The following is a 228,349-nucleotide window of genomic DNA, read 5'->3' as shown; positions in this document are numbered from 1 at the left end:
ACACGATGGTCCTCTCCGCGACCACCGCGTCCAAGAATCCCAAGGAGAACCTCGACTTCTTCCCCCTCACGGTGGACGTCGAGGAGCGAATGTACGCCGCGGGCCGCATTCCCGGCTCGTTCTTCCGGCGTGAGGGCCGTCCCTCCGAGGACGCCATCCTCACCTGCCGCCTGATCGACCGGCCGCTGCGCCCCTCGTTCGTCAAGGGCCTGCGCAACGAGATCCAGGTCGTCGCCACCATCATGGCGCTGCACCCCGAGCACCTGTACGACGTCGTGGCGATCAACGCCGCGTCCCTCTCCACCCAGCTCGCCGGGCTGCCGTTCTCCGGCCCGATCGGCGGCGTCCGCGTCGCGCTGATCGAGGGCCAGTGGGTCGCCTTCCCGACCAACACCGAGCTGGCCGGCGCCACCTTCGACATGGTGGTCGCGGGCCGCGTCCTGGACGACGGCGACGTCGCGATCATGATGGTCGAGGCCGAGTCCACCCGCGACACGCTCAAGCTGGTCGCCGAGGGTGCCGTGGCGCCGACCGAGGAGACCGTGGCTCAGGGTCTCGAGGCCGCCAAGCCGTTCATCAAGGTGCTGTGCGAGGCGCAGGCCAAGGTCGCGAAGGTCGCCGCCAAGGAGACCGCCGAGTACCCCCTGTTCCTCGACTACCAGGACGACGTCCTGGAGGCCGTGACCGGCGCGGTGCGCAGCGAGCTCGCCGCGGCGCTGACCATCGCCGGCAAGCAGGAGCGCGAGACCGAGCTCGACCGGGTCAAGGCCCTGGTGCTGGAGAAGGTCGGCCCCGACTTCGAGGGCCGCGAGAAGGAGATCGGCGCCGCGTTCCGGTCGCTGACCAAGAAGCTCATGCGCGAGCGCGTCATCGCCGAGGGCGTCCGCATCGACGGCCGCGGCGTCAAGGACATCCGGCAGCTCAGCGCCGAGGTCCACATCGTGCCCCGCGTGCACGGCTCGGCCCTGTTCGAGCGCGGCGAGACCCAGATCCTGGGCATCACCACGCTCAACATGCTCCGCATGGAGCAGATGATCGACACGCTCAACCCCGAGCGCACCAAGCGCTACATGCACAACTACAACTTCCCGCCCTACTCCACCGGTGAGACCGGCCGGGTGGGCTCGCCCAAGCGGCGCGAGATCGGTCACGGCGCGCTCGCCGAGCGGGCGCTCCTGCCGGTGCTGCCGGCGCGCGAGGAGTTCCCGTACGCGATCCGCCAGGTCTCCGAGGCGCTGAGCTCCAACGGCTCGACCTCCATGGGCTCGGTCTGCGCCTCGACGATGGCGCTGCTCGACGCGGGCGTCCCGCTGAAGGGCATCGTCGCGGGCATCGCGATGGGCCTCATCAACGAGGGCGACCAGTACGTCACGCTGACCGACATCCTCGGTGCCGAGGACGCCATGGGCGACATGGACTTCAAGGTCGCCGGCACCAAGGACGTCATCACCGCCCTCCAGCTCGACACCAAGCTGGACGGCATCCCGGCCTCGGTGCTGTCGGCCGCGCTGCGGCAGGCCAAGGGCGCCCGCCTGGCGATCATCGACGTGATGCAGGAGGCCATCGACTCCCCGGCGGAGATGAACGCGACGGCCCCGCGCATCATCACGATCAAGATCCCGGTGGACAAGATCGGAGAGGTCATCGGCCCGAAGGGCAAGATGATCAACCAGATCCAGGACGACACCGGCGCCGAGATCACCCTGGAAGACGACGGAACCATCTACATCGGCGCCACCGACGGCCCGTCCGCCGAGGCGGCCAGGTCGGCGATCAACGCCATCGCGAACCCGCACATGCCGGAGGTCGGCGAGCGCTACCTGGGCACGGTCGTCAAGATCGCCGCCTTCGGTGCCTTCATCTCCCTCATGCCGGGCAAGGACGGTCTCCTGCACGTCTCCCAGATCCGCAAGCTGCACGGCGGCAAGCGCATCGAGAACGTCGAGGACGTCATGAACGTCGGCGAGAAGGTCCAGGTGGAGATCGCCGAGATCGACTCGCGCGGCAAGCTCTCCCTGGTGCCGGTCGAGGTCATCGAGAAGGAGGCCGCAGCCAGGGCCGAGTCCGGTGACGCCGAGCCGTCGGCCGCTCCGGCCGCCGAGGCGCCCGCCGCCGACGAGCGGCCCCGCGAGGAGCGGCCCCGCCGCACCCGCACCCGCAGCAGCAACGGTGGTGGCGGTGGCGGCAACCGTGGTGGCGGCGGAGGGGAAGACCGCAACTCGTGATCACCACCACTCTGCACCCCGGCAAGGACGGCGCCGGGGTCGTGAAGCGCACCGTCCTTCCCGGTGGGCTCCGGGTGGTGACCGAGTCCATGCCGACCGTGCGTTCCGTCGCGGTCGGCATGTGGGTCGGCATCGGATCGAGAGACGAGTCCCCCCAGCACATGGGCTCCTCCCACTTCCTCGAACACCTGCTGTTCAAGGGCACGCCCACGCGGGACGCCCTGGAGATCTCCGCGGCCATCGAGGGCATCGGCGGCGAGATCAACGCGTTCACCGCCAAGGAGTACACCTGCTACTACGCGCGGGTCCTCGACGAGGACCTGCGGGTGGCGATCGACGTGCTCGCCGACGTGGTGACCTCCTCGCTCATCAGCGAGGAGGACGTCGAGGCCGAGCGTGGCGTGATCCTGGAGGAGATCGCCATGCACGACGACGATCCCTCGGACGTGGTGCACGAGCAGTTCTCCGCCGAGCTGTACGGTGACACGCCGGTCGGCAGGCCGATCCTCGGCACGGTCGACTCGATCACCGCGGTCAGCCGCGACCGGATCGCCGAGTACTACCGGCGTTACTACCTGCCCACCCACACCGTGGTGTCGGTGGCGGGCAACGTCGACCACGAGCAGGTGGTGGCCCTGGTCGCCGCGGCCTACGAGCGGGCCGGGGCCCTGGGCGGGGACGCCTCGCCGGTGCCCCCGCGCGTGTCGGGCCCCGGCGTCGAGCTCCGCTCCGGCACGCGGGTGGTGCACCGGCCGACCGAGCAGGCCAACCTGGTCCTCGGCACGACCGCGCTGACCCGCACCGACGAGCGCCGTTTCGCGCTCGGCGTGCTCAACGCGGCGCTGGGCGGCGGCATGTCCTCGCGGCTGTTCCAGGAGATCAGGGAGAAGAGGGGGCTGGCCTACTCGGCCTACTCCTACACCTCCGCCCTCGCCGACACCGGCCAGTTCGGCATCTACGTCGGCTGCCTGCCGTCGAAGATCGACGACGTGCTGAAGATCTGCCGCGAGGAGGTGCTCCGCGTGGTCGCCGACGGCATCACCGAGGAGGAGATCGTCCGCGGCAAGGGCCAGATGCGCGGCGGTCTCGTGCTCGGCCTGGAGGACACCGGTTCCCGGATGTCCAGGATCGGCAAGGGCGACCTGGTCTTCGACGAGCTGCTCTCGGTCGACGACCTGCTCGCCAGGATCGACGCGGTGACCCCGGAGCAGATCGCCGAGGTGGCCCAGGACGTCCTCACCCGCCCGATGTCCCTCGCGGTCATCGGCCCCTACAAGGAGGACAGGGACTTCAGCGCGGTCGTCGCCGGCTGACGGTCCCTCACGGCTCCTGTCCGAGCGGCCCCGGCGTTCCCGCGCCGGGGCCGTCCGTCGTTCCGTGACGGTCCTCACCGGCTCAACGTACGAGCGCGACCCCGTCGTCCTGTGATGGTCCTTCCCGATTCCACGCACGCGCGGCCCCGGCGTTCCCGCGCCGGGGCCGTCCGTCGTCCAGGGGGCCTTCGGTATAGCCTTGGGCCCGTGATCAGGGTTGGAGTTCTCGGCGCCCGAGGGCGCGTCGGTGTCGAAGTGTGCAAGGCCGTCGAGGCGGCGGACGATCTGGAGCTGGTCGCGGCCGTCGACCAGGGTGACCCGATCGAGGGGCTGGAAGGCGCCGAGGTGGTGGTCGACTTCACCCACCCCGACGTCGTCATGGGCAACCTCGAATGGTGCGTCTCCCACGGCATCCACCCGGTGGTCGGCACCACCGGCTTCGACGCGGGACGGCTGGCGACCGTGCGGGGCTGGCTGGACGCCAACCCCGGGGTCAACGCGCTGATCGCCCCCAACTTCGGCATCGCGGCCGTGCTCATGATGCACTTCGCCCAGCAGGCGGCCCGCTACTTCGAGTCGGCCGAGATCGTCGAGCTGCACCACCCCAACAAGGCCGACGCGCCCTCGGGCACCGCCCGCCGTACGGCCGAGCTGGTCGCCGAGGCCCGGCGCAAGGCAGGGTCGGCGCCGATGCCGGACGCCACCAGCACGGAGCTCGACGGGGCGCGCGGCGCCGACGTCGACGGGGTCCGCGTGCACGCGGTCCGGCTGGCCGGGCTCATCGCCCACCAGGAGGTCATCCTGGGCGGCGACGGCGAGATCCTCACCATCCGCCACGACACCATGAACCGCTCGTCGTTCACCCCGGGCGTGCTGCTGGGCGTGCGACGGGTGCGCGAGCTCCCCGGCCTCACGGTCGGCCTGGAGCACCTTCTCGACCTCTAGCGCGGTGGCCGCCCACGTCCGCCGGGTTCCGCGACGGGCGACTTCGGGCGGTGGCTTGGGGCGGCTTAAGAGCGGGTTCGGACGGTGGCTTCGGGGGGTTTTGGGGCGGCTTCGCCGGGGCGGCGACCGGGAATTCGTTCGGGCCCCACGGTCACCGTACCGGCGGGCGATCCCACCGGTCCTGCCGTCTCCGGAACCCCGGGCCTTGCGCCGCTCGTTGCTCAACCATGACACCTTCCGAGCTCGCCTGCCCGCTCTGTCACGGCACCGCGTTCCAGCAGGAGCAGGGCAGGCTCGACAGCCGCTGGGGTATCACCTCGCACCGATTAACCCTGATGATCTGCGAGCGCTGCCGCTATATCCTCCACTTCTATGACAAGCACTCCATCTTCGACTTCGACTGAGGTCCGCTGGGCGCGGCCGGAGGAGCTGGCCGGGCTGGTGGCGGTGGAGCTGGCGGCCGACGGGGTCTTCGCCCAGGTGGGGATCACCTTCCCGCCGGGGACCACGATGGTCGAGGAGGCCGGCGACCCCTCCCGGGTGCTCGTGGCGGGCGACCCGCCGATCGGGTTCGCCCTGTTCGGCCTGGTCGACGGGCAGGTCCACCTCGACCAGCTCGCCGTCCACCCCGACCACGGGCGCAGGGGGGCCGGTGGGCGCTTGCTGGAGGCCGTCTGCGAGCACGCGGCCTCGACCGGCTTCGCCGCCGTGACGCTGACGACCTACCGCGACGTGTCCTGGAACGCGCCCTGGTACGCCCGGCGCGGCTTCTCCGTGCTCGACCCCGCCGAGTGGGGGCCGGAGCTGGCCGAGCTGGTGCGCCACGAGCGCGAGCTGGGCATCGAGATCGTCCCCCGCGTCGTGATGCGCCGCGTCCTGTGACGAGGCCGGTCCGGCGGTCCTCCGCACCGGTTTCCGCCGGCCGGCGTCGCGGTGCTCGAGTCGCTTCCCTGCTTCTTCGGGCGATCACCGGGGACATGACGTCGTCCGACTGTTCAAGGCCCAAGGCGCCGGCCTCGGCGTGATCGGCATCTCGAAGACCTCGCCGCGCCGATACCTGACACCGGAACCCGTCGGCACGGCCATCGGCCCGTACGATCGCGGCTACCGGGTGATCAGCTGCTTGCAGAGGCTGTCGACGTCCCTCGTGATGCCGCCCTCGTAGTTGCACAGGTCGATGGCCAGGTAGCCGTCGCCCGGGTACCAGGCCAGGTCGGTGGAGACGCCGTTGCTGCTGCCGCCGTTGTGGCCGAGAATCCAGTGGCCGCCGGTCAGGGTGGCGCTGGGCCCGTAGCATCCGAACAGGAACTGCGGGGGCTTCCCGGCCGGCGGCGGCCCCGGCGGTGGCACGGGGTTCTTCGGGCTCGTCGCCAGCCAGGTGTGCTCGGCGTCGAGCAGCTTGTTTCCGGTCAGCGCCGTCATGAAGGCGACCAGATCCGCCGCGGTCGAGTAGGCGCCGCCCGCGCCGTTGCCGAGGAACTCCACGCGTTCGAGGTGGTCGACGCGTGGCCCGCCCGCCCGAGGGTCCTGCGGGGCGTACGGATGGGCGATCCGCCGGCTGCTCCGGCACTGGTCGCGATCGTAGAAGTCGGTGCCCGTCATGCCGGCAGCCCGAAAGACGTGCCGCCGTACGAAGTCGTAGAAGGTCTGGCCGGAGACGGCCGCGACGATGAACTGCAGCGTGACGTAGCCGGCGTTGCTGTACACATGCGAGGTGCCGGGCGGGAAACCGAGCGGGGCCTTGCGGACCAGGCGCAGCAGCCCGGCGGTCACCTCCGCCTCGCTGGACCAGCCCTGGATGACCGGGCCGTTGACCGGGCCGTAGATGTCGCCCATTCCCGAGGTGTGGGTGAGGAGCTGGTGCACCGTGACGGTGCCGGCGACCTCGGCGGGAAAGCCGTCCAGGTAGGTTCCGAGCTTCTCGTGGTATGCGATCTTGCCCTGCTGGACGAGCTGTGAGACGGCGATGCCGGTGAACATCTTGGTGATCGAGCCGAGCCCGAAGATCGTGTCCGGCTTGTTGGGCAGCGAGCGGCTCCTGTCGGCCATGCCGTAGCTGCGCGACAGAACCGGGCGGCCGTTGCGCAGGAGCAGATACGTACCGGAGTACTGGTCGGCGGCCGCCCGCTGTGCGATCAGCCTGTCGAGCGCCCCGCCCGGGAGCAGATCGGCGGGCACCGGCTTCCCGGGCGGCCTGTCACCGGCTTCGGCGGCCTTGGGCATGGTGTTCACGGCGAGCAGTCCGCCCGCGCCGATCAGTCCGAGCGCGGCGCGCCGCGAGGTTCGATGTGTGGTCATGCGGGCAAGCCTGCGGTTCGCGATCCGCCGCCGGCATCGGCGCCGGGTCGCGACTTCGGTCTGTCGCAGGAGGTACGCGGACTCCGTCCGGCGACAGACGCGTCGCCCGGTCAAGAGACCGTACCCTCGGATGGTCATGGGAGAACAGACGCGGTGGGCGGTACGCCAGGCGGCACCCGCTGCCGGCCTGCTCGCCGTGGCGTTGCTGTCCGGCCAGTCGCCGGAGCACGATGTGCCCTGGTGGGCCGCCACCCTCGCGGCCTTGGTCGCGGTGGGCCTGCGCAACCGATGGCCGGTGGCGATGCTGGTGATCTGCACGCTCTCGACGGCCGCGCACCTGTTCCAGGGCCGACCCGTCGGAGTCGTCGACGGCTGCCTGTTCATCGTGCTGTACGCGGTGGGCGTCCATCGGTCGCGGACGGTGTCGGCGGCCGCACTCGCCGGCCTGCTGCTGACCCTCGCCTGCTGGAGCGGCGCGTACGCGCTGCGCGGACGGCTGGTGCCCGGCCTTCCGATGCTCGCCTTCCAGGTCACCCACTCGGCTCCCGGCCGGGTCGAGTTCGTCGCCGGTGACCGTCCGGGCGGCGCGGCCCGGTGGAGCGGCCCGGTGGTGCTCGGCTCGTTGCTGGTTGCCGGCTGGGCGGCCGGCTCCGGGACCCGCACCCGGCGCGCGTATCTGGACCAGCTCGCCGCGCGGGCGCGGGACCTCGAGCGCGAGCGCGAGCAGTCGGGCGCCCTCGCCGTCGCCGCCGAGCGCGGGCGGATCAGCCGGGAACTGCACGACGTCGTGGCGCACGGCCTGTCGCTCATCGTGATCCAGGCCCAGGGCGGGGCGGCGGCGCTGGACGCCGAGCCGGCCGAGACCCGGGCGGCGCTCGCGGCGATCGTGCACACCGGCCGCGAGTCGCTCGCCGACATGCGCCGCGTGCTCGGCGCGCTGGGCGAGGTCGGCGACGCCTGGCACCCGCAGCCCGGACTCGCGCACCTGCCCGCCCTTGTGGACCAGGTACGGCGAACCGGTACCGGCGTACGGCTCGACATCGAAGGCGTCGCGGCGGCGCTGCCCGCACCGCTCGACCTCTCGGCATACCGCATCGTGCAGGAGGCGTTGACCAACGTGATGAAACATGCCGGACCTGGCGCATCCGCCTCCGTCGTGCTGGCGTACGCCGCATCGGCGCTCGACATCCGCGTGGCCGACGACGGCGTGGCGGTTCCCGTCCGCGGGAGCCGGCCGGGCAACGGGATCGGCGGCATGCGGGAGCGGGTTCGCCTGCTGGGCGGGCACTTCAGGGCCGGCCCCCTTCCGGGTGGAGGCTTCGAGGTGCGCGCCACACTGCCGATCGAAGCGTCGCACGCATGATCCGGGTGCTGCTCGCGGACGACCAGGCACTTGTCCGGACGGGCTTCCGGCTCATCCTGCAGCAGGCACCCGGCGTCTCCGTGGTCGGTGAGGCGGCCGACGGTTCACAGGCGGCGTCGATGACCCGCGAACTGCGGCCGGACGTGGTGCTGATGGACGTCCGGATGCCGGAGGTGGACGGCGTCGAGGCGACCCGGCGGATCCACGCGGACGGCGGCCCGACGCGGGTACTGATCCTGACCACGTTCGATCTCGACGAGTACGTGTACGCCGCACTGCGGGCCGGGGCGAGCGGGTTCCTGCTCAAGGACACGCTCGCCGCCGACCTGCTCTCCGCGATCCGCGTGGTGGCGGCCGGCGACGCGGTGGTGGCGCCGAGCACGACCCGCCGCCTGCTGGAGCGCTACCTCCCGGCGGGGAGCGGATCTCCGGCGCCCGCGGTACCGGATCCCGGGGTCCTGACCGAGCGGGAACGGGAGGTGCTGACGCTGATCGCCTGCGGCATGTCCAACGCCGAGATAGCCGACCACCTCTTCCTGTCGGAGGGAACGGTGAAGACCCACGTGAGCCGGGTGCTGACGAAGCTCGAACTGCGGGACCGGGTCCAGGCGGTGGTGTACGCCTACGAGACCGGTGTGGTCCGGCCGCGCGCCTAGAGGGCGGACGAAGATCTTGGTTTGCCGGCAGCCCGGTCGAGGGCTCGACCGCCAGGCAGGCCTTGTCGTTCGGGTCCTGCGCGGATGGGTGCTCCAGCGGACACAGCGGGTCTTTCACCAGGGCGGCGACGAGGCCGGCGCGGGCGTGCCCCGCCGATCACGCGGCGGGACCGGAACCCGAGATCCGCATCGGCTTTCCAGGGCCGTTCGAGGTCGTGGGTGACGTCCGCGTGGCCGGGTTCAGAGAGCCGGGCTCAGAGTGGGTGGGCTCAGGGAACTGGCCAGGGGGCCGGGCTCGGAGAGCCGGGCTCAGAGGGCCAGGCCGATGGTGAGCAGCAGGCCGTACACGAGCTGGAAGCGGCCCGTCTGCTGGAGCGTGGCGATGAGCGCGGGACCGGTCGCGCCCGCCCGTACGGCCTTCACCGGGGCGACGGCGAGCGGGGCGGCGAGCAGCGCCAGCGCCGCGAACGGCCGCCACGGCGCCAGCGCGGGGGCGATCACCAGGGGCAGGACCAGGCAGAGGGTGTACAGGACGCGGGTGCGGCGGTCGCCGAGCACCACGGCCATGGTGCGCTTGCCCGCGGGCCCGTCGGTCACGATGTCGCGCAGGTTGTTGACCACGAGCATCGCGCAGGCCAGCAGGCCCGCCGGGACGGCCGCCGCGACCGCGAGCCACGGCAGGTACTCGAGCTGGACGTACGTGGTGCCCGCCACCGCCACCAGGCCGAAGAACACGAAGACCGAGACCTCGCCAAGCGCCCGGTAGCCGTACGGGCTGGAGCCGCCGGTGTAGAACCAGGCCGCGGCGATCGCCAGCGCGCCGACCAGCAGCAGCCACCACGCCCCGGTGACCACGACGAGCACCAGCCCGGCCACCGCGGCGGCCAGGAAGCAGGCGAGGGCCGCGGTGAGGACCTGGCGGGGCGAGGCGGCGCGCGAGCCGACCAGGCGCATCGGGCCGACCCGGTCCTCGTCGGTGCCGCGCACCCCGTCGCTGTAGTCGTTGGCGTAGTTGACGCCCACCTGGAGGGCGAGGGCCACGAACAGGGCCAGCAGGGCCCGCCACCACACCCCCCCGGCGTATCCGATCGCGACTCCGGTGCCGACGGCGACGGGGACGACGGCGGCGGGAAGGGTGCGCGGACGTGCTCCGGCGATCCACTGGCTCGGGGTGGCCATGGTGTTGCGGTGTTCCTCTCCGGCTCTAGCTGATGTCGGTCGCCAGGCGGATCATCCGCACCGTACGGCCCATGTCGATGACCCGCTCGGCCCCGTCTGCGCCCCACCCGGCGGACTCCAGGAAGCCGAGCACCGCGTAGTTGTCGGCGAATACCCAGGTCACGATGGTGTGGTAACCGTCGTCACGGAGGTAGTCGACCGTGGCGTTCAGCAGCCTGCTGCCGTGGCCGCGCCGGACGTGGTCGGGGTCGATCAGGAACGTGAGCATCTCCCCGGCGGTGGTCGGGTCGAGGTCGGGATCCTCCGCCGGGGCGTGTGAGGCCAGACCGGCGACCTTCTCCGCGCCCTGCAGCGCGGCCATGGCCTCGATGCCGCCGGGACCGAGCGCCGGGAAGGCGTCGGTGTCGAGGACGACCTGCTCCACGGCCACCAGCACGCGGTGCCGGCGGCTGGGCGGCGAGGTGATCGCGTCCTCCCACTGCTGGCGCCACATCTTCTCGGCCGCCGGGCCGGTCATCTGCTCCAGCGGTCCTTCGGGAAGGAAGTCCCGGTAGCCGTACTTCCACGCGCGGATCTGGGTGCCCGTCACCGCGGCGACATCCTCGTGCCGAGCCGCCCGCACGCCTACGTCTGCCATCTCGGCCCGCTCCTTCTCTGCCGTCTGCCGTCGCCTCGAAACGCGCTGTCTCGTGGATCTCGTGCCACGCGAGCGGGCATCAGGCGGGTGGATCCGTGAGGCAGGCTCTTACACCGTATCGGGGAATCCGACTCAGAGATGACGTGAACCCGGCTCCGTCTGCCGTCGGGCCCGATATGCCCTTGTCTTCGTGCGGTTGCCGCAGACCCTCATGGAACACCACGAGCGTGAACGATTCTTGGACGAGTCGACGAACGCCCACCGGCAGGTGCTCTCGGTGCAGACCTTCAGGCGCGGCCACATCCCGCCGGAGTGGGCGCCCATCACGGCGGCGACGATCCCGGCCAGGCCGCCGGGCACCCCCGTCGCGACCGGTTCGAGCACCGGCCCGCCGGAGGTCAGGGCGACGCGCAGCGGGAGGCCGCCGAAGGACCGCGACAGCCCGGGGTCGTGATCACCGCCGCCGGGGCGGTCGTGGTTGTGGCGGAGGGCCTCGCGGAGAGTCTCACGGAGCTCGACGGCCGTCGCCAGATCCGTCTCGGTGGCCGTGTCTCCCGGGCCGATCAGGCCTCGTCTGGCCAGCCAGGCGGTCAGCGTGGCCGGGGAGGGGATCGAGTCGGTCTCCTCCTCGACGTCGTAGGTGTTCACGAAGTCGATCACCAGCTCGGAGGGATTGTCCATGTCGTCGCTTACCTCCTCCCTTTTCGCAACCACTGTACGCCATTAGGGGGTTGTGTTCTCTGCGACACCTTCATAAGGTCATAGATGGTGTTTCAGGGAGGTCGTCATGTGGTATCTGGCCTATCTCGCGTTCAGGGAGACCGGCAGGCGCGCGTCGTATCGGAGGAGAGACCATGATCATGAGGGTGTGGAGAGGCTGGACCCGCGCCGAGGACGCCGCCGCCTATGAGAGATACCTGCTGGCCACGGGATACGTCGGCTACACCTCGACCCAGGGCAACCGGGGGGTGTGCTTCACCCGCCGGGACGTGGGGGAGCGGGCCGAGTTCCTGCTGACCTCGCTCTGGGAGTCGTGGGAGGCGATCATCTCCTTCGCGGGGGACGATCCGTCGCGCGCCGTCTTCTACGACGAGGACGACCGCTTCCTGGTCGAGCGCGAGCTCACGGTCACCCACCACGAGGTCTTCGCGGCCGCCTGACCGCTCTCGCGGGGGTTCGGGGGCAGGGGGCGCCCCCGAACCCCCGCGAGGGCGACCAGGTGGCCAGGGGCCGTTCAGGCCCTGTGGGAGAAAACGGGACCGGTGGGAGAAAACGGGACCGGTCGCGTCGGAGGACGGGTCGGGCGCGGTCAGGAGGTGTCCAGGGCCGTCGCCAGCCTGCGTACGCCCTCGACCAGCTCGGCCGTGTGGACGGCCGCCGAGTGGGTCACCCTGATGCGCGGGCCCGGCGGCTCGGCGGGGTAGTAGATGCGCCCGGGACTCACCAGGGCGCCCGCCCTCCTGGCGGCTTCCACCACGGTCTCCTCGTCCCGGTCCTCGGGGAGCCGCACCCACACGTGCAGGCCGCCACGGGGGACGAGGTGGATCCCGGCGCCGGGCATCCGGGCGGTCAGGGCGGCGGCGAGGGTGTCCCTGCGCAGCGCCAGTTCGGTGCCCAGCATGGTCAGGTGGCGTCGCCAGGCGGGAGAGCCGACGAACTCCAGCGCCGTCTCCTGGAGCGGCCTGGCCACGAAGAACGACTCCACGAGCTGGCTCGCCCGCAGGCGCCGGGCGGCGGGGCCACGGGCGACGACCCCGGCGACCCGCAGGCTCGGCGACAGGACCTTGGTCAGGGAGTTGATGTGCACGACCGTGCCGTGGGCGTCCAGCGCGACCAGCGGCGGAGGCGCGGGGGAGGTGGCGAAGTAGCGGGCGTAGTCGTCCTCGATCACGAACGCCCCGGCGGCGCGGGCGATCGCCAGCACCTGCTCGCGGCGCTCCAGGGGCAGGGTCGCGCCGGTGGGGTTGTGCAGGGTCGGCTGGCACAGGAAGACCCGCGCGCCGGTCACGGCGAACGCCTCCGCGAGGAGCTCGGGCCGCACCCCGTCGCGGTCGACGGGCACGGCCGTCGCGCGGAGCCCGGCGGCCCGCGCCGCCGCGAGCGCGCCCGGATAGGTGGGGGTCTCGACGAGTACGGGGGTCCCGGGGGCGGCGAGGGCGCGGAAGGCGTGGATGAGCGCCGCCTGCCCGCCGCTGACGATGAGCACGTCCGACGGGGTGACGTCGCCGCCCAGCTCCTGGGCGAACCACCTGCGCAGCTCGGAGAGACCGGCCAGCGGCGGCATCGCCCAGACGTCGGGGCGGCGCAGGGCCCGGGAGGCGGCGGACGACAGGGCCCTGGAGGGTCGCAGGATCGGGTTGAGGTAGCCGCCGGTGAGCGGGATGACCCCCTCGGGCGGGGCGGTGAGCAGGCCGCTGACCTCGCTGTCGTCCACCACCCTGTCGCCGAGCGCCACCGTCTGCCACGACATGTCGGCGCTGTCGCCGCTCCGCGTGATCGCCGGGGCCACGTAGGCCCCGCTGCCGGGCCTGGTGATCACCCGTCCCTCGGCGGTGAGCCTGCCGATCGCGCGCGAGACGGTCACCGGGCTCACGTTGTGCAGCCGGACCAGCTCCCGGCTCGACGGCAGCCGGTCGCCCGGACGGAGCCGCGACACCTCCTCACGGAGCGTGGCGGTGAGCCGGACGATACTGCTATCGTCATTCATGAGTGAAAAGAGTAGCGCTATCGTACCAAATCGGATAGCGGCGGGTGCGGTCTCGCCAGTGCGGGTGGTGTCTCCGCGGGAGGCGCGTCACGACCGGCGGCCGGCCGGCGCGGTGCCGTCCGGGGCACCGGGCAGGGCGTGGCGGGGGACCCTGCTGGCCGGGCTCGGGGTGCTGGCGTTCTCGGGGTCGTTCCCGGCGACGGTCTTCGCGATGGAGGGCTTCGACCCCTACCTGGTGGCGGTCGGCCGGGCCGCCGTCGCCGCCGTCGCGGCCGCCGCGTTCCTGCTCGTGGCCAGGGTGCCGCTGCTGCCGCCCAGGTCCCAGCTCCGGTCGTACGGCGTCATCGTGGCGGGTGTGGTGTTCGGCTTCCCCCTCTTCAGCGGCCTGGCGCTCTACGCCGGGGCCTCCACCTCGCACGCCGCCGTGGTGATCGGGCTGCTGCCCGCGGCCACCGCCGCCTGCGCGGTGCTGCGGGCGGGGGAGTGGCCCAGGGCGCTGTTCTGGGTGTCCTGCGGCCTCGGGGCCGTGTCGATCACCGCCTTCACCCTCAGCATGGGCGGCGGCCACGTCACCGGGGCCGACCTGCTGCTCGTCGGCGCGCTGCTGTCGGCCGCCGTCGGCTACACCGAGGGCGGGCGCCTGGCCCGCACGACCCCCGGCTGGCGAGTGATCTCCCACACCCTCGTCCTCGCCGTCCCGCTGACCGTGCCGATCACCGTCGCGCTCGCGCTCACCACCGACCTCCGGCCCACCGCCGCCTCCCTGGCCGGGTTCGCGTACGTCGGCCTGGTCTCGATGTTCCTCGGCTTCATCCCCTGGTACGCGGGCCTGGCCATGGGCGGCATCGCCCGCGCCGGGCAGACCCAGCTCGCCCAGCCGCTGCTGACCCTGCTGTGGGCCTGGCTGCTGCTCGGCGAGCTCTTCGGCCCGGTCACGATCGCGGCGGCGCTGGCCGTCCTCGCGTGCGTCGCCCTGACCCAGCGGGCCCGCTCCTGAGACCGTCGTTCCCATGCCGGATCCCGGAGCGGGGCGGATCCCGGAGCGGGGTGGATTCCGGAGCGGGGCGCGCCGGGCCGGATCCCCGGGCGTCCTTGAAAGACGTGACATACAGGCGCAAGATGTGAAACGAAGCTGTCACAGGGGGGTGTGGCCATGGCGGACCTGACGATTCCCGAGGGCGGTTTCTGGCCCGCTCCCGAGATCCCTCAGCCGAACATCTACCCGATGGAGTGGCGGGTCGAGACCGAGAAGCTCGCCGCCATCTACGAGAAGTCCAAGCGCACGGTCTGGAACCCGGCCGACCTGCCCTGGGAGGATCTCAGGGCGAGCGACTTCACCCACGAGCAGCGGCTCGGGATCATGTACTGGTTCTCGGTGCTCGCCAACTTCGACGCCTCGGGTCCGGCCGTCTTCGCCCGCGCCACCATCCAGGCGTTCGAGAAGCACGAGGAGGACCCGGTCAGGAAGTGCTTCTTCTCGATCACCCGCGACGAGATGAACCACGAGGAGTGCTGCCAGCGCACCATCGCCAGGCTCTGGCCGGGCGGGCCGCTCGACTGGACTCCCGCCACCGACCTGGAGAAGGCCGCCCACAACAACATCGGCTGGCTCTATCACAACGGTGGCCGCTACTGGACGGGCTACAGCGGCGCCGTCGGCAGATACAGCCTGCCGGTGCTGTTCACCAGCTTCATGATGGGGGAGATGGCCGCGTCCACCCTGTTCCGGGGCATGGCCACCGCGACCAGGCACCCCGTCTTCGGCGACATGTTCCACCGCATCGGCCGCGACGAGTCGCGCCACCTGCAGATCTGCATGACCATCCTGGAGAACGAGTGGCCGGGCCTCACCGACGACACCCGTTCCCTGATCACCCGCCAGCTGCGCGCGGGTTTCGTCTTCCTCTCGATGATCCTCTGGGAGCCTCCCGGCGGCTTCTGGGAGCTCCCTCCGTACTTCCTGCACAACCACCGCGTCCTGATGGACCACGCCCGCGACGCGGGCCTCGGCGTGCTCTCGTACGAGGAACAGGCCGACAACTGGCGGGTGGCGATGGCCAGGATCCGCGTCATCGTCGAACGCTGGGGCATCGAGTTCCCCGCCATCCCCGAACTCGACATCGACGGCGTCCAGGTCGACGCCCTCGACCCGGAGGACGTCATCCCGGTTTTCTAGACCTGTACGGATTTCTAGACCTGTACGGACTTCGGATCCTCAGACGGGCCGAAAGCCTCGGATCCCCGGGACGGCTCCGCGGAGACGAAGGCTGACGAGATGGTCGCCGGAGGTCCTGCCGAGGCGGAAGGCCGGCCCGCGCCCCTTTTCGGGATCCTTCTCGCATCGCGCGATCAGACCGACGCCGTGTTCCCGGCGTTCCAGGCTTTCGCGGCGTTCCCGGCAGTCGGCTGCTCGCGCAGTGCCGGGCAGTGCTCCGGATCCGGGTGCACGGCGTGCTCGATCACCTGATCCAGCCTCCGCCCCGCCTCCTCCAGTTCGGCGATGCTCGCGGTGATGCGGGCACGTTCGGCGCGCAGGATCTCGATCACCTCGGGTTCCGCGTGCCCGACATCGACGCAGGGCAGGATGGTCTCGATCGTGCGGCTACTGAGCCCGGCGGCGTACAACTGCTGGATGAGCCGCACCCGGTCGATCGCCGCGTCCGCGTAGAGCCGCTGGCCACTCGGCGTGCGCTCGGAGCTGAGGATGCCCTGCTCCTCGTAGTAGCGCAGCGCGCGCGTGCTCACCTTCGACCTGTCGGCCAGCTCGCCGATCCGCATGTGCGCCCCCTTCGGTTCCGTCTTTCGTCCCGACCGGCGACATCCGCCGCCGCGTACGACTTGCCTTTGACGTCAACGTCAAGTCTTAACGTACTCGACAGCGGACGGACGCGACCGCGTCCGTCCCGGATCGAAAGGAACCCCCATGGATGTCACCGGCTCGATCGCACTCGTCACCGGGGCCAACCGCGGCATCGGCCGCCGCTTCGTCGACGAGCTGCTCGCGCGCGGCGCCGCGAAGGTCTACGCCACGGCCCGCCGCCCCGAACTGATCGAGGTGTCCGACCCGCGGGTCGAGGCGTTGCGCCTCGACCTCCTCGACGCGCGGTCGGTGGCGGACGCGGCCGCCGCGGCCCCCGATGTCACCCTGCTGGTCAACAACGCCGGCATCACGACCGGCACGAACCTCCTGACCGGCGACCTCGACGTGATCCGGCTCGAGCTCGACACGCACCTCTTCGGGACCCTCGGCGTGATCCGCGCGTTCGCGCCGGTTCTCGCGTCGAACGGCGGAGGGGCGGTCGTGAACATCCTGTCGGCGCTGTCGTGGTTCGCCTCCGACGGAGCGGGCGCCTACTCGGTGGCCAAGGCCGCCGAATGGAACATGACGAACAGCCTGCGCCTCGAACTCGCCGGTCAGAGGACCCTGGTGCAGGGCGTGCACCTCGGGGCCGCCGACACCGACATGATGGCCGGCTACGACATCCCGAAGATCGACCCGCTGGACGTCGCCCGAGCCAGCCTCGACGGTGTGAAGTCAGGCGCGATCGAGGTACTGGTCGATGACACGAGCCGCTACGTGAAGGCCTCGCTCGCGGCGGACCCCGCGCAGTTCTACGCACAGTCGCTGGTGAGCTGACTCGCGCCCCGCCGAGCCGGCGCGACGGGGCCGGCCGGCCACCTGGCCGTTCCTCTCGGCGATGGCGGCCTTGACGTGGCGTCGGCGCGGGCAGGGGCAGGCATACGAAAGCCCCGGCCTTCCCCTGGCCGGGGCTCGCTGCTGTCCGGGTCTCGTACGGCCTACGAGGCCACGCCCTCCAGTCGCGCGACGACACGGGCGAGCAGGTCGCGGATCTCGATCTGCCCGCTTTTGAGTTCGGCGACGTCCTGGGATACGCGGTTGAGCTTCAACTCCATACCGCTCTGCCCGGCTTTGATTGCTGCGATGTCGCTTTTGATCTCAGCGATGTCGGATTCGACGGTGTCGACCCGATCCTCGATGTACGGCATGCGACCAGGATAGGACGATCCCCCACGAGCGTGAGGTCTTCTTCGGAGGAAGTGTCGCGCCAGCCATTTCCGTAGGTGAGAAGCCGGGTGAAAACGCCCTGAGCTGGGAAAATCCATCATGCGCGCGACCGCATGACCTCGGAGGACGGCAGATGGCCGATCAGCCCCATGACCCGCCCTGAGGGTGAGGACCCCTCGGTGCCCGTCGGCCCGTCTCCCGCGCCGTCTTCCGTGCCCGCTTCCGGTCCGGTTCCCGTGTCCGGTGATGAGCCCGTTCCCGTACGAGCGCCCGAGGCGAGGTCCGTCCAGCGGCGGAGTCATGTCGCTCTCGTGCTGCTGACGCTGGCGGCGGGGGCGACGGACGCGATCGCCTTCCTCGGGCTCGGTGGTGTCTTCACCGCGAACATGACCGGCAACCTCATCCTCTTCGCCCTCGCGGGCCGAGAGGACTGGGTGCTCCACGCGCTGCGTTCCGGACTCGCCTGCGCGGGGTTCTGCGCGGGACTTCTCATCGGCTTCACGATGCCCGGGCGTCACGAGGGGAACGCGTTGTGGCCGTTGGCCGTCATCAGGCTCCTGTGGGCCGATCTGGCCCTCCAGAGCGCCTTTCTCGCAGGCTGGGCGCTCGGCGGAGGCGCGCCCGGCCCGGTCGCGATCCTCGCCCTGATCGGGGCGGGATCCTGCGCCATGGGCATGCAGGCCGCGGCGGCCCGTCGCGTCAACCTCGCCGGTATCACGGCGACGTTCGTCACGGGCACCCTCACCTCGCTGTTCGAGACCTCGGCGTCGGGCGGGTCCACTTGGTCCACCGACAACCGGCGCCGCGCCGCCATCGTCGTCGCCCTCGTCCTCGGTGCCCTCTGCGCGTCCCTGCTCCTGCGCCTCGCGCCGCCCTGGGCCGGTGCGGTGGCCCCGGTCTGCACGCTTCTCGCGCTCGTCGTCGTACACCCTCACGTGCGGAGAGTCCGTCCCCGTGACCGCTGAGGGGGCAGCGGTGACTCGCGGCCGGTTCACGGGGTTTTCGCGGGACGAGAACGGATATTCCAGGGTGGGTCGGTTGTGGGCCTGTCACTCGGCCGGTGAATCGCTTAGAAATGAGGTTGGGACTCCGACTTCCACTCTCGCCGATCACGACGGCCAGGGGCGAGCGGAGATCCTCCGATGACATAAGGAGATGACTCGTGGGCGTGAGCCTCTCGGTGGGAGATGTGGTCGAGGACTTCGAGCTCCTCGACGAGACGGGCACACGAAGGCGGCTCAGCGAGTTCCTGGCCAAGGGGCCGGTGGTGCTCTTCTTCTATCCGGCGGCGATGACCTCCGGATGCACGGCCGAGAGCTGCCACTTCCGCGACCTGGCGGCCGACTTCGCCGCCGTGGGGGCGACCAGGATCGGGATCAGCCGCGACCAGGTCGACCGGCAGGCGAGGTTCGCCCAGACCAACCAGCTGGGCTTTCCCCTGCTCTCCGACCCTGACGGCACCGTCGCCCGGCGTCTTGGCGCCCGTCGCACTGTCGCGGTGGGCCCGTTCCTCACCCGCCGGATGACCTTCGTCATCGACGTCGACCACCGTCTCCTGGAAGTGATCCACAGCGAGGGCTCCGTGGAGGCCCACGCCGACCGCGCCCTCGAAGCCCTCCGCTCCCGTCCCCACCCCTGACTTCAGGAGCCGTCTTTCTCCTGCTCCCGGGGCCATTTCTCGGGCTGTGACACGTACGTTCCGCGATGGCGGACGGTGAACACCCAGCCCTGCTCGCGAAGGAACGCGACGGAGTTCCGGATGGTCACCTTGGCGACGCCGTACTGCTCCATGAGCACTTTCTCGCTGGGAATCGCCCGATTCGGAACGAAGTCGCCGTTGCGAATCCGCTCGGCGATCTCAAGGGCGATTTCCTGATAGAGCGGCGTCTTGCGAGGGGCGCGTGGGACGTCCGGCTCGCCGACGAAGGTGCCCTCGCCCTGCACCGTGTAGACGAGTCCCTGCTCCCGGAGTTCGCGGGCGACCCGTCGCGCGGTCGTACGGGCGATTCCGTACTCACTCTCAAGCTCGGTCTCGCTGGGCATCGCCTCGCCGGGAACGATGTCACCGCTGCTGATTCGTCCCCGAATCTCATCCGCTATCTGCTTATAGACCGGTACGGGACCGTCTCGATCGAGCACAGTTGAATGCTAGACCAATGGATACGTATACCCACAAACTAGACGTCTGATAGCCGTGAGAGATACGTGCTGGTAGACCGCTGTAGACGTAATCACTTATAGTCTCTGGGTGAGCACGTGGGGGATGGGAGTCCTCGTGGTGGCGGGGGTGCCGGTCGGGCGGCATCACGGGCATCACGCGGCGCCGTTGCAGGTGGGATACGAGCCGATCGACTGGAGGCCCGAGCGGCCGAGGGCCGACCGGTCGCGGATCAAGGAGCACACCTGTGACTGCCTGCCCACCTTCTACGAGCTCTGTCAGGCGGGCGGGCTGATGTTCGTACGGCGAACGGAACGGGCGAGAAAGGGAGTGGTCGTGCACGAGTCGCCCTGGGTGGTCGCCAAGCGGACACAGGAGTTGTGGCTTCGGCTCCTGATGGGAGCCGCCCACTGACGGTCGGGCGCCGGGAGGAGGACGACTCCGGACCGGCGCCCACGAAAAGCCCCCGACTCCCTGAAGGAGGCCATGTCGTCCAGGGAGGTCGGGCGGCGGTCCCGCACCGGTCGGAGGGTCCGGTGCGGGACCGCCGGACAGCGGCCCGGCAGGCGTCCCTTCCCACACTCACCTGCCGGGCTCCGTCTCTCGTCACGGGCTCTCCTGTCACGGGGGAACGCGGCACCCGTTCCCCGTTACGGGGGAACGCGGCGCCGGGCCCTCTGTCACGGAGGAATGCGGCGCCAGGCGGTGTCGGTGACGACGAGGTGGTCGAGGAAGCGGAGGCCGACGGTCTCGGCGGCGTCGCGCAGGCGGGCGGTGACCTCCAGATCCGCGGGACTGGGGTCGAGGGAGCCGCTGGGGTGGTTGTGGGCCAGGCCGAACGAGGAGCCACCGGAGGTGAGGACGGTGCTCATGATCTCGCGGACCGGGGCGGGCGCGTGGTCGCTGCCGCCCTCGCTCACGATCGCCTTGCGGGTCACCGCGCCGCTCGGGTCGCACACCACGACGACCACCCGCTCGTGACTGAGGCCGCGCAGGAGCGGGGCCGCCACGGCGGCCAGGTCCCCGGAGCAGGTGACGCGGCGGCGCTCGGGCTCCGCCTGCGCCTGCCGTACGAGATGGAAGGCGGCGATGACCCGGGCGGCCTTCGCGGGGCCGATGCCCGGCACCCGCATCAGGCGGTGGGCGTCGGAGCGGGCCAGGCCGTGCAGGTCGCCGCAGTGGGCGATCAGGTGGGAGGCGAGCTCCATCGCGTTGGTGCCCCGGCTGCCGGAGCCGATCAGCAGGGCGAGCAGCTCCCGGTCGGCCAGCGCGGTCGCCCCGCCGGCCAGGAGGCGCTCGCGCGGCTGGTCGTTGGCGGGCATGTCCTTGACGCGCAATCGGCACCTCCGGCTCGGGAAACCAGGTCGGTTCTACCAGGTGGCGCCGACATTCCGGCCGGACGGCGAGAGGGCGGGCGGCGGTCCCGCATCGGTCGGAGGGGACCGGCGCGGGACCGCCGTGCAGCGGCCCGGGGAGCGTCTCTTTTCCTCAAGTACCCCGGGCCGGGGCAACCCGGCACCAGGAGGGGCGGTGTGGTCGCGAGACCGGCGCGGTGCCCCGGTCGGGACCGCCTGGAAGCCGGCGCGGGAAGCGCGGCCGGGGCTACCTGAGGGAGTGCCGGGGACTACCTGAGGGAGTACTGCCGGGGGAGCTTGAACCCGCGCTCCGACATCACCTTCCGCAGGCGGTCGGGGTAGTCGGTGATGATGCCGTCGACGCCGTCGTCGATGAGCTTGTTCAGCGTCGGCTCGTCGTCGACGGTCCACGGGATCACCTTGATGCCGAGGCGGTGCGCCTGGTCGACCATCTCCTTGGTGACGTAGGGCTGGTAGCCGGGGTCGGTGATCTTCCCGTTCTGCGGGGTGCCGTGCACGGGGGAGAAGGCGGCCGCGCCGAAGGACTTGATCGCCTTGAGCGGGTCGCCGCCGAAGTCGTCGATGTCGATCCCGCCGAGCCAGGGGGACGCGCCGGGCTGTCCGGTCTGCAGGAAGTCCTTATTGGTCAGGGCCACGAGAGGCAGCTTCCTGTCGACCTGGCGCATCCGCATCAGGGAGCCCCAGTCGAAGCTCTGGATGGTGACCTGGCGCCGCATCCCGGCCTTGCGGATCTCGGCGGCGGTGACCTGGACGAACTGCTCCCTGGGAGCCGTCTGCTGCGGCGCCCCGGCCTCGACCTTGGTCTCGACGTTGAGCATGACGTCGTGCGCGCGGTAGCGCTTGACCAGGTCGAACACCTCGCTCAGCAGGGGCATCCGAGCTCCGGGGTCCGGCCGCTGGCCGGGGAACTCCGGCAGCGTCTGGCTGCCGCAGTCCATGGTCCTGACCTGCGCCAGGGTCAGCGTGTTGATGAACTTGCCGACGTAGGGGAACTCGGGGTCGCCGTCGAACGCGGGGGCGGTGTCCCGGCACTTCTTGCCGTTGATCTGCCGGTCGTGGGTCACGACCGCCTTGCCGTCCTCGGTGATCTGCACGTCGAGTTCGAGCGTGCTGACCCCGACCTCCAGCCCGTTGGCGAACGAGGCGAGAGTGCTCTCCACGACCAGTCCCAGCCCGCCCCGGTGGGCCTGCAGGTCGAAGGCGCGGCGGTGGTGCCTGTCGCCGTCGCCGTCGCCGTGCCCGTCGGCGACCGCCGTCCCGGACAGCGCCCCCATCGCGACACCGATCGTCGCGATCACTGCGGCCGCACGCCATCTACGCATCTGTTGTCCCTCTTCGTGGCTGATCTGTCGGATGAGCGGATCATGGTTGGGTGATCCGTTCCGTTCGAGAATCAGCCACGGGTGCGGCCAGAGGGGATATTGGGACTGAAGAGAGTTTTAAAGCTTTATGACCGTTTCCCGCCTGCCGCGCCGGCCTGCGGGGCGAGGTGTCAGGGGTGCAGGGGGTGGGTGTAGACGAGGCGGAAGCGGTCGCCGGGGACGACGATGTCGCTGGTCTCCACCGGGCGGTCTCCGGCCCAGTGGGTGCGCTCGACGTGCAGGACCTGGACGCCCGCGGGCAGGGCGAGGGCGTCGCTCTCGGCCGGTTGCGGGACGCGGGTGTAGACCTGCTCGACGATCTCGGTGACCTTGACACCGATGGCCGACAGGCGGGCGATCAGGCTCCGGGGGCTCTCCTCCGCGGTCTCGCCGAACTCGGCGGGCTCGTAGGAGGTGGCCAGCTGGATCGGCTTGCCGTCGCCGCGGAAGACGTAGTGGGTGCGGGTGACCGGGGCCGACTCGTCCAGCCGGAGGCGGTGGGCGATGTCCGGGGTGGCGCCGGTGGGCTCGGCCCGCCAGTCCCAGGTGGCCCGGGTGCCCTGCGACTGGATGTCCGCGCCGAAGGGGGCGTGGTGGTCGTGGAAACGCCATCGGTGCAGGGGGAGCAGCACCGGCTGTTCTCGTACGTAGTGACCCGAGCCGACGCGGCCGACGATCAGGCCCTCGGCGACGAGCACGCGCAGCGCGTGCCGGGCGGCGGTCTCGCCCACGCCGTACTTTCTGGTCAGCTGGGCGCGCGAGGGGATCGGGGCGCCGGGGGGAAGGGAGCCGTCGACGATCTGGCGCCGGATGTCGGCGACGACGCGCAGGTAGACAGGATCGGAGCTTGCCACGTGTCCATCCCTGGGGGTCTGGGGCGTTGTCCCATCCTGTCGTATTCAATGCACAACGCAGGGTAATGGCTCCGATTTGGAGCTCCAACTTTACCGCCGCTCTCAGAAGTGGCCAAAAATATCTCAGAGACCCTGTAACGCCCGCGTAAGGAACGCCGATTCAACGGTAGAGGTCGTCGATGTGTGTACCCCCGAGCACATATCGGCGGCCTCTTTCTCGTTCAAGGGTGTCCTCGCCCCTGCCAAAGCGGACAAAGTTCTCGTTATTTCACGTAATCGGGCATGAGGCCTGCGAATGGCATTTTCCGGCCGCCTTGCCTCCCTCCTCCCGGCGGTGACCGGCCTCACCCCCGTCGGCGGAGACCGCCCGGATCCGCGTCCCGATCACTGCGGCCCTCCCGCCGCCCGGGACACCCGGCCCGGTCGCCGTTCCGCCCCCTGTACGGCAGGACCGGAGGGGCCCGCGCGGAGCGTCGGCCGGGGTCCGTCGCGGCGGCGGTGTATATCCGCGTGTACGGTGTGCAGCGGGCACCTCGGGGGGATGTTCGCTCTTGGGCCCATCGGTGGACGGAGGTTAGGCGGGGTGGCGGGGTCCACCGTTTCAGCGGATCCAGGTAGCGTTCGGTCTATGGCAGCGCCAACTGGAACCTCCGACGCCCCCTTCGGCCGCATGCTGACCGCGATGGTCACACCGTTCACGAGTGACGGAGCGGTCGACTACGAGACAGCGGGGCGCCTCGCCACCTACCTGGTGGACGAGCAGCGTAACGACGGCATCGTCGTGAGCGGCACGACGGGGGAGTCCCCGACGACCACGGACGACGAGAAGGAGCGCCTCCTGCGCGCCGTCGTCGAGGCGGTCGGCGACCGCGCCACGGTCGTCGCCGGAGCCGGGACCAACGACACCCACCACAGCGTGGGGCTGGCCGAAGCCGCCGAGCGCGCCGGGGCGCACGGTCTCCTGCTGGTGACGCCGTACTACAGCAAGCCCCCCCAGGAGGGGATCTACCGCCACTTCGCCACCGTGGCGGACGCGACGGCCCTGCCGGTCATGCTCTACGACATCCCCGGCCGGAGCGGCGTGCCGATCCGGAGCGAGACGCTGGCGCGGCTCGCCGGGCACGAGCGGATCGTCGCGGTGAAGGACGCCAAGGCGGACCTGTTCGAGGGATCGCAGATCATCGCGTCCACCGGCCTGGCCTACTACTCGGGTGACGACACGCTCAACCTGCCGTGGCTGTCGGTGGGGGCCGTGGGGTGCGTCAGCGTGATCGGCCACGTCGCGGGTGCGGAGATCGTCGCGATGATCGAGGCGTACCGCTCAGGGGACGTCGCGGGCGCGCTCACCATCCACCGCAGGCTGCTTCCCGTGGTCTCCGGGATCATGATGCAGGCCGGTGGCGCGATCATGGCGAAGGCGGCGTTGTCCCTGGTCGGACAGCCCGCCGGGCCGATGCGGCCGCCTCTGGTGGAGGCGACCCGGGAGCAGCTCACGAGGCTGCGCGAAGACTTGATCGCGGGCGGTGTGAAGCTGCCCGACGAAGTTGTGACATGAGATAAAGCACCGCGGCCCTCACCGGCCGCATCGGGAGGAACGAGAGTTTGCGAGAAAGAAGACACGTCGGTCCGCTGGGGGACGGAGTGCTCGGCGAGGGAGTAGTCCTGCTGCTCACGAGGGCCTCCGTCGCATGTGAGACCTCTGAGAGAGGTGTGGCCGGATGAGTCACCCCCATCCCGAACTCGGGCTGCCGCCCGCGCTGCCCGAGGGTGCCCTGCGCATCGTCGCGCTGGGCGGTCTCGGCGAGATCGGCCGCAACATGGCCGTGTTCGAGTACGAAGGCCGTCTGCTGGTCGTCGACTGCGGGGTGCTGTTCCCCGAGCCCGACCAGCCCGGCATCGACCTGATCCTGCCCGACTTCGAATACATCCGGGGTCGCCTGGACGACATCGAGGCCGTGGTCCTGACCCACGCGCACGAGGACCACATCGGTGCCGTGCCCTACCTGCTGCGCGAGCGCCGCGACATCCCGATCGTGGGATCCAGGCTGACGCTGGCGCTGATCGAGGCCAAGCTCACCGAGCACCGCATCCAGCCGACCAAGCGTGAGGTCGTGGAGGGGGAGCGGCACCGGTTCGGGCCGTTCGAGTGCGAGTTCCTCGCCGTCAACCACTCCATCCCCGACGCGCTGGCCGTCGCGATCAGGACGCCCGCGGGCATCGTCCTGCACACCGGCGACTTCCGGATGGACCAGCTGCCCAGCGACGGGCGGCTGACCGACCTGGGCGGGTTCGCCAGGCTCGGCGCCGAGGGCGTCGACCTGCTGATGTCCGACTCGACCAACGCCGAGGTGCCGGGCTTCGTCACCAGCGAGCGGGAGATCGCGCCGGTCATCGACGAGGTCATCCGCACCGCGGGCAAGCGTGTGATCGTGGCGAGCTTCGCCTCCCACATCCACCGCGTCCAGCAGGTCATCGACTCGGCGGAGAAGCACGGCCGCAAGGTCGCGCTGGTCGGCCGCTCGATGGTGCGCAACATGGGCGTCGCCCGCGACCTGGGCTACCTGAGGGTCTCGCCGGGCCTGATCGTCGACTCCAAGGAGATCGAGGGCTGGCCGCCGGAGGACGTGGTGCTGATCTGCACCGGGTCCCAGGGCGAGCCGATGGCGGCGCTGTCGCGCATGGCCAACCGCGACCACCCGATCCGCATCGCCGAGGGCGACACGGTCCTGCTGGCCTCCTCGCTGGTGCCGGGCAACGAGACCGCGGTCAACAACGTGATCAACGGACTGTCGCGCTGGGGCGCCCGCGTGGTGCACAAGGGCAACGCGAAGGTGCACGTCTCCGGGCACGCCGCCGCCGGTGAGCTGCTGTACGTGCTCAACCTGACGCGGCCGTCCAACTTCATGCCGGTGCACGGCGAGTGGCGCCACCTGCGGGCGCACGCCAAGCTCGCCGCGCTGACCGGGGTGCCCGACGACCACATCGTGATCGCCGAGGACGGCGTCGTGGTGGACCTGGTCGACGGCCGGGCCAAGATCGTGGGCGCGGTTCCCGCCGGTTACGTCTACGTGGACGGCACCTCGGTGGGCGACGTCACCGACTTCGCGCTGAAGGACCGCCGCATCCTGGGCGAGGAGGGCTTCATCTCCATCGTCATCGTGGTCGACACCGCCACCGGCAAGCTCGCCGGCGGCCCGGAGATCCACGCCAGGGGATCCGGCATCGACCCGGCCATGTTCGACGACATCCTGCCGCAGGTCGAGAGGGCCCTGCAGGAGAACGCGGCCGACGGGGTGGTGGACATCCAGCAGGTCCGCCGCGTGGTCCGCAGGACCGTGGGGCGCTGGGTGAGCGACACCTACCGCCGCCGCCCGATGATCATCCCCGTGGTGGTCGAGGTCTGACCCCCGCACCGTACGGCGGCCGCACCGGTCGCCGTACGGGCCGCCGGGCCTTTCCCGTACCGGACGCCGCTCCCGTACCGGTCAGCAGACGCCGCGCAGGGAGCAGACCTTGGCCGCCATCTTCCTGGCGTCCTTCAGCTGCCGGGTGAAGTCGGAGCCGCGCACCTTGCCGTACTCGCCCGCCAGCAGGTAGATCGCGACGGCCCGGCCCTCGCGGACGACGACGGCCCGCTGCCCGCCGATGGCCGGGCGCACGCCCTTGGCGTCGTAGCCCTGGAGGGTGATCCGCACGGCCCGGTCCCCGGCCCGGACGGGCTCGGCCCAGGTCTTGGTGACGGTGCCCTCGGACTTGACGCGGGCGCACCTCTCGACCTGCTTGAGAAGACCGGCCAGCGCCCCGCGCGCGGCGGCCGTGGAGCGGTAGATCACCAGTTGCTCGCCGGAGTGGTGCTCGGGGGCCTGGTAGTCGACGGTCCGCATGGCCACCCGGTCGCGATCGGCGGGGCGGCGCAGGCCGCACGGGTTGACCTCCAGGTTCGCTCCCAGCCTGTCGCTGATGGTCCACTTCTCCTCGCCCGGATACCTCACCGGCTTGCGGGCCTGGGGCTCGTGCAGGAGGAAGTTCCTCGGGATTCCCGCGGCGGTCCTTCCCGTCTCGCCCGTTCCGTCCGGTCCGCCCGTCTCGGCGAGGGCGATGCCGCCCGCGAGGGCGGTCGCGAGGACCGTGCCCGCGACCGTGCCGGCCGCTACCAGCCGGATCGTCGTCCGTGCCATGCCAGTCGTCATCGGTCTTTCCCGTCTGCTCGGTGGTCCGCTCGGTGGCGATTCCCTGTGTGGTCCCTATGTGGGACCCGGCTCCGGCGGGAAAAGTTCTCGTTTCCGGGATCGTTTTCCGGGCGCCCGCGCGTGACGGGAATCGCGGTGAGTGCGCGGGGAAGGGGGCCGTTGTATGCTCACAGTGTTCTATGTAGCAGCTTCTAATTTCATGTAATAGAACAATGGAGGGGCGATGGAGGTACGGCACGCCACGGCACCCGACCAGATCACCGGGGCGACCACCGACTGGCTGCGCCGCCGGTTCCTGGTGGAACAGCTCTTCGTGCCAGGGGAGGTCCGGCTGCTCTACTCCCACGAGGATCGCATCGTGGTCGGCGGAGCCCTGCCGGGCGACGGGCCACTGAGACTGCACTGCCCCGACCCGCTCAGGTCGGAGTACTTCCTGGAGCGCCGCGAGCTCGGCGTGGTCAACATCGGCGAGCCCGGCACGGTGACCGTCGACGGCGCCGCGTACCCCCTGGCTCCCAGGGAATGCCTCTACGTCGGCAGGGGCGCCCGCGAGGTGGTCTTCGAGGGCGGCGCGTTCTATCTGGTCTCCACCTCCGCGCACGCGGCCCTCCCGACGGTCGCCGCGACCCTGGAGGACGCCGAGCCGGTACGGCTGGGCGGCCAGGACGGCTCCAACGACCGGACGATCTACAAGTACGTTCACGCCAAGGGCATCCAGAGCTGCCAGCTCGTGCTCGGCGTGACGGTGCTGGAGCCCGGCAGCATGTGGAACACCATGCCCTGCCACACCCACGAGCGCAGGACCGAGGTCTACCTTTACTTCGACCTGCCGCCCGGCGAGCGGGTGATCCATCTGATGGGACGGCCCGACGAGACGCGCAACCTCGTCGTCGCCGACCGTCAGGCGGTCGTCTCCCCGCCCTGGTCGGTGCACTGCGGCTTCGGCACGAGAAGTTACTCCTTCGTCTGGGCGATGGGCGGGGAGAACCAGGCCTTCGAGGACATGGAGCAGGTCGAGATCGGCGAGCTGCGCTGATGTTCTCGCTGGAGGGCAGGACCGCGCTCGTCACCGGCGCGCGGACCGGGATCGGCCGGGCCCTCGCCGTGGGCCTGGCGGCGGCGGGGGCCGACATCGTGCTGCACGGCCGCGACGACGACCTGGACGAGGTCGAGGCGGAGGTCCGCAAGACCGGCAGGCAGGCCTCCCGGTGGGTCCTCGACCTGTCGGACCCGCGGGCCGTCCCCGAGGCGGCCGGGCGGCTGGGCCCGGTCGACGTGCTGGTCAACAATGCCGGGATCATCCGCAGGGCCCCGGCCGCCGAGCACTCCCACGAGTCCTTCCGCGAGGTGCTCGACGTCAACCTGGACGCGGTCTTCCTGCTCAGCCAGGTCCTGGGGGCGCGGATGCTCGCCCGGGGGTCCGGGAAGATCATCATGATCGCCTCCATGCTGTCCTTCCAGGGCGGCGTCAACGTCGTCGGCTACACCGCGGCCAAGCACGGCGTCGCCGGCCTCACGCGGGCGCTGGCCTGCGAGTGGGCGGGCTCGGGGGTGCAGGTCAACGCGATCGCCCCCGGCTACATCAGGACCGGCAACACCGAGCGGCTCTGGGACGACCCGGCGCGGGAGGCCGAGATCAGGGGCCGTATCCCGGCCGGGCGCTGGGGCAGGCCCGAGGATCTCGTGGGCGCCGCCGTCTTCCTGGCGTCCGGCGCCTCCGACTACGTCAACGGGCACCTGCTGGCGGTCGACGGAGGCTGGTTGGCGCGCTGACCAGTAGGCTCACGATCGTGGTCAGGGAAGGCAGTTCCATCGACAAGGCGCTGGCGGTGCTGGAGGCGATCGCCGAGCACCACCGCGTGACCGACATAGCCGCCGCGACGGGCGTGTCCAAATCGACCGTCCATCGCATCCTCCAGTCGCTCGTCGAGTGGGGGTTCGCGCGGGCCGACGGCCGGGGCGGCTACGAGCCGGGCCCCCGGATCCTCACGCTGGCGGGCCGGGTCATGAACCGCTTCGACCCGGCCCGCCAGGCCTCCGGCGCGCTCAACGCCCTGCACGAGCGGATCGGCTACACCACGCACTTCGCGATCCGCAGCGGGGACGAGGCCGTCTACGTCGACAAGCTGGAGGGCCGGCGGCCCTACCAGATGCCCTCCCGCGTCGGGATGAGCCTGCGCCTGCACTGCACCGCGATCGGCAAGGCGGTCCTGGCCCAGCTCGGCGCCGACGAGGTCCGCGCCATCTGCGCCCGTACGGGCATGCCCGCCCCGACCCCCACCACGCTGGCGACGCCGGAGGCCCTGCTGGCCGATCTCGAGTTGGTACGGTCCCGCGGTTACTCGCTCGACAACGAGGAGAACCTGCCCGGCATCCTCTGCGTCGGCGCCCCGGTCTTCGACCACACCGGCCAGGTGCTCGGCGGCATCTCCATCTCCGCCCTCGCGATGGACATGGGCCACGAGGACCTGGAGCGGTTCGCGCCCGACGTCGTCGCCGCGGCCCGCGAGGTCTCCGCCGCCCTCGGCGCCCCCGGCGCTCCCGCCGCCCCGGCGCTCAACGGCTGAGCCGATCCGCCCGCGTCCCGATCGCTGAGACGGTTACGCCCTTCAGTTGTTCCATGTAATGGAATGTGATCTCATGTTATGCAACAACCTGACCTGGAGGATGCAGCATGCCGAACATCACCGTGGAACTCCTGTCCGGCAGGACCCTCGACCAGCGCCGCGAGTTCGTGGCGGCGCTGACCGAGGCGGCCGTGGACATCCTGAAGGCGCGTCGCGAGGCGGTCCGCATCGTCTTCACCGAGATCGAGAAGTCGGACGTGGCCAACGGCGGCGTCCTGGAGTCCGACAAATAGCCGAGGTCCGACAAGCGGCCGAGGTGCGGCGGGGGTCCGGCTCCCGGACCCGCTGAATTCCCGGTCCGCGTGTTTCCCCTCCCCTCCCGGTGGAAGGAGCCTGTTCCCGGGCGGGCGGGTCCTGGAGCCCGCCGCGCCCGGGAACAGCCGCGCGGCCGCCGCGCCGCGCCCGGGAACAGCCGCGCGGCCGCCGCGCCGCGCCGTGGAGGCCCTCGTCGAGGCCCCACGACGTTGTGGAGATCCACACCGTGCCCGTGCGAGCCCGGCCAGGCACTCCACGCCGTGAAGGCCTCCACCGCGCCGTGAAGGCCCCCACCGCGTCGTTGGGGGCCCACGCCGTACCGGGGGAGGGGGTCAGCCGACCGCTCCGGCCCGCTGCTGCTGCTCCGGGTCGGTGGACCCGGGCTCGGTGGACAGGGAGTCGACGAGCGCGTCGCGGTCCTCGCTGTTCTCCGGCCTCAGGAACCCGATCGCCACGTACAGGATCAGCGAGGTGACCAGCGGGACGCCGACGACCATCGCCGTGTCCTTGGACTCGATGATCCACTTGATGTACGCCCACACGCCCAGCCCCGCGGCCCAGGAGACGATGGCCGCGGTCGGGCCGCTCCGCTTGAACCACGGCAGCATGCCCAGCATCAGCGGGATCGAGATCGGTCCCATCGTCGCGGCTACCAGGTCGACGACGATCTTCAGCACGACGCCCTGACCCTCGGTCGAGATCGCGATCACCATGCTGATCAGGACGAAGGTGAACGTGGTCACCCGGGCGAAGGTCAGCTCGGCCCGCGCCGACAGCTCGCGCACCTTGCGGACGATCACCGGGGCGATGTCCCTGGTGATGACCGAGGAGATCACGTTGGCGTCGGAGGCGACCATGGCCATGGTGTGCGAGAAGAAGCCCGCGAGCACCAGCCCGATCAGGCCCTGCGGCAGCAGGGTCTGCGCCAGCCGTACGTACGCCTCCTCGGCGTTGGCCAGGCCCGGCACGATGAGCGGCGCGGCGAACATCGGGATGAAGAGGATCAGCGGCCAGACCAGCCACAGCGCGCTGGACAGCAGCGCCGAGCGCTTCGCGGCCGAACCCGAGGGCGAGGCCATGTAGCGCTGGGCCAGGTTCCACATGCCGCCGTTGTACTCGAAGGTCTTGATGAAGAGCATGGCGAGGAAGAACGTGGTGGTGTACGGCCCGGCGAACGGGTCGCCGTGGCCCGGGGGCAGCTTGTCCCACATGGTCCACAGGGTGGAGACGCCGTCCAGCTGGGCCATGATCGCGACGAACATGGCGATGCCCGCGACGCCCTGGATGACGAACTGCCCGAAGTCGGTGAGCACGTCCGCCCACAGCCCTCCGGCGGTGATGTAGACCAGCGTGACGGCCCCGGTGATCAGGATGCCCCACTGGATCGGGATGCCCGCGAAGCCCCTGAGCAGGATGGCGATCGCCACCCACTTGGCCGCGATGTCCACGACCTTCAGCAGCGCGCCGCTGTAGGCCAGCACCTGCTGGGTCGGCAGGTTGTAGCGCCGGGCGAGGTATTCCAGCGGGGAGACCACGCCGTGCTTGGAACGGAGCCGGTTCCAGCGGGCCGCCCACACGAAGGCGCCGATCCCGACGCCGAGGCCGATCGTCAGCGCCCACCAGACGTACATCGCGAGCCCGTAGTTGTAGGCCACGGCCGCGAACGCCACGAACATGATCGCGCTGTATCCCGACATGTGGTGCGAGATGCCGGACAGCCACCAGGGGATACGGCCCCCGGCGGTGAAGAAGTCGATCACGGTTTTGATGCGGCGCTTCGACCACACGCCGATACCGATCATGACAAGGAAGTACGCGCCCAGAACGGACCAGTCGAGTGCGGACATGTGTCTCCTCCCAACGCCCTGTTGGTGAGGAGGTTCTACTACATGAAACGCAATGTCAATACATGGAATGGAAGACGCTTTCCGGTAGACCAATGGGACCTTTAGCGCCCCGTATCACTGTTCACGAAGTATCGACCGATCTTGTGAAACGTCGGCGAGGGTCGGGCGGCTGCGGCGAGTCGGCGCGCAATCCACCACCCGTCTCGTTAACCTCCCTAACATGGCCACCCGTACGTCTAAAGGCTCCTCAGGAAAGCCCCCCGGCAAGGGGTCCTCCGGCCGTTCGGGCGCCTCCCAGGCCCGTACGGCCCCCGCCAGGCGGGCGCCCGCCGGCCGGGGGAGGAGCGCGAGTCAGGCCCGCAGGCCCTCACCCCAGCACGACCCGATCAGCTGGGTGCTCATCATGATCGGCAAGCTGTTCATGGGCATCTGGATGCTCCTGGCGGGGGGCATCGGCGGCGCGGCGCGGGCCCTGGGGCAGAACGCGCGCGAGCTCGACCCCGTGCACCGCCGCGACGGGCTCGGCCTGGCGGTGTTCGCCGGGGCGGTCGTGCTGGCCGCGATGACCTGGCGCAAGAACACCGGCACGGTCTCCACCGTGGTCGACGGCGTCATGCGCGGCGTCTTCGGCTCGCTGACCTGGGTGATCCCGATCCTTCTCATGCTGCTGGCCTGGCGGCTGCTGCGCCACCCCGACCAGAACGCCGACACCGGCCGGATGATCATCGGCTGGTCCGCCCTGACCATCGGCGTGCTCGGCGTCGTGCACGTCGTCCACGGCACGCCGTACCCCTCGGGGGGCAGCTCCGACGGCATGGACAAGGTGTCGGCCGCCGGAGGGATGATCGGCTTCATCGTCTCGGCGCCCCCGGCGAGCATCCTGCCGTCCTTCATCACCATCCCGCTGCTGCTGATCATGTCGGGCTTCGGCATCCTGGTCATCACCGCGACGCCGGTGCACCGGGTGCCCGAGCGGCTGGCCGAGATCCGGCACATGCTCTTCAACCGCGACCAGCCCCCCACGCCTCGGGCGTCCAGGAGGAAGCCCGCCACGCGCAAGAAGCCGGAGCCCGAGGGCACCGAGCTGGGCGACCACGTCAAGCCCTACGACACGCCCCTGGTCGCCGAGACCCCCGGCGGTCCCTCCGGGCACTCCCCGGAGATCGTGCCCGGCCTGGTGGACGAGGAGGCGGCCGACGCGGCGGTCAGGGCCGAGTCGTCGGCGCCCCCCGAGCCGACCCCCGCCCCGCGCAAGGTCGAGCAGCTCGTCCTGTCCCCCCAGGCGGGCCCGTACACCCTGCCCGAGTCGCAGCTGCTGCGCCCGGGCACCGCGCCCAAGCCGCAGACGAAGGCCAACACCGTCGTCGTCAACGCGCTGACCAGCGTGATGGAGCAGTTCGCCATCGACGCCCAGGTGATCGGCTTCACCCGGGGACCGACGGTGACGCGCTACGAGATCGAGCTCGGCCCGGCGGTCAAGGTCGAGAAGGTCACCGCGCTCACCAAGAACATCGCGTACGCGGTCAAGTCGGCCGATGTCCGGATCCTGTCCCCGATCCCCGGCAAGTCGGCGATCGGGGTCGAGATCCCCAACACCGACAAGGACCTCGTCTCGCTGGGCGACATCCTGCGCTCCCCGGTCGCCCAGGCCGACCACCACCCGATGATCGTCGGGCTCGGCAAGGACGTCGAGGGGCGCACGATAGTGGCCAACCTGGCCAAGATGCCGCACCTGCTCATCGCGGGCGCCACCGGCGCGGGAAAGTCGGTCTGCGTCAACGGGCTGATCACCTCGATCCTGATGCGGGCCACCCCCGACGAGGTCCGCATGGTCCTGGTCGACCCCAAGCGGGTCGAGCTCAGCGTCTACGAGGGCATCCCGCACCTGATCACGCCGATCATCACCAACCCCAAGAAGGCCGCCGAGGCCCTGGAGTGGGTCGTCGGGGAGATGGACCGCCGCTACGACGACCTGGCCGCCAGCGGCTTCCGGCACGTCGACGACTTCAACAAGGCGGTCCGCGCCGGCAAGCTGGTGCCGCCGCCGGGCAGCGAGCGGGTCTACCAGCCCTACCCCTACCTGCTGGTGATCGTCGACGAGCTCGCCGACCTGATGATGGTCGCCCCGCGCGACGTCGAGGACTCCATCGTCCGCATCACCCAGCTCGCCCGCGCCGCCGGGATCCACCTGGTCATCGCCACCCAGCGCCCCAGCGTGGACGTGGTCACCGGCCTGATCAAGGCCAACGTGCCCTCCCGGCTCGCCTTCGCCACCTCCTCGCTGGCCGACTCCCGGGTCATCCTGGACCAGCCGGGCGCCGAGAAGCTCGTCGGGCAGGGCGACTCGCTCTTCCTGCCGATGGGGGCCAGCAAGCCCATGCGGCTGCAGAACGCCTTCGTCTCCGAGAAGGAGATCGGCGAGATCGTCGGGCACTGCAAGGCCCAGATGGCGGTCGAGTACCGCGACGACGTGGCCGCCGTGGCGACCGCCAAGAAGGAGATCGACGAGGACATCGGCGACGACCTCGACCTGCTGGTCCAGGCGGCCGAGCTCATCGTGACCACCCAGTTCGGCTCGACCTCGATGCTCCAGCGCAAGCTCAGGGTCGGTTTCGCCAAGGCGGGCCGCCTGATGGACCTGCTGGAGAGCAGGAACGTCGTCGGGCCCAGCGAGGGGTCGAAGGCGCGAGAGGTCATGGTCAAGCCGGACGAGCTTCCGGGCCTGCTGGCCGACCTGCGCGGAGGCTGACGGGGGCCGTACGGGGGGCTCCGGCCGCCCGTACCGGGAAGTGCCGGTACATATCAGGGAATACCGCCCCCCAACCGGCTCGCCCGGGGATGACGGCGCCGTGCGGGAATGGGACCCCCGCCGCGCATCCTCCACGCGGTTACTGATTGAATAGGTATCGCTACGCAACGTCGGGGGCTGAGAGGCGTGCGCCATGGGCATTGGAAGCGATCTGGCGGATGCCCGGCGGTCAAAGGGGATGACCGTCGGGCAGTTGAGCGCGCGGACACGCATTCGCGAGGTGCTCATCCAGGCAATCGAAAGGAATGACTTCTCCCAATGTGGGGGAGATTTCTACGCGCGGGGCCATATAAGAAACATCGCCAAGGTCGTCGACCTCGATCCCGAGGCGCTGGTGCACCGCTACGACGAGCAGCACGGGGGCGTTCCGCTGCCGGTGCGGGCGTCCAGCGTCTTCCAGGCCGACATGCCGCTGAAGATCCGGGAGCGCCGCTCGCCCAACTGGACGACGGCCATGGCGGTGGCTCTGGGCATCGTGGTCATCTTCGGCGTGGTGCGGACCATGGGCGGGGGCGACACTCCCGTGGCGGACCCGCGCCCGATGCCGGTGCCCGCCGCGCCGCCGCCCTCGGCCGGCTCCGGCCCCGACTCGCCGCGCCGGGCCTCGTCGCTGGCCGAGGAGAGACGGCGCGACATGGTCGTCCTCCAGGTCAGGGCGAAGCGCACCTCCTGGCTCGACGTGCAGGACGCGGGCGGCCGGCGCCTCTTCTCCGGAACGCTCGCGGCGGGCAAGACCTCGACCTGGAAGGCGAAGACCGGGATGAGGGTGACATTCGGCGACGGGGGAGCCGTCTCGCTGAAGGTGAACGGCAAGAACCTGGGCGCCCCCGGCCGCCGGGGGCAGGTCGTGAACCGCTCCTACGAGGCTCCCGCCACCAAGAAGCGCTAGGTCAGGCCGTACGGAGCCCTCTGCGGGCCTTCTCCGGGCGCCTGCCGTCACCGGGGTCCGGCCGGGCGTCCGGGCCGCCCCGGTGGCGGGACGTCCGGGGCGGGGCGGGGGGTGCGGCGGTGCCTGAATGGGGGGAGGTGCATCGGGTGGTGGCCAACTCCCGATACCGTAGTGTTCACCATGTCATCCCGCCGAACCGCATCGCTGATCACGCTTGGTTGCGCACGCAACGAAGTCGACTCCGAGGAACTCGCCGCTCGTCTTGAGGCTGCCGGTTGGCAGCTGGGCGACGACGACCCCGATGTCGTCGTCGTCAACACGTGCGGCTTCATCGACTCGGCGAAAAAGGACTCCATCGACACGCTGCTCGCCGCGGCCGACTCCGGTGCCAAAGTGGTCGCCGCGGGCTGCATGGCGGAGCGTTACGGTGACCAGCTCGCCGACGCGCTGCCCGAGGCCGCCGCCGTCATCTCCTTCGACGACTACACCGACATCGGCACGCGCCTCGACGACGTGCTGGCGGGCAGGTCGCTCGTCCCGCACAGTCCCCGCGACCGCAGGACCCTGCTGCCCATCTCGCCGGTGGAACGCGCCGCCGCCCCCAAGACCGCCATTCCCGGCCACGGCGAGCTGCCCGAGGGCCTGGCCCCCGCCAGCGGCCCCCGGCCGCTCCGCAAGCGCCTGGGCGACGGCCCGGTGGCCTCGCTGAAGCTGGCCTCCGGCTGCGACCGGCGCTGCACGTTCTGCGCCATCCCCGCCTTCCGCGGGGCGTACGTCTCGCGCGGCGCCGAGGAGCTCCTCGGCGAGGCCGCCTGGCTGGCCGAGCAGGGCGTCAAGGAGCTGGTGCTGGTCAGCGAGAACTCCACCTCCTACGGCAAGGACCTGGGCGACCTGAGGGCGCTGGAGAAGCTGCTGCCCTCCCTCGCCGCGACCGAGGGCGTCGAGCGGGTGCGCGTCAGCTACCTGCAGCCCGCCGAGCTCCGCCCGGGGCTGCTGGAGATCATCGCCTCGACCGAGGGCGTGGCCCCCTACTTCGACCTGTCCTTCCAGCACGCCAGCGGGCCGGTGCTGCGCCGGATGCGGCGCTTCGGCGACCCCCGGCGCTTCCTGGACCTCCTGGAGTCGATCCGCGCCCACGCCCCCGAGGCGGGGGTGCGCTCCAACTTCATCGTGGGCTTCCCCGGCGAGACCGAGGAGGAGTTCGGCGAGCTGGTGGGCTTCCTGGAGGAGGCCAGGCTCGACGTGATCGGCATCTTCGGTTACTCCGACGAGGACGGCACCGAGGCGGCCTCGCTGCCCGGCAAGCTCGACCAGGAGGTCGTCGACGCCCGCGTGTCCGCGCTCACCGAGCTGGCCGAGGAGCTCATGGCCCAGCGGGCCGAGGAGCGGATCGGCACCGAGGTCGACGTCCTGATCGAGGAGGACCTGGGCGACGGCGGCTACGAGGGCCGTGCCGCCCACCAGGGGCCCGAGGTCGACGGTTCTGTAACGGTCCAGGGCATCGGGCTGGTCCCCGGCCAGATCGTCCGGGCCGTCGTGGTCGACTCGGAGGGGGTCGACCTGATCGCCCGCATCAAGGCGGCCCCATGAGCGCGCCGCCGGGCCGGGAGAGCGTATGACCAACACGCCAGAGACCGGCACCGACTCGACCTCGGCATCCGCGCGCCCCAAGGTGAGCGCCTGGAACATCGCCAACGTCGTGACGGTGATACGGCTGGCGATGGTTCCGTTCTTCGTGGCCTGCCTCTTCCTGCCGGGATCCGGCTGGCGGGCCGCGGCACTGGTGGTCTTCATGGTGGCCTCGCTCACCGACCTGCTCGACGGCGAGCTGGCCCGCCGCTACGGCCTGATCACCGACTTCGGGAAGATCGCCGACCCGATCGCCGACAAGGCCCTCATCGGCGCCGCCCTGATCAGCCTCTCGGTGCTGGGGGAGCTGCCCTGGTGGGTCACCGTCGTGATCCTGGGCAGGGAGCTGGGCGTCACCGCGCTGAGGTTCGCCGTCATCCGGCACGGCGTCATCCCGGCCAGCTACGGCGGCAAGGTGAAGACCGTCCTGCAGATCGCCGCGATCGTCTCCTACATCTGGCCGGGCGTGCCCGACCTGATCCGCTGGATCGTGATGGGCGCGGCGGCGCTGGTCACCGTCGCCACCGGTCTCGACTACGTGATCCGGGCGATCAAGCTGCGGCAGGTCGCGAAGCGGGCGCGGGCCCTATGAAGGCGGGCCGGGTGAGGGCGGACGGCATGAGCCGCGACACGGGGCGGGCCGTATGAGCCGGCACCTGCTCGCGGCCACCGAGGTCCTCGCCCTTCTCGTCCGCAGGGGCGAGACGGTGGCGGTGGCCGAGTCGCTGACCGCCGGGCTCGTCTGCGCGTCCCTCACCGGCCCCCCTGGGGCCTCCGCGGCCTTCCTGGGCGGGGTCGTCTCCTACGCCACCGAGCTCAAGCACCGGCTGCTGAACGTCCCCGCGGACCTGCTCGCCCGCGAGGGGGCGGTGCACCCGGAGGTCGCCGCCGCCATGGCCGACGGGGTGCGCCTCCTCACCGGTGCCACGTACGGACTGGCGGCCACCGGAGTGGCCGGCCCGGACCCCCAGGACGGTAAACCGGTGGGCACCGTGCATCTCGCCGTTAGCGGACCGGACGGGCGGGTATGGCACCGGGATCCGCGGCTCGCCGGGACGCGTGACCAGATCCGGGAGATGACCGTGAACGAGGCCGTGGACCTTCTCCGAGGTGTGCTGGAGACGAACGTGAGGGAACATTCAGGATGATTACCGCGTTACGTCCCCAGCGAACATGCTCCACATGGTCTGCCGCGTTGTCGGTCCATACAGGTACGGTGGAACGGTGAGTGAGGTAAAGGTCAAGCGATGATGACGGCGAGGAGTATGTACCAAGGGTCGCGTTCGAAGAACGGGCGGCACGAACCGATAGCGCGGAGTGTCGTGAAGACATCCGCGCCGGGGAGGGAGCGACAGATGGTCCTGCTGCGTCAGCTGCTCGGTGACGTGCTGCGGCGGCTGAGGGTGCGGCAGAGTCGCACCCTGCGTGAGGTGTCCACACTGGCTCGGGTTTCTCTTGGCTATTTGTCCGAGGTGGAGCGTGGTCAGAAGGAGGCCTCTTCAGAGCTGCTCGCGTCGATCTGCGGTGCCTTGGGCGTGCCGCTTTCACAGGTTCTCCGTGAGGTTTCCGATCAATTCGCCCTGGCCGAGCTGCAGCATGCTCCGGTGCTGGCGGGAGACGTCCCCGAACGAGAGCGTCTGCCGATTCCCGAAACCGTGCCTGATTCCGTGTTTCCCGAGGTCAACGACATGGTCGCCGCCTAGCCGGTCGGTTCTTCCGGCTGGCAGTGACGGCACCAGACGATCAACCGTTCCTGCGGCTGTGCGCCCATCTCCCCACGACTGATCCGATGCCCGCAGCGTAGGCAAGGCCGCCCGGCCCTGCCGTAGACCCAGGTGCTCCGTCCCGGACGGAGGTCGCCTGTCGTCGTCCTGCTCGGGCGTTCCTTGTTGGCGTCCAGCAGTCGCCACGCGATCGACACGATCGTTCTCAGGTCCTCAACCGCTCCCACGGGTCGCCATGGCGACACTCCGGCGAGGAAAAGCGTCTCGGCGCGATAGATGGTGCCGATTCCCGCCAGGTTGCGCTGATCGAGCAGCGCGACCCCGATGCTCGTCTCAGGCCGTCCTGCCAGCCGTCGCACGGCTTCCGCCTCGTCCCAGTCCTCCCCGAGCAGATCGGGTCCGAGATGCCCGACGAGCCGCCCTTCCTCCGCGGTCGAGACCAGGTCGACCATGCCCAGCCGCACCCCCGCCGCCTGCCATTCCGCGTTGGCCAGCACCAGGCGGACGACGTCGCCCCCGGGCAGCCGCCGCCCCGCGGGTGTGATCTGCCAGCTGCCCTCCATCCGCAGATGGGTGTGGACGGTCAGCCCGCCCTCGACCCTGGTGAGCAGGTGCTTGCCGCGCGAGACGGTCTCCAGCACCGCGCGCCCGGTCAGGTCGGCCGTGGAGTGACGCGGCACGCGAAAGTCCGAGCGGGTCAGCACCCGCCCGTCGAGCGCCCGGCCGAGCCGCAGGGCGGAGAGGTGGATGACGTCACCCTCGGGCACGGCGCCCGTCCCGGGACGCGGGCCGGCTCCGGGGCATGGGCCGCTCCCGGGAGGTGAGCCGGTTTCCGGGCATCAGCCGGTTCCGGGGCGCGGGCCGGTCCTGTGCGGCCGGCCGGTGCCGGGAGGTGAGCCGGTTTCCGGGCATCAGCCGGTTCCGGGATGCGGGCCGCTCCCGGGATGCGGGCCGGTGCCGCGCGGACCGGGCCGGCCGGATTCCCGTGGGCGGCCGCACCGGCATGGTCAGTCCCAGGCCGCGGGGTCGGCCGACAGGCTGCGGACGCGGTCGGGGAGGGCTCCGGTGGCCACGTTCTCGAGGGTGACCTCCTCCAGGATCGCCCGCTCGCTGGCGCGCAGCGCGATCCAGACCTGCTGCAGCGACTCGGCGGGGCCCCGGTAGCCGACATGTTCGGGCCGCTCCCCCCTGACGTTGGCGAGCGGGCCGTCAACGGCGCGGATCACGTCGGCGAGGCTGATCTCGGCGGGCGGGCGGGCCAGCACGTAGCCCCCCTCGGGGCCGCGCTGGCCGCGTACCAGCCCGGCGCGGCGCATCTGGAGCAGGATGTTCTCAAGATACTTGGGAGGCATGTCCTGCTCCTTGGCCAGCTCACCCACCGTGGTAGGGCCGTCACCCGCGGCGGCGAGTTCGGCGGCGGCACGGAGGGCATAGTCGACACGAGCGGATAGGCGCATGTAACCGATTATCCCGCCTGCTATTGGTTCCTTACGCGCGCGGGGCCGACGGAGATGGAGTGGCGTCCGTCGCCCTCGGTGACGACGGGCCCGTGGAGCGACGCGCCGGTGGGCTCCGGGGCGTGCACGACGTAGCGGTGAGGTGCCATCGCGGAGGTGCGGCCCGGCAGCAGGGCGAGGCAGGCGGCGTGGATCTCCTCGGGGGTTCCGGAGGTGACGTGGCAGGTCAGACGCCCTTCCGGGTCGTGCGTCACCCGGTGGGGGCGCCCCTGAACCGCTTCACCGACGAGCCGCTCCACCGCGCCGAGGTCCACCCAGCAGGAGTCGGTGTAGATCCACTCCGGACCGCGCTCAATAGGTGAAATTCCTGATATTTCCGAAATGTCGGAAGCCTGGACGTCCCCGTCTCCGGCCGCGATCAGCAGCCGGACGATCCCGGTCCCGAAGCCCTCCGCCTCCGCCCGGCTCATCACCCGTGGATCGATCCAGAGTGTCAGGTCGACCACGTCCTCCAGCCGGTTGGCCCAGAGCGCGAGGTGCGCGGGGAGCGAGGCCGCCGGGAGCCAGTCGCACTCGACCTCGGCGGACGGCTCGGCTTCCGGCTCGGGGACGGTGACGCCGCTCATGTCGTTGAAGACGCAGTCGCGGGCGAAGTCCACCCCTCGTTCGGCGTTGACGGCCTCGATCACCTCCCAGAGGGCGACGGAGTCGAAACGGCTGTGCTGGTATCCGGACAGGGACGCGGTGCGGAAGCGGCGGATCGCCTCGTCGAAGGTGGAGACGTCGAGGTCCGCGGTCATCAGCGCGTCCTGGGCCAGCGGCCCGACGTAGTCGCGCAGCTCGGGTCGTACCCGGTTGCTCGCCAGCGACGCGATCAGGCAGGACCGCTGGGTGGTGCGCACGCCGATGAGGACCCCCAGGGCGGCGAGCGTGATCGCCGAGCGGCTGGCGCCCGTGCGGCTCGCGACGGCGTCCAGCGCCCTGGCCGCCACCGCCGAGCGGACCCGCAGCCGGGGCCGGATCGCGTCGGCGTCGGCCCTGGCCGTCTCGTCGATCGCGAACATCGACTGCGGTGCCCGCCTGAGCCCGTTCTCCCAGTGCCGCAGGGCGGCCTCGGTCCGGCGCAGGGTAGCCGGAGTGCCCTCCGCGGTCGCGAGGTCCAGCGGCTGTATCGGGCACGGCGACGGGACGGCGACCCCCCGGATCAGGCGTTCCCACTCCCTCATGACGGTGGCCAGCCCGATGGCGTCGACCGAGGTGTGGGGCAGGACGAAGGTCACCAGGCGGGGCGCCTCCCCATCCGTGATCACGGCGACCCTGATCGGGAGCTCGTTCCGCAGGTCGAACCGGGTGCCCTGCATCCGCAGGCCCACCTCCTCGGCGACCTCGTCGAGGAGCCCGGTCCCCGTGCCGTGCACCTCGACGGGCAGGAGGCCGGAGCCGGCCACGACCTGGACGTCCGAGTGGATGGTGGCCCGCAGTCCCTCGTGCCGGGAGAGCAGGCGTCCGACCGCCTCGGTGACGGCGGACAGGGACGTGCCCTCGGGGAGGCGCTTGGTGACGCGGAAGTTCATGTGGAGCGGCGGGTCGCGGAGCACGCAACGCGCCATGTTGGCCTGGCCCATGGTCATGGGCCCCTGCCGGGTCCGCAGACCCGTGTATTCGGCCGGGATCGTGATGACGGTGTCCATGTCGAAACCTGCCTCGCCACCTGACGGCAAGGGTCTTACTGAAAAGAACCTTTACCGTTTTGGGGAGTGTTCCACGCGCCGGGCCGACGTCGCAAGCCCTTGATTTCCGGGCATCGCGGTGATGGGCGTGCGGAAGGTGGCGGCGAAACGGCGATGAGCAGGGGCGCGACACGGCCGGGGCGGCCCCGGTAGCCCGCCGCGGCGCCCGGGCGGCGCTAAACTATCAGGAAGCCTTATTAAGAATAGAAGCGTTATTCTTCATTGAAAGTATCGCGACGGGGAAGCGGCGAACAAGAGAGCATGCGTATGGAGCGACGTCCTGGCGTGCCCAGGCTATTGAGGGAGATCAACGACAGGGCCGCCCTGGAGCTGCTGCTCGCCTCCGGGCCGCTGACGCGGGGGCAGATCGGCGAGCTCACCGGCCTGTCCAAGGTGACGGCGTCGCAGACGCTCGCCCGTCTGGAAGGGCGCGGGCTGGTCGAGGTGGCGGGGGAGCAGGCGGGGGGTCGCGGGCCGAATGCCGCGCTTTATGGGATTATTTCCTCCTCGGCCTATGTGGCGGGTCTGGACGTCGGCCCGGAATTCGTGACGACCGCCATCGCCGATATCCACGGGGAGATCGTGGCCGAGGTGCGGGTGGCGCCGAGCGGGCACGACGATCCGGTGGCCCTCGTGCACAACGCGGTGGTCAAGGCGTGCCGGTCGGCCAAGGTCGCGCTCTCCAAGCTGCGCTCGGTCGTCATCGGCACCCCGGGCGTGGTCGACCCCCGCACCGGCGACGTGCGGTTCTCCTTCGACCTGCCCGGCTGGCACGAGGGCATCCACGAGGCGCTCGCGCGTGACCTGCGCCGCGACGTCAGGATAGAGAACGACGTGAACCTCGTCGCCATCGCCGAGCGCACGTTGGGTGCCGCCCGCGAGGTCGACGACTTCGTGCTGCTGTGGGTGGGCCGCGGTATCGGCCTCGGCGTCGTGCTCGGCGGGCGGCTGCACCGGGGGCGCTCCGGCAGCGCGGGCGAGATCGGCTACCTGCCGGTGCCGGGGGTGCCGCTGGCCGAGGACGTGCGGGCCGTGCCCGGCAGGCTGCCGTCGCTCGCCGGGGGCCTGCAGTCCCTGGTCAGCGCCGAGGCGGTCGCCGAGCTCGCCGCGACGTACGGCTTCGAGGGAGGCAGTGCCGCCGAGTGCGTCGCGGCGGCGGTCGCGGCGGGCAAGCGGGGAGAGCCCCTGATCGACGACATCGCGGGGCGGCTGGCGCTGGGGGTGGCGTCGGTGTGCGTCGTGCTCGACCCGGGGCTCGTGGTGCTCGCGGGGGAGGTCAGCAGGGCCGGGGGCGACGAGCTCACCTCCAGGATCGAGGAGGCGGTGGCCAGGAGCTGCCCGGTCCGGCCGCAGGTGGTGGCGAGCGAGGTGGGCGGCAATCCGGTGCTGCGCGGGGCCGTCATCGCCGCCCTGGACCAGGCCAGGGAGGAGATCTTCACCTCCTGAGCCCCGGATCCGGGATGCCCGGCGGGCCGGGGGACCCTTCTCGGCGAACGACCGTCGCGCGGCGGGCAAGATCCTCTATGCTGGCGCGGAAATGTCATGAAAAAGACATCTTTCCGTGATCGGGGATGGGGACAAATGACGGCTGTCATCGCTGTGCTGCATGCCGAGGACGTCGCCCTGGAGTTCGTCTCCGTCCTGCGGGACCACGCCGACCAGGACGTCCTGGTGGTCGTCGGGCAGGCGAGGGCGAGCGTGACCCTGCCGGGAGGGCTGTCCCTGCGGGAGCGCCTGGAGCTGCTCGGACCCCTGGTGGAGCCCGGGGGCAACACCGCGGAGCTGCCCGTCCCCGCCGACGTCGCCGCCCTGCTCGGCGCGGCGCCGGCGCCGGCGCCCGATGAGATCTGGACCCACTCGCCCGCCGACCACCGCATCCGCAGGGCCCGGTTCGGCTGGATCGTCTCCCGCGCCGTGTCGCCGTTCCCCGGGTCCTCGGCGTCCTCGCCCTCCTCGACCTCCCCGCTGTCCTTACCGGCTGTGACCTGCTCGGTCGGTGACAATCCCTTCCTGCAGACGATCTCCGGTACGGCGACCGCGATCACCGGCGCCGAGGCCGAGGCGAAGATCGATTTCATCAACCGGCACGCCGGTGAGCTGCTGCGCAGCCGGGTGGCCGACCGGCTCGTCACCACCGACCGGGTGCCGGCCGTCGAGAGGTTCTTCACCGCGAGCGCCGCGCAGGCCAACCGCCTGTACGCGCTGATCTCCAGCCTCGGGGACGACGCCGCGGTGGCCGACGACCCGTGGGAGTTCGGGCGCTCGGCCTACGAGGCCGCCCGGCTGGACGCGACCGCCGCGTGGACCGCCCGCTGGTGCTCCCCCCAGGACGGGCCGATCGTGGAGGTCGGGGCGTGCCAGGGCGAGCTCACCCGGCGGCTGGCGGGGAAGGGATACCGGGTCCAGGCCACCGAGCCCAACGCCGGTTTCCGCGCCCGCCTGACCGAGCGGGCGGAGCCGGGCGTGGAGGTGCTCCCGGACAGCCTGGAGGATCTCGCCGACCACGGTGAGCGCCAGGCGGCGGCGTACCTGCTCGTCGAGATGCTCTACTACGACCAGGATCTGGCGCTCCTCGACCGGCTGCCGACCGACCTGCTCCTCGTCGCGCTGGAGAGCGGTCAGCTCAACGAGCGGATCTGGCCCTGGCTGCGCGAGCAGTCCACCTGGCGGGTCGCCGAGCGCGTCGAGCTCGCGCCGCCGACCCTGGAGTCCGTCTGCGACGGGCTCGCCTACCTGCGCAAGCGGGGCAGCCGCGGTCTCGTCCTGGCCAGGGCGGGGTGGCGGCGATGAGCTGGGAGACGGTCGTGGTCTCGCCGCACTTCGACGACGCGGTGCTGTCGGTGGCGGGACTGCTCGCCCGCCGCGAGGGGGGCGCGGTGATCGTCACGGTGCTGGGCGGCGCGCCCGGCGGGGCGCTCTCGGCGTGGGACCGGCTGTGCGGGTTCGCCTCGGCGGAGGAGACGGCGCGCGAGCGGCGGGCCGAGGACGCGCGGGCGTGCGAGATCCTCGGTGTCGACCAGGTGGCGCTGGACAATCCGGACGTCCCGGCGGCCCGGCTCCCGCTGGACGACCTGGAGACGTTCCTCACCGAGCACGTTACCCCGCGCACGCGCGTGCTCGTCCCGATGGGGATCGGCAACGCCGACCACGAGGCCGTGCGCGACCGGGCGCTCGACGCGCTGGAGAAGGTCGAGGCCCTGGAGCGCTGGGCCTACGCCGACCTGCCCTACGCCGCCGCCGTACGCGAGTGGGGGAGCCCGGCGGCCGGGCGGGCCCTGGCGGACAGGCCGCCGGTCCGCGCGCTCGCCGGGCGGTACCGCCTCGGAGCGAGGCCGCGGCCGCGACTGGAGGGGGAGGAGTGGGCGCTCAAGCGGCGCGCGGTCCTGGCGTACGCCTCGCAGATAGCGCCGCTCGCCTGCGACCACGGGGAGTTCCTCGCGATGCCGGGTCCCCTCCAGCACGAGCTGGTGTGGGTCCTCGACGGCTGATCCGCCCACGGCACCGCAGGTCACGTCCCACGGCGGCCCGAGAGGAGCTCGGCGGCGGCCAGGCCCGAGGCGGTGGTGGCGCCGTGGGTGGTGATGTGGACGGCGCCCGGGGTGGCCGGACCCGGCAGGCCCATCTCCACCACGATCGCGTCGGGACGCCGTGACAGCAGGGCGTCCAGGCGGTCCGTGACCCAGGCGTGCCGGTGGGCGTCGCGTACCACGATCACCAGCGGGCGCCCGTCGGGGGGCGGCGGGACCGGGTCGCCGGAGCCGAGCCGCAGGGCCGTCGTGCCGGGCAGCAGCTCGGCCAGCGGCGCGGCGACGCCCCACGGGGTGGCGCGGTCGACGGCGATGTTCGTCTCGGAGACGAACTCGATCACCTGGGGCGCGGCGGGCAGCGGGAGCCCGTCGCCGCGGACCCGCAGCGCCCGCCTGGCCGCGTCGAGCCCCGCGGGCTCACCGGCCGGGCACGTTCCGCCGGCCGCCCGCCGTCGCTCCGCCGACCAGGCGGCGAGGCGCCGGACCCGGGCGGCGGCCTCGGCCAGGCGTTCCTCGGGGAGCGTCCCGTCGGCCACCGCGCCCATGATGGCGTTGCGCATGAAGCCGACCACCCCGGGGCCCTTGCGCTCGCCGCCCACGCAGATCGCGTCGGCCCCGGCGGCGAGGGCGCGGACCGCAGCCCCGGTCACGCCGTACCGCTCGGCCACCGAGGGCATCTCCACGCCGTCGGTCACGATCAGCCCGTCGAAGCCCAGCTCCTGCCTGAGCAGTCCGGTCAGGATGCGGCCGCTCATGGTGGCGGGGTGGTCGGGGTCGTAGGCGGGGACGAGCAGGTGGCCGGTCATCACGGCGCGTACCCCGGCCTCGATGGCGGCCCGGTAGGGCGGGAGCGTGGTGGCGGCGAGCTCCTCGGCCGAGTAGGCGACGGTCGGCAGGTCGTCGTGCGAGTCGACGGCGGTGGCGCCGTGGCCGGGGAAGTGCTTGGCGCAGGCGGCCACCCCCGCCGACTGGAGGCCGGTGACCCAGGCGCGGGCGTGCCGGGCGACCAGCCGGGGGTCGGCGCCGAACGCGCGGGTGCCCACGACGGGATTGTCCAGGTCGGAGTTGACGTCGACCACGGGGGCGTAGTTGAGGGTGACGCCCGCCGCGGCCAGGTCCAGCCCGATCTCGCGGGCGACCCGCTCGGTCAGCCCGGGGTCGTCCACCGCACCGAGCGCGAGGTTGCCGGGACGCGAGCTGCCGGTGAGCGCCTCCAGCCGGGTGACGTCGCCCGCCTCCTCGTCGGTGGCGATCACCACGTCCGGGTTCTCCGCGCGCAGCGCTGCGGTCAGCGCCCTGATCTGCTCGCTGTCTACAAGATTCCGTGAGTAGAGCGCAACCCCGCCGAGTCCCTCGGCGAGCCGCCTCCGCAGCCAGTCGGGCACCTCCACGCCCACGAACCCGGGTTGCAGCACGGTGTCGGCGAGCCCGGCCAGTTCGGGGCTCACGCCGTTCGGGCCGCTCGCCCGGCCACCGCGAACGATCATCGAAGCCTCCAGGTCGGTTCGTGGCAAGTCGCTTGTCTCAGGCGTACCACATGTGTAGCATTCGGGTTGCGTAAATAGACAGGAAACTTTCCTAATAATTCTTTGTCAGGACCGCATGTCAGGGGCGACGCAGCCCCCGGCGCCTGCCCGAAGTGAGTCACCCACGAGGGAGACGGACAGGATGTCGCACGCCCCCTTCGACCTGCGGGGAATCCCGCTGGCGCTTCACCTGAACGGTCCCGTCGACGTTCCGGCGCTGCTGGGAGCGTGCGCCGCCGTGGCCGGCAGGCACCCGGTGCTCGGCCGCGTCAGGGTCACCCGCACGGAGTCGACCCCGGAGCGCTATCCCGGGGTCGCCACGGCCGAGGCCGCCCGCCCGTTCGACCTGGAGCGCGGCCCGCTCGCCCGTTTCACGCTGGTCACGGTGGGTCCCGAGCGCGTCAGGCTGCTCTTCACGGCGCACGGACGGGTGTTCGACGCGGGCTCCAAGGACGTCCTGATCCGCGACCTGGCCGACGCCTACTTCGCGCGGGCCGCCCTGCCGGGGCCGGCGTCGCCGTCCTGCCCGGTGCCGCAGCCGTACGGGCCGTCACCGGGCCCGCCGCCCGGGCGGGCGGACCGGCCCGGCGGTCGCGGGGTGGACGGCCGGGTGTCCCCGGCGCCGCCCGACGGCGCCGAGGAGTTCTGGAGGGAGCGTGACCGCGCGCCCGCGGAGCTGGTCCTGCCCGGCCTGCGCGCCGTCCCGCACGGCACCGGTCCCGGGGAGATCGTCGAGATGGTGCTCGGCGGCGCGGAGTCCGGGGCCCTCACCGAGGCCGCCGCGGTGCTCGGCGCCACCAGGTTCGAGCTGCTGCTGGCGGCCGTGGGCGTGCTGCTGCGACGGTACGGCACCTCCGCGTCGCCGCTCGCCCTCGACCTCGGCACCCGCACCCGCGAGACGCGCGACCGCATCGGGCCGTTCGTGGCACGGGTGCCTTTCGTCCCGCACCCCGAGCTCGACGAGGGGTTTCCCGACCACCTGCGCACGGTCCGGGCCGAGCTGCGCGCCATGTACCGGTTCCGGCACGCGCCGCCGGACCCGCCCTCCTCGCCGGTCCTGCTCAGCTACCGCAGGAGGGCGGCCGTCCCGGAGTTCCCCGGGGTCGGGGCGGGTGTGGAGTGGACGGTCTTCAACGGGGCCGCCCACGGCGCGCTGCACGTCCAGGCCGTGGACGCCGGCCCGAGCCTCACCCTCGGCCTCCGCTTCAACCCCGCCGCGATCGGCCACGACGACGTGTCCGGGATCGCGGGTCACCTGCGCGCGCTGCTGCGCGCCATCTCCGCGGAACCCCGCGCGAAGGTCGCGGACCTGGCGGAGCCACCCCACCCCACGCCCCATGAGGAGCCTTCCGTGACCGACCTGTTCGTCCCGGCCCCCGACAACGCGACGGAACCCCCCGCCGAGGAGGATCCGGTCACCGCGCAGGTGCGGGAGATCTGGCAGGAGATCCTCCGCCTCGACGACATCGGGCCGGACGAGGACCTCTTCGACCTCGGCGGTCACTCGCTGACCATCACCCAGATCATCGCCAGGACCCGCCGCAGGCTCGGCGTGGAGGTGTCCCTGGACGTCTTCTTCGACAACCCCACCATCGCCGGCGTCGCCGAGGAGGTCACGCGTCTGCGGGGCGAGGTCGCGTGAGCACGCTCTCGTACGCCCAGGAGCGCCTGTGGTTCCTGGACCGGCTCACTCCCGGGGACGGGACGTACAACATGGTCGTCTGCGAGCGGCTCATCGGGTCGCTCGACGCCGGCGCCCTGGAACGGGCGCTGGGCGAGGTCGTGGCCAGGCACGAGGCGCTGCGGACCGTCTTCCCCGAGGTCGGTGGCCTCCCGTCCGCGACGGTCCTGGATCCCGCGCCGCTGGTCATGGAGAGGCTCGACCTGACCGGCGAGCCGCCGTACGGGACGCCGGAGCGGGGGACGGACGACGGCCTGGACGGGCCACCGGACGGTTCGCCGCACGGGTCGCCGGACGGTTCGCCGCACGGGTCGCCGGACGGTTCGCCGCACGGGTCGCCGGGCGGGTCGCCGCACGGGTCGCCGGGCGGGTCGCGGGGCGGTTCGCGGGGCGGTTCGCCGCCTGGTCCGCCGGACGGGGGCGCGGGGGCCGCGCGGGAGCGGGCGCTGGAGGCGTTGCTCGCCGAGCGGAGCAACCGGCCGTTCGACCTGGTCAACGGGCCGCTGCTGCGGGCGACCCTGGTGCGTACCGGGTACGACGAGCACGTCCTGCTGGTCGTCGTGCACCACATCGCCGGGGACGCCTGGTCGATCGAGCAGGTCATGTTCGGGGAGCTGGCGTCGCTGTACACGGCCTTCACCCTCGGGCTGCCGTCCCCCCTCCCGCCGCCCGCACGGCAGTACGCCGACTACGTGCGCGGGCAGCGCGAGCAGCCGGTGGACATCGCCGAAGTGGTGCGCGAGCTCGACGGCGTCCCGGTGCTGGAACTGCCCACCGACCGGCCGCGCCGGGCCGTGCGGGCCACCGAGGGCGGCCTGGTGATCCGCAGGATCCCGCTGGAGCTGTGGCGGGGGATCACCGGGCTGGCGCGGGCCGAGCGGTGCACCCCGTTCATGGCCGTGCTGGCCGCCTACCAGGTGCTGCTCTCCCGCTACACCGGTCAGGACGACTTCTGCGTCGGCACCCCCGTCGCGGGCCGCGCCGAGGAGGAGTTCGAGCAGGTCTTCGGCGTCTTCATCAACACCCTCGCCCTCCGCGCCGACCTGGCGGGCGACCCGACCTTCCGCGAGACGCTCAAGCGGGTGCGGCGGCGCGCCTTCACGATGTACGGCCACGCCTCGGTCCCGTTCGAGCACGTGGTGAGCGAGCTGCGCGTCGACCGCGACCCGGCCAGGACGCCGGTGTTCCAGACGATGCTGATGCTGGGCAACCCGGACGCCGGATCGCTCGACCTCGACGGCATCCGCACCGAGCCGGTGGCGTCGGGCCTGGCCGTGGCCAAGTTCGACCTCTCCCTGGACGTGATCGTCTACCCTACGCACGTCCAGCTGATGTTCGCCTACGACACCGGCCTGTTCGACCGGTCCACGGTGGAGCGGATGGGCGCGCAGCTGGAGACGCTGTTCCGCTCGATCGTCTCCGACCCGGGCCGCCGCCTGTCGCGGCTGGAGATCCTGCCCGCCGCCGAGCGCGCGGTCGTGCTCGGCGGCGCCGCGGCGCCGGATCCGGGGGACCTGCTCTCGGACGGTCCGGCCTGGGATCCGGGGGACGTGCTCTCGGAGGATCCGGTCCGGCCGGTCCGGTCCGTTCACGGGGCGGGGGAGTTCCTCGATCGTCTGATCGCCCGGCAGGCCGCCCGCACCCCCGACGCCCCCGCCGTGATCACTCCTGGCGGTCCCGGCGAGGCGGGCGCCGTTCTCACGTACGGGGCGCTCGACCGGGCCTCGGACGCCGTGGCCGACCGGCTCCGGCCGCTGCTGGAGCGGCCGGCGGGTTCCGGTGCCGCCGAGGGCGGGGAGGCGCTGGTCGCGCTGGCGCTCGCCGCCGGGCCCGAGGCGATCGTGGCGCTGCTGGGCGTCCTCAAGGCGGGCGCCGCCTACCTGCCGCTCGATCCGGCACAGCCCGCCGAGCGGCTGGCGTACCTGCTGGCCGACTCCGGCGCGCGTGCGGTGATCGCGGACGGGGCGGAGCTCGCCGGGTTCACCGGGCCGGTCGTCAGCCGGGCCGACCTGGCTCGCTGGACGCACGGCGGCTCCACCGGAGGGGCGGCGGCGCCCGAGCCCGGCGCGGGGCATCCCGGCCCCGAGGGCCCGCGTACCGGTGACGACACGACGGTCGAGAGGCTCGAGGGCCCGCGTGCCGACGACACGACGGTCGAGAAGGTGGCGGCGCGCGAGCCCGCGCCGGGGCACCTCGACCGGGCCGCCTACGTGATCTACACCTCCGGATCCACCGGGCGCCCCAAGGGGGTCGTCGTCGGTCACCGCACGCTGTCCCACCTGGCCCGGTCGTTCAGAGACCTGCACGGGTTCGGGCCGGGGGAGCGGGTGCTGGCGGTCCCGCCGCTCAGCTTCGACGCCTCGGCGGGGGACGTCTTCCCCGCCCTGATCAGCGGCGCCGCGCTGGTGCTGCACCCCGCTCCCGCCACGCTGACCGGTCCCGCCCTCGCCGCCCTGTGCGCGGAGCACTCGATCACCATGGTCGACACCGCCTCGGCGCTGTGGCAGCAGTGGGTCGAGGAACTGGACGAGATCACCGCCCCGATCACCACGATGATGGTCGGCGGCGAGGGCGTCCCGGTGGAGCGCCTGCGCGCCTGGGCCGCGCTGACCGGCGGCCGGGTCGCGTTCCACAACCACTACGGCCCGACCGAGGCGACCGTCTGCGCCACCTCGTACCGCACGGTCGACGGCGCCGAGCTGGGCACGGCCACGCATCTGCCGATCGGCACCGCGCTGCCGCACACCCGCGTCTACGTGCTCGACCGCCACGGCAACCCGGCCCCGATCGGGGTGCCGGGCGAGATCCACATCGGCGGCGAGTGCCTGGCCCGCGGCTACCTGGGCCGTCCCGGGCGGACCGCCGCGAGCTTCCTGCCCGACCCGTTCTCGCCCCGGCCGGGGGCGAGGATGTACGCCACGGGTGACCTGGGCAGATACCGGCCCGACGGGAACCTGGAGTTCCTGGGGCGCGCCGACCGGCAGGTGAAGATCCACGGCAACCGGATCGAGCCGGGAGAGGTCGAGGCGGCCTGCCTGGCCCACCCCGGCGTCCGCGAGGCCGTGGTCACCGCCGACGCCCGGCGGCTCGTCGCCTACCTGGTGGGGGACCGGCTCACCGTCGCCGAGCTGCGCGCCTTCCTGTCCGGGCGGCTTCCCGGCTACATGCTGCCCGGCGCGGTCGTCACGCTGCCCGCGCTCCCGCTGACCTCGCACGGCAAGGTCGACCTGCGGGCGCTGCCCGAGCCGGACGCGGACGGGCAGGCCCCGGCGTACGAGCCGCCGAGGGAGGGGACCGAGCGGGTCGTCGCCGGGATCTGGGCCGACGTGCTCAAGGTGGATCCCGGTCGCGGGGACAACTTCTTCGACCTGGGCGGGCACTCGCTGCTGGCGCCGCAGATCGTCTCCAGGATCGCCGCGGAGCTGGGGGTGCCGGTCCCGATGACCGCGCTCTTCGCCGCGACCGACCTGGCGGGGCTGGCCGCCGCGGTGGACGAGCGGATCGGCCTCCCCGGTCCCCGGGCGTGGACCCCGGCCCCCGTGGACCTGTACGCGGAGGCGGTGCTGCCCGGCGACATCGCGTACACCGGGGCGCCGGTCCCCGAGGGGCCGCCGCGCCGGGTGCTGCTCACCGGCGCCACCGGCTTCCTCGGCGCGTACCTGCTCGCCGGGCTGCTGGGCACCACCGGGGCCGAGGTCCACTGCCTGGTCAGGGGCGACGGCGCGGCCGGGCGGCTGCGCGACAACCTCGACGGGTACGGGCTCTGGGACGAGCGCTTCGACGGCAGGATCGTCCCGCACGCCGGAGACCTCGGCCTGCCGGGACTCGGCCTGCCCGCCGGGGAGTTCGCGGAGCTGGCGGACTCGGCCGACCTGATCCTGCACAACGGGGCCCTGGTCAACTTCGCGCTGCCCTACCGGCGGCTGCGCCGGGCGAACGTGGACGCCGTCCTGGAGGTCCTGCGGCTGGCCGCGTCCGGCGGCGTCACCACCCCCGTCCACCTCGTCTCGACGCTCGGCGTGCACCTGACCCCCGGGGAGCGCACGGTCAGGGAGGACGACCCGCTGCCCGATCCCGGCCCGCTGCACCTGGGCTACGACCAGAGCAAGTGGGTCGCCGACCGGCTCGCGGGCGCCGCCAGGGAGAGAGGGCTGCCGATCGCGATCCACCGTCCGGCCAGGGTCTCCGCCGACAGCCGCACCGGCCGGTCGGTGCCCGGCGACTTCCTCGGGCGCCTCTTCGCGACCTGCGCCCGCCTCGGCGCGGTCCCCGAGGGGGAACGGATCGACATGGCCCCGGTCGACCACGTCGCCTCGGCGATCGTGCACCTGGCGACGAGCCGGGCCACCGGTGACTTCCACTACCACAACCCGCGCGTGCTGACCTCGGAGGAACTCGCCGAGGGCCTGCGCGAGCACGGTCTCCCGGTACGGCTCATGCCGGGGGACCGGTGGCGGCGGCTGGTCCGCGACCGGCTGGAGCTCGGCGACGACCTGCCGATCGCCCCCTACCCGGCGTTCTTCGCCGAGTACGGCACGCTGCCCGGCCCGTCCTTCGACTGCTCGGCCACCGAGAACCTCCTCGCCGCCGCCGGGCTCGTCTGCCCTCCGGCGGACGGGAAGCTGCTCGACCTCTATCTCGGTGACCACATGGGAGACAACCGTGCATGACGGGATACGCCGGTTCGTCGTCATCTGGGCGGCGCAACTGCTGTCGATCATCGGGTCGAGCCTGACGGGGTTCGTGCTGGGCGTCTGGGTCTACCAGCGCAACGGCTCGGCCACCGAGTTCGTGCTGATCATGCTGTGCGCGGTGCTGCCCGAGGTGCTGCTCTCCCCGCTCGCCGGTTCGCTGGCCGACAGGTGGGACCGCAGGCGGATGCTGATGGCCGCCGACGCCGGGGCCGCCGCGGTCACCGGCGCCCTCGCGCTGCTGCTCGTCCTCGGCTCGCCGGAGGTGTGGCACGTCTACGTGATCACGGTGGCCGGGGCCGTGTTCGGGACCTTCCACATGGCCGCGTACCACGCGATGATGCCGCTGATCATGCCGCAGCGGCACCTGGGCAGGGCCAACGGCCTGATGCAGGTCGCCGACTCCGTGAAGATCGCGGCTCCGCTGCTGGCGGGAACGCTCCTGGTCACGGTCGGCGTCACCGGCGTGGTCGTGATCGACCTGGTCACCTTCCTGCTCACCCGGGTGGTCATGTTCGCCGTACGGCTGCCGCGCGAGGTCACCCGTCCCGGGGCCGCGGCCGCGCCGGAGCCGCTGCGCGGGGACCTGCTGTTCGGCTGGCGCCACCTGCGGGCCAGGCGCGGGCTGTTCCAGCTGGTCGTGGTGCTGGCCGCGTACAACCTGTTCTTCGGGATGTCCGGGGTGCTGGTCCAGCCGCTGATCCTGTCGTTCGGGTCGGCCGCGGTGCTGGGGGCGCTGATGTTCGCGGGCGGCGCGGGGGTCTTCGCCGGAGGGCTGGTTCTGAGCGCGTGGGGCGGGCCGAGGCGGCGGGTGCGCGGCGTCGCGGTGTTCGTCGCCCTGGGAGGGGCGCTGCTCGCCCTGCACAGCCTCGCGCCCTCGCCCTGGCTGATCGCGGTGGTGGCGCCCGCCTTCCTGTTCACGCTGCCGTTCGTGCAGGGCACCGGGATGACCGTGCTGCAGGTCAAGACCGACCCCGCGGCGCTGGGCCGGGTCCTCGGCACGGTCCGCGCGCTCACCCAGACCGCCACGGTGCTCACCTACCTGGCCGCGGGGCCGCTGGCCGACCAGGTCTTCGAGCCGATGCTCGCCCCCGGCGGGGCGCTCTCCGGCACCCTCGGCGCCGTGATCGGCACGGGCGAGGGGCGGGGCATCGCGGCGATCTTCCTGATCACCGGCCTGTGCCTGGTGCTGCTCGCACCGCTTGCCTACCTCCAGCCGCGCCTGCGGAAGGTGGAGTCCGAACTGCCCGACGCCGAGGACGTGCACGCCCCTGCGGAACCCGCCGCGGGACGCGGTGAGGCCGACCCGGGAACCGACGTCGCGCACGTCGCGCAAGGAGACCACGTCGCGCAAGGAGACCACGTCGCGCAAGGAGACAGCGATGCCGCTCTATCTCGACCCTGAGGAACTCCGCGGGGCGCCGGGCCCCCACCTCGACCTGATCGGCGCGATGGCGTTCCGGGCGGCGGGGGCCGCCCAGCGCCTGGGGGTCTTCGAGGCGCTCATGCCCGGCCCGCTCCCCGTGACGGAGCTGGCCGCCAGGACGGGCACCGACCCGGCCGGGCTCGCCGTGCTGCTGGAGGCGCTCGCCTCCCTCGGCTACCTCGACCGGGCGCCGGGCCGGGTGTACGGCAACAGCCCGATGGCCGCGGGCACCCTGGACCGGCGGAGCCCGTGGAGCTACGCTCCCGCGCTGGCCTTCTGGCAGGACGTGCTGGCCGAGCTCTGGGACGGGCTGGAGGAGTCGGTGCGCACCGGCACCCCCCAGGCCGACTTCTACGCCTGGCTGGAGGAACGGCCAGGGACGCTGGCGGAGTTCCAGGGCATGCTCGACGGGATGGCCGCCGGGCTCGCCCCGCTGGTCGCCGCGGCCGCGCCCCACCCCGGGGAGCGCCTGCTCGACGTCGGCGGCGGGCACGCCCGCTACACCATCGCGTTCTGCCGGGCGCACCCCGGGCTCACCGCGACGATCGCCGACCTGCCGAACGCCCTGGAGGGCGGCCGGGCCAGGATCGAGGCGGCCGGGCTGGGCGACCGCGTCACCGCGCTCCCCGGCGACCTGGCCGGCCCCGGCGCCGACCTCGGCACCGGGTACGACACCGCGCTGCTGTTCAACCTCTGTCACGGGTTCGACGAGGCGGGCAACCGCGCGCTGTTCAGGAGGGTGGCCGGCGCGCTGCGTCCCGGCGGCGCGGTGGTCGTGCTGGAGACCTTCGCCGACCTGCCCGAGGGCACGCCCCCGATGGTCGAGGCGTTCATCCGTGCCTTCGGCCTCAACCTCGCCACCACCCAGGGCGGCGGGATCCACTCCTTCGCCGACGTCGCCGCCTGGCTGTCCGGCGCCGGATTCGGCCGGATCGAGCGGCGGCACGTCGACGGCCCCAACGAACTGCTCGTCGCCCGCCTGGAGACCACATGAAGATCACCGTCATCGGAGCGGGCCCCGCGGGGACCCTCCTGGCCTGCTACCTGGCCAGGCGCGGCTTCCGGGTGGAGGTCTACGAGCGGCGGGCCGACCCCCGGCTGCTCGACGAGGACGAGAGCAGGTCGATCAACCTCGGGCTGTCGGCCAGGGGCATCGCGGCGCTCACCGACATCGGCCTGATGGACACCCTGTGGCCGCTCACCGTCCCGATGCGCGGCCGGGCCATCCACCTGCCCGGCGGCGCGGTGCCGTTCCAGCCCTACGGCGCCCACGAGGGGGAGATCCTCCACTCGGTCCTGCGCCGCGACCTGATCACCACGCTCGTCGACCACGCCGAGGCCCAGCCGGGGGTGACCTTCCACTTCCGGCACCGGCTGGCCGGCCTGGACCGCGAGACGGCCGCCGCGCGCCTCGTCCACGAGGAGACCGGGGTCGCGAGCACCGTCGCGGGCGACGCGGTGATCGGCGCGGACGGCGCGTTCTCGCAGGTGCGGGCGCACATGCACCACGGGCTGCGGGCCGAGCACCACCAGGAGACCCTGGAGTGGGGCTACAAGGAACTCACCATCCCCGCCGCCGGCGACGGGTCGGCCAGGACCAGGCTGGAGGCCCTGCACGTCTGGCCCGGCGAGGACGCCCTCATCGTCGCCCACCCCAACCGCGACAACTCGCTCACCGGCACGCTCTTCCTGCCCGCCGAGCGGTTCGGCGAGATCACCGACCCCGAGGAGTTCCTCGGGGAACGCTTCCCGGACACGCTCGGCCTCATGCCCCACCTGGCCAAGGAGTACGCCGAGCACCCGGTGGGGCACCTGGTGTCGATCCGCACCTCGCCCTGGCACCACCGGGACCGGGTGGCGCTCATCGGCGACGCCTGCCACGCCGTCTACCCCTTCTACGGCCAGGGCATGAACTCGGCGCTCGAGGACTGCACGGTCCTCGACCGCTGCGTGGGCGATCACCCCGGAGACCTCGGGGCCGCCTTCGCCGAGTACCAGCGGCTGCGCAAACCGCACACCGACGTGCTCGACGAGCTGTCCAAGCAGAACTTCGTGGAGCTGCGCGACCGGCTCCGCTCCCCGCTGCACCTGCTGCGCAAGAAGGCGGACCTGCTGCTCGCCCGGGCGTTCCCCGGCCGGTGGGTCCCGCTCTACACGATGATCTCCCACACCACCGTCCCGTACGCGGACGCGCTCGCCCGCGCCCGGCGGCAGGACGCGCTCCTGCGCGGGGCGGGGGCGGCGGTGGCCGTCGCCGGGCTGCTCGCCGCCGCTCCGGCCGTCCGCCGTCTCGTACGCGGTGCCGACCCCGACGCACGCCGCACCGTCCTCGCACGTCTCGTACGCGGTGCCGACTCCGACGCACGCCGCACCGTCTTCGCACGTCTCGTACGCCTCACGCGCTTCGCACGTCGCGCACGCCTCGCACAGCGAAACACCCGGAAGGGCGAACCACCATGCTGACCGATCCCGCGGACCCTTCTCGCGTCCTCCTGGAGACCGTCGATCTGGCCGGTGACCACGATCTGGTCCTGCGCTACCGCACCCCGCTCAGGGAGATCGTCACCTGGGCACGAGAGTATCTCTGCCGCCCCCACGAGGAACTGGGCAGGAAGGGGCCCGTCTGCCCGTACGCCCAGACCGCGCTGGACCGCGGCACCTTCTACCTGGCGGTCCGCCCCGGGCGGCCCGGCGGGCCCGAGGCGGCCGAGGCCCTCGCCGGCTACCGCGACTGGTTCCCGAGGCTGCCCGCCACGCCGGGGGTGTCCGCGCAGTACCGGACGATCCTGGTGCTCTTCCCCGACCTGCCGGACTCCGAGGCCGCCGCGGTGATCGACCACGCCCAGGAGGCGCTCAAGTCGCGTTACGTCTCGGAAGGGCTGATGATCGGGGAGTTCTACCCCGGCCCGCCGCCCAAGGCGGGGCTGTGGAACCCCGCCTTCCTGCCGCTGGGCAGCCCGGTCCCGCTGCTGGCGATCCGGCACATGGTCGCCACCGACTTCCCGTTCCTGCGCGACGACCCCGCGCAGGTCGCGGCGTACCTGGAACGTTTCGGCGACCGCCCGCCGGCCGCCCTCAGGGCGGAGATCCAGGCCGTCGCCGGCCGCTACGGCCTGGTGCCCGCGAACACGTCCTGCGCGCCGTCCCTGACAGCGTCCTGACCGTCCTGACCGTCCTGACCGTTCTCGGCGTTCCGGCGAGAACGCGAGCGACGACAGCGACGGCACGGCCCGCCCCCGCGGTTCTCGCGAGAGCGGGCCGTGCCGCCGCCGGTACGTCCCGCCGGCCCGGTGTCTCCGGGCGGCGGGACGAGCCGTGGGGTGTGGCCGGTGCCGTCAGACGCCGAGGAGCTCGGCGGCGGCCTGGGCGTTGGCGCGGGCGGCGCCGTAGGTGGCCAGGTAGGTGACGCCCTCCGGGCGCCAGATCGGCAGGCCCATCTCGACCACCGTGGCGTCGGGACGGGCGGCCAGCAGCGCGGAGACCACCGACTGGCTGGCCTCGTAGCGGTGCGCGTCCTTGACGACGACGATCAGGGAACGGCCCGAGGCACGTTCCAGGATGTCCGGCACGTCGGCCGCCTCCGGCTTGACCCGCAGCACCTCCGCCTGCGGCAGCAGCGGAGTGAAGCCCCACGGCACGTCGCCGACCGCGATGGTCGGCGGGGTGTCCACCTCGACCACCAGCGGGTCGACCAGGGGAGACGCCGAGCCGGTGAGGCTGACCGCGCGGCGGGCGGCGGTGAGGCCGATCACGTCCCGCTCGGCCTCGCCGGTGCGGGGCGTGCCGAACCAGGCGCGCAGGGCGGCGACCCGCTCGGCCGCCGCCTCCAGGCGGGCCACGGGCAGCCGCCCGTCGTGGACGGCCGCGACGATCTCGTCCACGATGCGGCGGACGTCGTCCTCGGTGGGGATCGGGCCGAGGCAGAGCAGGTCGGCTCCGGCGGCCAGGGAGAGCACCGAGCCCCCGGCGAGACCGTACGCGGCGGTGACGGCCTTCATGTCGAGGGCGTCGGTGACGATCACACCCTCGTAGCCCATCTCGCCGCGGAGCAGGCCGGTCAGGGCGGCGGGGGAGAGCGTCGCGGGAAGCGCGCCGGTGACGGCGGGCACGCGGACGTGCGCGGTCATGACGGACCTGGTCCCGGCGTCGATCGCGGCGCGGAAGGGCACCAGCTCGCGCTCGCGCAGCAGCTCCACGGAGGCGTCGACGAGCGGGACCTCCAGGTGGGAGTCCTGCCGGGTCGCGCCGTGGCCGGGGAAGTGCTTGACGCAGGCGGCCACTCCCGCCGACTGCAGGCCGTGGACCGCGGCGACGGTGTGCCGGGCGACGAGCGCGCTCTCCGCCCCGAACGAGCGGGTGCCGATCACCGGGTTGTCGTCGGCGGTGTTGACGTCCGCGGACGGGGCCATGTCCAGGTTGACGCCGCAGCGGGCCAGGTCGTCGCCGATGGACCGGTAGACCCGCCGGGTGAGCTCGACGTCGTCCACGGCGCCGAGGGCGGCGTTGCCGGGGTACGGGCTGCCGACGTGGTAGGCGAGCCTGGTGACGTCACCCCCCTCCTCGTCCAGCGATATGACCGGATCGGCGGCCTCGCGCAGCCGGGAGGTGAGAGCGGACAGCTGTGCGGCGTCGGCGACGTTGAAACCGAAGAGGGTGACGCCGCCGAGACCGTTCTCCAGCTCCCGCAGGACCCACTCGGGTGCCTCGGTGCCCTGGAACGCGGCGAGCAGCGTGCCGGCCGCGAGACGACGCAGCCCCTGATCGCCGCGATCCGCGATGAACTCAGACATGGCGGTAGGTGTTCCTTACCTGAGATGTAGGGGGGTGTCGGACATGGATGTAAACAGAGAAAACAGAGCAGGGCTGGTACGGCCCGCGCCTTGTGGGTGCGTGCCGTACCAGCACCAATGGGATCAGCCCTTGACGGCACCCGCGACGAGGCCGGAGACCATCCGCCGCTGCACCAGAAGGAAGAAGACGATGACCGGGATGGTCATCAGGGTGGAGGCGGCCATGATGGCGCCCCAGTCGACCGACCGCTGGCTGACGAAGTAGCGCAGCGCCACGGGCATGGTGTAGTTGCCCTGGTCGCTGATGAGCGTCAGCGCGAACACGAACTCGTTCCACGCGGTGATGAACGAGAAGATGCTGGTCGCCACCAGCCCGGGGGCCACCAGCGGGAACAATACCTTCCAGAAGGTGGCGAACCGGCTGGCGCCGTCGATCCAGGCGGCCTCCTCCAGCTCCTTGGGCACCGCCGCGACGAAGGTGCGCAGCATCCAGATGGCGAACGGCAGCGTCATGGCGACGTTCACCACGATGAGGCCGAGGAGCTGGTCGTACAACCCGGCACGCCTGACCATGATGAACAGCGGGATGAGCAGCGCCTCGCCGGGGACCATCTGCACGATGAGCAGCAGGATCAGGAACGAGGTGCGGAAGCGGAACCGGAAGCGGGCCACCGCGGTCGCCGCCAGCAGGGAGAACACCGCGCCGACGAGCACGGTGCCGAGGGCCACGACGGAGCTGTTGAGCAGATACTGCCAGATGGAGTGGCCCGCGATGCCCTCGGTGAAGACCCGCTTCACGTGTTCGAGCGTGGGATCGGTGGGGAACGGGATGAAGTCCGTCGTGAAGATCTGCTGCCTGCTCTTGAAGGCCGTGCTCACCATCCAGTAGACGGGGAACACCGCGAACAGGAACACCACGACGGCCGTGGTGTTCAGGCCGATCCTGCCGAGCCGTTTGCGCGTTCTCGGGTTTCCCCGGGGGGCCTTGCGCGGAGCCCGGGTGTCGTAGGTGGTCATCGCACGTCCTCCGTCTTCACGATCTGGCGGACGTAGAAGAAGGTGATGACGAGCAGGATCAGCGTCAGCACCACCGCGATGGCCGCGCCCATGCCCATCTTGGGCGGCGCGCTGAAGGCCTGGGTGAAGGCGAACAGCGACAGGTTGTACGCCTCCCGGTTGGACGTGCCGCCCGCCAGCACGAACAGCTGGGTGAAGACCTTGAAGTCCCAGATCACCGAGAGCACCGTCAGCACCGCGAAGACCGGCTTCAGCAGCGGGAAGGTGATCTTCCAGAAGATCCGCCACGCGGAGGCGCCGTCCACCCTCGCGGCCTCGTACAGCTCCTGGGAGATGCTCTTCAGCCCGGCCAGGATCGAGACGGCGATGAACGGGAACGACGCCCAGACCACCGCGATGATCAGCACGATGTAGATGGTGAACGCGTCGTTCAGCCACGGCTCGCCGGTCCAGTCGGAGCGGCCGAACAGCAGCGAGGAGAACCAGTCGGGCAGCGCGTTCAGCAGCCAGTTGATGACGCCCGACTCCGCGTCGAACAGCCAGCGCCAGATGATCGCGGTGGCGATCTGCGGGGTGGCCCAGGCGGCCATGATGCCGACGATGAGGAAGGTCGACATCTTCTTGCCCAGCTTGTGCAGGAGCAGGCCGACCAGCGTGCCGAGGATCAGGGTGCCCGCCACCGTGACGACGGCGAAGACGACGGTGTTGCGGAGCGACGACCAGAACAGCTCGGACTCGATCAGCTTCTGGTAGTTCTCGAAGCCGACGGTCTCGGCCGGCGCTCCCCTGACCTGCCGCAGTCCCACGTTCTGGAAGGACATGACGACCATCTGGTACAGCGGGTAGAGCAGCAGGCCGGCGATGACGAGCAGGCCGGGGACGAGCAGCGCGTAGGGGACCACCCAGGCGGGCAGTCCGCTGGACCTGCGCGGGGGCGTGGCGCCTCGGGGCCCCCGCGCCGGGACGGAGGGGGTGCCCCCGTCCCGGGCGATGGTTGAGGTGTTCGCCATGGTTACTGGTTCAGGATCTCTTCGAGTTCCTTGTTGGCGTCGGCCAGCGCGGTGTCGACGTCCTTCTTGCCCTCGATGACCGAGCGGGCCGCGCTCTGCAGGACCGCCTTGGTGTCGTTCGCCTCGGCCCAGTTGGTGTCGTTCGGGAAGCCCTTGGCGACCTTGAAGGTCTCGGCGAACGGAGCCTGCACCGGGTCGGCCGCGTACTCGGTCAGAGCCTCCGGGTAGAGCGGGAGCAGGCCGCCCTCCTTGGCGTAGCGGGTGCCGAACTCCTTGCCGGCGGCGAGCTTGACGTACTCGGCGGACAGTTCGACGTTCTTGGTGTCCTTCCAGATGGCGATGTCGTTGCCGCCCTGGAAGGCCGGGGCCGGGCCGCTGCCGTCCTTGGCCGGGAGCGAGAAGAAGGCCATCTTCGCGTCGTCGACCTTGCCGCCGCTCTGCTCCTTGATGGTGGTGATGTCCCAGCCGCCGGTCACGTACATGCCGACCTTGCCGTTGGCGAAGCGGGTCGCGATGTCGACCGAGTTCTGGGTGAGGGCGGACTTGCGCGAGACGCCGTGCTTGGTCACCAGGTCGGTGTAGTACTGGAAGCCCTCCTTGAAGCCGGGCTCCGTCAGCTTGCCGGTCCACTTGCCGCCCTCGAAGGCGGCGAAGTCGCCGCCGGCCGACCAGACGAACGGCGACAGCGACATGTTGGCGTCGGAGCCGCCGTTGAAGGCGAAGCCGTCGACGTCCTTGCCCTTCTCGGCGACGATCTTCTTGCCCGCCGCGACGAGGTCCTCCCAGGTCTTGGGCACCTCGATCTTCAGGTCCTCGAACCAGTCCTTGCGGTAGAGGACGGCGCGGGTGCCGCCACCCCACGGGGCGGCGTAGATCTTGCCGTCGACCGTCTCGTAGCCCCACAGGTTCTGCGGGATCTGCTGGAAGTCGGGGGTGGCCTTGACGACGTCGGTGATGTCGGTCAGCGCGTCCTGCGCGACCCACGCGGCCACCTGGTCGTTGCCGAACTCGGTGACGTCGGGGCCCTCGCCGCCGGCGAGCGCGGCGGTCCACTTGGCCTGCGCGTCAGGCCAGGGCACCCACTGGAGCTTGACGTCGGCGCCGGTGGTCTCCTTGAACTTGGCGTTCAGGTCGGCCATCAGCTTGTTCTGCTTCTCGTCGGGAGCGCCGAGGCGCCAGACGGTCAGCGTCTGACCCGCGAACTTGGGGCCGGACGCGGCGGGCGCCGACGCCTGGTTCTCGGCGGCCGGTGTCGGCTCGCTGCTTCCGCACGCGGCGAGCCCCAGGGCGAGGGCGGCGGTGGTGGCCGTCGTGGTGGCGATTCTCGCGAACTTCACTGGAGTTCTCCCTTTCAGGCTTTCGCCAGGGTTTGCGCTCTGTTATGGCCGGGGTCCCCCGCGACCCTCTGCACTCACTGGGAGCGGTCGGAACTACCGCAACCCGCGGTTCCGATCGCTTGCCTGCGGGCTGACTAGGGTTAAACTAACAAGAAACTTTCTTAAAAGAAACGATCGTTAGCGGATCGTGACGGGGAGGACGACCTTGCCCACACGCCCGGGGACACCCCGGCTGCTGCGCCGGCTCAACGACCGCGCGGCGCTGGAACTCCTGCTGTCCAGCGGCCCTCTCACCCGGGCCGAGCTGGGAGAACATACCGGGCTCTCCAAGGTGACCGCCGGTCAGCTGCTCTCCAGACTGGAGGAGCGCGACCTCGTCGCGGTGGTCGGCGAGCAGGCGGGCGGGCGCGGCCCCAACGCCGCGCTCTACGGGGTGGTGCCCTCCTGCGCGTACGTGGCCGGGCTCGACGTGCTGCCCGGCAGGATCAGCGCCGGGGTCGCCGACATCACCGGCACCATCGTCGCCGAGGTCTCCGCGGACCCCAGCGGTCACGAGGACCCGGTACGGCTGGTGCGCAGCGCGGTCGGTCAGGCGTGCGCGTCGGCGGGCATCGGCGCCGACCGGCTGCGCGCCTTCGTGATCGGCACCCGCGGCGTCGTCGACCCCGGCACCGGCGACGTGCGATTCTCCTTCGACCTGCCCTCCTGGCACAACGGCGTGCTCGCCGAGCTCCGCCGCGACCTCGGTGTCCCGGTGACGATAGAGAACGACGTGAACCTGGCCGCGCTGGCCGAGCGCGCGTACGGGGCCGCGCTGGGCGTCGACGACTTCGTGCTCGTCTGGGCGGGGGTCGGGCAGGGGCTCGGCGTCATGCTGGGCGGGCGGCTGCACCGCGGCTTCACCGGCGGCGCGGGCGAGATCGGCTGGCTCCCGGTGCCCGGCGAGCCGCTCCCCACCGACGTGAGCGAGCCCCAGTCGGGCTCGTTCCAGCGCCTGGTCGGCGGCGACGCCGTGACCGGGCTCGCGAACGCCCACGGCATCGGTTTCTCCGCCTCCGGGGCCTCGGGGGCCTCCGGAGGCGATCCCGACGCCGGTTCTGTGGGAGACCTCGTCCGTACGGCCGTCGCGGAGGGCGCCGAGGCGTTCCTGGACGAGCTGGCCGGACGGCTGGCCGTCGGCGTCGCCGCCGTCGCGGTGGTCCTGGACCCCGGACTCATCGTGCTCAGCGGCGACGTCGGCAGGGCCGGGGGAGACGCGCTCGCCGCCAGGGTGCAGGACGCCGTCGCCCGGGTCTGCCCGAGCCAGCCCCAGGTCGTGGTCTCGCGGGTCAGGGGCAACCCCGTACTGCGCGGTGCCCTGGTGTCGGCGCTGCAGCAGGCCCGCGAGCAGGTGTTCTCGGACACGGTCTGACGCCCCGCGCACGGGTCCGGCCCGGGTCCCGTCGCGACGGGACCCGGGCCGGACCGGCGTACCGCGTTCTCCGGGCACGGGCGCGAGTACGGGCGCAGGGACGACGGTCCGGTGCTCCCGTTCCCCGTGGGCAGGGTCGGTGCACTGTGGCTCTTGAGGAAGAATTGCCACCATGCCTGACATCGTTCTGATCTCCGATGCCCGAGTCGCCGCGATCCCCGTCGAGGAGTCCGGGGAGCGGCTGGTCGACGTCCGGGGGCGGCTGCGGACGGACGAGCGGCTCGCCGACCCCGAGGGGGCCTTCGCCCACCTCAGGCTCGGGCTGCTGACCAGGCTGGAGGAGGCGCAGGCGCAGCTTCCCGGGGGATACCGGCTGCTGGTCGTGGAGGGATACCGGCCGCCGGCGACGCAGAAGAAGATCTTCGACGGATACTCGGCGGAGCTCCGGGCGCTGTATCCGGATATGTCGCCCGCGGAGCTGCGCGCCGCGGCGAGCCGCTACGTGTCGCCCGTCGAGATCGCCCCGCACACCGCGGGGGCCGCGGTCGACCTGACCCTGGCCGCAGACGACGGGACCGAGCTCGACATGGGCACCCGGCTCAACGCCACCCCCGAGGAGAGCGACGGCGCCTGCTACACCGACGCCCCCGGTCTGTCCCCCGAGGCGCGCCACCACCGCAAGCTCCTCGGCGTCGCCCTCGACGCGGTCGGGCTGGTCAACTATCCCACCGAGTGGTGGCACTGGTCCTACGGCGACCGCTACTGGGCGATGACCACCGGCTCCCCGGCCGCCCTCTACGGCCCGGTCTCCATCTGACCTTTCCGTACGGCGACTGAGGAGTGGTACGGATCAGCCGGTGGTCCGGATGCCTGCCGCCGGGAAGTCCCGCCTCCGCCACCCGGACATCGAGCCGCCGGGGCGCTCCCGCTGGCGGGAGCGGGGCGTTGGCGTCGGCCGTGCCGGGGCCGCGGCGTAGACCGGCGGACCGCGTGTCAGGCGGAGGGCGTGCAGGTCGCGAGGGCCGACAGGAGTTTGTTCATCGCGGAGCCGGCGCCGGCGGTCGTCGTCGGGCCCAGGGCGACGAGGCTGGAGATGAGGACGGCGAGTTCCGCCACGTCCAGGGTGAGCGGCGCGGCTTCGCTCGTCAGCGCGAGCCACGTTCCGCCCCCGGGGCCGCGCCGGGAGCGTACCGGGACACCGGAGTCGCGCAGCCGGGCCAGGTCGCGCTCGATGCTGCGCCGTGACGCTCCGACGACGCGTGCGAGCTCGCCGGTCGGGACCGGGACGCCACGGCGGGCGACGAGGATCTCGACGAGTCGCTGCTGGCGCTCGACCCTGCGCAGGGTGAGGAGCGCGTCGCGCGAGGCGGCGGCGAGGGCCACGGACTGACTCATCACGATCCATCTGAGATCCCGCCACCGGCGTGGCGGCATCTCAGCCTAGCGTGGGGCACATGAACACACTCACGCACGCCGACGAGAGTGCCCGGGCCTTCTTTCAGGACTACCGCGACGCGCTGCTGTCGCGCGATGTGGAGCGCATCGCCGACTCCTACCACTGCGACGTCCTGATCGCGTTTCCCGATCAGATCCGGGCCGTCACCGACCCTTCCCAGACGCGCGAGTTCTTCAAGAACGCGATCGGCCAGTACGACGGAGTGGAGGAGGCCATCCCGTCGATCACGGTGATGGGTGCCACCGAGCACAGTATCTGGGCCGATGTCAGCTGGGACTACGGCGGCGCGGCCCCCGCCGAACGCCTGGTGTACCAGCTGCTCAGGACCGCCCGCGGGTGGCGAATCGGAGTGCTGACCCCGCGCTGAGGAACCGGGCGGGAATCGACACCGGCCCGGGGCGTGCCGCGGGGCCCCACGCCGTCGCGCCTGCCGGGAACCGGCTACGCGCGCAGGTGGGCCAGAAGTTCGTCCCCGGCGGGATAGGGACGTTCCCCGGGCAGCAGCCGGGTCGCGGCGTCCTGCTCGCCCTCGCGCAGGAGTGTATGGATCTCATGGACGAGCGGGGTGACGTCGGTGACGGCGACCGTCCACTCGTCCGCGTACCGACGCGCGCCCTCGCCCGAGAGGCCGAGTTGCAGCGAGCGGTGGGGCAGCGGCCGCAGGTGGAGATCGCGTTCGGGGTCCCACTGCACCCGGACCGGCGCCTGCCGCAGATCCCGCCTCCAGGTGGCCCGGTCGGGGTGAAGCCCTGGCTCGTAGTGCGACAGGCACGCGTGGCGCAGGGCCCATTCGAACCCCTCGCGGGTGATCTCGATGGCCAGGACGGTCTCCTGCCTCTCCTTGGTGCCCCAGCCGCAGCGGTACATCATCCACAGGAACGACGGCTTGACCCACGTCATCCGATCCCGTTTCCAGGTGGCCGGGAAGCGGCCGAGACGAGCGGTGGGGAGACCGATCTCCGGAGCGTAGGCCTGGTAGACGGTGATCGTGGACGCGCTGTGGACCGCCCGGATCCCGTGCCTCGGTTCTTCCATGGCGAACAGGATGAACCCTGCCACATGGGAGAAGCCACCCGTTATCAGGCGGTGTGCTGGTACGTCGAGTAGGTCAGGTAGCCCGCGTCGCCGCCCTGGTAGTACGTCGCCTCGTCGACGGGAGCGATGGGGAGGCCGGTACGCAGCCGCTCGACCAGGTCGGGGTTGGCGAGGAACCCGCGGCCGAAGCTGATGAGGTCGGCGCCCAGCCCGAGCCAGTGGTCGGCCTCGGCCCGTCCGGTCTGCTTGGGGCCCATCGGCAGCACCGGGTTCATGACGAGGGTGCCCGGCCACGCGCGGCGCAGCCCGACCAGCACCTCTTCGTCGGCGGTGGCCTCAAGGTGAATGTAGGCCAGGTCGAGGTGGGCCAGCTCGGCCAGCAGCGCGGCGTACAGCTCAGGGATGTCGGTCTCCTCCACGCCCCAGAACGTCACGCCCGGGGAGAGGCGGATCCCGGTCCTGGCCCCGCCGACGGCTTCGGCGGTCGCGGACACCGCCTCGACGGCGAACCGGATCCGGTTGGCCACCGAGCCTCCGTAGCGGTCCGTGCGAAGGTTGGCGTTCGAGGAGAGGAACTGCGAGATCAGGTAGCCGTTCGCGCCGTGCAGCTCCACGCCGTCGAAGCCGGCCTCGACGGCCCGGCGGGCGGCCCGGCCGTAGGACTCGGCGTGCTCGGGCACCTCGGCGGTGTCCAGGGCGCGCGGCATCGGCGCGGGCCGGGGGCCGGACGGGGTGAACACGTCGCCGACGGCCGGGACCGCCGAGGGCCCGACCGGCTGCGCACCGGTGGTGTCGGGGTGGGAGACCCGTCCGCCGTGCATGAGCTGGGCGAAGATCCGCCCGCCGTTGGAGTGTACGGCGGCGGTCACCGGCCGCCACGCGGAGACCTGCTCGTCGGTGTGCAGTCCCGGCGTGCCCGGGTTGGACTGCCCGATCAGGCTCGGCTGCACACCCTCGGAGACGATCAGCCCGGCCGTCGCGCGCTGGGCGTAGTACGTCGCCATCGACGGTGTCGCCAGCCCGCCGGCGGCGGCCCGGATTCGCGTCATCGGGGCCATCACCATTCGGTTGGGCAGCGTCAGGTCGCCGAGCCGATAGCTGTCGAAAAGGGTCGTCACGTCGTCCTCCATGGTCGTCGATCCCGGATCGCGGGTACGGTGAGTACGCTAGAAGCTCACATCAATGTCAGAGGCAAGCTCTGTGTTGCAGATCACACTGGGAGGGCGACGTGCGCATCGGTGAGCTCGCGTCACGGACCGGGGTCAGTGTCCGGTCGCTGCGCTACTACGAGGAGCAGGGGCTGCTCACCAGCACCCGCAGCTCCAGCGGCCAGCGGCACTATACGGACAACGAGGTCGAGCGGGTCGCGTTCATCCAGCGCCTGTACACCGCGGGCCTGTCCAGCCGCACCATCGCCGAACTGCTCCCGTGCACCGAGTCGCCCAGCACGGAGAACTCCGACGCCGCCCTGGAACGGATGGCACAGGAGCGTGACCGGCTCTCCGCGCACATCGGCGACCTCATCCGCACCCGCGACGCGCTCGACGGGCTGATGGCCGTGAACCGAGCACATCGTGAGCAGCTGCGGGTGCCGCTGGCCGGCTGACCACCACCGGCGCCTCCTTCGGGCTCGCTCGCCCCTCCTCCGGTCCGGCCGGTGAACCGGGAGGTCGTCCCGCGTCCCGGGGAACCGCGGCCTCGTGCCGCCCGCGGCGTCGGTCCCTCGCCGGAGGCGTGGGGGACAATCGAGGCCATGCGGTTCGGCGTCCTCGGTTCCCTGGAGGTGCGGTCCCCCACCGGTGAGGAGATCTCCGTGGGCGGGCCCCGGCCGCGTGCCCTGCTCGTGATGCTGCTGCTCGACGCGGGCCGGGTGGTCGGCGTGCGGCGTCTGATCGACGGCCAGTACGGCGACGATCCCCCGGCCGGTGCCGCCAACGCGGTGCAGGCCCAGGTCTCCCGGCTGCGCCGGAGCCTGCCCGCCGAGGTGATCGAGTTCCACGGGACCGGCTACCGGCTCGTGGCCGACCCCGACGACGTCGACGCCCACCGGTTCGAACGGCTGGCCCGCGAGGGGCGGCGGCTGCTGGCGGAGGGGCGTCACGCCGCCGCCGCCGGCTCGCTGCGGGAGGCGCTCGCCCTGTGGCGCGGGCCCGCGCTGGCCGACCTGCCCTTCGGGCGGGCATGGGCGGCACGGCTGGAGGAACTCCGGCTGACGGCGACGGAGGATCTCGCGGAGGCGGAGTCGGCCCTTCCCGAGGGCGGCTCGGTGACTTCGGCGGCTTCGGTGGCGGAGCTGCAGCGGCTGGTGGCCGCGCATCCGCTGCGGGAGCGGCTGCGGGGCCGGCTGATGCTCGCTCTGCGGGCGGCGGGGCGGCAGGCCGAGGCGCTGGCGGTGTTCGAGGAGGCCAGGCGGCTGCTCGCCGAGGAACTCGGCGCCGATCCCTCGCCCGAGCTCGCCGCGATCCATCTGGCCGTCCTGCGCGCCGAGCGGCCCGCGCCGCCACGGCGGGGGCTCGCGGCCCAGCTCACCAGCTTCGTGGGACGCGAGCGGGAGCTGGAGCGGATCGCCGCGCTGCGCGACTCGCGGCTGGTCACGATCACCGGGCCCGGCGGCATCGGCAAGACCCGGCTGGCGATCGAGGCGGCCGGACGCGGGCGGCGCGAGGTGTGCTTCGTCGACCTCTCCCCGCTCGGCGGCCCTGCCGCGTCCGGTGGTCCCGTTCTGCCTGGCGGTCCTGTTCTGCCCGGTGGTCCCGGTACGTCAGGCGGTCCCGTTCTGCGCGGTGGTCTCGGCCCGTCAGGCGGTCCCGTTCTGCGCGGTGGTCTCGGCCCGTCAGGCGGTCACGGTACGGCAGGCGACGGTGACCAGGTGGTCCGCGCGGTGCTCGGCGCGCTCGGGCTGCGCGAGCCCGGGTTCCACGCGCCGCGCCCGGCCGATCTGGTGGAGCACCTGGTGGCGGCTCTGCGCGGGCGGGACCTGCTGCTCGTCCTCGACAACTGCGAGCACGTGAACGACGCCGCCGCCACGCTGGCCCGCGGGCTGCTGGGCGAGTGTCCCGGGCTGGCCGTCCTGGCCACCGGGCGCGAGCCCCTCGGCATCACCGGCGAGACGCTGGTGCCGCTGGCACCGCTGGAGACCCCGCCGCCGGACTCCTCGCCGTCCGCCGCCCTGGACTGTCCGGCCGTGCGGCTGTTCGCCGACCGGGCGGCGGCCGTACGGCCGGGATTCGAGGTGCGGCGGGCCAACGTGGAGACGGTCGTCCGGATCTGCGCGGCACTGGACGGGCTGCCGCTGGCCATCGAGCTGGCGGCCGCGCGGCTGCGCTCCTTCACCGTCGAGGAGATCGCCACGCGCCTGGAGGAGCACGGCCGGTTCCGGCTGCTGTCGCGCGGCGACCCCACGGCGGCGGCCCGCCACCGGACCCTGCGCGCGGTGGTGGAGTGGAGCTGGGACCTGCTCTCGCCCAGGGAGAAGGTGCTGGCCAGGCGGTTCGCCGTGTTCGCGGGAAGCGCGTCCCTGGAGGCGGCCGAAGGGGTCTGCGAGGTGGAGGACGCGGCCGGGCTGCTGGCAGACCTGGTGGACAGGTCGCTGGTCGTGGCGGACGGCGACCGCTACCGGATGCTCGACACGATCAGGCTGTTCTGCGCGGAACGGCTGGTGGAGGCGGGCGAGGAGGACCGCCTGCGCGGCGGCCACGCCCGCCACTTCCTCGACCTGGCCCGGCGCGCCGATCCCCACCTGCGCCGGGCCGAGCAGCTCCGGTGGCTGGCCAGGCTCTCCGCCGAGCACGACAACCTGACGGCCGCGCTGCGCTGGGCCGTGCGCGACGACAGGGAGACGGGGCTGCGGCTGGTCGCCGCGCTGGCGGCGTACTGGTGGCTGGGCGGCCGGCGCGGCGACGCGGGGGAGGCGGCGGCCGAGCTGCTCGAGGCGACCGGTCGTCCCCTCCCCGGGCTGGAGGAGGAGTACGTCATGTGCGTGGCACACGCCGTGCCCCGAGCGTTGCCGGAACACTGGGAACGGGCCGAGGCGATCATGCGGTCGCGGGACCGGCCGCTGCGGTACCCGTTCGCCGAAGCGTTGTGGGGCATGTCCGCCGGGCCGCCGAGGTCGACGCCGCCCGCCGGGCCCGAGACCGACCGGCTGTTCGGTTCCGATCCGTGGAGCCTGGCCCTGGCCGGGCTGGGCCGCGCCCTGCTGAAGGTGTTCGGCGGCGATCCGGCCGGAGGCGAGCGGGAGCTGGAGGAGGTGCTGGAGCGCTTCAGGTCCCTGGGGGAGCGCTGGGGGACGGCTCAGGGACTCGACTGGCTGGCCCTTGTCGCGGGCCGGCGCGGGGAGTGGGCGCGCGCCCGGGACCTGTGGCGGGAGGCGCTGGAGCTGCTGGAGGAGCTCGGGGCCCTGGAGGAGACCGCGGACATGCTGGGGCACCGGGCCGAGGCGCTGGTACGCGAGGGTGACCTCGCCGCCGCTGCCGCCGACCACCGGCGCGCCGGGGAACTCGCCGGGAAGGCGGGCATGCCGGAGGTGCTCGCCGTGACGCATCTGGGGCTGGGGGAGATCGCACGGCTCGAAGGTGATCCCGCCGAGGCCCGTCGCCGGATCGGCCTGGCGCTTCGAGGGGCGGAGCCCGGGGCCTTCGGCGCGGAGTCGGTGCGGACGCGCGCGCTCACCGCGCTGGGACGGCTGGCCGAGGCCGAGGGCGATCTCGCCGGTGCCCTGCTCCACCACCGCCGGGCGCGGGCCCGCGCGTGCGGGTCGCCACTGGCGATGGACCTCGCCGACGCCGTCGAGGGCCTGGCGGGAGCCGTCCTGCTCGAAGGGGCGGGGACACAAGCGTTCGAAGGGGCGGGGACCCGGGCGGCGCTGCTGCTCGGCATGGCGGTGGCGCTGCGCGGGACGGCCGTGGCCGGTGACCGCGACGTCGCCCGGGTCGCCGCGGGCGCCCGCGACCTCGCCGGGGAGGAGGCGTTCGCGTCGGCGTACGCCCGCGGGGCCGCGATGCGCCGCGACGAGGTGCTCGCGGCGCTCGACCCGGATGACACGGATGACGCGGACGACGCGGACGACGCGGACGATGCGGGCGACGCGGACGATGCGGGCGACGCGGACGATGCGGACGACGCGGGCGACGCGGGCGGCGCGGGCGACGGCTGAAGCCGAAAGCGCCCGGTGTCGGGAACGGCCGGGGGGTTCGACGCCGAGGGCGGCTGACGGCGCTCGGCGCCGAGGGCGTCCGGCTGTCAGCCGATGGTCGGCGAACTGTCAGCGCCCCCCGCGAAGTTCGTGAGCATGAAGAACACCACGGTCCTCATCTCCGGTGCGAGCATCGCCGGGCCCGCGCTCGCGTACTGGCTGAGCCGTTCCGGCCACGCCGTCACCGTCGTCGAGAGGGCACCCGCGCTCCGCCCCGGCGGCCAGGCCGTCGACTTCAAGGGCGAGACCCACCGCGTCGTGCTGGAGCGGATGGGAATCCTCGGCGAGGTGCGGCGGCGCCAGACCGGCGGTACCGACCAGACCATCGTCGACGCGGACGGCAGGCCGCTGGCGGTCCTGCCCGGCGCGTTCACCGGCGGCGACGTCGAGATCCTCCGCGGCGACCTCGCCGCCCTGCTGTATGAGAGGACCGAGGCGGGCTGCGAGTACGTCTTCGGCGACTCCATCACCTCGCTGACCGACACGGCGGGCGGCGTGCACGTCACCTTCGAGCGCGGCGCGCCGCGTACCTTCGACCTCGTGGTGGGCGCCGACGGCATCCACTCCAACGTGCGGCGGCTCGCCTTCGGCCCCGAGTCCGACCACGTGCGCTTCCTCGGGTACTACTACGCGCTGGCCGACCTCGACACGGGTCCCGGCGGCGGGATGTACAACGAGCCCGGCCGGATGGTGGCGCTCGGCGGTCCCAAGTCCCCCGCGTTCTTCGTCTTCGCCTCCGAGCGGCTCGACTACGACCGCTACGACGTGGAGCGGCACAAGCGCATCCTGGCCGACGCCTACCGGGGCATGGGCTGGCGGGTTCCCGAGCTGGTGGCCAGGCTGCCGGAGGCGCGGAACCTCTACCTCGACTCGATCAGCCAGGTCAGGATCGACCACTACGCCAGGGGCCGGGTGGTGCTGCTCGGCGACGCCGCCTACGGCAACACCCTGGGCGGCTTCGGCACCGGCCTGGCCGTCGTGGGCGCGTACGTGCTGGCCGGGGAGCTGGCGGCGGCCGGTGGCGACCACCGGACCGCGTTCCGCGCGTACGAGGAGGCCTTCCGCGGCTACGCCAAGGTGGCCCGGCAGGGCGGCGCCGGCTCCTTTCTCGCCCCGGCGACGCGGCGGGGGATCAGGATGCGGAACCGGCTGTTCAAGAGCCGGTTCCTGCTGTGGTCGATGCTCAGGATGACCGACATGTTCGCCACGGACATCGAGCTCAAGGACTACCCGGCGCTCACCGGGACCTCCACCGCGACCTGAACGCCGTCGCTCCCGGGGGACGGGTCACGGTGCGGGCGCCGCCTGTCCCGGGAGAGCCGCTGCTTCACCGGAGGCCGCCTCCTCCAGGAAGTTCGCGCGCCGGAGCAGGGGGCGGTCGCGGGCGGTGCCGATCAGGGTGCCCGCGTGGCCGGTCAGCACGGTGCAGCCGCCCGCGTCGCACAGGTCGGTCCACCCGGCCGGGGTCGCCACCGGCAGCCGCGTGCGGATCCGGCCGTTCGCGTCCGCCATGTACAGCCGGCCGTTCATCGCGGCCAGCGCCACGGCCCCGGCTCCGGCGGCGGCCTCGACCAGGCTCCAGGCGGAGGTCTCCGGGTCGAACAGCCACAGGCCCTCCGCGGCGGCGGCGAACAGCTCGCCGTTCACCATGCCCAGGCCGACCCCGCCGCGGGGTCCGTCGGCGAGGGTGACCCAGCCGTGCCCGGGGTCGCGGAAGACGAGCCGGTCGTCGGCGGTGAGACCGTACAGGCCGATCGGGTGGACGGCGGTGGCCTCCCTGGGGGTGGCCAGGGCGACCAGCGCGGGGGCGGTCCCCGCGGGGCGCCAGCGCAGGTTCTGGTCCGAGACCGCGCGGGTGAGCAGCGAGCCGCCGGAGGTGGCGCCGTACAGCAGGGAGTCGAACACGGTCAGCGCGCCGACCTCGTCCGCGCCGCCGATGGTCTCCCAGCCGCCCGCGCGCACCGACAGCCGGTCCAGCACGTTGCGGGTGATCCGGTCCACGGCCGGGTCGTGCAGGGTGTTTCCCCAGTTCACGGTGGAGGCGGTGAACACCGTCCCGGCGCCGAGGCCGAAGACGCCCATGGTCGCCATGCCGCCCTGGCCGTACCGGTGCCAGTGCCGCAGGTCGGCGGTGGCCAGGATGACGAAGGACGGCGGGGTGCCGTCGCGCCCGGTGGCCACCGGCACGCCGTCCTCCTCGACGAAGTCGCAGGCGTCCGTCTCGTAGCCGATCGCGCCCTTGCCGAACGTGTCGCCCTCGCCCAGCTTGGTGCCCTCGAACACCCAGTGCTCGGGGAAGCGGACGGTGTAGGACTCCTCGTGCATGAGCTGCATGTACGGCCCCCAGGTCCCGGCGCCGCGCCGGAAGCTGACCCCGGTCAGGCCGTTCTCCGGGCGGTTCACCGGCGCGCTGGACCACTCGACCGTGGTGAGGGCCGGGTCGACGGCGGCCATCGGGTCGGCGATCGCGTCGCGGTAGCAGACCATGGTGCGCCCGTCGTCCTCCAGCCGGAACTGCCACCAGCAGGTGTTGCCGGAGAAGACGGCCAGGTTGCCGCCCCGGCGGACGAACTCCTCGACGCTGTCGCGCATCCCCGCCGACCAGTACTCGTCGTGCCCGCTGACCATGAGCAGCCGGTAGCCGGAGAGCAGCTCGCGCCCCTCGTGCAGGTCCAGGGCCGAGCAGTGGTCGACGTCGTACCCGGCCGGGCCCAGCCAGCGGATCATGCCCTCCTCCCAGCGCTCGGGGGGCGGCCCGCCGCCCGGCCGGTCGAAGGACACCCGCGAGGCGCGGGTCGGCTGCTCGCTCCAGTAGATGGACTCGCCGGGGATGCCCGCCCGGTTGTAGGCCTGCCAGGTCGGGAACGGGATCGACAGCAGGATCGGCGAGCGGGGGCGGGCGGCCCGTACGACGAAGTAGACCTCGCTGCTCTCCTCGTCGGCGGTGAAGACCGCGCGGTAGAGCGAGCTGGACCAGCCCGCGGAGACGTCGAGCGTCCACACCGGGCCGGTGAACTCCCCGTCGAGTACGGCCACCTCGGTGGCGACGTCCTCGACCAGCACCGAGCCTCGCAGCGGGGCGCGGGAGGCGCGGGCGAGGTGGAAGCGGAGCGCGCCGCCCTGGACGCAGGACGTCGACTCGGCGTAGGCGTGGATCGTCAACCGACCGGCTCCAGCACCTCGCGGAACGCGGCCTCGACCAGCAGCGACTCCAGGTCGAGCAGGTAGCGTTCCATGGCGGGGCGGGGAAGGTAGCCGGTGTCGGCGGTGAGCGAGACGCCCAGCCCGCCGGGCTCGCCGGTCACGTGCAGGCAGAACCGGCAGTTGAGCCGCTCCTGGCTGAGCGGCCAGGTGAGCGTCGTCTCGTCCAGGGCCCGCCGCACGCTGCGCTCGTCGGGGGAGGCGTCCGCCCGGTCGGTGAAGCGCATGTCGTTGAAGCAGCAGTACGGGTGGATTCTCACGCCCCGCTCCCGGCCGGCCCGCTCGGTGAGCCGGTCCCGGTCGTCCGGGTCGTGGTAGGCGGACCGGTAGGCGCGCAGCGCGGCGGGCCTGGCCGCGCGCAGCAGCTCGGTGAAGCCGCCCTCGCGCAGGTCCAGCACGAACAGGCCCTCCTGGGAGAGCGTGGTGACCGCGTTGACGGTGTCGCCGCGGAAGCGGTTGCCCACGATCGGCAGCATCGCGCTCACGTCGTGGCCGGTCACCCTTCCGGTCAGCGTGGCCGCGGCGGCCAGCAGGACGGTCGAGGTGCTCGTGCCGCTCAGCGCGGCGATCCGCCGCACGGCCAGGTCCATCGCCCGGGAGACGAGGTGCGCCCGCCAGATCGGCGGATCCGCGGGGACGCCCGCCCGCCGGTCGAACATGGTCGGGGGGATGCGCCGGTACTCGCTCGCCCAGTGTTCCGCGGCGATCGCCGCGACCTTCAGGCCCTGCTCCGAGCCCTGCCAGCGGGCCAGCTCCAGCGGGGAGGGCGGGGGCGGTCCGGGTACGGAGCCGCGCAGCAGGAGCAGCCGCAGGTCCGTGACCGCGACCTCGGCTCCGAGGCCGTCGGCGGCCAGGTGGCAGAAGACGAGCACGATGTGGGTGACCTCGCCGCGGTCGACGACGAGCCCGATCCTGAGCGGCCACTCGTTCCCGTAGTCGAACGCGGTCTCCGCCAGCGTGTCCCGCAGCCGCTCGGGGTCGCCGCCCTCCGACACGGTGACCGGGATGGAACCGCCGGTCGCGAGCACCTGCCACGGCTCCGCGCCGCCGCCCTCCCGGGCGCCGCCTCCGTACGGTTCCGCGCCGCTCGCCCGGACGACCTTCCCGTACGGTTCCGCGCCGCTCGTGTGGACGACTTTTCCGTACGGTTCCGTGCCGTTCGCGCGGCCGGCCTTCCCGTACGGCGCCTCACCCAGCCTGGTGCGCAGGGACTCGTGCCGTTCCACCAGCGCGCGCAGGACCTCGGCGGCCCCCGCCACGGTGAGCGGCCTGGCCCGTCCGGGCACGGCGAGCACGCGGCCGAAGTTGAAGTAGTGGTCGTCCGGTGCCGTCTTCCGGATCGTGTCCCAGATGGCCCGCTGCCCCCAGGTCAGCGGCGCCGTCTCCGATCGGCTCCCCGAGAACCGGATGTCCATGTGCTTCCCCCGTTCGGAAATGCGTTCAGGAGTGCGCGCGCAGCGCCTCGTTGATGTGGCGTTCCAGCGCGTCGAGGTCTTCCAGCAGGTCGAGCCCGTCGCCCGACAGGTCGATCTCCACCCCGAACTCGGTCTCCACCGCGTCGATCAGCCGCATCTGCGCCAGGGAGGTGACCCCCAGCGCGGACAACGGGACCGTGGCGGCGAGTGCCTCCCTGGCCGTGACGGCTCCGTCGGAGGCCGAGGCCACCATCGCCGCCAGCCGTTCCCTAATCATTGCCAGCCCCTCTCGTACGGTCTCCGGCGTCGCTCGCCGGGATCCGGGTCCAGTCACCGCGCATCTCACGCCCCTCTCGCGCTGAGGGGGCGCAGGTCGGTCCAGACGCGGTCGATGTGGGCGAGGCACTCCTCCTTGGTGCCGGAGACGCCCTCCTCGCGCCAGCCGTCCGGGAGGTCCCGGCCGTCCGGCCAGATCGAGTACTGCTCCTCGTGGTTGACCACGACGCGGTGACCCATCTTCAGCTCCCGGTTTCCATGAGGCGCTCGGCCTCCTCGTCGGACATCTCGGCCAGCTCGGCGACGAGCAGCTCCTCCACCGCCGCCGCGAGGTCGGCCACGGTGCTGCGGGCGAACAGGGTGCGGATCGGCACCTCCACCTCGACGGCGGCGCGGAGCCTGGCGACGGCGCGGGTGGCGAGCAGCGAGTGCCCGCCCAGCGCGAAGAAGTCGTCGAAGGCGCCGATCTCCTCGATGCCCAGCACCTCGCCGAAGATCTCGGCCACCAGCTCCTCGGCGTCGCCGCGCGGGGCGGTCCTCGTCCGGGGCCCGGCCTCGGGCGCGGGCAGCGCGGCCCGGTCGAGCTTGCCGTTCGCGGTCAGCGGCAGCGCGGTGAGGCTCACCCAGAGCGCGGGGACCATGTACGCGGGCAGCGTCCCGGCCAGGTACCCGGCCAGCTCGTCCCCGGTGGCCGTGCCGACGACGTAGCCGACCAGCGTCTCCCTGTGCACGGCCACCGCCGCCTGGCCGACGCCGGGGTGGGCCAGCAGCCGCGCCTCGATCTCGCCGAGCTCGATCCGGAAGCCGCGGACCTTGACCTGGTCGTCGAGGCGGCCGAGGAACTCCAGCCGCCCGTCGGCCCGCCAGCGCGCCAGGTCGCCGGTCCGGTAGATCCGCTCCCCGCCGGGAACACCGGGAACACCGGGGGCATCGGGATCGCCGGAGCCGCCGAGGGGGTCGTCAAGGGTGGGGAAGCGCTCGGCCGTGAGGTCCGGCCTGCCCAGGTAGCCGACGGCCACCCCGGCCCCGCCGACGCACAGCTCGCCCGGCGCCCCCGGCGGCACGGGCTCGCCCGAGCCGTCCAGGAGCAGGATCGAGGTGTCGGCGATCGGGACGCCGATGGGCGGTCGCCCGGGGGAGCCGTCCAGCTCGGCGGCGGTGGCGATGATCGTCGCCTCGGTCGGGCCGTAGGTGTTGACCAGCCGCACCCGGTCGCCGAAGCGCTCCCGCCAGCGGGCCACGGCCGCCTCGTGCACCTGCTCGCCGCCGAGGATCACCAGCCGCAGGGTCGGCGGCCAGGCGATCTCGCCGATGTCGTCGACGAGCGCGTGCCAGTACGCCGTGGGCAGGTCGAGCACGGTGACCCGGTCGAGGTGATCGGGCAGGGTGACGCCGCCCTCGGGCAGCAGCTCCAGCCTGGCCCCGGCGGCCAGCGCCGGATAGATCTCCTCGGCGTGGGTGTCGAAGCTCAGCGAGGCGAACTGCACCACCCGGTCGTCGGGCCGCAGCTCGTACGCCTCGCGCATCCACCCGACGCGGGAGGCCAGGTTGCGGTGCGAGACCACGACCCCCTTGGGCGTTCCGGTGGACCCGGAGGTGTAGATCACGTAGGCGGCCGAGCCGGGCACCGGGGCGCCCACCGGGACGAGGGAGTGCTCGTCCGTACGGGCCGCATGGCCGGCGGGCAGGGGTCGCTCGTCCGCGTACGCGCGCGGCGTGACGGCGGGCAGCCGGTCGCCCAGGCCCGCCGTGGTGAGGACGAGGGAGGCGGCGCTGTCGTCCAGCATGAACGCGAGCCGCTCGGCGGGGTGGTCCGGGTCGAGCGGCAGGTAGGCCGCCCCCGCCCGCCAGACGGCGAGCAGGGCCGCGACGGCGTCGGGCGACCTGTCCAGGCAGACGCCGACCACGTCGCCGGGGGCGACGCTCCGCCCGCGCAGCAGCGCCGCCAGCTCGTCCGCGCGGGCGTCCAGTCCGGCGTAGGTGAGCGTGGTGTCCCCGCATCCGATCGCCACCGCGCCCGGCGTGGCCCGTACGGCCGCCGCGAACAGGTCCGGCACCGGGGGAGCGGGCGGTCGCGCGGGTCCCCGCGACAGGCGCCGCAGCAGGACGTCGTCGTCGCCGGTGCGCAGCGGCAGCTCGGAGACCCGGTCGCCGGACGCGTCCGGCAGCGCGGTGAGCAGCAGGCGGAACCGCGCGGCCATCGCCTCGACCGTGGCCCGGTCGAACAACTCGGCGTCGTAGACGAAGCTGAGCGCCAGCTCGTGCTCGTTGTGCCAGGCCTCCAGCATCAGTTCGAGCTTGGCCTGCCGCATGCCGTGCTCGAACCCCGTCGCGGTGAGCCCCGCGAAGGCGTCGGGGGCCTGCGCGACGTCCTGCGTGTGCAGGATGAGCATGGTCTGGAACAACGGCGTGCGGGTCAGGTCGCGCTCGACCCTCAGGGCCGTCACCAGCTCCTCGAACGGCACGCCCTGGTGGGAGAAGGCGTCCAGGACGCCGATCTGGGTCTCGCGGAGCAGATCGGCGAAGGTGGGGTCGGCCGACAGGTCGCCGCGCATGACCAGGGTGTCGCTGAGGTAGCCGACGACCGGTTCGAGCTGGACCCGGTCCCGGCCCGCGGTGGCCGTGCCGACCAGGATGTCGCCGTGCCCGGTGTGCCGCGACAGCAGGACCTGGTAGGCGGCGAGCAGGACCATGAACATGGTGGCGCCGTGCTCCCTGCCCAGCCGGGCCAGGGCGGCGGCCTCCGCCGCGTCCAGCCGGACGCTCGCCACGTCGCCGCGCCTGGCGGCCCCGGCGGTGCGCGGCCGGTCGACCGGCAGGTCCAGCGGGGTGGGGTCGGCGAGCCTGTCCCGCCAGTAGCCGAGCAGGTCGCCGAGGTCGCGGCCGCGCTGCCAGAGGGCGACGTCGCCGAACTGGAGCGGGACCGGCGGCAGGGCGGTGGCCCCGGAGTACAGCCGCGACACCTCGTCGAAGATGAGGTTGAGCGACCAGCCGTCGCCCAGGATGTGGTGGAGCACGACGCACAGGACGTGGTCGTCCTCGGCGACCCTGATCAGGGTGACGCGCAGCGGCGGCCTGGCGCCCAGCTCGAAGGGCGCGTTGGTCAGGGCCGCGACCAGTTCCAGCGCCCCGGCCTCGCCCGCCGCGTCCGCCTCCTCGACGGTCACGGGGCCCGGCGGGTCGACGACCACGACCGGCACGCCGTCCACCTCGGGGAAACGGGTGCGCAGGCTCTCGTGCCTGGCGACCGTCCCGGCCAGCGCCCCGGCGAGCGCCTCCCGGTCCAGCGGCCCGCGCAGCCGCCTGACCAGGCACATGTTGTACGACGCGTCGTCCGGGTCGAGCCGGTTGAGGAACCAGAGCCGCTCCTGGCCGAAGGAGAGCGGCGGTACGGTTCCCTCGGGCCTCGGCCTCGGCCCGTCGCTCCTCCCGCCGGACGCGGTCGCGATCAGCTCCGCCAGCCCGGCGACCGTCGGCCGGGTGAACACCTCCCGGACCGGCACCTCCGTCCCGGACAGCGCCGCCAGCCGCGCGGTGACCATGGTGGCCAGCAGCGAGTGCCCGCCGAGGGCGAAGAAGTCGTCGTACGCGCCGACCTCCGCCGCCCCGAGCACCTCGGCGAAGACCTGCGCGACCATCCGCTCGCCCGGGGTGCGGGGGGCGACCACGTCCCGCGAGGGCGTCGCGTCCACGTCGGGAAGCGCGTTGCGGTCGATCTTCCCGTTGGGGGTGAGCGGCAACGCCTCCACCTCGACGAACACGCTGGGCACCATGTAGCCGGGCAGCTCGCGCGCGGCGCGCTCCCCGAGCCCGTCGAGCGCTCCCGCGCCCTCTGTCTCCGCCTCTGATGACGAGGTGGGCACGACAGGCGCGGCGGGCACGACGAAGGCCACCAGCCGGTCCCCGCGCACCGCGACGACCGCCTGCCGCACGCCGGGGCAGGCGTCCAGCACGGCCTCGATCTCGCCCAGCTCGATGCGGTGACCCCGGAGCTTGACCTGGTTGTCGGTCCGGCCGAGGAACTCCAGGGTGCCGTCGTTGCGGAGGCGGACGCGGTCTCCGGTCCGGTAGTGCCGCGAGCCGCCGGGACCGGGGACGAAGCGCTCCGCGGTCAGGGCCGGGCGGCCCAGGTAGCCGGTGGCGACCCCCTCGCCGCCGATGAGCAGCTCTCCGGCCACCCCGATCGGGCACGGCCCGCCGCCGGGGTCGGCGACGTGGACGACGGTGTTGGCGATCGGGCGGCCGATGACGATCTCCCCCGGGTCCTCGGGGACGTCCCAGGCCGTGGACCAGATGGTGGTCTCGGTCGGGCCGTAGACGTTGACGAGCCGGTCCACCCGGGGACGCAGCTCGCGGGCGAGCCGGGGGGCGAGCGGCTCGCCGCCGGTCAGCCCCACCACGCGCGGCAGGTCCCCGGCGAGCAGGACCCGCCACCCCGAGGGCGTCGCCTGGACGTGCGTCACGCCCTCGTCCCCGACGAGGCGCGCGAGCCGCACCCCGTCGCGGGCCGTCTCCGCGTCGGCGACGACCACCCGCCCGCCCGTCACCAGCGGCAGGTAGAGCTCCAGGGCGGAGATGTCGAACGACAGCGAGGTCAGCGCCAGCCACACGTCCCGCGGCGAGGACCGCACCAGGTCGCGCATCGCCAGCAGGAAGTTGGCCAGCGCCCGATGGGGTACCACCACGCCCTTCGGCCGTCCGGTGGACCCCGAGGTGTAGAGCACGTACGCGGTGTCGCCGGGAAGCGGCCGCGCGGGCGCGGCGGTCGCTGTGCTGGTCGCCGTGCCGGTTGCCGTGCTGGTCGCCGTGCCCGTCACCGGGGGGAGGTCGTCGAGGCCGGTCAGCACCAGCGCCGCCGCGGAGTCCTCGATCACGTACGCGACGCGTGCCTCGGGGTAGTCGGGGTCGACGGGGAGGTAGGCCGCGCCGCTCATCGCCACGCCCAGCAGGGCGACGAGCATGTCGGTGCCGCGTTCCATCCGGACCGCGACCAGCGAGCCGCGCCCGATCCCGGCCGCGCCCAGCCGCCCGGCCAGCTCCGCCGCCCGCCCGGCCAGCTCCGCGTACGTCAGCTCCTGCACGCCGGCCCCGCCCGCCGGCCCGTCCGCCGGCCCGTCCGCCGGCTCGTCCGCCGGCTCGTCGACCGGCGCGCTCACCGGTGCGGTCGCGGGCGTGGAGGCGTGAGCGGACGTGGCGCGTACCGCGACCGCGTCGGGGGTCGCCGCGGCCTGTTCGAGCAGCAGGTCGACGAGGGTGACCTCGGGCAGCTCGGCCGCGGTGTCGTTCCACCCCTCCAGCCGGGCGAGCTCCGCGCCCGGCAGCATCCGCAGCGCGCTCACCGGGGAGCCGGGGTCCGCCACGACGGCCGTGAGCAGCTCCTGGAAGCGGGCGACGAAACGTTCCACGGTCTCGCTGTCGAATAGCTCGGTGCTGTAGATGGCGGTGCCGTGCAGCTCGCCGTCGTCGCCGTGGTAGATGTCCACCGACAGGTCGAGCCTGGCGCGGGCCCAGCCGTTGGGGAAGTCCGTGACGTCGAGGCCGGGAAGCGGATCGGCCAGGTCGCCGTGGGTGTGGAAGGCGAACAGGGTCTGGAACAGGGGCGTGCGGCTCAGGTCCCGCTCCACGTCGAGGTCCACCACGAGGCGCTCGAAGGGGACGTCCTGCCGCGAGAGCCCGTCCAGCACGACCCTGCGGGTGCGTCTGAGCAGTTCCTCGAAGGTGGGGTCGCCGGACAGGTCGCAGCGCAGGGCCAGCGTGGTCGAGAGGAAACCGATCATGGTCTCCAGCTCGGTGCTGCCGCGGCCGGCCGAGGGGGTGCCCACGCAGAAGTCGGTCTGGCCGGTGTGCCGGTGCAGCAGCACCTGGTAGGCGGAGAGCAGCACCATGAACGGCGTGCACCGGGCGCGGCGGGCGAGGTCGCCGATCGAGGCGGCCACGTCGGAGGGGATCCGGAACTCGACCTCGGCGCCCGCGCCGGTCCGCCGGGCGGGACGCGGCCGGTCCGCAGGGAGCTCCAGGGGAGGCACCCCGGCCAGCCGTTCGGTCCACCAGCGGAGATCGGAGTCCGCGGGGCGCAGGGCGCGCGCGTACTCGCCGTACTGCAGGGGCAGCTCGGGCAGCGGGGCGGTGCCCCGGCTCCCGTAGTGGGTGGACACCTCGGAGCGGAGCACGTTCAGCGACCAGCCGTCGCCGTTGATGTGGTGCAGGACGACGCAGAGCACGTGGTCGGCGGGGCCGAGCTCGATCAGCGAGACGCGGAACGGCGGTGCGGCGGCCAGGTCGAAGGCCGTGTTGGTGAGCGCCGAGACCAGGGTCGCGACCTCATGCTCGCCCCGGACGGCGAGCCGATGGACCGTCACCGGTGACGGCGGCTCGACGACCGCCACGGGCTCCCCGGCGACCTCGCGGAACCGGGTCCTCAGGCTCTCGTGCCGTGCCGCCACCGTGGTGAAGGCGGCCTCCAGAGCGATCTTGTCAAGGCGACCTTTCAACCTGTAAACATAGGAGGTGTTGTAGGCGGAGTCGCCTGGATCGAGCCGGTGGAGAAACCAAAGCCGCTGCTGGCCGTACGACAGGGGGTATTCCATCCCTGATTGGCCGGTCGAAACGGTCTCCGGTGGGAACACGCAGGGCTCCTTTTTCGGCCGCGGGCCCGTTAGTTCACGCAATCGCGCTGGAGGTTAGTACGCAAAAGGCCCGCTCTGTGCATATATGACCAGCTTGGGCGGGCATCGGGAAGGGTCTCTTTCTGGAAAGAAACCTTTCAGTTAGTTCTGCGGTCGTCAGTGTTACACCTTCGCCCTGAGGGCGCAAGGGTCACTTTCGCGTGGGTTTTGTTGCCTCTGCGAACCTCTCCCCAAAGTCTTGCGCACCCCTTACGATCATGTAAGACTGACGCTCGATTTTAAATAGTAAAGATTCTTTCCTGTAGTGCCCTCGGTGTCCGCACACACTGAGGGCACATACATCCGATCTTTAATGGGAGGTTCACTTGGTGAACCTGACCGTCCCCCAGCTGCTCGGAGACCGGGCCCTCACCGACCCCGACGGGGTCGCGCTGATCGTGCACGGCTCGGCTCAGCTCACCTACCGCCAGTGGCACGAGCGGTCCGTCGCGCTCGCGAACAGCCTGGTCACGCGCGGTGTCGGCCGGGGCGACCGGGTGGGCCTGGTGTTCGGGGCCGCGGACTGGGCCGACTACGCCGTGGCGTTCTGCGGGGTCCTGGCGGCCGGAGCGGTGGCCGTACCGCTCTCCGACCGTCTCACCCTCGACGACCTGCGCTTCATGCTGGACAACTGCCGGGCGACCGGCGTCGTCCACGCCGCGGGCCTCGCCGTGCCGGAGATCGGCTGGAGCGCCACGGTCGACGACCTGAACGTCGAAACGTCCTATGAGATGGCCGATATCGCGCCTCTGGAGCCCCCGGAGCCCGGGGAGCTCGCCCAGATCCTCTACACCTCCGGTACGACCGGCCGTCCCAAGGGCGTCTCGGCGACCCACGCCAATCTGGCCTACGGCTGCGGTGCCAAGCGCCGCCCGTTCGCGCACTCCCGGCATCTCGTCCACGCCTTCCCGATCGGGACCAACGCCGGGCAGGCGATGCTGATCAACGCGCTCGACGCGAAGCCGGCCGTCGTGACGCTGCCGCGTTTCACCCCGGCCCGCTTCGCCTCGCTGATCGAGTCCTACCGCGCGGGGACGGTCTTCCTGGTCCCCGCGATGGCCATCGAGCTGATCAACGCGGGGGTGGCCGAACGGCACGACCTGTCCAGCGTGCTGCTGCTCGGCTCGGCCGCCGCGCCGCTGCCCTCGGCCGTCGCCCAGGCGCTGACCACGGCCTTCCCCAACGCGACGATCACCAACTACTACACCTCGACCGAGGCCGCCCCGGCTCAGACGATCATGATGTTCGACCCGGACCGGCCGGGAAGCGTCGGCCGCGCCATCGCCGGGGGACGGGTCAGGATCGCCACCGCGGAGGGGGAACCGCTGGCGCCGGGGGAGACCGGGGAGGTATGGATGCGATCTCCCGCGGCGCCGCGCGCCTACTACGGCGACCCCGGCAGCGGGACCTTCCGCGACGGCTGGGTGCGGATGGGCGACCTCGGCTACATCGACGCCGAGGGCTACCTCTACCTCGTCGACCGCGAGAGCGACGTGGTGAAGTCCGGGGCCTTCAAGGTCTCCACGATCCACGTCGAGGAGGTCGTCTACCGGCATCCGGCCGTGATCGAGGCCGCCGCGTTCGGGGTTCCGCACCCCGTGCTCGGAACCGTCGTCACCGTGGCCCTCGCCACCAGGGAACCCCTCACGCCCGAGGACCTGCGGATCTTCCTCAAGGACCGCCTGGCCCCGCACGAACTGCCCGCGCACGTCATCACGGTCGACGCCCTGCCGCGCAACGCCGGCGGCAAGGTCGACAAGAAGGCCCTGCGCCGGACGATGGAGGGCGCGTGATGGCCGGGGTCCCGTCCGGGAACACCTCCGGGCCGCCGCGGGAAAGCCCGTCCGAGCCCGTGTCCGGACCCGCGTCCGCGAGCGCTTCCGAGCCCGTGTCCGGACCCGCGTCCGCGGGCCTGCCGGAGGTCACGTTCACCCAGCAGGGGATGTGGGTGACCGAGCAGACCGTGGGCGGGGGCGCCGCCTACCACATGCCGATACTCGTCCACCTGCGCGGCGACCTGGACACCGGCGCGCTCCTGGCGGCCTGCGCGGCGGTGGCCGCCCGGCACCCGATGCTGGGCAGCGTGGTGGCGGAGGTGGACAACGAGCTGCGGCTCGTGCCCGGCGCCCAGGTCCCGGTACGCGAGGCGTCGATCTCCTCCGGCCCTGTCGACTCCGATGCCGTCACCGGAGATTCCCCGCCGGATTCCTCGTCCGAGAGCGGCGAGGACGGCGAGAGCGGCGAGCGGTACGGGCGGGCCGTACAGGAGGCCGTGCGGGAGGAGATCCTGCGCGAGTTCGACCTGGAGAAGGGCCCGCTGGCCAGGTTCACCCTGTTCGGGATCGGCCCCGGGCGGCACCTGCTCCTCTTCGTCGCCCACCACCTGGTCTTCGACGGCCAGTCGAAGGACATCCTGGTGCGCGACCTGGCCGCCTTCCACAACGGCGAGCCGCCGCCCCCGCTGCCCGCGATCGACCACGGCCGGGCCGAGCGCGACCGGGTGGCCGCCCTGCTTCCCGGCGCGCGGGAGTTCTGGAAGCCCCGCTGGCGCGATCCGGGCGAGACCGTCGTGCTCGGCCGCGCGCTGCGATCCCGGCGGGCGGGCGAGGGCCGGGTGCTGCGGTTCACCGTCGATCCGTCGATCACGCCCCGCTCGCCGTCCGTTCCGTCTTCGGATCCCCCTTCCACGTCCGTTCCGTCCTCGGGCTCTTCCTCGGCGTCCGTTCCGTCTTCGGATTCCCCTTCCACGTCCGTTCCGTCCTCGGGCTCTTCCTCGGCGTCCGTTCCGTCTTCGGATTCCCCTTCCACGTCCGTTCCGTCTTCGACCCCCTCTTCCTCCTCACCCACGCAGCCCCCCGGCCTGACCCGGTTCGAGGTGCTGCTCGCCGCGCTGCACACCCTGCTCCTCGGCTACGGCAACACCGCGGTCACCACCGCCGTCGACCTGTCCACCCGGCCCCCCGAGGCCGCCGGCCACATCGGCCTGTTCGTCAACGAACTCCCGGTCGCCTCCAGCCCGTCCCCGGAGGCGACCTTCCGCGAGTTCGCCACCGCCCTGCGCGCCGAGCTGCGGGAGGTCTACCGGTTCCGCCAGGTGCCGCTCTCCCGGGCGATGCCCCGCCTCCGGCCGCACGCCGCGCTGGTCCCCGTCTCCGTCAGCTACCGCACCCGCCGCGACGCGGACCCGGTGTTCGCCGGGCTCGACACGTCGGTGGAGTGGACCGTCTTCAACCACGCGGTACGCGGCGCGCTGCACCTGCAGTGCGTGGACGGCCCCGGCGGGCTGCGGATCAGCCTGCGTCACGATCCCGAGACGGTGCCCGACGCCGCCCGGGTCGCCGACGACCTGCGTCTCCTTCTGGAACGCGCCATGCATGACCCTGACCTGTCACTGCACGAAATTCTGGAGAACGAGATGGGTTCCGTCACCACGCTGACCGACCAGGTGCGCGAGATCTGGGAGGAAGTACTGGGCATCTCGCCGATCGCCGACGATGACGACATCTTCGACCTGGGTGGCCACTCCCTGACCATCACGCAGATCATCGCCCGCATGCGCAAGCGCCTGGACATCGAGGTCTCCCTGGACGCCTTCTTCGACAACCCGACGATCGCCGGGATCGTAGATTCACTCGGCGATGACTGAGACCCTCGACGGGCTCCGTCTCTCCCCCCTCGCCGACGACGACCTGGAGCTCCTGCTCCTGGTCAGGCACTTCGAGCTCAAGCTCCTGGAGCTGTACGGCAGAGGTGACCTCAACGGCACCACGCACACCTGCCTGGGCCAGGAGTACGTCCCGGTCGCGCTGCGCTCCCTGCTCGGCCCGGCCGACCACGTCTTCAGCAACCACCGGGGACACGGCCACTACCTGGCCAGGTTCCGCGACCCGCACGGCCTGCTCGCCGAGATCATGGGCAGGGAGGGCGCGGTCTGCGGAGGCGTCGGCGGCAGCCAGCACATCCACCGCGACCGCTACATGTCCACCGGCGTGCAGGGCGAGAGCATGCCGGTCGCCGCCGGGGTCGCGCTCCACCTCAAGCGCTCCGAGCCCGGCACCCTGGCCTGCGTGCACATCGGCGACGGCACCTGGGGCGAGGGCGCGGTCTACGAGGCGCTGAACCTCGCCGCGCTCTGGAAGCTCCCGCTGCTCGTCGTGGTGGAGAACAACGGCATCGCCCAGTCCACCCCGACCGCCGCGCAGATGGCCGGCACGGTGGCCGGCCGGGCGGCGGCCTTCGGCATCCCGCACCGGCCGGTCCTCTCCGGCGACGTCAACGAGATCCGCCTCTCGCTGGAACGTGAGATCGCGCGGGTGCGCGAGGGGCAGCCGCTGGTGGTCGAGTTCGTCACCCACCGCCTCGGGCCGCACAGCAAGGGCGACGACATCCGCCCGGCCGACGTCGTACGGGCCGCCAGGGACAACGACTGGTACGCCCGCTACGCCCACGACCACCCCGAGCACTTCCACCGGTTCGACGGCGTCGTCAAGGCCGAGGTCGAGGCCGTCGCCGACGAGGTGGCCGCGCGCCCGCCCTCCCGATGGGAGGGGTCGTGCGCGTAGCGGAGAACCTCAACGCCGCCCTGCACGGGCTGCTGGACGACGACCCCACCGCCTATGTGCTCGGCGAGGACATCCTCGATCCGTACGGCGGCGCCTTCAAGGTCACCAAGGGGTTGTCCACCCGCTTTCCCGAGCGGGTGATCGGCACCCCGATCAGCGAGGGCGCGCTGACCGGCGTCGCGGCGGGACTGGCGCTGACCGGCAACACGGCCGTGGCCGAGATCATGTTCGGCGACTTCGTGGCGCTCGCCTTCGACCAGCTCTGCAACTTCGCGAGCAAGTCGGTGTCGATGTACGGCAGGCGGCTCCCGCTGCGGATGGTGGTGCGCTGCCCGACCGGCGGCGGCCGGGGCTACGGTCCCACGCACAGCCAGAGCCTGCAGAAGCACTTCGTCGGCATGCCGGGACTGTCGCTGTACGAGATGTCCCCCTTCCACGACAACCGCGCGGTGTTCGCGGCGATGCTGGAACGAGGCGAGCCGTGCGTGTTCTTCGAGGACAAGGTCCTCTACACCCGGCAGATGGAGCGGGTGGACCCGCTGTTCCTGATGCGCCGCGACGGGGACCTGGCGATGGTGGACATCCGCGACGCGGGCGACCGCCCCGACTGCGTGGTCATCGCTCCCGGCGGGATGGTCCACCGGGTGCTGGGCGCGATGCGCTCCCTGATGATGGAGGAGGAGATCTCGGTCCGGCTGCTGGTCCCCTCCCGCCTCTACCCGCTGGACGCCGACGCGTTCCTGCCCCACCTCGGGGACGTCGTCCTGGTCGCGGAGGAGAGCACCGCCGGGGGCACCTGGGGCAGCGAGGTCGCCCACCTGCTGCACGCCCGCCTCTGGGGCCGCCTGCGCGGGCCCGTCCGCCTCGTCCACTCGCGAGCCTCCGTCATCCCCACCGCCGCGCACCTGGAGAACGAGGTCCTGGCCGGGGAGTCCACGATCCACCACGCCGTACGGGAGGCCCTGCGTGGCTGACATCCACGTCCCCAAGCTCAACAACAACGACACCGAGTACCTGATCGTCCAGTGGCTGGTGGGGAACGGCAAGCCCGTCATCGCCGGGGAGCCGATCGCCGTCCTGGAGACCTCCAAGGCGGCCGACGAGCTGGAGTCGGGGGAGACCGGCTACCTGCACCACGCCGCCGCCCTCGACACCTGGATCGCTCCCGGCGCGCTCCTCGCCCGCGTCACCGCCGAGGCGGCCCCGCCGCTCGTCTCTGGGCCCGCCACTGTGTCCGATGACGTGTCCGATGACGTGCCCGAGGTCGTGGCCCCCGCGGAGACGGTGGGGCAGCAGGACGCGCCGGTGGCGGAGCCGGTCGTCACCGCTCCCGCCCGCGCCGCCATGGAGGAGCTCGGCGTCTCCCTCGCCGAGGTCGCGTCCCTGGGTCTGACCGTCGTCCGCAGGACCGACGTGGAGGCCGTGGCCTCCCGCCGTACCGGGCAGACGGCCTCCGACGTGCGCGAGGACGTGCGGGAGGGCGCGGGGCAGGACGTGCGGGAGGCCGTGCCGGGAGACGTGCTGGAGGACGTGCCGGAACCGGTCGTGAACGTGGGAGCGCACCGCCTCTCGCGGGTGCAGCGGGCCGTCGCGCGCGCCGTCACCACCTCGCACGGCACCATCCCCGCCGCGTACACCGTCGTGAGGTTCGAAGTGGGCCCGCTGCTGGAGCGGGCCAGGGGGCTGAGCAGGGAGGTACGCAGGCCGGTCGGCCTGGCGGAGCTGTTCGTCCAGGCCGTGGCCGCGCTGCACCCCGCGTTCCCGCTGTTCTTCGCCTCGCTCGACGGGGACCGGGCGCATCCGGCCGACGCCCCGCGCGTCGGCGTCACGTTCGACATGGGCGAGGGCCTGTACGTGCCGGTCGTCCACGACACCGGCTCGCTCAAGGCCATCGCCGACGCGCTCATGCGCTACCGGCTCGCCGCCACCGAGGGCGACTTCCGAGAGAAGGACCTCACCGGTGCCAACATCGCCGTCACCCTGCACACCGACGCCGACGTCGTCCTCGCGATCCCCCTCATCTTCCCCGGCACGGTCTGCGCCCTCGCGATCACCTCGCCGCAGCCCGAACTGGCACTCGCCGAGGACGGCACGGTGACCGCGAGGACCGTCGCCAACATCGGCCTCGCCTACGACCATCGGCTGATCAACGGCAGGGACGCCGCGCTCTTCCTCGCGGCCCTCCGGACGGAGTTACACGCGTGACCGAGACAACGCTGTCGGACGCCAAGAAGGCGCTTCTGGCCAGGCGGCTGAAGAGCCGGGGAGAGGCGCGGGCCACCGTCGCCCGCCGCGCCCCCGGAACCGTCCCGCCCCTGTCCCACGCCCAGGAACGCCTGTGGTTCCTGGAGCAGTACCGGCCGGGCACCACCACCTACACCGTCCCCGTCGCGGTGCGCCTGCGCGGGGACCTGGACGCCGGCGCGCTGCGCCGGGCGCTGGACGAGATCGTCGCGCGCCACGAGGCCCTGCGGACGCGGTTCCTCACCACCGACGACGGCACCCCCGAGCTGGTCATCGACGAGCCGGGGCCCGCCGCGCTGCGCGTCGCCGAGGCGGACGGCGTGGACGCCGCGATCGAGTTGCTCGACGCCGACCTCGCCGTCCCGTTCGACCTGGAACGCGGCCCGCTCCTTCGCACCGTGCTGGTCAGGATCGCGCCCGACGACCACGTCCTCCTCATCGCCGCCCACCACACCGTCATCGACGGCTGGTCCAGCGACCTGCTCATCCGCGAGCTGCTCGCCCTGCACGACGGCGCCACCCCGCCGCCCGCGCCGGTCGGCTACGGCGACTACGCCCTCTGGCAGCGGGGTCGCGACCACCGCCGCGAGATCGACCACTGGCGCGACCGGCTCGCCGGGCTGCCCGCCATCGAGCTGCCCGCCGACCGGCCGCGCCCCGCCGAGCAGCGCCACGAGGGAGCCGCCCTCGACGTCCGGGTGGACGCCGGCCTCACCCGGCGGCTCGCCGAGCTGGGCGCCGCGGCCGGTGCCACGCCGTACATGACGCTGCTCGCCGCCTTCCAGGTCCTGCTGGCCCGCTACTCGGGGCAGACGGACTTCGCGGTCGGCTCCCCGGTCGCCGGGCGCGGGCTGCCCGAGCTGGACGGGGTCGTCGGCATGTTCGTCAACACCCTGGTCCTGCGCGCCGACCTGGCCGACGACCCGTCGTTCACCGCCTTCCTGGCCCGGACGCGCGAGACCGCGCTGGACGCCTACGCGCACCAGGAGCTCCCGTTCGACCAGCTGGTCAGCGAGCTGAACGTGGTCCGCGACGTGAGCCGGTCGCCGCTCGCGCAGGTCACCTTCGCGCTGCAGAACTTCAAGGCGGGCGAGGAGGACGGGCGCGTCTCCTACCTCACGCTCCCGGCCAGGACCACCCGGTTCGACCTCGGCCTCTACCTGTTCGAGAGCCCGGACGGCGGGCTGGCCGGCCACATCGCCTACAGCACCGCGCTGTTCGACCCGGAGACCGTCGAGCTGCTGGCGGCGCGCTTCGAGACGCTGCTGCGCTCGATCGTGGCGGACCCGGACACGCGGGTGGGGGAGCTGTCGCTGCTCTCCGGCGACGAGCGGGAGCTGGTGCTGGGCTTCGGCTCGGGACCGGCCCTGCGGCCGTCCGGCCACGACCTGCTGCACGACCTCGTCACCGCGCAGGCCGCGCTCACCCCCGGCGCGACGGCCGTGGTCCACGAGGGCTCGCCCGCCTCGGGCACGGTGCGCGCGGCGCGCGGCGGCTCCTCCGGTTCGCGGAAGGCATCCGGGGCACGTGGCGGCTCCGGTTCCGAGAAGGCGGGCGGCGGCTCGCTGACGTACGCCGAGCTCGACGAGCGCTCCACCGGGATCGCCGCCCTGCTGAGGAACCGTCACGGCGTGGGCCCCGACACCAGGGTGGGCGTCTTCCTCGAACAGTCCACCGACCTGGCGGCGGCCGTCGTCGGCGTGCTGAAGGCCGGCGGCGCCTACGTGCCCCTCGATCCCAAGCAGCCCCGCGACCGGCTGGGGTACATGCTCGCCGACGCCGGGGCCGTCGCCGTCCTGACCACCTCCGCGCTGCGCGACCTGCTTCCCGGCGTTCCCGGCGTCCCGGTGATCCGCCTGGACTCCGAGGCGCTGGACGAGACCGGGTTCGAGCCCCCGGAGGTCTCGCCCGGCCACCTCGCGTACGTGATCTACACCTCGGGCACCACCGGGCGGCCGAAGGGCGTCGGGGTGCAGCACCGGCAGGTGCTCAACTACCTCGCCGGGGTCGCAGAGCGCTTCGAGGTCGAGCCCGGCGCGGTCTACACGCTGCTGCAGTCGCTCTCGTTCGACTTCGGGGTGACGATCTTCTACCTGTCGCTCATGACCGGCGGGGAGCTGCACCTGGCCGACCCCCAGGCCCCCGCCGAGGAGCTCGCCGGGCTGCTGAGCGGCACCGACTACCTGAAGATGACCCCCTCCCACCTCGCCTCGCTGCTCGCCGCGGTCGACGACCCCGCCGAGCTGCTCCCGCGCAAGCTCCTCGTCCTCGGCGGCGAGGCCTCGAGGTGGGGCTGGGCGCGCGAGCTGACCGCGCACACCACGGTGGTCAACCACTACGGCCCCACCGAGGCCACGGTCGGCATCTCCACCCACGCCGTCACCGGCGAGCACGAGCGGGCGCTGAACCTGCCGATCGGCAGGCCGCTGCCCGGGGCCGGGGTCTACGTGCTCGACGAGCACCTGAGGCTGGTCCCGCCCGGCATGACCGGCGAGATCTACCTCGGCGGCGACCGGCTCGCCCGCGGCTACCTCGGACGCCCCGGCCTGACGGCGGAGAGGTTCCTGCCCGACCCGTACGGCGGGCCCGGCGCCCGCATGTACCGGACCGGCGACCTCGGCCGCTGGCTGCCCTCCGGCGACCTGTGCTTCCTCGGCCGCCGCGACCTGCAGGTCAAGGTCAGGGGCTACCGGGTGGAGCTGTCGGAGATCGAGTCGGTGCTCGCCGGCGAGCCGGGAATCGCGCACGCCGTCGTCGAGCTGCGCGCGGACCGGCTGGTCGCGTACGTGGTCGGCGAGGTCGCGGGGGAGCGGGTCGGCGTCAGCGAGCTGCGGGCGCGGCTCGGCGAGCGGCTTCCCGAGTACATGATCCCCGGGCGGTTCGTCTGGCTGGACGAGCTGCCCCTGAAGTCGCACGGCAAGGTCGACCGGGCCAGGCTGCCCGAACCCGACGAGGCGCGACCCGACCAGGAGGCCGGATTCGTCCCGCCGGAGACGCCTCTCGAAGAGGCGATCGCGGCGGTGTGGGCGACGGTGCTCGGACTGGTCCAGGTCGGCGTGCTGGACGACTTCTTCGACCTGGGTGGTCATTCGCTGCTCGCCGCACAGGTGGTCGCCCGCCTTCGGAAAGCCATTCCCGAAGGCGGGCGCCAGGTCACGATCCTGGACCTGTTCAAGAACCGGACCGTCCGCGAGCTGGCGCGGCTCGTCGAGACGGCCGACGACGGCCCGCGGATGCTGCTGCACCGGCTCACCCCGGCCCGCGCGGCCACCTCGACCCTGGTCTGCGTGCCGTACGGCGGCGGCAGCGCGGCCATCTACCAGCCGCTGGCCGACGCGCTGCCGCAGAACTGGGCGCTGCACGCGGTCGCCGTCCCCGGCCAGGAGATGGGGCTGGTCGAGGCGACCCGGCCGGTGGGGGAGGTCGCGCGGGACTGCGTGGAGGAGATCCTCAAGGAGGCCCGCGGCCCGATCGCGCTGTACGGGCACTGCGGGCTCGGCGTCATGCTGATCGTGGAGATCGCCCGCCGCCTGGAGGAGATGGGCCGCCCGATCGAGGCTCTCTACTTCGGCGGGGTCTTCCCCTTCGCCCGTCCCGCCTCGGTGCTTGCCAAGCTGTCGAACCTGACCGACCGCCTGCGCAGCGACCAGATCTGGGCCAACGCCCTGCGGGCCGCCGGTCTGGAGGTGGACGACCTGGAGCCCGACCAGCTCAAACTGGTGATCGACAACCGTCGAAAGGGCACCAGGGAGGCGGAACGCTACTTCACCCGCCTCTTCGAGGAGGGCGTCGAGCCGCTCGGGGCGCCGATCATCTCGGTGGTGGGCGACCGCGACCCGGCCACCGAGTTCCACCAGGAGCGCTACCGCGAGTGGCACCTGCTGAGCGACTCCACGGCCGTGGTCGTCCTCGACGAGGCCGGGCACTTTTTCTTGAAATATCGGGCGGAAGAGCTTGCCGCCATCGTCACCGGCACCCACCGGGCCATCGCCTCCCGCGACACGGCGAAGCTGGCCCGTACCGACCGGTCCACCTGGTGGCTCGGCGGCGTCTCCACCCAGGACGCCCTCGCGGAGATCGCCCCGGCGACGGCGGCGCCCGCGCTCACCGGTGCGGGACCGGCCGCTCCCGCCTCCACCGGTCCGGGGACGCCCGCGCCCGCTCTTGCCGGTACGGAGGCGGACGCGTCGGCTCCTCCCGGCTCGGGCACGGGCGGGGCTCCACCGGGGACGGGACACCCGGTCGCGACGGACCCCCCGGCGCGTTCCGGTCCGCAGCCGAGCATGAAGCGGTTCGCCGCCGTGGCGGCCGGACAGCTCGTCTCGATCGTCGGGTCGTCGCTGACCGAGTTCGCCATCCCGCTGTGGATCTACATCACCACCGGCTCCCTCCCCATGATGGCCCTGTTCTCCGTCCTCGCGCTGGTCCCCGGCATGCTGGTGTCCCCCCTGGCCGGTGCCCTCGTCGACCGCTACGACCGGCGCAGGGTCATGCTCGCCGGAGACTTCGGCGCGTTCGGCACCCAGCTGGCACTGGGCGTGCTGCTGTGGACCGGCAACCTGCAGATCTGGCACATCTACCCGCTCCTGGTCCTGCTGTCGGTCGCGCTGACCTTCCAGCGCCTCGCCTACAACTCCGCCATCCCGCAGCTGGTCCCCAAGCGCTTCCTCGGCCACGCCAACGGCGTGGTCCAGATGGTCACCGGCACCGCCCAGCTGGTCGTCCCGCTGGCCGCGGTCGGCCTGATGGCCGTGATCGGGCTGGAGGGCATCCTCGTCCTGGACGTCGTCTCGTACGTCTTCGCGATCGGGGTGCTGGTCTTCGTCCGCTTCCCCGGGACCATGGCGTGGAAGCGCAGGGAGTCGCTGGTCGCCGAGATGGTCGAGGGCTGGAAGTTCTCCTGGGGCAACCGGGGCTTCCGCGGCATGCTGTTCTTCTTCGCGGTGCTGAACATCTTCCTGTCCCCGCTGTTCCTGCTCATCTCGCCGCTGGTCCTGGGCTTCGCCACGCTGGAGGACGTCGGCTGGATCTCCTTCTTCGGCGGCCTGGGGGTCTTCCTCGGCGGCCTGACCATGACCGTCTGGGGAGGCCCGCGACGGCACCGGCTGCGCGGCGTCATGCTCTCCACCCTCGTACTGAGCCTCTTCTGCCTGGTCACCGGCCTGCGGGAGAACCTGATCCTGATCGCGGCCGGCGCCTTCGGGATGTCGTTCTGGCTGACCATGCTCAACGGCGTCTACGCGACGATCATCCAGGTCAAGGTGCCGCAGCGCTTCCACGGCCGCGTCATCGCGCTCAACACGCTCATCGCCTGGTCCACCCTGCCGGTCGGCTTCGGGCTGGTCGCCCCGTACGGCAGCAAGCTGTTCGAACCGCTGCTGGTCCCCGGGGGGCCGCTGGCCGGCACGGCCGGCCTCGTGCTCGGCACCGGCGAGGGCCGGGGCGTCGGCCTGATGTACGTGCTGTTCGCCGTCGCCATCGCGGTCACGGCGCTGGTCGCGATGCGGACCCGCACGCTGTCCAGGTTCGACACGGACGTCCCCGACGCGCTCCCGGACGACCTGGTCGGCTTCCAGGCCATCCAGAGGCGTCAGGAACGCGAGCGTGACGAGCCGGTCGCCGAGGTGATCTCGGCCCGGAGATGACACCGCGGCGAGCGCGGGCGGTCAGCCGGCCGCCGTGTCCGGGGACGGTATCGCCGATCTGCCGGCGACGGAGACGGGCGCGGACGGCGCCGGCGGAACAGCCCCTGCCGGCGATCGGGTGGCCGGGGCGCGTGGGGGTGTCACTGCGGCGGGGGGTGTCCCTATGGGATTGGTCGAGTGGTGCAGCGCACCTGCTTAGCGAAATGCTGCGTGAGGTCGTCGAGGCAGGCGGCGAGATCTTCTGAGGTGGCCAGGTCGTAGTGGACGCTGGCGGTGGTGCCACTGGCAAGGTCGCCGACATCGAGTTCTGCTTCGCCGCTGGTCCAGACCGTGAGTTGGATTACTCGGCGGGCATCCTCGCAGGTGACCCATGCTGCGGACTTGTCGCGGGTCGGACCGATGGTGAGCTGCCATTGAACGTCGGCCGTTTCCCAGCCCGGGGCGCGGTCATGGACGGCAGCGGCGAAGTGGGCCAGGTCGAAGTCGTTCACGGTGCTGATGATGCCCCATGACCTTCCTCACGCTGCGGTCCTGGCGGGTTGAGCGGTGGTTTTTCGGGTGGGCTGGTAGGGCTTCCGGTCGCGGAGCATGGCGTAGATGACGTCGCTGCGGCGGCGGGCCAGGCAGATGAGGGCGGCGTTGTGTTTCTTGCCCTCGGCTCTCTTCCGGTCGCAATAGGCCCTGCTCAGCGGGTCTGAGAGGGCTGCGAACGCGGACAGGAACATGGCTCGTTTCAGGCTCTTGTTTCCGCCTTTGGGAGGGTGTTCGCCCTTGATGGAGGATCCCGATCGGCGGGTGACGGGTGGCAGGCCGGCGTAGGCGGCCAGATGCCCCGACGTCGCGAAGGCGGCGATGTCGCCGATCTCGACGAGGATCCGCGCGGCGGTCCTGATCCCGAGGCCGGGCATCGAGGTCAGGACCCCTGCGAGAGGGAGCGCAGCAAGGATCTCCTCCACCTGGGCGGCGACCTGTTTGCGCTGATCATGCACCAGGCGCAGCGACCAGGCCAGGTGCGGCAGGACGGTCGCGGCCGCCGTGGTGCCGGGAACGGTGACGGTCTGGGCGTCCAGCGAGGCCTTCACGGCTTGGACCAGCCGTCCGGCCATCCGCGGTGCGAGGGGCTTGGCGATGGCCGGCAGCTCCTCGGCGGTGGCCGTGCGCAACCCCTCCGGGCCGCCGTACTGGATGAGGAACTCCAGGGCGGCCGGGTGGTGCAGCTTGGGGCCCAGCGCCTTCTCCAGGGCGGGATGGATCGTGGTGAGCAGCCCGCGGATTCGGTTGGCGACCCGGGTGGCCTCTGCGGACAGGTCATCGTCGAACCCGAGAAGAACCTCCAGTTCAGTGAGTGTCTCGGCGCCGGTGTCGACCCGCCGCAGTGTGTGCGGGAGAGTGCGGGCGGCATCAGCGATGACGAAGGCGTCGCGGGCGTCGGTCTTGGCGTTGCCGGGATGGACGTCGGCCAGGCGCCGCATGGTCAGTCCGGGCAGGTAGGCGACCTGGCAGCCCTCGGCCCGGGCGACCGCAACCGGCAACGCGCCGATCGAAGCGGGCTGGTCGACCACCACCAAGACCCGGCCGTGCCTGCTGAGATGGCCGAACAACGCTCGCAGCCGCTGCTCGTCGTTCGGGAGCGGCTTGTCGTGCAGTTTCTTACCGGACGGGTCCAGGGCGCAGGCATGGTGTTCGCCCTTGCCGACGTCCAGTCCCAGGAACACCGCGTACTCGGGGCCCAATGCCTTACCTCACTCGGGGGGGTTGTGTCGTTTGGCCTGGTCACAGAGGTCTGGCGACGGCTGCCGGCATCAACGTTACGGCGAGACGATGACTTCGTCACAGAAGGTTGCCTTGTCCCTATAAGCGGTCCACCGACGCCACCCGGGCCCGGTGACAACACCCCCCGGATCATGCTTGCGACAGGGGGTTTGAGTCATGCCGGGCAGGGTGACCGGGCTCCCCACCTCACGGTGGGGACGTGAAAAAGGTGACGGGGGTGAGAGTCGTACTGATCCGTGATCCACCGGCAGATCGCCTCCACGACGTAGCCGCGCTCGGCGTCGTCGAGTTCGTGCCCGGCGGGGATGTCGTGCCGGCGCGCCAGACAGGTGCGGCAGCACGTCGCGGTGGCGTGCTGGGCGACGAAGACGGGATGCCCGCGGTAGGGCGTCTGACGGCCGTCGTTGCGCGGTTCGGCCGGGGCCAGCCTGCGGCCGATCAGCTCCTCGGCGTGTCTGCGGACGGTCGTGATGCCGCGCAGGTCGACCACCGCGCGGTCCCGGCCACGCAGCCGGAACCTCGCGCGGAAGGGGTGCTGTCCGATCCGGTGCAACCTGGCGTCCAATTCGTCCATCACCGGAATCTACGCCCGCGTCCGTCTTCCCGGCGGTCGTCCAGGGAGCGGCTCCACCTGTGTGAGCCGCCGCAGGTCCTCAGCCGGCTCCAGGTCGCGGCGACCCGGTCTTCGCGGGCCGCACCCGCCTGACCGAGGTCGTCGAGACGATCCGCATCCCCGACTCTCAGGACGACACCCCGTAGCGGGCGGCGATCGCGACGGCGCGATCGCGCAGGGAGTCGCGCAGCCACTGCGGGGCCAGGGCTTCGGCGTTCGTGGTGAGCTGCCACAGCGCCCATTCGGCGTGTCTCGGATCCTGGAAGGTCACCTCCAGCCGCAGCCGGCCGTCCGGATCGGTCTCTTCGGAGAGGACGGCCAGCGCGGTGCCCAGCAGGTCCTCGCGCCGAGCCGGGTCCACCTGTACCAGCACGGTGACCTGGTCGCCGCCGGCCCGGAACCGGGTGCTGCGCTCCTGCCAGGCCCGGTCCAGATCGACCCGGTCCGGTCGCTGTGCGGGTTCGTCGAGTTCCTCGGCGGCCAGGACCCGAGACAGCCGGTAGGTGCGGTCCGCGCCGGATCTGGTGGCCAGCAGGTAGCCCCGGTCGCGTATGGTGACCAGCCCGATCGGGTCCACCGTGCGCCACTTGGGGGCCTGGTCCGCGGCCGCGTAGTGGATGCGCAGCCTGTGTCCGGCGAACACCGCGCGCAGGACCTCGGCCGCTACGGCGTCGGGCACCTCCTCGGCGGCCAGCCGGCGCGAGAGGAGGTCGCTCTCCGGGTCGATGAGCAGTCGCTCGGCCGCGCCGGCCGCGGTGTCCCGATAGCCCTCGGGCAGCGCGTCGACCACCTTGAGCATCGCCGAAGCGAGCGCCGAGCCGAGGCCGAACGCCTGCGCGCCGCGCCGCGATCCGGCGACCAGCAGGGCGAGGGCCTCGTCGGGGTTCAGCCCGGTGAGCTCGGTCCGGAAATCGGGCAACAACGCGAAACCGCCGTGCCGGCCGCGTTCGGCGTAGACCGGGACACCGGCCGCGGACAGCGCCTCGATGTCGCGCAGCACGGTGCGGGTGGAGACCTCAAGCTCGCGGGCCAGCGCGGCCGCGGACAGCCGGCCGTGCCGCCGCAGCAGCAGCACCAACGAGACCAACCGGTCGGCGCGCATACAAGAACTTTAACCGCGATATACGACACAAGATGTCGTGATTACTTGGGAGGCTCGTCAACGCGACCGAAAAGATGTCGGCTACCGAGCCGATCGACGTGCGTGGTGTCGACGAATCGAATGGAGCGAATGTGGCAGTGGAGCGAACGGCGGTCAATCCGTGGGCGTGGTCGACGGAGCTGGGATACAACCAGGGTGAGGTCGTCTCCGGCCACACCCGGACCCTGTACATCTCCGGGCAGACCGCGATGAGCGGCGACGGCAAGCCCCAGCATACCGATGACATGGAGGCGCAGCTGGCGCTGAGCCTCGACAACCTGGAGGCCGTGCTCAGCGAGGCCGGCATGTCCCTCGCGAACCTCGTCCGGCTCAACGTCTACACCACCGACGTCGATCGCCTCTTCCAGCACTACGGCGTGCTGGCGGCACGGTTGGGCGCCGCCAGGGTGACACCGTCCACCACGATGCTCGGAGTGACACGGCTGGCGATCCCCGACCTGATGGTCGAGCTCGAGGGAACCGCCGTCGCGTAGTACCACATCGCCGCCTCCGGCAGCGGTGCCGGAGGCGGCACGATCAGTAGGCAGGTGGGTGATTCCCGGTGCTCGAGATGGCGACGATCGGTGTCTACGGTTTCGACGGCGAGTCCTTTCTGCGACGGCTGCGGCAGGCGGATGTCCGTCTGTTGCTCGATGTACGCCAGCGCCGTGGTGTCCGGGGATCCGAGTACGCCTGGGCGAACTCACTCCGGCTGCAGGCGGCTCTCGCTCGTGCCGGGATCGCTTACGAGCACCACCTCGAGCTCGCTCCGACCACGGAGTTACGTCAGCTCCAGTACGCCGAGGATGGCCGTCAAGGGGTCGGCAAGCGCTCGCGCCGCGAACTCGCCGCCGAGTACACCCGCCGCTACACCAACGAGATCCTCGACTGTGCCGACCTCGTGCCGATCGTGTCGGCGGTGTCGAGCACCGGGACCGCGGCGCTGCTCTGTGTCGAGCGCGACGCCGAGGCCTGCCATCGCTCGTTGATCGCTCAGCGGCTGACCGAGCAGCACCCCGTCACGGTTGAGCACTTGCGCCCGCTGTGACGCGTTGACCCGACCCCTGGAGTTCGTGGCGGCGGTGGACTGGAAGCACGCAGGCGTACGACTCCCGTTCCCGCGGCGGAGGCTGTCCCCCAGGCAGCGTCGCGATCGTCCGCCGCGGGATCGGCGAGGAACAACGACCTCGGTGTTACGCCGAAGGACGTGGCGCCGCGATCATGGCGGTCGTCTCCATGGGCAGCTCGGCGACCCGTTCGACGTCCAGGCCGGCCCGGTTCAGCATCTCTTTGAACCTGTCGAGAGTGCGGTGCCTGCCACCGGTCGTCATCAGGAGGTGCAGATCCCACAGGGCGGGCAGCACGGTGGAGTCCTCGTCCACGACAAGACGATCGATGACCAGCAGTCGCGACGAGGAGTCCGCCATGGCACGCCGGCAGTTCTCGAAGACCTCGACGACCGCGTCGTCTTCCCAGCCTGCCAGCACCCGGCAGAGAACGTAGACGTCCCCACCCTCCGGGACGGCTTTGAACATGTCACCCCCGACCAGCTGGACACGGTCCAGTCCGACCGTGGTGGCCAGGTGCTCACGCGCCGCGGGCATCATGTGTTCGCGGTCGAAGAGCGTACCTCGGGCATCCGGTGTGGCGCCCAGGATCGCGGTGAGCAGGTGCCCGCCCCCTCCGCCCACGTCCACGACCCTCTTGCCGGAGAAGTCGAAGATCTCCGGCACCTGGTCGAAGAACATGTTTCCGGCGTTCATGGTGTGCTGGAAACGCTTTGCGGTGTCCTTGTCCTGACTGAGATAGGTGTAAAACGACTGACCGTAGGCAACTTCAAAAGCCGAGCCGGCCGTGCTGATGGCGTGGTGGGCGTGACCCCAGGCGTTATAGTACTCCTCGCCGTGGAGCAGGCACATGTCGCACAGGGACTGAGGATCGTCGAGCAGTGCCGCGCTCATAGCGGTATTCCGATAACCGGTCCGCTCGTTGCCCTCGAATACGCCCATGGCCACCAGAAGTCGCATCAGGCGGTGAATGCCCTCTTCCTTCGCCCCGGTCGATTCGGCGAGTTCGCCGCAGGTGGTCCGGCCGGCTTCGATATGATCCGGCAGCCCGAGTTTGACCGCGGTATAGAGGGCTTGCGCCCTCCACCCCACCGGTGATCATCTCAATCACATTCCGAGTCGTTTGAACGTCGACCGTCATTCCGACCTCCCGACCTTACGACAGATTTTCCTAACAGTACTGATCAAGGACAGGCGCCGGAAGACGACGATCCGGCTGAACAAGATCCTCACCGCCCGTCACGCCGTTGCCGAGGGTGGCGCCAGTGGGCCGGCAGGTGCGCCAGAAAGGGATGAACGGCCTGGTCAAGAGCTGTTCGGTCCGCGCCCCTTCCACGTCCAGGGCGACAATGACGTTCACCTGCGGACCGAACCGCTCTACACGGGACAGGTAGTGGTCGAGCAACTCGATGCTCGACACCTCTTTCGCCGCGACGGCGGCAGCGAGTTCACCAGCGGAAAAAATGTCAGATCAGTCATGAGAACCTCCGATAAAAACCTGAACCGTGCGGCGGTCACGCACTGTCAGGACGGCACTGCATTCTCTTCGAGAAATAGCCACCGCTGGCGCCGCTGAATCCCACAATATGGTCCGTGATCCTTATCCCACAATATGATTCGCGATTCTTTCCCGCCGCGAAGTTTCCGTTGCAGGGCTTGACTTCGAGACATTGGACCGGGCCTTGCCGCCTATCGGTCCGACGCAGCACAGGGCGGGTGCGGAATTGCTGGGTAAACGTAATCCAATGTGGGGACCGACACTTCTGCCACCGTGGGAACACAAGTGGGGACGGTCACGTTTCCCGCGTGGCGGGGCGATCCGGCCGACACGTCCGCAGCCGATTCCCGCACTGCTCGGAAGCTTGGCGGCCCATCTGGTCGGCTCGGTCGCGCCGGTTCGACCACGGGGTGCGGGCGCACCAGGTCTTCCTGGCGGCGTGCACGGCCGGCCGCGCGGGGCCGCGGCGCCTGCTCGGCCCGGTCGGCACCCCGCGTCCGGCCTTGATCGGTGTCGCCAGGATGGCTAGCCTGATCGCCGTGCTGCCGGAAGGCGGGGCCGAGGCGAGCGCGTCACGCGCGAAGAGCCCCGACCACGACAAGCCGCTCGACCATGTCGCCATGGAGTTTGGGATCGACTGACGATGAGCGCGGAAGAGGATTTCAAACAGGTCGGCGCCGAGCTGGCCGACCTGGGTGTGGGGATCTCCAGGATGATGGGGAATCCCGCGCTGAAAGACCAGGCAGGGAAGGTGTTCGCGAGCCTGCAGCGCGACGGCGCGATGGTGTTCCGGCTGGTGAGGGACACCCCCGAACACACGGCCGCGCTCCAGCTGGCCGGGGCGTCCCTGTTCGATCCCTCGGGGCGGGGCAGGACGATGAAGGACTGGGTGGTCGTGCCCCACTCCTCGGCCGAGAAATGGACGGACCTGGCCGAGGCCGCCCTCAGCCGCCCACGCTGACCGGTAGGTCACATCGACGGTGTGGCGGTGGGTGCCCGAGGCGGGCAGGGCGCGGAGCGCGACGTCGGCGAGGTTGGCCTGCCGCTTGACCGCTGACCTTCGCATTTGCCCGGGTCGATGATGAAGTGGGCGGTTGCTCCACGGACCCGGGCCGGGGCCGGCAGGTACTGCACTGGTCGCGATGGCGCCGACGCCATCAGGCCACCGCCCGACATTGCCACTACCAGCGCAGATCCCAGCCATGATCGCGAAGTGTCACCGGATACCGGGAGATGCCCGCGTTACGGGCCAGGCGTGCACGTAGCCTTGCCAGTGGACCCTAGCCGAGGGAGGCGAGGCGGGCCGCCTCGTCGTCCGACAGCCGCAGCGCCGCGGCGGCCACGTTCTCCGTCAGGTGCTCCGGGTTGCCGGTGCCCGGGATGGCCAGCACGTTCGGTCCCTGGTGCAGCGTCCAGGCCAGCCGGATCTGCGCGGGGGTGGCGCCGCGGGCGCGGGCGATGGCGAGTATCTCCTCGTGCTCCGTGCCGCCGGCGCCCGTCTCGCGCCCGGCGCCGGCGATCGAGAAGAACGGCACGAACGCGATGCCCTGCTCGGCGCAGCTTCGCAGGAGCTCCTGCTCGCTGGGTGGGGCGCCGACGCCGAAGGCGTTCTGCAGGCAGACCACCGGCGCGATGGTCTGAGCCTCGGCCAGATGCGCGGAGGTGGCGTTGGAGACACCCAGGTGGCGGATGAGGCCGGCGGTGCGCAGGTCGGCCAGTGCGCCGAAGTGGTCGGCGATCGAGCCGGTTCGCCTGCTCGGCGGGATACGGAGGTTGACGACGTCGAGATGGTCGCGGCCGAGGGCGCGCAAATTCTTCTCCACCTGGCCGCGCAACTCCTCTGGGGCGGCCCACGACCACGCGCCTGACGGGTCCCGGGACGGCCAGACCTTCGAGGCGATGACAAGGTTGTCCGGGTAGGGGGCCAGGGCCTGGCGGATCAGCTCGTTGGCCGCCAGGTGCGGTGAGAAGTAGTACGCGGCGGTGTCCACGTGATCGACGCCCAACTCGACCGCGCGGCGCAGCACGGCGATCGAGCGGTCGCGGTCGCCGGGGACGCCCGGACCGAAGGCGACGCTGCCCGTCAGGCGCATCGTGCCGAACCCGATCCGGTTGATGGTCAGATCGCCGAGGTTCCAGGTCCCCGCCGCCGCGGCGGGAGTGGCAAAGGCCATGATCATCCTTACGTCTTCGTGTGATTACGTGCCGCGGTCATCGGGGTCCGGCCGGATCCGGGCATGAAAAAAGCCTCCCCGGCGGGCTGGACCCGGCTGGGAAGGCTCAAAAATCTGCTGGTCAGCATATCAGCTCGGCCAGGCTCATCGCCGGCCATTGCCGCACCGGCGCCGATTCCAAGCGTGATCGCGAAGTGTCGCTGGAGTGCTAGGCCCGCAGGCGCAGGCCCCTGGGAGTCGGGTGGAAACCGGCGGCCTCCAGGGCGGCGCCCAGGGGGGAGTCGTTGATGGCGGTGCCGTCCGCCCGCTCGACGGTCAGCTTGCCCAGCGCGCCGTCGCGCACGGCGAGCGCGAGGGCGTCGACGGCGGGCCGGAGGCGGTCGTCGCCGGAGAAGGACAGCAGGGTCTTGCCACCGCGCTCGACGTAGAGGACCAGGTGCCCGTCGACGAGCACGACCAGGGAACCGGCCTTCCTGCCGGGCTTGTGGGACACCTCCCCGGGGTGCGCGGGCCACGGCAGGGCCGCCCCGTACGGACTGGCCGGGTCGGCGGCCGCCAGCACCACAGCCCGCCGGGCGTTCCCCCCCGCCCTCTCCGGCTTCGGCGCACTCCACGGGTCGGGCGCCGGTGCCGTGTCCGGGTGGGTGGGGGAGGGGGATGTGGCGCGCATCCGGTCGACGGCACCGGGGAGGGCGAACTGGGCACCGCCCAGCCCTTCCACGAAGTAACCCCTGCGGCACCGGCCGCTCTCCTCGAAGGCGCGGAGCACCTGGTAGACGGCGGCGAACCCGCCCGGCAGCCGCTCGGCGGTCACCGCACCCCTGGTCACCACGCCGTGCCGCTCCAGCAGCACCTCGGCCTGGGCGTGGGCGCGCTGGGTGGCGTCCTCCGCGAGGGCGGGCAGTGCCCACCAGCGCCCGCCCACCGTGGGCGGGCCGCTCCTGGTCGGCAGCACCGCCCGCCGTCGCCGGGTCGGGGCCGGGCGGTGCGCGGGGCGTCCCGTCCCGAGGACGGCACGCAGCGGCGCCAGCGTGTCGCCGGTGATCCGGCCCGACCACACCAGGTCCCACACGGCGGCGGACAGGGCGCGGTCGTCCGGGACGGCGCCGGCCAGGAGGGCGCCGGCCCGGCCGCCCAGCTCGCGGAAGAACAGCGCGCCCCCGCCACCCAGAACCTCCAGCACCGCCTCGTGCACCGGCGTCAGGGTGATGTCGGCGGGGCCGGGTATCAGCAGCGGCGCGGTGTCGGCGAAGTAGAGGGACACCCAGCCGTCGCCGCCCGGCAGGGACCCCTGCCCCACCCAGATCACCTCGCCGGAGGCCGTCAGCTCGTCCAGGAACGACGGGTCGTACCCGGGCACCCGCGAGGGCAGGATCAGCGTCTCCAGCGCCGACGCGGGCACCGCCGCGCCCTGCAACTGCTCGATCGCGCCCACCAGCGCGTCGATCGGCGGCCTGCCCCGCTGCGGGGCGCCGGTGATGCCGTGCCAGGCGGGCGCGAAGGCGGCCAGGATCTCCGGGGGGACCGGCTCCACCTCCTTGCGGAGCCTGGCCAGGGACCTGCGGCGCAGCATCCGCAGCACCCCCGCGTCGCACCACTCCTCGCCCCGGCCACCCGGCCGGAACTCCCCGCTCACCAGCCGCCCCGAGGCGGCCAGGCGGCGCAGCGCATCGGTGACGACCGCGGGGCCGAGACCGAACCTGGTCGCGGCGGTGCTCGCGAGGAAGGGGGTGCGCGTACGGGCGTGCCGGGCCAGCAGGTCGCCCAGCGGGTCGTCGACCGGCTCGAGGAACGCGTGCGGAACCCCGACGGGCAGCGGCACGCCGAGCGCGTCGCGCAACCGGGCGGCGTCCTCGATCGCCGCCCACCGCTCCTGCCCCGCCACCCGCACCCTGATGGCCCGCCGGGAGCCCTCCAGCACGGTCAGCCACGCCGGGTCGCCCTCGCGCACGCCGACGTCCTCGGCCACCAGGGGGCCGTGGGAGCGGAGCAGGTCGGCCAGGTCCTCGGCGTCGCGCAGCGGCCGGTCCAGCCGGGCCAGCTCCCGCTCGGCGTCGGTGATCACGTCGAGGTCGAGCAGCTCGCGCAGGTCCGCCTGGCCCAGCAACTCGGCCAGCAGGGTCGTGTCGAGCGCGAGCGCCTGGGCGCGGCGCTCGGCCAGCGGGGCGTCGCCCTCGTACATGAACGCGCCTATGTAGTTGAACAGCAGCGACGCCGCGAACGGCGACGCCTTGTCAGTCTCGACCTCCACCAGCCGGACCCGCCGCGCCTCGATGTCGCGCATCAGCCGGACCAGCCCCGGCACGTCGAACACGTCCTGAAGGCACTCGCGCATCGTCTCCAGCACCACGGGGAACGACCCGTAGCGGCCCGCCACGCTCAGCAGGTGCGAGGCGCGCTGCCGCTGCTGCCAGAGCGGCGACCGCCTGCCCGGCACCCGGCGCGGCAGCAGCAGGGACCGCCCCGCGCACTCGCGGAACCGCGCCGCGAACAGCGCGGAGCCGCCCAGCTCCTCGGTGACGATCCGCTCTATCTCGTCCGCGTCGAAGACCGCGACGTCGGACGGGGGGTCGGAGAGCGTGTCGGGGATGCGCAGCACGATCCCGTCGTCGGAGTGCAGGGCCTGCACGTCGACGCCGTAGCGCTCCCGCAGCCGCCGCCCGATCGCCAGCGCCCACGGCGCGTGCACCCGCGCCCCGTACGGGGAGTGCACCACCACCCGCCAGTCGCCCAGCTCGTCGTGGAACCGCTCGACCAGCAACGTCCTGTCGTCCGGCACGTAGCCGGTCGCCTGCCGCTGCTCGGCCAGATAGGAGAGCAGGTTGGCGGCGGCGTACTCGTCCAGCCCCGCCGCCCTGATCCTCTCCAGGGCCCCCTCACGCCCGGTGCCCCCCGCCGCCGCGCCTCCCGGTCTCGCGTTCTCCGCCACCCCGTTTCCCGCTTCGGCGCGTTCCGCTCCCGCGCCCCCCGTCCTCGCGCCCGGGGCGCGCCCGCCTCCCGGCTCGGCGTCCGCGCCCGCCGCCGACATCTCGCGGAGGAACGCGCCGATGGCCCTGCCCAGCTCCGCCGGTCTCCCGGCGGTGTCGCCGTGCCAGAAGGGGAGCTTGCCCGGCTGGCCGGGGGCGGGAGTGACCAGCACCCGATCGGCCGTGATCTCCTGGATCCGCCAGGAGGTCGCGCCCAGCACGAACACGTCCCCGGCCCGCGACTCGTAGACCATCTCCTCGTCCAGCTCGCCCACCCGGGAGGACTTCTCCCCGACCAGGAACACGCCGAACAGCCCCCGGTCGGGGATCGTGCCGCCGTTGGTGACCGCCAGCCGCTGGGCTCCGGGGCGGCCCCGCAGGGTGCCGGTCACCCGGTCCCAGACGATGCGCGGACGCAGCTCGGCGAACTCCTCGCTCGGGTAGCGGCCGGCGAGCATGTCGAGCGTCGCCTCCAGCGCGCTCCTGGGCAGCGTCCGGTAGGGGGCGGCCCGCCGCACGACCTCCTCCAGCTCGTCGACCGTCCACTCGTCCAGCGCGGTCATCGCCACGATCTGCTGGGCGAGCACGTCGAGAGGGTTGCGCGGGTAGCGCAGGTCCTCGATCTCCCCGCTCCTCATCCGCTCGGCCACCACGGCCGTCTGGACCAGGTCCCCCCGGTACTTGGGGAAGATCACGCCACGCGAGACCGCTCCCACCTGGTGCCCGGCCCGGCCGATCCGCTGCAGGCCGCTCGCCACGCTCGGCGGCGCCCCGACGCAGGCCACCAGGTCGACCGCGCCCATGTCGATGCCGAGCTCCAGGCTGGAGGTCGCGACCACGGCGGGCAGCCGCCCGGACTTGAGCGCCTCCTCGATCTGGGAGCGCTCCTCCTTCGACACCGAACCGTGGTGGGCCCGCACGATCTCCGGGACGACCCCCTTGGCCGCGCCGGCCTGCGCCATCGTCTCCGCCGGGGTGGAGAGGGAGGCCGGCGGGACGGGGAACCCCTCGGCCCAGTGCACCGGCTCCGCCCCCGCCTCCGCGTCCTGCCCGGCCGGCTCCTCGCCGGTCTCCCGCCGCTCCCACGCCAGCTCGTTGAGGCGGGTGCACAGCCTCTCGGCCAAGCGCCGGGAGTTGGCGAACACGATCGTGGAGCTGTGGCCTCCGATCAGCTCGAACAGCCGCTCCTCCACGTGCGGCCAGATCGACCGCCTGGCCGGGGTCTCGGTCAGCCAGCGGTCGTCGTCGGGGGCGGGCGGGGCGGGGGGCGTGTCGAGCTCGGTCATGTCCTCGATCGGGACGACCACCTCGACCTCGATCTCCTTGTCGGAGGGCGGCTGGACCACGGTCGCCGGGCGCGATCCGCCCAGGAAGGCGGCCACCTCGCTCACCGGCCGGACGGTCGCCGACAGGCCGATCCGCTGGGCGGGCCGGGGCAGGAGGGTGTCGAGCCGCTCCAGGCTGAGGGCCAGGTGCGCGCCGCGCTTGGTGGCCGCCACCGCGTGCACCTCGTCGACGATGACCGTCTCCACACCGCGCAACGCCTCGCGGGCCTGGCTGGTGAGCAGCAGGAACAGCGACTCGGGAGTGGTGATCAGGATGTCGGAGGGCCGGGTCGCGAACCGCCGCCGCTCCTCGGGGGCGGTGTCCCCGGACCGGATCGCCACCGAGATCTCCGGCACCGGGAGCCCGAGCCGCCGCGCGGTCTGCCTCAGCCCGGCCAGCGGCGCCCGGAGGTTGCGCTCGACGTCGACCGCCAGGGCCTTGAGCGGCGAGACGTACAGGACCCGGCAACGCCTCACCGGCTCGCCGTCCGCCCGGTCCCCCCGCGAACGCCCTCGCCCGCCCCGGGTGCTCGTACCGCCTGTGCCGCCGGTGCCGCCTGTGCCGCCGGTGCCGCCTGTGCCACCCGTACCGGCCGTCGGGTCCGTATCGGAGGATCCGGCGTCCAGGGGGGAGCCGGGAGCGGAGGAGGCGAGCCGGTCGAGCGACCACAGGAACGCGGCCAGCGTCTTGCCGGATCCGGTGGGCGCGACCACCAGCGTGTTGTCACCCCGGGCGATCGCCGCCCACGCCCCCTCCTGCGCGGCGGTCGGCGCGGCGAACGCCCCGGTGAACCAGTCCCTGGTCATCCGGGTGAAGTGGTCGAGCGCCCCGCCCGTGCTCGCCGTCTCGCTCATCGCCGCCCCCTAGCTCCCGGTCCGGACGACCGACCGGCTCACCGCCCATACTGCACGGCCCCACCGACAGAACCCGTCACCGCCCGGCCTGCGACCGGGTGGCGGGCGGGAGCGGCCGGTCCGCGCATCGCCTGCGGACGCGTGGCCCACCGATGCCGCGGCCTCCCCGCGGGAGACCGGATCCGCGGCGTTCGCCGGGACGGTGACCATTCGCCACCATGACGTGACGTCCGGGATAGGTTGGCTCCCTGCCGTTGAGGACATGGCTTTGACGAACACACGACGTATTGAGTGGTGAGCTAACGGTGAGCATCGACCATCAGGCCATCGAGGCGACACGCGAGCGGATCAAGGCGGAGCACCTCAGGGCGCACCGCCCGCCGAGCAGTGCGAGGGGGCTGCACCACTTCGCGCTGATCTCCTCCGACGTCGAGACGACGATCGCGTTCTACCAGGACCTCCTGGAGTTCCCGCTGACGGAGATCTTCGAGAACCGCGACTACCGGGGATCGAACCACTTCTTCTTCGACATCGGCAACGGCAACCTGCTCGCCTTCTTCGACTTCCCCGACCTGGACCTCGGCCCCTACAAGGAGGTCCTCGGCGGGCTCCACCACGTCGCCATCTCCGTCGATCCCTCCACGTGGGAGCGCCTGCGGGGCAAGCTGGAGGCGGCGGGCGTTCCGCACCAGGTCGAGAGCGGCGCGTCGATCTACTTCGCCGACCCCGACGGGGCCCGCCTGGAACTGCTCGCCGACCCCCTCGGCGAGATGTACGGCTCCCGCGTGCTCTGATGCCCCCTCTTCCGCCTCCGGCCGCCCCGCCCTCGCCCCCTCGCCCCCTGTCCTCGCCCCCTGTTCTCGCCTGCGACGCTCCCCTCGCCCTCGCCCTCGCCCCCGCCGCCGCCGTCTTGCCTGCTCCGTCTCCGGCTCGCCCCGTCCGGCGGAGGCCGGGAGCGCAGGACGCGGGCGGCTCGCGGCCCGGCGGCTCGCCGGGGTGGGTCGCGGCACGGCGGAGGGGATCCATACTTGGGGCATGCGTCTATCGGATTTCTGGAAGCGGATGAAGTCACACTTCGGCGACCAGTACGCCGAGTCGTGGGCCCGCGACTACGTCATCGCCGACCTCGGCGGCCGGACCGTGATCCAGGCGCTGGCCGAGGGGGTCGGGGCCAAGGAGGTCTGGCGCGCCGTGTGCGGGGTGACCGACGTCGCGCCCGGGCTCCGCTGAGAGCCGGTGAGCGCGCGGCCCGGTGAGCGGAGAGCCGGAGAGCGTGGAGGGCGTCCGGGAAGCGTGAAGGGCCGGAGAGCCTCAGGCCACGGTGGAAACCCGAGCGCCCAAGATCCCGTGAAAGCCCGAGATCCCGTGAAAGCCCGAGATCCCGTGAAAGCCCGAGATCCCGTGAAAGCCCGAGATCCCGTGAAAGCCCGAGATCCCGTGGAGGCCCTGGGCCCACGGTGAAAGATCAGAAGGGCCGGGGGAAGGCCCGAGGGGCCCTTCGAGGGGCCGGAGGCCGAGAGCCGGGGAGCCGGGAAGGGCCGGTCAGGACGGTTCCGTGAGCGGGGCGAGGAGCTTCTCCACAGAGTCGGCCGCCCGCGCGGGATCGTCGGCGCTCTCCTCACCGTCCGGTGCCCACAGGAACAGCCAGCCGTCCCTGACCGGGGTGGCGAAGACGATGGTCTGCCGGCGGCTGTCCGGATGCCACACCCACAGCACCGGGGCGGCGCCTCCGAGGGTGCGGCTCGCCAGCCCCCGTTGTCGCAGTTCGGCGGCGAGGGAATCGAGATGGGCTAGACGTTGCTGCGTGAACGTGTTGGGCACGTCGGGCACCTCGGGTCGTTTCCCCTCAGGATCACTCCAGGTCAACCCGGTTACAACAGGTCCTGGGCAATTCTTGGAAATGTCTCCTCCCGGATGGGGTCCGCATCTCCCGAAGCCGTGGCCCGGCGGCCCGCCCGGCCGCGCCCGGTCGTGCGCGGGAGGACTCCGCGGCGGTTCGAGACTCCCGCAACGTATGGTGCCAACGGGCGGCGATCGAACAGTCGTTCGGCTATATTGAACAAGCCACCACTCTTGGCGTGCCCTTCCGAAATTGTCGGCGGCACCCCGTAGCTTTCTGGCAACCGACCCAACCCGCGACCCTTCAGGGGGCTCCCATGGCAGCTAACGACCGCGAGAAGGCGCTTGAGACCGCACTCGCTCAGATCGAGCGGCAGTTCGGCAAGGGCTCGATCATGCGCCTGGGCGACGAGACCCGGGCGCCCATCGAGGTGGTTCCCACCGGCTCCATCGCGCTCGACGTGGCCCTCGGCATCGGCGGCTTCCCGCGCGGCCGCATCGTCGAGGTCTACGGTCCCGAGTCCTCGGGCAAGACCACGGTCGCCCTGCACGCGGTGGCCAACGCCCAGCGTGGTGGCGGCATCGCCGCGTTCATCGACGCCGAGCACGCGCTCGACCCGGAGTACGCCCAGAAGCTGGGCGTCGACACCGACGCGCTGCTCGTCTCCCAGCCCGACACCGGTGAGCAGGCGCTGGAGATCGCCGACATGCTGATCCGGTCCGGCGCCGTCGACCTGCTGGTCATCGACTCGGTCGCGGCCCTGGTGCCCAAGGCCGAGATCGAGGGCGAGATGGGCGACAGCCACGTCGGCCTCCAGGCCCGCCTGATGTCCCAGGCGCTGCGCAAGGTCGCCGGCGCGCTCAACAACACCGGCACCACCGCGATCTTCATCAACCAGCTCCGCGAGAAGATCGGCGTCATGTTCGGCTCGCCCGAGACCACGACCGGTGGAAAGGCGCTGAAGTTCTACGCCTCGGTCCGCCTCGACATCCGCCGCATCGAGACGCTGAAGGACGGCACCGAGGCGGTCGGCAACCGCACCCGGGTGAAGGTCGTCAAGAACAAGATGGCCCCGCCCTTCCGGGTGGCCGACTTCGACATCCTCTACGGCGTCGGCATCTCCCGCGAGGGTGGCCTGATCGACATGGGCGTCGAGCACGGCTTCGTCCGCAAGTCCGGCGCCTGGTACACCTACGAGGGTGACCAGCTCGGTCAGGGTAAGGAGAACGCGCGAAACTTCCTCAAGAGCCACCCGGACATGGCGAACGAGATCGAGAAGAAGATCAAGGAGAAGCTCGGCGTCGGCCCGCGCGTCGACAGCCCGGCCGCCCCGTCGCCCGTCCCCGTGGCCTCGGCCCCTGCCGCCGCGTCCGGCCGCGCGTCCGGTGCCGCTTCGGCTCCCGCCGCGTCCGGTCGTGGTTCCAAGGCCGCCGCCGCCCCCAAGCCGGGTGACGCCTGAATCCGGGCTGATCGATGACCACGGGACCTGACTCCGGTCCGGCCGGCGAGGCCGGGCCGAGAGACTGGGGAGCCTGGCCCGACGAACCTCGGGCGGGTTCATCGGGCAGGCGCGGGCACGACCACGGTCCGTCCACCTCGGAGGGAGGCTTTCGCGAGGAAGCCGCGGACCCGGCGAGTGACGGGCCGCGAGGCCGGAAGAAGCGTGCCTCACGGCGTGGGCGGCGGTCCGGGAGCTCTACCCCGGGCTTTCTTTCTGACCGATTCGACGGATCTGACCGATTCGACGGATCTGATGGATCCGATGGAGACGGATCCGATGGGCCTGGCGGATCCGGCAGGCCCATCGGACGCGGCAGGTCCGGCGGACGTGACGGTTTCGGTGGGCGTGACAGGTCCGACGGGCCGGCCGAGGGGTCCCGGACGAGCCGGGGGGCCGGATCCGATCCGCAGGCGGTTGCGCGAGGCATCTGCCTGCGGCTGCTGACCATGGCGCCGCGCACCCGGGCCCAGCTCGCGGAGGCGCTGCGCAAGCGCGAGGTGCCCCAGGAGGCGGCGGACGCCGTGCTGGAGCGCTTCTCCGAGGTCGGGCTCATCGACGACGAGGCGTTCGCCGCGGCATGGGTGAGCTCGCGTCACTCCGGACGGGGTCTCGCCAGAAAGGCCCTCGCCTCGGAGCTCCGCCACCGAGGGGTGGACGAGGAGACCGTGAAGGAAGCGGTGGATCGGCTCGACCCCGAGGAGGAGGCGGAGACCGCCCGTCGCCTTGTGCGGCGCAAACTCTCCTCGACCCGGGGTCTGGAGCCCGCGGTCAGGACCCGCAGGCTTGCCGGCATGCTCGCCCGCAAGGGGTACGGCCCCGGCCTGGCATTTCGCGTGATCCGCGAAGTGCTGGAGGACGAAGGGGCGGAAACGTCGCCATTCGCGGAGGATCCGGGCTATCCACTCGACTAGTCCAAAGCAGCTTGACAGCGGGTCTTTGCTTGCTCGTTACCTCTCTGACGCTTAATCTCAACGGCAGTGAGGAGTTACTCCGCGCAGCGCGGATTGTCATAGCGGTGTAATACGGACAAGCAGGCTTGGCGGATGAGGACGGGACGATGGACCGGCGGGAACAGCCGGTGGGTGATCCCCTCTGGGTTCACTTCTGTCCCGACGGTGCCGTCTCTCGGGCTTTCCGTGCCGTGCGTGTGACCCCTCGTGTGCCTGATATTTGCGACGCGAGGAAGGTGAGGCGCGCATGGATCCGGTCGTGGTCGTCATGTTGACAGTGGCGGTTATGGCTCTCGCCGTGATGACAGCCGTGCTGGTCGTGTTGCTGCGTCGTGTCGGTGGAGCCGGGGCCGCGAAGGGCCCCACGCCCGAGCAGGAGGCCGAGGTCCAGGCCCACCTGGAGGAGGCCAGGCGCGAGGCCGCCGACATCCGGGCGAAGGCCAAGGACGACGCCGGAGAGCTGCTGCGCAAGTCGGAGACGGCGATCGAGGCTGCGGCCGAGATGCGCAAGGAGGCCGAGGCCGAGGGCAAGATCCTGAAGTACGAGCTCAAGGAGCTCCGGTCCGACCTCGAACGCAGGGAGAACCGGCTGGCGGAGCGCGAGCAGCGTCTCGACGAGGAGGCCAGGCGCCAGGCCGACCGGGCCCGCAAGCTCGCCGAGACGGAGACCGAGCTGGCCGACCGTCGCGAGGATCTCGAACGGGTCGCCGAGGAGCGCAGGACCATCCTGGAACGGGTGTCTGGGTTCACCAGCGACCAGGCCAGGGCCGAGCTGGTCAGGGAGATCGAGAACCAGGCGAAGCGCGAGGCCGCGCTGATCATCAGGGAGATCGAAGGGGAGGCCCGCAAGGAGGGCGAGAAGCGCGCCACCAAAATCGTCACGCTGGCGGTCCAGCGGGTGGCCACCGAGCAGACCGCCGAGTCCGTGGTGAGCGTCCTGCACCTGCCCGGTGACGAGATGAAGGGGCGCATCATCGGCCGTGAGGGCCGCAACATCCGGGCCTTCGAGTCGACCACCGGCGTCAATCTGATCATCGATGACACGCCGGAAGCCGTGCTGCTGTCGTGCTTCGACCCGGTCCGCCGCGAGACCGCGCGGCTCACCCTGGAGAAGCTCGTCCTCGACGGCCGCATCCATCCGCAGCGCATCGAGGAGGCCCACGAGCGCAGCAAGGCCGAGGTCCAGGAGCTGTGCGTGCGCGCGGGCGAGGACGCCCTGGTGGAGCTCGGCATCACCGACATGCATCCCGAGCTCGTCACCCTCCTCGGCCAGCTCCGTTACCGCACCTCCTACGGCCAGAACGTGCTCGGCCACCTCATCGAGTCGGCCCACATCGCCGGCATCATGGCGGCCGAGCTGCGGCTCGACACGACGCTGCTCAAGCGCTGCACGCTCCTGCACGACATCGGCAAGGCCCTCACCCACGAGGTCGAGGGCAGCCACGCGCTCATCGGCGCCGAGATCGCCAGACGATACGGCGAGCACGAGGACGTCGTCCACGCCATCGAGGCCCACCACAACGAGGTCGAGGTCAAGACCGTCGAGGCCGTTCTCACCCAGGCCGCCGACGCGATCAGCGGCAGCCGTCCCGGCGCCCGCCGCGAGTCGCTGGAGGCCTACGTCAAGCGGCTGGAGCGTCTTGAGGAGATCGCCACCTCCTACGAGGGCGTGGAGAAGGTCTTCGCCATGCAGGCGGGCCGGGAGATCAGGGTCATGGTGAAGCCCGACGCGGTCGACGACATCCAGGCCCAGGTGATCGCCCGCGACGTCGCCAAGCAGGTCGAGGAGGAGCTCACCTACCCCGGCCAGATCCGCATCACGGTCGTCCGCGAATCGCGGGCCACCGAGTTCGCCCGCTGAACCCGTCCTACCGGCCGGGTCCGCTGCCCGCTGAACCCGTCCTACCGGCCGGACCCGCTGCGCGCCGGACCCGCCCAACCGGCCGGGTCCGCCCAACCCACCGGACCAACCCACCGGACCAGTCCGCTCAACCGGGGAGCACGTCGATCCGCCCGGTTCGCTGATCCGTCCGGCGATCCGCCGGTCCACCCGGCCTCTCGCTCAGGAATGGAAGATCTGCTGGTAGAAGGCGAGCTCGGTGGCCAGGGCCGCGCTACGGGTCTCGGCGCGGCGGAAGCCGTGGGCCTCCCCCTCGAACGTGAGGTAGGTGCAGGGAACGCCGCGCTCGGCGAGAGCGTCGGCGAAGGCCTGTGACTGCGCCGGGGGGACCACCGGGTCGGACAGGCCCTGGAGGAGCAGCATGGGGCAGCTCACCCCCGCCACCCGGCCGACGGGTTCGCGCGAGGCGTACAGGGCGGGGTCCTCCGGGCCGATCAGCCACTCGACGTAACGCGACTCGAAGTCGTGGGTGGTCGCGCTGAAGTTGGCGAGCCCGCTCACGCCGTAGTAGGAGACGCCTCCGGCGAACGCGTCGGACGCGCAGCAGGCCGCCATGACCGTCCAGCCGCCCGCGCTACCGCCACGGATCGCGATCCGCGCCGGGTCGCCCAGCCCCTCCGCGGCCAGCCACTCGGCCGCGGCGATCGCGTCCTCGACGTCGACCACGCCCCACTGGCCGCGCAGCCGCTCGCGGTAGACGCGGCCGTAGCCGGTGGAGCCGCCGTAGTTGACGTCGAGCACGCCGATGCCCCTGCTGGTGAGGAACGTCTTCTCCAGGTCGAGCGCGCCGACGCTGTTCCCGGTCGGCCCGCCGTGCACGAACACGACATACGGCGCGGGGCCCTCGCCGCGCGCCACGGGGTTGGACGGGGGGTAGAGGAACGCGTGCACCTCGCGCCCGAACCGGCTCTCGAACTCCACGGGCTTGGCGCGCGGCAGGTAACCGGGATCGGGCAGCTCGTTGACGTCCCGGCGGAGCTCCTCCAGCCGCCCGGTCACGGTGTCGATCCGGACGATCGACCGGGGCAGCGCCGGGCCGTACCCGATCCCGACCACGGCGCGCCCGTCGGTGGCCAGCACCACCTCCCAGCCGTCGTAGGGCGCGTCCAGGTCGCTCAGCACGCCACTGTCCGGGTCGAGGACCCCCAGCCGCAGGTCGCCCCGTCCGTGCAGGACCGCGAGGCTCCCGTCGTCCAGCAGCGCGTACGGCATCGCGCCCAGCTGCCACAGCGGCCCCGCGAACTCCTGCTCCGCCGGGTGGAGCGCCTTCGCCGAGGTGCCGTGGATCCCGACCAGGTAGAGGTTCCACCAGCCCGACCAGTCGGAGACCAGGTAGAGGTGCTGCTCGTCGCGCCACCGCGGGGCGAGCACCGACTCCGAGACGCCGCCCTTGACCTTCCAGGACGTGCCGTCGGCGAGCCGGGAGATCCACAGCTCGGTGCCGTTCCACGGCATCCGGGGGTGGTCCCAGCAGACGAAGGCCAGGTGCTCGCCGTCGGGGGAGACGGCGGGGGAGGCGTAGAAGTCGTGCCCGCCGGCCCGTTCGCGCGGCTCGCCCTCGCCGGACAGCGGGACGGACACGATCGACCGGCTCACCCGGCCGCCGTCGTGGCGCTCCCTGACGCACCAGATCTGCCCGTCGTGGAGGACCGGGTCCGCGTAGCGCAGGGCCGCCGGCTCCTCGGGCTCCGGCGTGAGCGGCCTGGGCTCGCCACCGGTGGGCAGCAGGTAGAGGCGCTGGTCGACGAAGTTGGCGAACACTACGCCCTGGCCGGGCACCACGGCGTACGACCGTCCGCCGTACTCGTGGACCCTGGTCCTGGCGCTCCACGGCGCGCTCAGCAGCTCGCGCTGGGCGCCGTCGGCGCTCCGGTGCACGATGGTGGTCCGCCCGCCCTCGGCGGGACGGTCCTCGGTCCACCAGACCTCCTCGCCGAGCACCGTCGGGTATCCGAGGCGCAGCCCGGAACGGGCCACGTCGGAGGTGGAGACCGGCGACGGCCAGGTGGCGTACGGCAGGACGACCTGCTCGGGGGACATGGCGCAATCCTGCCCGATAACCCGCCGCGTGTCGCCGGTATCACGCTCGCGTCACCCGAGATATGCCGCCGGTGAACCGCGCGGGCCGTGAGATCGGGGGGAATGATGAGATGAGAGCCGTTGGTCCGGTCTCCGCCTTAAGCCGGCCTGCGGATGTTTTCACCCGCCCGGCACGCGGAAGGGCGGTCACCGGATCCGGTGACCGCCCTTGGGCTGCCGTGTTCTCCGAGGCTGCCGTGTTCCTACGGTGTTCCTACGGAGCCGGGGTGGTGGGAGTTCCGAGGCCGCCCTCGACCGCCGTCGGCGAGTCGGGCCGGGCGATCGGCTTGGCCGCGGTCTTCCTGCTGCGACGGCTCCGCCTCTCCAGCCAGGTGGCGACGGCGCCCACCATCACGTTGATGATGATGTAGATGATCGCGATGACGATCACGGCGGGAATGATGTTGTTGAAGTTGGAGGGCAGCACGCGCGCCCCCGCGTTCAGCAGGTCCTCGAACGACACGATGAAGCCCAGGGCGGTGTCCTTCAGGAGCACCACCAGCTGCGCCACGATCGCCGGCATCATGACCGTGACCGCCTGCGGCAGCAGGATCATCCGCATCACCTGGCCCGGACGCAGGCCGACCGCGAGCGCGGCCTCGCTCTGCCCCCGGGGGATGGACAGGATGCCCGCCCGTACGATCTCCGCCAGCACCGAGCCGTTGTACAGGACCAGGCCGATCACCACCGCCCAGAAGGGCGTCACGGTGAGCCCGAAGACCGCGCTCCCGCCGAACATCACCGCGAAGATCATGATCAGTAGCGGGATCGCCCGGAAGAACTCGACGACCGCCCCCGAGGAGCGGCGGATCCAGGCGTTCGCCGAGAGCCGGCCGATGCCGAAGACGAACCCGAACGGCACCGCGATCAGCGCCGCCACCGCGGCCGCGCTGAGCGTGTTGACCAGGCCGGGCAGGATCAGGTTGATCCACACGTCGCCGCGCAGGAACGGCGTCCACAGGTCGGCGTTGAGCTGGTTCTTCTCGCCGAGCTTGGTCACCATCACGTACACCGCGAACAGCACGGCGAGGACGACCAGCACGGTGAGCACGTTGTTGCGTATCCGGGCCTTGGGGCCGGGAATGTCGTAAAGGACGCTGACGTTTTCCGAGCTCTCGACGCGCCGCTTGCGCGCCGGGGGCCGCTCGGCGGTGACCGCGGTCATCGGACCACCGCCAGGCGCTTGGCCAGCCAGCCGAACAGCAGTCCGGTCGGCAGGGTCAGGATCAAAAAGCCCAGCGCGAACCCGGCGAAGATCTGGATGACCGCGTCGCCGTGCGCCTCGAACAGCGTCTTCATGGTCAGGGACGCCTCACCCACCCCGATGGCCGCGGCGATCGTGGTGTTCTTGGTCAACGCGATCAGGATGCTGCCCAGCGGGGCGATCACCGCGCGGAACGCCTGGGGCAGCACGATCAGCCTCAGGTTCTGGCCGAACGTGAGCCCGATGGCGCGGGCCGCCTCCGCCTGGCCGACCGGGACCGTGTTGATCCCGGCCCGGATCGCCTCGCAGACGAACGCCGCCGTGTAGGCGGACAGTCCGATGATGGAGAGCCACAGGTAGTTGGTGGACAGGCTCTCGGAGAACGAGACGTCCAGGACCAGGCCGAGGCCCAGCCCGCAGAACACGATCACCAGCGTCAGCGGGGTGTTCCGCAGGATGTTCACGTACGCCGTGCCGATCCCGCGCAGGATCGGCAGCGGGCTCACCCGCATGCCCGCGAGGATCGTCCCGAGCACGAGCGCCACCAGCCCGCTGGCGAGGGTGAGCCGTATCGTCAACCAGAAAGCGTCCCGAATGATCGGGAACTCATCGAAGAGTGCCTGCACTCATCCCTCCAAAGGTCACAGGCCGGGGCGTTCGCACGCCCCGGCCCAGGTTGTGACCGATCAGTAGCGCTCGACAGCCGGCGGGGTGGTGAAGAACTTCCCGAACTCGCCGAAGTTGGCGTCGATGGCCTTCTTCCAGGCGCCGTCCTTGAACATCTTCTCGACGGCGGCGTTGACCTTGTCGCGGGTCGCCTTGTCGTCCAGCTTCAGGCCGATGCCGTACTTCTCCTCGGAGAAGGGCTTGCCGACGAGGCGGAACTTGCCGGGGGACTGGGTGGCGAAGCCGGCCAGGATCGTCGCGTCGGTGGAGATCGCGTCGACCTGCTTGTTCTCCAGCAGCGGCAGGCAGGCGCCGTAGCCCTGCTGCTCGGTGAGGAAGCCGCTCTTCCACTCGTCGCCGAACTTCTCGACCAGGCGGGCGGGCGAGGAGGAGCCCTGGGCGCCGCAGACCTTCTTGGTCTTGAGGTCCTCGACGCTGTTGATCGTGGTGTCGTCCGCCCGGGTCAGGATGTCCTGGCCGGTGACCAGGTACGGGCCGGCGAAGGCGACCTTCTTCTTGCGGTCGTCGGTGATCGAGTAGGTCGCGATCACGGCGTTGACCTGGCCCTGCTGGATGAAAGACTCGCGGTTGGCCGAGATGGCCTCCTTGAACTCAATCTTGTCGTCCGTGTAGCCGAGCTCCTTGGCGACATACCGGGCAACGTCGACGTCGAACCCCTTGAAGGAGCCGTCGGGCTGCTTCTGCCCGAGGCCGGGCTGGTCGACCTTGATGCCCACCACGAACTTGTCGCTTCCGCCGCCGGCGTCGTCGCCGCACGCGGTCAGACCGGCCATCGCCGCCGCGGCTGCGATCACCACGGCTCCAATACGACGTACACGCATTCTTGCTACCTCGTCTTTCATCAGGGACATATCAGGGATGAGCAGAGCCGTCAGTGAGTGAGGATCTTGGAGAGGAAGTCCTTGGCCCGGCCGGTCCTGGCGTTGGTGAAGAACTCCTCGGGGGTGTTCTCCTCCACGATCTGGCCCTCGGCCATGAACACCACGCGGTTCGCCGCGCGGCGGGCGAAGCCCATCTCGTGGGTGACGACCATCATCGTCATGCCCTCCTGGGCGAGGCCGATCATGACGTCGAGCACCTCCTGGACCATCTCCGGGTCGAGCGCCGAGGTCGGCTCGTCGAACAGGATCATCTTGGGGTCCATGGCCAGGGCGCGGGCGATCGCCACGCGCTGCTGCTGGCCTCCCGAGAGCTGCGCGGGATACTTCGACGCCTGGGCGCCGATGCCGACCCGCTCCAGCAACTCCATGCCCCGCCGCTCCGCTTCGGCCTTCGCGATGCCGCGAACCTTGATCGGCCCGAGGGTGACGTTCTCGAGGATCGTCTTGTGCGCGAACAGGTTGAAGGACTGGAACACCATCCCGACCTCGGACCTGAGCTTGGCCAGGGTCTTGCCCTCGGCCGCGAGCGGCTGCCCGTCGAAGGTGATGGTTCCCTCGTCGATCGCCTCCAGCCGGTTGATCGTCCGGCAGAGGGTCGACTTGCCGCCGCCCGATGGGCCGATGACGACGAGGACCTCGCCGCGGGAGATCGTCAGATTGATGTCCCGAAGGACGTGCAGGCTGCCGAAGTGCTTGTTGACGCCTTCGAGCACGACCAGAGGAGTCTTGTCCCCGTTCTCCGTCATGGTGGACAACGTAATTCTGTAAAGGGCACCTGAGGCTAACCCTGCGGTACCGATCAGATCACGGCCTGCTCACACCTTGATCATCAAATCCTGCTCAGGGCCTCGGGGTCAACCCTGAACGCGAACGGTTTCGTCAGGTTCACGGTCGTTCCGGTGGCGACGCGGTGGACGAGCTGGTAGTCGTCGTTCTCGTCGAGGGCGTACGTGAAAATCACCGGAAGCTCGTCGGATCCCTGCCCCCGGAACGGTTTCATCTCGACGCGCCAGAAGTGAGGGATCCCGGCCTCCGCGTACTTCGCCGGCTTGATGATCCGATCCACGGCCGTGGTGGACCTGGAGACGATCTCCACGACGAGGTGAGCCCATTCCGGGTCGACGACCTGGGCGCCGTCGCGGATCGGTTTCCGTTCCACGACCATGACGTCCGGAATGACGCCCGGCCGGGAGTCCAGGAGGAGCCCGGTGCCGGTGACGACCATCAACTCCTCGGGGGCGGAGTCCTCCAGGAACCGGCGGAGCCGGTCGCCGATCCACTGATGCTGGGCGGATGGGGCAGGAGACACGATCAGGCTCCCGTCGATGAGCTCGTAGCGGCCGCCGTCATCGCGGGAGTTGAGCTCGAACCATTCGTCGATGCCGAGTTCGCCGGGTGTCTCCCAGAAGCCCGCCGCCGGGACCGCGGTGCTCTGCGGCTTCTTGCGTGGCTTCTTTGCGGGCTTCTTGGCCTTCACCGGGGCCTCCGAGGTCTGCACGAGCATCGCCACCGTGGCTCACCACTCTCAGCTGTCGGTCGAGTCCTAATTCTCGCATGCGGCTTTGGAGCCCCAGCTTAGCGAGAGAATTGACGTTGAGTGACCAGTCGATTACCTGGAGTTCGAAGGGTCGAGGGCGTACCTGAAGGTTCGGCGGAGCGCCTACCCTTGTCGTGAGATGACTGCCACCGTGGAGAGCGCCCGCACGTACGAGGTCCGTACCTATGGGTGCCAGATGAACGTGCACGACTCCGAGCGCCTGTCGGGCCTCCTGGAGGACGCCGGATACGTCCCGGCCGCCCAGGGGGAGACGGCCGACGTGGTCGTGTTCAACACCTGTGCCGTACGGGAGAACGCCGACAACAAGCTCTACGGCAACCTCGGCCACCTGCGCCCCTCGAAGGTGGGCAACCCCGGCATGCAGATCGCCGTGGGCGGCTGCCTGGCGCAGAAGGACCAGGGGGAGATCGTCCGCAGGGCGCCCTGGGTGGACGTGGTGTTCGGCACCCACAACATCGGCTCGCTGCCGGTGCTGCTGGAGCGGGCGCGCGTCCAGCAGGAGGCCCAGGTCGAGATCAAGGAGTCCCTGGAGACCTTCCCGAGCACGCTGCCGACCAAGCGCGAGTCCGCCTACGCCGCCTGGGTGTCGGTCTCCGTGGGGTGCAACAACACCTGCACGTTCTGCATCGTGCCCGCCCTGCGCGGCAAGGAGAAGGACCGCCGCCCCGGCGACGTTCTCAACGAGGTGCGCACCCTGGTCGACCAGGGCGTGCTGGAGATCACCCTCCTCGGCCAGAACGTCAACACGTACGGCGTGGAGTTCGGCGACCGGCTGGCCTTCGGCAAGCTGCTGCGGGCCTGCGGCGACGTCGAGGGCCTGGAGCGGGTCCGCTTCACCAGCCCGCACCCGGCGGCGTTCACCGACGACGTCATCGCGGCGATGGCCGAGACGCCCAACGTGATGCACCAGCTCCACATGCCGCTGCAGTCGGGCTCGGACCGGGTCCTCAAGGCCATGCGCCGCTCCTACCGGGCCGAGCGCTACCTGGGCATCATCGAGCGGGTCCGCGCGGCGATGCCCGACGCGGCGATCTCCACCGACATCATCGTGGGCTTCCCCGGCGAGACCGAGGAGGACTTCCAGGCCACCCTCGACGTGGTGCGCGAGTCGCGGTTCGCCAACGCCTTCACGTTCCAGTACTCCATCCGGCCCGGCACCCCCGCCGCCACCATGGAGCACCAGGTTCCCAAGGAGGTCGTGCAGGAGCGCTACGAGCGGCTCGTCGCCCTGCAGACCGAGATCTCCTGGGCGGAGAACAAGAAGCAGGTCGGCCGGACGCTCGAGGTGCTGGTCGCCGAGGGCGAGGGCCGCAAGGACGAGGCGACCCGCCGCATGTCGGGGCGGGCCCCCGACAACCGCCTGGTGCACTTCACCCCCGGTGCCGAGACCCCGCGTCCGGGTGACGTGGTGAGCGCCGAGGTCACGTACGCGGCACCGCACCACCTGGTCGCCGACGGTCCCGCGCTGAGGCTCCGCCGAACCCGCGCGGGCGACGCCTGGGAGGCCCGCCAGGGCGCCCCGGCCGGAGCCGGTCCCGGGGTCATGCTGGGCATGCCCTCGATCGGCCGTCCCGCCCCGCTCCCGGAGACCTCGGGCTGCTCCGTCTCCTGAGGTCCCGCCCTTCGAGCGCCGCGCCCGGAAGCATCTCGCCCGAGTTTTTCCCTTCGGTTGAGATCTTCCGGGCGCTTTTTCGAAGGCGCCCCTCCACGTGGCGCCGACCCATGATCGATTTCCGGAATCCCCGATGGCGACGGCGATTCCGGCGACACCGCCGCCCCTGCCAGGGGGGATGCGCGCGGGGTCGCCGTGACTTCCCTGAAGAACGATATTTCGTGATTCGCCTGTGATTGGTGTGCGAGCATTTCCCTGCTGTGACTACTGTGGTTCGGCACCCTCGGAAGCCGTGGAGGTTTCCCCCCGAGAGCCGCAGGGAGTTCTTCCTCATGCACGTCCCTCCATCTCCGGGCAGTCCCGGAGAACCAGAGATCCTCGTCGGCCCGGCCGACGGGCCCAAGAAGTCTCGCAAGCGCAAGCGCAAGCCCCAGCGGATGAGCGGCCTGGCCATAGCCGTCTTCTCCGTCCTCGCCGCCGCCCTCCTGGGCGGGGGCGCGGTCTTCGCCTTCATGAACGCCGGGGGCGACGACCCCCGGGTGCCGCCGGCGCCGGACAGCGCCCAGGAGGCGTCCCAGGAGCCCGCGCCGGACCAGAGCCCGCCGCAGGCCACGAAGCGGAAGCCGGAGAAGGAGAAGGGGGCGGACGCCGCCTCCGGAGCCGATGACACGTCCGCCGGAGGCGGCGGCACCGACTCCGGTGCCGGTGCCGGCACCGGTGGGGCGGACGAGGGCGAGCCCGGAGCCGAGTCGGCCGCCGGAAGCCCTTCGAAGGACAAACCGTCGAAGCAGCCGCAGAGCAGTCAGCGGCCGCAGGACTCCGGCACCGACGACCCCGCCGGCTACGTGCATCCCCAGGGGCCCATCGGCGGCTACTGACCGAGATCGGAAAGCCGAACGTCTCCGGCCCGCCGGACACGTTCGGCCCGCCGGACACGTTCGGCCCGCCGGACACGTTCGGCCCGCCGGACACGTTCGGCACGCGGGGCACGGTGAGTGGATCACCGTGCCCCGCCGCGTTCCGGCATCCCGCGAGCCGTTGCCCCGCACGGCCGTTCTCGCCGCGAGCCGCGACGACACGAGTCGCGAGACACGAGCCGCGACGACACGAGACACGAGCCGCGAGCCGCGACGACACGAGCCGCGAGCCGCGAGACGCGACGACGCGAGACGGCGAGACGGCGGGGCGGTTCCCGGAGAGGACCGCGCCGGCAGGGCTCCGTTAGTCTGGCGAGGTGCTTGTCGCCGCGGCCGTGTGCCCGCATCCCCCGCTGCTGGTCCCCGAGCTGGCCGGGACCGCGGCCTCGGAGCTCGACGACCTCAGGGCGGCCTGCGCGGCCGCGGTCGGGGCGTTGCGCGACGCCGGCGCCGACGAGATCGTGGTGGTGGGAGGCGCGGACCGGACCGCGGCGTACGGCGCGGACTCCGCCGGGAGCCTCGCGCCCTGGGGCGTCGACGTCCGGAGCGGCGAGGGGGAGCCCGTCCTGCCGCTGTCCCTGACGATCGGCCGCCGGCTCCTCGAAGGAGAGCACCTGACCGCCTCGGGGTTCCACGCGATCTCCTTCGACGCGACTCCGGGGGAGTGCGCGGCCCTGGGGGAGCGGCTGGCGGCCACGACCGGTCGCGTGGCGATGCTCGTCATGGCCGACGGCTCGGCCCGCCTCACCGAGAAGTCCCCCGGATACCTGGACCCTCGCGCGAAACCGTACGACAGGGCGATCGTCGAGGCGCTCGCCCGCGGCGAGGTCCCGGTGCTCGACCCCGGCGAGGCCGCCGAGCTGTGGGTCGCGGGTCGCGCGGCCCTGCAGGTCCTCGGCGGGTGCGGGAGCGCCCTGCGCGGTGAGATCCTCTACGACGACGCGCCCTACGGCGTCGGCTACTTCGCCGCCCGCTGGACGGAGTGATCCCGCCCGGAGCGGTTACGGTGGCGGGAGAGGACGGTGCCCGGGGCGCCGGGGACGAAGGGTTCGCGAAGGGGGCAGGGGCCGATGGCGGGGAGCGTGGCGTTCGGGAGCGTTCCGACACCGCTGGGGGACATGGCCGTCGCCGTGACCGAGGACGGTGTGGCGAGTGTGGGCTGGGGGGAGCCGTCCCGGTTCAGGGCCCGCCTGCTCGAACGGCTGGGGCTGGAGGAGGCGGACGACCCCGGCATGACGGCGGCCGTGCTCGGCGAGCTGGGCGACTACTACGCGGGCAGGCTGAGGGTCTTCGGGGTCGCGGTGGACTGGCGGCTGACCTCGCCGGTGCAGCGCAGGGTGCTCGGCACGCTCTACGAGACGGTTCCGTACGGCAAGGTGGTGACCTACGGGGAGCTGGCGGCCCGCAGCGGGACGGGTGTGCCGGCGCGGGCCATCGGGTCGATCATGGGAGCCAACCCGGTCCCCGTCATCGTGCCGTGCCACCGGGTGGTCGCCGGGAACGGGCTCGGCGGGTTCAGCGGGGGCGACGGCGTGGAGTCGAAGCGCCGGCTGCTCACCCTGGAGGGCTACCTGCAGCCGATGCTCGACTGGGACTGACCGGGACCGGGGCCGGGACCCGCGATCGGCCTCGCCGACCGCCTACGGTCCGTAGGGCGGTGGCGTGGTGCCGGGCTGGCCGGGACCGGACGTGCCGTCGTCCCGTCCGGGAGGCGTGGCGCGGCCGGGCGCGGGTGTCGTGCCGGGCCGGCCGGGTCCGGACGCGCTGTCGTCCCGCTCGGGCGCGGGTGTCGTGCCCGGGGGCCTGGTGTCCGGTTCGTTGATCTTGTCGGCCATCTCCCTGGCCTTCTGCGCGGCGGTGTCGATGCGCCGGGCGTGTTTTCCGCCCAGCTTCGCCTTGGCGATCCGCTCCGCCTTGTCGATGCCCTGTTTGGCGAGTTCTTCGGTCTTGGCGCTGCCACCCAGCATGTGCTTGACCCTGTCGAGGATCGACATGGTGAATCCCCCAATTCCGATGCGAGGACGCATCGTTTCTCATCCATACCCGGGGAGTTGGCAGACTTACCCCGTGCCTCAGCTACCCGTCATCGCCGTCGTCGGCCCGACCGCGGCCGGAAAGTCCGACCTGGCCGTGGATCTCGCCCTCGAACTGGGGGGCGAGGTGATCAACACCGACTCCATGCAGCTTTACCAAGGAATGGACATCGGGACGGCGAAACTCTCCGTGGAGGAGCGCAGGGGGGTGCCTCACCACCTGCTGGACATCTGGGACGTGACCAGGGCCGCCAGCGTGGCCGAGTACCAGTCGCTGGTCCGGCCGATCATCGACGGCCTGCGGGCCAAGGGGATCGTGCCGGTCCTGGTGGGCGGATCCGGGCTGTACGTGCGGGCCGCCCTGGACGACCTGGAGTTCCCCGGCACCGACCCGGAGGTCCGCGCCCGGCTGGAGGCCGAACTCGACCTGCGCGGCCCCGGCCCGCTGTACGAGCGGCTCCGCGAGCGCGACCCGAAGGCCGCCGAGACCATCCTCCCGGGCAACGGGCGCAGGATCGTCCGGGCCCTGGAGGTCATCGAGATCTCCGGGCGGCCGTTCTCGGCCACTATGCCGTCGTACGACGCCGTCTACGACAGCGTCCAGCTGGGGGTGGAGGTGCCCCGGGAGGTGCTGGACGCCCGGGTCGAGGCACGGGTCGAGCACATGTGGCGGGCCGGGCTGGTGGACGAGGTCAGGGAACTGGCCGCGCGCGGGCTCGCCGGAGGCCGTACGGCCAGCCGCGCCCTCGGGTACGCGCAGGTGCTGAGCTTCCTCGGCGGTGAGTGCACCGAGGAGGAGGCGAAGCAGGAGACGGTACGGGCGACGCGCAGGTTCGTCCGCCGTCAGGAGTCGTGGTTCCGCCGCGATCCCCGCGTGATCTGGCTGCCCCAGCGGGAACCGGACCTCCTGGGCCGCGCTCTCGCCGCGATCCGCGGCTGACCGCTCCCCGGGCCGGAGACCGGCGGGGCAGGGCGGGTCGGGGCGGCGGGGGCGGACGCGTGCCTGGATAGAGTTGGTCCCATGCGATTCGCGAAGGGACACGGCACCGAGAACGACTTCGTCATCCTCCCCGACCCGGACGGTGAGCTGGAGCTGTCCGCGACGCTCGTGGCGGCGTTGTGCGACCGGCGCGCGGGGATCGGCGCGGACGGCGTGCTGCGCGTGACGCGGACGAAGCTCAGCCCGGAGGTGTCCGGCCAGGCGGGCGAGGCCGAGTGGTTCATGGACTACCGCAACGCCGACGGCGGCATCGCCGAGATGTGCGGCAACGGGACGCGTGTCTTCGCCCGATACCTGGTCGACGCGGGCCTCGCCGCGCCAGGGGAGTTCGGCATCGCGACCAGGGGGGGCGTCAAGCGGGTACGGCTCGCGGAGACGGGTGACGTGACCGTCGAGATGGGCCCGCCCCGGGTGCTGGGGGCGAGCCGCACGACCGTCGCGGGCCACGAGTACGAGGGCCTCCACGTCGACATGGGCAACCCCCACCTGGCCTGCGTCATCGGCGACCCGGTGGCCCAGCTCGACCTGAGCCACCAGCCCGCGTTCGACCCCGAGGTGTTCCCGGCGGGGGTCAACATCGAGCTGCTCAATCCGGTGGGCCCGCGCCGGGTCGTCATGCGGGTCTTCGAGCGCGGCTCGGGCGAGACCAGGTCCTGCGGCACCGGTGCCGTCGCCTCGGCCGTGGCCGCCGCGCGGCTGACCGGTGAGACCAGCGGCACCTGGGCGGTGGAGGTGCTCGGCGGCACCGTCACCGTCACCCTCGACGAGCGCACCAGCTACCTGGCGGGCCCCGCCGTCCTCGTCGCGTCCGGTGAGGTCACGCTCTGAGCTGTGCGTGCCACCTGCCGCCGCCTCCCGGTCGCGTCCGGTGAGGTCACGTTCCGAGCTGTGCGTGCCACCTGCCGCCGCCTCCCGGTCGCGTCCGGTGAGGTCACGTTCCGAGGCGTGCGCGGGACCCCGGGCCCCCGTGACCCGCGCGGCGTCCGCCGTGGGCGCGTCGTGTCCGCGGAGGTCACGCCGCGGGGCGTACGGGTGAATCTTCCGTGACCCCGCGGTGCCCCGTGGGCGTCGAGCACGGCGGGACCGCGCTCATCCGCACGTGCGTGGGTCCATACCGTGAGGCCTCGGGGTTGTGCGGGTTCGCCCAAGCCGTTTGGGGCATGCTCGCCGACCTGGCAGACTGACGTCTCATGGACGTGGACATCTGGGCCTGGGTGGGCGACACCCAGCGGCAACTGCATGAAGCAGGTAACACCGGTCTGGCTATGGCGATCGGAGATGTGCCCGCGCAGGCGCTGGAAGGCCGGTACGCGCAGCTCGACGTGCTCGCGCCCGCCATCGCGCAGCAGGCGGAGAACCTGCAGCTGCCCTGGCTGGAGTTCTACGCCCGCTACTGGCACCTGATCGGCCGCGTCGGCGACCGTGCGCAGGGGACGGTCGCGATCGCCGACGCCGAGACGCTGGTGGAGTTCACCAAGCGGGAGGACGTGCGAGAGTGCCCGGCCGTGCCCGGTGCCGTCGTGGCGCTGGCCATCGCGCAGGCGAACGCCGACGGTCCCGGTTACGCCGCCGAGCGGCTGGCCGCGCTCTCGGCGCTGGACGTCGGGCCGGACTCGCTGGCCTTCGCCTCCGTCGCCGAGCACTACGTCGCGGCGCTGGTCGACGCGGGCCGTGTCGACGAGGCCGTCTCGCACGCCGAGACCGCGGTGGCGGCGCTGGGCGGCGCGGGCCGCGAGGCGAGCTGGGAGCTGGGGGCCGCCTCGGCCCGCGCGCTGCTGGCCGCCGGCCGCGCCGAGGACGCGCTCACCGCGCTCGACGCCGCGACCGGTTTCAAGCCCGACGACCCGGTGGCCAAGGAGCACCGCGAGGGAGTGCTCCGCGCGCTCGTGCTCGCCACCCTCGACCGGGTGCAGGAGTCCGTCGACGCGCTGCCCGACCTCGACGTGGTGGGTGACCACCCCCGCGTCTGGGTGGAGTGGTCGCACGCCATCCGCGCGCTCGCCGGAACGGCGCAGATCACCAACACCTGGCAGCTGGGCCGGGTGCTCAAGCAGTGGATCGACTACTTCGCCATGATGGGCGGTTACCGCGCCCGGGTCGAGCTGTCGCTCGTCGCGGGGCACCTGGCGGTCGCACGCCAGGGACTCTGGCAGGCACGCCTCCTGGCCGACCTCGCGGAGTCGGCGGCCGGAGAGCTCAGGAACCCCGGCGACACCGCCAAGCGGATCGCCGAGTTGCGCGCCGCCGCGGACGAGGCCACCCCGCTTCCGGCTCCGGGCCCCGAGTCCGAGCTGGTCGGCTCCTTCGACGCCGCCGACGGCTTCAACGCCGACCCGGAGCGCTGGGTGGGCTGGCTGACCCCGCTGTCCGGCCGTGACGTGGAGGCCACCCGGCGCCACACCACCACGCTGGGCTTCCTCGGTTACCCGGCCAGGGGCGCCGACATCTACTGGACCATGCTGGTCGAGTCCGGCGACATCGAGAACGCCGACCCGCAGGACGCCGCGTACCTCAGCGGCCTGCTGATCGAGGCGCGCCAGGACGAGCGCCTGGAGCAGATGGCCGAGCGGCTGCCCGCCGCGCAGCGCCACCTCGCCCTGGGCCGCCTGTACACCGCGCGGGAGCGCTGGGAGCAGGCGGCGGCCGAGGGAGAGGCGGCGGCCGCCGCGGGCGGCGGCATCGAGGCGGCCCGCCTGTGGTCGGCCGCGGTGCAGCAGCTCGGCGACAACGCCAAGGGCGCGGGCATCCTGCGCGACCTCCTCGACTCCGGGGAGATCGAGCAGCAGGACGTCTGGCGGATGGTCGTCATGGCGACGGCCGCCGAAGACTGGGAGACCGTCCGCCTGGGCGCCGCCAAGATCGGGATGCCGCTGAAGTCGAGCGAGGGGCCGATCGAGGAGGAGATGGGCCTGGTGCGCATCATCCTTCCCGCCCCCGACGGCAGCCAGCGCCAGGTCCTGAGCGTGCGCACCGGCCCCGCGACGGCGCGGCTGGCCATCCCCCAGCCTCCCGGCATGGAGTACAACGCGGGTGACCTGGTCGTCTTCGAGCCGCAGCTGCTCGAGCCGATCCCGGAGAGCGCCGAGGAGCAGGAGAACTTCGTCCCGCCCTTCGCCGCGGTCAGCATGCTCCGTCCGGGCGGCTACACCAGCTGGTTCTTCGACGGCGCCGCTCCCAGCCAGGCCGACTGGACGGAGTTCAACGAGGTCATGGCCGAGCGCGGCTGGCCGATGTGGGTCTACAGCGACGACAACTACACCGTGAACCACCCGACCTCGGGCGAGCCGCTGCCCGGCGTGTTCGGCTGGATCGCGGTCCCGCCGGACGTCAGCCCGGTCGAGCTCGACGCGCTTCTGGACGACGCCACCGAGCGCTGGGTGCACCCGCTGGCCTGGCTCGACCTGGCCAAGGCCGTCGACGTCGAGGTCGAGCGGCACGAGAGGATCACCAAGGAGTACGGCCTGTAGGACGGCTCGCCACGGCCGCGCCCGGCGGTCCGTGGCGTCGTCCGGTCTCCGGAAGGGGGCGGCGCCCGCCTGACCGTCTCGGAGCCGGGAAGCCGTACCGTCCGTGAACCGCTCGCGCCGTCGGCGGCACAGGACAACGCGTCGCCCGTGAGGAGACCCCTCACGGGCGATTCTCGTCGCGGTCACTAGAATCTCATTCGGCGCATTGGGCGGACGAAGGAGAATCCGGATGCTGGAACGATTCCGGCTGGACGGCAAGGTCGCGATCGTCACCGGCGCGTCCTCGGGGCTGGGGGTCGCGTTCGCGAGGGGCCTGGCCGAGGCGGGCGCGGACATCGTGATCGGTGCCCGCAGGAAGGACCGCCTTGAGGAGACCCGCACCCTGGTCGAGGAGACCGGCAGGCGATGCGTGGCCCTCGTCACCGACGTGACCAGGCCGGAGGACTGCCAGGCGCTGGCCGAGGCGGCGGTGGCCGAGCTGGGCGCGGTGGACATCCTGGTCAACAACGCGGGTGTGGGCTCGGCGGTCCCGGCGCTGAAGGAGACGCCCGAGCAGTTCCGGCAGGTCGTGGACGTCAACCTGCACGGCACATACTGGATGGCGCAGGCCTGCGCCAGGCTCATGCGGCCGGGTTCCTCGATCGTCAACGTCGGGAGCATCCTGGGCGAGACGACCGCCGGGCTGCCGCAGGCCGCCTACAGCGCCTCCAAGGCGGGGGTCGTCGGCCTCACGCGCGATCTCGCCCAGCAGTGGACGGGACGGCGCGGCATCCGGGTCAACTGCCTCGAGCCGGGTTTCTTCGCCTCGGAGATGACCGACCAGTACGCCGAGGGATATCTGAACTGGCACCTTGAGCACCGGGTGCTGATGAAGCGCCCCGGCGATCCGGCCGAGCTCGTCGCCGCCGCGATCTTCCTCGCCTCGGACGCCGCCTCGTACGTCACCGGTGCGGTGATACCGGTCGACGGCGGGATCCTGATCACCTGATCTCCAGGAACCGATCACCCGGTCCGGTGATCGTGGCGCGCTTGTGAGCGTCTTTGTGCAGGTCACGCGGGAGATGTCGTTAAGGTGTGGATTGATGGGCCGGAAATTCTTACGTTCTCCCAAAGACTGCTTGAGGCTTTTAAGATTGAGGACGTTATCTGGGGTAATTTGCCGCTTCAGAGAATGACGCGCGTGAGAGGTGGCATGGTGCGGGCTGCGCTGGTACGAGGTGTGGTCGTCGCGACGATCGCGTTCACGGTGGCGGGCTGCGGCCCGGTGCCGGGCGGAGGAGTGGACGACGGGGCGCAGTCCTCCGGCGGAGGGAAGTCCGCGTCCGAGGCGCTCAAGGATTTGAAGAAGTTGCAGGTCAAGGGGCGCGCCTCGATGACCGGGTTCGACCGCGACGAATTCGGTTCCGCGTGGTCGGACGTTGACGGGAACGGCTGTGACACCCGCAACGACATTCTCATTCGCGACCTGAAGGAAGAGGTCTTCAAGAAGGGCGAGGACGGCTGCGTCGTGCAGTCCGGAATTCTCGAGGATCCGTACAGCGGCAAGACCATCAAGTTCGAGCGCGGGACGCGGTCCAGCATGGCGGTGCAGATCGACCACGTGATCGCGCTCGCCGACGCCTGGCAGAAGGGCGCCCAGCAGTGGTCCGCTTCCAAGCGGAAGGAACTCGCCAACGACCCGCTGAACCTGCTGGCCGTGGACGGGCCGCTGAACGGCCAGAAGGGCGCCGGAGACGCGGCGACCTGGCTGCCGCCGCGCCGCGCCTACCGGTGCCCCTACGTCGAGCGTCAGATCAGGGTGAAGGTCAAGTACGACCTGTGGGTGACGTCCGGCGAGAAGGACGCCATGGAGGGCGTTCTCAAGTCCTGCTGATCAGTCGTCGTGGTCGCGCTTCAACTTGATGATCTTTCCGGTCTTCGCCGACACGTAGACGTCGTACTCCCAGGCACCCTTGTGCAGCTCGACCTTCCAGGCCCGCTGACCGTGCTCCCACTCGCGCTCGACCTTGCTGACGCGCGCGCCGGGGACGCGCTTTTTGGCGATCTGCACGGCCTTGCGGGAGGAGATGCCCGCCGAGGTGGTGACAGGTGCGGCGGCTGTACCCGTGGCGCCGGTCGCGGTCGCACCGGTCGCACCGGTGCCGGCCGCGGTGGCGGTGATCGCCGCGCTGTCCGTCTGCGCGGCGAGAGCGATGCCGCCTCCACCGATCAAGAGGGCGGCGGTTGCGAGGGTTCCGACAGTAATCTTGGCAATTCGTGTCATATGCCAAGGTTTGCGGAGACTTTGCTAGGGGCGCGCTAAGGGACCGTTAACCAGAGGCGAGTTCGGCCCGCCGCCGAATTACGGCCTGTTTCCGTACGCCACTTCAGGCGGGCCGCATCAGGGGCCGGTTCGCCCGGGGCCGTCTTTCCGGAGATCGGGACCCGCCCGCTCGGCCATGGACGCCCGGTGCTCGTCGGCGGCGGCCTGGCGGCGATGCGTCAGCGCCTGGAGCCGGTGGGTCTCCGCGTCCCCGCTTCCCGCCGCCGCGGCCCGGTCGTGGCTCGCGGCCGCGTTCCGGTGGGCCTGGGCCGCCGACCGGTATCCGGCCACCGCGCGCTCTCGGGCCTGGTCGGCCCGCAGGCGCGCCTTTCCCAGGTGGGCGTCGGCCCGGTCCGTCCGCTCGGTGCGCGACGAGAGTGACTCGGAGGGCGAGGGGGGTGAAGGGGACGTGGGGGGTGAAGGGGACGCGGCGTACGACGGGGACGACGGGAGCGACGGGAGCGACGGGAGCGACGGGAGCGACGGGAGCGACGGGAGCGACGGGAGATCGGGTGAGATCGGCGTGGTCTCGCCGCGGGCGAGCTCGTGCCGGCGCTCGGCGGCCTGACCGGCCCGCTCGCCGGCCTGGGCGATGCGCTCGCGAGTGCGCTCGCTCCATTCCCTGCCGGCCTCGCGACGCTCGTCCTGTGGTCCGTCGTGGGAGTCTGAGCTGTCGTGGATCTCGGGATCGCCCGCCATACGGCTTGCCCTTCGTGGAGCCGCGGTAGCGGCTCGGCGGGATTCCTCTTCCTCAGGGAAGTGGAAAAGTCACGACATCATGCTTTCCGGCATGGCCGCGGATAACCGCGAAAGCGACTGATCATTCGCTCGGCGCCCCAGCCGGGGCGCGACTCAGGCGGACCCGGCGGGGAAGGAGGCGGTGAGCTCGCGTGCCCGATCCGCCTTCGCCCGGTTGACGTGCTCCTCGCAGGCCAGCCTCACCGCGGCCCGCATCGCGATGTGGGTGTCCAGCCCGGCCTGGAGGGCGGCCATCCGGTCGTGGATCTCGGCCAGCGTCGCGCAGGTCGTCTGCGTCTGGAGGTGGAGCGTCTCCAGGCGTGCCGCCGCCTCCCGCCTCAGGCGCGCGGCCCTCTCCAGCGCCGGGTGCGCCGCGCGTTCGGCGGGCGGGTGTCCCGCGTCCGGCTCGGCCCGGGGCTGCGTGCTCTCCCTGAGGGATGCGATGCGCCCTCGGAGCGTCGTGCTCTCCCGCTCCCAGGGGGAGGTGTGCTCCGGCGGGCCGGCCTCCCGCGGGGAGGGCTTCTCGGAATCGGGGATCCCGGCGCGCAGGGAGGTGTCCCGGCGGGTGCGGCGCCTGCCGCCGATGCGCCGCAGGGCCGGGACGTGCCGCGGGGGGACCGGTGGGACCTCGGGGAAATCGTCCATGCCGGAGGTGTCGACCAGGCCGGGGTGCTCGGGCTCCTGCGCTCCCCAGAGCACGGTGAACAGCCGGATCACGGTCGGGGAGGGGACGACGAACAGCTCTCCTCCGGCCGCGCGGAGGCCCTCGTGAATCCGCTCCAGCGCCCGGGCCCCGCTGACGTCGCAGAAGAGCAGCTCCCCGGCGTCCACGAGGATATGTCGTGTGCCTCCGAGCATGAGCGACTCCAGCTCCGACTCCAGCAGCCGGTAGTTGAAGGCGTCTATCTCGCCCATCACGGCCACCAGAGCCGTGTCACCATATTGATGAATGACATACACCGACATATCCATATTGGCCATACCCTTCAAGGGTCTTCCTGAGGCCCCGCCGACAATCCTACGGTTCCCCAGTATGAATGGGTCCCGACGGGATAGAAGCTAAATGTGGCAGGTTCCAGCGGGCGTGATGTGGTGGTCGTCGCGGCTTCGGCCGGCGGTGTCGAGGCTCTGCGCGCCCTGCTCGCGCGGTTGCCCGGCGACCTCGCCGCCTCCGTCCTCGTGGTGTTGCACCTGCCCCCCCGGTCGGGGAGCAGTCTCGCGGGAATCCTCGACCGGGCCGGGCCGCTGGAGGCCGCCACCGCGGGAGACGGCGAGTCCCTGCGGCACGGCCGGGTCTACGTGGCGCCTCCCGACCGCCACCTGATGGTCCAGGGCGGCGCGATCAGGCTCTCGCGCGGCCCCCGCTACAACGGTCACCGGCCGGCCGCCGACCCGCTGTTCCTCAGCGCCGCGCTGGACGCGGGTCCCCGTACGCTCGCCGTCGTGCTGAGCGGCACGCTCGACGACGGGGCGAGGGGGTGCGCCGTGGTGGAGCGCCATCTCGGCGCGGTCGCCGTCCAGGATCCCCGGCAGAGCATGTTCGACGGGATGCCCCGCGCGGCCCTGGCCGCGGCACGGAGCGCGGAGGCGTTCCCGGTGGAGGAGATCGCCGAGTGGATCGTGCGGCAGAGCCGCACGATCGTCGAGGACGAGGTCGTGAAGGATCCGGGCATCGAGAAGGAGGTCGCCCTCTATCTGTTATCCGGTGAGATCGGCCCGTACGGGGGCGATCTCACCGGATTGAGCTGCCCGGAGTGCGGCGGGCCCGTGTACGAGGCGAGGAACGGTGGCGAGGCCCACTACGGCTGCCGGGTGGGGCACGGATGGTCCCCGCAGGGCATGGCCGCGAGCCAGGCCGAGGCCGTGGAGCGGGCGCTGTGGACGGCGGTCCTGCGGCTGGAGGAGCGGCTGCGCATGCTGGAGCGCATGCTGGAGCGCGCGGAGGCCCAGGGAAGGAGACACTCGTCGCGGCTCCTGCTGGAGGACGCGGAGCAGACCAGGCAGGCACTGGAGACGATGCGAATGCTACAAAGCCGCATCGACGGCACCGGGGACACCCTTGCCCTCACGTAGCGGTCGGTGACGGGCCTAGGCTGGGAGTGTGATGCCCGGCGACGAACGTGAATTCGACGACCTCCTGCTCATGTTGAAGGAGACGCGCGGTTTCGACTTCACGGGATATAAGCGCACCACCCTCATGCGCCGCATAAGCAGGCGTCTGGAGGCGCTCAAACTTCGTGACTACGGTGAGTACCGGGACTATCTGGAGCTGGAACCCGAGGAGTTCAACCGGCTCTTCGACAGCCTGCTGATCAACGTCACCGCCTTCTTCCGCGATCCGGCGGCCTGGCAGACGCTCCGCGAGACCGTGATCCCCAGCCTGCTGGCGAGCAAGGGGCCCGGCAAGGTGATCCGGATCTGGAGCGCCGGCTGCGCGACGGGCGAGGAGGCCTACAGCCTCGCGATGGTGCTGGCCGAGGAACTCGGCATGGACGAGTTCCGCGAGCGGGTGAAGATATACGCCACCGACCTCGACCAGAAGGCCCTCCAGACGGCGCGGGCGGCCGTGTACGGCGAGCGGCAGCTCGCAGAGGTGCCGGAAGATCTGCGCCAGACCTACTTCGAGCCGGTGGAGGCCGGTTTCGGGTTCCGGCGCGACCTGCGACGCCAGCTGATCTTCGGTCGCAACGATCTCACGCGCGACGCGCCGATCTCCCGGGTCGACCTCCTGCTGGCCCGCAACACGCTGATGTACTTCAACAGCGAGACCCAGCTCAGCATCGTGCGCCGGTTCCACTTCGCGCTCTCCGACCCCGGCTACCTCTTCCTGGGCAAGGCGGAGATGCTGCTGAACCACGGCGACAGGTTCGAGCCGGTGAACCTCCGGATGAGGCTGTTCAAGAAGATCGGATCGCCGCCGCCGGGCAGCCGGACCACCTGGGCCCCCGGTGCCGGCGTGTCGCAGGCCCGGCCGTACGTGCGGCACACGGTGCTGCAGGCGGCGGCGCTCGCCACCGGCCCGGTCGCGCAGATCGCGCTCGACCGCTCCAGGAACCTCGCCCTGGCGAACTCGCGCGCCGAGCTGCTCTTCAACCTCAACCCCCGCGACATCGGGCGGCCGTTCCAGGATCTGGAGGTGTCCTACCGGCCGGTCGAGCTCCGCTCGGTGATCGAGCAGGTGGAGCTGGACCTGCGCGTCGCCGAGCTGCAGGACGTCACCTGGCACCGGCCGAACACGCCGGAGCCGAGCGTCTTCGACATCTCCGTCGTCCCGCTCCTGGAACCGGGGGGTGAGCTGGTCGGCGTCGGCGTCACCTTCCACGACGTGACGCGCTACCGCCAGCTCCGCGACCGGCTGGAGCAGACGAACCGGGAGCTGGAGCACGCCTACGAGGAGCTGCAGTCGACCAACGAGGAGCTGGAGACCACCAACGAGGAGCTCCAGTCCACGAACGAGGAGCTGGAGACCACCAACGAGGAGCTCCAGTCCACGAACGAGGAGCTGGAGACGATGAACGAGGAGCTGCAGTCGACCAACGACGAGCTCCAGCAGATCAACGACACCCTCAACTCCCGCAGTGACGAGCTCAAGCGGGCCACCCTCCTCGTCTCCTCGGTGGTGCGCAGCCTCGGCGACGCCGTGGCCGTGATCGACACCGACATGCGGGTGCTGGTCTGGAGCCCGGGAGCCGAGGAGCTGTGGGGGCTCCGCGCCGACGAGGCGATCGGCTGCCGGCTGGCCTCCCTCGACATCGGCCTCCCCGTCGGGGAGCTTCTGACCAGGGCTCAGCGGATCCTGGAGACGGGGCCCGAGCCGGGGAACGGCCGCGGCGACGGCGTCATCCTGGACAGCGTGAACCGGAGGGGACGCCCCGCCCGGCTCAACGTCGAGCTCTCCCGCCTGCACACAGACGACATGTCACCCCATGGAGTGATCATGGTGATGAACCTCCTCCAGCAGGAGCGGGACTAGCCTCCGCCCCCGGCCTCAGGGCGTGACGGCGGGCAGGAACAGGACCACGCTCGCCCCGCCCTCGGGGGAGGCCCCCAGGGACAGCGAGCCGCCCGCCGACTCCGCCGTCCGGCGGGCGATGTCGAGGCCGAGACCGGTCGACCCGGCACCGCTCTCACCGCGCTGCGACGGGTCGGGCGTGGCGAAGCCTGGACCGGCGTCGGCGACGGTCAGCAGCGCGCCGCCACCGGTCGCCTCCAGCCGTACGGAGAACGAGACCCCCTCCGGCGTGTGCGCGAACACGTTGCCGAGCAGGGCGTCCACGCAGGCGGCGAGGTCGTCCGCGGCGACCTTGACCGGCAGCGGGCCGGGGGCCAGGTCGAGGGTGAAGTGCCGCGACTGGTCCTCGGCGAGCACCGACCAGAACGCGACCCGCGCCCCGGTCACCGCCGCCGCGTCGCACTCGGCCCGCTCACGCCCCCGCCGCCTGGCCTCGGTGATCACCGAGGTGACGGCGCGTTCCAGGGCGTCCACCCTCGCCTCGATCCTGGCCGCCTCCTCCGGATCGGCCAGCGACTCCGCCTCCAGCCTCAGCCCGGTCAGCGGGGTGCGCAGCCGGTGGGACAGGTCGGCGGCGCTCTCCCGCTCCTCCGCGAGCAGGCCGGTGATGCGCTCGGCCAGGTGGTTGAGGGCGACGCCGACCGCGTGCACCTCCGGAGGGCCGTCGGGCACCGTCCTGGCGGACAGGTCGCCCGCCGCGAGCCGGTGCGACACCCCCGCCAGCGCGGTGATCGGCCTGATCACCGCGCGGGCCAGCCGGTCGCCGACCAGCACGCCCAGCCCGACCAGGGCCAGGCCGAGCGCCGCCAGCCCGGCCCAGACCTGGGGCACGCCCCTGGTCAGGCGGCCGTCGTCCAGGAACACCCGGACCACCGCCGTACCCCCGGGCGCCCCCTGGACCGCGACCAGGATCTCCCGCCCGCCGGGGGCGGCGGCGGTGACGCTGCGACCGCGGGAGGCCAGTTCCACGGCGGTGGAGCGCGGGGCGGGATCGCCGACCACCTCGCCGCCGGGGAGGAAGACCGTGACCGGATGCTCGGCCTGCTCCGCGGTGAGCCGCAGGGTCTCGGTGTCCACCGCGCCGACCACGACCGCCACCGACTCGGCCTCGCTCTCGGCCTCGCTGACCGCCCCGCTCACCGCGACCGTGCGGACCAGCAGGGCCAGCGGGACCAGCAGCGCGATCAGCACGAGGGAGGTGGTCGCCGCGACCAGCAGGGTCAGCCAGCGCCTCATGCCGGGGCGGCCAGTCGCACGCCGACCCCCCTGACGGTCTGCAGGTAGCGGGGCTCCTGGGACGTCTCGCCCAGCTTGCGGCGCAGCCAGGAGAGGTGGACGTCCACCGTCTTGTCGGCTCCGCCGTAGGGGATCTGCCAGACGTGGGTGAGCAGCTCCCGCTTGGTGACCACCTCGCCGGGCCGGGCCGCCAGGTAGTGGAGCAGGTCGAACTCCCGGGGACTCAGATCCAGCGGCGTCCCGTCCAGGGTCGCCTCCCGGGTGCGCGGGTCGATCCGCAGGCCCCCGACGGTGACCGCGCTGTCGGCGCGGCTCTCCCCGGCCATCCGCCGGAGCACCGCCCGGATCCGCGCGTCGAGCTGGGCCGCGCTGAACGGCTTGACCACGTAGTCGTCGGCGCCCGCGTCCAGCAGCCTGACCATCTCCGCGTCGCCGTCCCGCGCGGTCGCCACGATCACCGGGACCCGGCTCACCGCGCGGAGCATCCGCAGCAGGTCCAGGCCGTCCATGTCGGGCAGGCCGAGGTCGAGGACGACCAGGTCGGGGCGTTCCTCGACGGCCAGCCGCAGGCCGTCGAGAGCGGCGGGGGCGGACGACACGGCGTGGCCGCGGTCGCGCAGGCCCCGGGTGAGGGAGGTGCGGATCGCGACGTCGTCCTCGATGAGCAGCACGTTCGACATTTGCCGCCACGTTAGCCCTCTTCCGTACCGCGCCAAAAGCGGGTTAGTCGCTCCTTAGCGTTGTCTTATCGTTTCCGGTGGCACAGTGAGGACATGCGCAAGCGTCTTTCCCTGGTCGTGGCCGGATGGCTGATCACCGGGCTCATCGCGATCGGAGTGGGGGTGGCGGTGATCGACCGGCTCAGCGAGCCGCTGACGGACACCGGGCTCCGGCCGCTCTCCGCCGCCGAGGTCGACGAGGCGCTCGCCCTCGCCTCGTCCCTGCCCAGTGCCCTTCCCCCGTCCGTCCCCCCGTCCGCTCCTCCCGCCGAGGGCACCACGGAGCCCGCCGGGCCCACTCCCGAGCCGACCGTCACCGTCACCACCACCGCCACACCCGTCGCGGAGCCCGGCAAGAGCCGGTTGATCACCACGGTGGGCGGCAAGGTCATCGCCCGGTGCGAGAACGGCCTGGTCACCCTCCGGTCCTGGAGCCCCGCCCAGGGATTCCAGGCCGACGACGTCGAGCGCGGGCCCGCCGCCCGGGCCCGCGTCGAGTTCGAGACCGAGGAGGACGAGATCAAGGTCGAGGTCCGCTGCGCGGCCGACGGATCACCCGTCCACAGCGTTCACACCTGACCCCGAAGGACGGGGCCGGGCACCCCGGGCCCGTCTCGCGCACCGTCCGGCCGGCGGGCGGGCGGGGCCGGAAGACCGGAGGCCCCGGGCGCGCACCGTCCGGCCGGTCAGCGGTGCAGGCCGGTCAACGGTGCAGGCCGGTCAGCGGCGCAGGGAACCCCGGGCCCGCGGCGAGGGCGGGACCGGGAGGGCGGCCGTCAGCCGCATCTGTCCGCGTCCGTGATCCCCACCTCGGGAGCCTCGTCGGCCACCGTGACCGAGAGCTGGGCGGTCGAGGCGACCAGGCTGCCCTTGGGAGACCTGGCGGCCTTCTCGTCGACCACGATCCCGCGCTCGCCGAGCAGCTCGTACGTCTTCGCGTCGAAGATCAGATCCTCTCTGACGCCGTCGAGGCCGACCCTGCCGACGCCGATCCCCCGGCGTCCCGCCGCGTCCTCGGCCCGCTCGGTGACGTCGACCCCGGGGATGGTGCCGACCGCCTTGAACAGCGCCGCCCGCTGCGCCGGGGGCATGTAGGTCTCCCTGAGCATGTCGCCCGCCGCGGTGAAGGCCGCCTCGTCCTTGGAGCTGCCGCCCCGGTCGCCGGTGTAGAGGTGGGCGCGCATCCCCTCTGCGTCGGCGGGGAGCCTCTTGAGCGCCGCGTGGTCGGTGCGCATGTACTCGGGAACCTTCCCGCAGTTCACCAGCGGGAGCGTCTCGGTGCCGGTCCGCTCGTACGCCATCTCGGGGATCGGCCAGCCCGGGTAGGCCTTGGGCTCCAGGTGTTCGATCCGCACCACGCCGTTCCTGGTGCCGTCGGCGGACAGCCAGATGGCCCGTTTGGTCCGGTAGAGGTAGCGGGTCTCCCCGCCGGCCTCACCCGTCTCCGCGTTCGTCGCCTCGCCGCTGAAGGAGCCGTACATCGTCTCCGACTCGACCTTGACGAACTGGTCGTCACGCGGCGCCAGGTCCGTCCTCACGGCGGCCCGCGCCGCCCTGTCGAGCACCTCGCTCGCCGAGACGGCGGCGATCTTCGGCATCGTCACCACGACCTCCTCCGCGGGGCCCGGCGAACCGCCGGGAGCCCGTGCCAGGGTGATCGCGGTCGCCCCCACCGCCACCGCGAGCGCCCCGGCCAGTGCCATCGCGTACGGTCCGCGCCACCGCGGCCTCCAGCCCCGGGCCCGCGGCGTGGCGGCCGCGGCCAGCCCCCGCCGGGCCGCCTGCCTCGCCTCGGCGTCGTACGGGGAAGCGTCGGGCCGGATGGAGGCCACCAGCTGGATCTCGTCATCGTTCATCTGTGCGACTCCAGGGAGCGGCGGATCTTGGTCCGGGTGCGGGAGAGGCGGGACCTGACGGTCCCGATCGGGATGCCGAGCGCCTGCGCGGCCTCCTCGTAGGTCAGGTCGGCCCAGGCCACCAGCAGGAGCAGGTCCCGCTCCGCGGAGCCGAGCCCGGCCAGCGCGGCGGCGAGGGCGGGCCTGAGCCGGTCGGCGGTGACGCGCTCGGCGCTGCGGTCCTCGAACCCGGCCGCGCGCTCGGGAGCCTGCCGGGCGAGCGCCTTCAGCCTGCGGGTCTCCGACCTGCGGTGGCCGGAGATCAGGTTGGAGGCGATCCCGTACAGCCAGGGCCTGGCGTCGGCGCGGCCGAGGTCGTACCGGGCCCGCTTGCGGAAGGCCACGAGGAACGTCTCGGCCGTCACGTCGTCGGCCGTGGTCACGTCGTCCAGCCGCCGCGCCACGTACCGGTGGATCTCGTCGGCGTGGCGGTCGAAGAGTCCCGCGAACCTGTCGGGGTCCGCCAGGGACTCCCCGATCAGTGTCGCGTCGGTCGCGTCGCCGGCGGGCGTGGGCGGCGGGAGGGCCCCGGCCCGTTGGGGGAGACCCAGTGTCACCACCCGCTTCGTCCAGTCGTCATCAAGGGGAATCCTTCCGGAGCGCGTCCGCGCTCTCACCCCCTACTCCGCCGGTCACCTGCATCGAGTTCCATAGATGTATATGTCTCCCTTGGGCGTCGAGTCGCCAGAGGCCCCCCGCCCGTGATCGGCCGCCATTAGGATCCGCCTTCACGAAACGGGTGCAAAGGGAGAGATGATGAGCGCTCAGAAGGCCGGTGGCGGCAGGCGGCTGTTGCTGAAGGGGTTCCTTTTCGCGGTCGCCCTGCTGGTGGTCTCCGGGTTCGCCCTCAGCGCGTGCTCGCGGGTGAGCACCCAGCCCGACGAGGTGGTCCTGCACTACGCGGGCGGCGTCTTCGAGGCCATCAAGTTCGAGAGGTGCGTCAACCCCTCCAGCGGCGCCACGCTCCTCGGCCCCGGCGACAACGGATACTCCTACCCGTTCGGCCAGCGGACCTTCGACTTCTCCGAGGCGGACGACGCCGAGACCAAGCCGTTGTCGGTCGTCTCGAAGGACAACGTGGAGATGACCGTGTCCGGGGTGGCGACGTTCACGCTGAACACCGACTGCAGGACGCTGCAGCAGTTCCACGAGAAGATCGGGCTGAAGTTCCGCGCCTACTACGAGGAGGGCGAGTCGTCCGACGGCTGGCGGCGGATGCTCAACATCTACATGCGGGTGCCGCTGGACCGCGCGATGGACGCCGCCTCGCAGGAGTTCGAGTGGCGGGGCCTGTTCAACGACCCGAAGGTGAAGCAGGCGTGGGAGGCGCGGGTCGGCGAGCTCGCCAGGGAGTTCATCAAGGCGACGGCCGGGGGCGACTACTTCTGCAACCAGAACTACTCGGGCAGCGGGCAGTGCGGTGACATCTCCCTCACCATCCAGAAGCCCGAGCCGCCGGAGGCCCTGGTCGCCGCGCTCGCCTCGGAGCAGGCGGCCAAGGCGGAGAACGTCGCGCAGACCCAGCGCAACGCCAAGGTCCGCACCGAGATCGAATCGATCAAGGACCTGGTCAGGGTTCTCGGCCCGCAGGGCGCCGTGCTCTGGCAGGCCATCCAGAAGGGTCAGGTCAGCGTGGTCCCGGTGCCGCAGGGCAGCGACCTCAACATCACCCCCCAGGGCCGCTGACCCCGGCGCCCGGAAACCTCGCCGGAAGCGGACGGCCGGGAGTCAGGGCAGAAGGTGTGCCGGTCCCCGGAGTCCTCGTCCCGCGGCCGCCGCCGGACGATCCCGCGGTCGCCTCACGCCATTTCCCGGAGTCCTCGTCCTGCGGCCGTCGGACGATCCCGCGGTCGCCTCACGCCGTACCCGCCGGGGCGGGCGACCGGCTCACGACGTGCGGTCCGCCCGGCCGGGCATGACCGGGCCCAGTTCGGCGCCGAAGTCGTGCGCGATCCTGCGCATGCCCTCGGCGAGGTCGCGCCGGTCGAGCGCGGTGATGCGCTCGGCCGGTCCGGACACCGACAGCGCGGCGACCGTCCGCGCCCCGTCCCGTACGCCCACCGCCAGGCAGTGCACGCCCAGCTCCTCCTCGCCCAGGTCCATCGCGTACCCGTGCTCTCGCACCCGCTCCAGCTCGGCGAGCATCCCGGGCAGGTCGGTGATCGTGTTGGCGGTCCTGCGCGGCATGCCGGTCCGCTCGACCAGCGACGCCACCTCGGTGTCCGCCCTGCCGGCCATCAGGACCTTCCCCACGGCCGTGCTGTGCGGCAGCACCCGCCTGCCGACCTCCGCGAACATCCGCAGCCGCCTCGGCGAGGGCACCTGGGCGACGTAGACCACGAAGTCGCCCTCCAGCACCGCCAGGTTGGCCGTCTCGCCCGACAGCTCGACCAGCCTCGTCAGGTACGGCTGCGCCCACACGCCGACCATGCGCTCGGCCACCCCGCCGAGCCGCACCAGCGCGCCGCCCAGGGCGTAGCGGCGGTCGGACTCCTGGCGCACGTAGCCCCGGGCGAGCAGCGTGCGCAGCAGCCGGTGGATCGTCCCGTACGGCAGCCCGGTGCCGGCCGCGATCTCCGAGAGCCCGGCCTCGCCGCCCCGCTCGGCCAGTGCCTCCAGCACGTCCAGCGCCCGGTCGACCGACTGCACCGCGCTCATACGCCCCCCTCGATCCCGCACCGGCCGGGCGGGCCGCTCACCGGGACCCCGCTCACGAAACCCCCGCTGACCAGGACCCCGCCGCCTGAAAGACCCCCGCTCACGAAACCCCCGCTCACCAGGCCCTCACCGCCTGAAAGACCCTCGCTCACGGCACCCTCGCCAGTCCGCGCAGCGAGGCGTCGAGGACCTGGGCGGTGTGCGCCACGGGGACGGGTTCGGCGCCCCGGCGGCGGATCGCCGAGGCGATCTGCATGGTGCAGCCGGGGTTGGCCGAGACCAGCAGGTCGGCGCCGGTGGCGAGCACCCGTTCCGCCTTGCGGTCACCGAGGTCCCTCGCGGTCTCCGGTTGGAACAGGTTGTAGGTCCCCGCCGAGCCGCAGCAGATCGCCGACTCGGCGATCTCCCTCAGCTCCAGGCCGGGCACGCCCTCCAGGAGCTTGCGGGGCTCCGACCGTATTCCCTGGGCGTGGGCCAGGTGGCAGGCGTCGTGGTAGGCCACGGTGAGCGGCAGCGGATGCCGCTCGGCCACCGGGCCGAGCGCGACGAGATACTCCGCCAGGTCGACGGTCCTGATCGCCCGCGCCCTGTCCGCCCAGTCGCCGCCCTCGCCCTCGAGGATCTCCGCGTAGTCCTTCATCGTCGACCCGCAGCCGGCGGCGTTGACCACGATCGTGTCGACGCCCGCCCGCTCGAAGGTGGCGATCGTCCGCTTCGCGAACCGCAGGGCCTGCCTCTCCTGGCCGGAGTGCAGCGACAGCGCCCCGCAGCAGCCCTGCGAGGGCGGGATCACCACGTCGCAGCCCTCCATCGCGAGCACCCGGGCCGTGGCCTCGTTGACCTGCGGGAAGAACTCCCCCTGCACGCAGCCGGTGAGCATCCCGACCGTGGCCCTGCGCGACCCCCGCGCCGCGACCCTGCCCGGCAGCCGCACCCTGGCGGCGGCCGGGGGAGCGAGGTCGGCCATCGCCGCCAGGGACGGGTTGATCCGCTCCAGCCTCGGCGCGACCGCCCGGCGCAGCCCGGCGCTGAGCCGCAGCGGCAGCCGCATCGCCCGCAGCCGCCGGGGATAGGGGAACAGCTGGAAGACCAGCGCCCGCAGCGCCCTGTCGTCAGGTTCCCGCACGTGCACCCGCTCCACCTCGGCCCGGGTCTGCTCGATCAGCCGGTCGTACCTCACCCCGGACGGGCAGGCGGTCACGCACGCCATGCACCCCAGGCACGCGTCGAAGTGCCCGGCCATCTCCGGCGTCAGCGGCGTGCCCTCGACGTGCTGTTTCATCAGGTGGATCCGGCCGCGCGGGGAGTCCATCTCCTCGCCCCACAGGACGTACGTCGGGCACGAGGGCAGGCAGAACCCGCAGTGCACGCAGTCGTTGATCAGCTCAGGGTCCACGTCAGATCCCTCCCGCGAACCGGCCGGGGGACATCCTCCGGCCGGGGTCGAACCGTTCCTTGATCCGTCGCATCAGCGGCAGGGCGCCCGACGGGCCCCAGCGGTCGATCCCGCGGGCGAGGGCGGCGGGCGCGGCGAGCACCGTCAGCCCGCCGCCGAGCCGGCGGAGGTCGTCGCGCACCCCCGTCACGAACCCGGCGAACTCCGCCTCTCCGACATTTTCCGGCAGGGCGACCAGCAGGACCGCGGAGGCCACCGACCCGCGCACGCGCGCGGGCAGCCCGCGGGCGGCGACCGCCCGCAGCGCCGGGTACGCGGCGGCGGGCGGGACCCGCAGCTCCAGCAGCACCTCCTCGCCGGGCGGCGCCGTCCACCAGCCGGGCGCCTCGGTGGTGATCCGCGCGCTCCCGCACTCGTCCATCGTCTTGCGTACGGCCTCGGCCCGGGCGACGGCCGCCACCCCCTCGACGAGCGCGGACACGGTGGGCCCGCCGGTGAGGTCCGGCCAGTCCAGCTCGACGGCGCTCGGCTCGGCCTGCGAGGCCGCGAGCTCGGCGACCAGCGCGGACAGCGCGGCCTGCGCGGCCGGCGCGTCCCTCGCCTCGGGGGAACCCGGCCCGGCGGAGGCGGGCAGGTCCACGGTGACCCAGCGGCGGTCGGCGGGGATCGGGTGGAGGCGGAAGACGGCCTCGGTGATGACGCCGAGTGTGCCGTACGAGCCGGTGAAGAGCTTGCCCAGGTCGTAGCCCGCGACGTTCTTGACGACGGTGCCGCCCGAGGTGGCGATCGTGCCGTCGGCCAGCACGACCGTGATGCCGATCAGCAGGTCGCGGGCGGTGCCGTAGCGGAACCTGCGGGGCCCGGCGACCGCGGTGGCGAGCGTGCCGCCGACCGTGCCGGCGCCCAGCGGGGTGTCCAGGGCGAGTTCCTGCCGCGATCGCGAGAGCGTGTCGTTGAGGACGTCGAGGGGGAGCCCCGCGCCGGCCCGCGCCACGAGGTCGCCCGAGGAGTGCTTGACCCCCGACCCGGTCCCCAGGAGCAGGCAGCAGGTGTCGATCAGCAGGTCGCACCGTTCGGGAGGGTTTCCCCAGCCGAGCTTGGTGCCGTCTCCCACCGGGACCACGGCCAGGTCGTGCGCGGCCGAGACGCGCATCAGCGCGGCGACCTCCCCGGTGTTCTCCGGCAGGGCCACCCAGCGCGGCGGGACCCCGCCCACCGCGTCGTCGGCGGTCGCCTCCCTGATCGTCACGCCCGTCTCGCGCAGCGCCTCCAAGAGTGCTCCCATCAGAAGTGCTCCGCCTGTCCCGACTCGACCAGCGGGTGCACGCCCTTGCGGACCCCGGGGACCTCGCCGCACAGCCGGGGGGTCGGGAAGATCTTGCCCGGGTTCGACAGGCCGCGGGGGTCGAAGGCGCAGCGCACCAGCTGCATGGTGTTGAGATCGTCCTCGGAGAACATTTTGGTCATATATCGGGACTTGTCCACGCCGACGCCGTGCTCGCCGGTGATGGAGCCGCCGTGCTCGATGCACAGGTCGAGGATCCTCCCCGAGACGATCTCCGCCCTCTCGCCCGCGTCCGGCTCCGCGTCGTCGAACAGCACCAGCGGGTGCAGGTTGCCGTCACCGGCGTGGAAGACGTTCGCCACCCTGATGCCGTACTCGCGGGAGAGGGCGTCGATGCTCGCCAGCACCCCGGGCAGCGCGGTCCGGGGGACGACGCCGTCCTGGACGATGTAGGCGGGGCTGATCCGGCCCACCGCGGCGAACGCCGACTTGCGGCCCCGCCAGATCGCGGCCCGCTCCGCCGGGTCGTCGGCGACCCGTATCTCGAACGCGCCGCTCTCCCGGCAGAGCCGCGTCACCTCGCCGAACTGGTGCGCGACCTCCTCGGCGGGGCCGTCCAGCTCCACGATGAGCACCGCCCCCGCGCCCTCGGGATAGGCGCACGCCACGGCGGCCTCGGCCGCCTCGACGGCGAGGGCGTCCATCATCTCGATCGCGGCGGGCACGATGCCGCCGCCGATGATCGCCGACACCGCCTGCCCGCCCCGCTCGATGTCCTCGAACGCCGCGAGCAGCGTCGTGACGGACTCGGGCAGCCTGCTCAGCCGTACGACGACCTTGGTCGCGATGCCGAGGGTGCCCTCCGAGCCGACGAACGCGCCCAGCAGGTCGTAGCCGGGGTCGGTGTCGGAGAGCTCGACGATGTCGCCGTCGGGGGTGACGATCTCCAGGCCGACCACGTGGTTGACGGTGAAGCCGTACTTCAGGCAGTGCGCGCCGCCGGAGTTCTCCGCCACGTTGCCGCCGATCGTGCAGACCTGCTGGCTGGAGGGGTCGGGCGCGTAGTAGCGGCCCAGGTCGCGGACGGCCTCGGTGATCGCCAGGTTGGTGACCCCCGGCTCCACGGTCGCCCGCCGGTTCGGCAGGTCGACGGAGAGGATCCGCCGCATCTTCGAGGTCACGACCAGCACCCCGTCGGCCCGGGGCAGGGCGCCGCCCGACAGTCCCGTCCCGGCGCCCCTGGCCACGAACGGCAGGCCGTACTCGTTGCAGATCCTCACCACGGCCGCGACCTGCTCGGCGCTCTCGGGCAGCACCACGACGCCGGGGGTGACCCGGTGGTGGGTCAGCCCGTCGCACTCGTAGGTGCGCAGCCGTACGGGATCGGTGATGACCGACCCGGGGCCGAGGAGTTCCTCGAACCTGCGGGCCGGCTCGTCCAGGGTCTTCGTCGACATCGTTCCTCCTCCGGCGTGCCCGGCGGTCCGGCGCCGCCGGTGCCCGCCGGCCTCCATCGGCCGATCGAGGACGGCACCCTCGTCATCCTCGTCTCGAATTCTCGCTCAGCGCGGCGGCGCCGGCATTCTTGCCGTGCCTGGGGCCCTCGTCCACGAGACCGGCGAAGCGGGGCTCGCCGGCCGCCCGCTGCGACGCCCGGCAGTCGGGGGAGGGCGGCACGCGGACGGGTCCCGCCGGGGAGCGGCGGATGCGCAGGTGGAGCCGACCCTTGATCATCGTGATCAGGACGCCCCTGGCCCATCCCTCGTCCGCGGTCTTGCGCGCGTAGAACTCCCTGGTAGCCCTGTTGTCCAGCATATCCAGCAGGACGATGTGGTGACCCCAGGGAATCGGCCGCGCCGTCTGCGGGATGGAGTCGGGCCAGGCGGCCGCGAAGGCCCTCATGTAGAGGAGGTTGGTCCGCGAGTAGCCCATCGCCTCGGGGAACGCGCCGCGCAGGTCGGCCGAGAGCCGGGGTACCACCTTCCTGCCCCACTCGTCGTCCGGCTGCCGGTCGAGGATGTGGCGGCCGATCCGCCAGTACTGCCGGATCAGCTCGGTGTCGGTGGTGAGCAGTGCCACCCGCCCCCTGCTGCCGATGATCTCGCGCTTGACGGCGTCGAGCAGCGCTTCGTACCCGCCCTGGTCGGCTCCCTCGCCGTTCCTGTCATCGCTCATGCACGCAAAGTATCCACTCGGTCCGACGTCCGCATCCGCCCCCGGTGGCCGCCCGGAGTGAGGAATCCCCGCCAGGGGATGAGGATTCCTCACCGTCGGAATGGTCATGTCACGGCATACGCGCATACGCCGGGAGAGTAAGGAACTCCGCGAAGTCGTCGTCCAGGGCGACTTCCTTGAACAGGGCGGTGGCCTGGCCGTAGAGGGTCCCGTCGTAGCCGGGCTCCGCCTCGATCTTGGCGAGCTCCTCGTCGATGATCTTCTCGACCAGCTCCCTGGTCACCACGGCACCGGTGTCGGCGAGCTCGATGCCGTTGTGGATCCACTGCCAGATCTGGGAACGGGAGATCTCGGCGGTCGCCGCGTCCTCCATCAGGTTGTGGATCGCCACCGCGCCCTGCCCGCCCATCCAGGCGGCCAGGTAGCGCAGCGCCACGTCCACGTTGTTGCGCAGCCCCGCCTCGGTGATGTCGCCGGGGGTCTTGGAGACCGCGAGCAGGTCGGCGGCGGAGACGGAGACGTCCTCGCGCAGGCGGTGGAGCTGGTTCGGCCGGTCGTCGAGGACGGCGTCGAAGACGTCGCGGCAGATCGGCACGAGGTCGGGGTGCGCCACCCACGAGCCGTCGAAGCCGTCGCCGGACTCGCGGGTCTTGTCGGCGGTGACCTTCTCCAGGGCGACCTTGTTGACCTCGGGGTCGCGGCGGGAGGGGATGAACGCGGCCATCCCGCCGATGGCGTGGGCCCCGCGCCGGTGGCAGGTGCTGACCAGCAGCTCGGTGTAGGCGCGCATGAACGGGGCGGTCATCGTCACGGCGTTGCGCTCGGGCAGCAGGAACTCGCGGCCGCGGGTGCGGAACTTCTTGATCACGCTGAAGAGGTAGTCCCAGCGGCCCGCGTTGAGGCCCGCGCAGTGGTCGCGGAGCTCGTAGAGGATCTCCTCCATCTCGAACGCGGCCGGGTACGTCTCGATGAGCACCGTCGCCCGGATCGTCCCCTGGGGGATCTCGAGCAGTTCCTGGGCCCTGACGAAGACGTCGTTCCAGAGACGGGCCTCCAGGTGCGACTCGATCTTCGGCAGGTAGAAGTACGGGCCCTTGCCCTTGGCCATCTGCCGCTGCGCCGAGTGGAAGAAGTAGAGGCCGAAGTCGACGAGGGAGGCGGAGAACGGCCTGCCGTCGAGGGTGAGGTGCTTCTCGTCCAGGTGCCAGCCGCGGGGACGGACCACGATGGTGGCCAGCTCGGTGTCCGGCTTGAGGGCGTAGCTCTTCTCCCCGGCGGAGAAGTCCAGGGTCCGGTCGAGCGCGTCGCGCAGGTTGAGCTGGCCGCTGATGGTGTTCTCCCAGGTGGGGGCGTTGGCGTCCTCGAAGTCCGCCAGCCAGACCTTGGCACCCGAGTTCAGCGCGTTGATCGTCATCTTCCGGTCGACGGGGCCGGTGATCTCCACGCGGCGGTCCACCAGCCCGGGCGCGGGCGGGGCGACGTGCCACTCGGACTCGCGCACGTGCCTGGTCTCGGGCAGGAAGTCGAGGGTGCCGCCCGCCGACAGCTCCGCCTGGCGGGCCTGGCGGGCCTCCAGCAACTCCAGGCGCCGGCCGTCGAACTCGCGCTGGAGGGTGGCCACGAAGGCCAGTGCCTCCGGCGTGAGGATCTCGTCGAAACGGTCCTGGATGGGGCCGCCGATCTCCACACCGTCCATGAGTCCCTCTTTCCGTGCAATTTTCCGCAGCGTGGAAAAGTAATTCTGAATTGTGGAATCGACGCTACTTGAGGGTCGGTTGCGGGTCAAAGGCAGGGTCTTCCTCAGGGCTCGCTCGGGGAGTTCCCCGATGATCTGGGGGGCGTACTCGGACAGAGTGAGGTCAGCGCCCCCGGCAGCGGGGGAGCGGGCCGGTCGCACATGGGAAGCGAAGACTTCCCGGGAAATCGAGGGTTGAGCGCATGAGGAAGAACATGCTCGTCGCCGGAGCGGTCGTGGGGTCGGTGTTCGTGCTCTCGGGATGCGACTTCGCCCTCGACTTCCGCGAGCGGCAGCAGGAGGTCGTCTCCTACGACGTCACCGGCAAGCTGACGAACCTGGACGTCGCCACCGGCTCCGGCGACATCGTCGTCACAGAGTCGGACCGGACGGCCGTCCACGTGACCGAGACCATCCACTGGCGCGGCGACAAGCCCGCCCCCAGGCACCCGGTGGACGGCGGCACGCTCACCCTGCGCGACGACTGCCGCGGGAACTGCACGGTGGACTACAAGGTCGAGATCCCGCGGGGCCTCACGGCCAAGCTCGACACCGGTTCGGGCACCATCACGATGCGCGGGCTGACCGGGGAGGTGAACGCCGTGAGCGGCTCCGGCGACATCGAGGCCGGCGGCCTCACCTCCAAGCGGTTCACCGCCGAGACCGGCTCCGGCGACGTCGAGGCGAGATTCTCCGCCGCGCCCGAGGGGGTGCGGATCGAGACCGGGAGCGGCGACGTCGTCGCGTACCTTCCCCAGGGCGGCTACGACGTCACCGCCGAGACCGGCTCCGGCGACAAGGCCGTGGAGGTGACGAAGGACCCCGCCTCGCCCCGCAAGGTCACGCTGAAGACCGGCTCCGGTGACGCCCAGGTCCTGCTCCCCTGACGCCGCGGACCCGGGGCGTTCCCCGGCGCCCGATCGGGGCGCCCGCGTCCCGTGGGGACGAAGTGGTGATAACCAGGTGATGACGTAGGGGTTCCCGTGGCACCATCGGGGGGAAGAGACCCGGGGTGTTCGGGCGTTCACTCATATGAGAAGAACGCACAGGCACCAACCATCTGAATGGAGCGACGACATAGACACTCGTGAGCCGCTGGACATCGACCGATTCGACGACCTGCTCGACAACGGCGAGATGGATCTGGCCGAGCGCCAGGCACTCCGCCGGGTGGCGGGCCTCTCCACGGAGCTGGAAGACGTCACCGAGGTCGAATACCGCCAGCTGCGGCTTGAGCGGGTCGTCCTGGTCGGCGTCTGGACCTCCGGAACGGCGACCGACGCCGAGAACTCCCTCCTGGAGCTGAAGCTCCTCGCCGAGACCGCGGGTTCGGAAGTGCTGGAGGGTCTGATCCAGCGCCGGCAGAAGCCCGACACCGCGACCTACATCGGTTCGGGCAAGGCACAGGAGCTCGCCGACATCGTCTCCGCCACCGGCGCCGACACCGTGGTGTGCGACGGAGAGCTGAGCCCCGGCCAGCTCCGCCAGCTTGAGGAGATCGTCAAGGTCAAGGTCATCGACCGGACCATGCTGATCCTCGACATCTTCGCCCAGCACGCCAAGAGCCGCGAGGGCAAGGCGCAGGTCGAGCTCGCGCAGCTCAACTACCTGCTGCCGCGCCTGCGAGGCTGGGGTGGCAACCTGTCCCGCCAGGTCGGCGGCCGCGCCGCGGGCGGCGTCGGCATGGGCGGTCGCGGTCCCGGTGAGACCAAGATCGAGCTGGACCGCCGCCGGATCCGCGAGCGGATGGCCAAGCTGCGCCGCCAGATCGGCGGAATGACCACCGCCCGCGAGACCAAGCGCTCGCGGCGCACGCAGCGCGAGGTCCCCGCCGTGGCCATCGCCGGATACACCAACGCGGGCAAGTCCTCGCTGCTGAACCGGCTGACCGGCGCGGGAGTGCTGGTCGAGGACTCCCTGTTCGCCACGCTCGACCCGACGGTCCGCAGGGCGCACACGCCCGACGGCCGCCTGTTCACGCTGGCCGACACCGTCGGATTCGTCCGGCACCTGCCGCACCAGCTCGTCGAGGCGTTCCGCTCCACGCTGGAGGAGGTCGGCGACGCCGACCTGATCCTGCACGTGGTCGACGGCTCGCACCCCGACCCCGAGTCGCAGCTCGCCGCGGTGCGCGAGGTGATCGGCGACATCGAGGGCACCCGCGACATCCCCGAGATCGTGGTCATCAACAAGGCCGACGCCGCCGACCCGGTGGTGCTGGCCCAGCTGACCGCGAAGGAGAGTCGCACCGTCGTGGTCTCGGCCCGCACCGGTGCCGGGCTCGACGAGCTGAGGGCCGTGATCGAGCGGGAACTGCCCCGCTTCGACCAGGAGGTCAGGCTTCTCGTGCCGTACGATCGCGGCGACCTGATCTCCCGGGCGCACAAGGAGGGCGAGGTCCTCGGCGTCGAGCACACCGGGGACGGCACGGTCCTGCACGCCAGGGTCCTGCCCGGCCTCTTCGCCGAGCTGGAGAAGACCGCCAAGCCGGTCGAGACCGCCGTCTGACCCGCCCTTCCGGCACGCCGTACCGTCCCTCCGGGACGGTACGGCGAAGGGTTTGCGAGGGTTTCAGCGACGGGCCCCGCGGCGGAACATCACCAGCGCCACATCGTCCTCCCTGGCGCCGAACCGCTCGATCAGCCGGTCGCAGAAGACCTCCTGGTCCTCCTCCACCCGCTCCGCCAGGTGCCGCACGATCTCCAGGCTCTCGTCGAGCAGCTTGTCGCGGTCCTCGATGAGCCCGTCGGTGAACATCAGCACCGAGCCTCCCTCGGGGACGTTCACCCGGTCGACCCGGTAGGTCTCCGCGGCCACCCCCAGCAGGAGATTGCCCAGGCGGTGATAGCCGGCCTGGTCGTCCGCGATGAACAGGGGCGGGATGTGCCCCGCGTTCGCGATCTCCATCTCCCCGGTCTCCGGGTCGAGCAGGAGCAGGCACACGGTGGCGGTCATGCCGGGGTGGTAGCGCCGCAGCACCTCGTTGAGCAGCGCCATCGACGCGCCGAGGTCCGAGGTGCCGATGACGGAGGCGCGCAGCGCGTGGCGCAGCTCCGCCATGACGGTGGCGGCCAGCAGCGAGTGTCCCTGGACGTCGCCGATGGCGATGAGCACCCGCGGGCCCATCCGCAGGACCTCGTAGAAGTCACCGCCGACCTCGACGTTGTCGACCGCCGGCTGATACCGCCAGCTGATCGCGAGCCCGGGGACCTCGGGGATCCGCGTCGGCAGCAGGCTGCGCTGCAGGGTGAGGGCGATCGCGTGCTCCTCGGCGTACGCCCGCAGCGCGTCGACGGCGAGGGCGAGGGCCTGACCGAGCTGGCGCAGCACGTTGGACTCGTCGGCGTCGAGTGGCGATGTCCCCTCCACCCCGAGGTAGACGGGAGGCCTGCCCAGCTTGGTGCGGCAGACCACGGCCGATACGTTGCCGCTGAGCGTCGCGTCGGGCATCAGCTTCAGCCACTCGGCGACCGGCACCGCGAAGACCTGCGTACCGGCGGCGGCGCCCAGGGACATCGCGCTCAGCCCGGGCAGCGTGTCCGGCGCCGCGACCTTGGCGACGGAGGCCTCCGAGGGGAAGGCGGAGAACCTGCGGGTCCGGCCGTCGGGGGGCAGGGCGAGCGTGCCCGCCTGCCTGCCCAGGATCCGTGAGGTTCCCTCGACGGCCGTGGCGAGGAGCTCGTCGAACGTCTCGGCGGAGTTCATCGAGAGCGTGACCTCGGTGAGGGTGGCCAGCCGCAGGGCCATCAGCTCGGCCCGCTTCCGGGCGCGGTAGTAGCGCAGCGTGGCCTCGACCGTCGCGGCGAACTCGTCCGGTTCGACCGGCTCCGCCAGGTAGGCGTCGGCCCCGCGTTCGAGGCCCTGCGCCCGGTCGGCCGGGGTTATCGCGGCCCCGGAGATCTGGATGACCGGGATGGAGGACGTCGCCGGGTCCGCCTTGATCTGCTCGCAGACCTCGTAGCCGCTGATGTCGGGCAGCCGCACGTCCAGGACCACGAGGTCCGGCCGCAGCTCCCTGACCTTGAGGAGCGCCTCCACGCCGCCGGTGGCCTGCACGACCCTGTGCCCCGAGCGTCGCAGCCAGCTCGACAGGATGTACAGCTTGGTCGGGGTGTCGTCCACGACGAGTACCGTCGCCCCGTTGTCACCCATCGGCGTGTCCGAGGGCGCTTCCGATGGCCTCCAGAAGGGTGTCGCGGCGGAGCCCCTGCTTGGAGATCATCATGTGTGCCCTCTCCGGGACCTGGCGCGACGTGGCGACGGTCACGACGACCACCGGAACCTCGCGCAACCGCTCGTCGTCCGACATCCGCAACATCAGCGCGGTGCCGTCGAGGCGGGGCATCAGCAGGTCCACCAGCGCGAGGTCGGGCGGGTTCTCCGTCATCATCTCCAGGGCCATCAGCCCGTCGGAGGCCTCGTCGACGTGCGCGGCGAACCCGGTGAGCATCCGGCGTACGGTGGCGCGGAACTCCTCGTCGTCGTCCACGACGAGCACCCGGCCGACCACGGGAGTCCCGTCGTGCCGGTAGGGCAGCCTCAGGGTGGCCGTGGTGCCGGACCCGGCGACGCTGGCCAGGTGCAGCGCGCCGCCCAGCGCCTCCGCCAGCCGCCGGGCGTACGGCAGGCCGAGCCCGGTTCCCTTGCTCCGTACCTGGATCGGCCCGGGAACCTGGAAGAACTCCTCGAAGACGCGTTCCAGGTGCTCCTCGGGCACGCCTATTCCGGTGTCGGTCACGGTGAAGACCAGATCCTGGGTGTTCGCGTCGAGGTTCACCTCCAGCTTGACCTCGCCGCGCTCGGTGAACTTCAGCCCGTTGGAGAGAAGGTTGCGCAGGATCCGGGTGAGCATCACCTCGTCCACCAGCATCTCCGGCGGCGCCTGCGAGACCTCCATCGTGAGCGTCACCCCGTCGTCGCCGGTGGTGGGGTGCAGCGTCATGCGCAGCCGCTCGGCCAGGGCCATCAGATCGACCATGGAGGGCTGGGGATCGAGTCTTCCCGCCTCGGCCTTCGCCATGTCGAGCAACTCGCTCACCAGTGACAGCAGCGTCTCCGCCGAGGAGCCGATGAGGTTGATCTGGTGGAGCTGCTCGGCGGCCAGCGGATCCCCGCCCGGTCCCACCAGCAGGCGGACCAGGCCGATGATCGAGTTGAGGGGGGTGCGCAGCTCGTGGCTGACGGTGGTCCAGAACCTGTTCTTCGCGTCGCTCGCCACCCGGAGCTGCGCGGACTTCTCGTCCAGCTCGGCGTAGAGCGCCACGACGCCGCGGTTGGTCTCCTCCAGTTCCTCGGACAGCTGGTTGTAGAGCGCCAGCACCCCCTGGTTGGTCTCCTGCAGCTCGGTGTTGAGCTGCAGGACCTCCTCCAGGGTCTCGGCGAGCTCGCTGTTCTGCCTGCGCAGCTCGTCGAGGGCGGTGGTGGGCGCCGAAGCGGCGATCCTGGCGCGGATCTCCTCCGCCGAGAGTCTCGGCTTGCGGCCCTGCGGGAGCCGTTTGACCATGCTTATTCTTCCCTCGGCGGGATCGAGCTCGATGAGGTCGACGAGACGCCCCGCCAGCGTCACGCCGTCCGAAGGACGGAAGTCGGTTTTCGCCGAGAAGTCGACCGCGACGAGCAGGGCGTCCCGCTCCAGCCGGAAGGAGACGGAGACGTCGGCGCCCGCCTCGACGAACTCCCTGCCGATCTCGCTCAGCGCGGTGGCCACCCGGATCTGGTCCTGGGCCTCCAGCCCCACGCTCTCCGCCACCTCACGACCCAGCTTGCGCATGGCGAAGACGTCCTGGTCGTCCTGGACGTGGATCCGGATCAGCTCGTCCCCGGTCATACGCCCGGCCTGACGGCGACCACGCAGGCGTCGTCCCTGCGGGTCCCGGCATCGCGCAGCAGCGTGCCGGCGACGACGGAGGGGAGGCGCGTGACGAGCCCGGGATAGGAGGTGATGTCCCAGCGTTCGGTCAGGCCGTCGGAGTGGAGCAGGACGACGCTGTGCCGGGGCAGCGCGTACTCGTACTGGCGCAGGGTCCTGGCCTTGTGCCCGGCGATGCCCGGGACGGAGATCATTCCCTGGCGGCCGTCGTTGTGGGCGATCCACGCGGAGACGTTGCCGAGGCCGGCGAAGCTCACCGTGCCCGCGGCGCCGTCGACGCGGGCCACGGCGACCGCGCCGCCCCTGGTGTGGCCGAGGCCGGCGTGGATGCGCTCCAGGACGGTGACCGGGGCGAGGCCGGCGTGCCGCAGGAACAGCCGTACCGCCTCCTGGGAGGCCTGCGCGGCCGCGGGGCCGTGGCCGAGGCCGTCGCAGAGCATCACGGTCGTCGTGGTGCCCTCCTCGATGATCACGAACGCGTCGCCGCAGACGGTCTCCTCGCCGATCGGGCGGGTCAGGCCGCTCACCCGGCACGCAGGACGCGGGGCGCCCTGCGCGACGAAGTACATGCCGAGCACGGTGCCCCGGTCGGGTATCGAGTGAACCTCGTACCCGCTGGCCATCCGGGCGATGCCGCCCAGCCCGATGCCGAGGGTCCCGGTGGTGGAGTAGCCGTCGCGCAGGGCGCGCGAGACGTCCCGCATCCCCGGCCCCCGGTCGATCGCGAGGACCTCCACGGCCGAGTCCAGCTCCGGATGCGGGCGGATCAGCACGACCCCCTCGGTCGCGTGCTTGACCAGGTTCGACGCGGCCTCGCTCACCGCGACGGCGACCCGCCCGGTGTCCTCCTCGCTGAACCCGCGGATCTCCGCGAGCGTCACGGCGGTACGGCGGAGCGCGCCGATCGCGCTGGCGTCCTCCGCCCGTACCCAGGTGTCGTGCTGGGAGTGGATCAGCGCGCCCATTTCGTCACCGTGATCAACGTGCCCTCACCGGGAGTCGATTCCAGGTCGAACTCGTCGACCAGGCGGCGGGAGCCGCTGAGGCCGAGGCCGAGGCCTCCGCCGGTCGTCCACCCATCGGTCAGCGCCTGCTCGATGTCCGGGATGCCGGGCCCGTTGTCGCTGAACACCATCCGCAGGCCCCGCCGCATGCCCTTGTGGACGACCTCGACGCGCACCTGCCCGCCTCCCGCGTAGACCAGGGCGTTGCGGGCCAGCTCGCTGGCCGCGGTCACCACCTTGGTCTGGTCGACCAGGGACAGGCCCACGTTCACGGCGACGGTCCTGACGTGCTGGCGGACCAGCACGACGTCGCCGTTGACGTTGATGGGCAACTCCTCCACGGTCGTCACCAGGCGGCCGTGGAGGGTTGGGAGCTCTCGATCTGGTTCAGCATCGCGACGCCCTTCTCGAGGTTGAGCGCCGTGCGCACGCCGCCGAGGGAGAGGCCGAGCTCGACGAGGGTGATCGCCACGGCCGGGCGCATGCCGACGACGATCGTCTCGGCGTCGAGCATGCGGGAGATCGCCGCGATGGTGGCCAGCATCCGGCCGATGAAGGAGTCGACGATCTCCACGGCGGTGATGTCGATGATCACCCCGCGCGCGCCGGTCTCGACCACCCTCTCCGACAGGTCCTCCTGGAGCGCGAGCACGCTCATGTCCTGCAGGTCGATCTGGATGGAGACGATCAGGATGTCGCCGAGCTTGAGGATGGGGACACGATCCATCAGCTCTCCACCGTCCGTACCGCGATGCGCGACTCCGCGCCCTTGACGAATTTGACCCCGCTCGCCCGCAGCGTGTGGGCCAGCGCGTCGGCGAGGGTGGCCTTGGTCACGATGTCGCCGAACTCGATGCCGAGGGTGACGATGGTGTGGGCGATCTGCGGGCGGATGCCGGAGATCACGCACTCGGCGCCCATCAGCCGGGCCGCCACCACGGTTTTGAGCAGGTGCTGGGCGACCTCGGTGTCGACGGCGGGCACCCCCGTGATGTCGATGACCGCGTGCTCGGAGCCGGTGTCGACGAGCGTCTGCAGCAGCTTCTCCATGACGACCTGGGTTCGGGCCGAGTCGAGCGTGCCGACCAGGGGCACCGCGACGATGCCTTCCCAGAGCTTGACCACCGGGGTGGACAGCTCGAGCAGCTGTTCCGCCTGATCGATGATGATCTTCTCCCTGGCCGCCGCGTAGCTCTCCATGGTGAAGAGCCCGAGGTCGTCGATTACCCGGGAGAACCAGATGAAACCTCGCACGGCCTCCGGAGAGCCGTCCTCCTCGACGATCTCGTAGAGCGCCTCTTTCAGGCCGAACACCACGACCGCGGTCTCGGTCGGGGTGAAACCCTGGCGGGCGCGGTCACGGGAGAGCTCGGCGAGCAGGCCGCGCAGGTCGCTGAGGTCGCCGGAGTCGCTGAACGCCTGGCGCAGCGCCTGGTATAGCTCGCCCAGCTGGTCGGACAGACCTCCGCGATCCGTCTGGTTGCCGGTGCCGCCGGTGGGCGAACGGGCGATCTCAAGCCAGCGCTTGAGGACGCGCGCTTCGTGCTCCTGGAAAAGTTCTTCGATGCGACGCCGACCGGCGTCCGCGTGGACGGACAAGGCAACTCCCATGCGTACGACCTGGAGACAACTCGCACGAAAGGCTACATGGCACGTTCTGCTTGCGACCTTTTTCAGGAGCCGGGTGAGCCGCTTGTCGCCAGAGCTTCAGAAGAGTGAGCGACCGGGTCGGGCGGCCGGTGCGGCCGTATCACATCACGTGCGTCGCGGGTGATCTCAGGGTGCGGCGCCGTGCCGCGCGCGGAGCCCGGGAAGATCGCGGGTGAGCGCAGGGGCCGCACGGGGACTACGGGAGGGCCTTGGGGGCCGCAGCGGGCTGTAGGGGCCTCATAGGGGGCCTCGGATAGGGGGCCCCGGAGGGATAGGGAGCCTCAGAGGGAGGAGGGCCGAGGGAGCGTGAGCCTTGCGGATGTCAGCCTAGAGTGGTGGCGAACGGCGTTTCAATGGTGAAACTTGCACCGGGAGGCCTGAGGTGGCTGCAATACAAGAGGGCGAAAACGTACAAAAGCCTCAAAAGTGACAGTGGTCGCCCAAGGTTTGGATTGCTACCATAAGGCAAATCTAGCGAGATGTTATGACGCAAGTTGCTCTGGTGACTACTGTTACGGGCGATGAAGAAGTAGTCTGAGCTGTGGAAAGTTGCTCAACGCCACGCGTGATCGTCGAGCCGACTGGTGAGGTGCGATCGCGGAGGGGCGGCGTTCTTCCCAATTAGCCTGTACAGCGGGCCGACTTGTGAAATAACGTAACTGAACTGAAATCGCCCGATCATGATCTCGGCGATACCGTCGCCGCACAGCGGATACGCGGATGAGAGCAGGAGACCCCCCGATGCCGTCCGGACTCACAGCGGGCTTGAAGGGCACGGTGCCCGGCGACGTCCGGGGCGGCTCGCCCCGTCCGGCTGCGGTCCTCCTCCAGGTGTCTTCCCCTGAACACAAGGCGGTGATGCGATGACGGTCCGCCTCCTGACCAACATCGGCCGGCTCTGGACCGGAAACGACGTGTTCAGCAACGCGGCGATCCTCGTCCACAACGACCGGATCGCCTGGGTCGGCCGCGCCGCGGATCTTCCGCAGAGCGTGCCGGGTGTCGTCGACGACATCGTCGACGTCGACCATGTCGAGAACCTGGGCGGCGCGCTGGTCACTCCCGGCCTGATCGACGCGCACACCCATCCGGTCTACGCGGGAAACCGCTACGCCGAGATGGCGATGCGCTCCAGCGGTTCCACCCCCTCCGCGATCACCGCGGCGGGCGGCGGCATCGGCTCCACCGTGACGGTCACCCGCGGCACCGACCCCGGACGCTCTGCAACGGCGTCCGCGAGCGGCTCCGCGACTGGCTGCTCAGCGGCACCACCACCATCGAGGCCAAGACCGGCTACCACCTCACCCGTGACGGCGAGCTGGCCGACGTGCGACTCCTGCGCGAGCTGGAGAAAGAGCCGATGATGCCGCGGGTGCACGTGACCTTCATGGCCGCGCACGTCGTCCCGCCCGAATACTTCGGCCGCCAGCGCGACTACGTCGAGGCCGTGGGCGCCTGGTGCGCCGACGCCGCCGCGGCGGGAGCCGACGGTGTCGACGTCTACTGCGACGAGGGCCACTTCACCGCGGAGGAGGCCCGCTGGGTGCTGGCCTCCGGACGCAACGTCGGCCTGCTGCCCCGCCTGCACGCGGGCGCCTACACCCGGCGCGGCGCCGTCCAGCTCGCCGCCGAACTCGGCTGCGCCTCCGCCGACCTGCTCCACCACACCACCGACGAGGACATCGCGATCCTGGCCCGCTACGGCGTCCCCGCCGTGGTCTGTCCCGGGACCGCCCTCCAGCGTGGCAGCCTGCCCCCGGTCCGCCGGATGCTCGCCCAGGGGGTCACGGTGGCCCTCGGCAGTGACCACAACCCGGGCCACTGCGGCATCACCTCGATGTCCCTGGTCATCAGCCTCGCCGTCGCGGCCTTCGGCATGAGCGTCGGCGACGCCCTCCGAGCCGCCACCCTCGGTGGTGCCACGGTCCTCGGCGCCCCCGATCGCGGCGTTCTCGCCCCCGGCCGCCTGGCCGACATCGTCCAGTGGGACGCCGACCACGAGGGCGCCTTCGCCTGGGCCTTCGGCCTCAAGCCCCGCAGGGTCTGGCGCGGCGGCACCCCCGTCCAGTAGGTCTCTCCTTCCGGAGGTTCCGCTCCCGGAACCCTCGCCCGCCGGATCCCCGCTTCCGGCGGGCCACTCCCCTCGGACGGCCGTTTCTCTCGCGCTCTCGGCTTCCCGCCGTTCGCGAAGGGCTCCTCGTCGTTCACCAGGGAAGTCGTTCACCTGGGGAAAAGGCCGGTCCCGTCTCCTTCGCGTGATCTCCACCACGTAACCTCTGGGCATGTCTCCACCGGTCGCCGTCGTCACGGACTCCACCGCCTACCTCCCGCCTGAGGAGATCTCCCGCCGGGGAATCGTCGTGGTGCCGCTCCAGATGATCGTGGGAGGCAGACCGCTCGACGACATGCCGCGGATCGAGGGTGCGAGCATGGGCGACATACTGCGGGAACGGGGCCAGGTGACGACCTCCATGCCCGCCCCGCGCCGCTTCACGGACGCCTACAACGAGGCGGCGGCCCGGGGCGCGACCGGCATCGTCTCCATCCACCTGTCAGCGGAGATGTCCGGTACGGTCGAGGCCGCCCGGGCGGGGGCCGAGCATTCCCCCGTCCCGGTCGACGTCGTCGACAGCAGGTCCATCGCCATGGGCCTCGGGTTCCCCGTCCTCGCCGCCGCGAGCGCCGCCGCGGCGGGCGCGACACGGACCGAGGTGGCGGACGCCGCCCGCCGCCGCGCGGAGTCGGTGCGCAGCTTCTTCTACGTCGACACCCTGGAGTATCTCCGCAGGGGAGGCCGGATCGGCGCGGCGGAGACCCTCCTCGGATCGGCGCTGATGATCAAGCCGATCCTGCACATCTCCGACGGCGCGATCGTTCCTCTGGAGAAGGTCCGCACGGCGAGCCGAGCCATCGCCCGCCTCGAAGACCTCGCGGTCGAGGCCGCGGGCACGGGCCCGGTGGAGGTCGCCGTCCAGCACCTCGCCGCCCGGTCCCGCGCGGACACCCTGGCCGCACGACTGCACCGGCGCATTCCCGCCCTTGCCAGGGTCATCGTCGTCGAGGTCGGCCCGGTGATCGGCGCGCACGTCGGTCCAGGCATGCTCGGCATCACCGTCTCCGCGGGCGAGCCCCTGGTGTCCACCGATCCGTGAGGCCCGGCTTTGTGCCGGGCTTCTTGCCCGGATTCGGTGCTCCGCTGCGGTGATCTGCTCGGGTGGCTCGCTCTGATGGCTCGTCTCGTTGACCCGCGCGCCGATCAGGCCGGTCTGTGTCCCCGCGCTCCGGTACGCGATCCGCCGACTGTTCCCTTATCCCCAGAACGAGATTCGGCGAAAGTGCGCCCGCCGCCGTCTCCGTAGCGTCCTGCGGGTGCGGACCACAGGCCAGAACACCGAGCGGTTCCAAGCCGAGTCGCGACTGCGGACCCTGACCGGGGGCGGATCACCCGACCGGGCGCCCACGCCGTGCCGCCCGGCCGGCATGCCGTGCCAGGGCAGGCATGCGCGGGCCGGTGGTCAGGGCGAGCCGGAGGACGTCGTCGTCCACGACGGTCCCGCCGCGCGCATGCGTTCGGCGCCGATCCCTCCGTCCTTCGAGGCGCTCCGCAAGGTCGTGGCCACCCAGAAGGCCGCGCTCGGTCCTGAGCGTCCAGGGCTGCGCCTCCTGTTGCTCGTCGCCCTGGTGGCCACCGTCGCGGGCGGTCTGTACGCCTGGCGGTCCCAGCCGGAGCCCGAGCCCCTGGCCCCGCCGATGCCGATCGCCGGGTCACCGCTGTCGGCACCCGTCACCGTTTCGCGGCGGGAGTCCACGCCGGTCGCCGAGCTGACCGTTCACGTGACGGGTAAGGTCCGCAGGCCCGGGGTGATCACGTTGCCCGGCGGTTCACGGGTCGCCGACGCGCTCCGGGAGGCCGGGGGCGTCCGTGGAGCGGCCGTCACGGGATCCCTCAACCTCGCGCGCAGGCTCATCGACGGCGAGCAGATCGTCGTCGGCCTTTCCGGCACGGCCACCGTCGCGGCGGCGCCCGCTCCGGTGAATCCGATGGATCCCACCACTGCCGTCGTCGACCTCAACGCCGCCACCCCCGAGCAGCTCGAGGAGCTACCGGGCGTGGGCGAGGTGCTCGCCCGGCGCATCGTCGAATACCGCGACGCACACGGCGGCTTCCGCTCCGTCGAGCAGCTTCGCGACGTGAGCGGGATAGGTGACCGGAAGTACGCCGAGATGCGGGACAGGGCCCGTGTCTGACACCTCGGCCGCGAGGAGGGCCGTGACGCGGTTCGCCACGGCCGGTGGCTCCGGTGGCTCCGCGTCCCTCGGCGGGTCCGAAGGGATGGGAATCCTGGGCGGTTCAGGAAAGGGGTGGCGCACGCATGCCACGCATCTGGTCCTGCCGGCGGCGGCCTCATGGATGACCGCCCTCGTCCTGCTGGGCTGCTCGGCCGCGACCGGTGCGGTGACGGCCGGTCTCATGACCGCGGGCGCCCTGGCCGTTGCCGTCCTGACCCGGGCCCAGGGGGTGACGGGCCGGCGGAACGCCGCGATCGCGGTCCTGGGATGCGCCGCCGCGGTGGCGGGGTCGGTGGCCTTCCGGGTGCACGCGGTCGGTACGGGGCCGGTCGCCGAGCTCGCGAGCAGGAACGCCTCGGCGACGGCCGAGGTGGTGGTGACCGACGATCCCCGGGAGACGAGCCGAAGGGGAGGGCCTTTCCCCCGGGAGAGTTTCGTGGTGCCCGCCCGGGTCGAGTCGGTCGGGACGGGAGCGGGCAGGGTGGCGCTGCGGGTTCCGGTGGTGCTGTTCGTCTCGGGCGCCGGGTGGCGTTCCCTGCTGCCCAGCCAGCGGGTGGAGGTCAGCGGGCGTTTCGGCCGGGCCGACCCCGGAGAGCTGCTCGCGGCGGTGGTGCTGGTCAGGGGAGCGCCGCGGGTCCTGAGCGGGCCCTCCTGGGAGCAGCGCGCGGCCGGGGCGCTCAGGTCGGGGCTGCGGGAGGCGGCCGGCGTGTTGCCGCCGGCGCAGCGCGGACTGCTGCCCGGCCTGGTGGTCGGCGACGTGTCCCGGATGGACGAGCAGGTCAAAGCCGATTTCAAGGCGGCGGGCCTCAGCCATCTTCTCGCGGTCTCCGGCGCGAACCTCGCCGTCGTGGCGGGGGCGGCGGTCGCGCTGGCCAGGGTGGCCGGGTTGCCTCTCGCGGCGCGGGCGGTGCTGGCGATGGCGGCCATGGTCGCCTTCGCGGTCGTCGCCCGGCCCTCGCCCAGCGTGCTCAGGGCCCTCCTGATGGGCGGGGTCGCCGCCCTCGCCCTCGGCACGGGCCGCTCGCGCGACGGTGTCGCGGCCCTGTCGGCGACCGTCCTGGGGCTAGTCTTCTTCGTCCCCGACCTCGCCCGCTCCTACGGCTTCGCCCTGTCGGTCTCGGCGACCGCGGGCATCCTGGTCCTCGCCCCGGGCTGGCGCGACCGGCTCTCGGCCCGCATGCCCCGATGGCTCGCCGAGGCGACCGCCGTGGCCGCCGCCGCCCAGGTCGCGGTCACTCCCGTCCTGGTCCTGATGTCGGGACAGCTCGCACCGGTGGCGATCCCGGCCAACCTGCTCGCGGGCCCGGCCGTGGCCCCCGCCACCCTGCTCGGTTTCGCGGTGGCGTTGATCGCGCCCCTGCACATAGGGCTCGCCCAGCTGCTGGTCCGGCCGGCGGGGCTGGCCACCGGATGGATCATCGAGGTGGCCGAGCACACCGCGGCGCTCCCGCTGGGCGTGATCCCGTGGCCGGGCGGCGTCACCGGCCTGCTCCTGCTGGCCTGTGCCGCGCCACTCGCCGTGCTGGTGCTGCGGCACCGGCGGCCACGCCTGATCGTCCTGGCGGCCCTCGCCGGGCTGGTCCTCGCCGTGACGGTGGCCGCGCCGATCGTGGCACGCTGGCCGCCTCGCGGATGGTTGCTCGTGGCCTGCGACGTCGGTCAGGGGGACGCCCTGCTCGTCGCGGCGGGGCCGGGGCGGGCCGTGGTGGTGGACGCGGGACCGGACCCGGTGCCGGTGGACCGCTGCCTGCGCTCCATGGGGATCGGGGAGGTGCCGCTGGTCATTCTCACCCATCCGCACCTCGACCACGTGGGCGGTCTCGACGGCGTCTTCCGCGGGCGCGCCGTGGGAGCGGTCATGGTGACCCCGCACGGTGCCGGAGAGCGCGAGGGGGTGAGGCTGAGCGCCGATCTCGCCCGCCGCCACGTGGTCGCGTGGGCGGCGAGGCCCGGTGCGAGCTGGCGGTTCGGACCCTCGGAGCTCACGGTCATCGGCCCGGTGGCCGAGGACCCCCCGCCCGGCGTGGGGGAGGGGGCGGCCGTCAACAACGCCAGCGTCGTGGTGCACGTCCGCTGGGCCGCGGGGGCGGCTCTGCTCAGCGGAGACATCGAGACCGAGGCCCAGGCGGAGCTGCTCCGGCGCGGCCTGCCGCCCGCCGAGATCCTCAAGGTCCCGCACCACGGCTCTGGCAGGTACGACCCGGCCTTCCTCGCCGCCTCCGGTGCCCGTGCCGCTCTGATCAGTGTGGGGGCGGACAACGGCTACGGCCACCCCGCCCCGTCGACCCTGACCGCGCTGCACCGGCTCGGCATGCGCGCCTACCGGACGGACCTGTCGGGAGACCTCGCGGTGGTGGTCCGCGAGGGGGCTCTGGCGGTCGTCGCCCGAGGGCGCGCGACCCCGTTGGCGGGCGTCTCATGGGGCACGGCCCGGATGGGCGGGGCCGGCGCGGGCCGAGTCCCGGTCCTGGCCGGGCGGTACGGGTCAGGCCTCGGTTCCGGCCGGGGGCGTGGGCCGGATCCCGGTTCTGCCCGGGGAGTGTGGGTCAGCTCCCGGTCCTGGCCGGGCGGCGGAACTCGGTGTCCACGTCGGCGGCGTAGACCGACCGGCTGCAGCGCGCGCAACGGTACATGATCGGGCCCTCGTCGAGGGACGCTCCGCAGCGGGGGCAGGCGTAGCGGCGAATAGTGGAGTTTGTCATGGTTCTCACCTCCTGTGTTGTTCCCAGAGTGCCTCGCGGCACCTGCATTCCGATTGCGAACGACTTGCCGACGGCTCACCCGGTCGCCGGGACGTGGCATGCTGCTCGTCATGGCGGCAACCGATCCGGCACCCGTGATCCTGATACTCGGCGACGAGGAACTCCTGGCCGACCGCGCGGTGAGCGAGGTGACCTCGGCGGCCAAGGCCGCCGATCCGACCGCCGAGGTGCACGATCTGCCCGGCTCGAAGATGGAGCTCGGAGAGCTCACCCGCATGACGTCGCCCTCACTGTTCGGCGACAGGTCCGTGGTGGTCGTCCGCTCGGCCCAGGACCTCGGCAAGGACGTCATCGCCGAGGTCGTCTCCTACGCGGCCCACCCGGCGGACGAGACCGTGCTGGTCCTCGTCCACCCGGGAGGCGTCAAGGGGAAGGCCCTGGTCGACGGGGTCAAGAAGGCCGGAGCCCAGGTGGTCTCCGTCACCAAGGTGACCAAACCGGCCGAGCGCCTGGCGTTCGTCAAGGCGGAGCTGAAGCGGGCCGGACGCACCATCGGGGCCGACGCCGCCGCCGCGCTCCTCGACGCCGTGGGCAACGACCTGCGCGAGCTGGCCGCGGCGTGCAGCCAGCTCGCCTTCGACACCCCCGGCAAGACGATCGACGAGGCCGCCGTCGCGCGCTACCACCGGGGCAGGGCCGAGGTCAGCGGGTTCACCGTGGCCGACTCGGCCGTCGAGGGACGGCTGGGCGACGCCCTGGAGCAGCTGCGCTGGGCGCTCTCGACCGGTACGGCACCGGTCCTGCTGGTGAGCGCGCTCGCCGGGGGCCTGCGCTCGCTGGCCAAGGTGGGAGGCGCGCCCCGCAACCTCCGGGGCGGCCAGCTCGCCAGCCATCTCGGCATGCCACCCTGGAAGATCGACCGGGTCCAGCGGCAACTGAACGGCTGGGGCCCCGAGGGTCTCGCCCGCGCGATCCAGGCCGCCGCCACCGCCGACGCGCAGGTGAAGGGCGGCGGAGCCGACCCCGCGTACGCGCTGGAGCACATGGTCCAGACCGTGGTCGCCAGTCGCACGGGGCGTTAGGCGTTCCGGGAGAGCCGGCCTGAGACGCAAGACGTGGTGTCGGGCGCACCGAGGGAAGGTCGGCGCACCGGGAGAAGGTGGTGTCGGGCGCACCGGGGGAAGCCGGCCTGAAACGCAAGAACGCCGCATCCCCGAGGGGTGCGGCGTTCGCGAAACGTGGAGCTACTTGGCGACCGACAGGGCGGCGGCGCGCTGGGCGATCGCCGACTTGCGGTTGGCGGCCTGGTTCCGGTGGATCACGCCCTTGCTGGCTGCCTTGTCCAGCTGGCGGGAGGCGGCGCGCTGCAGCACGACGGCCTCTTCGACGTTACCCTGGTCGGCGGCCTCGCGGAACTTGCGGATGGCCGTCTTCAGGGAAGACTTGACAGCCTTGTTACGCAGCCGGGCCTTCTCGTTCTGCCGGTTGCGCTTGATCTGGGACTTGATGTTCGCCACGAAGAAGCCTCGGTGAATGTCGTTGGATGGGGCGCGCGGGCAGAGAGGGCGCGCCACACGCAGTTGACTAGGCTACCAACTGCCATGGCCGACACTCAAATCAACAGGCCGGGCAGAAGGATGCCTGATCAGTTTAGCGTGTGGTCGCGATGGCTCGGACCGGAATGCTCACGGCTTGAACCAGAACTTCTCGTACTCCGCCCAGTCCTCCTTGGTGGCGGCGAAGTCGACGTAGAGCGCCAGACCGAACCGCTCGCGTGGTTTGCCGTACGAGGTCAGTGCCAGCCGGGCGCCCCTGGCCGCCTTCTCGACGCTCTCGGCCGCGTCGGCCCAGGAGACGTTGTGGTCGTGATAGGCCGGGGCGCCGATCAGCACCGTCTTCTCCTCGGGGACGAGCTCCAGCGCCAGCGAGCCCTGCCGTACGACGTATCCGCCGTAGACGGAGGGGAAGGGGAGGTAGGAGTCGTAGGTCATGATCGCAACCTGGTCGGTGAGCTTCGCCACCTGGCGGAAGTAGTCGGGTGACCAGTACTTGTCGTGGCCGATGGCGGCGCGCGCGGCCGGGCGGACGAGCGGGAACGGCTCGATCTGCGGGGTCGAGGTGGAGAGCAGGCCGCCGCCCACGATCGCGCGGGTCCGGGTCAGCAGGTCGAGGAAGTCGGTGTCGCCGTCGCCGATCGGCTCGAAGTTGTAGTGGACGCCGTCGAAGCCGAGCGCCGTGATCGCGCGGGCGCCGTCCAGCACGCGCTGCCTGGAGGCCGCGTCGTCGAGGTCCAGGACTCCGTCGACCTTCTGGCCGAGCCAGGCCGACACCCTGACCTTGGGGAGTTCCTCACGCCACCACTTCAGGAAGTCGGCCGCCTTCGGATATTTGCTGACAGGTAGTGTCCCGTCCGGGTCGAACGGGCCAGAATGGACGTACACGTCCTTGATCCCGGTCTTCCGCAGCCGGGCGGCGAGGGTGCGCACGTCGTCGGCCGTCTTGCGGCCGTCGACCCACGCGTGGCCCAGCCACAGGGCGTCGTGGCCGGTCGTCTTCGCCCATGGGGCGGGTGTCCCGGTAAACTGCAGGGTGAGGGTGGCCACGGCCACCCCTGGAAGCGCGAGGAGCAGGGCCGCCACCATAGCGAGGAACCGCAGGCCGCGCCGTGCTCTGGTCCGGGCAATCACCCGGACATGTCACCATGGAAGACGGCTGGCATGCCAGCCGTGTGATCGTCATCAATCTGTTGAAACGGACCCCGGTGCGCATTCAGCCTGGCCAGACCGACCCCGCTGTGCTCCGCAACTTCTGCATCATCGCGCATATCGACCATGGCAAGTCGACGCTCGCCGACCGAATGCTGCAGATCACCGGAGTGGTCGACGACCGTTCCATGCGCGCCCAGTATCTCGACCGGATGGATATCGAGCGCGAGCGCGGCATCACGATCAAGTCGCAGGCGGTCAGGCTGCCGTGGAAGGTCGGGGACACCGACTACGTCCTCAACATGATCGACACCCCCGGGCACGTCGACTTCACCTACGAGGTCTCCCGGTCGCTCCAGGCGTGCGAGGGCGCGATCCTGCTGGTCGACGCCGCGCAGGGCATCGAGGCGCAGACCCTGGCCAACCTCTACCTGGCCATGAACAACGACATGACGATCATCCCGGTGCTCAACAAGATCGACCTGCCCGCCGCCCAGCCGGAGAAGTACGCCGCGGAGATCGCCCACCTCATCGGCTGCGAGCCGGAGGACGTGCTGAAGGTCTCCGGCAAGACCGGCATCGGGGTCCGCGAGCTGCTGGACCACGTGGTGGCGAGCGTCCCGGCCCCGGTCGGCGACGCCGACGCGCCCGCCCGCGCGCTGATCTTCGACTCGGTGTACGACACCTACCGCGGCGTGATCACGTACGTCCGGGTGATGGACGGTCACCTGGGCAAGCGCGAGCGCATCCTGATGATGTCCACCACCGCGGCCCACGAGACGCTGGAGATCGGCGTCATCTCGCCCGAGCCGAAGATCGCCGATAAGGGGCTCGGCGTCGGCGAGGTGGGCTACCTGATCACCGGCGTGAAGGACGTCCGCCAGTCGCGGGTCGGCGACACGGTGACCTCCGTGACGCGTCCGGCCCTCAAGGCGCTCAGTGGCTACGAGCACCCCAAGCCCATGGTCTTCTCCGGCCTGTATCCGATCGACGGTGACGACTACCCCGACCTTCGCGAGGCCCTGGACAAGCTCCAGCTCAACGACGCCGCCCTGGACTACGAGCCGGAGACCTCCGCGGCCCTGGGCTTCGGATTCCGCTGCGGCTTCCTCGGCCTGCTCCACATGGAGATCGTCCGCGAGCGGCTGGAGCGCGAGTTCAACCTCTCGCTCATCTCCACCGCGCCCAACGTGGTCTACCGGGTGATCATGGAGGACGGCAAGGAGGTCGTCGTCACCAACCCCTCGGAGTTCCCCACCGGCAAGGTGGAGAAGGTCTTCGAGCCGATGGTCAAGACGACCGTGCTCGTCCCCTCGGAGTTCATCGGCGCCATCATGGAGCTCTGCCAGAACCGCCGGGGCAACCTGCAGGGCATGGACTACCTGTCCGAGGACCGCGTCGAGATCCGCTACACCATGCCGCTCGGTGAGATCATCTTCGACTTCTTCGACCAGCTCAAGTCCCGTACGCGCGGCTACGCCTCGCTGGACTACGAGCCCTCGGGCGAGCAGGAGTCGGACCTGGTCAAGGTCGACATCCTGCTCCAGGGCGAGGCCGTGGACGCCTTCAGCGCCATCGTCCACCGGGAGAAGTCGTACGCCTACGGGGTCGAGATGGCCAAGAAGCTGCGCGAGCTCATCCCCAGGCAGCAGTTCGAGGTGCCGATCCAGGCGGCCATCGGCGCCCGGGTCATCGCCCGGGAGAACATCCGCGCCATCCGCAAGGACGTCCTCGCCAAGTGCTACGGCGGCGACATCTCCCGCAAGCGCAAGCTGCTGGAGAAGCAGAAGGAGGGCAAGAAGCGGATGAAGATGGTCGGCCGCGTCGAGGTGCCCCAGGAGGCGTTCGTCGCCGCGCTGTCCACCGAGTCCTCCACGGACAAGGCCAAGAAGTAGGCGCTCCCCAAGGCCAAGAAGTAGGCGCTCCCCCCAGGCCGGCCCGGGCCCGCCCCGCGACCGGCTCGGTCCGCTCCGGACCGCCCCCGCACCGGCTCGGCCGGGTGTGAACGGCGCCCGGGGAACGGGTGCGAACGGCGCCCGGGGCCGGGTTGTGAACGGCGCCCGGGGGCAGAGTGCCCGGGGAGGGAAAACGTGCGGGCGAGGCCGCAGGTGACCCAGATCCTGCGGCCTCGCCCGGTATGAGGGGGGCGCTCAGCGCAGGACGCTGTAGAGCGCCGAGGTGAGCGACGCCTTGGTGTCGTCCTGGTCGATGGACCACATCATCGAGCCGCCGAGGCCCTTCAGGCGGATGTAGGCCGCTTTCTGGAGCAGCGAGGCCGGGTCGTCGTAGGACCAGAACTCGTTGCCGTCGTAGAGCCACACGGACCCGGTCAGCAGGTCGCGGTAGCGCTTGCCCGGCTTGTTCACGAGGATCTTGTAGTCCTCGCTTCCGGCGGCGAAGGTGCCGGGAGCGGGCCCGGTGGCGGTGCCGTACAGGCCGTTCTTCCCGCCGGTGACGCCGGTCCAGCCCTGGCCGTACGCCGGTACGCCCACCACGATCTTCTTGGCGGGCGCGCCGCGCGTCAGGTAGTCGCGGACGGTCTGGTCCACGCTGTACTTCACCGGGTGGGGGTCGCGCCGGTCGTTGAACAGGTTGCCGTTGTGGCCGGTGACGGTCTCCCACGAGCCGTGCAGGTCATAGCCCTGGATGGTGGCGAAGGTGAGCTGCCTGAAGACGTCGCGGACCTCGAAGCCCGCGTCGATCTTCGCGGCGGCGGCGGGCAGGAAGGCGGTCAGCTCGGTGCGCCGGTCGAACTCGTTCATCTGGCGGCGGAGCTCGGTGACGAACAGGGTGAAGTTCCGCTTGTCCTCGGGACGGATGATGTTGCCGACCTCGCCGGAGGAACCGGGCCACTCCCAGTCGAGGTCGATGCCGTCGAACACGCCCGCCCCGGTACCGGCCGCGGTGCCGGGCAGGTTGCCCTTGAGCCACAGGTCGATGCAGGAGGAGGCCAGCTTGGCGCGGCCCTCGGGGGTCAGCACCGCGTCGGAGAAGTACTTCGAACCGGTCCAGCCGCCGAGGGAGATCAGCGCCTTGAGACCGGGGTGCTTGGCCTTGAGCTTCTTCAGCTGGTTCAGGTTGCCGTTCAGCGCCTGGCCCTCGGCGTCGGCGACGCCGTCCACGCTCTGCTCGGCGGGGACCGGGCGCTGCCAGTCGGCCCACGGGTCGGGGGAGTAGCAGTCGCCCCCGGCGTTGACGAAGCCGAAGGCGTAGTTGATGTGGGTCAGCTTGGCGGCGGCGCCGCTGGTCTCCATGTCCTTGACGTGGTAGTTGCGGCCGTAGACGCCCCACTGGATGAAGTAGGCGACCCGCTTGTAGCGGTCACCGTGCTCCCGGGAGGTCTGGGCCTGGGCCGTGGCCGGCACGGCCACGGCCGCGAGACCCGCGGCGAGGGCTGCCGCGAGCACTTTACGGAGGAGTCTCTGCACGGGCTTCTCCACTGCTTGAAATAAGTAACTTATAGGAAACTTTCCTTTAAGTTTTCCCGGATCGTAGACCTGCGGGATCTGGCCGTCAACGGCCAACGGCGTTTTGACCGGTGGACGGCGGGATGCTTCGGCTAACTTGGTAAGGCATGGAGCAGCAGGCGTTCTGCAACCGATGTGGCACCCCTGTGAGCGGGCTGTCGCGATGCCCCAGGTGCGGGGCGTCGACGGGGGGTCGACCTCCGCTGGATCAGTCCTCACCGGCCCGGTTTCCACCGGCTCAACCCTCGCGGGACGTTCCCGCGGGCGGGACCAGGGTCCCGCCGGAAGAGTGGCGGCAGGACCCCGCCGACTGGCAGCAGCATCTCCCCCCGGACGAGCGTCCCCTCCAGCGGGACGATCGGCCCTGGCGACCCCCTGCGGGGGACCGGGCTCCGGCACCGCCGCCGGACCGTGGCCGGGACCGGACGCCCCGCGGGGACCGCAAGGTCTGGCCACTGGTGGCGACGGCCACGGTCCTCGCGATGTCGCTGGCCACCGCGGGGTCCTTCTGGCTCACCCCGCGGGACGGCGGGACGTCCGTGGCGGGCGGCGTCCGGGCGGCGACGACCGGCGACCGGGCGGAGGCCGAGGCCGGGGCACCCCCGGCGGGGCGCGCTCCCCAGGGGCCCCAGGACGCCGAGACCCAGGCCAGGGTCCTCGACGCCCTGCTCGCCGACAGCGGCGGCTCCAGATCGGGTCTCGGCTCGGCCCTCGACCAGCTGCGTTCCTGCGAGGGCACCGCCACCGGGCTCGCCACGCTCCAGCGGATCACCGCCGCCCGCCGCGAGCAGGTGGTCCAGGTCGACGCGCTGGGCACCGGCGAGCTCGACGGCGGCGACGCGGTCAAGGCGCGCCTCACCAGGGCCCTGAACGCCTCGTTCAACGCCGACGAGGCGTTCCTCGCCTGGGCGACCCGCCAGGAGGCCGGGTGCAGCCGCGCCTGGAGCGGCGACGACGACTACCGGCGCGGTCTCGCCTTCTCCGGCGAGGCGACCACCGCCAAACGGGCCTTTCTGAAGCTGTGGAACCCCCTCGCCCGGCGGTACGGCCTGCCGGTGCGGGACGAGCACGAGATCTGACGCCCGGGAGGGCCGCGGGAGGCGATCCGGCGGAGCGCGGTTCCCGCCCGCGGCGCGGGGGCCGGGGCGATCGGACAGGCCCGCGGGGCCGGGGTCCTCCGCCGGCGTCCCTGAGCTCCGAGCCGTCCGGCGTCCCCGAGCCTCGAGCCGTCAGCCGTCCCTGAGCCCCGGATCCCCGGCGTACCGGGCATCGCGGAGGAGGCGGCAGACTTGGGGCGTGCCATCCACACTTCCCGACGGGGACCCCGCGCCCGCCTCGGGCGAGCTCCCGGAGAGCGCGCTCGCCGGGCTCGGCGAGCGCCCCTTCGGTTTCTACGTCCACGTCCCCTTCTGCGTGACCCGGTGTGGTTACTGTGACTTCAACACCTACACGGCGTCCGAGCTCGGTCCCGGCGCGTCGCAGAAGGACTACGCGGACACCGCCGTCGACGAGGTGCGGCGGGCGCGGGCCAATCTCGGCGCCGCGCACCTCCCCGTCGAGACCGTCTTCTTCGGCGGGGGAACCCCCACCCTGCTCCCCGCCGGAGACCTCGTACGGATCCTGCGGGCGATCGAGGAGGAGTTCGGGCTCGCCCCCGGCGCCGAGGTGAGCACCGAGGCCAACCCCGAGTCGGTGGATCCCGCCTACCTGGCGGAGTTGCGCGCCGGCGGGTTCAACCGGATGAGCTTCGGGATGCAGAGCGCCCGCGAGCACGTGCTCCAGGTGCTGGACCGCCGCCACACCCCCGGCCGCCCCGCGCGGGCCGTGCGGGAGGCGAGGGAGGCGGGGTTCGACCACGTCAACCTCGACCTGATCTACAGCACGCCCGGGGAGAGCGACGACGACTGGCGCGCGTCGCTGGCCGCGGCGATCGAGGCGGGCCCCGACCACGTCTCCGCGTACTCGCTGATCGTCGAGGACGGGACGAGGCTGGCCGCCAGGATCAGGCGCGGTGAGCTCCCGATGCCCGACGACGACGTGGCCGCCGACCGTTACCTGATCGCCGACGCCATGCTGGCCGAGGCGGGGTTCGAGTGGTACGAGGTGTCCAACTGGGCGACCTCGGAGGCCGGACGCTGCCGGCACAACCTGCTCTACTGGACCGGCGGCGACTGGTGGGGCGTCGGCCCCGGGGCGCACAGCCACGTCGGCGGCACCCGCTGGTGGAACGTCAAGCATCCCGCCGCCTACGCTCAGCGCCTGGCCGCGGGCACCTCGCCCGCGCACGCGCGCGAGGTGCTGGGCCCTCAGGACCGGGCGGTGGAACGGCTGATGCTGGAGCTGCGGCTCGCCCGGGGCTTCCCGCTCGAGGAGCTGGAACGTCCCCCGGTGGTCGCCCGCGCGCTGGCCGACGGCCTGCTGGAGGTGGAGCCGTTCAAGGCGGGCCGCGCGGTGCTCACCCTGCGCGGCCGCCTGCTGGCCGACGCCCTGGTCCGCGACCTCACCTGAGGCTCCGCCCCGGGTCCGGACAGGTTAGCTGACGAAGCGGATGTTCATCGGATAGCGGTATCTCTCTCCCCGGTTGGCCGCCACCGCGGCGACGATCGTCATGATGATCGACGCGACCCAGAGGAAGAACATCAGCACGAAACCGATGAGCACGAACGCCAGGACCCAGGAGACGAAGTAGACGATCAGCACCGTGAGCTGGAAATTGAGCGCCTCGGCGGCCTGGTCGCGCACGTAGGGCGACTCGTTCTTCTTCGCCAGATAGAGCACCAGCGGCCCGACGAAGGAGGTCAGCAGCCCCAGCAGGTGGGCGAGCATCGACATGGTGGTGTCGTCGCTGCCGGGCCGCGGGCCGTACGTGCCCGGCGGGGCCTGGTAGCCGTATCCCTGTGCCGCGCCGTACGGGCCGTACTGGGGGTGTCCGGGCTGGTGGCCGCCCGCGGGGCCGCTCTGGTAGCCGCCCGCGTCGTACGGGGAGGTAGGCGGCGGGTAGCCCCCGTACCCCTGACTCGGCTGTCCGTAGCCCTGGCCGGGTTGCCCGTATCCCTGATTCGGCTGTCCGTAGCCCTGGCCGGGTTGCCCGTAGCCCTGGCCGGGGGGCGGGGCGCTCTGGCCCGGCCACGTGTGGCCGGGCGGGGGCTCGCCGATGCGCCGCGTCCGGTCGTCGCCCGGCGGGTCCTCGGGGTTCTCGCTCATGTCCCCTCCTGATGGGGTGACGGCCCTGACGGGTCAGACGGCTTGGCCGTCCTCGCCGGGAACCGTCACGAAGTCGATCAGCTCCTCGACGGGGCCGAGGAGTTCGGGCTCCAGATCGGCATATGTCGTGACCGATCCGAGAATGTGGCGCCATGCGGCGCCGGGCTCCACGTTCCAGCCCAGCGCGGCGATGACGCCCTCCTTCCAGGGCACGCCGCGCGGCACCGACGGCCAGGAAGGGATCTTCAGCACGTGCGGCCTGACCGCCTGCCAGACGTCCACGAACGGATGCCCGACGATCAGCACGTGCGGGGAGGAGACCTGTGCGGCGATCCGGCTCTCCTTGGAACCGGGGACCAGGTGGTCGACGAGCACGCCCAGCCGCCGCCCCGGCCCCGGGCCGAACTCCTCGACGATCGAGGGCAGGTGGTCGACCCCCTCCAGGTATTCCACGACCACCCCCTCGACCCGCAGGTCGTGCCCCCAGACCTTCTCCACGAGCGCGGCGTCGTGCACGCCCTCCACGTAGATCCGGCTCTCCTTGGCGACCTGCGCCCGCAGGCCCTCCACCGCGATGGAACCCGACGCGCTCCGCCGGGGACCGCGCGGTGCCGCGACGGGCCGTACGAGCGTCACCACCTTGCCCTCCAGGAGGAACGCGGCCGGCTCCAGCGGGAACACCCGCCGGCGCCCGAAGCGGTCCTCCAGGGTGACGGCCTCCTTGTCGCAGGCCACCACGGCGCCGCAGAAGCCGCCGTCGGCGTCCTCGACGACCAGGTCGAGCTCCGCGGGCACCTGGGGGATCGTCCCCCTGCGCGGGCGCCGCCAGTCTCCCGCCAGAACGTCACGCTCGTACATCACCGACCGCCCACCCTCTCTCGCCGGGGATCAGGTGGGACGCTAGCAAACGCCGCCGTCACCTGCCGTAGGGTCCCGGCTGTCCCCACTGTCCCACCGGCATCGCGGCGGCCCGGCGCTTGCGGGCGTTGCTCCGCTTCACCAGTACGACGATCGTCACGACGATGGCGAGCAGGATCCCGACGCCGGGGATCACGAACAGGGCGACCACCCCGCCCACCAGCGATTCGGCGGCGAGTTCCTTGCCCACGCCGAACCTGGTGCCCTCGGCGGGCTCGGCGGAACACTGGACCTGGTAGTCGCCCGCCTGGTCCACGCCGACCCGCAGGCCCATCTCCCAGGTGACGCCGTCGGACCCGGCGACGGTCTGCTGGAGGTCCGGCTTCTGCAGCCTGGGGGTGCCCGTGCCGCCCTTCAGCGTGCACTCGAACTTGGTGGGCCCGCCCGTGGCGACGTAGATCGCCGGCTTGTCCGCCGGGTCGATCGTGACCGTCGTGGCCTGGCCGGGAGCGAAGGTCTGCGTCGGGGCCGCGTCGGTGACCACGCCGATGAGGCCGCCGGCGAAGCCGCCGATGCCGACGATGATGCTGACCAGGGCGAGCAGCCAGACACCGACGATCCACCCGATGCCGGGCTTGATCTTCCCGGCGGGGGGCGGCGGTCCCTGCGGGGCGCCGTAACCGGGAGGCGCGTAACCGTACGAAGGGGGCTGCTGGCCGTACTGCTGCTGGCCATACGGCTGCTGGGGGCCGCCGTGACCGGGGCCGCGGGAGGCGTCACCCGGATAAGAACCGAAATCGTTGGACATGCCCGAATTCTGGTGGGTGCCGCTTGGATCGCGATAGCAGTTGACTTGACAACGGCTTGCCGTCATCATCCGCGGCTCTTGCTTATCGCGCCTTCCGCACCGGGGCCGTACACTTGGCACTCGGGAACACAGAGTGCCAAACCTCGTGTTTCCCTCTGAACGCAGGCAGGGAGGTGACCACGTTGGTCGACGACCGCAAGCTCGCCGTGCTCCGCGCCATCGTCGAGGACTACGTGTCCACCAACGAACCGGTGGGTTCGAAAGCCCTCGCGGACCGGCACAACCTGGGGGTGTCCCCGGCGACGATCCGCAACGACATGGCGGTGCTGGAGGAGCAGGGCTACATCGCCCAGCCCCACACCAGCGCAGGCCGGGTGCCCACCGACAAGGGCTACCGGCTCTTCGTCGACCGCCTCTCGCAGGTGAAACCCCTGTCGAGCGCGGAACGCAAGGCCATCGAGAGCTTCCTCGCGGGCGCGGTGGACATCGACGACGTCGTCATGCGGACGGTGCGGCTGCTCGCCCAGCTCACCCGGCAGGTCGCCGTGGTTCAGTACCCGACGCTGACCCACTCGACGGTCAGGCACGTCGAGCTGGTGCCGCTGAGCGAGCGCCGGCTGATGTTCGTGCTCATCACCAACACCGGCAGGGTCGAGCAGCGCGTGGTCGAGCTGCCCAACGTCGTCGACGAGCAGCGCGTGGCCCATCTGCGCGCGATGCTCAACGCCTCCCTCGACGGGTGCGGGCTCACCAGCGTCCCCGACAAGGTCGCCGACCTGCCGGAGCGGCTGCCCCCGGAAGACCGGCCGCTCGCTGCCACTATCCTGTCAGTGCTGCTGGAGTCCCTGGTGGACCGGCACGACGAGAAGATCGTTTTTGCCGGAGCCGCCAACCTCGCGGGAGCCGACTTCACCGTCGGGCTCCGCGACGTGCTGGAGGCTCTGGAAGAGCAGGTCGTGCTCATGCGCCTGCTCGGTGAGACCTCCGACCTTTCGGCGCTGACCGTGCGGATCGGCTCGGAGAACCCCTACACCGGACTCCAGGGCACGTCCATCGTCGCCGCCGGATACGGTTCTGGGGACAAGCAACTGGCCCGGCTCGGTGTGCTGGGCCCGACGCGAATGGACTACCCGGTCACGATGGGCGCGGTGCGCGCGGTGGCACGCTACGTCAGCCAGATCCTGGCTGCATCATAAGAGGTCAACGAAAAGTGGCTAAGAGCGACTACTACGGCACCCTCGGGGTGCGCCGCGACGCCAGTGCGGAAGAGATCAAGAAGGCGTACCGGCGCCTGGCGCGCGAGCTGCATCCCGACGTCAACCCCGACCCCGAGACCCAGGAACGCTTCAAGGAGATCACGCAGGCCTACGAGGTCCTGTCCGACTCCAGCAAGCGGCAGATGTACGACATGGGTGCCGACCCGTTCGCCTCGGGCGGCGGCGCGGGGGCCGGGGGCTTCGGTGCCGGCTTCCCGTTCAGCGACATCATGGACGCCTTCTTCGGCGCGGCGGGTGGCGGCGGTGGCCGCGGTCCCCGCTCCCGTGCCCGGCGCGGGCGCAACGCCACCATCCGGGTCGAGCTCGACCTGCGCGAGTCGGGCTTCGGCACGACCCGCGAGCTGGTCGTCGACACCGCCGTGGTCTGTGAGGTCTGCACGGGCTCGGGCGCCGCGGCCGGCACCCACCCCGACACCTGTGACATGTGTCACGGCCGGGGTGAGGTGTCCCAGGTCACCCGGTCCTTCCTCGGCCAGGTGATGACCTCCCGCCCCTGCCCCCAGTGCGGCGGCTTCGGGTCGATCATCCGCAACCCCTGCCAGGAGTGCTCCGGCGACGGCCGGGTCCGCACCCGGCGGACCATCAAGGTCCGCATCCCGGCCGGCGTCGAGGACGGCACCCACATCCAGCTCGCCGGCGAGGGCGAGATCGGCCCGGGCGGAGGCCCGCCCGGCGACCTGTTCCTGGAGATCGTCGAGCGCCCCCACGAGATCTTCGAGAGGCGCGGAGACGACCTGCACTGCACCGTGCAGATCCCGATGACCGCGGCCGCGCTCGGCACCATCCTGACCATGGAGACGCTCGACGGCGCCGAGGATCTCGACATCCGTCCCGGCACGCAGTCGGGGCAGACGATCCCGCTCTACGGGCGGGGCGTGCAGCGCCTGAACGAGACCGGCCGCGGCGACCTGCTGATCCACGTGAACGTGGAGACCCCCGCCCGCCTCGACGCCGAGCAGGAGGAGCTGCTGAAGGAGCTCGCCAGGCTCCGCGGCGAGGAGCGCCCGCCGGGCAAGTTCGCCCCCGGGCAGCAGAGCTTCTTCTCCCGCCTGCGAGACGCCTTCAATGGCCGCTGACCCGGCCCGAGCCCGGTCGCGCCGCGGCCGGGCTCACCTCCGGCCGGAGCGTCCCGCCGCGGCCGTCCCGGGGTCGTGTCACCCGGGCCGGGCCGGCTCCGGGGCGTGGCGTCCCGGCCCGTCCGGCTCCGATGGCCCATGACCGTCCCGGTCTTCCTGGCCGAACCCGCCGACCTGGCCAGGCCGGAGTTCGTCTTCGGCGGTCCCGAGGGGCGCCACGCGGCGGCCGTACGGCGGCTGCGGGCGGGGGAGCGGCTCGACCTGACCGACGGGGCGGGCTCCGTCGCCGAGTGCGTGGTGACCGAGGCGGGCAGGGACTCGCTCCGGGTCGAGGTGCTGCGCCGCCACGACGTGCCCGTGCCGTCGCCGCGCCTGGTCGTGGTCCAGGGCCTGCCCAAGGGCGACCGGGGCGAGCTGGCCGTGGAGATGATGACCGAGGCGGGGGTCGATGTGATCGTCCCCTGGGCCGCGTCCAGGTGTGTCACCCAGTGGAAGGGCGAGCGGGCGGCCAAGGCGCTGGCCCGCTGGCGGTCCACGGCACGCGAGGCGGGCAAGCAGTCGCGCCGTTTCCATTTGCCGGAGGTGACGGAGCTCGCGTCCACCGCGAAGGTCGCCGGCCTGCTGTCGGCCGCGGCGCTGGGTGTGGTGCTGCACGAGGAGGCCGCCGCCCCGCTGTCCGGCCTGCCCCTTCCGGCCGGCGGCGACATCGTCGTGGTGGTCGGCCCCGAGGGCGGGGTCTCGGGCGAGGAGATCGCCGCGTTCCGTGAGGCCAAGGCGGTACCGGCGCTGCTCGGGCCGACGGTGCTGCGCACCTCGACCGCCGGGGTCGTCGCGGCGGCGGTGCTCCAGACGCGCAGTGGCCGCTGGTGACATCCCGCCGGGGTGCGGCCGGTCGCTCCTCGGCGGTCGCCGGTCCCGGCGAATCCGTGTCATAAGGCCCCGGGAAGCGTGAGGCGCCGGGAAGCGTGAGGCGCCGGGAAGCGTGAGGCCCCGGGAGGCGTGAGGCCCGGGAGGATGAGGCGCCGGGAAGCGTGAGCTCCGGAAAGCGGTGTCGTGAGGCCCCGGGAGGCGTGAGACCACCGGGAGGGGTCCGTGAGGCCCCGGGAACCCGCCCCCCGCGAGCGGGTGACGAGGAGAGAACCGGTCAGGGTCCGCCGTGACCGGTCACCGCGCTAGCTCTGGGTGGGGATCGGGATCGGGGTGCTCGCCTCCGTCGGCATGGGGGGCGAGGCGTCGCCCGAGGGCGCGCACTCGTCGGGCGAGCACGGGCTCTCCGAGGGAATCGGCCTCGTCTTCGCCGGCGTCGGTGTCGCCTCGATCTCCTCGCACCTCCTGAAGACCCCGCTGGGCTCGACGGTGGGGCTGTCGAGGGGGGTGGGGCAGGTGGGCGTCGGTGTCGGCGTCGGCCTGGGAGCCGTCGTCGCCGGGTTGGGCCTGGAGGTGGGCCGCGTGCTGGGCGCCGCGCTCCTGGACGGTGCGGGCCTCGGCGAGAGCATGGTGGCGCCGGGCTCCGACCTGCTGGCGGCCGGAAGCGGGGCGGGGTCGGACGGCGGCTGCGAGGAGGGCGCCGGGGGGCGTGAGGTGGCGGACCCGTCGACGGGAGGGGTCGACTCGGCGAACTTGATCCACTCGACCCTCACCTGGCGGCCCACCTCCTCGCGGAACTGGGGAACCACCATGACGACGGTCGCCGCGACGAGGACCGCGCCGGCGACGGAGGCCCCGGCGCGCCACCACACCAGCCGGCGGATCCCGCGCCGCTCGATGCGTCCGCGGATCACCTCCAGCCCGTCCGGGGAGGGAACGACCGAGTTCGCCTCCGCGCTGAGCGCGCGGCGAAGCAGCTCGCCGTACTCATCCGGGGAGTCGGTCATGACAGTTGCTCCAGTGAGGTTCGTAGGGCGGCCATGCCGCGAGCCGTGTGGCTCTTGACCGCGCCTTTGCTGATGCCCATCGCATGGGCGATCTGCGCCTCGGACAGGTCTCCGTAGTAGCGCAGCACCAGGGCCTCCCGCTGGCGTGCGGGCAGCCCGCGGAGCGCCTCGATGACGGCGGAACGCTCGAACTCGCCGATCGCCCCGTTCTCGGCGCTCGGCGCGTCGGGCATGCCCTTGGGCGCGTACTTCTCGACGACCGCCCGATGCCGAAGCACCGAACGTGATCGGTTGACGACCGACTGTCGCAGGTAGGCCAGTGCCTTGTCGGTGTCGCGCAGTCGACGCCAGGCGCCATGGATGGCGACGAACGCGTCCTGCACGACCTCCTCCGCGGTTGCCATGTCGCGGACGAGTAAGACGGCGAGACGGACAAGAGACCGATAGTGCGCGCTGTAGAGCGCGGTAACGGCCATGTCGGCATCCCATCCGACGGGCACCGCCCCGAGCGACCTGTCGGCCACGAGGGTCTCGGTGGTCACATCAGTGGGACGCTTGGCCTTCCCAGAGGGTTTACGCTCTTCCGGTTCATTAGGGGGCATGACCCAGTCGTGTCCTCGCCAGGCGGCCATATATTGCTGCGCGCAAAGGGCTGTCGTGGTTGAAGTTTTGCACACCCACCATATCCGGGCGGATCTTTGTTTGCGGACGGGAACCATCACCGATTCGCAACGTCCTCGGCGGTATGGTGCCTGTCATGGTGAGCGAAGCCGACTGCCTGTTCTGCAGGATCGTGGCCAAGGAGATTCCCGCGGAGATCGTCTACGAGACCGATCGCGCGCTGGCCTTCCGCGACGTCAATCCCCAGGCGCCGACCCACGTGCTGGTGATCCCCAAGGGTCACTACCGGGACGCGGCGGCCCTGGCCGCCGCCGACCACGGCCTGGCCGACGAGGTGATCAAGGCCGCGCACGAGGTCGCCCTGCGCGAGGGGGTCGCCGAGTCGGGCTACCGGCTGGTGTTCAACACCGGGCCCGGTGCCGGCCAGACCGTCTTCCACCTGCACGGACACGTGCTCGGCGGGCGCGGCCTGCAGTGGCCGCCCGGCTGAAAACCGGTAGGCGCGATCCCGGCGATCGCGGCTAGCATGGCGTTGAAGTTCCGCGCCTATATCTGGAGGCGAACAGGCCGTAAGGCCCGCTCATGTCCGAGACAAACGATTCCAGCAGAACGCCGCCGAGGTCCCGGGGTGCCAGCCGGACCCAGGCGAAGGTGGTTATTCCGGACGATCAGTCGATGGTCAGCCTGCTGGGCTCGCGCGACGAGCTGTTGCGCGTCATCGAGGGCGCCTTCCGCGCCGACATCCACGTCCGGGGCAACGAGATCACCGTCACCGGCAGCCCCGAGGAGAGCAGCACCGTGGTGCGGCTCTTCGAGGAGATGTCCGAACTCGTCCGCGGGGGCGCGCAGCTCACGGCCGACGCGGTCGAGCGCAGCATCGCCATGCTGCGGATGACCTCCGACCGGCCCGCCGAGGTCCTCTCCCTGGACATCATCTCCTCGCGGGGCCGGACCATCCGCCCGAAGACCGTGAACCAGAAGCGTTACGTCGACGCGATCGACAAGTTCACCGTCGTCTTCGGCATCGGACCGGCCGGCACGGGCAAGACCTACCTCGCCATGGCGAAGGCGGTGAAGGCCCTCCAGGAGAAGAAGGTCAACAGGATCATCCTCACCCGCCCCGCGGTCGAGGCGGGCGAGCGGCTGGGCTTCCTGCCCGGCACGCTCTACGAGAAGATCGACCCCTACCTGCGCCCGCTCTACGACGCGCTGCACGACATGCTCGACCCCGACTCGATCCCCAGGCTGATGGCCGCGGGCACGATCGAGGTCGCCCCCCTGGCCTACATGCGCGGCCGTACGCTCAACGACGCCTACATCATCCTGGACGAGGCGCAGAACACCTCGCCGGAGCAGATGAAGATGTTCCTGACGAGGCTGGGCTTCAACTCGAAGATCGTCGTCACCGGTGACGTCACCCAGGTCGACCTGCCGAACGGCACCCAGAGCGGCCTCAGGGTCGTCCAGGACATCCTCGAGGGCATCTCCGACATCCACTTCAGTCGCCTGACCAGTGCCGACGTGGTGCGGCATAAGCTGGTGGGAGACATCGTGGACGCATACGGGCGCTACGACGAGACGCAGCGCCAGAGCAGCGCGGTGGAGCAGATCAAGGGCGTGGTCAAGCAGCGCCCCCGGGGGAGATCATGAGAGTGGACGGGCCGGCGGCCGGTCGAGAAGCGGTGGGCGAGCGATGAGCACGGAGCGACTCCGGCGCGGGAAGCGGATCGGGTCGCGTGGCACGAACCGGTCGCGCGGCGGGCGGGGAGCGGTGAACGGCCGATGAGCGTCGAGGTCAACAACGAGTCCGGCGTCGAGATCGACGAGGGGCTCATCGTCTCGCTGGCGGGGCACGTGCTGGAGCGGATGGGCATCAACCCGCTCGCGGAGCTGTCGATCCTGGTCGTCGACGAAGAGGCCATGTCGGTGCTGCACGAGCAGTGGATGGGTGAGCCGGGTCCCACGGACGTGCTCGCCTTCCCGATGGACGAGCTGCGTCCCGGTCCCGGCGCGGGTGCCAGGCAGGAGGGCGACGCGCCCACCGACCCGGCGCTCCTCGGCGACGTGGTGCTCTGCCCGCAGGTGGCCGCCAAACAGGGGGCCGAGGCCGGGCACGGCACCGAGGCCGAGCTGGAGCTGCTGTGCACGCACGGCATCCTCCACCTGCTCGGCTACGACCACGCCGAACCCGAGGAGCACAAGGAGATGTTCGGCCTGCAGGCCGAGCTTCTGGAGTCGTGGCGGGAGGTGCGCCCCCAGCGGTGAACTTCGCCAACGGGTGGTTGTTCTCGGCCGTCGTCCTCGTCGTGGTCGGCGGGTTGATCGCCAGCGCGGAGACGGCCCTGACCCGCATCTCAAGGGTTCGCGCGGAGGAGTTCGTCCGCGACGGCCGCCGGGGCGCGGAGCGCCTGCAGGTCATCGTCGCCGACCCGCCGCGCTACCTGAACCTGCTGCTCCTGCTCCGGCTGAGCTGCGAGCTGGTCGCCACGGTGATCGCCACGCTGCTGTTCATCGACTGGCTCGGTGACCAGGGCTGGGCCTACACCGCCGCGGCGGCCGTCATGATCGTCGTCAGCTACGTGATCGTCGGGGTCTCCCCGCGCACGCTGGGCCGCCAGCACGCGGAGCCGATCGCGCTCGCCAGCGCGCCCCTGGTCTACGGCCTGACCCGGATCTTCGGGCCGCTGCCCAAGCTGCTCATCCTGCTCGGCAACGCGGTGACGCCCGGCAAGGGCTTCCGCGAGGGGCCCTTCACCTCCGAGGCCGAGCTGCGCGACCTGGTCGACCTGGCCGAGGAGCGCAGGGTCATCGAGCCCGACGAGCGGGAGATGATCCACTCGGTCTTCGAGCTCGGCGACACCCTGGTCCGCGAGGTCATGGTGCCCCGTACCGACATGGTGTTCATCGAGCGCGGCAAGACGCTGAACCAGGCCCTGTCGCTCGCCCTGCGCAGCGGTTTCTCGCGGATCCCCGTGGTCGGCGAGAACGAGGACGACGTCATCGGCATCGCCTACCTCAAGGACATCGCGCGCCGGGTGCAGGACATCGGTGAGGAGGGGCGCGCCGAGCCGGTGGAGTCCCTCATGCGCCCGGCCACCTACGTGCCGGAGAGCAAGCCGATCGACCAGCTGCTCCGCGAGATGCAGGCCCGCCAGATCCACCAGGCCATCGTCATCGACGAGTACGGCGGCACGGCCGGCCTGGTCACCATCGAGGACATCCTGGAGGAGATCGTCGGTGAGATCGCCGACGAGTACGACCAGGAGGCGCCCAGGGTGGAGCCGCTGGAGGGCGGCGCGGTCCGGGTGACCGCCAGGCTCCCGGTCGGCGACCTGGAGGACCTGTTCGGCATCGAGCTGGAGGTCGACGACGTCGAGACCGTCGGCGGGCTGCTGGCGCACGCGCTGGGCCGGGTGCCGATCGCCGGTTCCCAGGCGGTGGTCGAGGGGCTCAGCCTGACGGCCGAGAGCCTCGCCGGTCGTCGCAACCGGATCGGTACGGTCCTCGTCACCAGGGCGGTTCCCGCCGAGCCCGACTCGGTCTCGGCCTCCGCCGACCAGTGAGGGCTCCCGGGCCGCCGTGGTGGCCCGGGGAGCGCCCGGGACGGGTGGATCCAGGTGGGCGGATCCGGTGGGCCGATCCGTTCCCAAGCCGCCCGCAAGCCTCCTGCAAGCGGGGCGCGCGATGCTCCTCTCACGGCACCCGGTCGCGCGGGGGCCGGTGGAGAAGGTCCCGGCGCCCGGAGGGGTTCGCGGTGCGAGGGATCGGCTTCAGGGGGAGACAGAGTCACGCAGGGCTCCGAGGCTGTTCTGCGTCACTCGCTCAAGGGTGTTCTCGACCGTGAAATGCGGTTGAGGGCACCCTTAGGCGTTTATTGGATGATTGCCGCTTTTGCCGACGGGGAAGAAAGCGAGTCGGTGGGGATGGGACGCCTCGCCCATGACATCGGGGGAATGCTCATGGCACGGGGAACGAGTTTTGTCGTTTTTGCGGTGTTATGTGGGCTTTTATCGGGTGTTTCAGTCGGGTGTGGTGGTGACGCGGGGCCCGACGGCACCACGGACCGCGCCGCGGAGCTGAACCGGCTGCGGGGGGTGCTCAGCGAGGCGCGGGACCTGCCGGACGGGTTCTCGGCCCGCCCGCGCAACGGCTGGCGCGCCCCCTTCCAGGCCGTCGACGAGGACTGCAGGCTCGTCCTCGACGCCGCCGGAGGCAGGCCGCCGAAGCGGGCGCTGGGAGCGCGGGCCGCCGTGACCTACCAGGGCGACGGGGTCGGGGAACTGGCCGGGTTCGGCCTCGCCTCCTACGGCGGTGACGACGCGGCGCTCCACTTCGGAGAGCTCGCCGAGGCGCTGGGCGGCTGCCCGGTCGCGCGGGCCCCCGTCGCCGGGCGCGGCACCGCCTTCAGGGTCTCCGATCTGGACCTGGGCCCGGTCGGTGACGGGGTGCAGGCCAGGCGGCTGAACGGCAGGCTGAACGGATACCCGTACGAGATCCACCTGGTGTTCGCCCTCAGCGGCCACACCCTGATCTCGCTGGTGCACGCGGGGGTCAGGGACGTCGACGCCGCGCGTACCGGGCAGCTCGCACGCCTGCTGGTCGATGAGGTCGGCGCGTGAGAGGTCACCGTCCGGGCTGCGTGAGGCCACCGTCCGGTGAAGGGGTCACCCTCTGGGAGGTCACCGTCCGGGTGAGCCCCGTTCGGGTGAGCACCGTCTGGGTGCGGCCGCCGGGGTGCCGCTGTTCGAAGTGGATCTCCGCCTGGGCGAGGCCGGGTCGCCGTGGGGGCCGGGAGCTGAATACCCTTGTGCCGTGAGTGACGCGACCCTCGATCCCGAGGACAAGAAGATCATCGTGCTGGCCCGTTCCGCCCGTGCCCGCAACGGTGCCGCCGAGGGGGCCGCCGTGCGGGACGAGACCGGCCGGACCTACTCGGCGACCAATGTGGCACTGCCGTCGCTGACCTTGTCGGCGCTCCAGGTGGCCGTGGCGATGGCCGTGTCCAGCGGAGCGGAGTCGCTGGAGGCCGCCGCGCTGGTCACGGCGGGTGACGGTCCCTCCGACGCCGACACGCGGGCGGTCCGCGAACTGGGCGGCGAGACCGTGCTCGTGGCCGGTCCCGACGGGACACCGCGTCAGAGCTGAGCCCGGCATCGGCGACAATGGTTGACGTGAGTTCCTCAGCTGCTGATTTCCATGCCGGTTTCGCCTGCTTCGTCGGCCGGCCCAACGTCGGCAAGTCCACGCTGATGAACGCGTTGGTCGGCACGAAGGTGGCGATCACCTCTTCCAAGCCGCAGACGACCCGCCGGGCCATCCGCGGCATCGTGCACCGCCCCGACTCCCAGCTCGTCATCGTCGACACGCCGGGCCTGCACCGGCCCCGCACGCTCCTGGGCGAGCGGCTCGACAGCCTGGTGCTCTCCACCCTCACCGAGGTCGACGTGATCGGCTTCTGCGTGCCCGCCAACGAGCCCATCGGCAAGGGCGACCGTTTCATCGCGGAGAAGCTCGCGGGGATCAGGAAGACCCCGGTGGTCGCCGTGGTGACCAAGTGCGACCTGGCGACCCGCGAGCAGATCGCCGCGCAGCTGCTCGCGATCTCCCAGCTCGCCGACTTCGACGACATCGTCCCGGTCTCCGCGCAGTCGGGCGAGCAGCTCGACGTGCTGGCCGACGTGCTGGTCCAGCGCCTGCCGGAGAGCCCGCCGCTGTACGAGGGGGGGCAGCTCACCGACGAGCCCGAGCAGGTGCTGGTGGGCGAGCTGATCCGCGAGGCGGCCCTGGAGGGCGTGCGCGACGAGCTGCCGCACTCGATCGCGGTCGTCGTCGACGAGATGCTGCCGAGAGAGGGCCGCGACGACCTCCTCGACATCTACGCGCACATGTTCGTCGAGCGCCCGTCCCAGAAGGCCATCGTGATCGGGCACAAGGGTTCCCGGCTCAAGGACGTCGGCAGCCGCGCCCGCCAGCAGATCGAGGCGCTCCTGGGCACCCGCGTCTACCTCGACCTGCGCATCAGCGTCGCCAAGGACTGGCAGCGCGACCCCAAGCAGCTCCGCCGCCTGGGCTTCTACGACTGAGCGCCCGGCTCCGTCCCCTCAGGGGCGGTTCCATGACTGAGCGCCCGGCTCCGTCCCCTCAGGGGCGGTTCCATGACTGAGCGCCCGGCTCCGTCCCCTCAGGGGCGGTTCCACGACCAGGAGTCCGGCCCCGCGCCGTCAAGGGTGGTCGCCTCCTCGCCGTGCCGGAGCCGTCGCCGCAGCTCGACGGCGTCCCGGCCGAGTGCGGAGACCAGGGTGCCGGGGCCGGCCAGGGGGAGGACGGCCCAGCCGTCCCCGACCACCGTCCCCGGCGCCCGTCCGGTGATCAGGGTGCTGCCCACGCAGCGGGCGTCGCCGTAGACGGCGGAGCTGCCGTCGATCTCCGGGTCGCCCACCACGAACTCCTGGCGGAGCAGCGGCACCCCGCCGAGGACGGCGTCGAAGCGCGAGTGGCAGCGTCCCGGCCGCTCGCCGTACCGGCCGAAGACGATCTCCTCGCGCCAGAGCACCCGCGCGTCCTCCGCCAGGTCCAGCCGGACGACCGTGCGGTGCAGGCAGCCCGCCGCGAGCACCGTCGGCTCCGGCGCGAACCGCAGCGAGGCGCCTGCGCCGACCCTGGCCGTGATCGTCATCACCGATTCGGCCCCCGCGGAGCCGGGCAGCACCAGCGTGCTCGCGACCGACCGCACCTCCAGCGCGGTTCCCGGCGCCACCTCGACGTCGAGGGCCAGGTCGTCGCCGCCCAGCGGACCCGCCGCGGTGGACACCAGGTGCACCCGGCCCGGCGCGGTCGCCCGCACCGTGAGCGGCGGGCCCGAACGCATCGTGGCGAGGACGGTCCGGCCGCCGGAGTCCCGGCGGGTGACGATCGCCGCCCGCGCCCTCATCGACCGCCGCCCGGCCGGCCCCGGCTCCGGCCGTACGGGCCGTGCGGGCGTGGGGGCGTCGTCGTGGACGGGTGCGGGCGCGCGGCCGGGGGCCGGGACGGAGTCGGTGACGGGCATGGGATCAGGCGTTGGAGTGCTCGTGGGACCAGGAATCGACCAGGCCGGTGACCCATTCGGAGATCGCGTGCGCGCTCGGATCCTCCCTGATCGAGGTGAACAGCACGGGCCTGCCCTCCCGTACGGCCGCCGCGTCGCGCGACATGACCGTGAGGTCCGCGCCGACCATCGGGGCCAGGTCGGTCTTGTTGACCACGAGCAGGTCGGCCGTCGTCACGCCCGGGCCGCCCTTGCGCGGGACCTTGTCGCCGCCCGACACGTCCAGCACGAAGATCTGCCGGTCGGCCAGGCCCCTGCTGAAGGTCGCGGTGAGATTGTCCCCGCCGCTCTCCACGATCACCAGGTCGAGCGGGCCGAACCGCTCCTCCAGGGTCTCCACCGCGTCGAGGTTGGCCGCGATGTCGTCGCGGATGGCGGTGTGCGGGCAGCACCCGGTCTGCACGGCGACGATCCGCTCCGGGTCGAGCACGCCCGCCCTGCGCAGGAAGTCGGCGTCCTCGGTGGTGTAGATGTCGTTGGTCACCACGCCCAGGCGCATCGAGGGGCCGAGCGTCCGGCACAGGGCCGCGGTCAGCGCGGTCTTGCCGCTGCCGACGGGCCCTCCGATGCCCAGGCGCAGCGCTCGTCCGTGAGGGTCGGCGGCGTGATGGTGGTCGTCGTGGTTGGCGCCCATGGGGGTCACCGTCCTTCCAGGTGGTCGTCAGGAGACGAAAAGCCTCAGATCTGCGCGGATGTGCTGTTCGGCGAGCAGGTCGAGCGCGGGGGCGGCGTGCGCGGGCAGTGACTCCCACGACTCCCACGACTCCCACGACTCCCACGACCCCTGCGCTTCCTGCGATTCCCAGGGCTTCCGCGACCGCGGGGTCTCCCCGGTGGAGACGGTGGCCGCGACCCGTTCCAGGGCCGGGGCGAGGTCGGCGAGCAGGCGGTGGACGGCGACCGGGTCGAGGCCCAGCAGTCGCACCGCCGCCGTGGCGGGTCCGGTGACGGAGGTGTAGGCCGCCGCGAGGGCGGCCTCGGCGGGGGAGCACCCGGCCACGGCCGCCACCGCGCCGAGCGCGAGCGGGTGGTGGACGCCCTGGGACACGGCCCCGGCCAGGGCGTCGAGCACCGGGGAGGGCCAGATCCTCCGCGAGGTACGCAGCAGCAGCCTTCCCTGCGTGCGGCTCGCCTCCCGCTGGGCGGGAGAGGAGATCCTGGCGTCGGCCTCCGCGTCCAGCCGTACCCACGCGGAACGGCTCGTCTCCGGACGGGGGGACGAGCCGTTCGCGGGAGCGGGACCGTCCGCGGGAGTGAGGGCGGGGGCGACGCCGTTCGTCCGCGCGGGAACCTCCGCCGGCGGGCCGTCCGCCGGGGGCGGGGGGCCCGCGGAGAGGTGGGCCGCGCCGAGCTCGCAGGCCGCGGCGGAGAGGGCGGCCGTCACCAGGCCCGCGGTGGCCAGGCGGCCCCGCAGGAAGGCGGCGAGGCCGGGAAGGTCGTGGATCGCGCCGATCCTGACCGCCTCCTCGGCGCCCCCGGAGTGGCCGTGACCCCCGGCGGGCAGCCGGGAGTCGGCCAGGAGCAGCAACGCGGCGTTCATGCGCTACGGGTTCCCCTTTCGGCTGGACGGGACCGGCCCGACGAGACCGGCCGGACGAGACGGCGCGGCGGTCGATCGGGAGCCGGTCAGAACAGGAAGTAGCGCTGGGTCATGGGCAGGGTCTCGGCGGGGGCGGGTTCGATCACCTCGCCGTCGACGCTGACGGCGAAGGTGTCGGGGTGGACGTCGATCCTGGGCATGGCGCCGTTGAGCGGCATGCTCTCCTTGCCCCTGCGCCGGACGTCGGCCACCGGCAGCAGGCGCCTGCGTACGGCCAGGCGGTCGGCGAGGCCGTCCTCGAGCGCGAGGGGGGCGACGAAGTGGACCGACGTAGCGGCGGCGGTGACCGGGGCGGCGCCGAACATCGGGCGCGGCATGACCGGCTGCGGGGTCGGGATGGAGGCGTTGGCGTCGCCCATCTGGGCATACGCGATGACACCGCCCTTGACCACCAGGTCCGGCTTGACGCCGAAGAAGGCCGGGTCCCACAGGACCAGGTCGGCCAGCTTGCCGGTCTCCACCGAGCCGACCTCGCCGTCCAGGCCGTGGGCCACGGCCGGGCAGATCGTGTACTTGGCGACGTAGCGCCGGGCGCGGAGGTTGTCGGCCGGGCCGTCGCCGGGCAGCGCGCCGCGGCGGCGCTTCATCACGTGTGCGGTCTGCCAGGTACGGATGATCGTCTCGCCCACCCGGCCCATCGCCTGGGAGTCCGAGCCGATCATCGAGATCGCCCCCATGTCGTGCAGGATGTCCTCGGCCGCCATCGTGGAAGGCCGGATCCGGGACTCGGCGAACGCCAGGTCCTCGGGGATGGACGGGTTGAGGTGGTGGCAGACCATCAGCATGTCGAGGTGCTCGTCGAGCGTGTTGACGGTGTGCGGGCGGGTCGGGTTGGTCGAGGACGGCAGGATGTTGCCGTAGGAGGCGACCCGGATGATGTCCGGCGCGTGGCCGCCGCCCGCTCCCTCGGTGTGGTACGCGTGGATCATCCGGTCGCCGATCGCCGCCAGCGTCGACTCCACGAACCCGGCCTCGTTGAGGGTGTCGGTGTGGATGGTGACCTGGGTGCCGGTGGCGTCGGCGACCGACAGGCAGGCGTCGATGGCGGCGGGGGTGGTGCCCCAGTCCTCGTGCAGCTTGAAGCCCGAGGCCCCGGCGCGGAGCTGTTCGAGCAGGCCCTCGCTGCTGACCGTGTTGCCCTTGCCGAGCAGCGCGACGTTGATCGGGTAGGAGTCGAGCGACTCCAGCATCCGGGCGAGGTACCAGGTGCCGGTGACGGTGGTGGCCTTGGTGCCCTCGGCGGGTCCGGTGCCACCGCCCACGATGGTGGTCACCCCGGCGGAGAGGGCCTCGTCGAGGATCTGCGGGCAGATCAGGTGGACGTGGGAGTCGATCGCCCCGGCGGTCAGGATCTTCCCGTTGCCCGCGAGGATCTCGGTCGAGGGGCCGATGACCAGGTCCGGGTGGACGCCGTCCATGATGTCGGGGTTCCCGGCCTTGCCGAGGGCGACGATGCGGCCGTCCCTGATCCCGATGTCGGCCTTGACCACGCCCCAGTGGTCGAGGATCACCGCGCCGGTGATCACCAGGTCGGGCGAGCCCTCGGCCCTGGTGGTCCTGGCCTGGCCCATCGACTCCCTGATGACCTTGCCGCCGCCGAAGACGGCCTCGTCGCCCGCCCCCGACGGGCCCATCGACAGGTCCTCGGTGACCTCGATGAGCAGGTCGGTGTCTGCGAGCCTGATCCGGTCGCCGGTGGTGGGGCCGTAGAGCGCGGCGTAGCGGGATCGTTCAATGAACACGGGGGCTCCCGTCGAGAGGTCCGGCCCACTCCGGGCGGAGACCGGGGACGATCCGCAGCCCGCCGATCGGCACGAGGGTCACGTCGCGCTCCACGCCGGGCTCGAAGCGCACCGCCGTGCCGGCCGGGACGTCGAGCCGGGTGCCCCAGGCCGCCTGGCGGTCGAACTCCAGGCCGGGGTTGCACGCGGCGAAGTGGTAGTGCGAGCCGACCTGGATCGGCCGGTCGGCGGTGTTGACGACGCGGACGGTGACGCGCTCGCGGCCCGGGTTGAGCGGGATGGGCGCGTCGCCGTACTGGATCTCACCGGGTGTCATCGGCGTTCACCGTTCCTGGGGTGCGGCGGGGTGTCGCGGGCCGCCCGGCGTGCGCGCGAGCGGCTGGTTCTCACGGAACCGCCCGGCGTGCGCGCGAGCGGCTGGTTCTCACGGAACCGCCCGGCGTGCGCGCGAGCGGCTGGCTTCACGGGGTCGGCCGGCGTGCGCGGGTGGCTGGCTTTCACGGGGTCGGCCGGGGCTCACGGGATGGGCTGGTGGACGGTGACGAGCTTGGTGCCGTCGGGGAAGGTGGCCTCGATCTGCACCGAAGACAGCATTTCCGGCACCCCGTCCATGACGTCGTCGCGGGACAGCACCTTGCGGCCCGCGTCCATCAGCTCGGCGACGGTGCGCCCGTCCCTGGCGCCCTCCATGAGGAAGGACGCGATGATCGCGGTGGCCTCGGGGTGGTTGAGCCGGAGGCCCCGTGACCTGCGGTCGCGGGCGACACCGGCGGCGACGTGAATGAGCAGGCGTTCCTGCTCGTGTGGTGTGAGCCGCATTCCCGGACCATAGGAACCGGCGGTTTCCATGATGTTGCGCGTCGATGTCGTGCCGGTTTCCAGGTGCCGCGAGTGGTGCGAACGGGGAAGAAGCGCTCCTCGATGCGCTCTTTCCTGCGGGTATGCCGCCGCATTCCGAAGCAGATATCACGAAATTTGGTGATATGTCGGGATAAAAAATGGTGTGGTGTCCGCGCCGCCGTGTCCTGTCACGGCGGTGAAATCCCGGTAAAGCGCAATTAACAATCACGAACTAGGCGGGAAACCTCACTCAGTCACCTTGACGGCAGATAGATCGGTGCGGGGGCCGTACCGGCAAGGAGGAAAGTCATTGAGGAACACAGCATGGCGCTCCGGGATCGTCGTCGCGGCGCTGGCCACGGCGCTGGCCGCCTGCGGCGGCGAAGCCCCCTCGGGCACGAGCGCGGCCTCCGCCGGCGGCGGTGAGGACGGCATCAAGGTCGGCATCCTGCACTCGCTCAGCGGCACCATGGCCATCAGTGAGGTGACCGTCCGGGACTCGGAACTGCTCGCCATCGAGGAGATCAACGCCGCCGGAGGCGTGCTCGGCAAGAAGCTGATCCCCGTCGTGGAGGACGGAGCGTCCGACTGGCCCACCTTCGCGGAGAAGGCCACCAAGCTCATCCGCCAGGACAAGGTCGCCACCACCTTCGGCGGGTGGACCTCCGCCAGCCGCAAGGCGATGCTGCCGGTGTTCGAGCGGAGCAAGGCCCTGCTGTGGTACCCGGTCCAGTACGAGGGCCTGGAGAGCTCGCCGTACATCTTCTACACCGGCGCGACCACCAACCAGCAGATCATCCCCGGCCTCGACTACCTCAAGGAACAGGGCAAGAAGAAGATCTTCCTGGTCGGCAGCGACTACGTCTTCCCGCGCACCGCCAACAAGATCATCAAGGCGTACGCGGCGGCGAACGGGATGGAGATCCTCGGCGAGGAGTACACCCCGCTCGGCCACACCGAGTACAGCACGCTGACCAACAAGGTCGTCCAGGCCAAGCCGGACGCCGTCTTCAACACCCTCAACGGCGACAGCAACGTCGCCTTCTTCAAGCAGCTCAACAGCGCAGGGGTCACCGCCGAGCAGATGCCCGTCCTGTCGGTGAGCGTCGCCGAGGAGGAGGTCAAGGGCATCGGCGTCGACAACATCGCCGGCCACCCCGTCGCCTGGAACTACTACCAGACCACCGAGAACCCGGCCAACGAGAAGTTCGTCGCCGCGTTCAAGGCCAAGTACGGCGCCGACAAGGTGACCTCCGACCCGATGGAGGCCGGGTACAACGCCGTCTACCTCTGGGCCGAGGCCGTCAAGAAGGCCGGGTCCGTCGAGGTCGAGGCCGTCAGGAAGGCCGCCGGGGGCATCGCCCTGGAGCGTCCCGAGGGCAAGGTCACCATCGACGGCGAGAACCAGCACATGTACAAGACGGCCAGGATCGGGGTGATCCAGCCCGACGGCCTCATCAAGGAGGTCTGGAACTCCGGCGAGCCGATCAAACCCGACCCCTACCTCAAGGGCTACCCCTGGGCGAGCGGCCTGGCCAACGGCTGATCCCCTCTCAGACCGGCTCCGGGCCGGGCCGTGACCAGATCACGGGCAGCACCGTGACGCACCCACAATGCGGCGCGGCCCGCCCCGGAGCCAAACACTCGTAGGAAGGGGACCTTCGGTGGAGGCGTTTCTCAACCAGCTCCCGATCGGCCTGTCCATCGGCGCCGTACTGCTTCTCATCGCCCTCGGCCTGACGTTCACGTTCGGCCAGATGGGCGTGATCAACATGGCCCACGGCGAGTTCATCATGGCGGGCGCGTACACCGCCTACCTGCTCCAGGACCTCACCGGCCGGATGGCCGTGATCGTCGCCCTGCCCGTCGCCTTCCTGGTCGCCGGGCTGATGGGGCTCATCCTGGAACGGACCGCGATCCGGCACTTCTACGGCCGCCCGCTCGACACCCTGCTGCTCACCTGGGGCGTCAGCCTCGTGCTGCAGCAGCTCGCCCGCGACCTGTTCGGCGCGCCCAACGTGCAGGTCCAGGCGCCCACCTGGCTGCAGGGCGGCATCGCGTCCCTGCCGTACAACCGGTTGTTCATCTTCGCCCTCGCCGTCGCCACCGTCGTCGGCGTCTGGGCCTACATGAACCGCACCGGCCAGGGCCGCCGGATGCAGGCGGTGATGCAGAACCGGCAGCTCGCCGCGGTCAGCGGCATCAACACCGCCCACGTCGACCAGCGCACCTTCTTCATCGGCTCGGGCCTGGCCGGGGTCGCCGGGGTGGCCCTCACCCTCATCGGCCCCGTCGGACCCGCCCTCGGCACCTACTACATCGTCGACGCCTTCCTGGTGGTCGTCGCCGGAGGGCTCGGCCAGCTGCGCGGCGCCGTCATCGCCGCCGCGGGACTCGGCCTGCTCAACTCCTACGCCGAGTTCTGGAGCGACGCCAGCCTGGCGAAGGTCATCGTGTTCGCCGCGATCATCGCCTTCCTCCAGTTCCGGCCGCAGGGCCTGTTCGTACTCCGATCGAGGGCGCTGACATGAACCTCGCACGACTCAAGGGACCGGGGGTCTTCGCGGTGGTGGCCGTGCTGGCCCTGGTGGTCGCACCGCTCCTGCTGGAGCCCTTCCGCCTCGGCCTGCTGGCCAAGTACCTCTGCTTCGCGATCATCGCCCTGGGCATCGGCCTGGCCTGGGGGCAGGGCGGCATGCTCGTCCTGGGCCAGGGCGTGTTCTTCGGGCTCGGCGGCTACGCCATGGCCATGCACCTGAAACTGGTGGACGCCCAGGGCGACCTGCCCGACTTCATGGTGTGGAGCGGGGTCGAGCAGCTGCCCGCCCTGTGGAAACCGTTCGCCAACCCGGTGTTCGCGCTGGCCATGGTCGTCGTCGGGCCGATGGCGATCGCCACGGTGCTGGGCCTGCTGGTGTTCAGGCAGCGGGTGCGCGGCGCGTACTTCGCGATCCTCACCCAGGCGCTCGCCGCCGCGTTCGTCATCCTGCTCGTCGGCCAGCAGGGTTTGACCGGCGGCACCAACGGCCTGACCAACTTCTACGACCTGTTCGGCCAGGACCTGGCGGCCGACTCCACCCAGCGCGGCCTGTACTTCGCGGTCGCGATCGTCACCGGGCTGCTCTACCTCGGTGCCCGCCAGCTGGTCAAAAGCCGCTTCGGGCGGCTGCTCGTCGCCATCAGGGACGGCGAGGACCGCGTCAGGTTCCTCGGCTACGACCCGGCCAGGGTCAAGACCGTCACCTTCGCGCTCTCGGCGGGCATGGCCGGGCTCGCGGGGGCCATGTTCGTGCCCGTGGTCGGCATCATCTCGCCCGCTCTGCTGGGCGTGGTGCCCTCCCTCGAACTCGTCGTCGCGGTCGCGGTGGGCGGCAGGTTCGCGCTGGCCGGGGCGATCCTCGGCGCGGTCGTGATGGGGTACGCCAAGACGTCCTTCAGCGAGCAGTTCGCCGACGGCTGGCTCTACCTGCAGGGCGCGCTGTTCATCCTCGTCATGACCCTGGCACCCAAGGGGATCCTCGGCGTGGCGGCGTCGGCGCGCGACGCCTGGGCGCGCAGGTCGAGGCGCCGTACGGACCCCGAACCGCCGCCCGCGGACGCTCCCGGTACGAGAGTGATGGAGGAGGTCGGATGAGCCCGATGATCGAGGTACGCGGGTTGTCGGTGGTCTTCGACGGCTTCCGCGCCATCGACGGCGTCGACCTGACGGTCGAGAAGGGGGAGCTGCGATTCCTGATCGGCCCCAACGGGGCCGGGAAGACCACTCTCATCGACGTCATCACCGGCCTGACCCGCCCGACCACCGGCGAGGTCGTCTTCGACGGGCGCAGCCTGGTCGGCCTGCGCGAGCACAGGATCGTCCGGCTCGGCGTCGGGCGGACCTTCCAGACCTCGGTGGTCTTCGAGGAGCTCACCGTCCTGGAGAACCTCGACCTGGCCGCGTCCTTCCGCCGCCCGCTCTGGTCGCTGGCCCGGCGCAGGCGAGGTGTCTCCGACGCCGTCGCCGAGGCCCTGGAGACCACCGGCCTGAAGGAACTGGCCGACCGGCCCGCGGGGGTGCTCTCCCACGGGCAGCGGCAGTGGCTGGAGATCGGCATGCTGCTCACCCAGCGCCCCAAGCTGCTCCTGCTGGACGAGCCGGTGGCCGGCATGTCCAAGGACGAGCGGGAGCGCACCGGCGAGCTCCTGACGTCCGTGGCGAACGACCACACGGTGATCGTGATCGAACATGACATGGAGTTCCTGCGCAGGTACGCCTCGCAGGTCACCGTCCTGCACGAGGGCAAGGTGCTGATCGAGGGATCGGTGGACCAGGTCCGCGACGACCCGCGCGTGCAGGAGGTCTACATCGGAAGGAAGCGCAGCGATGCTGTCGGTACGGGAACTTGACGCGGGGTACGGCAGGGCCCGGGTGCTGTTCGGGGTCTCCCTGGAGGTGGAGCCCGGGCAGCTGATGTGCGTGATGGGCCGCAACGGGGTGGGAAAGACGACCCTGCTCAACACCGTGATGGGCGTGCTGCCCGCCACCTCGGGATCGGTCGTCTTCGAGGGACGTGACGTGACGCGCCTGCCGCCCCACGAGCGGGTCCGGCTCGGCATGGCGTACGTCCCCCAGGGGCACGAGACCTTCCCCCAGCTCAGCGTGCTCGGCAACCTCCAGGTCACGCTGGAGGCCGCCAAGGGGCCGCAGGAGGCGCTGGAGGAGGCCCTGGAGACCTTCCCGCGGCTGAAGCCGCTGCTCAAGCGGCGCGCCGGATTCCTGTCCGGCGGGCAGCAACAGCAGCTCGCCATCGCCCGCGCCCTGGTCACCCGGCCCAAGCTGCTCATCCTCGACGAGCCCACCGAGGGCATCCAGCCGTCGATCATCATCGAGATCGAGGAGGCGATCGAGCGGCTGCACGCCACCGGCCTGTCGCTCCTGCTGGTCGAGCAGTATCTGGACCTGGCGCTCCGCCTCGCCGACCGCTTCCTCATTCTCGACGCCGGGCACGTCGTCCACTCGGGGGAGGCCGAGGAACTGCGCGGGGAGGGAATTCACCGCCTTCTCGCCGTCTGACCGTTAAAGCTCTGAATCGGACTTTCCATATCAAGAAGGCCGCGTTTGATCACTTCTTGATGAAGAGGCTCCCGCCGTGGGTGATGACGACATAGCCTGCCCAGAAAAGCGGAGTCCGGGGGTGTCATGGCGAAGGAACCTGCGGACGGGCAAGAGCGGCCGGAGCGAGTGTCCTCCCCTCCCGAGCCCTCCGAGCCCCCCGCGAAGCGGGGCCGGTCCTCTCGCGGGGAGAGCGGCTCCTCCCGTGAGGCCGGGTCCTCCCGCCAGGAGAGCGGCTCCTCCCGTGGCAAGACCGGTTCTTCCCGTGAGGAGACCGGAGGCCCGGCCGGTGACGAGCGTGAGGCACGGCCCGGCCGCGCGGCCGGCGAGCCGGCCGGTGACGCTCCCGGCCGGCGAATCGGCCGCGGGACCGGGGAGCCGCCCGCCGGCGAGCGCCGGGACCGGGCCGCGGGCGGGCGCGACCGGCGGCCCGATGACCGCCACGAGCCCGACCACTACGACTCCGACCACTACGACTCCGACCGGTGGGACGACGACCGGTACGGGCGTGGGCGGCGCTCCCACGGGCCGTACGAGCGCGACCGCTGGGACGACGACCGCCACGAGCCCGACCGGCGGCCCGACGACCGGTATGACTATGACCGTGACCGGTGGGACGACGACCGGTACGACCGGGACGCGCGGTCCGAGGGCGCGGACGCCGAGGGCCCTCGCCCAAGGCCGCCGATCGGCCCGCCCGGACCGTCCGGCCCGCCCCGCCGCCGCAGATTCCGCCGCTTCCGGCTGGCCGCCTGGATCGCGCTGGTCCTCGCCGCGGTCGTGGTCGGGGTGTCCGTCGCGTGGGTGAGCGGGCCTCCCACCGAGGCCGAGCTACGGGAGAAGGCGGGGCTCCTCAACAAGGACCGGCTGCTGATCGGCGTGAAGGAGGACACCCCGGGCATCGCCCTGCGGAAGCCGGGGGAGACCGGTTTCACCGGCTTCGACATCGACATCGCCTACATGATCGCGGCGGATCTGGGCTTCCGGCCCGACCAGGTCGACTTCCTGTCCATCGAGACCGAGGACAGGGCGCGCATGCAGGCCCGCGACACGGACGGCGCGTTCGTCAAGGTCGACCTCGTGGTGGCGACCTTCAGCGTGACGCCGGAACGCAGGACCGATCCCTCCGTCGGCTTCTCGACGCCCTACCTCTACACCGAGCAGTCGGTGGTGACCAGGGCCGACTACCCCGACGACAACGTCGCCTCCCTTGGACAGCTCGAGGGCAAGAGGGTCTGCTCGCTCGGCACCTCGACCTCCCTGGTCGAGCTGAAGAAGGCGATCAAGGTCGATCCCATCGCCGAGCTCCTGATCAGCAAGTGCGTGGACCGTCTCGCTGACGGCCTCGCGGCCAACAGGACCGCCGACGCGGTGACCACCGACGCGGCCCTGCTGGCCGGGTTCGTCGCGGAACCGGGAAGGAAGCTGCGCCACCACGACATCGCGCTGGAGAAGACGGAGATGTGGGCGGTCAACGCGGGTTCCAACGGCGCGCTGCGCACCTTGGTCGACCTCGCGCTCTACCGCTCCTACGCCGATCCGGACAACAAGATGTGGGAGGAGGCGTACGAGAAACACATCCGGCCGTTGCTGGCGGCCAACCCGGGGGTGGACGTGGCGCAGGCGCGGCAGCCGTGCGCGCTTCCCCCGGACGTGCGCCGCTGGCCGTGGGAGCGGACCCTCCCCGTCCAGGATTGTCCCTCCGCCCCTTGAAACCCGACGCGCGGGTGAGGGACGCGCCGAGGAACCAGGAGTGGTTCCTCACGCTGCTGCCGGTGTTCCCGATCGTCCTGCTGGTGATGCGGCTGTGGTACGCCAGCAAGCAGGACACCCAGACGCTGCTCCTGCTCGTGCAGACCATCAGCCCGCTGGGCCTGCTGAGCGCGGTTTTGCTGACCACGGTGTGGGTGCTGCCCGTCGTCGTGGTCGGCGGCAGGCTCCTGGGCACTCTCCACTGGATCAGCACGGGCCGCTCCTCGTGGCTGGTGCACAGCGCCCAGCGGCTGCCCGGCTGGGTGGTGGTCCTCGCCGTCGCGATGGGCGTGTGCACCTGGCAGCTGCGCTTCCTGCCGACGCTGGCGATGCTGTCACTGGCCCTGCTCGGGCTGACCGTGCGTGAACGCTTCCCGGATCACGAGGAACTGCGGACCACGTTCTGTTACGCGCTTCCGGTGATAGCCGCCGTGCTGTCGTACGTCCTGCTGTGGCCGGCCATCGTCTCCGCGTTCGCCGCGCGGGACGTGGCGACCGCGATCCTCCTGACCCTTCCCCCGGTGTTCGCGGCGTTGCTGACCGGTCCGGTGCCCGAGGCGCCGGCCAGGGTGCTGACCCACGGCATCGCGATCGGGATGGCGGTGTTCACGCCGTTCCTGGTCGGCGTGGTCGTGATGAGGGCGCCGATCCTCCCGCTGATCGCCATGGAGATCGCCCTGGAGAAGCCGACCGCGGAGAGGTCCGCGGAGGTGGTGGTGGGCTACATGGTCGCCAGCGACGACCAGATGACCACCGTCCTGCGGCGTGACGGTGTCGTGGAGTTCATCCAGAACGACCGGCTGCGGTCGAAGGTGCTCTGTCCCGACCCCGGTGAGGTGCCCCGGACGTGGGTGAACCTGCACGGCTGGTACGTCGAGCACAGCGTGATCTCCTGGCTCGCCCCGGTCTCGCAGCGGACTCCGGCCGACTCGCGCTGCCAGGGCCGCCCGGCCGCGGAAACCGGCCCGGCCCCACCGAGCCCGAACTCCTCTCCGAGCCCGTCGCCGTCTCCGAGCCCGAACTCGTCCTCGAGCCCGTCGCCGTCCCCGGGGTCGCCGTCGTCCCCGGGCGGCCGATGACCTTCCGGAAGAACCCTGCGGGACGGCCGACGACCTCCCGGAAGGGCCTTCCGGGAGGTCACTGACGGTAGTCTTCGACCTCGTCGATGGGGCGGGGGGCCGCCGAGTCGGGGTCCTCGCCGAACTCGCGGCGCGCCCGGCGCTGCCTGAGCAGGTCCCACGCCTGGTCGAGGGCCTCCTCCAGCTGCTTGATCCGGTTGTTCTCCTCGTGCGAGGAGATCGAGTGCGAGCCCAGCTTCGCCCGGAGCTCCCGCTCCTCGGCGATCAACTCGTTGATGTGGGCGAGGATGTCGCCGTCCCTCATGTCGGTTCCCCCTGTCAGAGTTTTTCTGGACTGTATCCGATCAGCAGGTCACCGCACCGTCGGAGGCCGACCCCACGACGGCGGCGTACTTGGCCAGCACCCCGCGCTCCACGACACGCTCCGGGCGGCGCCAGGCGGCTCGCCTGCGGGCCAGTTCCTCGTCGTCGACCTCCAGGTCGAGCCGGTTCGCGGCGGAGTCGACGACGACGGTGTCCCCGTCACGGACCAGCGCGATCGGCCCGCCGTGATGGGCCTCCGGGGCGACGTGCCCGATGACCAGGCCGTGGGAGACGCCGCTGAAGCGGCCGTCGGTGACCAGGGCGACCGAGTCGCCCAGCCCCCGCCCGACGAGCGCCCCGGTGATCGAGAGCATCTCCCGCATCCCGGGACCGCCCGCCGGTCCCTCGTAGCGGACGACGACCACGTCGCCGGGGACGATCACACCCTCCTGGATCGCGGCGAAGCACTCCTCCTCGGAGTCGAACACCCGGGCCGGGCCCTCGCGGCGGAAGTCGGGCCGGCCACCGAGCTTGAGGACGCAGCCCTCGGGGGCGAGCGAGCCGCGCAGGATCGCCAGCGCCCCCGGGCCCTTGACCGGCTCGGCGACGGTGGCGACCACCCGCTGGCCCGGCGTCTCGACGGCGTCCGCCGCGACCTGGGCCAGGGTGCGGCCGTCGACCAGGGTGACGTCCTCGCGCAGCAGCCCGGCCTCGTGCAGCCGCCGCGCCACCAGCGCGGTGCCGCCCGCGCGCCACAGGTCGGCGGCCGTGTGCCGGCCGCTGGGCTTGAGACCGGCCACGATCGGCACCCGGCGGCAGACCTCGCCGATGTCGTCGATCCGCAGCGGCAGGCCCGCCTCGCGGGCGATCGCCAGCAGGTGCAGCACCGAGTTCGTCGAGCCGCCCATCGCGGCGACCGCCACGAGCGCGTTGTGCAGCGCGCCCTCCGACAGCACCGTGGACGGCCGGGCGTCGCGGGCCAGCGCCTCCATGGCGATCTCCCCGGCGCGCCGCGCCGCCTCGTTCTTCTCCTCCGCGACGGCGGGGACGTCGCCGATGCCGAACGGCGCCAGGCCGAGGAAGTCGGCGATGCCCGCCATGGTGTTCGCCGTGTACTGGGCGGCGCAGGTGCCGGGGCCGGGGCACGCGTGCCGCGCGAGATCGTCGACGTCCTCGGCGGACATGCGGCCCACCGCCCGCTCGCCGAGCGCCTCCCACATGTCCTGGATGGTGACGTCCCGGTCGCGCCAGCGGCCGGGCATCATGCTGCCGCTGTAGAGGACCACGGACGGCACGTCCAGCCGGGCGATCGCCATGATCGCCGCGGGTACGGTCTTGTCGCAGCCCACGACGCAGACCATCGCGTCGAACCCGTGGGCGCGTCCCATCAGCTCGATCGAGTCGGCGATCACCTCCCGGCTCACCAGCGAGGCCCGCATGCCCGGCGTGCCCATGGTGAGGTTGTCGGAGACCGCGATCGTGTTGAACTCCATCGGGGTGCCCCCGGCCCGCCGTACCCCCTCGGCGACGTGCGCCGCCAGCTCTCGGTGGGTGAGGTTGCACGGCATGGTGCCGGTCCAGGTGGAGGCGATGCCCACGACCGGGCGGCGCATCTCCTCGTCGGACATGCCCATGGCGTACAGGTGGGAGCGCGCGGGCGCGCGGTCGGGGTCGTCGGCGATGCCGGTGCCGGTGCCGGTGTTCGCGGGGAGGTTCGCGCCGGTGTCCGGAGCCGTGTTCGCGCCGGTGTTCGCGGGGAGGTTCGCGCCGGTGTCCGGAGCCGTGTTCGTGCCGCCTGTGCCGATGCTCATGCCGCGTCCTTTCTGCTGGTGGTCACGCCGGGCAGGCCGAGGCCGGGAAGCCGGGCGGCGTTACCCGCCAGGATCGGCCTCCGGTCGTCGGGGAGAGGTTCGGTTCGTCCATCACGCGTACCTGTTCGTCGGCGTACTGCGTGATGTATCCCCACGGGAAGTCGTACGAGTCGGTGCCGAAGACGATCCGCCCGGGACCGGACGTCTCGTGGAAGCGCCGGAACAGGTCCTTGACCGTGTCCCGGGCCTCCGCCCCGGGGCCGCGGCGCCCCCGCCGCCCCGGGGTACGGCGGCCCTTCCCCGGGCGAGACACCGAAGATCTGCGAGTTCCGCCATGTGAGACCGGGGCCCGGGCATCCTGAGACGTCTGCTAACGTGCTAGGCATGCTGCGCGGCCTGCTTCTTAGCTGCCGCGACGAGGGCCTGTAGAGGCCGGCTCCCTCGTCGCGGAGCGAGCCATGCGCGTCGGCCACGATTGTTTTCCCAGTCGAGGAGCCTTGCATGTATCCGCAGCAGCAGCCCAGTCCCATGCCGTTCAAGCGCTATGAGTCCTTCGCGCCGATCCAGCTGGCCGACCGCACCTGGCCGGGGAAGGTCATCGACCGGGCCCCCCGGTGGTGCGCCGTCGACCTGCGTGACGGCAACCAGGCGCTGATCGACCCCATGGACGCCCACCGCAAGCTCAAGATGTTCGAGCTGCTGGTGAAGATGGGCTACAAGGAGATCGAGGTGGGCTTTCCCGCCGCCTCCCAGACCGACTTCGACTTCGTACGGCAGATCATCGAAGAGGGCCTGATCCCCGACGACGTGGTGATCCAGGTCCTGACCCAGTCCAGGGCCGAGCTGATCGAGCGGACCTTCGAGTCGGTGCGCGGCGCCAAGCAGGCGATCATCCACCTGTACAACTCCACCTCCACCCTCCAGCGCCGGGTCGTCTTCGGCCAGGACCGCGAGGGCATCACCGCGATCGCGGTCGAGGGCGCCAAGCTCTGCAAGAAGCTGGCCGCCGAGATGGACGACACCGAGATCTACTTCCAGTACTCCCCGGAGTCCTTCACCGGCACCGAGCTGGAGTACGCGGTGGAGGTCTGCGACGCCGTCAACGACGTCTGGCAGCCCACCCCCGACCGCAAGGTCATCCTCAACCTGCCCGCCACCGTCGAGATGGCCACGCCCAACGTCTACGCCGACCAGATCGAGTGGATGCACCGCAATCTGGCCTACCGCGACTCGATCGTGCTGTCCCTGCACCCCCACAACGACCGCGGCACCGCCGTCGCCGCCGCCGAACTGGGCTACATGGCAGGGGCCGACCGGATCGAGGGCTGCCTGTTCGGCAACGGCGAGCGCACCGGCAACGTCTGCCTGGTCACGCTGGGCATGAACCTGTTCTCCCAGGGCGTCGACCCGGAGGTCGACATCTCCGACATCGACGAGATCCGCCGGGTCACCGAGTACTGCAACCAGCTGCCCGTCCACCCGCGCCACCCGTGGGGCGGCGAGCTCGTCTACACCGCCTTCTCCGGCTCCCACCAGGACGCCATCAAGAAGGGCTTCGAGCACCTGGAGCGCGACGCGGCCGCCGCGGGCGTCCCGGTCGAGGAGTTCGCCTGGGCGGTCCCGTACCTGCCGATCGACCCCAAGGACATCGGCCGTACGTACGAGGCGGTCATCCGGGTCAACAGCCAGTCCGGCAAGGGCGGGGTCGCCTACATCATGAAGGCCGACCACCACCTGGACCTGCCGCGGCGCCTGCAGATCGAGTTCTCCCGCGCCGTCCAGAGCCACACCGACGCCATCGGCGGCGAGGTGAACGCCACCCGGATGTGGGAGGTCTTCACCGACGAGTACCTGCCCAACCCGACGAGCCCGTGGGGCCGCCTGGGTCTGCTGGCCCACCGGAGCACCTCCAGGGGTGACGGGCAGGACGCCATCAGCGCCGACCTGCGCCTCGACGGGGAGATCCGCGAGGTCGAGGGAGTCGGCAACGGTCCCATCTCCGCCTTCTGCGACGCCCTGGCCCGGGTCGGGGTCCAGGTACGCGTCCTCGACTACGCCGAGCACGCCATGAGCGCGGGGACCGACGCCAAGGCCGCCTCCTACATCGAGTGCGAGATCGACGGCCGGACCCTGTGGGGTGTCGGCATCGACTCCAACACCACCACCGCCTCGCTCAAGGCCGTCATCTCCGCGGTCAACCGCGCCGGCCGCTAGCGGAGCGGGCGGGGCGGCACGGCTCCCGCGTACGGCCGCACCGGCCGTGTCGCTCGTGTCGCTCGTGTTGCCCGCGCACCTCTCGCCCGGCGCCGTCCGCGTCGCCCCGCACCCGTACCACCCGCTCCCTCCCGCACAGCCCCGCCTCGTACGGCACGATCTGCCGTACGGGGTCCGACGGCCGCCCACAAGGCATCCACGTCGCTCACCCGACCGCGCCCACCGCGAGATCCGTCCGGGCGCGGTCGAGTCGTCTCCGCTCGCCCCGGGCTCCAACCGGGCCGTCCGGCGGATTTCCCACCTGATGAATTCATGGCATTCCATGGCGAGTCGCTGCGAGACATCCCAACATCATCGACATAGCCTCTTTGCAGCTCAGGGTGTAACTCGCTCCCCCCGAACTGACCGAACGCGACATATTCGGCTGTTTATGGAATTCGTATTTATCGGGGGAATTTATGCGATGTATCCTCGGCCTGGCCACCGCCGGGCTCGTCATCCTCAGCGGTACCGCCGCCGCGGACGCGCAGCCGGCGCGCTACGAACCCGACCCGTCCGCGGCTCAATCGACCGTCGACCCGCCCCCGTGGCCGCCCCGGCCGGTGCCGCTGCCCTACCCCCTGCCGCCTCGCCCGAATCCGGAACCACCCGTCCCCAACCCGTCGTGGATCCGGCCGACGCCGCCCAGGCCCGTTCCGTTCCCACCCCGGCCGATCCCGCTGCCGCCCCGCCCGCCCGTCACGGTCCCGCCGTGGGGTCCGACGATCGACGGCCCGTACCCCAAGCGCCTCACGCTGTCCGTCTCGCGAATGGGCAGGACACGGACCGTCCGGCTCGCATGCACGCCGACGTACGGCACGCACCCTCGCGGGCCGGAGGCGTGCGCGCTGCTGAGCCGGGTGCGGGGCAACCCCGCCTACGTCAGGCTGCCCTGGATGGCCTGCCCGCGGCACTACGACCCCGTCACCGCGTCCGCGACCGGCACCTGGAACGGCCGTTACGTCCAGTACCGGCGGACCTTCAGCAACCAGTGCGAGCTTCGCGCCGCGACCGGGGTGATCTTCTCCTTCTAGGACCCGTCCCGTGAGACACCTAGGACCCGTCCCGCGGGACACGCCTGGAGCACACGCCCCGGACCCGCTCGGCGTCCGGGGCAGGTGATACCGCCGATCGTTGCCCGGGAGGCGGCAGGCGCCGCAGAGACAGGAGAGGCCAAAGGGGCCAAAGAGGCCGGGGGATCGAGCGGGCCCGTCGCCGGACGGCGGGCGGAGCGGTCACGGGCGGAGCGGCCGACGGCCTGCTCGCCGGCGGACGGCCGCCGGTTTCCACGAAAGGAGCCCGTGCGGAGGCGGGGACGTCCCCGCCTCCGCACGGGCCGTTCCGGCCCTGGAGGAAGGCCGTTCACCCCCGCGAGCCGTAAAATGGAGGGAAGTCCCGGGTCGGCGGCCTCGCGTCACGAGCCGGTGCCCACGGCCAGGAGCGGATCCGCGGTAGGACGGGGTGAGACGGCGATGGGCAAGCAGCCTTCGGGAACCGTGCTTTCTTCTGCTCAGCGGGCGGCCCTGCGGGATCTTCTGACCGCGGACCGCGAGAGGACGGTGGCCCAGATCACGGCGTTGACACGTGACTGGGACGACCTCGTCGATTCGTCGGCACTGGTGGCCAACGACGACGAGCACGACCCGGAGGGGGCGACGATCGCCTTCGAGCGGTCCCATCTCCAGGCCCTGCTCGACAGGGCACGAGATCACCTCGCCGCCCTCGACGAGATGGCCGAGCGGCTCCAGCAGGGCACCTACGGCGTGTGCGACGACTGCGGGCGGCCCATCGCCCTGGAGCGCCTGAAGGCACGCCCGGTCGCCCGGACCTGCATCGAGTGCGCCGGACGCGGGCGGTAATGACGCCGAGAGGCTCTGAGCGGGCCGGGTCCCGCCGCCCGCGTCGAGTGCGCCGGATCGGGTGGTGACGACATCCGAGAGGTTTTGAGCGGGCCGGGTCCCGCCGCCCGCGTCGGGATGGCACCGGATCGGGTGGTGACGACTCGCGGCGGTTGTAGCGAAATTCCTGAACTACCCTGGGTGCGGCGATGCCCGCCGTCGCGCCTCGGATGATCATCGGCCATGAGCCGTGTCCCGCACGACCACGACCGCCCGGTCGCGACCCGTGCCCCTCACGGTCACCCGGTGAGCCCGTGTCCCACACGATCACCCGCGTGTGGCGCGCATCCGCCGCGTACGGCCTGGCGTGAGGCGTAGAGAGGGCACATCGTGACCAGAGAACTGCTGAACTGGGCGGGCAACATCACCTATGGCGCCGCGCGGTTCCACCGCCCCGGCGGCATCGAGGAGCTCCAGGAGCTGGTCGCCGGCAGCGGCGCCATCCGGGCACTCGGCACCCGTCACTCCTTCAACGAGATCGCCGACCGCCCCGGTGGCGACCTCGTCTCGCTGGAGGGCCTGCCCGCCGATTTCGAGCTCGACCCGGTGCGGGGCACGGTCACGGTGGGGGGCGGGGTGCGCTACGGCGAGCTGAGCCGGTGGCTGCACGAACGGGGCCACGCGCTGCCCAATCTCGGCTCCCTGCCGCACATCTCGGTCGCCGGTGCCTGCGCCACGGCCACGCACGGCTCCGGCGTCGCCAACGGCAACCTGGCCACCGCCGTCTCCGGCCTGGAACTGGTCACCGCGGACGGTGAGATCACCGTCCTCAGCCGGGAGAAGGACGGCGACCGCTTCGCGGGAGCGGTCGTCGCCCTCGGCGCGCTGGGCATCGTCACCAGGGTCGTCCTCGACGTCGTCCCGGCCTTCGAGGTGCGGCAGTACGTCTACGAGAACCTGCCCTGGGCGCGGATGGAGGAGCACTTCGAGGAGATCCTCTCGGCCGCGTACAGCGTGGGCCTGTTCACCGGCTGGACCGGCTCCGGGATCGACCAGGTGTGGGTGAAGCGCCGCGACGGCGAGCCCGGCCCCTGGGAGCCGGCGCCGCGCTGGCTGGACGCCACGGCGGCCACGGCCGACCGGCACCCGCTGCCGGGGATGTCCGCCGTCAACTGCACCGCGCAGATGGGCGTGCCCGGTCCCTGGTACGACCGGCTGCCGCACTTCCGCCTGGACTTCACCCCGAGCAGCGGGGAGGAGCTCCAGTCGGAGTACCTGCTCCCGCGCCGCCACGCCCTCGCCGCGCTCCGCGCGCTGGACGCGGTCAGGGACGTCGTCGCCCCCGTGCTGCAGATCTCGGAGGTCCGCACCGTCGCGGCGGACGACCTGTGGCTGAGCACCTCCTACCGCGAGGACGTCGTCGCCGTCCACTTCACCTGGAAGAAGGACTGGCCCGCGGTGAGCCGGGTGATCGCCGTGGTCGAGGAGGTGCTGGAGCCCTTCGAGGCCCGCCCGCACTGGGGCAAGCTCTTCCTCATGGGTCCCGAGCGTCTGAACTCCCTGTACGACCGGCTTCCGGACTTCCGGCGGCTGGCCGCCGACCTCGATCCCACGGGCAAGTTCCGCAACCCGTTCCTCGACGCCCGGGTCTTCGGGGGAAGCCCCGTTTCCTGACCGTTCGCAGCCTCAACCTTGATCTGTACATCAGTAGATGAGCGGATCGCATGAGTAGATCCGGGTAGTTAACCCCCATCACAGCGGTAACGGCGCGATGTTAACCATAAAGGTCGCGAATCCGACACTTGTGACGAGGGGGAGACGCATGGAACGCAATACGGTCGTGCGCGCGATGCACGATGTAGGGCTGGCCGCCTGGTTCGGGGGCTCGTTGATGGGCGCGATCGGCCTCAACGGCGCTGCCAACGTGGTCAGTGACAGGAGCGAGCGCCTGCGGGTGGCGAACGTGGGATGGGGACGCTGGAGGCCGGTCAACGCCGTGGGCATCGGCGCCTTCCTCATCGGTTCGGCCGGCCTGCTGGCGGCCAACAAGCAGCGCGTGGCGCATCAGCAGGGAGTGGGGGCGAGCACCGCGACCAAGGCCGCGCTGACCGTCGCCGCGCTGGCCGCGACCGCCTACACCGGGATGCTCGGCGCCAAGCTCGCGGACGCGGGCGACGTGCCCGTGGAGGGCGCCGTGAAGCCGGAGAAGGAGACCCCGGACGACGTGGCCAAAGCGCAGCAGCAGCTGCGGCTCATGCAGTGGGTCATTCCGGCCCTCACCGGGACGATCGTCGTCATGACCTCCCTGCACGGGGAGCAGCAGCGGCCCGGTCAGATCCTCCGGGGAGCCGTGCGCAAGCAGTTCTCCCGGTAGGAGGCTTCCGGCCGGTCACACGGTCTCGCGGAGGTCGTCGTACGCCCGAGGGGCGCCGCCGCCGGTACCCCGGCCGTGCGGGCGGCGGCAGACGGCCTCCGGTCACGTCGGCGGCGTCGCGGCACGCCTCTTCCGCCCGCGGGAACGGGTGGAAGAGGCGTGCCGCCCTGTTCGCCGGGCGTTAACGCGAAGGGGTGGCGTCAGACCTTGGACGTCAGACCGCGGCTGATGGCCTCCTCGCGGAGGCGTTTCAGCGGCAGCGCGGCGCCGTCGCGCTCGATGCGCCAGACGTCCCAGCCGGCGCACGCCCTGGTCCCGGCGACCGCGGCTCCGGCGGCCGACAGGGAATGGTAGGCCTGGCCCGTCGCCGCCACCCTGATCGTCCCGCCCTCCTCGACCGTGGCGAAGTGCATCTCGCCCCTGACCGTACGGAAGATCTTGGCGTTCGGCGCCATCAGACCGAATTTGATCAGGTCGACGACCTCGACGCCGTAGTGGCGGCGGGACCCGGGCTGCTCGGGGGCGGGATCCGGGAGAGGGATCACCGGCAGGCGGAAGCCGAGCCTGACCGGGTTCCAGATCTCCTCGCAGAGGAGCCGGTAGAGGTTCTGCCGCCGTTCGATCTCCCGTACGCCGAACTCCGGGCAGGGCTGGAATGCCCTGTCCAGACCCGAGTCCCTGAGGTAGTGGGTGAACGGGGTGTTGCGCAGTCGGCTCTTGGGGTGCAGGGAGGCCGCGAGCCGGTTCTCCGCGTAGTAGTGCTCGATCTTTCGCTCGTAGGGGTCGTCGCGGAAGCTCGCGTTGACGGACTTGGGCAGGAGCAGCAGGGCACCGAGGCGGTTGCGCCGGATGTAGAACTCCGCGGTGGTCTTGACCTCGGCCCTGTGCCGCTCGAAGCGGTTGGCCCAGACGTGCTCGATCTCGTACTCGCGCGCTCCCCGCAGGAACTCGTACTCGTGGTTTCCCCCCTCGCACTCGCGCTGGACGTGGGCGGTCATCCGGGAGAGCAGGTAGCGGACCAGGCGGCGGTTGTTGGCCCGGAGCCCGAAGGAGGCCAGCTCGCGGAAGTCGTGTTCGAGCAGGGAGGTCTCCCGGCCGAGGACCGTGGCGACGTCGTCGGTGGTCCGGCACATCCGCAGGAGGGGGATGAGCCGGTGGACGATCTCATTGAGGTCGCGGCGCTGCACGGGGAGGTTGTTGACGGACCTGCGCACGTAGACGAGGTCGAGGAACGACGCGACCATCGAGCACTTGCGGGCGAAGACCTCGTCGGAGTCCTCGGGGGAGACGACGGAGAGCAGCAGCGTGAACTGGTTGTCGATGCCGTTGTGGCCGTTGAAGTAGACGCCGGCCAGGGCGGGGGTGAACTCTCGACAGGCGCGGAGCAGCTCGCAGTAGCGCTTCGACACGTTCGTGAGCCGCTGCACGAACGCCTGCGCCTCGGCCACGCGGCCGAGGCCGAGCTGGACGTCGTTGCGCAGGATCCACTCGTGGACGGCTCGCCCGATCTCGGCGGCGTCCGCGGACCCCTCACCGAGATCCGCGTACTGCGCGAGGAGGAACGAGCGGACGTACGCGCTGGGCGTGTTGGCCTCGGGGGAGTCGGTCTCGGAGGTGGTGAGGCGGGCGAGCATGTCGGCCCAGGCCCCGCCGAGGTCCTCGCGCGCCTTCACGTCGACCCGCCGGAAGAGGTGGCCCTTCAGCAGGTCCACGTGGCTCAGCCGGAGCCCTCGGTCGTTCATCGACACGAAGATCTCGCGGCCGTTCTCCTGGTCGAGGGCCCGGATGCCGACCAGGCAGACCCGGTCGAGCAGCCAGTGGACGAAGGGCACCAGGGCCTCGCCGCGCAGCACCTCGGGGAACTCCCCGTCGATCTCCCTGCTCCGGTCGTGCAGGTTGCGCACCGAGACGTGGGCGTTGTCGGGCAGCGTGAACCCCTTGAGACCGTTCCAATCGGTGACCAGGGAGTTGAGCAGCTGCGCGCGGGACAGCTCCTCGGAGCTGCCGACCTTGAAGCTCCGCTTGCCGTGCCGCGCCGTGTAGGTGAGCCGCTCCAGCTCGTCGGCGTCGATCCATCTCTCCTGGTCGAGCAGCAGCTGCCGGAGATAGATCAGCACGAGGTGGAGCGTGGTGACGCGCTGCTGGCCGTCGACGAGGAAGGTGCGGCCCCTGCTCTCGTGGTAGACGTAGGGGCCCAGGAAGTACGGGGCGTAGCGGCCGACCTCCTCGCGGTCGTGCAGGGGTTTCCACTGGCTGAGAAAGCGCTGGCCGAGGTCGTCGATCAGGGTGCCGACCTCGTGGCGGGTCCAGGTGTACTCCCGCTGGTAGTAGTCCAGCGCGAAGGAATTCCGCTCGAACAGCGTGCGGACCGTCACGCCTTCGCCGTGAATAGGACTTTCCACCATGAAGTCGGGGGTGCCTTTCGTCCATCGAGAAGACGACTCATTCGAGAGCCTTTCACCTCGTTTATCACTCCAGGCAGGTGGACGTTACTCATCGCGGCCAAGTCGTGACGTGTCAGGCAGGTAGCCCGAGGGTGCGGGCCTGGCAGCGCATGGCGTGGTCGAAGGCCGCCGCGAGGTCGAGGATCGCGTTGTTGAACTGGCCGAACAGCTCGAAGTTGAGCCAGCCGAACAGGCCGGTCCAGGCGATCAGGCCGCGGACGATCACGTCGTCGGGGACGTCGGGCATCAGCTCGCGCACGCGCGCGGCGTCCTCGTGGAAGGACGGCGGGGCGGGCGGCTGGGTGGTGTCGGGCGGGTTCAGCGCTCCGGCGCGGTGGGCGTCGGAGACGATCCGGCCGTAGACGACGGTGTCGCGGACCGCGGCGGGGACGGTGTCCTGCGGTGCCCGGTAGCCGGGTACGGGTGAGCCGTACAGCAGGGCGTACTCGTGCGGATGGGCCAGCGCCCAGTCCCGTACGGCGTGGCAGACCGCCATCCACCTGCCCCCGTGGTCCTCGGGCGGCACGGCCGCGTCGGCGTTCTCCACGGCCTCGCCGACGGCGTTGTAGCCGTCGATGATCAGGGCCGTGAGCAGGTCGTCCCTGGACGGGAAGTAGCGGTAGATCGCCGACGAGGCCATGCCCATCTCGCGGGCGACCGCGCGCAGGGACAGGCCGCTCGCGCCGTCGACGGCCAGCTGCCGCCGGGCGACGTCTGTGATCTCGCGGGTCAGCTCGGCTCTGACCCTCTCGCGTGCGGTGAGGCTCGAACTCATGCCGCGACCATATCAGAGCACTGAGAACAAAAGAGAGCACTGCTCTTGACGAACACTGCTCTCTAGCGAGAGCATTGCTCTCATAACGGAACGGTGATTCTCAAGGAGCCTCCATGCTGTCCCTGGCCAAGAACCTCAACCTTCTCGTCATGTTCCTGCTGGAGCTGGGCGTGCTGGCCTCCGTCGGTTACTGGGGTTTCGTCGTGGGCTCGGACTGGCCGCTGAAGCTGCTCCTCGGCCTCGGCGGGCCCGCCCTGTTCATCGCGATCTGGGCGATCTTCGGCGCGGCCGGCGGCGCGATGATCCCGCTCACCGGCTTCGCCCGCGTCGTCCTTGAGGTGCTCTGGTTCGGCGGCGGCGCCGTGGCGCTGGTCATGGCGGGCCGCCTCGTCCCCGGAGCCGCCTTCGCCGCCGTCTTCGTCCTCAACGCCGTCCTCCGGCTCGTCTGGAACCAGTGAAGCCGGACACATCGGCGATCAGCGATCAGTGAAGGAAGAGGAATCATGACCAAGCACGTCATCGCGGGAGCCGGTCAGGTCGGCTCCGAGGTCGCCCGGCAACTGGCCGGGCAGGGGCACGAGGTCGTCCTCGTCAGCCGCTCGGGCTCGGGTCCCGACCTGCCGGGAATCCGCAGGGTCGCCGCGGACGTGAGCGACCGCGAGAAGCTGACCGCCCTGACCGGGGGCGCCGCCGTCCTCTACAACTGCGTCAACCCGCGCTACCACGAGTGGGCGCGTGACTGGCCGCCGCTCGCCGCGTCACTGCTGGGAGCCGCCGAGACCACCGGGGCGGGATACGTCATCCTCGGCAACCTCTACGTCTACGCGGCTCCCGACCGGCCGATGCGGGAGAACGACCCGCTGGACCCGCCCAGCGCCAAGGGCGCGATCCGGGTCAAGGTGTGGCGGGACGCCCTGGCCGCGCACGAGGCGGGCCGGGTCAGGGTGACCGAGGTGCGCGGATCCGACTACTTCGGCCCCGGCTGTCTCGACCAGTCGCACCTCGGGGAGAGGTTCGTCCCCGCGCTGCTGGCCGGCAGGACCGTCCGCTTCGCCGGCGACCCCGCCCAGCCGCACAGCTGGACCTACGTGCCCGACGTCGCGCGGACCCTGGTCGCGGCCGGCGAGGGAGACCGCGCCTGGGGCCGCGCGTGGCACGTCCCGACGAACGAGCCGATGTCGGTGCGCGAGGTCGCCGGCCGCCTGTGCGCGCTCGCCGGAGTCCCCGATCCGGGGGTCAAGGCCATGCCCCACTGGCTGCTGCGCGCCGCCGGGCTCTTCTCACCGATGCTCGGGGAACTGGAGGAATTGCGCTACCAGTTCGTCCGCCCCTTCGTCCTCGACTCCGGCGACTCCCAGGCCGCCCTCGGCCTCGCGCCGACCCCGATGGACGAGGCGCTGGCCGCGACGCTCGCCTGGTGGCGCGACCGCCTGGCCGTGGCGGCGTAGCGGAGGACGTCCCACGCCGTACGCGGGGGAGCGCGGGGCACCCCCGCCGGGTGGGATCGGCGGCACGCCGCCCCTGCCGGGGCGGGGCCGCACCCGCCCGAACGGGGAGGCCGGGGCCGCACCCGCCGGGGCGGGGCCGGGGGCACGCCGTACGCTTTGAGCATGAAGATCGCTGTCATCGGCCTCGGGGACATCGCGGAGAAGGCGTACCTGCCGGTCCTGGGCGCGACCCCCGGACTCGACCTCCACCTGTGCACCCGTGACCGCGCCACGCTCGACCGCCTCGGCGACGCCTACCGGGTCGAGCGCCGTTTCTCCTCGGTCGACGAGGTGCTCGGAGCGGGGGTCGAGGCGGCCTTCGTGCACGTCGCGACGGCCGCGCACGCGGAGGTCGTCGAGCCGCTGCTGCGAGCGGGCGTGCACGTCTACCTGGACAAGCCGATCGCCTACACCCTCGCCGAGTCCGAGCGCCTGGTGCGGCTGGCGCGCGAGAGCGAACGGTCGCTGCTCGTCGGCTTCAACCGCCGCAGGGCACCGTCCTACGCGGCACTGCGCGACCTTCCCCGCGACCTGGTGGTGATGCAGAAGCACCGCGCGCGCCACCCCGCCGACCCGCGGACCGTCGTCTACGACGACTTCGTCCACGTCGTGGACACCCTCAGGTTCCTGGTGCCCGGCGAGGTCGAGCACACCGGCATCCGCACCCGGGTCAGGGACGGGCTGCTGGAGTACGTGACGCTGGAGCTGTCCGGGGACGGCTTCACCGCCTTCGGGATCATGAACAGGATGAGCGGTGCGGCCGAGGAGACCGTGGAGGTCACGGGAGGCGGTGCCAGGCGCCGCGTGGTCAACCTGGCCGACGTGATCGACTACACCGGCGGCGAGACCCTCACCAGGCGAGGCGACTGGACCCCGGTCTCCCGGCAGCGGGGCATCGAGCGGGTCTGCCTGGAGTTTCTCGACGCGGTCCGCTCCGGCACCGTCCTCGACGCCGGCGACGCCCTGGCCACCCACGCGATCTGCGAGGACATCGTCACCGCCGCGACCTGATCGAGGCCGGTGAGTCAGGCGGTCGCGGGTCTGACCAGGGTGACGCGCTGGTCGATCTTGGCCCATTTCCTGTCGGCGGAGAGGACCTCGGCATCCATGACGATGCCGGTGGCCAGTACGAGAGCGTCGGGCAGGCGCAGCGCGGAGTGTGTCGCACGGAGCCTGGCCGCCGTGACGGCGACGTCCAGATCGATGGGAACCGGTGTGCCGAACGCGGAGACGAGACGTCTGAGCCGGTCCGTCAGGGCGTGCTCGCCCTGACGGGCGGCGCCCACCAGAATCTCCGAAGACACGATGATGGGGACGACGAGCTTGTCACCACGGAGACGACGCTCCCGAACGGTCTCGGCGGCGACTCTGTGCAGCGAGTCCTTGGGGTCGAAGATCCCCAACAGGACGCAGCTGTCGATGACTACCGGCGCCATTCGTTCCGCAATGCCTGGAGGTCGGTCGCCGCGGAGAGCCCGGGAGCGGAGCCGATCAGGGTCTCGAGGGAATCTTCTTCCTCGTCCTGAACCTCGGTGCCGACCTGCCAAGCCTCCGGAGAGTCCTCAGCGGGAAGCACCATGAATCGGCGCCGTCCGTGCTCGGTGAGGTAGGCGATACCCCGCTCACTGGCCGCACGGGTCAGCTGGTCAAGATGCTCGGATGCCTCGTCGAGGGCTATCTCGAATGCGGGCTCAGCCATGCTCCTAGGTTAATCCCATCGAGATTTGTTCGCACTGGGTTATCTTCTTTTGACGTGGAGTGATCAGGATGTGGGTGTGATCGGCGAGGACATCGTCACCGCCGCGACCTGACCGCCCGCGTCGCGCGCCCCGGTGGCACGACGCGGACGGCCGGCTCGCCGGGTCCCCGCCGGAAAGACGGCGGGACGTCCCCGGTCAGCGTTCGGCCAGGTACCTCCGGCCGAGGGCGCGCAGGCGATCGTGGGCCGACTCGTAGGCGTCCGGACGGCCGAGGGCGGACTTGGGAAGCTTGGCGACCATCGTGTAGTTGGTGTCGCAGACGTTGCCGACCGGGGCCTCGCCGATCTGGCTGACCAGCTGGTAGGCGTCCAGCGGGTCCAGGCCGGTGAGCTCGGAGGCCCAGGTGACCAGGTCGTGCTGGCTGATCCGGTAGGCGTCCTCCAGCGGGCGGGCCGAGCCGGTGGACATCAGGTGGGCGTCGTCCTCCAGGCGGGGCCACGGGGTGCTCACCCCCTTGATCAGCTCCACGGCGACGACGGTGTTCATCGCCGCCTCGACGGCGGTGCCGCACACCTCGCCGTGCCCCTGCCTGGCGTGCCCGTCGCCGATCGCGAAGAGCCCGCCCTCGACGTTGACGCCGAGATAGACGGTCACCCCGGCGCGCAGCTCGGGGGTGTCCATGTTGCCCCCGTGGGCGTCCGGGGTGATCGTCATGCGGGCCTCGGACGCGGCGGGCGCGACGCCGACCGTGCCGTGCATCGGGTCGAGCGGCAGCTCGACCGTGAAGTCGCTCCTGCGGGCGTGGTAGCGGACCACGCCCGCGGCCGTGTCGATGTCGTAGCGCCAGACCAGCTCCTCCAGGGGAGGGGTGAGCATCGCGGTGGTGTGGGTGCCGGTCAGCGCGCCGAAGTGCGGGAACGTGGCCGACACGGCCCAGTCCCTGGCGGGTTCGATGGAGACGAAGTGCAGCGCGAGCGTGTCGCCGGGCTCGGCCCCCTCCACGTGGAAGGGCCCGGTGACGGGGTTGAGGTAGGGGAACTCGCAGACCCGCGAGGGCAGGTCGTCGACCGAGGTCACCAGGCCGCCGAAGCAGTCCTCGGTGTACGTCTCGACGATGGAGCCGGGGGCGACCCTGGCCACCGCGGGCCGCCCGCCGAAGGTGTAGCTGAGGTCCTCGGGCGCGGGGCGGTAGGAGAAGACGTTCATCGCGCGCCCTCCGGGGGAAGCGGGGCGGAACCGCGTTCCGCGACGGGAAGGGCGGAGGGGGCGCGGAGGGAGCCGGGCCCCTCCCCGACCTCCTGGAAGATCTCGAACACGGTTCTGCCCTCGCATGTTGTCGGGTCGGTGGGACGGGGGTCGTGGGCTCTCAGGGCTTGCCGGCCGTGTCGGGTGCCTCCGGGGTGTCGACGAGTCCGGCCAGGGTGGGCCGACGGCCCGTGGCGTAGGAGACGCCCAGCACCACCAGGCCGACGCCGAACCAGACGATGCCGAGCGTCTGGGCCGCGATGCTGGCGTTGATCACGACGTAGAGCAGGATCGCGAAGCCGAGCACCGGGGCGACGAGGTGCCGCCACAGGTCGCGGCTGCCCCGGCGCACGACGTAGTGGACGACCACCGACACGTGCAGCGCGAGGAAGGCGGTCATCGCCCCGAAGTTGACCAGCCCGCTGATCAGCGTGATGCCGTCGTCGCGGGTGGTCAGGTAGAGCCCGACGATCAGGGAGACCGCGGCCACCACGAGGGTGGCGTTGACGGGCACCCGGTGCTTGGGGTCGATCTTGGCCAGGAAGGAGGGGAGCTGGCGGTCGCGGGCCATCGCGAACAGCAGCCGGGAGGTGGCGGCCTGGGCGACCAGGGAGTTGGCGAAGCCCCAGGCGATGGCGGTGGCGACCGCGGTCAGCACGCTGAGCCAGTGGCCCCCGGCGAACGCGGCCATGTCGTAGAAGGCGGTGCCCGCCGGGTCGCCCTCGGTCAGCAGGCGGGCCCGGTCGGGGGTGAGCAGCGCGGCCACCCAGGTCTGCGCGATGAACAGCACCCCGGCCAGGCCAAGCGCCGCGACCATGGACCTGCCGAGCCGCCGCGAGTCCTCGCGGCTCTCCTCGGCCATCATCGAGATGCCGTCGAAGCCGAGGAAGGACAGCACCGCGATCGAGACCGCGCCGAAGACGAGCGACCAGGAGAAGGTCGAGGAGTCGAACAGCGGGCTGAGCGCGCCCGCCTGGGCCTTGCCCTGGGCCAGGGCGACCACCCCGACGACCATGAAGATCGCCAGCACGATGAGCTCGCCGATCAGCATGATCTTCGTGATCCGCGCGGTCATCTGGATGCCCGTGTAGTTCACGACCGTGTTGAGCACCACGAACACGATCAGCCAGCCCCAGACGGGGATGGCGGGCACGAAGGAGGCCATCGCCGCGCTCGCGATGAGATAGAGCAGGGCGGGCACCAGCACGTAGTCGAGCAGGATCACCCACCCGGCCAGGAAGCCGACGGGCGCGGCGATGCCGCGGCCCGCGTAGGTGTAGACCGATCCGGCCATCGGGAACGCGCGGGCCATCTGCGCGTACGAGAGCGCGGTGAAGGCCATCGCGACCATGCCGATGGCGTACGCGAGGGCGACCATGCCCCCCGAGGCCTGGAAGACGCCGCCGAAGATGCCGAACGGCGCGATCGGGACCATGAAGATCAGGCCGTAGACGAGCAGGTCGGTGAAGCTCAGTGACCTGCGGAGTTCCTGTCGGTAGCCGAATTGCTCCAGTGAGGGATCGGTTGTCATGTACGGCTCCTTGAAGTGGCTGCAGCCGTACCCTAGAACCTTTCTTTTCAAAGGAAAAGTTTCCAGTCGAACGTTTTTGTCCGACCTTGACCCGCCGCACATCCGGGGCCGGTACGGAACCGCCGCACCCGCCGGCGAGCCACTGCCGCAGGTCCGGAACCGGGCCCGTCCCCCAGGCCTCGACCCCGTACGGGCCCTAGAGACGTTCGGCGTACCAGGTCGGAGACTCGCCGAACATGTCCTTGAAGTCCCGGACGAAGTGCGCCTGGTCCGCGTACCCGAGTTCGGTCGCCAGTCCCGCCCAGTCCGCCGGCGCGCCCCGCGCCAGCCGCTCGGTGACCTCGTGCAGCCGGTAGCGGCGGATCACCCATTTCGCACCGATGCCGACGTAGTCGGCGAACAGCCGCTGCAGTTCCCGGACACTGGTCTCGGCGTGGTTGGCCAGCGTGGTGACCCTGGTGATCTCCGGATTGGCGGCGATCGTCGCGACGATCCCCGCGGCTCGCTCCACCTTGGCGTCGCGCTCGGGCAGCCGCGCCCTGAGGAAGTCCTCGACGGCCGCGACGTCGACCGGGTCCGGCAGGTCACCGGTGAACACCTGGCGCGCGTCGAGGGACCGGTTCGTGATCGTCGAGACGGGCGCACCCAGGAACGGCCGGAATCCCCCCGGCCGGAACGCCACCCCGAATACGCCGCCCCTGCCTTCCAGCACCTTGATCTGATGCCCGTCACAGATGCCCTGCACCGTCGCGCCGTTGTCACGGAAGGTCAGGTGCACATTGGGGTACGGCACGACCAGCTGCCGGTAGGGCTCGGCGTAGTCCCACGAGACCACCCAGTAGCGCTCGACGTACGGCGCCAGATCGGGCGACGGCCTCGGAAAGGCGTGGCGCTGGAACCTCGTCCACGCACCGGCGAGCTCACGGATGTCCCTGGACATGCGGCCGAGCCTATGTCGCGTTTGTTCAATACACCCGTCGCGCGAGGTGCTTTCCTTGACGCCATGCATGACAGAGAGCTGATGATCCGCGCGGCCGCGCCCCTGACGGAGATCATTCACATCATCGAGCCGGACCGGCTGAGTGCCCCGACCCCGTGCTCCGAGTACGACGTGCGCAAGCTGATCAACCACCTGCTGTTCTGGGGACCGTCGCTCGAGGCGGCCGCGCGCAAGGAGACCGTACCGCCACCGGCCGGGAGCGAGAAGGACGTGGACCTGACCGAAGGGGACTGGGCGGCCGCCCTCGACATCCACGTCAAGCGCACCGTGGCCGCCTGGAGCCGTCCCGCCGCGTGGGAGGGGACGACGCACATGGGCGGCCCGATGGAGCTGCCGGCGTCGCTGGTCGGAGGCATGGTGGTGGGGGAGCTGGTCGTGCACGGCTGGGACCTGGCGCGGGCGATCGACCGGCGCCCGGCCTGGGACGACGACCTTGTCGCGTACCTGCACGACGAGCTGGCCAAGAACGCCGCGCAGGGGCGGGAGATGGGCGTCTACGGGCCGGAGGTCGCCGTCCCGGCCTCGGCGTCGCCGCTGGACCGCATGCTCGGCCTCATCGGCCGCGACCCCGCCTGGACCCGCTGAGAACACCGCGCGGGGTTGTCCCGCGGGTTCGAGGTCCTCCGCCCGCCTGAGGATCCGACGTCCGTACCGGCCCTAGCGGACGATGTCGAAGTCCAGCCCGTCGGCCCGGCCGATGTGGGCCTGCCGCCGCACCCCGCGTCCGCGCAGGGTCAGCCGCCCCCGCGCGGTGACGATGGAGGTGCCGTCGGCGATCGCGTCCACCTCGGGCACGGCGAGCGTCCCGGCGCGCGAGCCGAGCGCGGCGAGCATCAGCACCGCCTCGTAGCAGCCCTGCCCGTGCCCGTTGAGCAGCGGCGCGGTCGAGCCGAACCGGCGGATGTAGCGCTCGCCGAGGCTCAGGCTGTCGTCGGTGCCCAGGCTCGCGAAGTAACCCATCGCCCCGTACAGCTCGCCGGTGGCGTCGCCGCCGATGCCGAGCAGGCCGTGCTCCTCCAGCGCGCCGCAGAGCCGCGGCCAGGACAATCCGGCCGCCGCGAAGGCCCGGTTGAAGGCGACCAGGTCGCTGCCCACCAGGCTGAGCAGCACCGCGTCGGGCCGGCCGGCCACCAGCCTCTCCAGGGCCGGGGAGAAGTCGCGGGCGCCGTACGGCACCAGGAGCTCGCCGACGACCCCGACGTCCCGCGCGGCGAGGTGGCGGCGGGCCGCCCCGTGGACCAGGCGCGGCCAGACGTAGTCGTTGCCGAGCAGGAACCACCTGCGCGCCCGGCGGCGGTCGATCAGCCAGTCGAGGCCGGGCCGCAGCTGGCGGGCGGGGGTCTCGCCCAGGAAGTAGACCCCCGGCGCGTGACCGCCCCCCTCGTACGGCGGCGCGTAGACGAACGGCACCCTGCCGGCCAGCGCCCGGACCACCTCGATCCTGACGTCGCTGCCGTGGGTGCCGACCACGGCGTCGATCGCGCCCCAGCGCGCGAGCCCCGCCACCTCGGCGGCCACCTGCGCCGCCGGGCGGCCGCCGTCGACCAGGACCAGCTCCACCGGCCTGCCGAGCATCCCGCCCGCGAGGTTCACCTCGTCGGCGGCGAGGATCGCGCAGTTGATCGCGCACGGCCCCACCAGGCCGAGCACGCCGGAGATCGGCACGACCAGCCCGACGCGCAGCGCGTCCCCCGGGAGCAGCTGGGCTTCCAGGGGTTCTATGACGGGTGTGATGGCTTCTGCCACACAGACGAGTATCCTCCGGAATGGATGGGTACGGCAGTCCCGTTACTCGGACGGGACACGGATCGTGACGCAGACGGGAGCTCCATGTGGTGACGACCGGGCTGGGATCCTCGCTCGCCTACCTCCTCAGCAGGGCCGAGCGCAGCGTCAACCGGGGACTCGCCGCAGCGGTGACCGCCCAGGACGTCTCCGTCGAGCAGTGGCGCATCCTGCGTGCCCTCGCCGACGGCCGGGGGCACTCGATGGGCGACCTGGCCGAGGCCGTGCTGATGCCGCACCCGACGCTGACCAAGGCCATCGACCGGCTCATCGACCGCTCCCTCGTCTACCGGGGTCACGACCCGGGCGACCGCCGCAAGGTCGCCGTCTTCCTCGCCGACCGCGGGTCCGAGCTGCTGGCCCGGGTCGAGGGCGGGGTGGCCGAGCACCATCGGCTGATCGAGGCGGTCTACGGCACCGAGCGCACCGAGCGGCTCATGCGGGATCTGGAGGGGCTGGTCACCGCCCTGGACGACTCGCCGGCTGTCCCGTCTCCGGTGGTCCCGGGCGCTCAGGGCGGTCCCGGCCGCCCGTGACGCGCCGGGGTCGGCGGCGTCGGAGCCCATGCGCGCCCTGATCCGCGGGGACCGCGCCGCGCTCCGGTCCACGGCTTCGTCAGGCCCCACGACACGCCCTCTCACGGCCTCAGGAGTGCAGCCCGCGCCCGGTGGGTCTCGGCGACACGGCCGGCACCGATCACGGCCTCAGGAGTGCAGCCCGCGCGCCCGGTGGGCCTCGGCGACCCGGCCGACACCGATCAGATGGGCCGCCTGTCGCAGGGTGATCCCGTGCTCGGCGGCGACCGTCGCGGTCGTGTCGAACGCGTCCTCCACGATGCCGCGGAGCCTCGCGTCGACCTCGCGCGCGCTCCACGAGCGCGCCTGCATGTGCTGCAGCCACTCCAGGTAGGAGACGATCACGCCGCCCGCGTTGGCCAGGATGTCGGGGACCACGGTGACGCCCGCGTCGGCGAGGACGCGGTCCGCCCCGGGCGTGGTGGGGGAGCTGGCACCCTCCACGACCAGACCGGCCCTGATCCGGGTGGCGTTCTCCTCGGTGATCGCCCCTTCCATCGCGGCGGGGACGAGCACGTCCACGTCGAGCTCCAGCAGCTCCTCCCACGACAGCGCGTCCGCCCGACGGTAGCCGCGTACGCCGCCGGTCTCCTCCGACCACGTCCGCAGGTCGTCGACGTCCAGGCCGGAGCGGTCGATCACGGCCCCGGTGCGGTCGGAGACGGCGACCACCAGGCAGCCCGCGTCGGCGAGGTAGCGCGCGGCCGGGGCGCCGACCTTGCCGAAGCCCTGGATCGCGACGGTGCGGCCCTCGGGGGAGCCGTCCAGGGCCCTGAGCGTGGCGATCCGCACGCCGCGAGAGGTGGCACCGGCCCGGTCGGGCGCGCGGCCGGGGGTCACGGGACCGCCGATCGTCACGCCGGGCACCGGGTAGCCCGCGTTCACCGAGTAGGTGTCCATGATCCAGGCCACGGTCCGCTCGTCGGTCCCGACGTCGGGGGCCGGGACGTCCCTCTCGGGACCGATGATCGGCAGGACCTCGTTGACGTAGCGCCGGGTGACCCGTTCCAGCTCGCGGGCGCTCAGCGAGGCGGGGTCCACCGAGACGCCGCCCTTGGCGCCCCCGTAAGGGATGCCGGCCAGCGCGCACTTCCACGTCATGCCCATGGCCAGGGCGGTGACCTCGTGGACGTCGGTGCGGGGGTGGAAGCGGATGCCGCCCTTCGCCGGGCCCCGGGTAGTGTTGTGCTGAACCCGGAAACCCTGCACGACGTCCATCCGGCCGTCCTCGCGGCGGACCGGGACCGAGACGGCGAGTGAGCGGCGGGGAGTGGCGAGCATGGCGCGCAGGCTGTCGTCCAGGTCCAGCCGGTCGGCCGCCTGGCCGAGCCGGAACAGCGCGGAGTCGAGGGCCTGCCGGCCCGGGCTGACCGGAGCGGTGGCGGCCGGCGTCGTCGACGGCACCGTGAGCGTTGTCAAGGCAAACCTCCGTACGGTGAGCGGAGCGCCCTTGCTCCACTCGGGGCACATGGTCACGATCAGAGTAGGTGCGGTTTTTTGCCCCCAAGGACGGACCGTGTTTCGTTCTGATGACTGATCACCGGGCCTGTTCGCGAGCACGCGAACAGGAGGTGCGTTGTTATCCGCCGGTCCTCTTGGGCAATCTGGGGGTAACACGCAGATTTGGCAGTCTCCGGTCATGGATTCTTGCCGTTGTGCAGTGGCTGAGGGGATGAACGTGCCGGAACTTGTGGTCGGACCGATGCTGCGTTATGTCGACGAGACGAGCGCGTCGGTGTGGGTGGAGACGAGCGAGCCGTGTGAGGTGACGGTCGAGGTCGGCGGCGTGCGCTCGGAGGCCAGGACGTTCACCGTCCACGGCCACCACTACGCGATCGTCGACGTGGAGAGCGGCGGGACCTACGAGGTGCGCCTGGGCGGGGAGACCGTGTGGCCGCTGCCCGACCAGCCGCCGAGCCGCATCCGCCTGCTCGGCCCGGAGGGCCCGAACCGCGTCATGTTCGGCTCCTGCCGGACCAGCGTGCCGCACGACCTCGTCTACACGATCTCCCACGGGGTGGACGTGCTGCGCGCGTACGGCGGCACCCTGCCGGACGCGCCCGACGAGCGCTGGCCCGACCTGCTGCTGCTCCTCGGCGACCAGGTCTACGCCGACGAGCCGTCCGCCGAGATGCTGGAGTTCATCGCGAGCCGCAGGGACACCGACCCGAAGAAGGAGATCGCCGACTTCGAGGAGTACGCCGAGCTGTACCGCCTGGCGTGGACCGACCCGGAGATCCGCTGGCTCCTCTCCACCGTGCCCACCGCGATGATCTTCGACGACCACGACCTGCGCGACGACTTCAACACCTCCATCTCCTGGCGTACGGCGATGGAGGACGTCCCCTGGTGGCGGCACCGGGTGGTCTCCGGGATCGGCGCCTACTGGGTCTACCAGCACCTGGGCAACATGTCGCCGGCGGAACGCGCCTCCGACGAGGTGCTCAGCAAGGTGTGCGCGGCCGAGGGGGACGGCGCCGAGGTCCTCGACGTCTTCGCCGAGCACGCCTACGACGTCCCCGCCGACAGCCGGTGGAGCTACGCCCGCGACCTCGGCGACACCCGTCTGATCATGCTCGACTCCCGCTGCTCCCGCCAGCTCGACCCCAGGGACCGGCGCATGATCGATCCGGTGGAGTGGGAGTGGCTCACCGAGCAGCTCCGCAGGGACGGCGCGAAGCGCTTCGTGATCGGCTCCTCGGTGCCGTTCCTGCTCCCGGCGGGCATCCACCACATCCAGAACTGGAACGAGGCCCTGGCCCAGGGCGCCTGGGGCAAGACCGTGGCCCGCTGGTCGGAGACCCTGCGCCAGGCCGTCGACCTGGAGCACTGGGCGGCCTTCCGCCGCTCGTTCGAGGACCTGTCCAAGCTGCTGATGGGGCTGGGAAAGCCGGTGATCATGCTTTCCGGCGACGTGCACTACTCCTACGTGGCCAAGGCGCGCGGGCTTCCCATCTACCAGCTGGTCTGTTCCCCGATCCGCAACCCGCTGAGCCGCACCCTCCGCCTGGCCAACATCGTCGCCCAGTTCGGCATCGCCACCCTGGTCGGCCGCTCGCTCTCCCGCGCGGCGAAGATCCCCAAGCCGCCGTTCAAGTGGCGGATCACCAACGGCCCGTGGTTCTCCAACGCGGTGGCGATCCTCTCCCTGGACACCGCCCCCACGTCGGTCCGCTGGGACACCGCCACGGGCACCGAGGTCTCGGAGATCACCGTCGTGGAGCTGGAGGAGGACTCCTCCGTCCGCTAGAGGCCCCGGGATTCCGGTGCGGCGCGTCCCCTCCGGGGCGCGGGCCGCACCGGAGGGGTCACCGTGCGAGCTCCGCCAGGACCGCGCCGAGCTGGTCGACCGCCCACAGGAGGTCCTCCTCGGAGACGACGATCGGCGGGGCGAGGCGGATGGTCGAGCCGTGGGTGTCCTTGGCCAGGACGCCGTGGGCCATGAGCGCCTTGGAGACCTCCCGCCCGCTCGCCAGCGACGGGTCGATGTCGACCCCCGCCCACAGGCCGCGCCCGCGCACGGTGATCACACCCTGGCCGATCAGCCCGCGCAGCCTCTCGTGCATGACCTCGCCGAGTTCCCTGGCCCGCGCCTGGTACTCGCCGGTGCCGAGCAGCTCGATGACCGCGTTGGCGACCGCGCAGGCGAGCGGGTTGCCGCCGAAGGTCGAGCCGTGCTGGCCCGGCCTGATCACGCCGAGCACGTCCTCGTTCGCGGTGATCGCCGAGACCGGGACGACGCCGCCGCCCAGGGCCTTGCCCAGCACGTAGACGTCGGGGACGACGCCCTCGTGGTCGCAGGCGAAGGTCTCGCCGGTGCGGCCGAGACCCGACTGGATCTCGTCGGCGATCATCAGGATGTTCTCCGCGGTGCACAGCTCGCGGACCTGGGTGAGGTAGCCGTCCGGCGGCACCAGCACCCCGGCCTCGCCCTGGATGGGCTCCAGCAGCACCGCGACGGTGTTGGCGTCGACGGCCTCGCGGATCGCCTCGACGGAGCCGTACTTCACGATCCTGAAACCGGGGGTGTACGGGCCGAAGCCGCCGCGGGCGTCGGGGTCGGTGGAGAAGCCGACGATCGTGGTGGTCCGGCCGTGGAAGTTGTCCTCCATCACGATGATGTTGGCCTGCTCGGCGGCCACGCCCTTGACCTCGTAGCCCCACTTGCGGGCCACCTTGATCGCGGTCTCCACGGCCTCGGCGCCGGTGTTCATCGGCAGGACCATGTCCTTGCCGGTGAGGTCGCCCAGCCCGGCGGCGAAGGTGGCGAACTGGTCGTGGAAGAAGGCGCGGCTGGTCAGGGTGAGCCGCGACAGCTGCTCCTGCGCCGCTGCGATGATCTTCGGGTTGCCGTGCCCGAAGTTCAGGGAGGAGTAGCCGGACAGGCAGTCGAGGAACCGTCTGCCCTCCACGTCGACGACCCAGGCGCCCTGCGCCTCGCGGATCACGACGGGCAGGGGGTGGTAGTTGTGCGCGCTGCGGCGCTCGCTCAGCTCGATGAAGTCTTCGGTGCCGGTCATCCGATGTCCGCCCCTCCCTGGTTCGCCTGGTCCGTGGTCCTCATGCCGCGCGCCGTCCCCGGATCTCCAGCGTGCAGCACTTGGGGCCGCCGCCCGCCTTGCGAAGCTCCGACAGGTCCACCGGGATGACCTCGAGGCCACGGCGCTTGAGTTCGAGCTGCAGGTCGGCGGCCTCGGCGTTGATCACCACGTTGACGCCGTCGCTCACGGCGTTGAGGCCCAGTACGGCCGCGTCGTCCTCGCTCGCGACGACGGCGTCGGGGAAGAGGACGCGGAGCACCTCCTGGCTCCCCGGCGAGAAGGCCCCTGGGAAGTATGCCACGTTATGTCCGTTTAGCGGGAAGAGTGCGGTGTCCAGGTGGTAGAACCGGGGGTCCACCAGCTGCAGCGTCACCACCGGGCGGCCGAGGAACTCCTGGGCCTCCTTGTGCGCGGTGATGTCGGTGCGGAACCCGGTCCCGGCCAGCACCAGGTGGTCGAGCGTGAGGAAGTCGCCCTCGCCCTCGTTGGTGAAGGCCGCTTCGTGGACCCGGTCGTAGCCGTTGTCGACG

The 228,349-nt window shown here is 71.6% G+C and carries 197 protein-coding genes and 1 pseudogene (2 of these 198 running past the window's edge); 107 read left to right on the top strand and 91 right to left on the bottom strand.

Annotated features, from left to right (window positions below; all coding sequences use genetic code 11):
• The 5 genes from AB0F88_RS05435 to AB0F88_RS05415 all read left to right on the top strand — a co-directional run.
• On the top strand, positions 1-2,225 hold the 3' portion of the coding sequence (locus AB0F88_RS05435; protein ID WP_362677625.1) for a polyribonucleotide nucleotidyltransferase. Its footprint begins 127 nt before the window's first position; only the last 2,225 of its 2,352 coding nucleotides appear in the window; its start codon lies beyond the left edge, outside the window; it ends in the stop codon at positions 2,223-2,225.
• Positions 2,225-3,538: a pitrilysin family protein gene (locus AB0F88_RS05430; protein WP_362677966.1), complete on the top strand. Its 1,314-nt coding sequence runs from the start codon at positions 2,225-2,227 to the stop codon at positions 3,536-3,538. The genes AB0F88_RS05435 and AB0F88_RS05430 overlap by 1 nt, the downstream gene beginning before the upstream one ends.
• Before the next feature lie 207 nt (positions 3,539-3,745).
• Positions 3,746-4,483, top strand: a complete 738-nt coding sequence (dapB, locus tag AB0F88_RS05425) for a 4-hydroxy-tetrahydrodipicolinate reductase (protein WP_362677623.1) — start codon at positions 3,746-3,748, stop codon at positions 4,481-4,483.
• 227 nt (positions 4,484-4,710) lie between these two features.
• Positions 4,711-4,887, top strand: coding sequence for a hypothetical protein (locus AB0F88_RS05420; protein WP_362677621.1), 177 nt, complete (start codon positions 4,711-4,713; stop codon positions 4,885-4,887).
• Entirely contained in the window at positions 4,856-5,365 is a 510-nt protein-coding gene (locus AB0F88_RS05415; protein ID WP_362677619.1) for a GNAT family N-acetyltransferase, read from the top strand. Before AB0F88_RS05420 ends, AB0F88_RS05415 begins: the two co-directional genes overlap by 32 nt.
• A 222-nt stretch (positions 5,366-5,587) precedes the next feature.
• On the opposite strand, the gene AB0F88_RS05410 is transcribed toward AB0F88_RS05415, so the two are convergent.
• On the bottom strand, positions 5,588-6,781 hold the full coding sequence (locus AB0F88_RS05410; protein ID WP_362677617.1) for a serine hydrolase domain-containing protein: 1,194 nt from the start codon (positions 6,779-6,781) through the stop codon (positions 5,588-5,590).
• Positions 6,782-6,917: 136 nt separating this feature from the next.
• On the opposite strand from AB0F88_RS05410, the gene AB0F88_RS05405 reads away from it, so the two are divergent.
• Complete coding sequence (locus AB0F88_RS05405; protein ID WP_362677615.1) at positions 6,918-8,144, top strand: sensor histidine kinase; 1,227 nt, start codon at positions 6,918-6,920, stop codon at positions 8,142-8,144.
• Positions 8,141-8,800: a response regulator transcription factor gene (locus AB0F88_RS05400; protein WP_362677613.1), complete on the top strand. Its 660-nt coding sequence runs from the start codon at positions 8,141-8,143 to the stop codon at positions 8,798-8,800. Before AB0F88_RS05405 ends, AB0F88_RS05400 begins: the two co-directional genes overlap by 4 nt.
• 309 nt (positions 8,801-9,109) lie before the next feature.
• Here the strand turns inward: AB0F88_RS05400 and AB0F88_RS05395 are convergent, their stop codons facing one another.
• The 3 genes from AB0F88_RS05395 to AB0F88_RS05385 all read right to left on the bottom strand — a co-directional run bounded on the left by AB0F88_RS05395 (position 9,110) and on the right by AB0F88_RS05385 (position 11,297).
• Positions 9,110-9,979 (bottom strand): 1,4-dihydroxy-2-naphthoate polyprenyltransferase, encoded by an 870-nt coding sequence (locus AB0F88_RS05395; protein ID WP_362677611.1) that lies wholly within the window; start codon positions 9,977-9,979, stop codon positions 9,110-9,112.
• Between the two features lie 25 nt (positions 9,980-10,004).
• Positions 10,005-10,616, bottom strand: coding sequence for a GNAT family N-acetyltransferase (locus AB0F88_RS05390; RefSeq protein WP_362677609.1), 612 nt, complete (start codon positions 10,614-10,616; stop codon positions 10,005-10,007).
• Positions 10,617-10,748: 132 nt separating this feature from the next.
• Complete coding sequence (locus AB0F88_RS05385) at positions 10,749-11,297, bottom strand: CGNR zinc finger domain-containing protein (RefSeq protein ID WP_362677607.1); 549 nt, start codon at positions 11,295-11,297, stop codon at positions 10,749-10,751.
• A gap of 173 nt (positions 11,298-11,470) precedes the next feature.
• Here AB0F88_RS05385 and AB0F88_RS05380 point away from each other — a divergent pair, with 173 nt between their 5' ends.
• A complete protein-coding gene (locus AB0F88_RS05380; protein ID WP_362677605.1) occupies positions 11,471-11,776 on the top strand; it encodes a hypothetical protein in 306 nt (101 codons plus the stop codon).
• Positions 11,777-11,925: 149 nt separating this feature from the next.
• Here AB0F88_RS05380 and AB0F88_RS05375 read toward each other — a convergent pair whose 3' ends face one another.
• A complete protein-coding gene (locus tag AB0F88_RS05375) occupies positions 11,926-13,323 on the bottom strand; it encodes a PLP-dependent aminotransferase family protein (protein WP_362677603.1) in 1,398 nt (465 codons plus the stop codon).
• 67 nt (positions 13,324-13,390) lie between these two features.
• Between AB0F88_RS05375 and AB0F88_RS05370 the strand changes: the two genes are divergently transcribed.
• Positions 13,391-14,320 carry a DMT family transporter gene (locus tag AB0F88_RS05370; RefSeq protein ID WP_362677601.1) on the top strand — a complete coding sequence of 310 codons (930 nt, stop codon included), beginning with the start codon at positions 13,391-13,393 and terminating at the stop codon, positions 14,318-14,320.
• 156 nt (positions 14,321-14,476) lie between these two features.
• Complete coding sequence (locus AB0F88_RS05365) at positions 14,477-15,499, top strand: hypothetical protein (RefSeq protein WP_362677599.1); 1,023 nt, start codon at positions 14,477-14,479, stop codon at positions 15,497-15,499.
• Between the two features lie 173 nt (positions 15,500-15,672).
• On the opposite strand, the gene AB0F88_RS05360 is transcribed toward AB0F88_RS05365, so the two are convergent.
• Positions 15,673-16,101: a MerR family transcriptional regulator gene (locus AB0F88_RS05360; protein WP_362677597.1), complete on the bottom strand. Its 429-nt coding sequence runs from the start codon at positions 16,099-16,101 to the stop codon at positions 15,673-15,675.
• A 145-nt stretch (positions 16,102-16,246) separates the two neighbouring features.
• Here AB0F88_RS05360 and AB0F88_RS05355 point away from each other — a divergent pair, with 145 nt between their 5' ends.
• On the top strand, positions 16,247-16,960 hold the full coding sequence (locus tag AB0F88_RS05355) for an SDR family oxidoreductase (protein ID WP_362677595.1): 714 nt from the start codon (positions 16,247-16,249) through the stop codon (positions 16,958-16,960).
• A gap of 161 nt (positions 16,961-17,121) precedes the next feature.
• Here AB0F88_RS05355 and AB0F88_RS05350 read toward each other — a convergent pair whose 3' ends face one another.
• Positions 17,122-17,331: a hypothetical protein gene (locus AB0F88_RS05350; protein WP_362677593.1), complete on the bottom strand. Its 210-nt coding sequence runs from the start codon at positions 17,329-17,331 to the stop codon at positions 17,122-17,124.
• Between the two features lie 330 nt (positions 17,332-17,661).
• On the opposite strand from AB0F88_RS05350, the gene AB0F88_RS05345 reads away from it, so the two are divergent.
• Together AB0F88_RS05345 and AB0F88_RS05340 are read left to right on the top strand one after the other, a co-directional pair.
• On the top strand, positions 17,662-18,315 hold the full coding sequence (locus tag AB0F88_RS05345) for a YoaK family protein (RefSeq protein WP_362677591.1): 654 nt from the start codon (positions 17,662-17,664) through the stop codon (positions 18,313-18,315).
• Between the two features lie 197 nt (positions 18,316-18,512).
• Positions 18,513-18,989 (top strand): peroxiredoxin, encoded by a 477-nt coding sequence (locus AB0F88_RS05340; protein WP_362677589.1) that lies wholly within the window; start codon positions 18,513-18,515, stop codon positions 18,987-18,989.
• 2 nt (positions 18,990-18,991) lie between these two features.
• Here AB0F88_RS05340 and AB0F88_RS05335 read toward each other — a convergent pair whose 3' ends face one another.
• Complete coding sequence (locus tag AB0F88_RS05335) at positions 18,992-19,489, bottom strand: GntR family transcriptional regulator (RefSeq protein ID WP_362677587.1); 498 nt, start codon at positions 19,487-19,489, stop codon at positions 18,992-18,994.
• Positions 19,490-19,598: 109 nt separating this feature from the next.
• Between AB0F88_RS05335 and AB0F88_RS05330 the strand changes: the two genes are divergently transcribed.
• Entirely contained in the window at positions 19,599-19,922 is a 324-nt protein-coding gene (locus AB0F88_RS05330; protein WP_362677585.1) for a hypothetical protein, read from the top strand.
• A 266-nt stretch (positions 19,923-20,188) separates the two neighbouring features.
• Here AB0F88_RS05330 and radC read toward each other — a convergent pair whose 3' ends face one another.
• From radC to AB0F88_RS05315, 3 genes are all read right to left on the bottom strand, one after another.
• Positions 20,189-20,845, bottom strand: a complete 657-nt coding sequence (gene radC / locus AB0F88_RS05325; protein ID WP_362677583.1) for a DNA repair protein RadC — start codon at positions 20,843-20,845, stop codon at positions 20,189-20,191.
• 287 nt (positions 20,846-21,132) lie between these two features.
• Positions 21,133-22,206, bottom strand: a complete 1,074-nt coding sequence (locus tag AB0F88_RS05320; RefSeq protein WP_362677581.1) for a glycerophosphodiester phosphodiesterase family protein — start codon at positions 22,204-22,206, stop codon at positions 21,133-21,135.
• Between the two features lie 170 nt (positions 22,207-22,376).
• Positions 22,377-23,099, bottom strand: coding sequence for a GntR family transcriptional regulator (locus AB0F88_RS05315; protein ID WP_362677579.1), 723 nt, complete (start codon positions 23,097-23,099; stop codon positions 22,377-22,379).
• A gap of 628 nt (positions 23,100-23,727) precedes the next feature.
• On the opposite strand from AB0F88_RS05315, the gene dapA reads away from it, so the two are divergent.
• Positions 23,728-24,654 carry a 4-hydroxy-tetrahydrodipicolinate synthase gene (dapA, locus tag AB0F88_RS05310; RefSeq protein WP_362677577.1) on the top strand — a complete coding sequence of 309 codons (927 nt, stop codon included), beginning with the start codon at positions 23,728-23,730 and terminating at the stop codon, positions 24,652-24,654.
• A 163-nt stretch (positions 24,655-24,817) separates the two neighbouring features.
• Positions 24,818-26,503 carry a ribonuclease J gene (locus AB0F88_RS05305; RefSeq protein ID WP_362677575.1) on the top strand — a complete coding sequence of 562 codons (1,686 nt, stop codon included), beginning with the start codon at positions 24,818-24,820 and terminating at the stop codon, positions 26,501-26,503.
• Positions 26,504-26,584: 81 nt separating this feature from the next.
• On the opposite strand, the gene AB0F88_RS05300 is transcribed toward AB0F88_RS05305, so the two are convergent.
• Positions 26,585-27,289: a hypothetical protein gene (locus AB0F88_RS05300; RefSeq protein ID WP_362677573.1), complete on the bottom strand. Its 705-nt coding sequence runs from the start codon at positions 27,287-27,289 to the stop codon at positions 26,585-26,587.
• 223 nt (positions 27,290-27,512) lie between these two features.
• On the opposite strand from AB0F88_RS05300, the gene kduI reads away from it, so the two are divergent.
• The 4 genes from kduI (at position 27,513) to AB0F88_RS05280 (ending at position 30,149) form a co-directional block, all read left to right on the top strand.
• Complete coding sequence (gene kduI / locus AB0F88_RS05295; protein ID WP_362677571.1) at positions 27,513-28,325, top strand: 5-dehydro-4-deoxy-D-glucuronate isomerase; 813 nt, start codon at positions 27,513-27,515, stop codon at positions 28,323-28,325.
• Positions 28,325-29,062, top strand: coding sequence for an SDR family oxidoreductase (locus AB0F88_RS05290; protein ID WP_362677569.1), 738 nt, complete (start codon positions 28,325-28,327; stop codon positions 29,060-29,062). Before kduI ends, AB0F88_RS05290 begins: the two co-directional genes overlap by 1 nt.
• Positions 29,063-29,079: 17 nt before the next feature.
• On the top strand, positions 29,080-29,856 hold the full coding sequence (locus AB0F88_RS05285) for an IclR family transcriptional regulator (RefSeq protein ID WP_362677567.1): 777 nt from the start codon (positions 29,080-29,082) through the stop codon (positions 29,854-29,856).
• Between the two features lie 107 nt (positions 29,857-29,963).
• On the top strand, positions 29,964-30,149 hold the full coding sequence (locus AB0F88_RS05280) for a tautomerase family protein (protein ID WP_344745492.1): 186 nt from the start codon (positions 29,964-29,966) through the stop codon (positions 30,147-30,149).
• 354 nt (positions 30,150-30,503) lie between these two features.
• Here AB0F88_RS05280 and AB0F88_RS05275 read toward each other — a convergent pair whose 3' ends face one another.
• A complete protein-coding gene (locus tag AB0F88_RS05275; RefSeq protein ID WP_362677564.1) occupies positions 30,504-32,018 on the bottom strand; it encodes a sodium:solute symporter family protein in 1,515 nt (504 codons plus the stop codon).
• A gap of 220 nt (positions 32,019-32,238) precedes the next feature.
• Here AB0F88_RS05275 and AB0F88_RS05270 point away from each other — a divergent pair, with 220 nt between their 5' ends.
• The 6 genes from AB0F88_RS05270 (at position 32,239) to AB0F88_RS05245 (ending at position 39,048) form a co-directional block, all read left to right on the top strand.
• Positions 32,239-34,767, top strand: a complete 2,529-nt coding sequence (locus AB0F88_RS05270) for a DNA translocase FtsK (protein WP_362677562.1) — start codon at positions 32,239-32,241, stop codon at positions 34,765-34,767.
• A gap of 193 nt (positions 34,768-34,960) precedes the next feature.
• Positions 34,961-35,716, top strand: a complete 756-nt coding sequence (locus AB0F88_RS05265) for a RodZ domain-containing protein (protein WP_362677560.1) — start codon at positions 34,961-34,963, stop codon at positions 35,714-35,716.
• A 180-nt stretch (positions 35,717-35,896) separates the two neighbouring features.
• Positions 35,897-37,306 (top strand): 30S ribosomal protein S12 methylthiotransferase RimO, encoded by a 1,410-nt coding sequence (gene rimO / locus AB0F88_RS05260; RefSeq protein WP_362677558.1) that lies wholly within the window; start codon positions 35,897-35,899, stop codon positions 37,304-37,306.
• Between the two features lie 25 nt (positions 37,307-37,331).
• Positions 37,332-37,937 (top strand): CDP-diacylglycerol--glycerol-3-phosphate 3-phosphatidyltransferase, encoded by a 606-nt coding sequence (gene pgsA / locus AB0F88_RS05255; protein ID WP_362677556.1) that lies wholly within the window; start codon positions 37,332-37,334, stop codon positions 37,935-37,937.
• 52 nt (positions 37,938-37,989) lie between these two features.
• Positions 37,990-38,493 carry a nicotinamide-nucleotide amidohydrolase family protein gene (locus AB0F88_RS05250; RefSeq protein ID WP_362677554.1) on the top strand — a complete coding sequence of 168 codons (504 nt, stop codon included), beginning with the start codon at positions 37,990-37,992 and terminating at the stop codon, positions 38,491-38,493.
• Positions 38,494-38,700: 207 nt separating this feature from the next.
• Positions 38,701-39,048, top strand: coding sequence for a helix-turn-helix transcriptional regulator (locus tag AB0F88_RS05245; protein WP_030904158.1), 348 nt, complete (start codon positions 38,701-38,703; stop codon positions 39,046-39,048).
• Here the strand turns inward: AB0F88_RS05245 and AB0F88_RS05240 are convergent.
• The 3 genes from AB0F88_RS05240 to AB0F88_RS05230 form a co-directional block, all read right to left on the bottom strand.
• Positions 39,045-39,836, bottom strand: a complete 792-nt coding sequence (locus AB0F88_RS05240; RefSeq protein WP_362677552.1) for a DNA-formamidopyrimidine glycosylase family protein — start codon at positions 39,834-39,836, stop codon at positions 39,045-39,047. The two genes, AB0F88_RS05245 and AB0F88_RS05240, sit on opposite strands and share 4 nt — an antisense overlap.
• A gap of 240 nt (positions 39,837-40,076) precedes the next feature.
• The gene (locus tag AB0F88_RS05235; RefSeq protein ID WP_362677550.1) at positions 40,077-40,526 is read right to left on the bottom strand and encodes an Rrf2 family transcriptional regulator; all 450 of its coding nucleotides are present in this window, start codon (positions 40,524-40,526) and stop codon (positions 40,077-40,079) included.
• Between the two features lie 20 nt (positions 40,527-40,546).
• Complete coding sequence (locus AB0F88_RS05230; protein ID WP_362677548.1) at positions 40,547-42,217, bottom strand: condensation domain-containing protein; 1,671 nt, start codon at positions 42,215-42,217, stop codon at positions 40,547-40,549.
• 306 nt (positions 42,218-42,523) lie between these two features.
• Between AB0F88_RS05230 and AB0F88_RS05225 the strand changes: the two genes are divergently transcribed.
• The 3 genes from AB0F88_RS05225 to AB0F88_RS05215 all read left to right on the top strand — a co-directional run bounded on the left by AB0F88_RS05225 (position 42,524) and on the right by AB0F88_RS05215 (position 45,744).
• Positions 42,524-43,702 carry an ROK family protein gene (locus tag AB0F88_RS05225; protein WP_362677546.1) on the top strand — a complete coding sequence of 393 codons (1,179 nt, stop codon included), beginning with the start codon at positions 42,524-42,526 and terminating at the stop codon, positions 43,700-43,702.
• A 135-nt stretch (positions 43,703-43,837) separates the two neighbouring features.
• A complete protein-coding gene (locus tag AB0F88_RS05220; protein ID WP_362677544.1) occupies positions 43,838-45,046 on the top strand; it encodes a hypothetical protein in 1,209 nt (402 codons plus the stop codon).
• Positions 45,043-45,744, top strand: a complete 702-nt coding sequence (locus AB0F88_RS05215; RefSeq protein WP_362677542.1) for a PIG-L family deacetylase — start codon at positions 45,043-45,045, stop codon at positions 45,742-45,744. Before AB0F88_RS05220 ends, AB0F88_RS05215 begins: the two co-directional genes overlap by 4 nt.
• 20 nt (positions 45,745-45,764) lie before the next feature.
• Here AB0F88_RS05215 and AB0F88_RS05210 read toward each other — a convergent pair whose 3' ends face one another.
• Positions 45,765-47,270: a glycoside hydrolase family 3 N-terminal domain-containing protein gene (locus AB0F88_RS05210; RefSeq protein ID WP_362677540.1), complete on the bottom strand. Its 1,506-nt coding sequence runs from the start codon at positions 47,268-47,270 to the stop codon at positions 45,765-45,767.
• Between the two features lie 181 nt (positions 47,271-47,451).
• Here AB0F88_RS05210 and AB0F88_RS05205 point away from each other — a divergent pair, with 181 nt between their 5' ends.
• Genes AB0F88_RS05205 through AB0F88_RS05180 form a run of 6 tightly spaced genes read left to right on the top strand, consistent with a single transcriptional unit; the run spans position 47,452 to position 58,268 of the window.
• A complete protein-coding gene (locus AB0F88_RS05205) occupies positions 47,452-48,951 on the top strand; it encodes a condensation domain-containing protein (RefSeq protein WP_362677538.1) in 1,500 nt (499 codons plus the stop codon).
• The gene (locus AB0F88_RS05200; RefSeq protein WP_362677536.1) at positions 48,948-53,660 is read left to right on the top strand and encodes an amino acid adenylation domain-containing protein; all 4,713 of its coding nucleotides are present in this window, start codon (positions 48,948-48,950) and stop codon (positions 53,658-53,660) included. The genes AB0F88_RS05205 and AB0F88_RS05200 overlap by 4 nt, the downstream gene beginning before the upstream one ends.
• The gene (locus AB0F88_RS05195; RefSeq protein ID WP_362677534.1) at positions 53,653-55,086 is read left to right on the top strand and encodes an MFS transporter; all 1,434 of its coding nucleotides are present in this window, start codon (positions 53,653-53,655) and stop codon (positions 55,084-55,086) included. The genes AB0F88_RS05200 and AB0F88_RS05195 overlap by 8 nt, the downstream gene beginning before the upstream one ends.
• Positions 55,064-56,101 (top strand): methyltransferase, encoded by a 1,038-nt coding sequence (locus tag AB0F88_RS05190; RefSeq protein ID WP_362677532.1) that lies wholly within the window; start codon positions 55,064-55,066, stop codon positions 56,099-56,101. Before AB0F88_RS05195 ends, AB0F88_RS05190 begins: the two co-directional genes overlap by 23 nt.
• Complete coding sequence (locus AB0F88_RS05185) at positions 56,098-57,570, top strand: NAD(P)/FAD-dependent oxidoreductase (protein WP_362677530.1); 1,473 nt, start codon at positions 56,098-56,100, stop codon at positions 57,568-57,570. The genes AB0F88_RS05190 and AB0F88_RS05185 overlap by 4 nt, the downstream gene beginning before the upstream one ends.
• On the top strand, positions 57,564-58,268 hold the full coding sequence (locus tag AB0F88_RS05180) for a DUF6875 domain-containing protein (protein ID WP_362677528.1): 705 nt from the start codon (positions 57,564-57,566) through the stop codon (positions 58,266-58,268). The genes AB0F88_RS05185 and AB0F88_RS05180 overlap by 7 nt, the downstream gene beginning before the upstream one ends.
• A 174-nt stretch (positions 58,269-58,442) precedes the next feature.
• Here AB0F88_RS05180 and AB0F88_RS05175 read toward each other — a convergent pair whose 3' ends face one another.
• The 4 genes from AB0F88_RS05175 to AB0F88_RS05160 all read right to left on the bottom strand — a co-directional run bounded on the left by AB0F88_RS05175 (position 58,443) and on the right by AB0F88_RS05160 (position 63,261).
• A complete protein-coding gene (locus tag AB0F88_RS05175) occupies positions 58,443-59,897 on the bottom strand; it encodes a glycoside hydrolase family 3 N-terminal domain-containing protein (RefSeq protein ID WP_362677526.1) in 1,455 nt (484 codons plus the stop codon).
• A gap of 123 nt (positions 59,898-60,020) precedes the next feature.
• Entirely contained in the window at positions 60,021-60,914 is an 894-nt protein-coding gene (locus AB0F88_RS05170) for a carbohydrate ABC transporter permease (RefSeq protein WP_362677524.1), read from the bottom strand.
• Complete coding sequence (locus AB0F88_RS05165; RefSeq protein WP_362677522.1) at positions 60,911-61,924, bottom strand: sugar ABC transporter permease; 1,014 nt, start codon at positions 61,922-61,924, stop codon at positions 60,911-60,913. The genes AB0F88_RS05170 and AB0F88_RS05165 overlap by 4 nt, the downstream gene beginning before the upstream one ends.
• A gap of 2 nt (positions 61,925-61,926) precedes the next feature.
• A complete protein-coding gene (locus AB0F88_RS05160) occupies positions 61,927-63,261 on the bottom strand; it encodes an extracellular solute-binding protein (protein ID WP_362677520.1) in 1,335 nt (444 codons plus the stop codon).
• Positions 63,262-63,466: 205 nt separating this feature from the next.
• Here AB0F88_RS05160 and AB0F88_RS05155 point away from each other — a divergent pair, with 205 nt between their 5' ends.
• Entirely contained in the window at positions 63,467-64,672 is a 1,206-nt protein-coding gene (locus AB0F88_RS05155; RefSeq protein ID WP_362677518.1) for an ROK family transcriptional regulator, read from the top strand.
• 172 nt (positions 64,673-64,844) lie between these two features.
• Positions 64,845-65,489, top strand: coding sequence for a M15 family metallopeptidase (locus AB0F88_RS05150; RefSeq protein ID WP_362677516.1), 645 nt, complete (start codon positions 64,845-64,847; stop codon positions 65,487-65,489).
• 176 nt (positions 65,490-65,665) lie between these two features.
• Here AB0F88_RS05150 and AB0F88_RS05145 read toward each other — a convergent pair whose 3' ends face one another.
• On the bottom strand, positions 65,666-66,067 hold the full coding sequence (locus AB0F88_RS05145; protein WP_362677514.1) for an HTH domain-containing protein: 402 nt from the start codon (positions 66,065-66,067) through the stop codon (positions 65,666-65,668).
• A 59-nt stretch (positions 66,068-66,126) separates the two neighbouring features.
• Here AB0F88_RS05145 and AB0F88_RS05140 point away from each other — a divergent pair, with 59 nt between their 5' ends.
• Positions 66,127-66,495 carry a nuclear transport factor 2 family protein gene (locus AB0F88_RS05140; protein ID WP_362677512.1) on the top strand — a complete coding sequence of 123 codons (369 nt, stop codon included), beginning with the start codon at positions 66,127-66,129 and terminating at the stop codon, positions 66,493-66,495.
• 74 nt (positions 66,496-66,569) lie between these two features.
• Here AB0F88_RS05140 and AB0F88_RS05135 read toward each other — a convergent pair whose 3' ends face one another.
• Together AB0F88_RS05135 and AB0F88_RS05130 are read right to left on the bottom strand one after the other, a co-directional pair.
• Positions 66,570-67,163 (bottom strand): DUF4291 domain-containing protein, encoded by a 594-nt coding sequence (locus tag AB0F88_RS05135; protein WP_362677510.1) that lies wholly within the window; start codon positions 67,161-67,163, stop codon positions 66,570-66,572.
• 44 nt (positions 67,164-67,207) lie between these two features.
• Positions 67,208-68,281, bottom strand: a complete 1,074-nt coding sequence (locus AB0F88_RS05130; protein ID WP_362677508.1) for an alkene reductase — start codon at positions 68,279-68,281, stop codon at positions 67,208-67,210.
• A 110-nt stretch (positions 68,282-68,391) separates the two neighbouring features.
• Here AB0F88_RS05130 and AB0F88_RS05125 point away from each other — a divergent pair, with 110 nt between their 5' ends.
• The 3 genes from AB0F88_RS05125 to AB0F88_RS05115 all read left to right on the top strand — a co-directional run bounded on the left by AB0F88_RS05125 (position 68,392) and on the right by AB0F88_RS05115 (position 73,620).
• Complete coding sequence (locus AB0F88_RS05125) at positions 68,392-68,769, top strand: MerR family transcriptional regulator (RefSeq protein ID WP_362677506.1); 378 nt, start codon at positions 68,392-68,394, stop codon at positions 68,767-68,769.
• 147 nt (positions 68,770-68,916) lie between these two features.
• On the top strand, positions 68,917-72,318 hold the full coding sequence (locus tag AB0F88_RS05120) for a BTAD domain-containing putative transcriptional regulator (protein ID WP_362677504.1): 3,402 nt from the start codon (positions 68,917-68,919) through the stop codon (positions 72,316-72,318).
• A gap of 135 nt (positions 72,319-72,453) precedes the next feature.
• A complete protein-coding gene (locus tag AB0F88_RS05115) occupies positions 72,454-73,620 on the top strand; it encodes an FAD-dependent monooxygenase (RefSeq protein WP_362677502.1) in 1,167 nt (388 codons plus the stop codon).
• Positions 73,621-73,644: 24 nt separating this feature from the next.
• Here the strand turns inward: AB0F88_RS05115 and AB0F88_RS05110 are convergent, their stop codons facing one another.
• From AB0F88_RS05110 to AB0F88_RS05090, 5 genes are all read right to left on the bottom strand, one after another.
• A complete protein-coding gene (locus AB0F88_RS05110; RefSeq protein ID WP_362677499.1) occupies positions 73,645-75,519 on the bottom strand; it encodes a N,N-dimethylformamidase beta subunit family domain-containing protein in 1,875 nt (624 codons plus the stop codon).
• On the bottom strand, positions 75,516-76,973 hold the full coding sequence (locus AB0F88_RS05105) for a hypothetical protein (RefSeq protein WP_362677497.1): 1,458 nt from the start codon (positions 76,971-76,973) through the stop codon (positions 75,516-75,518). Before AB0F88_RS05105 ends, AB0F88_RS05110 begins: the two co-directional genes overlap by 4 nt.
• Positions 76,974-76,998: 25 nt before the next feature.
• A complete protein-coding gene (locus AB0F88_RS05100; protein ID WP_362677495.1) occupies positions 76,999-77,250 on the bottom strand; it encodes an acyl carrier protein in 252 nt (83 codons plus the stop codon).
• A gap of 65 nt (positions 77,251-77,315) precedes the next feature.
• Positions 77,316-77,489 carry an MbtH family protein gene (locus tag AB0F88_RS05095; protein ID WP_350972660.1) on the bottom strand — a complete coding sequence of 58 codons (174 nt, stop codon included), beginning with the start codon at positions 77,487-77,489 and terminating at the stop codon, positions 77,316-77,318.
• Between the two features lie 2 nt (positions 77,490-77,491).
• A complete protein-coding gene (locus tag AB0F88_RS05090) occupies positions 77,492-83,836 on the bottom strand; it encodes an amino acid adenylation domain-containing protein (protein ID WP_362677964.1) in 6,345 nt (2,114 codons plus the stop codon).
• 407 nt (positions 83,837-84,243) lie between these two features.
• Between AB0F88_RS05090 and AB0F88_RS05085 the strand changes: the two genes are divergently transcribed.
• From AB0F88_RS05085 to AB0F88_RS05060, 6 genes are all read left to right on the top strand, one after another.
• On the top strand, positions 84,244-85,707 hold the full coding sequence (locus AB0F88_RS05085; RefSeq protein ID WP_362677492.1) for a class I adenylate-forming enzyme family protein: 1,464 nt from the start codon (positions 84,244-84,246) through the stop codon (positions 85,705-85,707).
• A gap of 95 nt (positions 85,708-85,802) precedes the next feature.
• The gene (locus tag AB0F88_RS05080) at positions 85,803-87,560 is read left to right on the top strand and encodes a condensation domain-containing protein (protein WP_362677490.1); all 1,758 of its coding nucleotides are present in this window, start codon (positions 85,803-85,805) and stop codon (positions 87,558-87,560) included.
• Positions 87,553-88,476 (top strand): thiamine pyrophosphate-dependent dehydrogenase E1 component subunit alpha, encoded by a 924-nt coding sequence (locus AB0F88_RS05075; protein WP_362677488.1) that lies wholly within the window; start codon positions 87,553-87,555, stop codon positions 88,474-88,476. The genes AB0F88_RS05080 and AB0F88_RS05075 overlap by 8 nt, the downstream gene beginning before the upstream one ends.
• Entirely contained in the window at positions 88,467-89,450 is a 984-nt protein-coding gene (locus AB0F88_RS05070) for a transketolase C-terminal domain-containing protein (protein WP_362677486.1), read from the top strand. The genes AB0F88_RS05075 and AB0F88_RS05070 overlap by 10 nt, the downstream gene beginning before the upstream one ends.
• Positions 89,443-90,681, top strand: coding sequence for a 2-oxo acid dehydrogenase subunit E2 (locus AB0F88_RS05065; protein ID WP_362677484.1), 1,239 nt, complete (start codon positions 89,443-89,445; stop codon positions 90,679-90,681). Before AB0F88_RS05070 ends, AB0F88_RS05065 begins: the two co-directional genes overlap by 8 nt.
• Positions 90,678-96,365 (top strand): amino acid adenylation domain-containing protein, encoded by a 5,688-nt coding sequence (locus AB0F88_RS05060; RefSeq protein WP_362677482.1) that lies wholly within the window; start codon positions 90,678-90,680, stop codon positions 96,363-96,365. The genes AB0F88_RS05065 and AB0F88_RS05060 overlap by 4 nt, the downstream gene beginning before the upstream one ends.
• A gap of 161 nt (positions 96,366-96,526) precedes the next feature.
• Here the strand turns inward: AB0F88_RS05060 and AB0F88_RS05055 are convergent, their stop codons facing one another.
• The 4 genes from AB0F88_RS05055 to AB0F88_RS05040 all read right to left on the bottom strand — a co-directional run bounded on the left by AB0F88_RS05055 (position 96,527) and on the right by AB0F88_RS05040 (position 99,853).
• Positions 96,527-96,856, bottom strand: a complete 330-nt coding sequence (locus tag AB0F88_RS05055; protein WP_362677480.1) for a hypothetical protein — start codon at positions 96,854-96,856, stop codon at positions 96,527-96,529.
• 27 nt (positions 96,857-96,883) lie between these two features.
• Complete coding sequence (locus tag AB0F88_RS05050; protein ID WP_362677478.1) at positions 96,884-98,098, bottom strand: IS110 family transposase; 1,215 nt, start codon at positions 98,096-98,098, stop codon at positions 96,884-96,886.
• A 194-nt stretch (positions 98,099-98,292) separates the two neighbouring features.
• Positions 98,293-98,712: a DUF4186 domain-containing protein gene (locus AB0F88_RS05045; RefSeq protein WP_362677476.1), complete on the bottom strand. Its 420-nt coding sequence runs from the start codon at positions 98,710-98,712 to the stop codon at positions 98,293-98,295.
• Positions 98,713-98,878: 166 nt separating this feature from the next.
• A complete protein-coding gene (locus tag AB0F88_RS05040) occupies positions 98,879-99,853 on the bottom strand; it encodes a WYL domain-containing protein (protein WP_362677474.1) in 975 nt (324 codons plus the stop codon).
• 137 nt (positions 99,854-99,990) lie between these two features.
• Here AB0F88_RS05040 and AB0F88_RS05035 point away from each other — a divergent pair, with 137 nt between their 5' ends.
• The gene (locus tag AB0F88_RS05035) at positions 99,991-100,386 is read left to right on the top strand and encodes a RidA family protein (RefSeq protein ID WP_362677962.1); all 396 of its coding nucleotides are present in this window, start codon (positions 99,991-99,993) and stop codon (positions 100,384-100,386) included.
• Positions 100,387-100,463: 77 nt separating this feature from the next.
• The gene (locus tag AB0F88_RS05030) at positions 100,464-100,940 is read left to right on the top strand and encodes a DUF488 domain-containing protein (protein WP_362677960.1); all 477 of its coding nucleotides are present in this window, start codon (positions 100,464-100,466) and stop codon (positions 100,938-100,940) included.
• Between the two features lie 145 nt (positions 100,941-101,085).
• On the opposite strand, the gene AB0F88_RS05025 is transcribed toward AB0F88_RS05030, so the two are convergent.
• Positions 101,086-102,051, bottom strand: a complete 966-nt coding sequence (locus AB0F88_RS05025) for a methyltransferase (RefSeq protein WP_362677472.1) — start codon at positions 102,049-102,051, stop codon at positions 101,086-101,088.
• A gap of 31 nt (positions 102,052-102,082) precedes the next feature.
• On the opposite strand from AB0F88_RS05025, the gene AB0F88_RS05020 reads away from it, so the two are divergent.
• Together AB0F88_RS05020 and AB0F88_RS05015 are read left to right on the top strand one after the other, a co-directional pair.
• Complete coding sequence (locus AB0F88_RS05020; protein WP_362677470.1) at positions 102,083-102,535, top strand: hypothetical protein; 453 nt, start codon at positions 102,083-102,085, stop codon at positions 102,533-102,535.
• A gap of 565 nt (positions 102,536-103,100) precedes the next feature.
• On the top strand, positions 103,101-103,418 hold the full coding sequence (locus AB0F88_RS05015; RefSeq protein WP_362677468.1) for a hypothetical protein: 318 nt from the start codon (positions 103,101-103,103) through the stop codon (positions 103,416-103,418).
• A 319-nt stretch (positions 103,419-103,737) separates the two neighbouring features.
• Here AB0F88_RS05015 and AB0F88_RS05010 read toward each other — a convergent pair whose 3' ends face one another.
• Together AB0F88_RS05010 and AB0F88_RS05005 are read right to left on the bottom strand one after the other, a co-directional pair.
• Positions 103,738-104,631 carry an oxidoreductase gene (locus tag AB0F88_RS05010; RefSeq protein ID WP_362677465.1) on the bottom strand — a complete coding sequence of 298 codons (894 nt, stop codon included), beginning with the start codon at positions 104,629-104,631 and terminating at the stop codon, positions 103,738-103,740.
• A gap of 208 nt (positions 104,632-104,839) precedes the next feature.
• Positions 104,840-109,777 carry an ATP-dependent helicase gene (locus AB0F88_RS05005; RefSeq protein ID WP_362677463.1) on the bottom strand — a complete coding sequence of 1,646 codons (4,938 nt, stop codon included), beginning with the start codon at positions 109,775-109,777 and terminating at the stop codon, positions 104,840-104,842.
• Between the two features lie 305 nt (positions 109,778-110,082).
• Between AB0F88_RS05005 and AB0F88_RS05000 the strand changes: the two genes are divergently transcribed.
• Together AB0F88_RS05000 and AB0F88_RS04995 are read left to right on the top strand one after the other, a co-directional pair.
• On the top strand, positions 110,083-110,571 hold the full coding sequence (locus AB0F88_RS05000; protein WP_362677461.1) for a VOC family protein: 489 nt from the start codon (positions 110,083-110,085) through the stop codon (positions 110,569-110,571).
• Between the two features lie 241 nt (positions 110,572-110,812).
• Positions 110,813-111,007, top strand: a complete 195-nt coding sequence (locus tag AB0F88_RS04995; protein ID WP_362677459.1) for a DUF3046 domain-containing protein — start codon at positions 110,813-110,815, stop codon at positions 111,005-111,007.
• A gap of 312 nt (positions 111,008-111,319) precedes the next feature.
• On the opposite strand, the gene AB0F88_RS04990 is transcribed toward AB0F88_RS04995, so the two are convergent.
• Positions 111,320-111,598 carry a hypothetical protein gene (locus AB0F88_RS04990; protein ID WP_362677457.1) on the bottom strand — a complete coding sequence of 93 codons (279 nt, stop codon included), beginning with the start codon at positions 111,596-111,598 and terminating at the stop codon, positions 111,320-111,322.
• Between the two features lie 335 nt (positions 111,599-111,933).
• Here AB0F88_RS04990 and recA point away from each other — a divergent pair, with 335 nt between their 5' ends.
• The 3 genes from recA to rny all read left to right on the top strand — a co-directional run bounded on the left by recA (position 111,934) and on the right by rny (position 115,929).
• A complete protein-coding gene (gene recA / locus AB0F88_RS04985; RefSeq protein ID WP_362677455.1) occupies positions 111,934-113,076 on the top strand; it encodes a recombinase RecA in 1,143 nt (380 codons plus the stop codon).
• 14 nt (positions 113,077-113,090) lie between these two features.
• Positions 113,091-114,029 (top strand): recombination regulator RecX, encoded by a 939-nt coding sequence (recX, locus tag AB0F88_RS04980; protein ID WP_362677453.1) that lies wholly within the window; start codon positions 113,091-113,093, stop codon positions 114,027-114,029.
• 325 nt (positions 114,030-114,354) lie between these two features.
• Positions 114,355-115,929, top strand: a complete 1,575-nt coding sequence (gene rny / locus AB0F88_RS04975; protein WP_362677451.1) for a ribonuclease Y — start codon at positions 114,355-114,357, stop codon at positions 115,927-115,929.
• A 201-nt stretch (positions 115,930-116,130) separates the two neighbouring features.
• On the opposite strand, the gene AB0F88_RS04970 is transcribed toward rny, so the two are convergent.
• The 6 genes from AB0F88_RS04970 to AB0F88_RS04945 all read right to left on the bottom strand — a co-directional run bounded on the left by AB0F88_RS04970 (position 116,131) and on the right by AB0F88_RS04945 (position 122,323).
• Positions 116,131-118,008, bottom strand: a complete 1,878-nt coding sequence (locus tag AB0F88_RS04970) for a prolyl oligopeptidase family serine peptidase (RefSeq protein ID WP_362677449.1) — start codon at positions 118,006-118,008, stop codon at positions 116,131-116,133.
• 253 nt (positions 118,009-118,261) lie between these two features.
• Positions 118,262-119,212, bottom strand: coding sequence for an amino acid ABC transporter permease (locus AB0F88_RS04965; protein WP_362677447.1), 951 nt, complete (start codon positions 119,210-119,212; stop codon positions 118,262-118,264).
• A complete protein-coding gene (locus AB0F88_RS04960) occupies positions 119,209-119,877 on the bottom strand; it encodes an amino acid ABC transporter permease (RefSeq protein WP_362677445.1) in 669 nt (222 codons plus the stop codon). The genes AB0F88_RS04965 and AB0F88_RS04960 overlap by 4 nt, the downstream gene beginning before the upstream one ends.
• Before the next feature lie 60 nt (positions 119,878-119,937).
• A complete protein-coding gene (locus tag AB0F88_RS04955; protein ID WP_362677443.1) occupies positions 119,938-120,732 on the bottom strand; it encodes a glutamate ABC transporter substrate-binding protein in 795 nt (264 codons plus the stop codon).
• 77 nt (positions 120,733-120,809) lie between these two features.
• Positions 120,810-121,565 (bottom strand): amino acid ABC transporter ATP-binding protein, encoded by a 756-nt coding sequence (locus AB0F88_RS04950; RefSeq protein WP_362677441.1) that lies wholly within the window; start codon positions 121,563-121,565, stop codon positions 120,810-120,812.
• 83 nt (positions 121,566-121,648) lie between these two features.
• The gene (locus AB0F88_RS04945; RefSeq protein ID WP_362677958.1) at positions 121,649-122,323 is read right to left on the bottom strand and encodes a Uma2 family endonuclease; all 675 of its coding nucleotides are present in this window, start codon (positions 122,321-122,323) and stop codon (positions 121,649-121,651) included.
• Positions 122,324-122,495: 172 nt separating this feature from the next.
• Between AB0F88_RS04945 and miaB the strand changes: the two genes are divergently transcribed.
• The 4 genes from miaB to AB0F88_RS04925 all read left to right on the top strand — a co-directional run bounded on the left by miaB (position 122,496) and on the right by AB0F88_RS04925 (position 126,504).
• Positions 122,496-123,989, top strand: a complete 1,494-nt coding sequence (miaB, locus tag AB0F88_RS04940; protein ID WP_362677439.1) for a tRNA (N6-isopentenyl adenosine(37)-C2)-methylthiotransferase MiaB — start codon at positions 122,496-122,498, stop codon at positions 123,987-123,989.
• A gap of 332 nt (positions 123,990-124,321) precedes the next feature.
• A complete protein-coding gene (locus AB0F88_RS04935; RefSeq protein WP_362677437.1) occupies positions 124,322-124,867 on the top strand; it encodes a hypothetical protein in 546 nt (181 codons plus the stop codon).
• A 356-nt stretch (positions 124,868-125,223) separates the two neighbouring features.
• Positions 125,224-125,892, top strand: a complete 669-nt coding sequence (locus AB0F88_RS04930) for a hypothetical protein (RefSeq protein WP_362677435.1) — start codon at positions 125,224-125,226, stop codon at positions 125,890-125,892.
• Positions 125,893-125,976: 84 nt separating this feature from the next.
• On the top strand, positions 125,977-126,504 hold the full coding sequence (locus tag AB0F88_RS04925; protein WP_362677433.1) for a methylated-DNA--[protein]-cysteine S-methyltransferase: 528 nt from the start codon (positions 125,977-125,979) through the stop codon (positions 126,502-126,504).
• A 42-nt stretch (positions 126,505-126,546) separates the two neighbouring features.
• Here AB0F88_RS04925 and AB0F88_RS04920 read toward each other — a convergent pair whose 3' ends face one another.
• Positions 126,547-126,900: an antitoxin gene (locus tag AB0F88_RS04920; protein WP_362677431.1), complete on the bottom strand. Its 354-nt coding sequence runs from the start codon at positions 126,898-126,900 to the stop codon at positions 126,547-126,549.
• A gap of 73 nt (positions 126,901-126,973) precedes the next feature.
• On the opposite strand from AB0F88_RS04920, the gene miaA reads away from it, so the two are divergent.
• The 5 genes from miaA (at position 126,974) to AB0F88_RS04895 (ending at position 133,279) form a co-directional block, all read left to right on the top strand.
• Positions 126,974-127,879 carry a tRNA (adenosine(37)-N6)-dimethylallyltransferase MiaA gene (gene miaA / locus AB0F88_RS04915; RefSeq protein WP_362677429.1) on the top strand — a complete coding sequence of 302 codons (906 nt, stop codon included), beginning with the start codon at positions 126,974-126,976 and terminating at the stop codon, positions 127,877-127,879.
• 81 nt (positions 127,880-127,960) lie between these two features.
• Complete coding sequence (dapF, locus tag AB0F88_RS04910) at positions 127,961-128,767, top strand: diaminopimelate epimerase (protein ID WP_362677427.1); 807 nt, start codon at positions 127,961-127,963, stop codon at positions 128,765-128,767.
• Positions 128,768-129,129: 362 nt separating this feature from the next.
• Positions 129,130-131,406 carry a tetratricopeptide repeat protein gene (locus tag AB0F88_RS04905; protein WP_362677425.1) on the top strand — a complete coding sequence of 759 codons (2,277 nt, stop codon included), beginning with the start codon at positions 129,130-129,132 and terminating at the stop codon, positions 131,404-131,406.
• 229 nt (positions 131,407-131,635) lie between these two features.
• The gene (locus tag AB0F88_RS04900; RefSeq protein WP_362677424.1) at positions 131,636-132,394 is read left to right on the top strand and encodes an SDR family oxidoreductase; all 759 of its coding nucleotides are present in this window, start codon (positions 131,636-131,638) and stop codon (positions 132,392-132,394) included.
• A gap of 192 nt (positions 132,395-132,586) precedes the next feature.
• Positions 132,587-133,279, top strand: coding sequence for an HNH endonuclease family protein (locus AB0F88_RS04895; protein ID WP_362677422.1), 693 nt, complete (start codon positions 132,587-132,589; stop codon positions 133,277-133,279).
• Here the strand turns inward: AB0F88_RS04895 and AB0F88_RS04890 are convergent, their stop codons facing one another.
• The 3 genes from AB0F88_RS04890 to AB0F88_RS04880 all read right to left on the bottom strand — a co-directional run bounded on the left by AB0F88_RS04890 (position 133,280) and on the right by AB0F88_RS04880 (position 135,412).
• Positions 133,280-133,669, bottom strand: a complete 390-nt coding sequence (locus AB0F88_RS04890) for a PepSY domain-containing protein (RefSeq protein ID WP_362677420.1) — start codon at positions 133,667-133,669, stop codon at positions 133,280-133,282. It abuts the gene before it with no gap.
• Positions 133,670-133,786: 117 nt separating this feature from the next.
• Complete coding sequence (locus tag AB0F88_RS04885; RefSeq protein WP_362677418.1) at positions 133,787-134,407, bottom strand: hypothetical protein; 621 nt, start codon at positions 134,405-134,407, stop codon at positions 133,787-133,789.
• A 153-nt stretch (positions 134,408-134,560) separates the two neighbouring features.
• On the bottom strand, positions 134,561-135,412 hold the full coding sequence (locus tag AB0F88_RS04880; protein ID WP_362677956.1) for an STAS domain-containing protein: 852 nt from the start codon (positions 135,410-135,412) through the stop codon (positions 134,561-134,563).
• Positions 135,413-135,511: 99 nt separating this feature from the next.
• Between AB0F88_RS04880 and AB0F88_RS04875 the strand changes: the two genes are divergently transcribed.
• Complete coding sequence (locus tag AB0F88_RS04875) at positions 135,512-136,519, top strand: chemotaxis protein CheB (protein WP_362677415.1); 1,008 nt, start codon at positions 135,512-135,514, stop codon at positions 136,517-136,519.
• A gap of 31 nt (positions 136,520-136,550) precedes the next feature.
• Positions 136,551-138,419, top strand: a complete 1,869-nt coding sequence (locus AB0F88_RS04870) for a CheR family methyltransferase (RefSeq protein WP_362677413.1) — start codon at positions 136,551-136,553, stop codon at positions 138,417-138,419.
• A 15-nt stretch (positions 138,420-138,434) separates the two neighbouring features.
• Here AB0F88_RS04870 and AB0F88_RS04865 read toward each other — a convergent pair whose 3' ends face one another.
• Both AB0F88_RS04865 and AB0F88_RS04860 read right to left on the bottom strand, forming a co-directional pair.
• Positions 138,435-139,694: a HAMP domain-containing sensor histidine kinase gene (locus tag AB0F88_RS04865; RefSeq protein WP_362677411.1), complete on the bottom strand. Its 1,260-nt coding sequence runs from the start codon at positions 139,692-139,694 to the stop codon at positions 138,435-138,437.
• Entirely contained in the window at positions 139,691-140,374 is a 684-nt protein-coding gene (locus tag AB0F88_RS04860; protein ID WP_362677408.1) for a response regulator transcription factor, read from the bottom strand. The genes AB0F88_RS04865 and AB0F88_RS04860 overlap by 4 nt, the downstream gene beginning before the upstream one ends.
• 93 nt (positions 140,375-140,467) lie before the next feature.
• Here AB0F88_RS04860 and AB0F88_RS04855 point away from each other — a divergent pair, with 93 nt between their 5' ends.
• Positions 140,468-140,992, top strand: a complete 525-nt coding sequence (locus AB0F88_RS04855) for a hypothetical protein (protein WP_362677406.1) — start codon at positions 140,468-140,470, stop codon at positions 140,990-140,992.
• A gap of 197 nt (positions 140,993-141,189) precedes the next feature.
• Here AB0F88_RS04855 and AB0F88_RS04850 read toward each other — a convergent pair whose 3' ends face one another.
• Together AB0F88_RS04850 and AB0F88_RS04845 are read right to left on the bottom strand one after the other, a co-directional pair.
• Positions 141,190-142,269, bottom strand: a complete 1,080-nt coding sequence (locus tag AB0F88_RS04850) for a CU044_5270 family protein (protein WP_362677404.1) — start codon at positions 142,267-142,269, stop codon at positions 141,190-141,192.
• Positions 142,266-142,865: an RNA polymerase sigma factor gene (locus AB0F88_RS04845; RefSeq protein WP_362677402.1), complete on the bottom strand. Its 600-nt coding sequence runs from the start codon at positions 142,863-142,865 to the stop codon at positions 142,266-142,268. The genes AB0F88_RS04850 and AB0F88_RS04845 overlap by 4 nt, the downstream gene beginning before the upstream one ends.
• Before the next feature lie 199 nt (positions 142,866-143,064).
• On the opposite strand from AB0F88_RS04845, the gene AB0F88_RS04840 reads away from it, so the two are divergent.
• Positions 143,065-143,994: a hypothetical protein gene (locus AB0F88_RS04840; RefSeq protein ID WP_362677400.1), complete on the top strand. Its 930-nt coding sequence runs from the start codon at positions 143,065-143,067 to the stop codon at positions 143,992-143,994.
• A gap of 201 nt (positions 143,995-144,195) precedes the next feature.
• Here the strand turns inward: AB0F88_RS04840 and AB0F88_RS04835 are convergent, their stop codons facing one another.
• From AB0F88_RS04835 to aceB, 6 genes are all read right to left on the bottom strand, one after another.
• Positions 144,196-144,966: an IclR family transcriptional regulator gene (locus AB0F88_RS04835; RefSeq protein WP_362677398.1), complete on the bottom strand. Its 771-nt coding sequence runs from the start codon at positions 144,964-144,966 to the stop codon at positions 144,196-144,198.
• 148 nt (positions 144,967-145,114) lie between these two features.
• Positions 145,115-146,362, bottom strand: a complete 1,248-nt coding sequence (locus AB0F88_RS04830) for a heterodisulfide reductase-related iron-sulfur binding cluster (RefSeq protein WP_362677396.1) — start codon at positions 146,360-146,362, stop codon at positions 145,115-145,117.
• 1 nt (position 146,363) lies between these two features.
• Positions 146,364-147,647, bottom strand: coding sequence for an FAD-binding oxidoreductase (locus tag AB0F88_RS04825; RefSeq protein WP_362677394.1), 1,284 nt, complete (start codon positions 147,645-147,647; stop codon positions 146,364-146,366).
• A complete protein-coding gene (locus AB0F88_RS04820) occupies positions 147,647-149,104 on the bottom strand; it encodes an FAD-linked oxidase C-terminal domain-containing protein (protein ID WP_362677392.1) in 1,458 nt (485 codons plus the stop codon). Before AB0F88_RS04820 ends, AB0F88_RS04825 begins: the two co-directional genes overlap by 1 nt.
• An 82-nt stretch (positions 149,105-149,186) precedes the next feature.
• Complete coding sequence (locus tag AB0F88_RS04815; RefSeq protein WP_362677390.1) at positions 149,187-149,822, bottom strand: DUF1016 N-terminal domain-containing protein; 636 nt, start codon at positions 149,820-149,822, stop codon at positions 149,187-149,189.
• Positions 149,823-149,931: 109 nt separating this feature from the next.
• Positions 149,932-151,518, bottom strand: a complete 1,587-nt coding sequence (gene aceB, locus AB0F88_RS04810) for a malate synthase A (protein WP_362677388.1) — start codon at positions 151,516-151,518, stop codon at positions 149,932-149,934.
• Between the two features lie 242 nt (positions 151,519-151,760).
• Between aceB and AB0F88_RS04805 the strand changes: the two genes are divergently transcribed.
• Both AB0F88_RS04805 and hflX read left to right on the top strand, forming a co-directional pair.
• Entirely contained in the window at positions 151,761-152,444 is a 684-nt protein-coding gene (locus AB0F88_RS04805) for a DUF4097 family beta strand repeat-containing protein (RefSeq protein WP_362677386.1), read from the top strand.
• 250 nt (positions 152,445-152,694) lie between these two features.
• Positions 152,695-154,065, top strand: a complete 1,371-nt coding sequence (hflX, locus tag AB0F88_RS04800; RefSeq protein WP_362677954.1) for a GTPase HflX — start codon at positions 152,695-152,697, stop codon at positions 154,063-154,065.
• Between the two features lie 63 nt (positions 154,066-154,128).
• Here hflX and AB0F88_RS04795 read toward each other — a convergent pair whose 3' ends face one another.
• From AB0F88_RS04795 to AB0F88_RS04770, 6 genes are read right to left on the bottom strand one after another with little or no spacing between them, the layout of a single operon-like run.
• Positions 154,129-155,709, bottom strand: a complete 1,581-nt coding sequence (locus AB0F88_RS04795; protein ID WP_362677384.1) for a SpoIIE family protein phosphatase — start codon at positions 155,707-155,709, stop codon at positions 154,129-154,131.
• On the bottom strand, positions 155,702-157,384 hold the full coding sequence (locus AB0F88_RS04790; protein WP_362677382.1) for an ATP-binding protein: 1,683 nt from the start codon (positions 157,382-157,384) through the stop codon (positions 155,702-155,704). The genes AB0F88_RS04795 and AB0F88_RS04790 overlap by 8 nt, the downstream gene beginning before the upstream one ends.
• A complete protein-coding gene (locus AB0F88_RS04785) occupies positions 157,381-158,391 on the bottom strand; it encodes a SpoIIE family protein phosphatase (RefSeq protein ID WP_362677380.1) in 1,011 nt (336 codons plus the stop codon). The genes AB0F88_RS04790 and AB0F88_RS04785 overlap by 4 nt, the downstream gene beginning before the upstream one ends.
• A complete protein-coding gene (locus AB0F88_RS04780; protein WP_362677378.1) occupies positions 158,379-158,780 on the bottom strand; it encodes an anti-sigma regulatory factor in 402 nt (133 codons plus the stop codon). The genes AB0F88_RS04785 and AB0F88_RS04780 overlap by 13 nt, the downstream gene beginning before the upstream one ends.
• The gene (locus tag AB0F88_RS04775) at positions 158,777-159,157 is read right to left on the bottom strand and encodes an STAS domain-containing protein (RefSeq protein ID WP_362677376.1); all 381 of its coding nucleotides are present in this window, start codon (positions 159,155-159,157) and stop codon (positions 158,777-158,779) included. Before AB0F88_RS04775 ends, AB0F88_RS04780 begins: the two co-directional genes overlap by 4 nt.
• Positions 159,157-160,041 (bottom strand): STAS domain-containing protein, encoded by an 885-nt coding sequence (locus AB0F88_RS04770; RefSeq protein WP_362677375.1) that lies wholly within the window; start codon positions 160,039-160,041, stop codon positions 159,157-159,159. The genes AB0F88_RS04775 and AB0F88_RS04770 overlap by 1 nt, the downstream gene beginning before the upstream one ends.
• A gap of 902 nt (positions 160,042-160,943) precedes the next feature.
• On the opposite strand from AB0F88_RS04770, the pseudogene hutI reads away from it, so the two are divergent.
• From hutI to holA, 5 genes and pseudogenes are all read left to right on the top strand, one after another.
• Positions 160,944-162,151 (top strand): annotated as a pseudogene (hutI, locus tag AB0F88_RS04765) (imidazolonepropionase).
• Positions 162,152-162,362: 211 nt separating this feature from the next.
• The gene (locus AB0F88_RS04760) at positions 162,363-163,232 is read left to right on the top strand and encodes a DegV family protein (RefSeq protein ID WP_362677373.1); all 870 of its coding nucleotides are present in this window, start codon (positions 162,363-162,365) and stop codon (positions 163,230-163,232) included.
• 217 nt (positions 163,233-163,449) lie between these two features.
• On the top strand, positions 163,450-164,328 hold the full coding sequence (locus AB0F88_RS04755) for a ComEA family DNA-binding protein (protein ID WP_362677371.1): 879 nt from the start codon (positions 163,450-163,452) through the stop codon (positions 164,326-164,328).
• A gap of 163 nt (positions 164,329-164,491) precedes the next feature.
• Positions 164,492-167,005 (top strand): ComEC/Rec2 family competence protein, encoded by a 2,514-nt coding sequence (locus AB0F88_RS04750; protein ID WP_362677369.1) that lies wholly within the window; start codon positions 164,492-164,494, stop codon positions 167,003-167,005.
• A 177-nt stretch (positions 167,006-167,182) separates the two neighbouring features.
• Positions 167,183-168,154, top strand: coding sequence for a DNA polymerase III subunit delta (gene holA / locus AB0F88_RS04745; RefSeq protein ID WP_362677367.1), 972 nt, complete (start codon positions 167,183-167,185; stop codon positions 168,152-168,154).
• Positions 168,155-168,316: 162 nt separating this feature from the next.
• Here holA and rpsT read toward each other — a convergent pair whose 3' ends face one another.
• Entirely contained in the window at positions 168,317-168,589 is a 273-nt protein-coding gene (rpsT, locus tag AB0F88_RS04740) for a 30S ribosomal protein S20 (RefSeq protein WP_362677365.1), read from the bottom strand.
• A gap of 168 nt (positions 168,590-168,757) precedes the next feature.
• A complete protein-coding gene (locus AB0F88_RS04735) occupies positions 168,758-169,759 on the bottom strand; it encodes a hypothetical protein (RefSeq protein WP_362677363.1) in 1,002 nt (333 codons plus the stop codon).
• 74 nt (positions 169,760-169,833) lie between these two features.
• Here AB0F88_RS04735 and lepA point away from each other — a divergent pair, with 74 nt between their 5' ends.
• The gene (gene lepA / locus AB0F88_RS04730; protein WP_362677361.1) at positions 169,834-171,672 is read left to right on the top strand and encodes a translation elongation factor 4; all 1,839 of its coding nucleotides are present in this window, start codon (positions 169,834-169,836) and stop codon (positions 171,670-171,672) included.
• Positions 171,673-171,927: 255 nt separating this feature from the next.
• Here lepA and AB0F88_RS04725 read toward each other — a convergent pair whose 3' ends face one another.
• On the bottom strand, positions 171,928-173,205 hold the full coding sequence (locus tag AB0F88_RS04725; RefSeq protein WP_362677359.1) for a glycoside hydrolase family 18 protein: 1,278 nt from the start codon (positions 173,203-173,205) through the stop codon (positions 171,928-171,930).
• A 497-nt stretch (positions 173,206-173,702) separates the two neighbouring features.
• Here AB0F88_RS04725 and AB0F88_RS04720 point away from each other — a divergent pair, with 497 nt between their 5' ends.
• Together AB0F88_RS04720 and hemW are read left to right on the top strand one after the other, a co-directional pair.
• The gene (locus tag AB0F88_RS04720) at positions 173,703-174,323 is read left to right on the top strand and encodes a hypothetical protein (RefSeq protein WP_362677357.1); all 621 of its coding nucleotides are present in this window, start codon (positions 173,703-173,705) and stop codon (positions 174,321-174,323) included.
• Positions 174,324-174,540: 217 nt separating this feature from the next.
• Positions 174,541-175,752, top strand: a complete 1,212-nt coding sequence (gene hemW, locus AB0F88_RS04715) for a radical SAM family heme chaperone HemW (RefSeq protein WP_362677355.1) — start codon at positions 174,541-174,543, stop codon at positions 175,750-175,752.
• A 24-nt stretch (positions 175,753-175,776) separates the two neighbouring features.
• Here the strand turns inward: hemW and AB0F88_RS04710 are convergent, their stop codons facing one another.
• From AB0F88_RS04710 to AB0F88_RS04700, 3 genes are read right to left on the bottom strand one after another with little or no spacing between them, the layout of a single operon-like run.
• A complete protein-coding gene (locus AB0F88_RS04710; protein ID WP_362677353.1) occupies positions 175,777-176,448 on the bottom strand; it encodes a DUF4870 domain-containing protein in 672 nt (223 codons plus the stop codon).
• 33 nt (positions 176,449-176,481) lie between these two features.
• On the bottom strand, positions 176,482-177,306 hold the full coding sequence (locus tag AB0F88_RS04705) for a DUF3097 domain-containing protein (RefSeq protein ID WP_362677351.1): 825 nt from the start codon (positions 177,304-177,306) through the stop codon (positions 176,482-176,484).
• Between the two features lie 58 nt (positions 177,307-177,364).
• Complete coding sequence (locus AB0F88_RS04700) at positions 177,365-178,114, bottom strand: hypothetical protein (protein WP_362677349.1); 750 nt, start codon at positions 178,112-178,114, stop codon at positions 177,365-177,367.
• 182 nt (positions 178,115-178,296) lie between these two features.
• Between AB0F88_RS04700 and hrcA the strand changes: the two genes are divergently transcribed.
• From hrcA to AB0F88_RS04685, 3 genes are all read left to right on the top strand, one after another.
• Complete coding sequence (gene hrcA, locus AB0F88_RS04695) at positions 178,297-179,310, top strand: heat-inducible transcriptional repressor HrcA (protein WP_362677952.1); 1,014 nt, start codon at positions 178,297-178,299, stop codon at positions 179,308-179,310.
• Between the two features lie 14 nt (positions 179,311-179,324).
• Complete coding sequence (gene dnaJ / locus AB0F88_RS04690) at positions 179,325-180,467, top strand: molecular chaperone DnaJ (RefSeq protein ID WP_362677347.1); 1,143 nt, start codon at positions 179,325-179,327, stop codon at positions 180,465-180,467.
• Positions 180,468-180,605: 138 nt separating this feature from the next.
• A complete protein-coding gene (locus tag AB0F88_RS04685) occupies positions 180,606-181,337 on the top strand; it encodes a 16S rRNA (uracil(1498)-N(3))-methyltransferase (RefSeq protein WP_362677345.1) in 732 nt (243 codons plus the stop codon).
• 302 nt (positions 181,338-181,639) lie between these two features.
• Here AB0F88_RS04685 and AB0F88_RS04680 read toward each other — a convergent pair whose 3' ends face one another.
• Positions 181,640-182,341, bottom strand: coding sequence for a hypothetical protein (locus AB0F88_RS04680; RefSeq protein ID WP_362677343.1), 702 nt, complete (start codon positions 182,339-182,341; stop codon positions 181,640-181,642).
• Positions 182,338-182,817 (bottom strand): SigE family RNA polymerase sigma factor, encoded by a 480-nt coding sequence (locus tag AB0F88_RS04675; RefSeq protein ID WP_043655278.1) that lies wholly within the window; start codon positions 182,815-182,817, stop codon positions 182,338-182,340. Before AB0F88_RS04675 ends, AB0F88_RS04680 begins: the two co-directional genes overlap by 4 nt.
• A 284-nt stretch (positions 182,818-183,101) precedes the next feature.
• On the opposite strand from AB0F88_RS04675, the gene AB0F88_RS04670 reads away from it, so the two are divergent.
• The 7 genes from AB0F88_RS04670 to era all read left to right on the top strand — a co-directional run bounded on the left by AB0F88_RS04670 (position 183,102) and on the right by era (position 189,045).
• Positions 183,102-183,452 (top strand): histidine triad nucleotide-binding protein, encoded by a 351-nt coding sequence (locus AB0F88_RS04670; RefSeq protein ID WP_362677950.1) that lies wholly within the window; start codon positions 183,102-183,104, stop codon positions 183,450-183,452.
• A gap of 92 nt (positions 183,453-183,544) precedes the next feature.
• Entirely contained in the window at positions 183,545-184,612 is a 1,068-nt protein-coding gene (locus AB0F88_RS04665; RefSeq protein WP_362677341.1) for a PhoH family protein, read from the top strand.
• Positions 184,613-184,744: 132 nt separating this feature from the next.
• Positions 184,745-185,227, top strand: coding sequence for an rRNA maturation RNase YbeY (gene ybeY, locus AB0F88_RS04660; RefSeq protein WP_362677339.1), 483 nt, complete (start codon positions 184,745-184,747; stop codon positions 185,225-185,227).
• The gene (locus AB0F88_RS04655; RefSeq protein ID WP_362677337.1) at positions 185,224-186,525 is read left to right on the top strand and encodes a hemolysin family protein; all 1,302 of its coding nucleotides are present in this window, start codon (positions 185,224-185,226) and stop codon (positions 186,523-186,525) included. Before ybeY ends, AB0F88_RS04655 begins: the two co-directional genes overlap by 4 nt.
• A gap of 531 nt (positions 186,526-187,056) precedes the next feature.
• Entirely contained in the window at positions 187,057-187,581 is a 525-nt protein-coding gene (locus tag AB0F88_RS04650) for a hypothetical protein (RefSeq protein ID WP_362677335.1), read from the top strand.
• A gap of 193 nt (positions 187,582-187,774) precedes the next feature.
• Positions 187,775-188,107 (top strand): cytidine deaminase, encoded by a 333-nt coding sequence (locus AB0F88_RS04645; protein ID WP_362677333.1) that lies wholly within the window; start codon positions 187,775-187,777, stop codon positions 188,105-188,107.
• 17 nt (positions 188,108-188,124) lie between these two features.
• Positions 188,125-189,045 (top strand): GTPase Era, encoded by a 921-nt coding sequence (gene era / locus AB0F88_RS04640; RefSeq protein ID WP_362677331.1) that lies wholly within the window; start codon positions 188,125-188,127, stop codon positions 189,043-189,045.
• A gap of 98 nt (positions 189,046-189,143) precedes the next feature.
• Here era and AB0F88_RS04635 read toward each other — a convergent pair whose 3' ends face one another.
• From AB0F88_RS04635 to AB0F88_RS04610, 6 genes are all read right to left on the bottom strand, one after another.
• A complete protein-coding gene (locus AB0F88_RS04635; RefSeq protein ID WP_362677329.1) occupies positions 189,144-190,010 on the bottom strand; it encodes an urease accessory protein UreD in 867 nt (288 codons plus the stop codon).
• A gap of 4 nt (positions 190,011-190,014) precedes the next feature.
• A complete protein-coding gene (ureG, locus tag AB0F88_RS04630; RefSeq protein ID WP_362677327.1) occupies positions 190,015-190,683 on the bottom strand; it encodes an urease accessory protein UreG in 669 nt (222 codons plus the stop codon).
• A 27-nt stretch (positions 190,684-190,710) separates the two neighbouring features.
• A complete protein-coding gene (locus AB0F88_RS04625; RefSeq protein ID WP_362677325.1) occupies positions 190,711-191,589 on the bottom strand; it encodes an urease accessory UreF family protein in 879 nt (292 codons plus the stop codon).
• Between the two features lie 86 nt (positions 191,590-191,675).
• Positions 191,676-193,391, bottom strand: coding sequence for an urease subunit alpha (locus tag AB0F88_RS04620; protein WP_362677323.1), 1,716 nt, complete (start codon positions 193,389-193,391; stop codon positions 191,676-191,678).
• Positions 193,381-193,707: an urease subunit beta gene (locus AB0F88_RS04615; RefSeq protein WP_362677320.1), complete on the bottom strand. Its 327-nt coding sequence runs from the start codon at positions 193,705-193,707 to the stop codon at positions 193,381-193,383. The genes AB0F88_RS04620 and AB0F88_RS04615 overlap by 11 nt, the downstream gene beginning before the upstream one ends.
• Positions 193,708-193,907: 200 nt before the next feature.
• Entirely contained in the window at positions 193,908-194,210 is a 303-nt protein-coding gene (locus AB0F88_RS04610) for an urease subunit gamma (protein WP_362677318.1), read from the bottom strand.
• A 331-nt stretch (positions 194,211-194,541) separates the two neighbouring features.
• Here AB0F88_RS04610 and urtA point away from each other — a divergent pair, with 331 nt between their 5' ends.
• From urtA to AB0F88_RS04575, 7 genes are all read left to right on the top strand, one after another.
• A complete protein-coding gene (gene urtA, locus AB0F88_RS04605) occupies positions 194,542-195,777 on the top strand; it encodes an urea ABC transporter substrate-binding protein (RefSeq protein ID WP_362677316.1) in 1,236 nt (411 codons plus the stop codon).
• Between the two features lie 118 nt (positions 195,778-195,895).
• Positions 195,896-196,762, top strand: coding sequence for an urea ABC transporter permease subunit UrtB (urtB, locus tag AB0F88_RS04600; protein WP_362677314.1), 867 nt, complete (start codon positions 195,896-195,898; stop codon positions 196,760-196,762).
• The gene (gene urtC / locus AB0F88_RS04595; protein WP_362677312.1) at positions 196,759-197,865 is read left to right on the top strand and encodes an urea ABC transporter permease subunit UrtC; all 1,107 of its coding nucleotides are present in this window, start codon (positions 196,759-196,761) and stop codon (positions 197,863-197,865) included. The genes urtB and urtC overlap by 4 nt, the downstream gene beginning before the upstream one ends.
• Positions 197,866-197,870: 5 nt before the next feature.
• The gene (urtD, locus tag AB0F88_RS04590; protein WP_362677948.1) at positions 197,871-198,620 is read left to right on the top strand and encodes an urea ABC transporter ATP-binding protein UrtD; all 750 of its coding nucleotides are present in this window, start codon (positions 197,871-197,873) and stop codon (positions 198,618-198,620) included.
• Complete coding sequence (gene urtE, locus AB0F88_RS04585) at positions 198,598-199,287, top strand: urea ABC transporter ATP-binding subunit UrtE (RefSeq protein WP_362677310.1); 690 nt, start codon at positions 198,598-198,600, stop codon at positions 199,285-199,287. The genes urtD and urtE overlap by 23 nt, the downstream gene beginning before the upstream one ends.
• A 126-nt stretch (positions 199,288-199,413) precedes the next feature.
• On the top strand, positions 199,414-201,039 hold the full coding sequence (locus AB0F88_RS04580; RefSeq protein WP_362677308.1) for a transporter substrate-binding domain-containing protein: 1,626 nt from the start codon (positions 199,414-199,416) through the stop codon (positions 201,037-201,039).
• Positions 201,036-202,157: a hypothetical protein gene (locus AB0F88_RS04575; protein WP_362677306.1), complete on the top strand. Its 1,122-nt coding sequence runs from the start codon at positions 201,036-201,038 to the stop codon at positions 202,155-202,157. Before AB0F88_RS04580 ends, AB0F88_RS04575 begins: the two co-directional genes overlap by 4 nt.
• Before the next feature lie 58 nt (positions 202,158-202,215).
• On the opposite strand, the gene AB0F88_RS04570 is transcribed toward AB0F88_RS04575, so the two are convergent.
• The 3 genes from AB0F88_RS04570 to AB0F88_RS04560 are packed head-to-tail and all read right to left on the bottom strand — an operon-like array spanning position 202,216 to position 204,584.
• Positions 202,216-202,461, bottom strand: coding sequence for a DUF2630 family protein (locus AB0F88_RS04570; protein ID WP_362677304.1), 246 nt, complete (start codon positions 202,459-202,461; stop codon positions 202,216-202,218).
• A 40-nt stretch (positions 202,462-202,501) separates the two neighbouring features.
• Positions 202,502-204,271 (bottom strand): dihydroxy-acid dehydratase, encoded by a 1,770-nt coding sequence (ilvD, locus tag AB0F88_RS04565; RefSeq protein ID WP_362677302.1) that lies wholly within the window; start codon positions 204,269-204,271, stop codon positions 202,502-202,504.
• Between the two features lie 22 nt (positions 204,272-204,293).
• Entirely contained in the window at positions 204,294-204,584 is a 291-nt protein-coding gene (locus AB0F88_RS04560; RefSeq protein ID WP_362677300.1) for a hypothetical protein, read from the bottom strand.
• Positions 204,585-204,772: 188 nt separating this feature from the next.
• Between AB0F88_RS04560 and leuA the strand changes: the two genes are divergently transcribed.
• The 5 genes from leuA (at position 204,773) to AB0F88_RS04535 (ending at position 210,736) form a co-directional block, all read left to right on the top strand.
• Positions 204,773-206,485: a 2-isopropylmalate synthase gene (gene leuA / locus AB0F88_RS04555; RefSeq protein WP_362677298.1), complete on the top strand. Its 1,713-nt coding sequence runs from the start codon at positions 204,773-204,775 to the stop codon at positions 206,483-206,485.
• Positions 206,486-206,943: 458 nt separating this feature from the next.
• Entirely contained in the window at positions 206,944-207,558 is a 615-nt protein-coding gene (locus AB0F88_RS04550; protein ID WP_362677296.1) for an SSI family serine proteinase inhibitor, read from the top strand.
• A 438-nt stretch (positions 207,559-207,996) separates the two neighbouring features.
• The gene (locus AB0F88_RS04545) at positions 207,997-208,383 is read left to right on the top strand and encodes a TraR/DksA C4-type zinc finger protein (RefSeq protein ID WP_362677294.1); all 387 of its coding nucleotides are present in this window, start codon (positions 207,997-207,999) and stop codon (positions 208,381-208,383) included.
• 369 nt (positions 208,384-208,752) lie between these two features.
• Entirely contained in the window at positions 208,753-210,036 is a 1,284-nt protein-coding gene (locus AB0F88_RS04540; protein ID WP_362677293.1) for a D-arabinono-1,4-lactone oxidase, read from the top strand.
• Between the two features lie 148 nt (positions 210,037-210,184).
• Positions 210,185-210,736, top strand: coding sequence for a hypothetical protein (locus tag AB0F88_RS04535; RefSeq protein ID WP_362677292.1), 552 nt, complete (start codon positions 210,185-210,187; stop codon positions 210,734-210,736).
• Positions 210,737-210,936: 200 nt separating this feature from the next.
• Here AB0F88_RS04535 and AB0F88_RS04530 read toward each other — a convergent pair whose 3' ends face one another.
• Both AB0F88_RS04530 and AB0F88_RS04525 read right to left on the bottom strand, forming a co-directional pair.
• Positions 210,937-213,111 (bottom strand): DUF262 domain-containing protein, encoded by a 2,175-nt coding sequence (locus tag AB0F88_RS04530; protein WP_362677291.1) that lies wholly within the window; start codon positions 213,109-213,111, stop codon positions 210,937-210,939.
• Between the two features lie 142 nt (positions 213,112-213,253).
• Positions 213,254-213,955 carry a TetR/AcrR family transcriptional regulator gene (locus tag AB0F88_RS04525; protein WP_362677289.1) on the bottom strand — a complete coding sequence of 234 codons (702 nt, stop codon included), beginning with the start codon at positions 213,953-213,955 and terminating at the stop codon, positions 213,254-213,256.
• A 113-nt stretch (positions 213,956-214,068) separates the two neighbouring features.
• On the opposite strand from AB0F88_RS04525, the gene AB0F88_RS04520 reads away from it, so the two are divergent.
• The 3 genes from AB0F88_RS04520 to AB0F88_RS04510 all read left to right on the top strand — a co-directional run bounded on the left by AB0F88_RS04520 (position 214,069) and on the right by AB0F88_RS04510 (position 216,453).
• Positions 214,069-214,413 (top strand): YrdB family protein, encoded by a 345-nt coding sequence (locus AB0F88_RS04520; RefSeq protein WP_362677287.1) that lies wholly within the window; start codon positions 214,069-214,071, stop codon positions 214,411-214,413.
• 45 nt (positions 214,414-214,458) lie between these two features.
• Entirely contained in the window at positions 214,459-215,403 is a 945-nt protein-coding gene (locus AB0F88_RS04515; protein WP_362677285.1) for an NAD-dependent epimerase/dehydratase family protein, read from the top strand.
• Between the two features lie 162 nt (positions 215,404-215,565).
• A complete protein-coding gene (locus AB0F88_RS04510) occupies positions 215,566-216,453 on the top strand; it encodes a Gfo/Idh/MocA family oxidoreductase (RefSeq protein WP_362677283.1) in 888 nt (295 codons plus the stop codon).
• Between the two features lie 14 nt (positions 216,454-216,467).
• Here the strand turns inward: AB0F88_RS04510 and AB0F88_RS04505 are convergent, their stop codons facing one another.
• From AB0F88_RS04505 to AB0F88_RS04485, 5 genes are all read right to left on the bottom strand, one after another.
• Entirely contained in the window at positions 216,468-216,878 is a 411-nt protein-coding gene (locus tag AB0F88_RS04505) for a PIN domain-containing protein (protein ID WP_362677281.1), read from the bottom strand.
• Complete coding sequence (locus AB0F88_RS04500) at positions 216,866-217,141, bottom strand: hypothetical protein (RefSeq protein ID WP_362677279.1); 276 nt, start codon at positions 217,139-217,141, stop codon at positions 216,866-216,868. The genes AB0F88_RS04505 and AB0F88_RS04500 overlap by 13 nt, the downstream gene beginning before the upstream one ends.
• 196 nt (positions 217,142-217,337) lie before the next feature.
• A complete protein-coding gene (locus AB0F88_RS04495) occupies positions 217,338-218,348 on the bottom strand; it encodes an acetamidase/formamidase family protein (protein WP_362677277.1) in 1,011 nt (336 codons plus the stop codon).
• A gap of 160 nt (positions 218,349-218,508) precedes the next feature.
• Positions 218,509-219,918 (bottom strand): APC family permease, encoded by a 1,410-nt coding sequence (locus AB0F88_RS04490; RefSeq protein ID WP_362677275.1) that lies wholly within the window; start codon positions 219,916-219,918, stop codon positions 218,509-218,511.
• Between the two features lie 196 nt (positions 219,919-220,114).
• Positions 220,115-220,858: a helix-turn-helix domain-containing protein gene (locus AB0F88_RS04485; RefSeq protein ID WP_362677273.1), complete on the bottom strand. Its 744-nt coding sequence runs from the start codon at positions 220,856-220,858 to the stop codon at positions 220,115-220,117.
• A gap of 63 nt (positions 220,859-220,921) precedes the next feature.
• On the opposite strand from AB0F88_RS04485, the gene AB0F88_RS04480 reads away from it, so the two are divergent.
• Positions 220,922-221,503: a TIGR03086 family metal-binding protein gene (locus tag AB0F88_RS04480; protein ID WP_362677271.1), complete on the top strand. Its 582-nt coding sequence runs from the start codon at positions 220,922-220,924 to the stop codon at positions 221,501-221,503.
• A 72-nt stretch (positions 221,504-221,575) separates the two neighbouring features.
• Here AB0F88_RS04480 and AB0F88_RS04475 read toward each other — a convergent pair whose 3' ends face one another.
• Complete coding sequence (locus AB0F88_RS04475) at positions 221,576-222,664, bottom strand: substrate-binding domain-containing protein (protein WP_362677269.1); 1,089 nt, start codon at positions 222,662-222,664, stop codon at positions 221,576-221,578.
• Between the two features lie 86 nt (positions 222,665-222,750).
• Here AB0F88_RS04475 and AB0F88_RS04470 point away from each other — a divergent pair, with 86 nt between their 5' ends.
• A complete protein-coding gene (locus tag AB0F88_RS04470) occupies positions 222,751-223,239 on the top strand; it encodes a MarR family winged helix-turn-helix transcriptional regulator (RefSeq protein ID WP_362677267.1) in 489 nt (162 codons plus the stop codon).
• 168 nt (positions 223,240-223,407) lie between these two features.
• On the opposite strand, the gene AB0F88_RS04465 is transcribed toward AB0F88_RS04470, so the two are convergent.
• Positions 223,408-224,697, bottom strand: coding sequence for a Glu/Leu/Phe/Val dehydrogenase (locus tag AB0F88_RS04465; protein WP_362677265.1), 1,290 nt, complete (start codon positions 224,695-224,697; stop codon positions 223,408-223,410).
• 283 nt (positions 224,698-224,980) lie between these two features.
• Between AB0F88_RS04465 and AB0F88_RS04460 the strand changes: the two genes are divergently transcribed.
• Entirely contained in the window at positions 224,981-226,528 is a 1,548-nt protein-coding gene (locus AB0F88_RS04460) for an alkaline phosphatase D family protein (protein WP_362677263.1), read from the top strand.
• Positions 226,529-226,586: 58 nt separating this feature from the next.
• Here AB0F88_RS04460 and rocD read toward each other — a convergent pair whose 3' ends face one another.
• Both rocD and ddaH read right to left on the bottom strand, forming a co-directional pair.
• The gene (rocD, locus tag AB0F88_RS04455) at positions 226,587-227,798 is read right to left on the bottom strand and encodes an ornithine--oxo-acid transaminase (protein WP_362677261.1); all 1,212 of its coding nucleotides are present in this window, start codon (positions 227,796-227,798) and stop codon (positions 226,587-226,589) included.
• Positions 227,799-227,838: 40 nt separating this feature from the next.
• Positions 227,839-228,349: the 3' portion of a dimethylargininase gene (gene ddaH, locus AB0F88_RS04450; protein WP_362677259.1), read on the bottom strand. It continues 296 nt past the right edge of the window; the window shows 511 of its 807 coding nt (coding positions 297-807); the start codon falls outside the window, past its right edge; the stop codon is at positions 227,839-227,841.

This window comes from Streptosporangium sp. NPDC023963 (assembly GCF_040639135.1).
Taxonomy (GTDB): Bacteria; Actinomycetota; Actinomycetes; order Streptosporangiales; family Streptosporangiaceae; genus Streptosporangium.
This window is presented reverse-complemented; position numbering and strand designations above follow the sequence as displayed.

What these genes read in the sequence shown, in the direction of transcription:
- AB0F88_RS05420 (WP_362677621.1), top strand. Translation starts at nt 4,711, where the DNA reads ATGACACCTTCCGAGCTCGCCTGCCCGCTCTGTCACGGCACCGCGTTC.
- AB0F88_RS05415 (WP_362677619.1), top strand. Translation starts at nt 4,856, where the DNA reads ATGACAAGCACTCCATCTTCGACTTCGACTGAGGTCCGCTGGGCGCGG.
- AB0F88_RS05410 (WP_362677617.1), bottom strand. Translation starts at nt 6,781, where the DNA reads ATGACCACACATCGAACCTCGCGGCGCGCCGCGCTCGGACTGATCGGC.
- AB0F88_RS05405 (WP_362677615.1), top strand. Translation starts at nt 6,918, where the DNA reads ATGGGAGAACAGACGCGGTGGGCGGTACGCCAGGCGGCACCCGCTGCC.
- AB0F88_RS05400 (WP_362677613.1), top strand. Translation starts at nt 8,141, where the DNA reads ATGATCCGGGTGCTGCTCGCGGACGACCAGGCACTTGTCCGGACGGGC.
- AB0F88_RS05395 (WP_362677611.1), bottom strand. Translation starts at nt 9,979, where the DNA reads ATGGCCACCCCGAGCCAGTGGATCGCCGGAGCACGTCCGCGCACCCTT.
- AB0F88_RS05390 (WP_362677609.1), bottom strand. Translation starts at nt 10,616, where the DNA reads ATGGCAGACGTAGGCGTGCGGGCGGCTCGGCACGAGGATGTCGCCGCG.
- AB0F88_RS05385 (WP_362677607.1), bottom strand. Translation starts at nt 11,297, where the DNA reads ATGGACAATCCCTCCGAGCTGGTGATCGACTTCGTGAACACCTACGAC.
- AB0F88_RS05380 (WP_362677605.1), top strand. Translation starts at nt 11,471, where the DNA reads ATGATCATGAGGGTGTGGAGAGGCTGGACCCGCGCCGAGGACGCCGCC.
- AB0F88_RS05375 (WP_362677603.1), bottom strand. Translation starts at nt 13,323, where the DNA reads ATGAATGACGATAGCAGTATCGTCCGGCTCACCGCCACGCTCCGTGAG.
- AB0F88_RS05365 (WP_362677599.1), top strand. Translation starts at nt 14,477, where the DNA reads ATGGCGGACCTGACGATTCCCGAGGGCGGTTTCTGGCCCGCTCCCGAG.
- AB0F88_RS05360 (WP_362677597.1), bottom strand. Translation starts at nt 16,101, where the DNA reads ATGCGGATCGGCGAGCTGGCCGACAGGTCGAAGGTGAGCACGCGCGCG.
- AB0F88_RS05355 (WP_362677595.1), top strand. Translation starts at nt 16,247, where the DNA reads ATGGATGTCACCGGCTCGATCGCACTCGTCACCGGGGCCAACCGCGGC.
- AB0F88_RS05350 (WP_362677593.1), bottom strand. Translation starts at nt 17,331, where the DNA reads ATGCCGTACATCGAGGATCGGGTCGACACCGTCGAATCCGACATCGCT.
- AB0F88_RS05320 (WP_362677581.1), bottom strand. Translation starts at nt 22,206, where the DNA reads ATGCGTAGATGGCGTGCGGCCGCAGTGATCGCGACGATCGGTGTCGCG.
- dapA (WP_362677577.1), top strand. Translation starts at nt 23,728, where the DNA reads ATGGCAGCGCCAACTGGAACCTCCGACGCCCCCTTCGGCCGCATGCTG.
- AB0F88_RS05305 (WP_362677575.1), top strand. Translation starts at nt 24,818, where the DNA reads ATGAGTCACCCCCATCCCGAACTCGGGCTGCCGCCCGCGCTGCCCGAG.
- AB0F88_RS05300 (WP_362677573.1), bottom strand. Translation starts at nt 27,289, where the DNA reads ATGACGACTGGCATGGCACGGACGACGATCCGGCTGGTAGCGGCCGGC.
- kduI (WP_362677571.1), top strand. Translation starts at nt 27,513, where the DNA reads ATGGAGGTACGGCACGCCACGGCACCCGACCAGATCACCGGGGCGACC.
- AB0F88_RS05290 (WP_362677569.1), top strand. Translation starts at nt 28,325, where the DNA reads ATGTTCTCGCTGGAGGGCAGGACCGCGCTCGTCACCGGCGCGCGGACC.
- AB0F88_RS05280 (WP_344745492.1), top strand. Translation starts at nt 29,964, where the DNA reads ATGCCGAACATCACCGTGGAACTCCTGTCCGGCAGGACCCTCGACCAG.
- AB0F88_RS05275 (WP_362677564.1), bottom strand. Translation starts at nt 32,018, where the DNA reads ATGTCCGCACTCGACTGGTCCGTTCTGGGCGCGTACTTCCTTGTCATG.
- AB0F88_RS05270 (WP_362677562.1), top strand. Translation starts at nt 32,239, where the DNA reads ATGGCCACCCGTACGTCTAAAGGCTCCTCAGGAAAGCCCCCCGGCAAG.
- AB0F88_RS05265 (WP_362677560.1), top strand. Translation starts at nt 34,961, where the DNA reads ATGGGCATTGGAAGCGATCTGGCGGATGCCCGGCGGTCAAAGGGGATG.
- rimO (WP_362677558.1), top strand. Translation starts at nt 35,897, where the DNA reads ATGTCATCCCGCCGAACCGCATCGCTGATCACGCTTGGTTGCGCACGC.
- pgsA (WP_362677556.1), top strand. Translation starts at nt 37,332, where the DNA reads ATGACCAACACGCCAGAGACCGGCACCGACTCGACCTCGGCATCCGCG.
- AB0F88_RS05250 (WP_362677554.1), top strand. Translation starts at nt 37,990, where the DNA reads ATGAGCCGGCACCTGCTCGCGGCCACCGAGGTCCTCGCCCTTCTCGTC.
- AB0F88_RS05245 (WP_030904158.1), top strand. Translation starts at nt 38,701, where the DNA reads ATGGTCCTGCTGCGTCAGCTGCTCGGTGACGTGCTGCGGCGGCTGAGG.
- AB0F88_RS05235 (WP_362677550.1), bottom strand. Translation starts at nt 40,526, where the DNA reads ATGCGCCTATCCGCTCGTGTCGACTATGCCCTCCGTGCCGCCGCCGAA.
- AB0F88_RS05230 (WP_362677548.1), bottom strand. Translation starts at nt 42,217, where the DNA reads ATGGACACCGTCATCACGATCCCGGCCGAATACACGGGTCTGCGGACC.
- AB0F88_RS05225 (WP_362677546.1), top strand. Translation starts at nt 42,524, where the DNA reads ATGGAGCGACGTCCTGGCGTGCCCAGGCTATTGAGGGAGATCAACGAC.
- AB0F88_RS05220 (WP_362677544.1), top strand. Translation starts at nt 43,838, where the DNA reads ATGACGGCTGTCATCGCTGTGCTGCATGCCGAGGACGTCGCCCTGGAG.
- AB0F88_RS05215 (WP_362677542.1), top strand. Translation starts at nt 45,043, where the DNA reads ATGAGCTGGGAGACGGTCGTGGTCTCGCCGCACTTCGACGACGCGGTG.
- AB0F88_RS05210 (WP_362677540.1), bottom strand. Translation starts at nt 47,270, where the DNA reads ATGATCGTTCGCGGTGGCCGGGCGAGCGGCCCGAACGGCGTGAGCCCC.
- AB0F88_RS05205 (WP_362677538.1), top strand. Translation starts at nt 47,452, where the DNA reads ATGTCGCACGCCCCCTTCGACCTGCGGGGAATCCCGCTGGCGCTTCAC.
- AB0F88_RS05190 (WP_362677532.1), top strand. Translation starts at nt 55,064, where the DNA reads ATGCCGCTCTATCTCGACCCTGAGGAACTCCGCGGGGCGCCGGGCCCC.
- AB0F88_RS05185 (WP_362677530.1), top strand. Translation starts at nt 56,098, where the DNA reads ATGAAGATCACCGTCATCGGAGCGGGCCCCGCGGGGACCCTCCTGGCC.
- AB0F88_RS05180 (WP_362677528.1), top strand. Translation starts at nt 57,564, where the DNA reads ATGCTGACCGATCCCGCGGACCCTTCTCGCGTCCTCCTGGAGACCGTC.
- AB0F88_RS05175 (WP_362677526.1), bottom strand. Translation starts at nt 59,897, where the DNA reads ATGTCTGAGTTCATCGCGGATCGCGGCGATCAGGGGCTGCGTCGTCTC.
- AB0F88_RS05170 (WP_362677524.1), bottom strand. Translation starts at nt 60,914, where the DNA reads ATGACCACCTACGACACCCGGGCTCCGCGCAAGGCCCCCCGGGGAAAC.
- AB0F88_RS05165 (WP_362677522.1), bottom strand. Translation starts at nt 61,924, where the DNA reads ATGGCGAACACCTCAACCATCGCCCGGGACGGGGGCACCCCCTCCGTC.
- AB0F88_RS05150 (WP_362677516.1), top strand. Translation starts at nt 64,845, where the DNA reads ATGCCTGACATCGTTCTGATCTCCGATGCCCGAGTCGCCGCGATCCCC.
- AB0F88_RS05145 (WP_362677514.1), bottom strand. Translation starts at nt 66,067, where the DNA reads ATGAGTCAGTCCGTGGCCCTCGCCGCCGCCTCGCGCGACGCGCTCCTC.
- AB0F88_RS05140 (WP_362677512.1), top strand. Translation starts at nt 66,127, where the DNA reads ATGAACACACTCACGCACGCCGACGAGAGTGCCCGGGCCTTCTTTCAG.
- AB0F88_RS05135 (WP_362677510.1), bottom strand. Translation starts at nt 67,163, where the DNA reads ATGGAAGAACCGAGGCACGGGATCCGGGCGGTCCACAGCGCGTCCACG.
- AB0F88_RS05120 (WP_362677504.1), top strand. Translation starts at nt 68,917, where the DNA reads ATGCGGTTCGGCGTCCTCGGTTCCCTGGAGGTGCGGTCCCCCACCGGT.
- AB0F88_RS05115 (WP_362677502.1), top strand. Translation starts at nt 72,454, where the DNA reads ATGAAGAACACCACGGTCCTCATCTCCGGTGCGAGCATCGCCGGGCCC.
- AB0F88_RS05105 (WP_362677497.1), bottom strand. Translation starts at nt 76,973, where the DNA reads ATGGACATCCGGTTCTCGGGGAGCCGATCGGAGACGGCGCCGCTGACC.
- AB0F88_RS05100 (WP_362677495.1), bottom strand. Translation starts at nt 77,250, where the DNA reads ATGATTAGGGAACGGCTGGCGGCGATGGTGGCCTCGGCCTCCGACGGA.
- AB0F88_RS05095 (WP_350972660.1), bottom strand. Translation starts at nt 77,489, where the DNA reads ATGGGTCACCGCGTCGTGGTCAACCACGAGGAGCAGTACTCGATCTGG.
- AB0F88_RS05090 (WP_362677964.1), bottom strand. Translation starts at nt 83,836, where the DNA reads ATGGAATACCCCCTGTCGTACGGCCAGCAGCGGCTTTGGTTTCTCCAC.
- AB0F88_RS05075 (WP_362677488.1), top strand. Translation starts at nt 87,553, where the DNA reads ATGACTGAGACCCTCGACGGGCTCCGTCTCTCCCCCCTCGCCGACGAC.
- AB0F88_RS05045 (WP_362677476.1), bottom strand. Translation starts at nt 98,712, where the DNA reads ATGGACGAATTGGACGCCAGGTTGCACCGGATCGGACAGCACCCCTTC.
- AB0F88_RS05040 (WP_362677474.1), bottom strand. Translation starts at nt 99,853, where the DNA reads ATGCGCGCCGACCGGTTGGTCTCGTTGGTGCTGCTGCTGCGGCGGCAC.
- AB0F88_RS05030 (WP_362677960.1), top strand. Translation starts at nt 100,464, where the DNA reads ATGGCGACGATCGGTGTCTACGGTTTCGACGGCGAGTCCTTTCTGCGA.
- AB0F88_RS05015 (WP_362677468.1), top strand. Translation starts at nt 103,101, where the DNA reads ATGAGCGCGGAAGAGGATTTCAAACAGGTCGGCGCCGAGCTGGCCGAC.
- AB0F88_RS05010 (WP_362677465.1), bottom strand. Translation starts at nt 104,631, where the DNA reads ATGGCCTTTGCCACTCCCGCCGCGGCGGCGGGGACCTGGAACCTCGGC.
- AB0F88_RS05005 (WP_362677463.1), bottom strand. Translation starts at nt 109,777, where the DNA reads ATGAGCGAGACGGCGAGCACGGGCGGGGCGCTCGACCACTTCACCCGG.
- AB0F88_RS04995 (WP_362677459.1), top strand. Translation starts at nt 110,813, where the DNA reads ATGCGTCTATCGGATTTCTGGAAGCGGATGAAGTCACACTTCGGCGAC.
- recA (WP_362677455.1), top strand. Translation starts at nt 111,934, where the DNA reads ATGGCAGCTAACGACCGCGAGAAGGCGCTTGAGACCGCACTCGCTCAG.
- recX (WP_362677453.1), top strand. Translation starts at nt 113,091, where the DNA reads ATGACCACGGGACCTGACTCCGGTCCGGCCGGCGAGGCCGGGCCGAGA.
- rny (WP_362677451.1), top strand. Translation starts at nt 114,355, where the DNA reads ATGGCTCTCGCCGTGATGACAGCCGTGCTGGTCGTGTTGCTGCGTCGT.
- AB0F88_RS04970 (WP_362677449.1), bottom strand. Translation starts at nt 118,008, where the DNA reads ATGTCCCCCGAGCAGGTCGTCCTGCCGTACGCCACCTGGCCGTCGCCG.
- AB0F88_RS04965 (WP_362677447.1), bottom strand. Translation starts at nt 119,212, where the DNA reads ATGACCGCGGTCACCGCCGAGCGGCCCCCGGCGCGCAAGCGGCGCGTC.
- AB0F88_RS04950 (WP_362677441.1), bottom strand. Translation starts at nt 121,565, where the DNA reads ATGACGGAGAACGGGGACAAGACTCCTCTGGTCGTGCTCGAAGGCGTC.
- AB0F88_RS04945 (WP_362677958.1), bottom strand. Translation starts at nt 122,323, where the DNA reads ATGCTCGTGCAGACCTCGGAGGCCCCGGTGAAGGCCAAGAAGCCCGCA.
- miaB (WP_362677439.1), top strand. Translation starts at nt 122,496, where the DNA reads ATGACTGCCACCGTGGAGAGCGCCCGCACGTACGAGGTCCGTACCTAT.
- AB0F88_RS04935 (WP_362677437.1), top strand. Translation starts at nt 124,322, where the DNA reads ATGCACGTCCCTCCATCTCCGGGCAGTCCCGGAGAACCAGAGATCCTC.
- AB0F88_RS04925 (WP_362677433.1), top strand. Translation starts at nt 125,977, where the DNA reads ATGGCGGGGAGCGTGGCGTTCGGGAGCGTTCCGACACCGCTGGGGGAC.
- AB0F88_RS04920 (WP_362677431.1), bottom strand. Translation starts at nt 126,900, where the DNA reads ATGTCGATCCTCGACAGGGTCAAGCACATGCTGGGTGGCAGCGCCAAG.
- dapF (WP_362677427.1), top strand. Translation starts at nt 127,961, where the DNA reads ATGCGATTCGCGAAGGGACACGGCACCGAGAACGACTTCGTCATCCTC.
- AB0F88_RS04905 (WP_362677425.1), top strand. Translation starts at nt 129,130, where the DNA reads ATGGACGTGGACATCTGGGCCTGGGTGGGCGACACCCAGCGGCAACTG.
- AB0F88_RS04900 (WP_362677424.1), top strand. Translation starts at nt 131,636, where the DNA reads ATGCTGGAACGATTCCGGCTGGACGGCAAGGTCGCGATCGTCACCGGC.
- AB0F88_RS04890 (WP_362677420.1), bottom strand. Translation starts at nt 133,669, where the DNA reads ATGACACGAATTGCCAAGATTACTGTCGGAACCCTCGCAACCGCCGCC.
- AB0F88_RS04885 (WP_362677418.1), bottom strand. Translation starts at nt 134,407, where the DNA reads ATGGCGGGCGATCCCGAGATCCACGACAGCTCAGACTCCCACGACGGA.
- AB0F88_RS04880 (WP_362677956.1), bottom strand. Translation starts at nt 135,412, where the DNA reads ATGTCGGTGTATGTCATTCATCAATATGGTGACACGGCTCTGGTGGCC.
- AB0F88_RS04870 (WP_362677413.1), top strand. Translation starts at nt 136,551, where the DNA reads ATGCCCGGCGACGAACGTGAATTCGACGACCTCCTGCTCATGTTGAAG.
- AB0F88_RS04865 (WP_362677411.1), bottom strand. Translation starts at nt 139,694, where the DNA reads ATGAGGCGCTGGCTGACCCTGCTGGTCGCGGCGACCACCTCCCTCGTG.
- AB0F88_RS04860 (WP_362677408.1), bottom strand. Translation starts at nt 140,374, where the DNA reads ATGTCGAACGTGCTGCTCATCGAGGACGACGTCGCGATCCGCACCTCC.
- AB0F88_RS04855 (WP_362677406.1), top strand. Translation starts at nt 140,468, where the DNA reads ATGCGCAAGCGTCTTTCCCTGGTCGTGGCCGGATGGCTGATCACCGGG.
- AB0F88_RS04850 (WP_362677404.1), bottom strand. Translation starts at nt 142,269, where the DNA reads ATGAACGATGACGAGATCCAGCTGGTGGCCTCCATCCGGCCCGACGCT.
- AB0F88_RS04840 (WP_362677400.1), top strand. Translation starts at nt 143,065, where the DNA reads ATGAGCGCTCAGAAGGCCGGTGGCGGCAGGCGGCTGTTGCTGAAGGGG.
- AB0F88_RS04835 (WP_362677398.1), bottom strand. Translation starts at nt 144,966, where the DNA reads ATGAGCGCGGTGCAGTCGGTCGACCGGGCGCTGGACGTGCTGGAGGCA.
- AB0F88_RS04825 (WP_362677394.1), bottom strand. Translation starts at nt 147,647, where the DNA reads ATGGGAGCACTCTTGGAGGCGCTGCGCGAGACGGGCGTGACGATCAGG.
- AB0F88_RS04820 (WP_362677392.1), bottom strand. Translation starts at nt 149,104, where the DNA reads ATGTCGACGAAGACCCTGGACGAGCCGGCCCGCAGGTTCGAGGAACTC.
- AB0F88_RS04815 (WP_362677390.1), bottom strand. Translation starts at nt 149,822, where the DNA reads ATGAGCGATGACAGGAACGGCGAGGGAGCCGACCAGGGCGGGTACGAA.
- aceB (WP_362677388.1), bottom strand. Translation starts at nt 151,518, where the DNA reads ATGGACGGTGTGGAGATCGGCGGCCCCATCCAGGACCGTTTCGACGAG.
- AB0F88_RS04805 (WP_362677386.1), top strand. Translation starts at nt 151,761, where the DNA reads ATGAGGAAGAACATGCTCGTCGCCGGAGCGGTCGTGGGGTCGGTGTTC.
- hflX (WP_362677954.1), top strand. Translation starts at nt 152,695, where the DNA reads ATGGATCTGGCCGAGCGCCAGGCACTCCGCCGGGTGGCGGGCCTCTCC.
- AB0F88_RS04795 (WP_362677384.1), bottom strand. Translation starts at nt 155,709, where the DNA reads ATGGGTGACAACGGGGCGACGGTACTCGTCGTGGACGACACCCCGACC.
- AB0F88_RS04790 (WP_362677382.1), bottom strand. Translation starts at nt 157,384, where the DNA reads ATGACCGGGGACGAGCTGATCCGGATCCACGTCCAGGACGACCAGGAC.
- AB0F88_RS04785 (WP_362677380.1), bottom strand. Translation starts at nt 158,391, where the DNA reads ATGGGCGCGCTGATCCACTCCCAGCACGACACCTGGGTACGGGCGGAG.
- AB0F88_RS04775 (WP_362677376.1), bottom strand. Translation starts at nt 159,157, where the DNA reads ATGGATCGTGTCCCCATCCTCAAGCTCGGCGACATCCTGATCGTCTCC.
- AB0F88_RS04770 (WP_362677375.1), bottom strand. Translation starts at nt 160,041, where the DNA reads ATGGGAGTTGCCTTGTCCGTCCACGCGGACGCCGGTCGGCGTCGCATC.
- AB0F88_RS04760 (WP_362677373.1), top strand. Translation starts at nt 162,363, where the DNA reads ATGTCTCCACCGGTCGCCGTCGTCACGGACTCCACCGCCTACCTCCCG.
- AB0F88_RS04750 (WP_362677369.1), top strand. Translation starts at nt 164,492, where the DNA reads ATGACCGCCCTCGTCCTGCTGGGCTGCTCGGCCGCGACCGGTGCGGTG.
- holA (WP_362677367.1), top strand. Translation starts at nt 167,183, where the DNA reads ATGGCGGCAACCGATCCGGCACCCGTGATCCTGATACTCGGCGACGAG.
- AB0F88_RS04710 (WP_362677353.1), bottom strand. Translation starts at nt 176,448, where the DNA reads ATGAGCGAGAACCCCGAGGACCCGCCGGGCGACGACCGGACGCGGCGC.
- AB0F88_RS04705 (WP_362677351.1), bottom strand. Translation starts at nt 177,306, where the DNA reads ATGTACGAGCGTGACGTTCTGGCGGGAGACTGGCGGCGCCCGCGCAGG.
- AB0F88_RS04700 (WP_362677349.1), bottom strand. Translation starts at nt 178,114, where the DNA reads ATGTCCAACGATTTCGGTTCTTATCCGGGTGACGCCTCCCGCGGCCCC.
- AB0F88_RS04685 (WP_362677345.1), top strand. Translation starts at nt 180,606, where the DNA reads ATGACCGTCCCGGTCTTCCTGGCCGAACCCGCCGACCTGGCCAGGCCG.
- AB0F88_RS04680 (WP_362677343.1), bottom strand. Translation starts at nt 182,341, where the DNA reads ATGACCGACTCCCCGGATGAGTACGGCGAGCTGCTTCGCCGCGCGCTC.
- AB0F88_RS04675 (WP_043655278.1), bottom strand. Translation starts at nt 182,817, where the DNA reads ATGGCCGTTACCGCGCTCTACAGCGCGCACTATCGGTCTCTTGTCCGT.
- AB0F88_RS04665 (WP_362677341.1), top strand. Translation starts at nt 183,545, where the DNA reads ATGTCCGAGACAAACGATTCCAGCAGAACGCCGCCGAGGTCCCGGGGT.
- ybeY (WP_362677339.1), top strand. Translation starts at nt 184,745, where the DNA reads ATGAGCGTCGAGGTCAACAACGAGTCCGGCGTCGAGATCGACGAGGGG.
- era (WP_362677331.1), top strand. Translation starts at nt 188,125, where the DNA reads ATGGTTGACGTGAGTTCCTCAGCTGCTGATTTCCATGCCGGTTTCGCC.
- AB0F88_RS04635 (WP_362677329.1), bottom strand. Translation starts at nt 190,010, where the DNA reads ATGCCCGTCACCGACTCCGTCCCGGCCCCCGGCCGCGCGCCCGCACCC.
- ureG (WP_362677327.1), bottom strand. Translation starts at nt 190,683, where the DNA reads ATGGGCGCCAACCACGACGACCACCATCACGCCGCCGACCCTCACGGA.
- AB0F88_RS04625 (WP_362677325.1), bottom strand. Translation starts at nt 191,589, where the DNA reads ATGAACGCCGCGTTGCTGCTCCTGGCCGACTCCCGGCTGCCCGCCGGG.
- AB0F88_RS04615 (WP_362677320.1), bottom strand. Translation starts at nt 193,707, where the DNA reads ATGACACCCGGTGAGATCCAGTACGGCGACGCGCCCATCCCGCTCAAC.
- AB0F88_RS04610 (WP_362677318.1), bottom strand. Translation starts at nt 194,210, where the DNA reads ATGCGGCTCACACCACACGAGCAGGAACGCCTGCTCATTCACGTCGCC.
- urtC (WP_362677312.1), top strand. Translation starts at nt 196,759, where the DNA reads ATGAACCTCGCACGACTCAAGGGACCGGGGGTCTTCGCGGTGGTGGCC.
- urtD (WP_362677948.1), top strand. Translation starts at nt 197,871, where the DNA reads ATGATCGAGGTACGCGGGTTGTCGGTGGTCTTCGACGGCTTCCGCGCC.
- urtE (WP_362677310.1), top strand. Translation starts at nt 198,598, where the DNA reads ATGCTGTCGGTACGGGAACTTGACGCGGGGTACGGCAGGGCCCGGGTG.
- AB0F88_RS04580 (WP_362677308.1), top strand. Translation starts at nt 199,414, where the DNA reads ATGGCGAAGGAACCTGCGGACGGGCAAGAGCGGCCGGAGCGAGTGTCC.
- AB0F88_RS04570 (WP_362677304.1), bottom strand. Translation starts at nt 202,461, where the DNA reads ATGAGGGACGGCGACATCCTCGCCCACATCAACGAGTTGATCGCCGAG.
- ilvD (WP_362677302.1), bottom strand. Translation starts at nt 204,271, where the DNA reads ATGAGCATCGGCACAGGCGGCACGAACACGGCTCCGGACACCGGCGCG.
- leuA (WP_362677298.1), top strand. Translation starts at nt 204,773, where the DNA reads ATGTATCCGCAGCAGCAGCCCAGTCCCATGCCGTTCAAGCGCTATGAG.
- AB0F88_RS04550 (WP_362677296.1), top strand. Translation starts at nt 206,944, where the DNA reads ATGCGATGTATCCTCGGCCTGGCCACCGCCGGGCTCGTCATCCTCAGC.
- AB0F88_RS04545 (WP_362677294.1), top strand. Translation starts at nt 207,997, where the DNA reads ATGGGCAAGCAGCCTTCGGGAACCGTGCTTTCTTCTGCTCAGCGGGCG.
- AB0F88_RS04535 (WP_362677292.1), top strand. Translation starts at nt 210,185, where the DNA reads ATGGAACGCAATACGGTCGTGCGCGCGATGCACGATGTAGGGCTGGCC.
- AB0F88_RS04525 (WP_362677289.1), bottom strand. Translation starts at nt 213,955, where the DNA reads ATGAGTTCGAGCCTCACCGCACGCGAGAGGGTCAGAGCCGAGCTGACC.
- AB0F88_RS04520 (WP_362677287.1), top strand. Translation starts at nt 214,069, where the DNA reads ATGCTGTCCCTGGCCAAGAACCTCAACCTTCTCGTCATGTTCCTGCTG.
- AB0F88_RS04515 (WP_362677285.1), top strand. Translation starts at nt 214,459, where the DNA reads ATGACCAAGCACGTCATCGCGGGAGCCGGTCAGGTCGGCTCCGAGGTC.
- AB0F88_RS04510 (WP_362677283.1), top strand. Translation starts at nt 215,566, where the DNA reads ATGAAGATCGCTGTCATCGGCCTCGGGGACATCGCGGAGAAGGCGTAC.
- AB0F88_RS04505 (WP_362677281.1), bottom strand. Translation starts at nt 216,878, where the DNA reads ATGGCGCCGGTAGTCATCGACAGCTGCGTCCTGTTGGGGATCTTCGAC.
- AB0F88_RS04500 (WP_362677279.1), bottom strand. Translation starts at nt 217,141, where the DNA reads ATGGCTGAGCCCGCATTCGAGATAGCCCTCGACGAGGCATCCGAGCAT.
- AB0F88_RS04495 (WP_362677277.1), bottom strand. Translation starts at nt 218,348, where the DNA reads ATGAACGTCTTCTCCTACCGCCCCGCGCCCGAGGACCTCAGCTACACC.
- AB0F88_RS04490 (WP_362677275.1), bottom strand. Translation starts at nt 219,918, where the DNA reads ATGACAACCGATCCCTCACTGGAGCAATTCGGCTACCGACAGGAACTC.
- AB0F88_RS04485 (WP_362677273.1), bottom strand. Translation starts at nt 220,858, where the DNA reads ATGTCCAGGGACATCCGTGAGCTCGCCGGTGCGTGGACGAGGTTCCAG.
- AB0F88_RS04480 (WP_362677271.1), top strand. Translation starts at nt 220,922, where the DNA reads ATGCATGACAGAGAGCTGATGATCCGCGCGGCCGCGCCCCTGACGGAG.
- AB0F88_RS04460 (WP_362677263.1), top strand. Translation starts at nt 224,981, where the DNA reads ATGCTGCGTTATGTCGACGAGACGAGCGCGTCGGTGTGGGTGGAGACG.
- rocD (WP_362677261.1), bottom strand. Translation starts at nt 227,798, where the DNA reads ATGACCGGCACCGAAGACTTCATCGAGCTGAGCGAGCGCCGCAGCGCG.